This is a genomic window from Acidobacteriota bacterium (assembly GCA_016713675.1).
In the GTDB taxonomy this organism is placed as follows: Bacteria; Acidobacteriota; Blastocatellia; order Pyrinomonadales; family Pyrinomonadaceae; genus OLB17.
Genome location: JADJOS010000001.1, coordinates 57,672 through 288,357, shown reverse-complemented (window position 1 = coordinate 288,357; position 230,686 = coordinate 57,672). Strand labels below are relative to the sequence as shown.

Below are 230,686 nucleotides of genomic sequence, written 5' to 3'. Positions count from 1 at the left end.
CGGGTAATGCAGGTTCGGACAAGAATCCGCTCGAGAAACCCGAGACAGCGACCGCTGGCAGAACACGGGCGTATTTGGCCTTCTGCGGGTACAAACGCCCTTTCTTGTCAGTCCGCCTTCGGGTCGCCGCCGTATGGACCTGTAACCGGCCGTTTGAGAGTTTTTCGACCTCTTCGACCTTGGAATTGAGCCTGATCTCGACGCCTTTTTCCGTCAAAACTTCGCCGAAACGCTCAAGCACCCGTGCATAGCCGCCGCGGACGTAGCCGAACATTTCTTTTTTGAGCCCCGAGTTGCGGGCTGCGTACATCCGCTGGATCGTCGCCCAAATAAACGCAGCAGACACGTCTTTGTATGCCTCGCCGAGCTTGGCTTTGAGCAACGGCTTCCATATCTTTTCGAACGTCCTCTTGCCTGAGAGCTTGGTCAGCCAGTTCTCGACCGGGATCTTTTCGAGTGCTTTCCAATCCCTTAAGCGTGATGCGAAAAATATCGTTGCTCCGAGCCGAAGTTTGCTAATGAGACCAAGCGGTGGAAACCGCAGAAATTCCATAGTGTCGGACATCGAAACGAGTTCGCCGTCAGTGTAGAATCCGGTCTTTGTTTCGACCCAATTGAAATCGTTTCCAAGTCCGAGTTCCTCAACGATCTTTCGCGTGTTCGCATCAGATGCGAGCGTGACGTGATAATGCCTGTCCCAAGTGACATCGCCGATCTCCCATGCCGATGCCAGGCCGCCGATCTCACCGGCCGATTCGAGCAACGTCACGGTATCGCCACGTTCCGCAAGGCGCAATGCAAGCGTTAAACCAAGAAAACCGGAACCGACGATAGCGATGTTTTGGGTCATAGAGAAATTAAACGCAGAGAACGCTGCGGACGCAGAGTTAAGGAAAAGCCAATTCGGTCTCTGTCTCTGCCATCTTCGGCGACTCTGCGATTACATTCTTCTCAGCGACGAAAGAGTCGCTGATCGAATAGTCGAGTCCGCATTCGCATGCAAACTCGCCATTGTTGCCGTCCGCGAATTTATGGAACAGCAGCCCGCATTTGCAGACTGCCCCGACGGATCGTGCCGGCGACCCAAGGACAAGATGAAAATCAGGGACTGACTTGGTGACTACCGACCCCATCCCGACCATTGCCCAGCGGCCTATTTCGAGGTCGTTGCCGATAATGCACCCCGCTCCGATGGTCGAGCCTTCGCGGACGAGTGTAGGCAGAGTGTGTTCGTCGGGTTCGCTTGGGCGGAGCGATTTGAGATCGGGAAATGTCGCACGTGGGAAGCGGTCGTTGGTAAAGGTCGTCGAGGCCGATATCATCACGCCGTCTTCGATCGTTACCGCGGCACAGATATAGACCATAGCATTGATCTTTACGCGGTTGCCGATCTTAACGTCGTAGGCAATGTATGACTTTTCGCCGACGATGTATTCGTCGCCTAGGCTCGCACCGTGACGGATGTGTGCGTTGTCCCAAACGCTTGTACCTTTGCCAAACGTGACGCCGTCTTCGATTATTGCTGTCGGATGTATACGTGCCATAAGAGATCTTTACCACAGAGAAACATAGGACACTTAGGCTTATTCTATGTGCCCTATGTTTCTAAGTAGTTAATTTGCTGCCAGAGTTTTTTCAACCACCGGTTGCCAGAGGTTTTGGTTGAGTGATTTGTACGCGGCCTCGATCACGCGGACGGATGCGAGAGCGTCTTCGGGTTTGATGTATAGTTCTTCTTTGCCGAGCAGGGCTTTGCTGAAGTTCTCGACCTTGCCCTTGAACGAAGCGACCTTGTCATATCCGCTGCCGAAAACGGTCCAATCCGGGCTTGAGTTGGTCTTGTACTTTGATTCGCGCCATCCAATATGGAGTGTGCCGCTGGTGCCGTAAATGCTGATGAAATATGGCAGCTCTTTGTTGATACCCCAAGTCAGATCGACGCTCGCAGTGACATTCCCATTTGTTTTGGCAAACATCTTGACGTTCTCATCGACCGAGAGGCCCTGCGTGCCGCCGGCATCAACGACCAGGACCGAATCGATTCCGCCCATGAAATACCGGATGATATCGACCGAATGCGTTCCGTTGTCGATCAGCACGCCGCCGCCAGAAAACTCCGCATTTGAATTCCAACGCTGCGACATATCTACCTTTGCCGTGAAGGAATTTTCAAACTGCAGAACCTCGCCAAGCATACCCGAGGCGAGAATACCTTTTGCCTTGATCACGTCTTCGCAGTAGCGAAATTTCGACGCCATGGTAAATTGAACGTCGTTCAGGGCCGCAGTGACGATCATCCTTTCAGCCTCGGCAACGCTCAAGCACAGGGGTTTTTCACACAACACCGCGATACCGCGTTCCATAAAGAAACATGCGATCTCGGGATGTGTGCTCGGCGGCGTTGCGACGATCATCGCATCGAGTTCGAGATCGGCGAGCTCTTGATAGTCGCCAAAGGCAGTTCCGCAAACGATCTCTGCCAAGGCGTTCGCAGCGGCTTCGCGAACGTCGGCAACGGCGACGAGATCACAACATTCGCTCTCATTAAATGCCTGAGCATACGCCTGTGCGATACCACCGGCTCCGACTAGTCCAAATTTTAATTTCTTCATATATTAAGTTGGTTTCAAACAGGATGGACAGGATATAAAGGATTTATTTTTCATCCTGCATATCCTGTTAATTTACTTTCTCAATTTCGAGGCGGCAATTCGTACGTTGTCAGCAATGTAGCGGACGTGTTCCTCGGTGTATTTTTCGTTCCACGGCAGGACGAGAACGTCGTGTAGAGCCTTCGCGGTCAGTGGATAATTTGCCATTTCGTAATCGACCGCACCTTCTCGGGCGAGGTTGAACGGGAACTGGCTGTCGCCGAGAGTGTTCTTTTCCTGGAAGACCTGGCACATGAACGCCGGTTTGACGATATAGCGCGGAGCCGAAAAGATGTTCTTTTCTTTCAGAAGAACCGCGAGTGCGGGCGAACCGCCTTCGATTACCGAGTCATCGACCGTGAGACAGTATTTCCAGTAAACGTGTGTCGCATTGGCTTCGATCACAGGTGCTTCGATGCCGTCGATGCCTTTCAGCAGTTCTTCGAACATCGCCGCCGTTTTCTGCCGGTTAGATACACAATCATCGAGCTTTTCGAGCTGTCCGAGAGCGACGGCCGCCTGAAGTTCGCTAACGCGGTAGTTCAAGGCCATGAAATAGTGATCTGCGTTCGCATCGCCGTAGCCCCAGGCCTTATTGATGTACAGGAACATATGCCGGGCGATCTTTTCGTCGTTTGTGACGACCATGCCGCCTTCGCCGGTGGTCATGTGCTTGCCCTGTTGGAGCGAAAAACAGCCTATGTCGCCTATTGTTCCCGCATATTTATCTCCACATTTTGCCAGGAATGTCTGTGCCGAATCTTCGATGACGGGCAGATTGTGCTCTTTCGCGAGTGCCATGATCGGATCCATTACACACGGATTGCCGAAGAGGTGTGTGACGATGATCGCCTTAGTGCGATCGCTGATCTTGGCTGCGATCGTTTCCGCTGTGACGTTGAGCGTTTTCGGGTCAACCTCAGCAAATACCGGTACCACGCCGCGGTACATCAGCGGCGTCAATGCCCCCATATCTGTTATCGATGTCGTAATGATCTCGTCGCCGGGATTCGGGTTAACGGTCGCGACCGCGATATGTATGGCAGCTGAGCCGGATGTGCAGGCGTACGCATATTTTGCGCCGAGCTTTTCAGCAAAAGCCTGTTCGAGCATCTTGCCGAATTTGCCTTTCGTGGTTGTCAGCGTGCCGCTATTTAGTGCCTCGGTCACATAGCGAATTTCCTCTTCGCCAAAGGTCCGTCCGGTCGAATCCTGATCCGATGGCAGGCACATAAGTCTTTCGGTTGTTGCAGTAGGGGTCATATTAAATTTAATGATCGTGTTTTGTAACGTGTAGTTAGGGGAAATGAGAAAGTTTGATCGTCTCCAAGAAGATATCGAACGGCTGATTTGTCTTTCGGAAATCGCCGTTTTAACGCGACTTTTCCTCAAGTGTTATAGAAGGTTTAATCGGTTCGGATTTCCGAAACCACCGGACTTTTGAGAGATTCGCGAGAAGCGAAAGATGGCCAACGATCGTTCGGGCCGTTTTCATCTTTGAAATGCCAAATAGCCGCACCTCGAGAACCGAAGGGAATTCGACGATCTTGCCGCCCGAAAGATCCAGTTTTCCAAGCATTTCGGCAACGCCGAGAAAGCCGGTCTCATTCAGTTGAAGGCCCAGCATCGCATCACGTCGATAGATGCGAAAGCAGCTAGTATAAGTGTCGAGTTTCGCATGTAGAACACGGCGATAGAGGAACGAAGCTCCTTTCGATAGAAACAATCGCCAGCCCGGCACGTTTCGCACGCCGCCGTCCTTGTGATATGGCGACGCAGTGACCATATCTACCTCTTCGCTGAGCAAAGGCAGCATGCGGGCAAGCTCGTGAGGGTCGTATGTGCAGTCGCAGTCCATCGATGCGACGATCTCGGTTTTTGCTGTGCGTATGCCGGTCATAATACCGGCAGCGACGCCTTTGTTCTCGTCATGACGGACGATAGTTACATTTTTTTCGGCGCCGTAAAGTTCGTCGAGTATTTCAAACGTCGCGTCCGTACTCCGGTCATCTACAAATATGAAATTCGCATTAAAACCAACAGTTTCGAGCCGCTGCTCGACGCTTCGAAGCGTATTTGCGAGATACGGCAGTGCATCTTCTTCGTTATAGCAGGGAATGACGATCGAAACCGGTATCGTATTCTTTCTCCGGATCTTTGGTGTCGGCTCGACCGAAGTCGAGATCAATTCGATCGCAGTTTCGTCAGCAGCTGCGGCGTGGGCCTTGACGTTCTCTCGGATCTCATCTGATAGCCCGAGGTGCGAGGCGATACTCGTGCAGTCATATAGTTCGAGGTTTTCGCGTAAGATCCACTCCATTTTATCGAGCTTTCGATAATGGCGGATACGGTTGTATTTTGAGGCGGCAGAGATACGCGGCTGTTCGGGGTCGAGTTCCCAGACGTGAAAATATGAGACGAATGGTGCGTCCGTTTCCTTATTCCAATTCCTAACGAAATGCCGTGTCAACGTATACGGGATCTGCCGGAAATAATTGCCGCCTGAGATCGGCAGTAAACCGACGCTGAGATCGCGTGTCGAATAAGGAAATTCCCAGATAGCCTTGCCGCCGCGGTGTATCTGATGTGCCGCCCGCTTTGCCTTTTCGCAGTTTCGGCCGGGTAGAAATGACGAATCATACGCAAATCCCTCGTCCGCCAGCGCGTCAAAGACCCAATCGTTGCCGGTGTATGACAGCTTTTCGGCGGATCGATAGCCGATCACCATTTGGCCCGAAGCGTCATATATCGCCTTGTTTGAGCGGCGAAGATCAACGCGAAATTCATCGTCCGTCAGGTTCTTGACGCTGCGATGATAAAACCCGCGGCTGGCAACCTCGTGACCGCGGGCAACGATCTCACGGATCAGATTCGGGTTCTGTTCCGCGATCCATCCGAGGACAAAAAAGGTCGCCTTCGTGTCGAACTCATCCAATATATCCAGGGTTTTGAGGGTGTTCTGTTCGTAACGAGGTTCAAAATTTGACCAATTCTTTTGGTGAATCAGGTTTTCAAACGCACCGACGTGAAAATAGTCCTCGACCAGAATGGTGAGTAAATGCTTGCCAATTTTTGCGCCGGATGACATCGGTGTTTAAAACAGGCTTCCCTGAATGGACCTTGCCTGGATAGGCTTTGAGGCGAGTTTTTCTTCGATAACGCGGACAATGCGGGCAGCAGATCTGCCGTCGCCGAATGGATTTGCGACCTCTTTGACCGATTTGATCCAGGTCTCGACGTCGTAGTTTTCTTCAAGCAGGCGTTTGAGAGCACCGGGATTATTGCCGATCAGCTTTGAAACGCCGGATCGAATGGCCTCGGGGCGTTCGGTGTTTTCGCGAAGAACAAGCAACGGTTTGCCTAAACTCGGAGCTTCTTCCTGCACGCCGCCCGAGTCGGACACGATTAACCACGCCGATTTCATCACAGCCAGAAAGTCGCCGTAATCTAGCGGTTCGATGAGAAAGATGCGGTCGCACTTGCCCAATATCTCTTTGGCGGCGGCCTTAACATTGGGGTTTGGATGGACAGGGAAGAACATGCAGACGTTCTTTCGTTTTTCGACAAAATCCCGCAAAACACGTAGATTTGCCGTCATGACGGGACCAAAGCTCTCGCGGCGATGTGTCGTTACCAGCAGGCGTTTTTTGCCTTCGGTCGATTTTATCAGCTGCTTGATCTTATCGCCCGGCGTCATTTGCTTGAGCATCTGCTTCATCGCGTCAACGACCGGATCTCCGGTGACAAATATCTTTTCACTGCCGACATCCTCAGCCAGTAAATTGCGGCGGTTCTTTTCGGTCGCGGCAAAATGGAATGACGCGATCTGCGAGACAACGCGGCGGTTCATTTCCTCCGGAAACGGGCTCATCAAGTTGCCGGACCGCAAACCAGCCTCGACATGCCCAACGGGAATCCGGCGATAAAATCCGGCGAGAGCTCCTGCCAATGTCGTAGTCGTATCGCCCTGGACGAGAATCAGATCGGGCTGCTCTGACGCCAGTATTTTGTCGAGTTTTGACAAGATCCGAGAGCAGACATCGCTAGGAGTTTGGTTGCGTTTCATTACTCCGAGATCAAAATCGACGTCGACCTTGAGAGCATCGAGAAAGGGCTTTAACAGCTGTTTATGCTGGCTTGATGAAACGACTATGGTCTGGAAAAATTTCTTACGGAGTTCGTGAATGACAGGCGCGAGTTTGATGACCTCGGGCCTCGTTCCAAACAGGACGAGCACCTTCATGCGCCAATCGACCACACGGCGCGACGGTTTGGCTGCTCCTGGAGTCACGTTGTCGAACATAGGGTATTTTCGCTAAAAGTCAAAATTTTCTCCGTGATAACATATCTAAACATCGAATTGTTCCCGATTGCAACACTTTTCTTATGCTAATGCCGGCGGCGATATGCACGATCTTCCTTTTTGCTGCAACACTTAGCGGCCAAACGCCGGTCGTTTCTCCAACGCCGGAGCCGATCCGCGAAGACGTTGTTGTCGTCGCTGACCGAACTGGCTCGACGATCGGCGAAACTCCGGCGAGCGTCACCGTATTGTCAAAACGCGAGATCGAGACTTCGGCAGTTCCGACACTCGACGAGACCTTGCGGCAAAGTGTCGGCTTCTCGACGTTTCGCCGGACCGGCAGCCGAACTTCAAACCCGACAACACAGGGTGTTTCGTTCCGAGGAACAGGTTCGAGCGGTGCGAGCCGTGCGGCGGTGCTGTTTGACGGTGTGCCGCTCGGTGATCCGTTTGGCGGCTGGGTTCAATGGGAACGCGTGCCCGCGATAGCGGTGGAACAGGTCGAGGTGCTTCGCGGAGGTGCGTCGAGCCTTTACGGCGACTACGCGCTCAGCGGAGCTGTCAATATTATACCGCGAAAGGCCGCGCAAAATCACGCTTTTTCTGCCGAGGCATTTGCCGGCGGTCAGAACACCTTTTCGGGCTCAGGGTTCGGTGGTACTCGATGGCAAGGATTCACGTTTGACGCAGCGGCGGCGGCGTTTCAGACGCAAGGGTTTCGTGCGGTCGATATGGCGGATCGAGGTCCGGTGGATGGTTATGCAGGCGTCCGATATACAAGTTTTTTAGGCCGCGTTCGCCGCGAATTCGGCAGAACGGCGTCGGTCTTTGTCAGGCCGTCGATATTTGGCGAAGTTCGAACGAACGGAACCGGCCTTCAGACGAATCGCACACATATCCGTCAGATCGTCGCGGGCGGTAAGTTCTCGCGGCGTGACACGATCACTGCCGAATGGCGTGCTTACGGCGGAACGCAGACCTACGATCAGACATTCTCCGCTGTTAACGCAACGCGAACGGCTGAGAGCCTGACGCGCATACAGCGTGTTCCGGCACAGAATATCGGCGGTTCGTTAGTATTTTCGGGCGTCGTAGGCGATCATTCGCTGGTCGGCGGTATAGATGGACGGCAGGTTCGCGGGTCAAGCGATGAGATCGTCTATTCCAGCGGGCTAGCGACCACTAAGGTCGGTGCCGGGGGCCGTGAGACGGCGATCGGGGCTTTTTTGCGGGATCTCGTAAAGGTCGGCGAGAAGTTGGTGCTTGTCGGCGGCGTCAGGTTTGACAGCTGGCAAAATACCCGCGGTCTCGTATCGACGCTTGGCCTCGCATCAGGTCTGACAGGGACGACGGCGTTTCCTGACCGCTCGGAGACGGCATATAGTCCGCAGGCGGCGTTGCTCTATTATGCAAATGACCAGGTGTCGGTCTACGCAAGTGCTTCGTCCGGTTTTCGTTTTCCGACTCTGAATGAGCTATACCGCTCGTTCAGGGTGGGCAATGTAAATACGCTCGCCAATGCCGATCTGCGGGCTGAAAGGGCGACAAATGCTGAGGGCGGCGTTAATTACAAGCGCCGTTCGTTCAGTCTTCGCTCGTCTGTGTTTTGGACAAAGATCGATCGGGCAGTTTCGAATGTGACGATCTCGACCACGCCGACGCTGATCACCCGCCAACGCAGAAACGTCGGTGCGACTCGGTCGGCAGGTTTTGAGATCGAGGCCGAGACGACATATCGCCGCCTGCACTTTTCCGCAGGCTATCTGTTCGCGGATTCGCGTGTCGTTGAATTTGCCGCGGACCCAACACTTGTCGGCCTCCGCGTGCCGCAGGTCGCCCGGCATCAGGTCACATTCCAAGCCCGGTATTCAATGGAAAAATGGACGCTCGCCCTGCAGGGGCGTGCCGCCGGAAAGCAGTTCGACGACGACCAAAACCTCTTTCGCCTCGAGCCATTCCTCCAGATCGACCTATTTGCCTCACGCCGCGTCGGGAAGAATGCCTCAATATTTGCCGCTCTCGAAAATGTCACGAATACACGCTACCCGACCAGCCGAACTCCGATCCGAACGGTCAGCTCGCCGATCAATTTTCGCGCCGGCGTTCGTTGGAACTAATAAAGGCCGCGAACGGCTTGTTCGTGGCCCTTACTAATTTGATCGATCAATAAACCTATTCCGGCGGGCCGGAGCAGCCGGGGCCCATTAGGGCGGGTTGCTTTACGCTGATGATCGGGTAATTTTCGGCGGTTGCGTTGATCTCGAGCCACGGGAGGTATTCCTCGGGAATGGACATATCCGAGTAGATGGCTTCGACGGGGCATTCGGGGAGGCATGCGTCGCAGTCGATGCAAGTGTCGGGGTTGATCAACAGTTTGTCGGGCAGTTCGTGGAACGCCTCGACGGGACAAACGGCGGCGCAGTCGCTGTATTTACACTGGACGCAAGGCTCGGCAACAATATAAGTCATAATTAGAAGTTAATAGAGTTTTTTTGAGTTCTTCGAGTTTCTTGAATTATTGGGGTTTTGTGAATTTATATACAAATCACTATTACGCGACGAACCCAATACACTCAATGAACTCTACAAACTCTTTTGCAAAGCAAAATAAAACCGTAATACTCCAAGGATAGCTTGTCAAATCAGGTTAGACAAGTGGTAGAATCTCAACATCAACTATACGATCTTCACCGCAACGACGCGTTAGGGACATAGATAATTCAAACAGGATGCACAGGATAAACAGGATTGGAAAACCAGTGTATTTCGATTCAGAACATCATGTTGATCATGTCGATCCTGTTACCATTTTACCAGGCGTCTCTGCGGTTCAATTAAGGAAACTGAATGAAAAACATCAAAGCTGAACGTGAATTGTCACTCGATTTTCTGCGTGTGACCGAGGCGGCCGCTATCGAATCGGCCAAAACAATGGGCCAGGGCGACCGCAAATACAGCGACCACGTCGCCGTCGAAGCGATGCGCGAAGTGATGGACACGGTCCCTATGCGCGGCCGCATCGTCATCGGCGAAGGCGAACGTGACGAGGCTCCGATGCTCTACATCGGCGAAGAGGTCGGCGGCGGCATCTTTTCGGATGACGCCCGAGCTGAATTTCCCGAGGTCGACATAGCTGTCGATCCGCTCGAGGGCACGAATCTATGTGCTTTGGGAGCAAACAACGCGATCGCCGTGCTGGCGGCGGCGGAACGCGGCGGTTTGCTCTACGCTCCTGACATCTATATGGACAAGATCGTCGTCGGGCCTTCGTGCCGCGGCTCGGTCGATATCGATGCTCCGGTTGCCGAAAATCTCAAGAATATCGCCCGCCGTTTGGGCCGTGATATCGAGGATCTGACCGTTATGTGCCTCGATCGCGGACGCCATAAAGCTCTGGTCGACGAGGTCCGTGCGGCCGGTGCCCGTATTCGGCTGATCTCGGACGGCGACCTCTCGGCAGGCATCTCGGCGGCGGTCGCAGGAACGAACATTCACGCATTGATGGGCATCGGCGGTGCCCCTGAAGGCGTCATCACTGCCGCCGCGATGAAATGCCTCAACGGCGAGATACAGGCCAAGCTCGTCTGGGATCCCGAGCGTCTCGGTGTGGACAAATCAAAGGTGCCGCCGGTCGAAAAGGTCATGGCACGCCTCGCCGAAATGGGCATTACCGACCCCAACAAGATCTACGATACTAACGACCTCGCACCGGGCAAAAAGATCATCTTTGCGGCGACAGGCGTTACCGACGGCTCTCTGCTTCGCGGCGTCAGATTCTTCGGAGCGGGCAAACGCACGCATTCCGTCGTCATGACGACGGACAGCAAGAGCATCCGCTTCGTCGACACGGTGCACGTCGAAGGCGGGCCGGACGCTGTTATTCGATTCTAAGAAATGGAACGCGGATGAAGCGGATTTAGCGGATCAGCACGGATTTGCCAAAGGATTTGATCCGCGTTTATCCGCCTGATCCGTCCGATCCGCGTTCTATTATTTTTTATGGAAGACGCAAAACAATACGTTCTTGATTTCAGCGAGGTGGGCGCTGGCGATGTGGCGATCGTCGGTGGGAAATGTGCGAGTCTTGGCGAGCTTTTTCAGGAGCTGACGGGGCAAGGTGTGCGCTCGGTCGATGGCTTTTCGACGACCAGCCGGGCGTATGAAGTGCTGCTCGAGACCGATAATTTGCGAAAGCGGCTGAAAACGCTGCTCAAGGGGCTTGACGTCAATGACCTCGACGAACTCGCCCGCGTCGGCAGCGAAGCACGCCGCCTGATGCTCGAAACGCCGTTTCCGCCTGAGGTCGAGGCTGCTATTACCGAGTCTTATAACAGGCTAGGTACGCGTATTGGCAAAAAGAATTTGGAGGTCGCGGTGCGTTCATCAGCAACGGCCGAGGACCTGCCGGACGCTGCGTTTGCGGGGCAGCAGGACACGATATTGAATGTTCGCGGCGAACAGCGGATCATCGAGGCTTGTCACGAATGTTACGCCTCGCTCTGGACCGACCGGGCGATCTCGTATCGTACGGCGAAAGGATTTGATCATTTCGATGTCGCTTTGTCGATCGGTATTCAGCCGATGGTGCGCAGCGATATCGCCTGCTCGGGCGTGATGTTCACGCTGGATACGGAAAGCGGATTTCGCGAAGTTGTGGTCATCAACGGTGCGTGGGGATTAGGCGAAGCGGTCGTGCAGGGGATGGCGACGCCGGACGAATGGATCGTTTTCAAACCGACGCTCAAGCAGGGCTTTCGGCCGATCGTTACACGAAAACTAGGGGTCAAAGAGGTCAAGATGGTCTTTGCCGACGACGGCACGGGCACGCAGGTCCGCGATGTGGTCGAGACGCAGCGGAACCGTTTTTGCCTCGCCGGTTTTGAGGTCTTGCAGCTCTCGCAGTGGGCGTGTGCGATCGAAGATCATTATTCAAAGCTCGCCGGAAAGCACCAGCCGATGGATATCGAATGGGCCAAGGACGGCATCACGGGCGAATTATTTATCCTCCAGGCTCGGCCCGAAACGATCCACGCGCAGAACACGACCAACTACATCGAGAAATACAAGCTCGTCGGCACGCACGGAGCTCCGCTTGCGACGGGCGTAGCGGTCGGTGAAAAGATCGGCCACGGACAGGCACACGTGATGCTTGATTCGGCGAAGCTGAACACGTTCAAAGAGGGCGAGATACTCGTCACCGCGATGACAGACCCGGCGTGGGAACCGATCATGAAACGGGCGTCGGCGATCGTCACCGAGCGCGGCGGACGCACGTGTCATAGCGCGATCATCAGCCGCGAACTCGGCATTCCGTGCATCGTCGGTACGGGCGATGCGACCGAAAAGGTCAAGAACGGCACGGACATCACCGTCTCCTGCTCCGAAGGCGAACGCGGCAATATCTACTACGGCAAGATCGATTTTAAGGTCGAAAAGCAGCAGATCACCGACAAGGTAAGGCCGCAGACACAGGTCATGATGAACGTCGGCGACCCCGACCATGCGTTTGACGTTTCGCGTCTGCCGAACGACGGCGTCGGCCTCGCGAGGCTCGAATTTATCATCAACAACCACATCGGCATCCATCCGATGGCGCTCGTAAATTACCCGAACCTCAAGAAACGCGAGGACATCGAAACGATCGCCGGGCGCATTCTCGAGGAAGATCCGAAAGAGTTTTTTGTCCGTTCGCTTGCCGAAGGCATTGGGCGCATCGCGGCGGCGTTTTATCCAAAACCTGTCATCGTTCGCATGTCTGATTTCAAATCGAACGAATACGCTATGCTCATCGGCGGTAAGGAATTTGAGCCGGTCGAGGAAAATCCGATGATCGGTTTCCGCGGTGCTTCGCGTTACTATGACGACCGGTACAAGGCCGGTTTCAGGCTCGAATGCCAGGCGATGCAGCGTGCCCGCGAGGACATGGGCCTGACCAACATCAAGCCGATGATCCCGTTCGTCCGCACGGTCGAAGAAGGCAAAAAGGTCATCGCATTGATGGCCGAACACGGCCTCAAGCAAGGCGAGAACGACCTCGAGATCTACGCCATGTGCGAACTGCCCGCGAACGTTGTCTTTGCCGACGAATTTCTTGAAATATTCGACGGATATTCGATCGGTTCGAATGATCTGACGCAGCTCGCACTCGGGCTCGACCGCGACAGCGAGATGGTCGCACATTTGTTCGACGAGCGTAACGGCGCCGTCGAAAAAATGATCGCGATGGCAATTGACGCCGCCAAACGTGCCGGCAAAAAGATCGGCATCTGCGGCCAGGCACCGTCCGATTATCCGGAGTTTGCCGAGTTTCTGGTCAAACGCGGAATCAACTCGATCTCGCTCAATCCGGACACGGTCATACAGACGACGCATCATATTCTCGAAACGGAACAAGCCTTGGCGGCGGCCGCCTCGAAATAACTGAAAACTGATAACTAGCAACTGATAACTGTTAGGTTAAAATCATCAGTTGTCAGCTATTAGTTGTCAGTTGTTTCGGAGGCCTTGTGAAGATGGCTGAATCCGCAGAAAACTATATTCCACAAGATATTGCTGCGAAAATGCGAAAACAAGCGGTCAGGGCCTGGGCCGTTGGGTTGGCGGTCGTGTTGGCATTTGTATTACTGATCGTTGCGGCTCCGGTTGCGAAGGCCAACGGGCTAGCCGACTTTTCCACTCCGCTTTATCATTTTTTCAGCTATATTTGCCACCAACTGCCGGAGCGGACATTTCACGTCGCGGGCGAACCGTTTGGGGTTTGTTCACGGTGTTTTGGAGTTTATTTTGGGCTTTTCGCGGGATTTGTGATCTATCCGTTATGGCGGAATATCGCTGATATCGAGCCGCTGCCGAGGTTTTGGCTGTTCCTGTCGATGATACCGATCGGTATTGATTGGTCGCTTACCGTTTTTGGGATCTGGGAGAATAACCACTTTTCGCGGTTCGTGACCGGCCTGATATTGGGCGTGGCGTGCGCGACGTATATTGTGCCGGCAATTGTCGAGATCACGAGAAATTTGACGTATCGAAGAGCCTGAAGGAATTCACACAGGATGGACAGGATATTCAGGACAGATGTCTGAATAGAGCATTGATTATCCTTTACATCCTGTTTATCCTGTTAAATTTCTTTTTTGATGCTTACGGCCGATCGAACTTTTATTGACTTCAATTCGTAGAAAGAGCAAGATTGAGAACATCGGAATTTGTATGAGTTTTACCAAAGAAAGTTCGACAAAACTTGCAATTGCTGACCTTGCGAAACGTTTAAAAATTGACGAGAGCGATGTCGCAGAAAAGGGCGTTGCGGACAAGGATTTTCCTGATATGTCGCTCGGAGCACCAACGGACGGCGAGATGTCGGTGCAGATGATATCGGGCGGATGGCAGATAAAGCTCGGTGCCGGCGGCAAAAAATATGAATATCGCGCCGATAAATATCAGCTGCGGCTGCACAACTTTCAGGGCAAGAATTACGTCATAGAATCATAGGTTTTGGAGCAGTACCATGAATCGCAATAATATCTGGATACACATAGGGTTAGGAGTTGTTTTGCTGTCACTCGCGGCCGTAGTCGGGCAGATCGACCGTTGGCGCGTCGAGTTGAAATCGAATAACGCTGATTTCACACGTGCGGAGAAACAACGTGAAACCGTCAAAACGGTAACCGGAACGAGCGCACCTGAGATCCTTGTTCGATTCAAACCTGGCGTCAATGTCGAGCAGATCAGAGCGATCGCCGTGGCGAATAACGATTCGATGACCGACGAGATCGAATCCGTCAGCGGCCTCGCCGCGATCGATGATCTCGACAACGCCGACGCATCTGCAGTTGCGGCTCACTACAGTGCGATGGCTGAGGTTGCGTATGCCGAGCCGAATTTTCAGATAAAACTCGACGATCCGATCCAGAAAGAATCGCCCAAAGACCTGAAATATAGGCAGCCGTCTACGGCAAAACCGAACGATCCGTTATTCACCGACCAATGGGCATTGAGCAACACAGGTCAGGACGGCGGCACCGCAAGAGCCGATATTGATGCAATTGCCGCGTGGGCAAAGTCGCAGGGAAGTGAGGAAGTGGTCGTCGCTGTGCTCGACAGCGGTGTAGATTACACACATGTCGATCTCGTCGGCAACATGTGGGTCAGGCCGAAGAATCTAGCCGCCTACACGGACGACGAACTCGGCACATTCAACGATCTCAACGGTTTCAACGGTACCGATAAAATTGCCGATCCAATGGACGACAACGGCCACGGCACGCACTGTGCCGGGATCATCGGAGCTGAGGGCGATAACGGCGAAGGCGTCGTGGGCGTCAATTGGCACGTCAAGATAATGCCGCTCAAGTTCCTCGGACGCGGTGGTTCGGGTACGACCGAAGACGCGATCGCGGCGATAAATTATGCGATCGACCGCAAGAAGAATGGCGTGAACCTTCGGATCATCAGTGCGAGCTGGGGTTCGACATCCAGATCCAAAGCGCTCGAAGACACGATCCGTGCCGCGGGCGACGCCGGGATACTGTTTGTCGCCGCTGCGGGAAATGACGGTTCGAACAACGACAAACGGCCGCATTATCCTTCGAATTACGATCTGCCGAACGTCATCAGCGTTGCCGCACTCGACCGTAACGACAAACTCGCGTCTTTCTCAAACTTCGGCACCAAGACCGTCCACATCGCGGCTCCCGGCAAGGACATCCTTTCGACTTGGTTAAACAACGGCTATCGCGAAGCTTCGGGAACCTCGATGGCGACGCCGTACGTCTCAGGCGTCGCGGCTCTGATCATCGCAAACGAGCCGAAGATCACGATGGAAAAGCTGCGTGCAAAGCTCCTCAGTTCGGCTGACAAGATCGACTCGCTCTCTGGAAAAGTCGAAAACGGCGGCCGTGTCTGTGCGGCAAATGCGACCAGATAATCAGTCCTAAGAATAATCGCTTCATTAATAAAAAAGCTCATTTCGAAAGAAATGGGCTTTTTTTGTCATGTTTTGCGTCAATTTTTCGCATTTCCATTCAAAGACCATCTTTTCATTTAACTCGGGAGTAAAAATAATGTCGATCAAACCGGTTCTGTCGTTTCGCGGAGTTTTTGTCGGGGCATTTGCCATAATTATTTTGGGAATTGCAACACTTGCGTTTGGCGAACGCATCGTTCCGTCAGCCCTGACGGACCTATTCTCCGTCTCCGCCGCCGGCCAGGAAAGCAAACCGGAGAGCGGCGATAAGAAAGTAGAGACAAAGAAAGCGGACGAGCGTTCGCGGCCACTTGGGGCGAACGACAAATTCATCTACGGCCTGGGGAATCTCCCAACATCGTTTCCCCAGCGCCGGGACAAGATCCTGTCGTTCGATACCAGCGGCAGCTCACAGGAGCTGACCGCTATCAATGATCTTGAGCCGGCATGGTCACCTGACGGCACACGGATCGCATTTGTAAGTCTGCGTGACGGCTCGGGAACCTCCGCCCCGACCAATGACGTTCAGTATCGCAGGATATACACAATGAATGCAGACGGCAGCGGGCAGGAGCGCGTGGGTGGGGCTTTTGTAGGCGGACAGACTCAGCCGTCATTTTCATTTCACAACAATCCCGTGGATCAACGGATCGTATTCGTAGCGGATTATTCCGGGCAGGGACGTGGAATCTACACGATGGATCCTTACGGCCAGAATCACGTACGCCTGGATACGGACGGGTGTTTTGCGGAAGAGCGCGGTCGAATATCAAAACGCGGATCACTAGGACCCACAGCACTGAGCCCGGGCATTTTCGACTTCGACACACCTAATTTTTCGCCTGACAACAACTACATTATCTTCGGCTATCCCGACAGCAACGATGGAACGCACGATGTTTATCGCATCAATGCCGACGGGTCGAACTGCCTCCGCATATACGACGGCCAAGAGTCCTCGTCCGGTCCGACGACCGCCCGTTATTCGCGCGATGGGTCCAAGATCGCCATATATATTCAGGGATTTGGGGTACACATCTTGCGGATCATAGAATTGTCAAACGGCTTGCCAACCGGAGCGGAAGAGGATTTTACGCCGACCAATTTTATGGGTTCGCCCGTTTGGTCCCCCAATCCGGGCGAGAACAAGATCGCGTATCTGGCCGGCAACCAGAATGCCGAGAATCCGATTCCGGGCCTGGAAATAAGAACGATCGACCTTGATACCGACTTCGAGGAATTGATACTTTCTCAAACCGTTCCCTACGGCTTGAACGGTATGGACTGGGGAATACCATCGGCGACAGTGCCGGCACTTACGTTGCGTATAAATTCGCCGCATCCTCTCTTGGCCGGAACGTCAACCACGGGTACAGTTACGCGGTCAACGCCCGCTCCGGCGGGTGGCGTGACAATAACCCTTCAAGTATTTAACCCGACGGGTCCAGGCCAGACGCCTATCCTGAATCTTCCTGCGAATAGTGTTTTTATCCCCGAAGGCCAAACACAGGGGACCTTTCAGATCGAGGCGCCATTCAGGACCGACTACCGGATATTGGATGTATATGCGAACAGTCCAACTCCGAATTTCGGACAGGCACAAGCAACTGTTTCGGTAACTCCGGCAAGGCCGGATCTGCGAGCTATCTCGCTCTCCGCTCCGGCGAGCGTCGCTCCCGGTGTGGGGTTTCAGCTCGGCTGGTCGATAGAAAATATCGGCCAGACAACGACAGGGGCCGGATGGCTGGATCAGCTTTATTTTTCGATCGACGACCAGCTCGACTCGACCGACGTGGCATTGCCGATATTTAACAATTCCGGTGCCCTCGCCGTTGGCGCTACCAGATCCATATCTAACATCACGCGGACCATACCATCATCTGCCGCGCCGACGTCGGGCCAGTATTATCTGTTTTTGCGAACAAATCCGAACGAAGGGATCCTCGAGGGCGGCCGCACCACAAATAACACGGTGATGACCACGATCCAGATCAACCTGCCTGATATAGTCGCCGAGAATCTGGTTTTACCGTCTCTCATCCAACCAGGTGTAACATATCCCGTATCGTGGACCACGCGAAATGCCGGCACAGCGACGAGCGGAACGTTTGGTTCCCGCTTGTATTACTCACCAGATGCGACACTTGGTGATGCAAACGACATTTTGCTCGATACGGTGTCAAACACCGCTCTTGCGCCCAATGCAACTCAGAATCACAACGTCAATTTCAACATATCCACCGTCCCTGCGCGCCCAGACGGTACGGCATATTTTTATGTCCGGGCCGACTATGGAAATAACGTTTACGAAGGGCTGCCGGCCGGAACCGGCGAAAACAACAACACGACGACCGCGAACACGGCTTTTGAATATCGAGTCGCTGATCTACAGGTCGCGTCAACCGTCGCTCCGGCCGAAGTCGACACCGATGCGGCGTTCGCAATGGAATGGACGACCACGAACGCAGGCAACAAAGCCGCCGGAACATTCTCCGAACGCGTTTATTTTTCGCCAGACAATCAGGTCGGTGGCGGCGATGTGCTGCTTGGGACATTTTCGCTTCCGGGCGGCCTAGCGGTCGGGGCTTCGGTAAACCGTATCCAAAACGTAACGATCCCAACGAGTGCGATCGCCACGACCGGCAACTACTTCGTCTATGTCCAAACCGATTCGTCCACAAACATCAACGAAGGTGAAAATGAGGGAAACAATACGCGCTTTCAGGCGGTTTTCGTTCGCCGCCTGCTCCGGCCTGATCTCACGATCACGAATATACAGGCTCCAAACGCTGCCTTCTTTGACCAGACAATTCAGGTGCAATGGACTGTAACGAACAGCGGCCTCGGACCAACGAACGCATCTAACTGGAAAGACCGTGTGAGTATGAACACTACCGGCTCTCCGGGCGGGACATTGATCGATGTGAATAGCATTAGCGCCCTTGCGCCCGGCGAGAGCTACATCGCATCGGCGACGGTCAAGGTTCCGCGTGGTTACAATGGCTCTTATCAAATCGTTGTTTACACAGACATACAGGGAGTTCTGAACGAGGAAAGTACAACCAACAATAAACTCACGCGGCCGATCACGATCAACGTTCCGCCGCTGCCGGATCTTACGGTTTCGAACGTTCAAGCACCGGAACAGGCATTTGCCGGCGGGCCGATAAATGTTAGTTGGCAGGTTAATAATATTGGCAACGCTGCCGCCGCAGGAGACAACGAGGTGCTCAATAGGCCCTGGAGTTGGTCCGATCGTGTCTATCTGTCGCGTGATACAGTGCTCAATACCTCGCAGGACCGTTTGATCCACACACGGTCTTCGCGCTCGACGCCATTAGCCGCCGGAGCTAGTTATTCTTTGAATACCTTCGTTGCGACTACAACGGGCGGCAATTACGTCCTTTTGCCGCATGATGTCGAGGGACAGTACTACGTTTTTGTTTTGACCGATTACAGCAACGTAGTCTATGAATTCAATGCGGAGAATAATAACTTTGCCTACGATGAGATCGCGCCGACTGGTTCTCCAATAAACATTCTCGCAACGCCCGCAGATCTGGTGGTAAACGCCCAGCCTACGGCACCAGCTAACGCCTCGGGCGGCCAATTGATCGATGTGAGTTTCACCGTAACGAACCAAGGAGCATTTGCGACGGCTGGCAGTTGGACCGATGCGATCTATCTTTCGACGGATCAGACATTTGGCGATGACACAATACTCGGGACAAAGGCAACATCCAGCCTTGGCCCTGGTGGAAGCCGACTCATCGAGATGCGCGTGCAGTTGCCCGAATGCGTCACGACCGGTAATTACTATTTGCTAGCAAGAACAGATACCGGCAATGCGGTCGCCGAATTTGACCCCGGATATGATGCTGAGGCAAATAACAACAGTCCGGCAAAAGCACTGGCAATTACAACATTGCCTGCCGATTTGACGGCGACTAATGTTCAATTCTCGCCTATAACAATGCCTGGACAGGCTGTCACAGTCTCATGGACCGGGTCCAATTTGGGCACCGGTCCCGGGCCATATCAATGGGTCGACCGAATTGTGCTCAAGTCTCTCGCTGGGTTAGGCTCGGCCGAGGTCGGGCGAGTAACCCAACAAGGTGCCCTGGCATCAGGACAGTCAGTGGCCCGCAGCACGAATGTCAATCTCCCGACATTTATGCAGGGGCAGTATGTCATAACCGTTCAGACGGATTATTCGCGGAACGTCACGGAATGCGGCACGGGTGAGGACAATAATTCGGCCGACTCGGCTTCATTTAGCGTCAGTAACAATCTGCCGGATCTGGTTGTCGACAGCGTTTCGGTCCCGGGCGGGCCGGTAGCAGTCGGCACCAATTTCTCCATCCAATACACTGGACGCAATGCAGGCGGCCAATTAACATCGGCCGGAGGATGGCGAGACGGAATCTATCTGTCTAGCAATCCTACTTTAAGCAACAGCGACCGCCGCATCGGCTACGTCAACAAGCAGGGTAACCTGATGCCAGGCGAGGCCTATACCGAAACGGTCAACGTCAATACCGGCAATGTGCCGGCCGGCCAGTACTATATTCTGGTTTTAGCCGACAATGAGAGTGACATTTACGAAGGTCCCGGCAATAGTATCTATGAGACCAACAATCGGCTGGCTTCGATCCCGATCACGGTGACGTCGCCGAATGTTGATCTTCAGGCTGTGGTCAACTCGGTCTCTTCGCCCACGTATTCAGGAATGAGTGCCTCGGTGACCTTCACCGTGACAAACACGGGCGCGACGCCGACTCTCACTAATCACTGGACCGATTACATCATCCTTTCACGAGATTCAGTTATCGATTCGACTGATAGAAGGATCGGATACGAGCAACATAACGAGGTGTTGGCCGGCGGAGCAAGCTATCAATTTACAAAATCCGTCGGGATACCTTCGGGCCTGACCGGTCTATATCGGATCTTCGTCGTGACGGACTATCACAACAATGTGTCCGAGAGCAGCGACCTCAACAACCTTAGTCCGGGCTTCGATGTTGACCTTCAATTGCCGCCACCCGCCGATCTGAATGTGACCAACATTGCTGTTCCGGCAGGCGGAACGCCGGGCGGCAGTGCCGTGTTTAATTGGACAGTACAGAACTCGGGCCAATTCCCGGCGATCGGTCCGTGGCGCGACAGCGTTTATCTCTCCCGCGATCAATTCTGGGATGCGAGCGACTATCTGTTAGGTCAGAAGGAAAGGGTCGGACCGCCGCTAAACGTTTCGCAAACTGAGGAGATAACTTGGGGCGTTTCGATCCCGATGATCGAGGAAGGCAATTACTACGTGATCGTCAGGCTCGATTCGCAGAACCGCGTGCGCGAGACCAATGAGGCAAACAACGTCTCAGTTTCCGTTTCGCAGATGCCGATCACTGTTCAGACCCTCACGATGAACACGCCGTTCATGACGCAGTTGTTCAATGGCGGAACAAAGTCATTCAAATTCGATCCGCCGGCAAATGAGACCGTACTCGTCTCGCTGACCGGCGAAGAGGGAAATTCGAACGAACTGTTCACCAACTTCTACTCAGCCGCCAGCCGTGCCGATTTCGATTTTCAGGGTAGCGGCGAAAGGACGGACGATCAGGAGAATTTCATACCAAATACTGACACGGGCCGCTATTACACAATGGTCAGCCATGACTACATCCAGCCGCAGGATGTTCTGTTTGACAAACAGCCCGAAAAGATCGTGAACGGACAGATCGGAACCGTCCCGGTACCGCCCCAAAACATAACGATCAGCGCCAATGTGCTGCCGTTTTCGATTCATTCCGTTAGTCCGGCGAGGGCAGGAAATAAGGGTGTCGCAACTCTTGTCATAAAGGGGGCTAAGTTCCAGAGCGGGCTTACATTAGCACTGGAAAAGACGGGACAGGCCCCCCTCGTTCCGATTCATCTCAAGAGCAGTTCAACCGTTGCCGTGGGCGTATTTGAACTTTCAGGAGTAGCGCCCGGTCAATACGATGTGGTCATCACAAACCCGGGAGGCCTGGTTACGAGGGTGATGAACCGCTTCGAGATCGTCAATGGCGGCGGGTACACACTAACTCAGTCTATCCTTGCTCCAGGCGGGATCCGACCTGGCCAGTCACGGATTCGGGCTACTTTCTCGGTTAAGAATACCGGTCTCAACGATGCGTTATTTGTGCCGGTGATCATATCCTTCCGGAGTTCGATAAACTACCAGATCGATCCCGAGGACATGATCGAACTTCCGGACGAAATGCTCCCCTCCAATATCAATCGTAATGACGTTGCCACGCACTTCGACCTTGACGGCGTTAGGTACGTTATGCTGATGGTCCCGCTGCTCCGGAGCAATACGAGTGCGAATTTCGGCATTGATCTGACTGGTCTTCCATCGGGCAGTTTTGACCTCGCGATGGCCGCACTTCCTTCGTTGTCAGACTTGCGCAAATCGGGCGGGCAGCTTTCACCTGAAACTCTTGCCGCGGTGCGAACTGCAGCTCCGAGTCTCACCGCTGGGGAGTGTACTATCGAGTTCTTTAGGCAGTTGGCCTTTTTATTGTTCGACCTGGTTCCGGGCGTGGGCTGTGCTGATGAAGCTATTAGTGCTCATGCGGCGATCATAAGTTATGTATCGGGATTAGTAATGACTGACGTAACTGGCGGCGATATTAACGACGCCGCTGTCGGGGATCCCTCGCTCAACTCGTCTTCAATCTTGCAAAGAACATAGGTGAGTGCGTGCTCGGCGAACTTCCCTCGATAAAAGTCATAAATTTTCTATGGAATATGTACAACATTTTGAAGCTTCTTAAAGAGTGCCTCAATAATGAGATCAGGACATGGATCGCTTACTTCTTTGGCATCGATCCAAACGAAAAACTGGGCCCGCAGGGCTATGGAACGGAGGGATTTGTGCCAATCGGCCAAGAGATGTTATATCGAATAAACTTTGAAAATCTCGCTTCCGCGACCGGCCCCGCGCAGAAGATAATTATTACGGATCAACTTCCTCCGACCCTGGATCCGAGGACAGTGCGGCTCAAGGAGATCGGATTTAAACAGAATCGCATTGTGATCCCAAACAATCAGGCATTCTATCAAGCCCGCGTTCAGCTTGGTGCCGATCTTAACAATCTAGCCGCAGATATCTCGGCCGGACTCGACATTGTAAATGGAAGAGTGGCATGGACGCTGTCTGCCATCGATCCCGCGACGGGCGAAGCTCCGCTGGATCCTGAGGCCGGTCTCTTGCCACCCAATAATGGGGATCACGATGGCGAAGGTTACGTCACATTCACCGTCCAACCGAAGGCGACATTTCCAAATCGCACTGCGATCAATAACTCCGCCACGATCGTCTTCGACGTGAACGAGCCGATCGTGACGAATTCGACGGCTAACCTTCTAGACAGTATAGTTCCCGCTAGTACGATGGTCTCAATGCCTGAAACTCTGGCTTCTCCCGACATCGCATTTAGCTGGAGCGGGACCGACGATATTAATGGGTCCGGGTTCAAAAAATGCGAGATATTGGCGTCGATGGATGGCGGAGCTTTCCTTCCCATATCTTCAGAAACTGAATTGTCTGGCTCCGGAATTCTGGGCGGACGCTGGGGAATACACTATGCGTTTCGGTCAATTTGCAGCGACAATGCTGGTAATGTTGAAACAGCCCCGCTAACGCCAGATGCGGAAACGACTATTTTGGGCGGTGATACGGAGGCTGACCTTGCTCCGAGGCCGAATGGGAATGACGGTACGCTCGATGGTGGTGACACCGACCAGGTTCGCCGGTTTGTTGCCGGACTCGATACTGATTTTACGTATAACGAGTTTCAGCGTGCGGATATTTCACCACGTGACGTCGGGGCAACGGAACATTATCCGTCGCTGATATCATGCAGGCCCGGCGGTACGTGGCCGGAGTCGCTGATACAGCGGCGGCTGACGGTCCCAATGAACCATCGGGCCGCGCACCGAGAACTGTTCCCGGAAAGAAGGCCGCGATGCTGCCGCGTGAGATCAAAGGCGAGAGCATCGCCCGGTTCCAGAATCAGATCATCATCGGAATAAGGCTTGAGGCTCAAGGTGATGAGACCGGGCTCGGTTTTGGGCTCAACTTTGATCCGGCGGTTTTGAGTAATCCGGTCGTAGAGCTTGGTGCCGATGCCGGCGGATCGACGCTGACGGTCAATACGGCTCAGGCCGGCACCGGCAAACTCGGCATCATCCTTGATCGGCCGCCGAACTCGCCGATCGCTGCCGGAAGCAAGTTGGTCTTGCGGTTGGTCTTTGATATTGCAAACGGAGCTCCGATGTCCACGCAGCTTATGTTCGGCAACGATCCGGTCGTTGCTGAGGTTGTCGATGGGCTGGCAAATTCGCTTACGACCACGTTTGCACCTTCGACAATATCTTTGGCAGGGCCAACGGCTGCCGGAGTCGCGGTCTCGGGAACTGTCATGAGGTCGATCGGAGTTCCGCTGCGTAATGCCCGTGTAACGATCACCGATGCTAACGGCAACGCCCGTTCGGCGGTCACCAGTACGTTCGGCCATTTCAGGTTCGAGGACATCGCGGCCGGCCAGAATTACACCATAAGTGTGCGGGCAAAAGGGTATGTCTTTACGCCGAGACTGATCGCCGTCAGCGACGAGGTCTCAGGGATCGAGATAATGCCGGAACTGGAATGAGATCCCAAATATCCCCCACAACTCCCATAGAAATGGCCGGAATTGACGATTTTCCGGCCATTTCTCTTTCCTTTATTTCGTGGGTCGCCACTAAGTTCTCATTTTACGGCACGGGCCTTTTCGACGTCGTCGATCACTTTCTTGAGCCTGTGGTCATCAGCAGGAAAACGCTTGCGGGCCAATTCGAGGGCGGTATCGAATGCTCGGTCGGCATCGGCACGGTTTCCGCAGGCGAGTTTGGCCTTTCCAAGATATTGATAAGCAGTTATTTTCCCGGCACTTTCAGAATTCCACTGTTCGAATTCCTGAACGGCCGATTCGGCAAGACGCACGGCTGCGGCAAGATCTCCGCGAATTATCGCAAGTTCGGTCAAATTGAATGTGATGGTGGTCGTCGATCCATTATGTTCGCTATAGTGACGAACAAAAAGTGCACGGGCCTCAAGGAATAACCGTTCCGCCTCATCGAGCCGCTGAGGGTCCTTTGAAGATTTCCCGATGATCATGTCATAGTGGCCGAGCGTCTGGATCATATAGGGAAGATTGATGTCGTCCGGGCCTGTTTCACGCATCATTTCTACTGATTCCCTGACAAGTGCCTCAATGTTCGGCGGAATCACGCCGGGCGGTTTTGGAATACTGATCGCGTAATACCACAATGCACGAGCAACACGTGGATGGCGTTCTCCGAAGACCTCTCTGTAAAGCTCGAGCGATCTTGCTTTATGCCAACGGCTCTTTTCCGCTTGATTCTGAGCCGAGTACACATTCCCGATCGTGTAGTGAAGATCCGCCCTGACCTCGGGCTCATCTGCGAGTTCGACGTCGACCCGTGCGGCCGCATCATCGATCGCTTCGAGAACGGTCACATCCAACCGGCCCTTACCTCGGGCATACCAGCTCGGATCGGCGTATTCGAGAAAACTCTGCATAAACTTACTCGTCTTCTCGGCGCGTTTGCTTGCCCGTTGGGCTTCGTCACGTTGAGAATCGGCGAAAAGTGCATGAGCGTTCGCGCGATCTGCCTGAACGAGCGAAACGCCAATTCCGGCACACAAACTCGTTACGATAAGACCAGCCGCAGCGACAGCGACCTTGTTGCGGCGGACGAATTTTGCGGAACGATACGAAAGACCATCGCCCCGAGCCAGCACCGGAAGGCCGTCAATATGCCGCCAAATGTCAGCGGATAATTCGTCGACCGTCGAATAGCGGCGGTCGGGATCCGCCGCGAGCGATTTCAGTATTATATTGTCCAGATCGCCTTTGATCTGCGATGCAATGATCGGAGCGGCGGCGTCTGTGATCAGCGAACTCGGGGCCTTGATCTCGATCTTGTCCAGCATTTCGGTGATGGCTCCGTTCGTTTTGCCGTCAAGATCGATCGGTGATGAACCGGTCACTAGGCGAAAAAGCACCGCTCCGAGGCTGTAGATGTCGGTCGCGGTCGTTATTTGTTCGCCGCGGATCTGTTCCGGGCTCGCAAATTCGGGAGTCATTGCGTTAAAGGCCGTTTCTCCGGCTGTAAGGGATTCGCCGTCTAGCAGCTTTGAGATGCCAAAATCGAGCAGCTTCGGCTCGCCGGCGTTGGTCACGATTATGTTCGACGGTTTCAGGTCGCGATGGATGATCAGGTTTCGATGGGCAAATGCGACTGCGCCGCAAACTTTATTGAACAGTTTAAGCAGTTCGATGATGCCAAGCCGGCGATCGCGGCAATATTGGTCGATCGGCGATCCTTCGACATATTCCATTACGAGGAACGGAATATCATCGTAGGTCGAACCGGCGTCGATCACGTGAGCAATGTTCGGATGTTCGAGCCGCGAGTGGATATCGCGTTCGCGTCCGAACATCTCGCGGATCTTGGCAGCGTTGAATTCGCGTCGGAGTAATTTGATCGCGACACGCTGCGTGATCTTACCGTCGAAACGCTCTGCAAGATAAACGGCACCCATGCCCCCGATGCCAAGCTCATCGATCACGCGGTACTTGCCGATCACACGGCCGTTACAGATGTTTTCGTCCGTCGGATCGGGAGCAATAAGATCGGCGGCGAGTTCGAGAGCGGATGTGTCGAGGATCGAGTCGGAAAAGGAATCGAACGCGATCAGGGATTCGATCTCGGTCTGCCGTTCGGGGCTAAGACCAAGGCCGCCGATAAACTCGCTTCGCTTTGCCGGCTCGACAGCCAGCACATCGAGCAAGGTGTCTTTAGTTTGCTCCCAGGAATTTCCGTGCATCGCAATTAGAAAACCGACATTTATATTTAAATGCGTAAAACGATCGCCAAAACCGACATCGGTCAGCGATCAATTGCCGTTATTGAGCTCACGATACAGCCAGAGCCTCGCCGATCGCCATTCGCGGAGCACGGTCCGGTCCGAGATCGAAAGTGCCTCAGCTATCTCGTTGTTAGACATTCCGCCAAAGAATCGCATTTCAACGATCTTTGCCTGCCGCTCGTCGATCTTTTCCAGCCGGCTCAACACATCGTCTACCGCCACGATCGAACTTGCTCTCTGCTCGGCTGATATTTGTATTTCTTCGATCGAAAGGTGGATCGGCGAACCGCCCCTTTTTGCCGAACTTTTTGTTCTGGCGTAATCGACCAGTATTTGCCGCATCATTCGAGAAATAATTCCGTAAAAATGAGCCCGGTCTTTCCATTCGATCTTCGAGCCATCACCGAGTTTGAGAAACGCCTCGTGAACAAGGGCTGTCGGCTGCAGCGTGTGGTCCTTGCGTTCGCGCGCCATCAGGAATCTGGCTTGCCGTTTCAGCTCGTCATACACCTCGGCGAGAAGCAAAGCTTCGCCTTCGGGCCCGCGTTCGTTCCATTCCTGCAATATCCTGGTTATTTCTTTGCCGCGCGGTTTGTCCAATCTCGATCTGTCCTATAGTTTTCTCAAGATTCTAATCAATTTCCGTCAAAAAGGCGAAATTTTCTCTTACCTGCTGGTGATCGATCAAGCACTGGTTGCCTAACAATTTGGGAGCGGCCGTAAACGATTTCGAATATCGCCCGTCGTCTTGAAATCTCCCGCATCTTCAGGCTAAACGAAATATCTTCATAACTTCAAATATTTCAATAATTAACAAATTACACTTGAACGCCGCCGATCTTTGGCACACTCATTGCGATTGACCATAGCGAGCAATGGCCAAATCATTGCCTTAGAACTTTATATAGGGAGTTAACAATGAAAAACATCAAGACATACATATCAATCGCGGCATTTTCCTTCTTGGTAATGGGTTTGCCGGCCATCGCTTCGGCTCAGTGGTACCCCAACGGCAACAACTATCCAAACAACGGCGGCTACGGCAATAACAATGGTTATTACGGAAATGTGCAGGGAGCGGTTCGCGACCTGAAACAGCGTGCCCGTTCATTCGAGCGCCAGACCGACAATAACGACCGATACAATAACGGCGGTTACGGCAATAATGGCGGATGGGGCAACAACCGCAACGGCAGCTATACTAACAGCAATATTGAAGATATCGCTGACGATTTCAGCAAGGCTGCAAGCCGTCTCGAAGACAAATTCGGCCGCGGCCGCAACCTGAACAACAGCCGCGATGAGGCCCAGCGGGTTCTTCAGCTTGGCTCGCAGCTTGACCGTGAACTTCGGCGGATGCGTTCGAGCAACAATCTGCGTAACGAATGGAACATGATCGAGAACGACCTTCAGATAATCGCTAATGCCTATGGCATTAATTACAACAGCGGCAGGAACCGCGGTTGGGGCAATGGCCGAGGCAACACCCGAGGCAACAACATGCCGAGCTGGTGGCCCTTCTAGATCAGTTCACAACCTCTTCTACGCCCGCATCTGAATCGATGCGGGCTTTTTTTGTTTTTAGCTCGAGCTTTGGCCGGCTGATGGTTTAGAATTTAGCAACAAAGATCTTTACTCGGAATTCGATCATGCCCGGAACCCTTTTTCTAGTCGCAACGCCGATCGGCAATCTGCAGGATATAAGTCTGCGGGCTCTCGAAGTCCTGCGGTCCGTCGATCTCATCGCGTGCGAGGATACGCGGCATACACGCAAGCTGCTCACGCATTTTCGGATCTCGAATTCACTAACGAGTTATCATGAACACAACGAACAGGAACGCGCCGACGAACTCGCCGACCGTCTCGTCCGCGGCGAGAATATCGCGATCGTTTCGGACGCAGGCACGCCGGGCATCTGCGATCCGAGTTTTCGCATTGTCGAACGAGCTCATGAGATCGGAGCGAAAATCGTTCCGATCCCGGGAGCGGTGGCATTTGTAAATGCTGTTGTGGCGTCGGGGATCGCGACGGATTCGATCTTCTTCGGTGGTTTTCTGCCGTCGAAAAAAGGTGAACGGCAAAAGCGGCTCGAGGAAGTGAAAGATATTCCTGCTACGCTCACGTTTTACGAAACGCCGCACCGTCTGGTTAGATCGCTCGCAGATTGTCTTGAGATCCTGGGCGACCGAAGGGCTGCCATCGCACGGGAACTAACAAAACTCCACGAAGAGACGGTCACAGGTGCGCTGTCGGAGCTCGCGACACAATTTGCCGGGAAAACAGTAAAAGGCGAGATCGTTCTCGTGATCGAACGCAATTCGGCAAAAAAGGAACCCCACGGAGATGCCGACGCCTCAACTCTTTCCAAGCGGATAAAGGAACTCGAAAAGCAGGGTGTCGACCCCAAAACGGCACTAAAAAAGGCCGCGAAAGAACACGGCCTGAGCAAATCCGAAGCCTATCGGCATCTGAAAGTGAAATAGCGAAAGTGTGAAAAAGAAAGAAAGCGGGCCGCATCATTCGCTGCCCGCCTTTTTTATATTTTACCTTTGGGTCAATTCCGGCGGGAGCTGCTTATCGACCTTCGGGCGATCTTTTAGGTCGGCGAGTTTCAGCATTGTGACCATTATGGTCCGCGTCACTTTTTCCATCTTCTGATAATCGATCTTGTCGGGATGATCACCTGCTCCGTGATAATCGACATGGACGCCATCGAACCAGAACGCGACCGGAATTCCGTTGACCGCATAATTAAAGTGGTCCGAACGAAAGAAGAAGCGGTTGGTGTCTTTCGGGTCGTCATAACGCGTGTCGTAAGCTAGGTTGAGATAGCCCTTGTTAGCACCGTCAACGACGCTGCCGAGCGTCGAGCTCATCATGTCCTTCCCGATCACATAGATACCATTTTCGCCCGTCAGGTCCTTATCACGCGGCTCGGTGTTGCCTTCCTTTTTGCTGCGGCCGATCATGTCGATATTGAGCTGAGCTACGACCTGTTTGATATCGACGGTAGGGAATTTGTTAAAGTACTCGCTGCCCCAAAGGCCTTTTTCTTCACCGCAATGCCAAACGAACAGGATCGAGCGTTTCGGACGCTTCGGGGCCTTTGCCAGTGCTTCGGCGATGCCCAGAACGGCGACCGTGCCCGAACCGTCATCGTCGGCGCCGTTAAATATCTTGTCGGGGCCGGGAGCGTTCTGATTAATGCCGACATGGTCGTAATGGAGCCTACGGCGACCATTTCGTTTTTTTGAGTACCGGATCACTCCCTTCCCAAACGGCAACGACATTTTGCGTCCATGCGGTTTCCGATTTGGTGCCGATACTGAAATTGAAGTCTTTATTTAACGCAAATGAATTGGTATACCCTGCCAGCGGATTGCCTGCTTCGCCCGCGAAGATCGCGTTAGATAGTTTCTCTGACGCCATGAATACGGTAGGAACGGGACCGCCCTGCGGGCCAGCTTGCGGCTGAGCGAGCTTTTCGACCACCATTCGGCTGCGGCCGAACATCTGCGAGACCATTCCCCAGTTGCTAGACAAGAACTTGGACGCGAGAACCATAACGCCGGCGGCTCCGTTCTCACGCGCATAGGTCACAGCATCGGCCCAGTCCTTTCCGCGTGTTCCGGTCAGATCGGCCTGCGTCACGCCTGCCGGCAGCGGCACCAGATTGCGGCCGCCGAGCTGGCCTTCGCCGAAGACCGCGATGATCTTGCCCTTAACGTCGATGCCCTCGTAGGGATTGAGATTCTTCGATTTGACCATCCAGCCGTTGCCCGCATAGACGATCTTAGCCGTCATCGTTCCGGTCGTATTGCCCGAAACACGGACGAGATCGTCGCCATACGAATACTTCTGGCCGCCGATCTCGACAGAGGTCGCAGCGGGGTCGATGGCGTCGCGTTTGAGAGCGATCTTTTGGTAAAAAGTGCCGTTATCGCCCGCGGGCTTGAATCCCCAACGCGACAGGTTCATGCCGATGAATTTTGCGGTCGTGTCGAGTCCACGCGAAGGCGTATCGCGGCCTTCCATCTCGTCGGAGGCGACAAAATAGAGATAATCACTCAACTGTTTGGCAGTCACGCCTTCGACGATCTTTTTATCAGCAGGTGTGACCTTGACAGCAGTCTGAGCAAACGCCGTCGATTGAAAGGCGAACGTCGCCAATAACAAAAACGCATAAAAAGTTCTTTTCATTTTTTCTCCAAGGGTTTTAGCCGCGGGCAACACGTTGCAGTTCATACATTTTCGTTGTGAATTCTGAACACGATCGCGGCAAATAATTTCAATTGTAGATACGTGGCCACAGTGTGATTTGTTTCACGCGTTAAGATCCGACCACGCAGATCTTTTTCGTGTCGGCGAGTGCGATCATTTCTTCGCGGTCGAAGATGAGCGTTTTTCCGGCCGTCACGGAAAGGCAGGTCGCTCCCGCGGTTATCATTGTCTCGATCGTCGGAACGCCGACGACCGGAACGTCAAAGCGCATATCCTGCTCGGGCTTGGCGACCTTTACGACAGTGAGTTTACCGTTAGCAAGTTTTCCGGCACGTTCGATGGTCGCGTCGGTGCCTTCCATCGCCTCGATCGCGACGCACGCCTTTGCACGAATGACGACGGTTTGACCGAGGTCGAGACGAGCTGTTTCTGAGGTAATGTGCAGGCCGTATTCGATGTTTTCGATCTCGACGTCTGACGGCTTTCGCTTCGTCAGAGCCCCATGCGGAGCGAGTTGATCCTTAATAAAATAGGTCGAATCGATCAACTCGATGCCATCTTTTGCCAATTCGCTTGCAACGCCGCCGATCAACGCGTCGGTATTCCGTCGCGGCAAGTTCCACAGCATCTTGACCATACGCAGATCCGGCATCGCCCCCGAAAATAGCTGCACATGCTTGACCTGCCCGGCCATCATTGCTTTTTCGACGTTATGCGATTTGAAGAACGAGATCATCTTGCCAAGCTGGCCAATGCCGACCCAGATGACATTCTCCGCGACGTCGTCTATCCGCGGGTCTGTCTCTTCTCGTATAGCAACTACCGACAACGAAACGCCCGCTTTTCGAGCGCCTTCGACGACGAGAAAAGGGAACTGGCCGTTTCCGGCGATGAGTCCGTAGTTCATATTCGTTTCTAAGCTCTATACGGCTGATCCTCGCGTTTGATCGTGTGCCATGTGTTTTCGGCGCATTTCGTACACTTTAGCCTCATACTGGTCTTGCCTGCCGCACCGCCGCGAATTCCGCCGATGTCCCACAGCGTTCGCGTCGTACCGCAAGCATTGCAGACGACCATCCATGAACGCGATTCAGCCTCCATCGATGCGAACGTTGACGCGGGTAGTATCGCCTTCACAAATCTTTGGATAAAACTCATTCGCTTGAATTCTCACTAACGATCAGTGGATCGCTTGTAAACAGGCGTAGTTTTTCATTTTCGGGCGAATCTATCAAACCGGTGAACGCAAATCCGAGCTTCTCGAGCAGACGTCCCGACGCATCATTGTCCGGGGTAGTGATCGCCAATACGGTTGCGAACCCGAGAGTTTCACGCCCATATACCATCATTGCCTCGGCCGATTCGAAACCGTACCCTAATCGTTCGTACTCAGGCAGAAATGCAAATCCGATGTCCGGGAATTCAAAATGATCGCGCTTCACGAATCCGCAGATCCCCGCCTGTTTCTTGTCGTCCTTCCGCACGACGGCATAAAGCCCATAGCCATGATAGCGATAGCTCTTAACAAACCGGCCATCAATGAACGCAGCGGCTTCGTTGACGCTGCGGACCCCGCGGTCGCCGATATATTGGATGAACTTTGGCGTATTCAGTAGCGCAAAAATAAACTCCGCGTCCACGGCGGAGTCTAATTCTCGTAGTATCAAGTGCTCGGTCTCGAGAATATTCACCGAATTATTCTTTGAAAGGTTCGATCTCGCCCGGTTTGCGAAGCATCTTGTTGACCTCATCGAGATGCATTTCCTCGAGCAAGATCATTTCGCGTGCATATTCTTCGAGAGCGACCGATTTGCCCTCGGCGACTCTCATTAACTCGTAATATGCCGCAAGCGTAGTGCTTTCCTGCTCCAAACTCTCACGTAGAATGTCGCCAATATCATGCTTTTCAGTTTCGAGCAGAGGCCCGATCTTGAGGCTCGGATGCCCGCCGAGCATCGTCACGAATTCCCCAGCCTTTCGGGCATGCATCAGTGATTCATCACCATTGCTTTGCAGCCATGAAACGATCGGTATCCGGTTATACCCAAAGACCATCAAAGCATAATGCGTATAGCGCACCACACCAGCCAATTCCAACTCAAGTATCTTATTCAAGACCTCGATGGCGTTTTGTTTATCGGTTTGGTTCATATTTGGACTCCAAAATTTTATTCCGCCTGCTCTCTCGCGTGATAAGAGCTTCGCGTCAGCGGCGACGATTCGACGTGTTTAAAGCCCATTGCCATCCCGATCGCCTTCCATTCGGCGAACTCTTCTGGAGTGACGTAGCGTTCGACCGGCAGGCGTTTTTCGTAGGGTTGGAGGTATTGGCCGATGGTCATGATGTCGCATGAAACGGTACGGAGGTCCCGCATCAATTCGACCACTTCTTCGAAAGTCTCGCCGAGGCCGGCCATGATGCCGCTTTTGGTTTTCATCGCAGGAAACTGCGTGTCCCGGAAATGTGCCGAGCGTTCTAGCAGTTCGAGCGTTTGGTTGTATTTTGCATCGGGACGAACGCGGCGATAGAGCCGGGCGATCGTTTCGGTGTTGTGATTGAGAACATCGGGTCGGGCGGCGAGAACATTGTTGAGAGCGGCTTCGTCGCCGTTGAAATCCGGGATCAATACCTCGACCTTACACGCCGGACTCAGTTCGCGTACCTTGGTGATCGTCTCAGCCCAGTGCATCGAACCGCCATCAGCGAGATCGTCGCGATTGACCGAGGTGATTACAGCGTGAGCAAGGTCAAGATGTTTGACAGCCTCGGCGACGTGGGTCGGTTCCATAGGGTCGAGGTCCATCGGCTTGCCTTTATTTACCGCGCAAAAACCGCAATGCCGCGTACAGGTGTCGCCGCCGAGCATAAAGGTCGCGGTCTTGTCCGTCCAGCATTCAAAGATGTTTGGGCATTTCGCTTCCTGACAGACGGTGTGAAGATTCAATCCGTCGATCAGTTCGAGAACGGCGTTTTGATTCTTCGGGTCGCCGAGCTTGATCTTTAGCCAATCCGGCTTTTTGATACGTTCACGGCCCTTACGATTGAGAAAATTGTTAACTAAAACCTGTTCTTCGATCATTTCAGTTTGCTGGTCACTTTGCCAATAATAGATTCTAACGAAACGGTGCCGAAAGTGCGACTATCGGTGCTTTCAGTCGGGTTGTCACCGCTCAAAGTGAGACGTCCGTTGTCCGCAACGTCCGCGACGCGTTTGATGATCTTAATGTCCGATCTGTATGGATGTTCGGCCAAAACCACATCCCCAACGGTGATATAACCTCTTGGATCAACCAACACTTTGTCGCCAGGTGCGAGCGACGGCAGCATCGAGTCGCCTTCGACCAGAAAAACCTTGCGGCGGCCGATCAGATACAATGCTCGCTCACGCCAAGTCGATTTGATTATCGTGTCGCTCATAGAAAAACGGCGGAAGATCGAGCGACCCTCCACCGTTCAATTCTAACGTAACAGGGCATTAACCCGCCGTGTACCAAGCTACATCGCGGTCTTTGGTCGCCCAAAAGATGCCGTGGATCTCTTCGATCGCGGCCATTAGTTCATTGGCATGTTCGAGGCTGACCTCGACCTTGACTGCGGAACAGAGCTTTGCGGCTTTCCAGAATGTGTCGTGCAGATTTGGATATTTTTCGAGATGCACCGGTTTAAAGTAATCCGTCCAGAGGATCAAAAGCTCCTCTTTTGCAAGATGTGCCTGCTCTTCTTTGACGACGATATAGCGAGTCAAAGTGTTGTGAAACGCAGCCGTCGCCTTCGCATCAGAACCGTCCGGAGCCGTCAGGGCGAGGATCTTTTTCGTCATCGACAAAGCGGCCTCGGCCGCAACGCGTGCCGACGAAGGATCATAAATACCACAAGGAGCATCACAATGGGCCTCCGCAACTTCTAGTTCACCAACAAATTTTTCTTTCAATTTATCAAACATTTCTTTGTCTCCCTTTCTCCTATTCTTCCTATTCCTCCGGTCGTGTTCCGGCATCGATCCCGGCGACACTCGCCTGATTGATCACACGAACGTGCATGTCGCCGTTGACACGGACCTGGCACGATAAACGGGCATTGTCAGGCAGGTCGGCCTTGGTCGACAAGACGGCAGCTTCGGCTTCGCCGATCTCGCCCGGATCGCCCGACAAAAATTCAACACGGCACGTTGTGCAGCGGGCGTTGCCGCCGCAGCGATGCAAAATATCGACGCCATTGTCCTCAAGACAAAGCACCAGTTTCTTTCCGCTTTCGGCCTCAAAAGCAACCTGTCCCGTCGCCGTTTCGGCAGTAATATGTGGCATTAAAAATGTCTCCCTTGTACGTTAATTTCAAAAATTAGTATGTCTTGAATTTGGCACATCGACCGCTTGAACGCAAGCCAGACGCCATTAACCAATTGTGAACGCTGCGCGCTTTCCTGTCGGTGCACTGTCGCCCCGATATAGAACTTTCTCGAGAAACAGCCCCGACGGCGGTGCAGTGTATTTTGCCGCGACGGGCGATTCGAATTTCAAGAGCCGTCCGAATGCGTCGTAGGTCATGTCGCTCCGGCCGACCTCAGCGATCAGGCCGACGATTCGCCGCATCATTGTCGGTAAAAAATGACTCGCAGCCATTCTGACGCAGATGAGGTCACCGTCCGTGAAAACTTCGGCGTGATGAACATCGACGATCGTTGAGACCCGCGAGTCCGATTCAAGCTCACTAAACGAACGAAAGTTGTGCCGTCCGACGAGCATTTTCGCAGCCTCATTCATTGCCTTTGTGTCGTGTTCGGATTTGACCCACCAGACGAACGGCTTTGCAAATGCGGTCCGGCGCGTCGAGATCTGATATAGATACGAGCGGGCAACGGCATCTTTGCGGGCGTGAAATTCGTCGGGCGCGTTTGCGAGACGGATGACGTTTATGTCGGGTGGGAGCAGTTCGTTAAACGCTTGGAGGATCTCCGACGGTTTGAGATCCGCCTTAAGTTCCGCCACTTTCAGATGAACGGTCTGGCACAAGGCGTGAACACCGGCAACCGTTGGTTCACCGCTAAATATTTCCGCCGGCGTCGAAAACAGCTGCCGCGTGACCTCCATAAATTCGCCCTGAATGGTCTTTGAAAGATGCTGCATCTGCCACCCGCGATAACGGGTGCCGTCGTACTCGACCTCTAGTTTCCATGTTGGCATAAGATTGTTTTGCCACGAATAACACGAATGGCACTAATAAAATCAAGACTAAATAAGAGCAATTCGTGGCATTTGTGTAATTCGTGGCTAAGTACCGATCTTCACCTTTTCGCGTTTCTCGTTTATCGCAACGAATATGAGATCAGCCGAAGTTACGCGGACGACCTCGCCCTTATTGCCGAAACGCTCGGCCTCGACCTCGACGTGGACGGTGATCGAAGTGTTGCCGACCTTCACCGTCGAAGCGTAAAAACTCACTAGATCGCCGATAAATACAGGCTCGTGAAAGATCACCTCTTTCATCGCCACCGTCACAAACCGCTCGTGCTTTGTATGCCTCACGGCCTCGACGCCGCCGGCGACGTCGATATAGCTCAATATCACACCGCCAAAAACTGTTCCGTGTGCATTCGTGTCACGCGGCATCATCGTCAGCCGAATCGCTGCATCTCGTATTGGTTGTTGTTCCATAAAAAGAATTTAACAGGATGGACAGGATTAGCAGGATAAAGACTCCGATCGGACGGATACTTAATCCTGCCTATCCTGTTCATCCTGTTTGAATTTTCCCGCTTACCCATTCCCGTATCGTCTCACGCAGTTCGTTCAGATGGTCGTCAAAAAAGTGGCCGCAGTTTTCGAAAATGACGACCTCGGCGTGCGGGATCTTGTCCGTCAGAAGCCGCAGGTTTTCGACCGAGCCAAATTCGTCGCGGCTGCCATGCACGAACAGTATCGGCTTAGTTACGCCAAGCAGAAATTCGTAATCGCCGTATTTATCGACCGGTGTGCCGATCGATATGAGGCGCTTTGCTCGTTCGTCTGCCATTCCAACTTCCATTCCCGTTCGCGAACCGAACGAAAATCCGGCGAGCGTCAGGTCTTCGTTCGCGTATTCGCCGGCCAGATAATCCAGGGCATCGCGAACATCCTCGCGTCCGCCTTCGACCTCGTTGTGCTTACCGGTCGAATCGCCGACACCGCGAAAATTAAACCGCAAAGTCGCGAGTCCCGCGTCCACAAGTCCGGCGGCAGCTCGAAACACGACCTTATTATGCATCGTCCCGCCGCCGAGCGGATGCGGGTGGCAAACGAGAGCCACGCCCCGCCGTTCGCCGGACGGCTCTTTCAAAATCGCTTCTAGGCGTCCGTGCGACGCCGGTATGTATAGGTTGCCTTTCGGATACATAGCTAAACCATCAATTCTAGGCGTTGGGGCGTTGCGAAGCAAGCACGCCGGATTTTGCCCACGAAACACACGAAATATACCAAATACAAGAAATGATAAAAGCCATTTCTTTTGCCTTTCGTGTAGTTCGTGTGTTTCGTGGGAACACTCTTTCGATTAGATTTCCGCACTGTAAACGTGGTACTTTTTCTTTTTATCATCTCTGGCCCAAATGGACGAAAATACAGACGAAACACAGGAAAAACCGGCGGTTCGCGAAGTAACGTGGAAGGAATTTCTCGAGACCGACGAAGCCGTTCGGGTCATTTATCTGATCTTTGGCTTTATCGCGATCGCGATGGTGATGACATTCTTACAAACGCGGACAGACGCGATCTGCTGCGGCGATTGGGATGGTTATTATCACATCCGCTGGAGCGACCTGCTTTGGCAGAACTTCAAGCAGGGCAAGTGGCTGCCGTCGTTTGAGTGGCTACCTCTAACTGTATTAAATCCAAAGGATTACGCCGACCATCATTTCTTATTTCATCTGCTGCAAATACCGTTTCTGTGGTTCTTTGAGCCCGAAACGGCGGCGAAGGTGTCGGCTATCGTGTATTCGACGCTTGCCGTCTGTTCGCTTTATTGGCTCATGTTCCGCTACGGCGTCAAGCACCAGCTGCTCTGGCTCGGCGGGCTGTTGACGTGTTCGACAGCGTTCTATTACCGCATGAACATGGCCAAGGCACCGCCGTTGACCATCATCATTACGGTGCTCGGCATCCACCTTCTGTTTCAGCGGAAATACGTCTGGCTGCTGCCGCTGATGTTTGCGTTCGTGTGGACGTACAGTCTTTTCCCGCTGCTTTGGTTCGGGGCGATCATTTGGACGCTGATAATCGCATGGAACGAACAGCGGTTCGAATGGCGGCCCCTTGCTTATGCCACCGCAGGAATGATCCTCGGCAATGTGATCAATCCTTATTTTCCGCAGAATCTTGGCCTGTTCTGGGAGCATTTTTATACGAAATTCAAGGTCGGCAGCGACTTTGCCGTCGCTGTCGGCGGCGAGTGGTACCCATACTCCGGAATGGAGTTGCTGACCGACTTTCCGATCGCGATGCTGGCAATGCTGATCGGCTACATCCTGTTCGTGCCGCGAGGAGCCAAACTGCCGGAGCGAGCTGCGTTCTTCCTTACATTTGTGTCGATTTTGTTGGCGGCACAATTTCGATCGAAGCGTTTTGCGGAGTATTTTCCGCCGTTTGCGGTGCTTTTCGCTGCCTTTAGCTGGCAGGCGTTCACCGCTCCGACAGCCGCCGAATTGCCCGACGAATTTCAACGTGACATCGACCCATATCTCGACAAAGGCGAAGCTGTCGGTATCGACGCACGCTGGAATGTGGTGCGGCAAGCCGCTGTTTGGACGCTCGGGATCGTACTGACAGTATGGTTTTTGGTCAGCCTAGTTGGCTTCCACAAGCTTGGATTTGAGATCAACGGTGTCGTCGACAGTATCTCGACCAACGAACCGGCCGACAAATACAAACAGGCGATGGAATGGGCGACAGCCCTCGATGCATCCGGGGCCGACAACATTCCTGCCGGCGAGATCATTTTCAACTGCACCTGGGATGATTTTCCGAAATTATTCTTTTACAACACCAAGCACCGTTACGTTTACGGCCTCGATCCGAACTATCTTTATTCCGCAAATCCAGAGCTGTACAAGCTCCTTAAGGACCTGACGGAAGGTAAGGTCGACGACCCTGCACCGATGATCCGCAGCAAATTTGGTGCGAAGTACATCTTTGCGGATGCAAAAGAGAATGTTGATATGATCGCCAAAGCCCTCGACAGCGGCTGGGCCGAGATCATCTACGAAGATAAGGACGCGCGGATATTGAAGATCCGTGAGGTCAAGGGCGACGCCCCGGACGATTCAGACGTCGACAATTCGCCAGAAACTGACGAAGAGAAACGCATCCTCGACGAAGAAGAGCGAAACGCGGCAATTAATAAGAACGCTAACATCGATGACGAAGACCTTGAAAACTAAAAGCGGAGCAGCGAAAACGAGGAGAAATGGTGCGGTTTTGGGATTCGCCGTTTTTCTGCTTACATCGTTTTCTTTCGCCTGCGGGCCGAATGAGGATGTGTTGAAGTCGGGAAGGAGCAATTCGGTTTCGGAAGATCGGGGTCCGACGCGTACCTCGATCGAAGCCGATATCTACGAAATGCGAACGGCCAATTTCATCTATATCTACGTGCTTCGCCGAAAGGACGGCGGCGAGATCGACTCGGAGGACCGCGGAGCACTTAAGTTGAACACTGAAGGGGTGAACCGGCGGATAAGTTCGGACAACGGGAAAGCATTCGTTATCGGTTCAAATTCTGCCATTCCGGCGGACAAAATGTTCGCACTTTATGATAGATTTGCGGTTGAGAATTATTCACAACCTGAGAAAGTGATCGAAAACGGCAACGCGAACACAAAATAATTGAATTTGATGGAAGCGACCTATGGCTGACCAAGATCTACCCGAAGAAACGCCCGTGTCCGAAAAGATCCGCGGTGTCGAAAGCAAAAAGGCGATCCGGCGAGTTATCCTCGATCCGTCATCGCCGTCGGTTGCCTCGATCGCACGAGTGGTGATAATCACGTTGATACTCGTCGCTGTCGCCGGTTATGTTCAGAGCATCATCTCGTCGCTCACGTATCTATTTTTCCTTGTTGTCCTGTCGGTGTTCTTCGCATATTTGATCGATCCGATCGTCAAACTGATCAGAAAGCCGTTCAAGGACCGCAGCATTGAACGCTTTATGCCACGGTCGCTGGCGATCGTCATTGCTTATCTGGTCGTTTTTACTGCCGTTGGTTACGCGATCTCAAATGTCGCACCGCGAGTGATCGAGCAGGGCAAAGAATTTGGGACCAACCTGCCGGCCTATGGCCGTGCGATCCAACAGCGTGCGAACGAGCTCAACCAACGGTTTGACCGGCTAAGGATACCGGACGATATCCAGAACAAAATAAACGAAAAGGCCACTTCGCTCGGCGAAGGGATCACATTAGGTATCGGCAGTTTTGTATTATCGTCCGCGACATTTGTCCCCTGGCTGCTTCTGATCCCGATCCTGGCATTCTTCTTCCTCAAGGATGTAAATCTGCTCAGACTGGCTGTCCTGAGGGCATTTCCGGCAGGGCGTTGGCGTTTACGGGCCGAATCTGTGCTGCAGGATGTCAATGCGACGCTGGCAGCCTACACAAGGGCCCAGTTGATCTCGTGTTTTCTTATCGGAACGATCTGTACGATCGGATTTTACAGTTTGGGCCTAAAATACGCGTTGCTGCTTGGTATCCTGGCAGGGATCTTTGAGTTCGTGCCGCTTCTCGGGCCGGCCAGTATCGGGCTCATCGTCATCTTGACTTCGGCCGCTTCGGACGATCCGTGGAAAGCCCTTTACGTTGCGATCTTTTTGATCGTCGTTAGGATAGTGCATGATTACGTCACCTATCCGCGTATCGTCCGCGGAGGCATCCATTTGCATCCGTTGGCGATAATACTTGCGGTTCTTGCCGGTGAGCAGGTGGCGGGAATTCCCGGCGTTTTTATCGCGATACCGATCGTCGCGATCGTTACCGTATTTTACCGGCACATCCTCGAACATCAGGGCCGCCGCAGCCTTTTTTCGCACTGGTTCGAAGAAGACGAACTTCCCGCCGAGGAGAATGCATAAATGTCATCACTGGCCTGGCTGATAACCCTTTTCTTTGTCCTGCTGTTCCTGAGCATCACGGTCTACGTGCTCGTGATCAAGTTTTTCTATTGGGGCGACAAGAAGGAGCCGCCTACAAAAAGGCGCTAAACGAGAGCCGCAAGTTCCGCCGGCCTGTCTATTACCATTTCGATCTCGACCACATAACAGGGAAGCGTGAATTCGAGTTCCTGCAGTTTCACCGCGTCTTTGGCGGTCGTCAGCAAAAGGTCCGCGGACGAATCTCGAGCGAGCCTTTCGATCTCGGCGACATCCTTCTGCGAATAGACAAAATGGTCGCGAAAGGCCTTTGTTCCGGCGGCGTCGAAACCGTCTTGCCAGAGCTGTTTAAAAAAGATCTCCGGATTTCCGATTCCGCAAAAGGCGAAGACCTTGTGCTCCTTGATCTCACGCTGCGTCGGCCGCCTTTTTGACTGGATGTCCTTGAGGTCGACCACGCCGCTGATCGCAGTTTCCGAGGTGAATATTTGAGTTTCGGGATTTAGATCGGCGATGCTCGACCTCAAGACGGCAATTCCGCTGCCGAGATTGGCACGCGTCACGATCACTACATCGGCTCGATCCAAGCCGACTTTCTGCTCACGCAGTCGACCGGCCGGGAGCATCTTGCCGCCCCCGAACGGATCTGTCGAATCGATGCAAACGATGTCCAAATCGCGTTTTACCTTGCGGTGCTGAAAGCCGTCATCGAGGATGAATGTCGTCACGCCAAACTTTCGCCTTGCCCATTCGCCCGCCGAAACGCGGTCGGCATCGGCGATGATAATGACCTTTCCGAGCAGCTTTTTCGCGAGTTCGAACGGTTCATCGCCCGCGTGTTCGGCGTCCGTCAGGATCCGTTTGCCGTCGGTGACGACGACACGTTCTTTCGGGTCTTTTCGCCCATAGCCTCGTGTAAGGATACAAACCGTCTCGCCGCGGGAATGAAGAATATTCGAGATATACGCGACCAGCGGCGTCTTTCCGGTGCCGCCCGCGGTCAGGTTGCCGACACTGATCACGCGCGCTCTCAGATCGAAAACATCGAGCACGCCTTTGTCATACAGCGAATTTCGAAGTTCCGCGACCTTGCCGAAAATGTGACCAAGCAGCCAGAGCATTGCTCTTAATTATCAGGCATCACTCCAAAACTATCCACTTGCGACTAGCCACTATCCACTGAATAAGGTCGATCCTTGGCGATGGACAGTCGTCAGTGACGAGTGGACAGGTTATTTTTTGTTTGTGATCTGAATGAGCCGGTCTAGCTTGTTCTGGGCCTGGCCGCTGTCGATGCTTTGTTCGGCGAGGCGGGCGGCATGGAGCGGGTCTTTGGCTACGCCTCCGACGACAAGAGCCGCAGCGGCGTTCATGACAACGATCGAACGGGCTTCGTCGCGGCGTTTGCTTGCCAAGATCTCGCGAATGATCGCTGCACTTTCTTTGGCGGAATTTGCTTTCAAGGCTGTGGTCGGGCCGGCCTTGAGACCGAAATCTTTTGGTGTCAGCTTGAACTGCCGTGTTTGCGAGCCGGTAACTTCGACAACGTGAGTTTCCCCCGCGATGGTGATCTCGTCCATTCCATCTGCACCGTGCAGGACCCAGGATCTGTCTGTTTTCAGCATCGCCAGAGCATTTGCGACCGGCACGACGAGCGAATTGTGCCACACCCCGATTACTTGTTTTGTGACCGCCGGATTCGCAATGACGCCGAGAAGGTTGAGACACGTGCGAATACCCAGTGCTCGCCTTACTTCGCCGACGCGTTTCAGGCTCGGATGAAATTTTGGGGCGAACATAAAGCAAAGTCCAACGCCGTTTAGGCTCGCCTGAGCGATCTCCGGTTCGCCTGCGACCTTGACGCCGAGTTCGCCAAGTACGTCGGCACTACCTGTTTGGCTAGTCACGCCGCGGCTGCTCTGTTTGGCGACCATCAATCCGGCACCGGCGGCGACGATGGCCGCGGCGGTCGATACGTTAAAGGTCTTTGCCGACGACGATCCCGTTCCTGTGATATCGACCGCATTTTTCTGAGACGCTTTGATCTTTATCGCCTGCTCACGCATGACGCTCGCCATGCCGGCGAGTTCGGCAGCAGTTTCGCCCTTTGCCGTCAATGCCGTGAGTGCGGCTGCGATCTGGATCGAACCGTGCCGCATATCGGTCAGAATACGAAAGAACTCGACCGATTCCTTTGCGCTCAGATCCTCGCCGCGTATCAGCCTCGCAATGTACGGGAATAACGGCGAATTTGCCTTTGGATTTGTCGGCGTGACCGGTGCACTTAGCAACCAGTCAGTCTTATTGTGTCGCATATTTTCGGCGAATCGGCGAATCGGCGGTCGGCAGGGAGCGAAAGGCGGGAAAGATCCCCTCTATCTAATATGTCAGAGTTCGAGGAAGTTTTGCAACAGTTTTCTGCCGTGCTCGGTCAATATCGACTCAGGATGAAACTGGACGCCTTCGATCGGGAGCTCTCGATGCCTGAGTCCCATTACCAGACCATCCGGCGATTCGGCCGAGATCTCGAGACATTCGGGTAACGTATTGCGTTCGACGATCAGCGAATGATAGCGCCCGGCCCTAAACGGCGACGGCAGATCACGGAAGATCGTTTTTCCGTCATGTAGTATCTCCACCGGCTTTCCATGAACCGGCTCGGGAGCCCACTTTACTCTTCCGCCGAAATGCTGCCCTATCGCCTGATGTCCAAGACAAACGCCCAGGATCGGCAGTTTATTTGCAAAACGCTCGATCACGCTCAGCGAAATTCCGGCTGTATCAGGGCTGCCCGGCCCGGGCGAGATCAGTATTCGATCCGGTTTTACGTCATGTTCGATCTGATCTATCGTCACCTCGTCATTTCGCACAATGAGCATCTCGGCCCCAAGCTCGCCGAGATATTGGACGAGGTTATAAGTGAACGAATCGTAATTGTCGATAACTAACAGCATCGTTACATCAGGCATGCAAAAACGCGGTTCTACGGGCGTTCTCCATTTACTATTTCGACCAATAACTCTATCATAAACGCACACACGCCCGAGGTCGCAATTATGCCAAAAAGACTCCTCTCTATTCTTCTTATCTTGTCATTTACCGCTTTTTCGTTCGGCCAGACCGTTCCCGATAAAAGGTCCGAGGCCGCCGAAAAGCTCGAAAAGGACGCGATCGAATTCCTTCGCGATACGGCATCTGAGGTCGGCCGCCTGCGGTCGATCGAAAACCGGATCAGTTTTAGCTCCGAACTTGCTTCGCTGATGTGGTTTCACGACGATAAAGAGGCGAAGGCGATGTACGGCCAGGTCGTTCTCGATTTCAAACAGCTTTTGACGCAGTTTGATGCTGAGATGAACACTGCCGCCGACCCCTCAAATGACGACGAAGGCGGCGGATTCCTTTTCGGCGGCCGCGGACAGACCAAGATACAACGAAAATTTCGGATCGCGATGGCGGTTCGCCAGCAGATCGCTATGAGCCTCGCCGAGCACGCACCTGACCTCGCGTACAACTTTTTCGTCGACAGTATTGCGTCTATCTCAAATCCGCAATTTCTTAAGGAAGCCGAATCAAGCGACAGATACTTCGAGACGAGTTTGATGAAAAAGATCGCTGAGAGCGATGCCGCCAAGGGCGTCGCTTACGGAAAGGAATCTCTCAAACGCGGTCTCGATTCGAACCACATCGAACTGCTCAAGGCGATCTATGCAAAGGACACGGAAAAGGGTATCGAATTTGGCGACGCCATTTTGAGCAAGATCAGTTCTGACCGTTCGGTCGTTAAGACCCCCTATTTTTTCAGCACGCTGCTGAGTTACGGTGCCTCGAACCTCGCAGAATCGAAAAAGCCCGGAGCAAAAAAGGCGATCTATGACGCAAACGAACTCCGTGATATCGCCGAGATCTTTGCCCAGGCAGTTCTCGAGATAAAGGACGTAGACGGATCGACATATGGCAGCGCGCAATGGGCAAATCAGATCGAAAAATACCTGCCCGGCCGTGCGGCCCAGATCCGGGCAAAATTCAAAACTCCAAAAACGACCGGAGCCTCCACAAATACCGCCGTTGGCACGGGCACAGCTTTTAATACAATGGCGGCGAATGCTGTTCCGGCCCCTCGTTCAAATTCGAATACCATGCAGCAATGGGAACGTGATATGAAAGAGCGTGAGGAGAAAGAAAAGGCCGAACGCAAAATGATGGACGATCTCCGTTCGATCGGCGGCAAGAACCTGCCGAAAGACGAACGTGACAAGGTGATCGCCAACGCGCGCAAGATAATCTCAGAGACAAAGGGCAAGGACAAAAAGATCGTCGCCCTGAGCCTGCTTGCTGCTCAGGTCGCAAAGATGGGCGACAAGGAGTTGGCAGACGAGATCATGCGTGATGCCGAACGCATGGTCGATCCGAATCCGAAGAATTATCAGGATTATCTGCTGAGCTGGATGCTCGCTTCAGGATATGCCGAGGCAGATCCGGACAAAGCTTTTCCGCTGCTCGAATCGACCATATTGCGTGCAAATGACACGATCAATGCGTTCGTAAAGGTCGCGGAATTCATCGACGTTCAGGAAGAGATGATCGACGATGGCGAAGTGCAGGTGGGTATGTTCGGCGGTTCGATGATACGCGAATTGACCGGCGAACTCGGAATGGCGAGCGGTACGATCCGTTCGCTCGTGAAGGCCGATTTTGTTAAGACGAAAAATCTGACCAACACATTTGAACGCGGTGAAGTGCGGGTGCTGGCCAGAATGATGGTCCTGCGGGCGGTGCTGGATAAGCGAACACCCGCAGATATCAAATCGGACAAGCTGACCGATGTCATGACCGACCGCGACGATCCGATCGATCCGCGTTAGGCCAGACTTGTTCCCAACAGCCACTGTCCGCCATCGACGACCAGAGTGACGCCGTTGATGTAATTTGCAGCATCGGACGTTAGGAATAGAGCCGCGTTCTCAATATCGGCGATTCGGCCGAAACGCTGGAGTGGTATCTTTCGGGTTAGTTTTTCCTTTAATTCCGGCATCAAGAGGCGTTTCATGCCTTCGGTATCCTCGATCGGCCCCGGCGCGATTCCGTTGACGCGGATACCGTGGCGGCCCCATTCGACCGACAGGTTTCGCGTGATCGCGTCGACACCGGCCTTTGCCGCCGACACGTGTATCTGCATCGGCGTTGCCAGATAATGGAGTGTTGCGGAGATATTAAGGATCTGCCCTTTTGACTTTCTCAGCTCTTCGAATGCCGCTCGGCATACATTGAACGTTCCCTTGGTATCGATATCGACAACCGTCCCAAACCCGTTCGCCGAAAGCTGATCGGCCGCACATAAGAAATTGCCCGCCGCCCCATTTACAACAATATCGATCTGCCCGAAATGCTCCGCCGCCGCCGCTATCGCTTTTTCGACGGCATCATAATCGCGAACGTCCGCCGCATACGTAAAACACTCGCCGCCAAAAGCCTCGACCTCAGCCTTCATCGCTTCGAGATTTTCGGTCTTGCGGCTCGTGATCGCAAGCTTGGCGCCATGCTCCGCAAACGCCCTCGCTACGCCGCCCGTAATACCCGTCCCGCCGCCTGTTACAAACGCAACCTTACCCTGTAAAATGTTATCAGCAAATATTTTGTCCATATTGACTTCGGATTTTAGCAAAGAATCGTCCACAGATGAACACGGATAAACACAGATATAGGAATTTCCGAATTCGATACAAATTGTTGCGAAATATCTTGTCCTTATCTATCCTTATCTGTGTCAATCTGTGGTTGATTTTCCTGTCTTCATGCTCAACCAAACCGACCGATATGCGTACACTGGTTCCCGCCGAGACGCTGGTCTATCTTGAGACGAACGACCTCGCCGCCGCTCTGCAGCCGATCGTTGATGCCAAGCCGTTTATGGAAGCGGCAAAGCGCAAGCCTGATCTCTCCGCTCTCAAAGGCGTGCAGCTCGCCGTTGCGGTCACCGGTTTTGAGACCAGAGAAGAAAAGCTCACTGACGAACACAGCGTCGGCCGTGTCCAGCCGCGTTTCGTCGCTATCGCCGATACGCACGCGTGGAACTCAAACGCCGTCACCTTCGCCGAGAAAAAGCTCGGCAGCTTTGTCGCCAATATCTACGACAGCGAACCAACCGTCGAAAAGACCGACAAAAACGGCGGCAAATACTTCACCTGGACCGCTACTGACGGACGAAAGGCGTACGCCCTTGTCATCGACAGCATCATCTATTTTGGTAACGACGAACCGGCTATCGAAAAATGCCTCGCCGTAAAACGCGGCGAGACCGACAGCATCTTAAAAACCGGAAAAGTTCCCGTGACCGACCGAACGACCCTTGCCCAGGGTTATGTTTCCACCGACGGCATCGCCCAAATAGCAGCTCTCGCCGGCCTAAAATTCGCCAGCGAAGCTGCCGACGAATCCGAAGTCCAATCCGCCATCGCCGGCATTCTTCCGAAATTGATCAGAAACTCGATAACCGAAATTTCGTGGACTTCGATAAATACCGAGAAGGGAATCGAGGACAAATACACTATTGGTATGCCACCGGACATAACCGCTGTCTTTGCTGAAACGATGGCTCCTGGTGATGCAAATACGGAAGGTCTTAACCAGTTACCTCTTGATTCAACTTCCGTTACTGTTTACAACCTAAAACAGCCGCAGATCGCGTGGCGAAGCCTATTGCTGATCGCCCAGAAGGCTGCGGATCCGGTGTCTGGACAAGTCATCTTGGAATTCGGCGGCTTGTTTTTCGAACCTTATGGCGTTCGCTCGCCGGAGGTTTTCCTGAGTGCGGTCGGTTCAACGTTAATAACGACAAAGTTCGGGGCCGATGGCGAGCAGCCGGTCGTTATTGCGAGTGTCACCGATCCGAACAAAGTAAGGTCATCATTTCTTGAAGGGCTGAAGCCCGACAAGGAGCCGTTCGGTATTGCAAATGTTGAGCACTGGACCGAAGCGGACGGCGACATTGCTGCCGGTTTCGCAGGCGGCAGTGTCCTAGTGGGTGATAACGAGGGCGTTACAAAATGTCTTGACGAAAAGCCAAATGGCGGGTTTAGAACTACCCCAAATGGAAAACTATTTGACAAAAAAAATGCGGCAGTCATGACCTTCGGGATCGAGACCGCCAATATTCTTCGGCTCGTTGAAATGCTCGCACGCGAGCAACAAGGCGATATTCGATCCGTTTCGACCTATTTTACCGAAACTCGCTTCACAAAAACCGGCATCGACCGCCGCACGACCTCCGACTTTGGCCTGATCGGCTCGATCATCGCTCAACTTAACGGGGATGAATAACTTGTCAGTACCACCCGCTACCGCAGGTGGTACTGACATGACCGCTGATTATTTGTTGCATCTATAAAAATATTACCAATTAACAACACAAATCTATTATAATAGTTTGTGCCCAATTGCCGGGAATTGGGATCTTTGACAATTGAATATGAGGCTATCGATCTCGCGGAACGTGGGATTTTATCGCCGGAGCGACGATCATTCAAAAATGCCTGTCCCACGTGAGATCGCCGCTGCCGGAACATGCTAAATTCCGTAACATTATTATTTGCAATGGTTAGCGTCCTGTAAGACCTTGTCGTGCATTTATTTTGAAATAGTGCGGGATAAAGGTATAGCATTGCTGTGACACCAATAAACACAATGATTTACCTGTCCCGCTAGGACTCGAAAAATTGCGGGACAGCAGCGGGACAAGCGGGACAAACCTGCCGATCAGACTATCGCTTCGCTTCGCGTTTTAGTTTTCGGACGTTGCGTTCGATCCAACGTTCAGCCTCTTGGTAGTAGGCGAATTTCTGTTCGTCGCGTTTGAATGCGGGCGTGTGGTTGTAGCGGCGGCCGTTGACGTGTTTGGTTGGGTGGGCGATGTGGAGCATTTCGTGGAAGACGACGTATTCGACCACGTATCGCGGCACATCGAGCGAATCGAGCGAAGTGCTGATCGTAATGTGATCGTGCGTTGCGTCGTGATGGCCGAGGATGCGATAGGTTTTGCGGGCCGACCACGTCAGCACGGGCTTTTCGATCGCATGGCGAAAATAGTCGCGGTTGATCGATTCGAATATCTCGTCGAGGTCATAGACCTTGCCTTTCGATGTTGTCACGACCTTTCGACCCTTGGCGCGTTTGTTATCCGCGGCTTGGAGCCGGATCGTGTCGGATTTTACATACGCCGAATAGACCGCACGGGCTCCGACCGGGATCTTCTTTCGCAGCAGCTTGCCGACGAGAATATACGCGAGGCCTTTGTGACACGCTAGCGGCATCTCAAGGCAGATCGTGCCGATGCGAACAAAAATTTGGCCCTCGCGGATCCTTATCGTATGATTTATGCCGACATACGGGTAAAATGAAACATGGATCGCCGGACAGGCGCGTTTTGGGTCGTACCAGCGGAAAGCCTCGGCGTAGAGTTCGTTGATCTGTTGGATGATTTCGGTCACGTAGCAGACAAGATAAAACAACTGGTTTAAACAATTTTTATTGACACCGCGTATGCGAAAATGCTATCTCTTTATATGGGAATAGCATACGCCCCGAAAGGCCTATGCATCAAATCAACCCAAGATCAGTTACTGATAGCGGGAAAATTCCCGATTCTCGCGGTCAGATCATCCTGACGGCCATTATCAATGAACACTTTGTCACGGGCGAACCTGTAGGTTCTAAGGTACTTGCAGACAAATTCGCCAATGCTTCGGGTCTCAGCTCGGCAACGATCCGCAACGTGATGGGTGAACTGGAAGAGATGGGAATGCTCGAGCAGCCTCACACTTCCGCCGGACGCGTTCCGACTGATAAAGGATACCGGTTTTACGTTGACAACCTGCTTGGCGTGCTGAGTATTTCGAATGACGACCTCCATCGCATAGGCGAGGAATACGGCCTGAATTCGCTTGACCTAGGCGACACTCCGGACAGGTTGATGGAACGTACTTCCCATTTGCTTTCGGCTCTTTCTAATAATGTCGGCATCGTGGTATCGCCTAGTTTGGCGAGTGATCGCCTGCAGCACATCGAGTTTGTAAACCTGAGCGACAACCGCATTCTCGTGGTTCTGGTCTCGGCCCCGAACATTGTCCATAACAAGATAATCCGGACCGGCGTGCCATTTACACGCGACGAACTCGAACGAACCGCAAATTATCTAAACAAGGAATTTGCCGGAAAGAGCCTGGCCGAGATCCGTGCCGAGATCATGTCTCTAATGCACGAGGAAAAGGCCTTGTTTGACAAATTGCTTCAAACAGCCGTGATCCTTTGCTCTCAGAGTATTGAGGACGAAGACGACCGGCTCGGCGAAGTTTTCGTGGACGGCACGTCGAATATCTTGTCAAAGAGCGATTTTGCCGATCTCGAACGCCTCCGTGAACTGCTGCGAACGATAGGCGAAAAATAACGTTTGATGCAGATACTCACGGAGTGCATCGAACGCGATGCGCAGGCGAAAGGCGATGTACAGGTCGTCATCGGCAGCGAGAACCGCACGCCGTCGTTTCAAAACTGCACACTGATCTCGGCTCCTTACCGGATCGGCAACAGCTCGGCGGTCGGCACACTAAGCGTCCTCGGACCGACGAGGATCGAATACGCGAGAATGATCTCGATCGTCTCGTACGTTGCCCGCACGTTAGAAAAAATGATGTCCGTTGACGGCGAAAGGAAATAGCCGTGAGCGTCCGTCGCACGGCTAATGAACCAAAAAGATCAAATCCCAATGCCCACAGATTCGCTGGACGACCTCGATATGGATTCGAGCCCGTCGGTCGAGGATTTTATCCGCGAGCTCGAAGCGAAGGAAAAGGATCTGCACATCACAGCCGACCTTTCGATCGAGATCGAAGATTCGGATGTGGATATGAATCCTGCGCAGGCGTTTGTTGAGCAGGATCTCAATTTGCGGCCTGCGGCACCCGACGGAAATGCGTCACCGGCGACAAAGGCCCGCAATTTCGAACTCGAGAATGAGATCGCTTCACTCAAACTTAAGGTCATGGAGCTCCGCAATGAGCGAAATGAGATCCAGGAAAAGAGCGATCGTCGACTAAAGGATTTTGAAAATTTCAAGTACCGCATGGATCGGGAAAAGCGTGGTTCATTTATCGATCAGATCGCCAATCTGGCGGCCCAGATGCTCCCGGTGCTTGATAACCTGAACCGTGCACTCGATTCGGTACCGAGCGATGCCGAGAAGAAATCGCCGGAATTTCAGCAACTATATGACGGCATTGTGCTCGTCAATCAGCAACTCAACGAAGTATTTGCCGGGATGGGAGTGACCGCGATCCCGACCGAGGGCGAAGAGTTCGACCCGAATTTTCACGAGGCCGTCGCCACCGAGGAACGCGACGATATGCCGACCAATATGGTGTCCGATGAACTGCTTCGCGGATATCGTATAGGCAACAAAGTGATCCGCCATTCGATGGTCAAGGTCACAACTTCAACCTCAACACACAAGTCTATTCCCCCACAGACGGCCGAACCTGCGGCCGAGATCGAATCGGAACCTCACGATCCGGACGCTTCGACCACCGAAGCGTAAATTGTCGCTTCCCGGCGTCAGACCTAACAACTAACGAGGAACTCAACCATTATGGGCAAGGTAATAGGAATCGATTTAGGCACTACGAACTGCTGCGTCTCCGTACTCGAAGGCGGCACGGTGCAGATCATATCGAACAAAGAAGGCGGCCGCACTACTCCGTCGGTGGTCGGCTTTACGGACAAGGACGAACGTCTCGTCGGCCAGATCGCTAAGCGTCAGGCAGTGACGAATGCTGCGAACACGCTGTATGCCGTCAAACGTCTGATCGGCCGCAAATTCGACGCTCCCGAAGTCGAAAAGATGCGCACAAACGTGCCTTTCGAGATCGTCAAAGCGCCAAACGGCGACGCCCACATTCGCGTTCTCGACCGCATTTACAGTCCGCCCGAGATCTCGGCGATCGTGCTTCAGCGGCTGAAACTCGCTGCCGAAGAGTTCCTCGGCGACAAGATAACCGAAGCGATCATTACTGTTCCCGCCTACTTCGACGACATGCAGCGTCAGGCGACACGCGACGCGGGCAAGATCGCCGGACTCGAGGTTGAACGCATCATCAACGAGCCGACGGCGGCTGCCTTAGCCTACGGTTTTGGTAAATCGAAGACCGAAAAGGTCGCTGTTTACGATCTCGGCGGCGGCACCTTCGATATCTCGATCATGGAGATAAACGACGGGGTTTTCGAAGTCCTCTCGACATCGGGCAACACCTTTCTCGGTGGCGAAGATTTTGACGAACGCATAATCGATTGGCTCGTCGAAGGTTTCCAGACCGAAAACGGCATCGACCTTCGCGGCGACCGACTTGCATTGCAGCGTCTCAAGGAAGCCGCAGAGCGTGCAAAATGCGAGCTCTCATCCGTTGCGGAAACGACGATCAGCCTGCCGTTTATCGCGGCCGATCCGTCGGGCCCGAAACACATCAACGCTGTGTTAAGTCGCGATAAGTTCGAAGAGATCGTCAAAGATCTCGTCGAATCGTCCGTCGAGCCGTGCCAGAAAGCTCTGTGGGATGCCAAGCTGCAGCCAAGCGATGTCGACAAGGTGATCCTCGTCGGCGGCCAGACGCGTTCGCCGATCATCGCCCGCACGGTGACCGAGGTTTTCGGCAAAGAGCCATCGTCGGAGATCAATCCTGACGAGGTCGTTGCGATGGGAGCCGCGATCCAGGGCGGCGTTCTGACGGGCGATGTTAAAGACATTGTGCTACTCGACGTTCTGCCACTCAGCCTCGGTCTCGAAACCCGCGGCGGTTTGTTTGTCAAACTGATCTCGCGAAACTCGACCATTCCGCTCAAGAATACGATGACGTTTACGACCGTTGTCGATAATCAGCAGTCGGTCGAGATCCACATTTTACAGGGCGAACGCGAGATCTCAAGCGCCAACCGCAGCCTCGCCAAATTCGAACTCGTCGGCATTCCGCCGGCACCACGCGGCGTGCCGCAGGTCGATGTAAGTTTTGAGATCGACGCCAACGGCATCGTCAGCGTTTCGGCCAAAGACAAAATGACCGGCCTCGAACAGGCGATGCAGATCACGCCTTCGTCAGGCCTCGCCCCGGACGAGATCGAACGCCTCATCATCGAAGCCGAAACGTCGGTCGAACGCGACCGCGGCGAACGCGAACTTATTCTCGAACGCAACCGCCTCGATTCGCTCATCCGCAACGCCCGCCGGGCAATGGTCGAGATCGGCAAATCGCTCGCCCTCGAAGACCAGCAAACCATCAACGGCATCCTAAACGAAGCCGAAGAAATGATGCAGTCCGAAAGCGTCAGCCAGATCCAGGAACAGCTAGGCAAAGTAGAATCCGCCGCCAACCGCATCACAGCGGCGATGCTGACAATGGCGTAGACTGCCGGACTTGAGAAATCATGGCCGATATCGCAAAATAAGAGATGCGTCAGTTCAAAGTATTTGGGCTGACGTTTTCTAAGTTCAGGGTTCAATGTACAAGGTTCAAAAAATCGAAACCTTATGCACCAAAATTCGAACTTTGATCTTTTCTTATGGCTAAACGAGATTATTACGAAGTGCTGGGCGTTGCGAAAACGGCGTCGGACGCGGATATTAAGAAGGCGTATCGGGCTTTAGCGGTCCAGCATCATCCGGACAAGAACCCTGACGATCCGGCGGCGGAAGAGAAATTCAAGGAAGCGGCCGAGGCGTATGCGGTGCTTTCGGATGCGGACAAACGGGCTTCGTATGACCGTTTTGGGCATCAGGCCGGGGCACAAGGTGCGGGATTCGATCCGGGATTTTCGAATATCGAGGACATCTTCGAAGTGTTTGGTTTCGGAGATATGTTCGGGCAGCGGCAGTCGAGGCGTTCGACCGTCCAACGCGGCTCGGACCTGCGTTACGACCTCGAGATCACGCTCGAAGAAGCCGCGACCGGCAAGGACGAAAAGCTCCGCATTCCGCGTCTCGAAAAATGCGACGAATGCAGCGGCAGCGGTGCCGAAAAAGGCACGACCGCCGATATCTGCATTACCTGTGCAGGCAGCGGCCAGACGCGTTATCAACAGGGCTTTTTCAGCGTCATGCGAACCTGTCCGAACTGTTCGGGCCAAGGCCGCATCATCAAATCGCCTTGCAAAACTTGTCGCGGCCAGGGCCGTGTTGAAAAAGAAAAGACGATCGAGATCAAGATCCCCGCAGGCGTCGAGACCGGTTCACGCCTACGCGTCTCCGGCGAAGGCGAAGGCGGCGTAAACGGCGGCCCCGCGGGCGATCTATTCGTAGTCCTGCACGTCGCCGAGCACGAGCGATTTGAACGTCAGGGTGCGAATCTTTATTCGGCAGTGCCGATAACGTTCGCCCAAGCGGCTCTCGGTGCCGAGATCAAGGTCCAAACCCTCGACGGCGAAGAAGAACTAAAGATTCCCGCCGGAACCCAAACCGGAACCGTTTTCCGAGTGAAATCACAAGGAATGCCGGCTCTCGGCGGCCGCGGCCGCGGCGACCTGTTTGTTGCGGTTACGCTCATCACGCCAAAGACGCTGACAAAAGAACAACGCAAGCTGCTAGAGCAGCTTGCGGAGATCGAAGACGCAGATTTTACGGACGAGTCGTTCCTCGATAAGGTGCGGAATATCTTTGGTTAGGTCAGAGCCGCCCGATAACGCAGGCGGTTCTGACAAGCGACTACTTTTTCTCCGCCCAGATCTGGACGAGGTTTACCAAACTCTCAGTTGATTTTTCTAGGCCCTTGCGCGAGTTGAATTCGAGCTTGCCGTGGAAATTGTGACCGCCCGTAAATAGGTTCGGAGTCGGCAGACCCATAAAGGTAAGCCTCGCACCATCGGTCCCGCCGCGGATCGGTTTCATTTTTGGCGTAACACCGGCTCGTTTGGCAGCTTCACTCGCATATTCGACAAGCTGCGGGTGATTCTTCAGTTCCTCTTTCATATTGAGGTAACCGACGCGGACCGTCATTTCGGAGCCAACGTTTGGGAACTTCTTTTTCGTCTCATCGAGCATTGAGCGGATCATTGCCTCCTGTTCATCAACACCTGACATATCAAAATGCCGGAGCAGGACACGGACGGTCGACGTTTCGATATCGAGCGTCGAATTGTACGGATGGACAAAACCGACTCGGCCCTCGGTCGTTTCCGGCCTCGGTACTTTTGGGTCGTTGAACCGCGATAGAAGGTCCGCGGCGGCAAATGACGAATTTACGAGAATATCCTTGGCATACCCCGGATGCGTTGATTTGCCGCTGAATGTGATCGTAGCTGTTTTGGCGGTCCATGTTTCATCGGATATCTCACCAAGTTCGCCGCCATCGACCGTATAAGCATACTTGGCACCGAAACCTTTGACGTCAAACTTTTCTATCCCGCCGCCGACTTCTTCGTCAGGCGTGAACGCAACGGAGATGTTGCCGTGCTTGATCGATGGATTCTGCTTGAGGATATCGATCATTGTCATTATCTCAGCAATGCCCGATTTGTCGTCGGAGCCAAGCAGAGTGGTTCCGTCGGCGGTGATGATGTCATCGCCGATCAATCCTTTCAATGCCGGATTCTTGGCGACCGTGATGATCTGGGTCTTATCATTCGGCAAGACGATATCGCCGCCCTGATAATTCTTATGAATGACCGCATTGATGTTTTCACCGGAAACTGCAGGCGAAGTGTCCATGTGGGCGATAAAACCCACCGTCGGAACTTTCGAATTGTCAGGCAAATTTCCGGGAACCGTGCCGTAAACAATACCCCATTCGCTCATTCGAACGTTCTGAACGCCTAGATCGTTCAGCTCCTTAACCAGCAAATTAGCCAGGACAAGCTGCTTTTTTGTGCTCGGCGGAGCCGGTTGATCCTCAGCCGATTGGGTGTCGATCTTAACGTACCGCAGAAAGCGCGACATCACGGATTCCGTCGGTGCTTTTGACTGGCCAAAAGCCTGAATACTAAACAACAACGCGAACAGGACTACGGCAAATTTTTTCATCATTTCTATTACGTTTCAACTACGCTTTGGTTTGAATTCCTCATAATAACTACTATAACCGAACAATCGGGCTGTCGGGGCGATCAGCGTACGCATCGCACGCTGGATCCCGACTGGTGGGCCGGCGATGATCGAATCGAAATCGTCACCATAGACCGAAAGCTGCATCAGCATTTGCGGCATCGACGGGCCGCTCGGATGCATGTCCATAAAGCCGTACATCTGAGAGAGATGATAGCCGAATTCGACGGGTAACGTCTTGGTGTCGTCGCTTTCGATGATAACCGTTTCGCCGGTTTCATTAAAGGGCTTATGCATCGTCATCGGCGATATCGAGATCGTCTCGCCTTCCTTAAGGACTCGCTTTTCGCCGTTTATTAGGATGCTTAATTTTCCCTTTTTGACCGTAAAAGTTTCAGTGAAGTGGACGTGGGCGTGTTCGGGCGGGCCGGCGGCGTTCGGCATCACTTCGAGCCGCGTATGCAGCCAACCGTCCTTTACTCCGAGAACAGTCTGGTCAAACCCCTCGAATCTGCTGACCAATTTATCGCCCGGACGAAAGTAGTTGTCGAGAACGACCTTTTGCGGACGAATGAAAACGCTGTCGAGATAAATACTAAATGCAAAATAGGCCAGTACTAATGCGATGCTTCCTAATAGAATTCGTTTGATGGTGTTCATATTTTCCTCAAACGAAACAGCATTGAATTTTTGACTAAATGCGTATACACACGTTCTTTTCTTCGGTGAAGAACTGTAGCGCCTCAAAGCCGCCTTCGCGGCCCATGCCGCTGTCCTTTACTCCGCCAAACGGTGTCCGAAGGTCGCGCAGTAGCCAGCAATTGATCCAGACGATACCGGATTCGAGTCGGGCCGCCAGACGATGGGCTCGTGAGAGATTCTCGGTCCAGACCGTCGCTGAGAGACCGTATCGAACGCTGTTTGCATACCGCAGAACCTCTTCCTCGGTGTCAAACGGCATGAGCGTAACGACAGGGCCGAATATTTCTTCTTGATTCGTCCGGCAATCGAAAGTCAGTCCTTCGATCACGGTCGGCTCAATGAACCAGCCGTCGGAGCATCGTCCATCGACTGTGACCGAATTTCCGCCGGTCAAGATCGTGCCGCCTTCTTCGCGAGCGAGTTCGATATACGACATTATTTTGTCAAAGTGCTGTTTCGAGACGATCGCTCCCACATCAGTGTCAGCCAGCAAAGGATCGCCTACCTGTAAGGCGGAAACGCTCTCCAAAAAGTCGCACTTGAATTTTTCGTATATCGGCCGTTCTATAAAGATACGCGAGCCGCACAGGCATATTTCGCCCTGATTTGAGAATGAGGAGCGAACGGTTGTAGCAAGCATTTCCTCGTAGTTGCAGTCGGCAAAGATAATGTTGGGGTTTTTACCGCCGAGTTCGAGCGAGAGCTTTTTGAACATCGGAGCAGCGACGCGGGCGATCTCCTCGCCCGTCTTTGTTCCGCCGGTGAACGAGATCGCTTTGATGTCCTTGTGAACGGACATCGCCGATCCGACCTTTGGTCCAAGTCCGTGAACGATATTGAGCACGCCCCGCGGCATGCCTGCTTCGATGCAGAGCTTCGAAAGCAAATATGCCGTCATTGGTGTGACCTCAGACGGTTTGGCCACAACAGTGCAGCCGGAAGCGATTGCGGGTGCGATCTTCCAGGTGAATAAATAGAGCGGCAGATTCCAAGGACTGATGCATCCGACCACGCCGAGCGGCTGACGCATTGTGTAGTTGATCGCATTTTGACCTACGCTGTCATGCGATTCGTTTGCCGTGTGCATCGCGGCGGTAGCGTAAAACTTGAAGTTAGAGATCGCACGAGGAATATCTACGGTGCGGGCGAGTGAAAGCGGTTTGCCCTGATCGATCGATTCGACCAATGCCAACTGCTCAAGATCGCGGTCAATGAGAGCGACCAGCCGCATCAAGATATCATGACGAGCCTCCGTCGATGTGCTCGACCAGGCCGGAAAAGCTGCTTTCGCCGCATCAACCGCGAGTCGAACGTCGCGTTCGTCCGAATCGGCGATCAACGAATAGACGGATCCTGTAGACGGATCAAAACTGTCTAAATATTCGCCCGACAATGAGGGTACTAGCTCGCCATTGATGTAATTGTCGATTCGCTGCATTTGGTTCTGACTACACCTTCGCGAATGTCAGGCCCGTTTGGCCTTGGTATTTGCCGCCGCGGTCATCGTAGCTGACAGCACAATCCTCGTCAGATTCGAAGAACAAGATCTGGCCGATCCCTTCGTTAATGTATACACGGAGCGGTAGATTGGCCAGATTGGCGATCTCGACTACGAGGCGTCCGGTCCAGCCGGCTTCGAGCGGCGTGGTGTTGACCAGCAGGCCCGCACGGGCGTAGGTAGATTTGCCGAGGGCGACGCCGGTCACATTTCGCGGCATCTTGAAAGTTTCAACCGTCACGCCGAGGCCGTAATGATGCGGCGGCAGGAGATAGTACTTCGCACCGTCGTCTGCTTCGCGGACAGGCGGTTCGATCAATGATGAATCTTCGTCAAATCGCTTTGGGTCGATCTCGTCGGCGTAAACGGACGAGAATATGCGAAAACCGTCGTCGGCCAGCCGCATGTCATAGCCGTAGCTCGATGCACCGGCCGAGATGATGCGATTGCCGTTCACTTCACGCACCAGCTCAGGCAAAAACGGCGTGATCATGTCATGTTCATCGGCCATTCGGCGCAGCCAAATATCAGATTTAATTGTCATAGGTTGTGAGTTCCAGTTCTAGCTTTCCAAACATTATACGATTAGCCAACTGAAGTTGGAACTCAAAACGTCAGTTCGTTTTCGCGATCCGCATCAATTTAAGCTTGCCTTCGCCAACTGTGAATTTCATCGGAACGCCGCCGCTTCCGGCCTTTGCGATTATCGACTGTTCGGTGAACGGCACTGTCCGCGTTCGCGGCTTCCAATCAACGAACGAATTTTCGATCTTGCCTGATCTGAGGACGACGGCATCGAGGTCGGCGCTGATACTCGACGGTAGGTGAGCGGTCATTGTGCCGCTGGCAAGTGCGACGTCGATCACATTACCCCGCCAACTGCGGTCCGGCATAGTGACATCGACCGTCCCAACCCCAAAAGTTGCTGCGACGCCGCCGCCGATGAGGTTGAGCTTGGAATTCGATTCGATCGACGCTACCTTGAATGTACCCTCTACACCTGAGATATCGATATCTCCTTTTCCCCCGTTGATGTCGAGGTCGCAATAACGCGGTACGCGAATCACATAATCGATCCTAAACGGGAGTCCGAACAAGGCCTTAGGGAATTTCTTCCATGCTTTTTTGTCGCCGAGTTTGTTATGGGTCCCGGAACTGAGGATCGAGACCTTTCCGGTCGCTTCCTGCAAGATAAATGTAGTGACCATGGCCAATAGGTTTAGATCAGCTTCGGTCGGGGCCTCGATCTGGATCGTGGCATTTATCTCGATCTCGTTCTTTGCCCCGCCGGTGATCTTTATCGAACCGTTCGGAGCGCCGATGACCGATACAGTTCCGCCCGCTCCAAAGTCAAATCTGTCGGTCTTGGTGATGGTGCGCTTGGCTGATTGGCCGTGTCCGGCGAATGAAAAACTCGCAATAATAACTGCGACGGCAAACGCGTAGGTCAGGTTTCGATTCTTCATTTTGTTTGTGTACTAACGGAGAGAAACTGCGACAATATTACGCTTTACGCGAAGGTCCGGTCAATGCTGTCCGGCTCAACGCCTGAGGAAAGTTATGCTGCCCTGCTGGTTGGTTGCCGAAAGGGTGGCGCTGCCGTCGCCAAAACGTCCGACGACACGCCGGCCGTCACCGAGGTAGTTGGTATTCCCGTTGGTGAATGAGCCGAGTGAAATATTTCGGGTCGAAGGTGCCGTCGCAACCATTCGGAACGAAGAGTTTACAGGTATTCGCAAATTGATGTTGCCGCGCATCGAGGAAAAGCGATAGTTGCCGCCGTCCTGTATCTCTCCGTCGAAAAATATATCACCGGTGACGTTTTCTGCTGAGACCGCACTCGAGCCGATATTCATCAGCGTTATGTCGCCTTCGCTGGAGATGCGGGCGCGTACCAGCCCGCTGCGAATATTGCTAACGCTGAGATTGCCGATCTTAGTCTCGATATCGACCATCGACGTGTAAGGCACGCGGATCAGAAAGTTGACGCTTCCGACCTCGTTGCGGCCCTGATTGTCTTTTACAAGATTGATAACAATGGTCCCACTGAGATTCTGAGGCTCGATCAAAGCGGCAGGAGCTTCGAGCGAAGCGATTATGGCGATCTCATTTCGAGTCCAACCCTCAACTGTCACAGTGCCGGTACGATTAAGAAGCTGGAGACGGACGTTTTGTCCGGCCGGATAGGTACGGGAGAATTTCTTTTGGGCCGATGCTTCGGCTGAAAACAGCGCAAAGAAAAAAACTACGGTCACTAGAATCGTAGTTTTTGCGGCAGCCTTGTGCCAAAACGAGGGGTTAAAACCAACTAACATTACCTGAAACTAGAGATCCGAAAAATCCCGGAGCAAATTCATTTTGTCATTCAAAACCGAGTCGAGCATCTCGCTCGAGAGGTCATCCTCGGGATCCTGTTCAAGGATCACGGTATATTCATTCAGCGATTGATCGATGACCTTCAAATTGCGATCAAATGCCTCACGCGTATTCCGGTCCCACTGTACTCGTCGGGCCTGAACGCGGCTATTCCAATAGTCGATCGCAGCCTGCTGTTCCCTGACCCGCTTTTCACGGGCTTGCTGCGGAGTGCTTATCAGGCCGACCTTACCCAAGACCTTTTCAAATGTCGTCAGCGTGGCCGGGTTTCGAGTTGTGAAATCCTCGGCCGTGGGCTGAGTATACTGTCTGATCACGACCACGGTCAGCAGCGAACTGACCAATGCAATGCCAGCCAATGCAGAGGCGAGCTGCGGGAACGAGAGCTGCCAAAAGCGTTTTCGAGGCTCGGGCGGAACAACTTTCTCAGGAGCTACCTCGCTTTCGATGATGTTGTTTATCCGGCACCAGAGAGCCTGCGAATTAGGCGGCAAGATCTCATTTGGCGATTCTGTTCGGCAGACGTCAACGAGCGATGCAATGTCCTCGCATACTGCGGAGCAATCCTCACAAATCGCGAGGTGAGCGCGGATACCTTCGGAGCGGACCTCATCAAGGTCGCAGTCCATAAAGGCACTCAATAATTCTCTACATTCGTCGCAATGCATTCCGTTTAGATAGATTATCTAACCCTGTAAATAGTTGCCTTTCGACACTGATCTTTATCTTTAAAGCTGCGGTCGTTTGACACAAAAAACACGAACAACGGGAAGGTTTGTTCGTGTCATTTTAATTGACGATCAGTTAATCTTTTTGCTTGATCAATAGTCCGCGCAGCTTGAGTCTTGCTTTGTGAAGCTGCGATTTCGACGTGCCGACGGAGATGCCCATGATACGGGCGACCTCTTCGTGCTCAAAGCCCTCGACGTCGTGCAGGACAAATACGTTTCTGTAACCGTTGGGCAGTTCGGCGATCGCGTTTTTGAGAGCGATGCGATCGACGACCTGCATTTTGTTCGGATTTGCGGTGCCGCGAACTGTCTGTTCGGGCATCTCGCCGTCCTCGCTCGTGCGTTCATTTTTAACGCTGCGGCGGCGGAAATGCATCAGGACCTGATTGACCGTCATGCGGTGCAGCCAGGTCGAAAATGCCGAATCGCCGCGAAAGCTGCCGATCTTGCGAAACAACTGAATAAAAACTTCTTGTGTGAGATCTTCGGCCTCGGTCTGGCTGCCGGTCATGCGAAGCGCGAGGCTGTAGGTGCGGCGATGATACCGCTGATAGATCATCTCAAACGCCGCGAGGTTGCCGCCCGTCGCCAAACGGCACAGGTCGATGTCCGGCGCACTTTCGTCAAACACCGCTTCGACAGCTCGGTGCCTGAAATGTTTGCTCTAAACTCTCTTCGTATCCAAACGGAAGATCCCGTTCGACCGCCACCGAACTCAAGTTCATAGTCGCTCCTAATAGATCGCTGCCGGATTGTAAAACTTCTTCTTGGGCTATGATGACCTACCTCCAAGCGTTGGTTGCTTAACTACCCACAAATTTTACGTTCAATTCACATAAAGGTAAAGCTATTTTTGCGATACTCATGTCCGGTCGCGGTAATTTGCTGGTAAAACCGGCATTGGCGGACGAGTGTCAACAGGTGGAGCGCGGGACAACAGAACCGACTAAGCTTGCGTAAGTGATTGTCCGGCAACCTGTTACCGAGATCTTGCTCAATTCCTGTCCCACGCTGTCCCGCATCTGTCCCGCGACATTGCGGGACAGATAACTAGTGTGTTTTCAACGTTTACAATGCATTTTTGACCTTGTCCCACTCCTTTCTAAAAAAACGCAAGATTTTGTCTTACAGCGTTCCATCTATGAAATACTGTATCACATGACGGATGCAGGTTCACGGGTCTCTTAGTGTTCGAATCGCAGGGCTGACACTGATCTCTTGCTTTTTGGGGCGTGGTAACATCCGTTGTGACGGATGGTCGCCCGATATTGGGTATCGGCTCCCTCCAAAAACAGCTTGGGGGAGCATCAAAAAATGGGGCTCCCGATCTGGTGAGGGGCGGAACCTCGAATATCGTGTTTTTGACAGTCAGCGAGGCCCATTGATGAGGTGACTGTATTTAGGGGATGATCACTAGGGTGATCATGGTCCATTTTCCTAGTTTCAAGTTTCCGTTTGAAAGGCTGATGGTAGAACTTATTTCAGATGCAGTATCGGATGATTGAAAGATCGAGAGCGACTTGCGGTCACGATCAGAAATACGGGCAGAATCCTCTACTCCTTGAAATGTTTGCGGCATATTTGGCGGAGTGCGACTTGCCGATTTCTTAACATAGCCGGTCGGATTGCCTTGGCCGTCATTCGGGCTGAAGATCCCTGACGGAGTTGGTTGTATTGCAGGCCGCCGTTGCTCGTAGGGCCCGGATACCTTCGCTGCAGCGGCAACGGCTCGATCATGATCGTTTTCAGCCGACTGCATTTTACCGTCGATCGAGAATACAGAACTTACAAAAGATCTAATAGGCGTAACTGAACCGTTTCGCTCAACTCGATCAAAACGGATTGAGATACTCGATCCTGTGTTATCAGTCGATTTCCTTTGAACACCCGTAACAAGCCCAAAGATCTTTGAACCTTTGGCGATGATGACCGTGCCATTCTGTTTAATGGACTTCGTTGTCTTGAGAACAACTTCATCACCTAATTTTGCTGTGGCAACATTTAGAGAACTTTGAAGTTCCCCTTCAACCAGTACCGAGCTAGGTTGGTTAGATTGTCCGAACGAGAGGCTTGAGAGCAACAAACAAGTCATGAATATTGGAAGCAACTTCTTCATATTTCCTCCTAAGTTTACGGATGTGTAGCGCTTGTTGTTGGTCAGCCCGCAAATATAGGGCATTCGCATGTGCTCTTCACGCACATAGCCCGCCATAGCCTAACGGATTGTAACGCCTTCATTGTGCGGGTTCTCCGGCGGCTAGCCGCGAATGCAGCATAGAGACCCCTGACATCCGCAATAGGTCGTTTCGCGGCTCACAATAACGAGAATAACGCCGCATCTGATCAAGTCCGCCATAGCGACTTGGAGCCCTCCCGCCCTTCACGGGCGAGTTCTACGGCTGTTGGGATTCTACGGAGTGTAGAGTTTTTAGCGGCCGTTGGCTGTGGATTTTCAGAGGCTGTAGGTTTCTGAGGCAGAGCGCGAGGCGTGGTCGGTCACAGAGGCTGTAGATCTTGAGTTGGATTGCTGACCGCGCAGGCGGCGAATCTGCCCCTTTCAGGCTGACATGGCCCGGACCAGCGTGACGGATGCGAGGGCGCGCGGCCCGCCAAAAGCGATGTCGCGGCACGTCGGCAGTTGGGGACGCGAATAACGATGACTCGAGAGGTTTACGCTCTCGAGCCCGTCGAGAGCCCGCAGCAAAAGACTGGCCCCAGCCCCGGTCACGCTAATCCTGATCTCCCCCCCCCCGGGGGGGCCCAGGACCCCCCGGGGCGCCCCCCCCCCGCCTAAAAGTGACAGCACCCGCTGGGATCGAACGACTGGACCCTGGATATTTATTTCTCAACCCACAGATCGGGGAATTGTTTCTTTAGATTCGCCAGCTTTGGCAGGTCGTGGGCGACAATGTATGGATTTTTCGGGTTGCGGACGAGGTAGTTTTGGTGGTATTTCTCGGCGTCGTAGAAGGCTGTGAGCGGGACAACCTGGGTGACGACGGGCGAGGAGAATGCTTTTGACTTTTCGATCGCGGCGATGAATGCTTCGGTCGTTTTCTTTTGTTCTTCGTCCGAATAGAAGATCGCCGAGCGGTACTGCGTGCCGCGGTCGTGGCCTTGATAATTCAATTGCGTCGGGTCGTGGGCGACCGAGAAAAATACGAACAAAAGCTGCTGGTACGTGACCTTTGTCGGGTCATAAGTGATCTTAACGGCCTCGGCGTGGGCTGTTTTGCCGTCGCTTACGTCGTCGTAATTTGCGGTTTTCGCGTCGCCGCCTGAGTAGCCTGATACGACATCAGTCACGCCCTTTACGCGTTCAAACACCGCCTCGACACCCCAAAAACAGCCGCCTGCGAAGACCGCGGTCTGCATTCCTTTCGCCGTCGTTGCCGTTTCGGGAGCTACCTCGGGCATCACGTCTTTTAGGTCGACAGCCTTTGACGAACTACTGACAACACTGCAGCCAATAGCAGCGGCGATAGATAACACGGTGAATAACTTCATAAAGAATAGCGCTCTCATAATGTTGTTAGATGCCCTTACGGCATCATTCTATTCCGACGAAATGATTTTCTCCTAATTTGTGCGTTTGGATTCAGGCGAGAATCTTGGAAACTATCTGACGAGGATGTCTGAATGCGAAAGTCGTAAAATAGGCGAGGTAGTTTTAAACGCGGATCGAGCGGATAAGAACGGATGTTTTGACTGAGATCCGGAAAATCCGCTTGATCTGCGCAATCCGCGTTCAAAGGTCACCCATTATTTGTGGCTCTCACTTTTATCGGATTTATTCCTTTCGCGGTGAAACTGATAAAATGTTGAGAGACACTTAATTGCAATGAACGAAGTCCTTAATTCATCAAAAGCACCGGAACCGGTCGGCCTTTATCCTCACGCGAGGCGTGTGGGGAATCTGCTGTTTTTGTCCGGCGTTGGGCCGCGGGAACGTGGGACGAAGATTATTCCGGGCGTTGAGCTCGATGACGCGGGCGAGATCGTTTCGTATGATATCGAAACGCAGTGTAGATCGGTGTTTCAGAATGTACGGTACATTTTGGAAGATGCAGGTTCGTCGTGGTCGAACATAATCGATGTGACGGTCTTTCTGACCAATATGAAGGACGATTTTGCGGCATACAATCGCGTTTATGCCGAGTATTTTGCCGAAAATCAGCCGTGCCGGACGACGGTCGAGATCAACAAACTGCCGACGCCGATAGCGATCGAGCTAAAGGTGATAGCAACGATAGATAGAGATCAGAACAAGGGGAAGTAAATGATACAAACAACAGGTTACGCAACACATGACAAGAATGCCCAATTTGCTCCGTTCACCTTTGAACGCCGAGACGTTGGGCCAAATGACATTTTGATCGATATTCAATACGCAGGTATCTGTCACTCGGACATTCATCAGGCAAAGGCCGAGTGGGAGCCGATGGTGCCGTCTTTGTACCCAATGGTGCCGGGCCACGAGATCGTGGGACGTGTCTCGCAGGTGGGCAGTGATGTTTCTAAATTCTCGGTCGGTGATATTGCGGGAATCGGATGCTTTGTCGATTCGTGCCGCCAGTGCCCGGCATGTACCGGAGGCGTCGAGCAGTATTGCATCAAGGGAAGTGCCCAGACATACAACAGCACCGAGATGGACCGCGTCACACCAACATATGGCGGTTATTCAAGGACCTATGTCGTCGACGAGAAATATGCTCTCAAGGTACGTGCGGACCAAGATCTCAAGGGCGTCGCACCGTTACTATGCGCCGGTATCACGACGTATTCACCTTTGAAAAAATGGGGCGTCGGGCCGGGAACGAAAGTAGCGGTTGCGGGACTCGGCGGGCTCGGGCATATGGGCGTCAAATTAGCGGCGGCCATGGGAGCCGATGTTACGGTGCTGAGCACTTCGCCCTCGAAAGAGGCTGACGCAAGAAAACTCGGTGCGACGGGATTTGTGAACACGCGGGATGCCGACGCGGTAAAGGCAGTCGCGGGCCGATTTGATCTCCTGCTCGATACGATATCGGCGAACCACGATTACAACACATATTTGAGTATGGTCGCGCTTAACGGCGTGATGGTCATCGTCGGCGTGCCGACCGAACCTTCGCCGGTGAATGCGTTCGCATTGATAGGCGGCAATAAAGTGCTCGCGGGATCGATGATCGGCGGCATTCCCGAGACACAGGAAATGCTGGATTTTTGCGCCGAACATGATGTCGTTTCCGATGTAGAGGTCATCTCACCGGACCGTATCGAGGAAGCGTATGACCGTACAGTGAAGTCAGACGTTCGGTATAGATTTGTGATCGATATGGGGAAAGAATAAGAATATTTGCCCACGAAACACACTAAATGCACTAAAAAAGAAACTCATTGTGGCTGAGATAATTTATAGGGAAGAATCTCACAAGATAATGGGAGCCTGCTTCGAAGTCTATAAAGAAAAAGGCTGCGGATTTACTGAACCCGTTTATCAGGAATGCCTCAAGATCGAATTTGAGCGGCAGTCGATTCCGTTCGTTGCCCGACCTAAATTGGAACTGGAATACAAAGGCACGAAACTTGAACAGTTCTTCATTCCTGATTTCGTTTGTTTCGGTTGCATTGTTATTGAGTTGAAAGCTATGTCCAAACTTGTCGATGAGCATAGGTCGCAGGTTTTGAATTATCTTCACGCTTTGAATTTTCGACTTGGGCTTCTGATCAATTTTGGACATCACCCGAAGGTTGAATATGAAAGAATAGTCACTTGAGTTTCTTTTTTTCGTGCCCTTTGTGTGTTTCGTGGGCAATCCTCTTATGCGATACGTTGCTCTACTCCGCGGCATCAATGTCGGCGGGAACACGATGATCAAGATGACGGAACTCAAGGCCGCGTTCGAGGGATGCGGCTTTGAGAATGTCGTTACTTATATCAATAGTGGGAATCTCGCGTTTGATGTTGCAGACGACGCCGAAGAAGGGCATTTGGTTTCGCTGATCGGGCAATTGATCGAAACCAATTTCGGCAAACAGATCCCGGTAATGATCCGCGAACAAGCGTGGATCGACCAAATCCTCGCGAACAATCCGTTCGAGGGAGAATTCGAAAGTCATAAAGAGATGCACGTTCTCTTTCTGCGTGAGGAGATGCCAGCAGAAAAGATAGACCAACTAATGGCCGCCGCAATGCCGCCCGAGCGTTTTGCCGTGACCGGCCGCGAGATATACTGCCATTTGCCTCTGGGCGTGGCGGACAGTTTGCTCGGCAAGGGCTTTATTGAGAAGAAACTAAAGGTCGCCGTGACTGGTCGTAATTGGCGGACCGTGCAGAAACTAGCTGTTCTCTAAATAGGTTTCAACGTCTGAATCGAAAATATTCGTCGAGCGGATACTTTTCGCCTTTCAGGTTGGCGGCGATCATGTCCGCTCCGATCACCGAGAACGTGATGCCGTTGCCGCCGTAGCCGAGGACGAAATAGGCGGAGGGGTAATTCGGGTGTTCGCCGATGTATGGAAGGCCGTCTTTGGTCTCGCCGAACGTGCCTGCCCAGGCAAAATCTGTTCGGAATTTGATGGACGGCAGCAGCCCTTTCAGCTTTTTCTCGATCTTATCGGCCTTTTCGGTGACCAGCGAATCTCTCTTGGCCGCATCGACAAAATCTTCGTCCTCGCCGCCGATCAAGACGCGGTTATCGTCCGTTGTCCGCATGTAAATATAAGGGTCGGCGGTGTTCCAGAATAGTGTTTCACTCAGATGTGAATGGTCGTCCTCTGACACTTCGCCGACGATCGCGTAGGTCGAGATGAGATCGACGAATTTGTCCTTGATCATCTCGACGCTCTCGAAGCCGGTGCAGTAGATCACCTTTTCTGCCTTGATGACATTGCCATATTCGGTGGTTAAGGTAACACCGTTTTTGGTATGTACTTTCTTGATCAGATCGGTCTTGTCATAGATCGCGAGGCCGCGTTTTTGGTTGAATTGGAGTATCTCGTGAGCGAGGCAAAACGCGTCAATGCTGCCGCCCTGACGCGAAAGAATTCCGCCGAATGTCCTTTGAAGTGCATATTTCTCCTCGATCTCGAATGGTTCAAGCCAACTGACCGGAAAGCCGTGCTTTTGGCGGGCGTGGAACTCTTTCCTCAAAGACGGAATTTCTTTTTTCCTAGCCGCAAAGTATAGGGAATCTTTCTTTTTGAAACCGCAGGTCGAACCGATCTCGTTCGATATCTTGCCGAGATCGTCGATCGAATTGAAACATGCCCAATAGCTGTCGACCGCACCGAGTTCGCCGATCATGTCGATAAGTTCCCAAAGACGCGTGTCGATCTCGTATTGGAGCATCGATGTCGTCGCAGACGAGCTGCCGTTGGCGATCTCGCGGCGGTCGATCAGCGTTGTCTTGTAGCCCTCAGCCACACAACGGTGGGCGATCAGGCTGCCGGTTATTCCGCTTCCGACTACCAGGATCTCGGTTTCCAGATCTCTATCCAGTGACGGATACGATCCGATCAGCCCGTTTTTTACCAGCCAAAACGGCTCGTTCGATCTGAGTTTCATTGTATTGATTGTATACTGTTGAGGAGCAAATTGAGCTATCATATCTGCAGACAGCACTATGCAGATCAGACGCCCTTTTAACTTCAAACAATGGATCGATGAGCACCGGCATCTGCTCAAGCCGCCGGTCGGGAATCAGTGTGTTTACCAGGACGAAGACTTTATCGTGATGGTCGTCGGCGGACCGAATTCGCGAAAGGATTATCACTGGGAAGAGGGCGAGGAGCTTTTTTACCAACTCGAGGGCGACATCACGGTCCAGGTACAGGAAGACGGCAAGGCGGTCGAAGTCTCGATCCGCGAGGGCGAGATGTTCCTGCTGCCGCCGCGAATCCCGCACAATCCGATCCGAGGTGAAAACACCATCGGCCTTGTCATCGAACGCAAACGCCGCGACGGAGAACTCGACGGACTGCTCTGGTTCTGCGAAAACTGCAACGAAAAGCTCTATGAAGAGTATTTTCAGCTCGGGGATATTACTACGCAGTTTCAGGGTGTGTTTAAGAAATTCTATGGTTCGGAAAAGCTGCGGACGTGCAAGGAGTGCGGTGCGGTGATGGAGCCGCCGGCTGTGGTAAGCTAACGATGATGTCGATACTTGTCGAAGAACTTTTACAGCTTGTTGCAGAGTTTAACGACCGCGAGATCGAGTTTGCTTTATGTGGTGGACTTGCCGTTGCTGCTCATGGATTTACGAGAGCTACTCAGGATATTGACTTTCTTATCAGAGAAGAATCGCTGGAAAGGGCTTACGAAGCTGCGGCTAAAGTCGGGTTCGACATTCGCGGCCTCGATATGTCGTTCAAAGAAAGAACAGTTGAGATCAGACGCGTTTCAAAGATCGTCGGTGAAGATGTCATCTCACTCGATCTATTATTGGTCACGCAGCATGTCGAAGATGTATGGGAAGAACGCGAATGGAAGGAAGTTGAAGGTGAAGTCATTCCTATCGTGTCTCGAAATGGGCTGATAAAGATGAAAAGGCAAGCTGGACGTTCTCAAGATCTCACTGACATTGAGAGGTTAGAAAATGAAGCAGGTTGACATGTCATCAGAGGCGATAAGCAGAAGGTTACGAATGGCAAGTAAACTTCGTGACCTTTCCTTATCGTTGTCAAAAGCAAAGCCACTTACGGCGGAAGAAGCACAGGAACTTAGAGATCTCCGAAAGAAAGAACGTCTGCTCAACGCTGGGAAACCTAGATAGGTAAAGCCCGAGCAACTCCTCGAAAATGCTAAAGATCGACGTTCACACACATATTTTGCCGCGTGATATTCCACGTTGGAAGGATAGGTTCGGCTACGGCGGGTTTATCTCGCTGGACCATTACAAGCCGTGCTGTGCCAGAATGGTTCGCGATGATGGGGTGGCGTTTCGCGATGTTGAGGAAAATTGCTGGTCGGCGGAAAAGCGGATCGAGGAATGTGACGCGTCTGGCGTAAATGTCCAGGTGCTGTCGACCGTGCCGGTCATGTTCAGCTATTGGACGAAGCCGAAGGACGGGGCCGAGATCGCGGCTTTCCTGAACGACCATATTGCGGAGATCGTCGGCGAGTTTCCGCGGCGGTTTGCCGGGCTCGGGACCGTGCCGATGCAGGATGTTGATCTCGCGATCCGCGAACTTGAACGATGCAGATCGATCGGCCTCGCCGGCGTTCAGATCGGTACAAATGTAAACCAGTTAAATTTGAGCGAGCCGGGATTTTTCGATTTCTTCGCGGCCTGCGAAGAGCTCGAAATGGCCGTATTCGTCCATCCGTGGGAAATGGCCGGCGAAAAGGACATGGCGAAATATTGGCTGCCGTGGCTCGTCGGGATGCCGGCCGAGGTCTCGCGGGCTATCTGTTCGCTTATCTTTTCGGGAACACTCGAACGTTTGTCGAAATTGCGGATATGTTTTGCTCACGGCGGCGGAGCGTTTCCTTCGACGCTCGGACGTATCGAGCACGGTTTCAATGTCCGGCCCGATCTTTGTGCGGTCGACAATCCGAATAATCCGCGACAATACGTAGACCGAATGTACTTTGACTCGCTGGTGCACGATGCGGCGACGCTTCAATACCTTGTCGATCTGGTCGGAACCGAAAGGATCGCTCTTGGCACTGACTATCCTTTTCCGCTTGGCGAACTCGAGCCCGGCAAATTGATCGACTCGATGCCTTACGACAATGCGGCGAAAGAGCGTCTGATGAGCGGAACTGCTCTCGAATGGCTCAGGCTCGATAAGAGTAAATTCCTGTAAACGCTACTTCATAGAATCCAAAATATCCGCGATGTCCTTTTCGGTCGTGTCGGGATTGATAAAGCAGAACCGTGATACGGTTTCGGCTCCGTCAGGATTTCGCCATTTGGTCGGGGCGACCAGTGCGAAACCGGATCTGTGATTCTTGTAGGTCCATTGACGATAGTCTTCGGCCTGCCAGCCTTTTCTTCGATACAGAACGCATGACAGACTTGGTTCCCTAACGAGTTCGGTGTGTTCGGCTTCGGTGATCAGGCGGCCGGCTATCTGGGCGAGTTCGATGCCGCGGCTGATGGCCTGTTCATAACGGTCTGTGCCGTGCATAGCCAGCGAAAACCATAACGGCAGACCGCGAACGCGTCGTGTGAGCTGGATCTGGTAGTCCGAAGGGTTAAATCCCTTGTAACTGTCGTCGCTGAAAATATCCAGGTAAGACCCTTCTTGAGCATGAGCCTTTTTGGCGAGTGCCGGATCGCGGTAAATAACAGCGCCACAATCATATGGTGAAAAGAGCCATTTGTGCGGATCGATCGTAACGCTGTCAGCTTGTTCGATCCCATTGAACAGCGGTCGCACCGCCTTAACAGCGAGTGCAGCACCGCCATACGCCGCGTCAACGTGAAACCACAATTTATACTGCTTGCAGACCTCGGCAATACTTGCGAGGTCGTCGATTATCCCGGAGTTTGTGGTTCCGCCTGTCCCGATCACGGCAAAGATCCGCTCTCGGTCAACCGGCGGCATTGCTTCGATCGACGCTGCCAATTGAATGCCGTCGAGACGGTCTTCGGTCTCAATAAGGATGATATCGGCGTCTATCACTTTCGCCATTGCCGAGATCGACGAATGTGCACCATTCGAAGCAACAACGATCCCGCGTTCGTGCTTCTTTGCCGGATCGATCTCCCGCCAATTTTCACGAGCAGCCACCATTGCGGAGAGATTCGCTTCGGTGCCGCCGCAAGTGAATACACCGAATGCACCTGTCGGCATACCGGTCAGCTCTACGAGCCATTCCATCGCCTGCATTTCGGCGAAGATCAATCCTGCACCTTCGAGCCAATAGGCACCGTGAACACTGGCCGCTGAGGTGACAAGATCAAACATAACGGCAGCACGCGTCGGTGAGGCCGGCACAAATGCAAGATGCCTCGGATGGTCGATCGACACACTTGATTTAACTAAAACATCGCGAAACAGCTCGAACGCCTTTTCGCCACCGATACCTTTCGGCGTGATCGTCTCGCCGACGAGAGCCTTTAGTTCTTCGGCCTTTTTCGGGAAGCCGAGCTGCGGATCGTTATCCGAAATGCGTCCGATCGCAAATTTGATGACGTCGAGCGACATCTCGACAAGGTCGATATCTACGTTATGCATAAGAAAAATTGCCGGTGTCTGAAACCGGAAAAACAATGATAGGCCAAAGGTCTTGCCGGAAATATGACTCGTATCACTTTTGTCCGGAAAATGCTTCGGTTAATTGCGCCCACGAGATTCTGTCGCGGCGTTTCCCACGAAATGCAAGATAACATAAAATTACAAACAATTATGTCGCAGGAACAAACAACAATGATCTCTAGTTACGCACGAACGCAGGACGAACAAGATCCGCTCCGCCAATTTCGTGATCGGTTTTACATTCCGAATGGGCCCGACGCATCAGAACAAATCTATTTTACAGGTAATTCGCTTGGGCTTCAGCCAAAGACCGTGCGCGGTTACGTCGAACAGGAACTTGCGGACTGGGAGAAACTTGCGGTCGAGGGCCATATACACGCAAAGAATCCGTGGCTGCCGTATCACGAATTTTTGACCGAACAGATGGCTCGTGTGATAGGTGCAAAGCCGATCGAGACCGTCGTGATGAATTCGTTGACCGTGAATCTACATCTGTTGATGGTGTCCTTTTACAGACCAAACGGCGGGCGGCGAAAGATCGTGATCGAGAAGGGAGCATTTCCATCGGATCAATATGCGGTGGCTTCGCAGATCAAATTTCGCGGTCTCGATCCGGCTGACTGTTTGATCGAACTCACGCCCCGCAAAGGCGAATCGACCCTGCGGACCGAGGATATCATCGAAACGATCGAACGCGAGGGTGATCGGGTCGCTCTAGTAATGCTCGGCGGTGTGAACTATTACACAGGGCAAGCGTTTGAAATGTGTAAAATCACCGAGGCAGGCCACAGGGTTGGGGCGATCGTCGGATTTGACCTCGCTCACGCGGCCGGTAATCTTGAACTGCAAATGCACGACTGGGGCGTAGATTTCGCGGCCTGGTGCTCATATAAATATCTAAACGCTGGACCCGGAGCGGTCGGCGGTGCATTCATCCACGAACGGCACGCCAATTGCGAAGACCTAGTGAGGTTCGCAGGTTGGTGGGGCCACGACAAAGCGTCGCGCTTTTTGATGGGCCCCGAGTTTCAAGCGATCCCAGGAGCGGAGGGCTGGCAGGTCTCAAATCCGCCGATCCTGCAGATGGCGGCACTAAGGGCGTCGCTCGAGATATTTGACGAGGCGGGAATGCCGGCATTAAGGCAAAAATCCGAACGGTTGACCGGTTATCTTGAAAAGCTGATCAGCGAGATCGGCGATGATCGGATCTCGGTCATCACTCCGACGAATTCGGCCGAGCGAGGATGCCAGCTTTCGATCCGCGTCAGGGATGCGGATAAGAGTTTGTTCGAGGCAATTACGTCGCGAGGTGTGGTTGCCGATTGGCGGGAACCGGACGTGATCAGGGTCGCACCGGTTCCGCTTTACAACACTTTTGGTGACGTATACAGATTTGCCGAGATGCTAAAGTCAGTTCTCTGATGACGGCAGGCTCGGTTCGAGATAAGAATAATTTATGATCCGGGCAAAGATAAATGGTGTAAATGGTGAGTTTACGGACGGTATAACCGTCCTTGATGCTGCTCGCTCAGTCGGGGTAAATATTCCCACGCTGTGCAATGACGACCGCCTGAAACCCGTCGGTGCCTGCCGAATGTGCCTTGTCGATGTCAAAGGCATGGCTAAAGAAACGGTCTCGTGCACGACGCTGCTTGCCGACGGCATGGAGGTCGAGACCCACAGCGAGGCGGTCGAAGAGGCCCGCACGTGGAACTTGCGAATGCTCGCCGGTAATTATCCGGCTGACGCCTTTACAAAATATCCCGAGAAACCGTTTCACAAACTCGCAACGGAATATGGATTGACGGCAGCCGATTTTCACGGCGATCATTCGATCGCGGCCGATTCGTCGCATACCTACATCAACGTCGATATGTCGCGGTGCATCAATTGTTACGCGTGCGCACGTATCTGTGCTGACGTGCAGGGACAGTTCGTCTGGCACGTGCTCGGCCGCGGAGAGGAATCGCAGATCATGCCGGATTCGTTCGGAGCATTTGGCGACAGCACGTGCGTTTCGTGCGGTGCGTGTGCCGATGCGTGCCCGACCGGAGCTTTGGAAGACAAGACAGTAATAGAGCGTGGTTTTCCGACGGTGTGGACCAAGACTACCTGTCCGTACTGCGGAACAGGCTGCGAAATGAACGTCGGCGTCCGTGATGACCGCGTCGTTCAAGTAAAACCTGTTATGGATGCACCGGTGAATTACGGCCATCTTTGCGTAAAAGGCCGCTACGCGTTTGATTTCGTCGATGCCGACGACCGTGTGACCGAGCCGATGATCCGCGAGAACGGTGATTGGGTCGTTGTTTCGTGGGAAGACGCGATCCGATATACGGCTGACAAACTCAAGGCCATCGATGCGGAATTCGGAAAAGAGAGCATCGCCGTGCTAGGTTCGGCACGGGCGACCAATGAGGAAAATTATCTCGCTCAGAAGTTCACGCGCGTCGTGCTCGGTACCAACAACGTCGATTGCTGTGCACGCGTTTGCCATACGCCTTCGGCAGCGGCGATGAAGATGATGATCGGTACGGGAGCGATGACGAATTCGTTCGATGATATCGAAAAGGCGAAGACGATCATTCTCTGCGGAGCCAACCCGAGCGAAAATCACCCGATCCCGGGAGCCCGCATAAAGCAGGCCGTGATCAAGAACGGCACCAAGCTGATCGTCATCGATCCGCGAAAGACCGAGTTGACAATATATGCGGATGTGCATCTGCAACTGCGGCCGGGAACGAACATTTTGATGTTCAACGCGATCGCCCACGCGATCGTCGACGAGGGACTGGCTGACAACGAATTTATCGCAACTCGCGTTGATGAATTCGAAGAATTTAAGGCATTCGTTGCCGATTATTCGCCCGAGGCCGTCGCCGAGCGATGCGGAGTCGACGCCGAATTGATCCGCAAGGCCGCCCGCATTTACGCGACCGACACGCCGTCGATGGCGATGCACGGGCTCGGCATGACCGAGCATTTGCAGGGAACCGAGGGCGTGATGACGATAGTCAATCTCGCACTGCTGACCGGAAATATCGGCAAGCCCGGTGCGGGCGTCAATCCGCTTCGCGGGCAAAATAATGTTCAAGGCTCGGCACATATGGGCTGTGATCCCGGGATCTTGACGGGCTCGATCACGATCGAAGCTGGCCGCGAACTGTTTGAAAGCGTTTGGAAAACTCCTGTTCCAACGGCCGCGGGACTCAATCAACTGCAAATGATCGACGCGGCCCGCGACGGCAAGCTCAAGGCACTGTGGACGATCGGCTACGACGTTTTCCTCTCGAATGCCAATGCTCACGAGACCGGAAAGGCATTTGCCAATATGGACCTCGTCATTATCCAGGATTTCTTTATGAACGAGACCGCTAAGCGGTTTGGCCACGTATTCTTCCCGGCGGTGACATCGTTTGAAAAAGACGGAACATTTATGAACGGCGAGCGGCGTGTGCAGCGAATTCGCGGTGCCGTCAGCCCACGCGGCAATTCGCGATCGGATTGGGAGATCATCTGCGATCTCGCCGCGGCGATGGGACACGCGAAGGATTTCTCGTTCAACAGTGCAGAGGAAATATGGAACGAGGTCCGCGCCGTTTGGCCTCCGGGATACGGCATCACCTACGGGCGGATCGAAAAAGCCGGTATACAATGGCCTTGCCCCGACCTCGATCATCCGGGCACTGAGATACTGCACGGCGAATCGTTCTCGAACGGCGTAAAAGCGGCATTGCGGCGAATAAAATTCCGGGCTACGAAGGAGGTTGTCACCGACGATTTTCCGTTCCTGCTCACTACAGGCCGCGTGCTCGAGCAATTCAACGCCGGGACGATGACGATGCGGACGCCGAACCGCGAACTGCGGCCGACCGATCTGCTGATGATCTCGAAGGCCGATTCGACGCGGTTGTCGATCACGGGCGGGGAATCGGTGCGTTTGAAGAGCAATTACGGCGAAGCGGTTCTGCCGGTCGAGATAACGGACAAGGTCAAAACCGGTGAACTATTTGCTTCGTTCCACGATCCAAAGGTCTTTCTCAACTATGCCACCGGCCCGACACGCGACCGGTTTACGCAGGCACCCGAATTTAAGGTGACCGCTGTTCAAATAGAAAAGCTCTAATCAGTTCGCACAGCTTTGTGTTCTGGTCATCACTGTGTTGAAATCAACTTCGATCAGGAGGACACCATTTTGACGGAATCAGAACAACAAGCCATGCTCACGGTTGAAGATGTGGCCGCGCTGCGAGCGGAAAAGCAACCGGTTGGTTGTTTGGTCACGCTGATTCCTGTTTTGCTGATAGCGATAGTGCTGCTCGCATTTTTTGTGAATCCCTCGCCTGTGTGGATCGCCGGTTATGTCGTGATTTCTTTAGCTGTATTTGCCCTTTATTTCAGCTTTCATATGAAGACGAATCGGATCATTGATCAAGATATCGCGGTCGGGCGGAAAAATGTGATCATCGCACCTATTCAGGATAAAAGAATAGAGTCGACAGAGAGTAAGAGTGGAAGGACTCGAGGGGAAATTTCGTCAAAATACTATATGACCATTCGCGGGGTCGAATATAGTATGAGCGAACCCGAGTATCTGCAGATCAGACAAGGCGAATTTATGGAGATTCACGTTGCGCCATTGTCAAAGGTGGTGATCGCCCAAAAGTGGCTGAAGGCCGACGGCTCTTCCGTGGTAATCAGCGAAGACTAATTAATTTCAGAAACAATACATTAAAGTTCTTTCGTGATGGCGCATGAAAAAGTAATCATTATTGGTGCGGGCCTTGCGGGCTCGCTGCTCGCCATTAATTTGGCTAAACGTGGCATTAAAGTCGATGTTTACGAAGCTCGCGGCGATATGCGGCTCGAAGAGGTCGCGGCGGGGCGTTCGATCAATCTGGCGTTGTCGGATCGCGGCATCGCTGCACTTCGCGAGGTCGGGATGGACGAGTATATGCTTGCCGAGGCCGTTCCGATGACCGGACGAATGATCCACACCGTTTCCGGCGAGACCAAACTGCTGCCATACAGCGGGCGGCAAGGCGAATATATCAACTCCGTCTCGCGTGCGGGTCTTAATATCGCTCTCATTAACGAGGCCGACAAATACGATGAGGTTACGTTTCATTTTAATGAGCGTTGCACAGTATTCGATTGTGAAAGCGGAGCGGCGAGTTTTGAAGCTGGCCGAGTTGTAAATGCCGACACCGTGATCGCCACTGATGGTGCAGGTTCAGCCGTTCGGCTCGCGATGGAAGACCAGATCGAGGGGCATATATCGAATACCGTTTTCCTCGACCACGGTTACAAAGAACTCCACATTCCGCCCGCACCTGACGGTGGTTTCTTACTTGAAAAGAACGCCCTGCACATCTGGCCGCGACATCAATTCATGATGATCGCGTTGCCGAATTTTGACGGGAGTTTTACGTGTACGCTGTTTTTGGCTCACAAAAATGCCGGGGCCGCGTTCGACCAACTAACGGATGAGGTCACCGTTCGAGAGTTCTTCAGCCGCGAATTTTCCGACGCCGTTTCGCTGATGCCAACGCTAGTCGAAGATTTCTTCGCCAATCCGACCGGAAATCTCGGCACGCTCAAATGCTGGCCTTGGAATATCGACGGAAAGGCTTTGCTGCTCGGCGATTCGGCTCATGCGGTCGTGCCGTTTTACGGGCAGGGGATGAACTGTGCGTTCGAGGATGTTCGCGTTCTGGATAGTTTGGTCGAGAAGCACGGCACTGATTGGGAGACTGTTTACGAAGAATACGGCCTGCTTCGTAAGATCAACACCGACGCTATTGCCGATATGGCCGAGGAGAATTTCTACGAAATGCGCGACCGCGTCGCCGATCCAGTTTTCCAACGCAAACGCGAACTCGAAACCAAACTAGAACAAACATATCCCGACTATTTCTCAAAATACTCAATGGTCACCTTCCGCGAAGACCTGCCGTATTCCGTCGCGAAGGAAAAAGGGAATGCGCAGGATCGGCTGTTGATGGAGATCTGTTCAGGCGTTGAGAGTTTCTCTGATTTTGATCTCAGCGAAGTCAAAGCGAGGATAAGCGAACTGTGATAATCGACCTCGAAAAACTTGGAGAACCAATTGATATTTGGGTTCCACTCCGTTTTGACGGGCAGCAGCCGAATGCGTTTGGCGTGGATGTGGCGACTTCGAAGGCGATCGGCGATACTCGTGAGGGGGCGAGTGTTAATTTTGAGCAGTATACGTTTATTCCACATTGCAACGGGACGCATACGGAGTGTGTGGGGCATATTACGGACGAGCGGATCTCGGTGTTGGATTGCCTGAAGGATGTGTTTTTGACGGCGGTTTTGGTTTCGGTGGAGCCGGAATCAGACGGCGAAGATCGGGTTCTGTCGCTGAATTCGTTGAGAAATGCGGGCGTTCAACCATCCGCTACCGCAGGTGGTACTGACTCAAACGCGACGGCGTTGATCGTGCGGACCTTGCCGAATGATGATAGTAAGCTGACGCGGCTTTATGGTGAGGGAAATGTTCCGCCGTATTTTACTGTGGAGGCGATGGAATTTATTGTAACGTGCGGGTTTAGGCATTTGCTGGTTGATATGCCTTCGATAGATCGGATGTTTGACGAAGGGAAACTCGTGAATCACCGCATTTTTGGAACGTCGAGCCGGGAAGCCGTGAGATAAATGCGGCGACGCGGAGGACGAGTACGATCACGGAACTTATCTACGTGCCGGAGGAGGTTGCGGACGGGGAGTATTTACTAAATCTGCAGATCGCGCCGTTTGTGTCTGATGCGGCGCCGAGTCGGCCAGTTTTATTTACCACATAGGAAAATAGAACACATAGATATCTTTTTTCTTGCCTATGTGAACTATGTTCCTATGTGGTTCATTTTACTGCGGCTTCGATCGCTTCTTTTAGGTTTGGGTGCTTGAATTCGAATCCTACGTCTTCGAGGCGTTTGGGTATTACTTTTGTGCTGGCGAGTAACAGTGCGTCGCCCATTTCGCCGAAGATCATGCTTACGGCGAATTCGGGTAGCGGGAGGAATGTTGGTCTGTACAACACTTCTCCGAGGGTTTTGGTGAAGTCGTGGTTTGTGACCGGGTTGGGGCTGACCGCGTTGACGGCGCCGCGGATGTTTTCGTTTTCGATGACGTAGTTAATGACGGCGATCTCGTCTTCGAGCGAGATCCAGGACATCCATTGTTTGCCGCTGCCGACCACGCCGCCGACGCCCAGTTTGAATGGTGTGAGCATTGTTGCCAAAGCTCCGCCGTCTTTGGAGAGAACGATACCGGTGCGGAGCAGGACGGTTCGAATGCCGGCGTCTTCGGCACGGCGGGATTCGGCTTCCCACTCTTTGCAGGTGACGGCGAGGAAGTTGTCGCCTGCGGCGCTCGATTCGGTAACTTCTTCGTCGCCGCGTTCGCCGTAGAAACCGATGGCGGAAGACGCGACGAACACCTTCGGCTTATGCTTGAGCTTGGAGATGGCGTCGACGACGTTGCGCGTACCTAAAACGCGGCTGTCGCGGATGGCCTTCTTCTTTTCGTCGGTCCAACGCAGTCCGCTGACGTTCTCGCCGGCGAGGTGGACGACGACATCGACGCCCTCTAGCTTTTCAGGGTCGGTAAATCCTTCCTCGATGCTCCATTGGATGTGTTTGTCGTCCTGCGGCTCTTTGCGCGAAGCGAGAAGCAGGTCGTAGCCTTTTTCGGTAAGTGACTTTTGCAGCTCTTTGCCGAGCAATCCTGTCGAGCCTGTGATCAGTACTTTCATATAAGTCAGAACCGCCTGCGTAAGCGGGCGGCGTATAGCTAGTATAAGCTAATAGTCGCGAGGAACTAAGGCTAGCGGCATTAACGCGGCACGACGGCCGTTAGACAAGTGAGTTCACGCCACCCGCTAACGCAGGTGGTTCTGACTTCGGAGGTCGTTGTAGATCCATTTGGCGAGCAGGTCGATCTCGCGTTTGGTGAGCATGTCGCGAAAAGGGAGCATGCCGTTGCCGCCTTCGGCAATTTGTTTGTAGATATCGGCCTCGGAGCGGGATTTCAGTTCGCCCTCGCGCATATTAGGGATGACGCGGCCGTCGCCGAGCGTGCGGCCCTCGCCCTCGGGCCCGTGGCAGATCACGCAGTTCTGTTTGAAGAGGGAAGCCTCATAAGCCTTGCTGTTCTGGATCGAATAACGCACGGGCTTCGGATCTGAGCATGCGGAAATACCAAGGATCGTAACGAAAAGCAGAAGATACAGGCCGAATGAGCTATTCATCAATAAAGTATTGGGTCTCATGAGTCTTAAAGTCAATCGCAACTGTCGTCTGTAACCGCGCAACTGTCGTCTGTAACCGCGCAGACGTTAGGTGCGAGCTTGCAGGAACGATCTGTAATGCTGCAGGTGTCGTTTGTTCAACCACCAGCGTACGCAGGCGGCTGTGACATTAGGCGGAACCAACCTCTTCCTTCAGCGCGCGTTTGAATATCTTTCCGGTGTTGCCGATGGGCAGGGCTTCGCGGAATTCGACCTTTCGCGGGTATTTGTTAGCGGCGATCTGGTCGCGGCACCAGGCGATGAATTCTTCTTCGGTGAGGTCAAAGCCCTGATTTAAGACGACGAAGGCCTTGACCTCTTCGCCGAGGCGGTCGTCGGGGACGCCGATGACGGCGACGAGGCTGACGGCAGGGTGCGTCATGATAACTTCTTCGAGCTGCCGCGGATAGACGTTGTAACCGCCGCGGAGGATCATGTCTTTTTTGCGGTCAACGATCGAAAGATAGCCTTCGTCGTCCATCACGCCGATGTCGCCGGTGTGAAACCAGCCGTTACGGAACGCTTCGGCGGTCGCCTCGGGGCGTTTGTAGTAGCCTTTCATCACGTTCGTGCCGCGAATGACGACCTCGCCTCGCGTTCCGCGTGGAACTTCGTTGTCATCGTCGTCAAAACACCGAACATCGACGCCGAAGATCGCCTGGCCGACGGTTCCGGCCTTTGACGGGCGTTCGAAATGGTTGAAAGTCGCGAGCGGCGACGTCTCGCTGAGGCCGTAGCCTTCCATCACGCGGACGCCGAATTTGTTCTGAAAGTCGAGCATAACCTCTACCGGCATCGGAGCACCACCCGAGGTGCAGACCTTCATGTTCTCCGAGACCTTGCTGATGTCGTAGCCGGTTTCCTCGGCGTACTTGAGCAGGGCCCAATACATCGTCGGTACGCCGACCCAGAAATTCACTTTTTCCTGCACCATCGTGTCGAGCGTTTGTTTAGCGTCGAATCGCGGCAGCAAAACCACGCGGTGGCCCGCGTACATCTGCGTGTTCATCTGCACCGTCTGGCCCGTTGTGTGGAATAAAGGAAGCGTGATGAGGCAGGTCTTCTGCACTCCATCGGTAAAATCGAGCACCGGTAGATGGATCAGGAACGTCGTGGTGACGTTCGAGTAGAGATTTAGGTGCGTCAGTTCCGCCCCCTTGGGCTGTCCGGTCGTGCCGGATGTGTAGAGGATCGCGCAGGTGTCATTCGGGCTCGTCGGATAGATCTCGAATTCTTCGGATTTATCGTACGTGATCTGCGTCAGCGTTTTATGCTCCTCGATCGGTGACGGCGCGATCATATCGGCCGTCATAATGATCAGATGCTCGCAACTGTCGACCGCGTCAAAGGCCGCTTTGGTCGAGATGAGCATCGGCAGTTCGGGTGTTCCTTCGAACACGAACACTGCCTTGGCGTCGGAATCGCGGAGATGATATTCGATCTCCGCCGCCTTGAACAAAACGCACAGCGGCACGACCGCGGCTCCGGCTTTCATGATGCCGTAATACACGACGGGGAAATACGGGATGTTTATGCAATTGAGCGCGACCTTGTCGCCGTGGCCGATGCCCATTTCGGTCAGGGCGTTGGCGACGCGGTTCGACAATTTGTCGAGTTCGCCGTAAGTGATCCGGACATTGTCCCAGACGATCGCTTCGTTGTCAGGCGACAGCTTTGCATTGTGCGTGATTATCGACGCTAAGTTTAGTGAAGTTGCTCCGAAACTCATAGAAAGATTTACCCCGCCGGCAATCGGCGATCTCGCGACAAATTTAACAGAAAAACGAAGGTGAAAAAAAGTTGACTTACGATAGTCTATTGCCTAAACTTTGGCTGTTCAAGTCAGACATTGCACTACGTCCCTCAAACCACAATGAAAAATAAACCTCCGACAATGTTTTTTCAGCTCCTAATATGCCTGTTTTTTACCTCTACCGTAGTTGCCGGCGATTTTACCGGGCAATTTGAGCCGAATCTTGTTGCGAACAAAGAAGATTTTGAGCAAGTGATCCTCAAGTTCGTTACGCGCGACAAATTAAAAGGCAGTTTTGAAGCGTCTGAGAACGCTCACCTGGCGGCATCGCGGCTTATGGATCCGCGGACGCAGAATTATTCGGTGATCACATTGCTCGTCGAACAGCGGGGCGAATTGCCTGTATTATACGTTGATTTGGATGGTGACGGTACACTTGCTCCCGAGGAAAAACACACACTCAAACCATCCGAATCCGATAATCCATATCTGTGGGAGATCACAGCAGAGTTGAAAATGAAGGAAGGTTTGTTTAAGACCTGTCCGATCTACATTCAATATTTCAAATCGGTAAAGATGGAGAAGATGGGGCCTGAGGATCGTCTGGTGACCCAATCGACCGAGGTCATGGCACGCGGAGCGGTTGATGTGCGCGGCAAAAAGATCATATTTCAATATGCCTATGATCCGGGCAAGAACAAGGTCAATCCGCAGGCCGGCCTGCTCGGCGTTGACGCGGACAGTAACGGAAGTGTCGACATGGGCAAAATGTCGGCCGAATCGACCAAAGCTAACGATGAGACAGTTGTTTTTCGTGTTGGCGAGGTCTATTTAGCAACAAAAAAGGCCGACATCGGAAAGAATCAGATAATAGTCACAGAACGCGAAGCGAAAGACTATAAACGCCGCGAGGTATACATCAACAAAGAATTCCCGGACTTCAATTTTACTGATTTCGAAGGTAAGAAGCGCAAGTTCTCAGAGTTTCGCGGAAAGTACGTCCTCCTCGATGTCTGGGGATTTTGGTGCGGCCCATGCCGGCGTGAGTTGCCATACATCCGCGAAGCCCATCGGCGGTTTAGTGCGCGAAATTTGGTGATAGTGGGGCTGAATACCGACGAGGATTACACGGTCGATTCAATGAAGAAGGGATTGAAAGATGCCGGAATGACATGGACGAACGCCCAGTTTGCCAGCGTCGTCGAGTTTCTGAGAGAAGGTTTGCGGGTCAATAGTTTTCCGACCACATTTCTGATCTCGCCCGAGGGCAATGTCCTGTCGATCAGCCGGACCGATCGTGAAGAGCCGTCGCTACGCGGTGCTGCTCTGCTCGAATCGTTAGATAAGATATTGCCTAATTTTTAACTTTAGCAAAGGTTGAAATAAGAGCGGATGAAGAAATAGTTTCGCTTAAACGCTGTATCGAATGAACCTTGAAGCGGTCGTCCTGCTCGGGAAAATCGTTACGAAAATGTCCGCCGCGAGATTCTTCGCGCCAGAGGGCTCCGGCTGCAACAAGTTTGGCGAGAGTGACAAAGTTGCGCGAGGACGTACTGAGGTTGCCGGCAGCGATCTGGTCGAATTCTCTGATCGCCCGCGTAAGCGAATCTTTGTCCCGAAGAATTCCGACGCGTTCCCACATGATTCGTTTGACGCGTTTGCGAACCGCAGTTGAGAGGAATGGTTTTTGGTCTTTGGCTTCGGGTCTTTGGTTTTCGTCGGCTGACCGCCAACCGCCAACTGCCAACTGCCGACTGTCATCCGCTGCCGCGACTCCGGCTCTTGCTCCGAAAACTAAGCCTTCAAGCAGGGAATTTGACGCCAACCGATTCGCACCGTGAACTCCCGTACACGTTACCTCGCCGGCCGCATAAAGTCCGGGAAGCGTGCTGCGTCCCCACAGATCCGTGCGGATGCCACCCATACAGTAGTGCGACGCGGGCGAGACGGGCAGCGGGTCGGTCGCGATGTTGAGGCCGTACATTTTGCATGTGTCGTATATCTTAGGGAAGCGGTGTTTGAGAAACTCCTCGTCCATCGACGACATATCAAGGAAGACCGTTCGCGTGCCCGTCCGGCGCATTCCGGCGACGATCGAACGGGCGACGATGTCGCGTGGAGCAAGCTCAGCGCGTTCGTCGTAGTTTGGCATAAAGCGCTCGCCGTATTTGTTTTTGAGAATACCGCCCTCGCCGCGCATCGCTTCGGAGAGTAGAAATCGCGGTGCGCCGTCGAGATTCAATGCCGTCGGATGGAATTGGATAAATTCCATATCCGCCATCTCGGCACCGGCAAAATACGCCATTGCCATTCCGTCGCCCGTCGCGACCGGCGGATTGGTCGTGTGCTGATATAGCTGTCCGGCTCCGCCCGTGCACATGATCACGGCCTTTGCGAAGACCTCCCGCGGGGCACGAAGCACCGGATCGAGGAACCTCACGCCGACGCATCGCCCATCGCGAACGATCAGGCTTTCGGTGTTGGCGAACGGTGTCAGGTTGATCGTCCTTTCAACCCTGGCACGGGCGATGAGGGAACGCACGAACTCGGCTCCGGTCGAATCACCGTGAGCATGTATGATGCGGCGGCGCGAATGAGCGGCTTCCTGAGTGAAAACAAGCTTGCCACCCTCTCGGTCAAATTCGCCGCCCCAATCGATGAGCTGCTTGATGTATTTTGTCCCTTCGTTGACGAGCGTCTCGACCGCCTGTTCGTCGCAAAGGCCGGCTCCCGCGATCAGCGTGTCGCCTTCGTGCAGCTCGGCGTTGTCATCGTCTGACAAAACAACCGCAACGCCGCCCTGAGCGTACTCAGTATTCGATTCACTCGCCTTGTCCTTGGTCAGGACCGTAACATTAGCTCCGCCCGAAGCCAGCTCGATGGAGGCTCGAAGCCCCGCAACTCCGCTGCCGATAACGATAAAATCTGTTTCGAGAGACATTAACGAAACTTTAACAAATTGCTCACGCCGTATCGACCGGAACATCAAAGATTTGCCCACGAAATACACAAAATAGTCGAAAGGAAATTTAGATCGCAATGTTTCGTGTTTTTCGAGTGTTTCGTGGGCAACAAAAAGCCTGCCCATCGAAATGAGCAGGCTTTTCTGTCTAGATAAAAGTTTCCGTTTAGGGAATCTTCAATTCCTGTCCCGGATAGATCTTGTCCGGGTGATTGAGGATGTCGCGGTTGGCGTCCCAGATGGCTTTCCAGGGGATGCCGTACTTGCTGCCGATCTTGCTCAGGCTGTCGCCTGAAACAACGGTGTAGGTATTGGCTCCGCCGCCGGCATCGCCGGAGCCGGTCGAGATGTTGAGGATCAGATCGCCGCCTGAGAAATCAGGGTCGATCGCCTCATACTGTGCCCAGAGTGCAGCTTTTGCAGCTTCGTCAGGGGCGTTTCCGGTGATGTGGAGAACTCCGTCGCCTTCGCTCAACTCATAGGTTGTGCCGTTGGCGTTCGCGAGTTCAAGAAGAGACTGATATTTTTCTTGTACTGACATAATTCCTCCTGTGTCGGCCTATTTGTTGAGATTGTTGACAACTTTCTTTGGTTTCGCTTCATTGGCGACCATCATGACCTCGGCAACTTTTGCCTTGTCGACGGTTCCGCTGAGCGTTACTTCGCCGTCTTTAACAGCAACTGTAACACCGCTGATAGCTTTTTTCTTGAGGCCTTCGTTGATCGTGCCTTCGAGCATCTTGTCCGGTGACGGCGGAGCAGGTGTCGGCAGCGGCTTGGTCGTGACGCTATTGGTCACCGACTTGATGCCTTCGACCGATTTGACCGCAGCTTCGGCTTTGCTCTTGACCGTGACGTCAGCGACTTCGCCGGTGAGTGTTGCCACGCCGTCTTTGACGACTACGGTAACGCCTGTTACCTTATCGGCAGCCAATTTGTCAGTTGCCGCCTTTGTCAGGTCAGCGTCGCTCTTGCCGCACGCACTCACAAAGAGGGCGATCGCCAAAGTTAGAACTGTAAAATACTTAACTCTCATTTTTCCTCCCGAAAAACTCTGTTTATTAAAATCCGATCTATTATCGCTGATCTTCAAAAGAACATTCTGCGATCCTAACCACACGGACCCTCGGAAATTGCTCTCGTCGGGCGCTAATTAATTAGTGAGATAAGTTTGATTCAAATTCGCGATAAGCGCAAGAGAAAAAGTCTCGAATCAGGAAAAAATCTCTTCCCTTATATTGCGGGCTACATCGTATGAGGTGTAATCGGAGCGAACGATGAAATGCCAGTCGGCGAGACAGTAAACCTTCTGTCTTTCTTCGAACAGTCTTATAGCGTTTTGCTTATTTCGTGCGAGCGGGCGGTCCTTGCGCGAGAAAGCGATGTTTAGCCAGCAATGTTCGAACGTTGCTTCGAGCCAAACGCTTGTAAAGCCATGTTCCTTCAAAAGCTCACGGTTTCGTTCCATCGTCCATGTGCCACCGCCGAGGCTGAGTATCCGGACATCAGGTCGATTACAGACCTGTTCCAGATTGTCGGTCTCGATATCACGGTAAGCGGCTTCGCCGACCTCGTCGATTATCGCGGCGATCGTTCGGCCTTCGGATTCTTCGATGATGTGATCGAGATCGACGCGTCTGCATTTGAGCATATGCGCAAGGTGCCGCGAGACGCTCGATTTGCCGACGCCCATGAAACCCGTGACTGCAATTTTGATGTCTTTGTTCATCAGTAGGAACTTGCCCGCGAAATACGCAAAAAGACGCGAAAAAAACGATTTAGACCTCACTCGATCGATGAAATTCTGAGCCGCACCTCTTATACCTTTCTAATCGATCTTTTTCGCGTGTTTTGCGGTCGAGCTACTTTTACACTACGACACCAGCCAGTGTTTCGAAAAAGCCGGGGAATGAAATATCGACACATTCGTGGCCGTTGATCTCTGTTTCTCCTTCCGCAAACAATGCAGCGACTGCAAATGCCATCGCGATCCGGTGATCGCCGAACGAGTCGATAAGTGCTCCGTGCAACTGCGACTGTGACACTCGAAGACCATCGGGAAATTCGATTACACCGGCTCCCATTCGTCGAAGATTCTCAACTATAGATGCGATACGGTCGGATTCCTTTACACGCAGTTCGGCCGCGTCGCGGATCTCAAGACCGCCTTCGAGCTGTGTTCCCAAGACCGCCAGGATCGGGATCTCGTCGATCAGATTTGCAATGATGTTACCGCGCAAAATATTTGGTGCGGTTGCGGCACCGGTAATTTGCCTGGATCTGACGATCAGGTCAGCGACCGGTTCGTTGCAGACGATGCGTTCGTTCTCTATCGAGATATCTGACCCAAACTGCAAAAGCACCTCGAGGACCGCATTTCGCGTCGGGTTGATTCCGACGTTTGGCATCGCGATCTGCGAGTTTGGCAAACACGATGCTGCCGCCAAAAAGAAGGCCGCGGACGAAATGTCAGCAGGAATGTTCAGATCGATTGAAGTCAACTGAGCCGAACCATCGAGCGAAATGGATCTGCCGCCGCAAACTTCCTCTTCGACAACCTCGACGCCGAACCATCGCAGCATTCGCTCGGTATGATCTCTAGTTGCGACCGGTTCAATGACGGTCGTGGTGCCGTCAGAATATAGTCCTGCGAGCAAAATGCATGATTTTACCTGTGCGGACGCGACCTCCATTTTGTGTTCGCGGCCGTAAAGGGTTTGACCGCCGAAAATATGAAGCGGAATGTGATTATTTTCGGCTTTGATCTTGGCTCCGCCCGCCCGCAGCGGATCGATGATCCTTTTCATTGGACGCTTTGCGAGCGACTCGTCGCCTGTGAGAACCGATTCGAACGATTGTCCTGCCAAAATACCTGAGATCAAGCGTATTGTCGTTCCGCTGTTGCCGCAATCGATGGGGCTTGAGGCTGCACGGAGACCGCGTTTCCCGTTTCCGGCGATCATAACCGTCGTGCCGTTCCGAACTGCCTCGACGCCAAGCGACCGTATTGCGTCAAGGGTCGTTTGACAGTCGACCGCCCGCGAGAAATTCTCGATCCGTGTCGTGCCCTCTGCGATCGAGGCGATCATAGCGGCCCGATGCGACATAGATTTGTCGCCCGGCAACACAACCCTGCCGCGAATGGAGTTTGCTGAGGTCAGCTTCATTACATTCATCTTAGATCGAATGTCACGCGTTTGTCTTGACAGTAAAGTGCGTAAACCGATAAGTTAAAACAAATATAATTGTGGCTGAGAAACACGAAATAACACTGCCGAGTCGAATTGAATCTGTCGAAGAGGCAGCGATGAAGGCCGACGAATTTGCCAAGAGCCGCGGGTTTGGTGACGAGTTGGTCTTTGCTATTGACCTTGCCATTCGCGAATCGGTTGCAAATGCGGTCAAGCACGGCAACAAGTTTGACGAAACAAAAGCTGTGGAAGTGACGTTTGCTGATGTACCTGATGGATTTGAGGTAACCGTTCGCGACCACGGGTTGGGATTTGCGGTCGATGAGATCCCGGACCCAACTAACCCTGAGAACTTATTGAAAACGAACGGGCGCGGTATTTTGTTTATGAATTCATTCATGGACAAGATCCACTGGTCAAACCATCCGGACGGCGGAATGGTCGTGAGAATGCTGAAGAAAAGATAATTACTTTTTACTACGTGGACTTTTAGGTTCACATTGGTCTAAAATCGGCTAACGCAAAAATTACTAAATTAGGAGAAATAAATGTCAGATATCACAATCACCGAACGCCAGGCAGGCGACGTCACGATCCTTGATCTGGACGGAAAAGTTACAATTGGCGAAGGCAGCGTTGCTCTTCGCACGACCATTCGCCGCTTATTGGGCGAAGGCAAGAACAAGATCCTTCTGAATCTCGCGGGTGTCGGTTATATTGATTCGAGCGGCATCGGCGAATTGGTTTCGAGCTTTACTGCTGTTAACAAAGAAGGCGGAACGCTCAAGCTTTTGAAACTTACACAGAAGATCCAAGATCTGCTGGCGATCACTAAGCTCCTGACCGTATTTGACGTCTACGACGACGAAGGCGAAGCTCTCAGCAGCTTTAACTAGGCCGGCAATTCACGACTTAAACACTAAGGGTAAAGGACGAGCCATTTGTCCTTTACCTTTGTTTCGTTGAAGAGCGTGTACATCTTTTGCCCGGGAAATATCATCCTTTTAAGTTGCGGAAAATTTTGAGAGAACGCTCGGAAACACAGATGCGAAAAATCCTTTTGTTCACATTATTGGCGGTATTGGCCCTCGGGGCGACGGCGCAGACGCCGGCACCGGGATTTGACCTTTCTAATTATGGTGTCCGAATTGAGCCCGACAAACGGCTGATCGTGGTTTTGGCGACACTCGAAATGGCTCACACAACGAATGAATCCGGTCAAACGGTAAAGCTGATCAATACTCCGTTATCTGCAAACGGAATGAAGTTTCGCGAACGGCTTTTGGCGGATACCGCCGATCTGCCGAATGACCTCAGATCAAAGATCACGAATTTCCTGATCCAGCACAAAAAGCGACACTCAAAGGCGACTGATGCCGAGGTCGTTTCGCCATTTATTTCGATGGCGTACACTCTGTCAGCCGCCCCGGAACTGGCCGATCCGGTCGTCACCAGTGATCTGCCCGGCAGCCTGCTGGATGTCCTTGATTTTGCCCCGTTGGTTCGTGAGTTTTATCGACGATCAGGGATCTCGGCAAGGCTCGACGAATATGTAAAGACCTACCGAACGGACGCTGACGGAATTCTCCGGGCCTCTGCCCGCGATATGGTCAGTGATCTGCTCGATTATCTGCATACAAAACCTGAGCTTTTTTATTCTGAGAAGATCAAGATCGAGACGGGCAGGAGCAAGAGCAACAAAGCTGTACTGCAGAAGATAGAGGTCCGCGATCACGAACGCCGGTTCATCATTGTGCCGGAAATGCTGAGTCCTGTTGGAAATGTGAATTTTCTGAATATTAAGGATGATTACTTCGTTGTCCTGCCGCCTGATAAGGATCTTAGTTACTCGGAGGTTCGCCGTGCCTTTTTACAGTTTGTTGTGGATCCGCTCGTACTGAAGAATTCCAAGGAGATCCTTGGCATCAAGGATGCAATAAAAGTATTGCTCGATGAGCGCCGCAAGGTCGACCCGTCGATCTCGCCGGACGTGTTTTTGACCGTCTCGCGTTCGTTGATCGCGGCGGTCGACGCGAGGCAGGAAGAGTACGTCAAGAGCTCCATTGCCCTCGATCAGGCCAGGCGAAAGATCGGAATGGTAAAGTCAGACGCCGAGCGGTTGGAAATTTCGACGGAGCTGAACAAATTCAAAGCTGCCCTTGCCGACGAAACCGCATTGCGGCTTTCCGTCGATTACGAGAAAGGCGCCGTTTTGGCATTCTATTTTGCCGAACAGCTTGAAGGTACTGAAGATTCGGGTTTTGATATCGCATCATCAATGCGCGAGATGCTTGCGACTTTTGACCCGACCAAAGAAACCGATCGACTCGCTCAAAATGCGGATGCCCGCAAACGAGCTATGGCAGCGCATGCATCTCGAAAGACGAAGCCGGAAACATCGGTATTGGCCGAAAATCCGGTAACGACGCGATTGCTTGAAATTCAGAAATTGATCAACGCGAAGAACTTTACCAAAGCGAATGCCGACCTTAAACAACTGTTGATAGAAGAACCGGATGACGTAAGGATCTACTACAACCTTGGACGTGTTGCCAGCCTCTCGGCCGAACAGATCACAGATCAAGATGCCCAGGCCGCAAGGCTCGTTGATGCTCAAACCTTTTACGGCAATGCTCTCAGGAAAGCGACCCCAAAGACCGACCCTGCTCTGTTGTCACTGACATACGTTGCTATCGCCCGCCTTTACGAGTTCTTTAACCAGAATAGTATGGCGATGCAGGCGTATGATAGAGCGATCCAATTCGGCGACGTCAAAGACGGGGCTTTTCGTGAAGCTATGAGCGGGAAGCAACGGCTCCTGAAGGATCAATAGTCTGCGGCGGCCTTTTATTTTTTGTTTGCCGCGCCAAATCTGTTAACGTCTAATCAATGTCCAAAGAGAACTTTCGAAGCGGCTATGTCGCGCTCATCGGCCGCCCAAATGCGGGAAAATCTACGCTTCTAAATCGACTTGTCGGCGAAAAGATCGCCGCCGTTTCCAATAAGCCGCAGACAACACGCCATCGAATTCAGGGGATCGTCACTCGCGATGACGGACAGATCGTTTTTGTCGATACCCCGGGCGTTCACAAACCCGGGCATTTGTTGAACCGGCGAATGATGACCAGCGTGCACGACGCTATATTGTCGGTGGATCTGCTCGTGTTAATGCGCGATGCAAGCGTTTCGACCGGCAATGGCGACCGGTTCGTCCTCGACCTTGTCAAACAGTCAGAGAAGCCGGCGATCGTTGCCTTTAACAAGATCGACAAGATCAGGGAAAAGGGCGGCCTCCTGCCGCTGATCGAGCTGTATTCTGAGGAATACGATTTTGCAGAATTGCTGCCGCTCTCGGCATTGAAAGGCGACTCTATCGATATCTTACTCGACCTGATCATCAAGCACCTTCCTGTCGGCGAACCGATATTTGCCGAAGACGAGATGACCGATCAGTCGATGCGTTCGATCGCAGCCGAAATGGTCCGCGAGAAGATATTGGCGAGCACTGGCGAAGAGATCCCGTACGTGACGGCGGTCGTGACCGAGGTATTTGACGAATCTGATCCCAAAACCGTCAAGATAGCGTGTGTGATCTTTGTCGAGCGAGCGTCACAAAAAAAGATCGTCATTGGCAAAATGGGCTCACGCATCAAGGATATCGGGACTAAGGCCCGCATAGATATAGAAAAACTGCTAGGTAAGCATGTCTACTTGAAACTCTTCGTCAAGGTCGTGGAAGATTGGCGAAATCAGGAACGCACTCTAGACGACATTGGGCTCGATCGAAAGCGATAGCTTGCTGCCAATTTCTCGCAACAAATGTCATTAGAAAGCAAACAGATCTGGTATTCGCTCGAGGTCAACGCCGTGGCGGCGGCCGCTGAGGCGATCGAGCACGCACTTGTAGAAATGGACGCCCTCGGCACCGAGATCAACCACCTTCGCAAAGGCCCTAGCGATATGGTCACCGTCAGCCCCTTTTTTGCTTTGCCTCCGGATGTCGATGAGGCCCGCGATCAACTCGACCTTATCCTGCCGGTGTATGATCTGGATCGATCGGCGATCGATAGAATCGAATCGAAGACCGTCGAGCAAACCGACTGGCTTGCCGAATGGAAAAGACACTGGCGGCCAACGCCGATCGGCAAATTTATCATCACGCCGCCCTGGGAAAAGCCAAATGATCCGGACAAGATCATTATCAGCATCGAGCCGAATATGGCCTTTGGAACCGGCACCCACGACACGACACAGCTCTGCCTGCGGGCGATCGGTGATCACTACATAGCCGGACAAAGCGTGCTTGATGTCGGGACGGGAACCGGGATCTTGGCTATCGCTGTTGCCAAGTTGAGGAAACAAACCGCAGAAAACACAGAGGTCAGAGAGAAAGAGAAAACGGTTTCGTTGCCTTCCTCCGTAGCCTCTTTGTCCTCTGTGGTGAATATCCTGGCGTGTGACACCGATTTAGATTCGGTGGAGATCGCAAGGGAAAACGCGATCCAAAACGGCGTCGGCGATGCGATCGAATTCAGTTTTGGGTCGATCAACGAACACACGCCGCAGTTTGATCTTGTCATCGCAAATCTGACGATCGATGTGATCGTGCCGATCCTGGGTTTGCTGATCGCCAAAGCGAAGAGCACATTGCTTCTTTCCGGCATTTTGGTCGAACAGCGAGACGAGGTCACTGAGGCGCTAAAGAAATTTCAAATTTCAAACTTCAAATTTGAGATCTCCGGCGAGTGGCTTTCGGTTATCGTGAAGTTAAATAACTAGGGCTTCTTTTGCGGAACGGCAATTGGAATGTCGCCGTCATCGGCAATGGTGACGAGCGGCTTTCGTATTTGCGGTTTTATTTTGTTTCCCGCTTTGATGAGCACAGGCGGCGATTTGGGCCAACTTATGAGCTGTTTTGAGAATGGTTCCGTTCGCCTCAATATCGTTCCGCCGCGTCCAGTCACCCACACTTTTGAACCGCCGCGTGAGGCAACCGCTTGCAGAAGTTTGCTCGTGCCGGCCGGCTGCATCGCCCACGTTTTTCCTCCATCTTCGGTGATCAGGATCGTTCCAAAATCGCCGGTTGCGATCGCGCTGTTTTGGCCAGTCGCCGTTACGGCAAAGAGGTTGTTTCGCAGCGGCGATTCCTGATCGGCCCAGGTCATGCCGCCGTCGACCGTTCTGAGTATCAGGCCGCCGGCTCCGACAATGAAGCCGTTGTTATCGTCGGAAAAACTTACGGCGTAAAGGTTCTCCTTTATTTCCGTCTTGATCTTTGTCCAGGTTTCGCCGCCGTCCGCCGTTCGAAGGACGGTACCCTTATCGCCAACCACGACCCCAGTTGTTTCAGAAAAGAACTCAATATCCTCGAGCCAGAGTCGCGTACCCGAATCAACCAGCTCCCAATACGCCCCGCCCGTCCTTGTCCGGATGATGGTTCCGCCGGCTCCGACCGCGAAGCCGACCTTCTCCGAGACAAACGAAACCCCGGAAAGGTCGTCGGTAATGTTGGATATTCCCTTGCCCCACGCAGCTCCGCCGGTGTTGGTGCGGACGATCGTTCCTTTATCGCCGACGGCCCAGCCCTTTTGCCGTCAAAGAATGTGACAGCATTGAGATTTTCGTTCGTGTCGCCATAGGTCGCGAGCCACTCGCGGCCGCCATCATTTGTCAGCCAAATTCGCCCGCGTGAACCCACAGCGATGCCGATCTCGTCGTCAAGAAACGTCAGGTCATTGACATCCTCGCGGCCGCCTTCGCTCAAACGCTGCCAACTGTAACCGCCGTCATCGGTTCGAAGTATAAGTCCATTTTCGCCGACCGACCAGCCTGTAAAATTATCGCCGAAATATACTGCGACGAGTTTCGGATTTGTCCGAACGTTGAAGGGCAGCCACGTTACACCGCCGTCGCCAGTCATCCACGCCATGCCATTGGAATCCGTCATCGAGCCGTTTCTCTCGTCCGAAAACGCGACAGCGAGCATATCGGCCCGGCTGAACAGTTCTGAACGGGACCATGTCATGCCGGAATCGCTGCTTCGTGCAACGCAGCCGTCGTATCCGGCCGCGACGATCGTCGTTTGTGACAGATACGCTGCCGATGAAACGATCACACTGCCGCATGGCGACGACGAGCCCCAAGAATCGCCACCGTTCGAGGTAGTCAAGACAATACCGTTGAGACCAACCGCCACGGCACGGCTGGCGTCAAATGCAGAGATTCCGAGCAGATCTTTGTCGCTGCCGGTCGACTGCGTTTTCCACGAAATGCCGCCGTCAGTGGTCTTGATGACCCGGCCATACGTTCCGACCGACCAGCCGGTCTTGCCGTCGCCGATGAAATAAATGCTGTACAGATGATCGCGAGTGTCTGATGCGGCCTGTTTCCATGTCTTGCCGCCGTTCGCGGTGGAGATGATCGTGCCGCGGGCACCGACGATGATCGCGTCCTCCTCGCTGAACGTCCAAACGTCAGAGAAGGTGACGTCAGTGTCCGAAAACTGCTTTTGCCAACGAAACCCTCCGTTCGTGGTACGGAGGATGGTATTGTCCGAACCGACCGTATAACCGTTTAGCTTGTCCTTAGCAAAATGTATCGCGTACAGCGGATTGCCCTGCGGCAGAGGATTTTGCCAAACCCAGCCGAGGCTGTTCCGCTGAGCAGCGACGGCATGGAAAGACAGTAAGAAAATCACTGCAAAGACGGAAAGACGCAGAGTCAGCGAGGCCAACTCGATCAGGCGGCTATTCCTTAGTCTAAGGTTTGGGCTTAATGCGATGTTCAAAACTTTTTCTAAAAATCTCGGCGTCTCTGCGGTCAAATCTCTTGTGTTCCAACACTAACGACTACGTCGTCGATCATGTCGCGGTCGACGCGGCCGAGTTCGGCGGTCTTTCGGGCGATGGTGTCGACGGCTTCCTGCAGCTCGTGGCCATCGTGGCCCTTGACCCATTTCCACGTTATTCGATGCCGTTTCGATGCATTATCGAGCCGGCTCCACCAATCGTGATTGGTCTTTCGTTTCCACGTGCCGCCCATCGTCTCGACGACATAACGCGAATCCGACATAAGCGTGACCGAGCAAGCCTCGTTCAAACTCTCCAGCCCCAATGCCGCAGCCGCGATCTCGGCCTGCTGGTTTGTCGCAGCACCGAGAAACTCGGCGACGCCCTTCCAAATGCCCTTAAACCCAAGCAACGCCGCCGCCGCCGCTCTCGGATTTCCCCTGCCATTGCCGAGGCTCGAGCCGTCGCAGACTATTGTTACTTGTTTCATATTTTAGTTCGAGCCGCCTTCTTAATGCCGATGAATCTAAAAATAAGCCCGATCACGAAAGCGCATCCTGCAATGGCGAAGACATTCAAGACAAGGCCTAATCCGTTCTCAAACAACGTGGGCTCCTCGATCCAGGAAAACGGAACTCCCCAACTTGGGAAACGCAGACGTCCTGACAAAGGAATAAATTCTATCCGTCTTTCCGCCGCTAGATATTCATTTCTCGCATACAGATAGCTGAGAATGTTTAGTAAAACAAATACTGATATCGTAACAATGAATCCGACCTTAAAAGATCTATCGTATAAACGGCTCATTTCTATCCCAGTGTCAGAACATTATCCACATAGCTATCAAACGTATCATCATGCGAGATGACAAAAAGCTGATCAAAGTGCGTAATGCGGCTGATCTGCATCGCCAGGTTTTCGCGGCGTTCGGCGTCCATGTTTGTGGTCGGCTCGTCGAAAAACGCGATGCGAATATCCGTGAGCTGTTTTAGCAACGCCAGCCTCACCGACAGTGCTGCGGCCATCTGTTCGCCGCCTGACAGGCTCTGGAACGGACGCTCGTAACCGTCCTCTTCAAGTATTATGGCGTAATCCTCGCCCCATTTCAGCGTGCGTTCGGCATTACCCGTGATCTCGCGATACATCAGATTCGCCTCAAGCGAAACGTGATAGACATAATTGCGAGCAACACGCGGGGCCGCTTCTTTCAACGTGTCGCGGATAAACGCCGTGGTCTCGGCGACCGTCTCGAGCCGTTCTTTCTCCTGAAACTCGCCCTGCATCGACTTGCGGATCTCGGCAAAACGTTTTAGCTCTGCCGCCAGCTGCTCTTCGCGCCGTTTGGTGGCTTCAAATGTAGCCCGCACTTCGGCATGCCGTTTTTCTGATTCGTGCAATGCGACACGTTCGGCGGCGTGACGTTGGCGGTCATAAATTGCCGCGTCGCTCTCGGAATCATGCCCGTCGATCTGTTCGAATAATATCCGACGGTCGTTAACGAGCCGCTCAAGATTGCTCTCGATCTTTGTTACATTTCCGCGAAGCTCGCTCTCGCGTGCGATCTCGTTATCAAGAATCCTCGTTCGCGATCGCGGATCGCCCAGGGCACGAAGTTTCGCATCTAAAGCTGACAGTTCCTTTTCCAACGCATCGAGCCCGGCGATCTGCTTTTCCAGATCCGCCCGTTCGTTGTTAAGATGCGTTCCCTCGGCTTTTAGTTCGGCTTCGCGACGGCGAAGACCGACAAGAGCAGCGGCAAACCGTTCGGACTCGCGAGCGGATCTAAGATCAGCCGCAACTTTTGCTCGCGAAGCCTCAGCAGTTTCGATCTGGGCTGTCAGGTCGGTGAATTGGCTCGATACGAAATCTTCGAGCGTCTGACCGGGCTTCAGATTAAGGCATTTTTGCGAAAGTATCGGGCAAAGGCCGTTTTGGATCTCGCTTTGGAATTTCCGGTCGCGTTCCAGTCCGGCCTTGAGGGCGGCGATCTGCTCGATCAGTTCGCCATCTCGTTTTTCAAAGGTCATGATATCGACCGCTCCGGCCGCCTTTGATTCGGCTTCTTTGAGCTGGTCGAGATTGGATTTGTAGCTGACGCGAAGGCGGGCGACTCGATCATCGAGCCCCATAACTTGATTTTCGACTGCTTTTGCAACGGCGATCTCTTCGCGCAACCGTGTGATCTCAGCTTCGAGAGTTTCTTGTTCGGCGGCTTTCGGCTTGAGTTCGGCGATCTCTCGATGGGCGTTTTCGAGCGACTGCAATTTCTCCTGGAGGTCCTTTTGGTCGGCCCTTAGTTTTTCAAGAGCATTTTCGACCTTTTCGATCTCGTTGAGATTGGCTACATATACGCGGCGGTGCTCGATCTCAGTTGCAAGGTTTTCGACTTCGCCGGCCAGCTTTTCGGTCTGGCCCTGATAGCTTTTGAATTCCTCATCAACGAGTTCGGCTCGCGACAATTCGCCCTCGGCTCGAGCCAGGTTTTCGCGGACGCCGGCGATCGAAACATCGAGAAACCTTGTTGTCTCACGCAGCTTTTCAGCGGCCTGGCGGTATTCTTCGACCTTGAGCAAACGGTCAAAGGCGACCTTGCGTTCGGTCGCACCTTCGAGAAATATCGCTGTGAATGTGCCCTGCGGAACACCTATTGCTTGGCGGAACAGCGATTTGAGATCGGTGCCCGGTTCGAGGCCGAGATGCTGCCAGAGAAAGCGGAAAACCTCTTCTTTCTTGTCGGCGATGCGTGTATTGAGCCGCGGATCGGTGACGTGATAGCCGGCACCGGTGTCGCGATAGACGATGTATTCGCGCTCGTCCAAACCGCTTTCAAATGTCACGCGTGCCACGCCTTTTTTCTCGCCGCGTTTTATGAAATCTTCCTTTTTGTATTCGAGCAGATCGAATAGCGTCCACGCCACGGCTTCGATCAGCGTGGTCTTGCCGGCACCGTTCTCTCCGGTTATTGCAGTCGTTCCGCGTGTGAATTCGAAAGTGGCGGCGGCGTGAGATTTAATGTTCTCAAGCTCGATCCTGGAGATATGCATGGGCGCGTGTCTAAATCTGAAATTTCAGATCTCAAATTTCAAATTTGATACTTAATATTAGGATACTTTCGGGCAAAGAAAAAGACTGAAAAGTCTTGGCTTTCGAAATTGCTCTCTTGTATCGATTTTCGACGAAGTTCTCTGTGCACTCAGCGATAGTATTCTGTTGGGATCTTCTACGTCGAGGCCGGAAAGAAGGACGAGGAGGTCGCTGCGAGTTTCTCGCCAAAGGAGAATTCAGCGATAATACGAACATGAAGATAGAAGCTGGCGAATACGTTGTTGTGATTTTGCACACGCCGCGAGAAAAGTTATTTGGGGTATTGGATGAGATCAGCGCGGCGGGCGTTTCGCTTCGCGGAATAGATCTTGGATATTTCGAAGACTGGTGCCGATCGATCGCTGCGGGTGAGCCGCATTTGCCTATGAGCGATTATTTTCTACCGATGTGGCGGATCGAGCGGGTCACGCGTGACGAAGGGAACGCAGATATAAAGTCGCTGGCCGAGCAATTCGAGCAGCGAACAGGCAAACCGCCTGCGTTTTTCTAAACTATTGTTTTTTGATCGAGATGCTGCCGTTGTTAGTGGTAAGTTTCAGTGTCGCATCGCCGCCGCCATTTATGGTTCCCTTGATACTTTTGACAGGTCCGGGCGTGATATTTTCGGTGATCGTCTCAACCGGCAAGTCGGAACGGAAGGCACCGAAACCGTACGATGCAATAAGAAAGCACTTCGACGTCTGAGGAACGGTCAATCGAATGGAGCCGTTAGACGTACTAAATCCGTAGGTTCCGCCATTCAAAATTTCGCCGGCGAAGGCCACAGATCCCGAAATTGAATTGACTTCGACTTGACGATACTGGAGCCCCTGCATCGAAATAGTTCCACTGTTCGTTTTTGTCTTAAAAATATCACCGACCTCGCTTGGCCCGGCCTCGAATACAACGATGTTGCCGGTTGTGCTCTCGAGCATCATTGGGCCGGTAGATCCTTCGACGGTGATGTCGCCCTGGCCTGCGAATGCTGAGATGCCGTTTGCGACATTGCGAATGTCCATGTCACCGCCGATCATTCGGATGCCCACTTTTCGAACCGAGTCGATCGTGGTGGTCGCTTCCTGTCCTTTGATATTTACACTCGCCCCTGTGGGCACGTCCATTTCGATCTCGTCGCCGCGTATGCAATCACCTTGCGTGGGGCGATCGCCTGCTTTCTCGCCGGCACCGTTTAACATCACCCAGACCGGCAAACCGGTCTTGGGGCTTGTTTGCTGTACCTTGAAGTTAAATCTTGTTCCGCCTTTTACATAAACCCGAAACTCGCTGCGGTTCCAACCGTTGATCTTCAGATCGCCGCCGGTGATACACATCGAAATATTGACATTCCCCTCAACAGCGATCGTCCGCTCCGAGGTATAGCCATCATGCGACCATACTTCGGCCTTTGGCAATGGAATCCGAGGCGTGTTCTTTACACTCGGTTTTGCCGGCGGTTCGGGCGGCTCTGTGCGCTGTGCTGCCGCAGGCAAGGCATAAAATACCGCTGCCGCTAACGCGAGCAAGATGGATTGTACAATGCGATTTTTCATCAAGATCGGTGTAACACCCTAATTCAGGGCCTATTTCAAGCTGACCAGCAACTCCTCTTTTTGCGACACCGAATTGAGCAGGTCGATCTTATTCTGATAGGACGAATATAGCACTTGCTTGGCCGAATCGTTCTTCGGGTCGCGTCTCACTTCGGCCCGCATTTTAGTGATCGCGTCGTTAACTAGTGCCATATCGCGTTCGTAGGCGATACGTTCGCCGGGGCGAAGTACGGTATCCTTCTGTGTTTCGACCGTCTTTGAGAGGCTTGCGATCGTTCTCACGTAGCTTTCTTCACCGGGGAGTATTGCCGCGGCTGTGCTTGAATTCCCGATATTAGGCCGCCTTTCGGTAATTACCGCAGCCATTGGGATCAAACGATCCGCACGTACAGGAGCCGATGTCCGGATCGCGGCTGGTGCAGGTTCGTTAGAAATGACCCTTTCTGCAGGCGGCGATCCGCCCGTCGATGCAGGCTTTGAGATCGTCGAAGGGCCGCTCGCAACTTTATCGCCCACGGGCGAGGTGCGCGACATCCAAACGACGGAAACCAAACCAAAAACGATCAACAAACCGGCCGCGGCCGCAAACGACGGGTTCATTAAACTTACCGAAATAAATGCCCAGGCCTTTGTCCAGAACCGTGCGTTTTCGCGTTCCGTTTCGATCTCGGCGTTGATCTTGTTCCACAGACGCTGCGTAGGGACGAGTGTGTTGAATTCGCGTTCGAGAGCAGGGAATACGACGGCCGATTCATCCTCGGCGTTGGCGAGCATTAATGCACACGCATCACATGCCGCTATATGACCGGAAACCCGGGCCGATTGGTCGTGAGCAAGTTCACCATCCAAAAAGGCCTGAATAATACCGATGTCTAAACAATCTTTCTTCATATCGTATCCTTCGCCGTTTTGCCGTATAGACGAGCAAATTCTTGTCTTGCACGAGCCACGTACGTTCCGATGCTCGATTCGTTCAACTCGAGGCTTCCGGCGATCTCTTTGTAAGAGAGACCTTGCTGTTTGAGGAGCAGGCAACTCCGCAGCGGCTCCTTGATCTTGTTGAGAGCACGATAGATCTCATTCACTCCGGCGTACTCTTCGTAGTCTACCTCGACCGACGCGGCTTCAATCGAACCTGTCTGTTTGACGTAATTCTCGTCCCGCGTGTTCGCTCTAATGTTGCCGCGAACAGTGTTGCGGGCAACATTTATCGCCACGCGGATAAGCCAAGGCCGGAGCATTTCTTCGTCTGTGATCGAGTCGAGATGTTTGTGCAGCCGCAGGAAGGTCTCTTGCGTTACATCTTCGGCGAGCCCGGGATCTTGTACAACGGACCGTGCCGCGCGGAAGACGGTCCTGTGATGAAGCGTAAACGCCTCTTCAAATTCGATCTTCGCAGTTGCTGCCGACGTCGCTGTTTGTTCGGACATTATGTCCACAAATATTTGGCTACTCTCGCTCATTCGTCGCATCGAACATGCTCTTCACTTTAGATACACCGCGGCACGCCGATTTATGACAAGAATAACCCTAAAACCTAATTATTTTCAATGAATGGACGATATCGGCAGGAAGCGTTTCCGTGTCGTTTGCCGTGACATAAAATGTATGGCTGTCGCCCCGTTGGCTGGATATACGCTCAAACTGCGATTCCGGTTCTGTGATGTTCTTTGCGGGTTCAACGAGGGCGAGGCGTTTGAGGCAATCGTATAGGTGAGCACGTCCAGAACCAAACTCGCTTCCGTTGCCGTCGATCAAGAGGCGAAACTCCGCACGTTCATCGGAAAAATGAGCGAGGATCGATGCCGCGACCGCAGCCCCGGACTCGAATCGCTCGGAGATGACGACCGGCTGTCCGTTTTGTTCAGCGGCCAGCTTTTCACGGAGAGGCAGTTTTTCGCCGCCGAAATGTTCAAGTAAACGGTCAAAAATTACGGTCACGCGGCGTTCGTCCTCGGCGGCAAATTCGCGAACCGTTAGCTGCCGCGAGCGTGCCGTGGCTTTCCAATCGACACGTCGAAGGTCATCATTCGTCTGGTAATCGCGAAGAGCCAGTAGATCCTGCCCGACGCCGCGTTTTGCGGAAGTAAGGCGTCCGGCATCGAGAGGGATCTCAGCGTGTGCGGCGCTGAACGGCGTTATCTTTGGAAAGATGATCAACTCCGTCTCACGTGCCGGCAGCCTCCGCCGATGACGAAAGAATCCGAAGGGAAAACGAGTCGAAAGTTCAAAATTCTTGATCAGAAAATGGCCGCGGTTCGGGAATGTGTACTCGACCTTGTTCTCCTCCGTTCCGCGTTTTGGTACGAAAGCAAAGTGCCCGAGGGTGCGGCGAACGGTCGGAGGCCGACCCAATCGTTTTGCGATGAATCCCGGCAAGATCGCGTGCAATTCGTCTGCTACGATCGACTTTTCGCGTTCCTTGCCGCGAACATCGGCGACTACCGAGATCGCCGGAAACAGCCGTTTGCGATTGCCGAGGCTGACGGTCACGGGCGTCGGTTCCCCGGCAAATATCGACTCAGGGAAACGCATCTTCACATCCAGTTTTTGCAATACGATCCGTCCCGCGAAAAAGCCGACGATCATAGCTGCGATCAAAAACGAAAGCACTAAAAAGAGGAGATTATTGCCGGTATTCCATGCCGAAAAACCAACAACGACGATCAGCACGATCATCACGGCGCCGCCGGTGGTGAATTCGAACGGCAGGTTCATCTGTGCCGCTTCGCGTCCGGCGTTTCTCGCCAGCGGCGGCACCACAAACACGAGTATCAGCAGAACAAAAATGAGAGATATTCCCGCCGCGATCCCCGCAAGTTGGACGTCGCCCGTCCGATGGGCGTACAGTGTCAATGCTGTAAGTGCCAGCCCTCCAAAAACCACACCCACGCCCAACGCCGCATTGCGCAAATCGCGGAGACTAAACAATTGAGTGAGGTTTTTGAGGTTCATTCAAAAGGATCTAACCGCGAAAAAGGCGAAAAATACGAAAATATAAGACCCTGCTTTTAGCTAATTTTCGTGGTTTTCGCGGTTGCTCAAATTGGTACTGTGACTTTCAAGAGTATGTCCTGCAAGATCTGTTCGGCTTCGCGGGTGCCTTGGCGGAGGGCTCCGGCTCGGGAGTTTATGATGATGCGGTGGGCAAAACACGGCACGACAAGGCGTTTGATGTCGTCTGCGATGCAGTAATTGCGGCCTTCAATGAGTGCCAGTGCCTGAGCCGATCGAAACAATGCCAGCGTGCCCCGAGGGCTAATGCCGAGTTCAAGTAGATCGGAGCGACGTGTAAGATCGACTATCTGGAGCAGATAATCGAGCAGAGCATCGTCAAATCTGATTTCAGAGACCTTTGTTTGCAGTTCGATTACATCATCGCGCGTCATTACCGGCCGCACGAATTCGAGGGGATTGACCGTTTCGCGGTCGCGAAGCAATTCGCGTTCGTCGTCGAGACTCGGATACCCGATGTGCAGCCGAAGCATAAACCGGTCAAGCTGCGATTCGGGCAGCGGGTATGTGCCGTGGTGTTCGGACGGATTCTGAGTCGCGATCACGATGAACGGCAGCGGCAAACGCCGCGAGACGCCCTCGACCGTGACCTGTTCCTCGGCCATCGCCTCGAGCAATGCCGATTGCGTCTTCGGCGTCGAACGGTTTATTTCGTCGGCGAGCACAATATTCGAAAAGATCGGCCCGGCCTTCCATTCGAAATCACTGGTCTGCTGATTGAACACCGATAGGCCGATCACGTCCGACGGCAACAAGTCCGACGTGAACTGAATACGCTGAAAACTTAATTCAAGAGCACGAGCCAATGCGTTTGCGAGAGTGGTCTTGCCGATGCCCGGAACGTCCTCAATGAGCAAATGCCCCTTCGCGAGCAAGGCGATCATCGCAAACTTGACCGTCTCGGACTTGCCTTTGATGACGCGTTCCATCGCAGACTGCAGTTCCGCGATCTTGGCTGTAGTATTGACGCTCGCGACAATCCCGGCATCGCCGCCGTTCGTTGTGACCCAATCTCTCATAGACAAAACCCTGCCGAGCAGGCCCAATCAATATTCTAACTGATTAGACACTATCACTGCACAAAAAAGTTGCGTTGCTCCAAATTGAATTTCGCGCCAAAACCGACTAAACTTTTGAAACTAAACTATGCCCATTTCGTGTTGATACGCGGACGGTATATTGTAGCTATATGAAGAACTTACGACGAGCCTCGCGTGACCAACGCGGATTTAACCTGATCGAATTGATGATCGTTATCGCGATCATCGGACTGTTGATCGCCGTCGGCGGCTACGGCTGGTCGGCAATGATGAAATCCGGCAACGAAACGGCTGCCGCTCAGACGATGGACAAACTCCGCATCTTTCAGGCTCAATACGGGGCAAAGAACCGCGGTAAATTTGCACCGAATTTTGACGAATTGATCAAGGCTGTCGGCCTCGACGAATCGTTCAAAGGTGAACGTCCGGTCGTCAACGGCTATGTCTTTTCGATGACTGTCGAAGAACCGTCCGCCAGTAAACCTGCTTTTTATTCTATTAACGCCGACCCGCAGGTTTCCGAGGGCGTTACAGCTACCGGCAGCATTCATTATTACACTGACTCGTCGATCGGTACGATCAAACGCACCGACGAAAATCGCCCCGCAAAGGCCGACGATCAGGCGTTGTAGCCATATCCAAAGCCGTCTTAGCTCAGTGGTAGAGCACTCGCTTCACACGCGATAGGTCACAAGTTCAAATCTTGTAGACGGCACCAATGTTTTCAACAAGTTAGAGGCATTCCAGCATGCCTCTTTTTTGATTCCCACCCAAATTCCCACTAAATAATTTTGATTTAGAGTCCCGAACTGGATTGGGTCGAATCCAGTCGTTTCAATTATTATTCTATCTCCAAGAAAAAACGGAGGATTGTGAATATGAGAAGTGCGGATCACTATTTTTCGCGGGAAGAACTATACGCAATGGTGTGGAGTACGCCAATGCAACACCTCGCTAAAGAATTTGGGATTAGCGATGTTGCGCTTGCGAAAACCTGCAGCAAGCTTGGTGTTCCCAGACCCGAACGTGGCTACTGGGCTCGGTAGGCAGCGGGGAAAAAAGTTAAGGCGACGCCGTTACCCATGAAGAGGGATGGTCAAAGAAGCGGCATTTATCTTTCTCGAAGGACATCCCCAAATCCCGTCACAGAACTTAGTTCGAGCACGACGGAATTAATTGGTCACCTTAAGCGCCCGGAGAACATTATTGTTGTGCCTGACTCACTCAAAAAGCCTCATTCATTGGTAAAGATCACTAAGGGTGCAATGACTAAATGCGATATCGATTCGTATGGTGCTCTTAGGCCCGCTGAAGTTTGTCTAAATCTTCGAGTGTCGAAGCGGTCATTGATGCGATCTCTTTTGATCATAGACACGCTTTTCAAACATCTTTAAAGGCTTGGTTACGGTGTGACTATTTCGGACAGAGGCGAAACGGTTGTTCGAAAAGGGGAGATTGCGTTGAGTCTTGGGCTTTATGAGCGGTTTAATAGGTTCGAACAAATTCTTACCGAAAAGCAAAATCTTAATGCGTGGCGATACGACAAATACCGATTTGAACCGTCCGGGGAGTTCGAGCTAACAGTAAGCCGATGGCCGCTCGGCCAACGTCATTTTAAGGACAGCCCAAAACGAAAACTTGAAGATCGCGTTGCCGACATCCTAATTGAGATAGTAAGTTCCACCGAACTGGTAATGCTCGAAAATGACAGACGAGAAAATGAACGACTCAAACAGATCGAACAGCGGCGTCTGGAGGCCGAAAGAATCCAGCATGAGATCGAAGAGAATCGTCGTCGCGAGGAACTCGTAAATCAAGTCTCGTCCTGGCGACGTGCCGCCGATATAAGATCGTTCCTAAGTCTATGTGAAGCTGAGATTTCGGACCAAACATTGTCAGATTTGGAGGCCCCTTTCACAAAGTGGCTGCGCTGGGCCCACCAGCACGCCGACCGTCTTGACCCGACAAGAAACGGCTACCTGGAAGAATTACTGCCCCACTGATTCCTCGACCTGATGATTACAAATTCTTTTCAGGCAAAATGCACCGAATGCCACCGACAGGCATGAGGCCATATTACTAGCTACGGATATTCCAGTTTCACTCAGTGACACGCCATATAGGCGGAGGGTTGCTACATTTCTCGCTACATTGCGATCCCCGGGATCCGAGAATCTCAAATTGGGTATCAGGGATAATAGTTCTTGTCGCCAATAGCCGTTTCCGATTCCCCTGATTTTCGCACCACGTCTTATTTCGGCTGTTAACCGAAGGGCTGTAAGTTCGAGTCTTACCTGCGGAGTCAATTAAAACAACAAGTTACTGGTATCGAAGTTCGATTCCCGTTTTTATTCTTCTCCATATTTTCTTCTTCGCGACAGTCCAAGGTGAGGTGAATTGTTTGGCGAGCATGGCACGGGTCGACTCCATTTGGGATTGGCCCTGCCGCCCCGAACTCAGGGCGTACGTAAATGGCTCGCCAAAAGTGCCAGCGGGATAAAAAGGTGTCTGCGTACAATTGTTCCGAGTGGGAGAACTTGTCACGATGCGATTTATAGCCACATATCTGTCCGCAAAGTTTGTAGACATCTGCGAGTCTGCCGCGGCCCCGATGATTGCGGTAGCTGCCCATATCGCGTTTATGGTTCTGGCGATTGCTTACGGTTATGAAAGCGTGATCAGTTTTGCAGGCTTGTCGCTTTTGGTGAGGTTGTTGCGAGCAATCGCAACGCGGGTCACCCGCGATGAGGACAATCTATTGGTTTTGAAAAAAAAAGCGTCGGGGCGATACCGCCGGAATGCGGAGGAAAATCACAATGTTGAAACAACTTAAATGGCAAATCGTTCTTAGAGTTACTACTGTAGCCCTAGCTGTATTTACTCTTGCAGCAACAGCATTTACCTGTTGGACCTATATTTTGGCCAAGCAATATGTGCAACGCGCTGACATTTCCGTACCGCGAAATCGTCGGGAAGACCGGTTCTTGGAACGACCTTTAACCGTCGCGATAAACGACCATATCGAGTTAGGCGAGATTGAAAGTTACCTTAAGGATGTCGGCTACTCAGCATCTCGGGATGGCGGCCCCAAACCTATTTCAGTGATGGTAAAAGTATTCAGGTTCGTTCGGGATTGCCGATAATCTTCCCTGACCTCACTATCAACGTTGAAAGACGTCGTATTCGACAAATTATCTCGGGGTCTGACAACGTCAATTCGGCACAACTTCAGCCCCCAGAAATCTTGAATTTTGCTCGTTACATTGATCCGTCGGCAAATAAGGACAGTCTGCCGATCAGACAGATTCCGCTGACTTCAGAGGGCATTCCCGACGTTGTTCGTCATGCCATAACCGGAGCTGAGGATCGGCGATTTTTCGGTACGAGTGAGGTTCCCGCTCATTTTGGTTGCGCCCCTCTCAATATTGCCCGTCGAGTTGTACTTTCCGGCGGAGAAGACGGTGGATCGGTCTTAGGTCAGCAGGCTCTCAAACTTAGATCATTTCGCGGGGCAGGGCATGAGTTCTGGGATGATCTTTTCACTTTGTTGGTCCCAAAATGCGGCGTAAGTTGATAGACTGCCAGCTTGCCTTTGCCTTGGAATCCGAGTTTGGAAAGGAAGCGGTATTCACGTTCTATGCGAATTCCGTTCCCCTGGGGCCTTCGGGCGGCATCGATATAATTGGAATCGAGGCCGCCGCTCGCGAATATCTAGGGCATTCGGTTATGGAGGTTCAACTAGAAGAGGCAGCGACACTCGCTGCGCTCATTCGGCGACCCGGGGCCTTTCTGAAATTCGTTCGAAATGGATACAGATGCGAGGACGCCGCGATCCGGCTTGGAATTTGCCGAGATCTGACGGAACGACGCGATTGGGTTCTCGACAGGATGCACGAAGACCGCCCCAATTTGTATACAAAGGCGAGCATCAATTCGGCAAAAGCCAAGCCCTTGAGGTTTGTGTTCGCGAGTGAAAATGATGCCGAAAAGCCGATCGAAGCGGTGTCGCGAAATTTCATAAGGTATGCGGCGAAAAATGTCCCAAATGAACTCGAAACCGCATCAGGACGTCCAGGTGAATCGGTAACGATAACAACAATCGATGCCCCGGTGCAGAAGAAGGCGTTCGAAATCGTAGAAAGGTCAATGAAGTCCCTTCAGACCCGTGTGGACACAGCTTGTCGAAAACAGCATGTCAGTTGCTCCGTAATCGAATCCGACGGCGGTATCGAAAAAGTCAGGCCTCAAGCGGCTCTTGTCGCCATCGATCCCAAAAACGGGGAGATTTTGGCAATGGTCGGCGGCATCGGCACCGCGTTTAACTACGCGACAGACGCTCGTCGCGATCCTGGCAGCTGCCTAAAGCCATTTTTTGCCTGCAAGGCCGTAGAAAGCGGTTCATGGCAGGGAGAGCCGGTAACGCCGGCCTCGATCTTCGACCCTTCGAAGGACCAACTTCTCGGTCGATGCGCCCAAAACCACCTTGGAAGACGTGCCGGACTTCGTGAAGCTCTAGCTAAATCCTACAACTTTGCTGCATGTGGGCTTGCAGCTTCAGCGGGCATCCCCGTCGACTTTGTTGGAGCACTCACTGGCTCGGATCCGCGTATTGAGCTATCATCCGCTATCGGTGAATCCGGCGAAACGACATTACTTGATCTCGCGGCTGGCTATACGATATTCGCTCAGGGCAAATTTGCCTCTCCAACGCCATTTCGGGCGGTATACAAAGACGGAGTGAAAATCGACCTTGGCCATGTGAGACCTCGTACGGTTGTCGATCCAGGTGCCGCATGGATTGTAGCCGATATGTTGGGATCGGTCATCGAAGCCGGAGGCACGGCTCCGAATTTCAGGAAACAGGCGGGCCTTCAGTCAGTGGCATACCGGCTCGGAGCAAAGACAGGAACGGGGCAAACAGCAGATCTCACGATTGTTGTTTTCTCGCCGAGCGTGGTTGTGGCCGTTAGGGTATCTATGCCGATGAACAAGCCCGAACTGCGAATGTCCGACGGGTTTTCCGGAGCTAGCACCGCCGGACCGATCGCAGCTGAGTTCTTAAAATACATTAAGCATGCCAGACCTGATTGGCTGGGTGGTGAATTTGCTAGACCATCGAATGTTGTTACACGGCAGATTGACCGTGAACGAGGCTGCCAAATGGTAACGGGTGGCATTGCTGAGTTTTTCCTGGTTGGTCGTGAACCACAGATGTGTGAGCCGACGGTGAAAATCGAGGTTACGAAATGAAAATGGAACTCGAAAAGAAAATTGTTTCCTTCCTGCTCAATGTCGGGGCTGGATTTTGCCTAGTCGCTTTTGGTGTGGCGACAATTCCCGCGGTCATTCTGGTGAGTTCGGGGGTCGCAGACTTCTACAGTGGAATCTCGCCTGTAATATCGCTTCCCTCGACCGCAACCATTATCGCGGCAGCTTTGATCGTCTTCTCAATATGGCCACGTATTCGCGGGCTAAAACCGGTCATAGGAATGCTCTCCAGTGAGTACAATCGGTGGAGTAAATTTATGTCTTGGTTGGCCAAACACACCAAGTCTTGGAATGGCGTCCAGTTAGTCAAAGACTGGATCTCGAACTACGAGCGTGGCCCGGCAAGAGAGCACTTGCGGAGATCCGTTGTAGATCGGACGCTGAGTCCGACACGCCGTGTGGCAATACTTCGAAGAACGAAGATGACAGTCAGCACCTTCGCGGACGGGTCTTCTTCGGAATCATCCGACCGAAAATAGATTGTGGATTTAGAATAACGAAGAGATAATGAATTCTACCCCGGGGCGTACAATATGAAGATAATATTTATAGAAAGCAAATCTGCGTTTTTTGGGAATTTGGCTGAAGAACTGTCAAATATAAAAGGGCTCGTTGTTGTTAAGACTGCGGCCGACCGTCTTGAAGCGCTTAAGATAAGTGAAAAAGACGTGATTGTAATTGACGCCGGAGTTAAGACCGGTCGCGATCAGTCGCGAAAAGGTCTCGAGTTGTTTCAGAGGCTTCGCCGCGAAAGAAGATATAAGAACCCCGTCATCGTTTGTTCAGAAGTCAGTGTCGAGGAACTTTCGAAAAGGTACAGCATCGTAAGGTCGCGTACCGGCAATCGCTTCGTACAGATTCCGACCCTACTCGATAGTTTTGTGGAGACTTTAAGCCAGGTGGCTGATGAAGCTCTTGACGATGACGGACTTGAAAGTATTATCCGTTGGGATTCGGGTCTCGAGGGAGAATGGTCGAATTTAATACATTCGCTGTTTCACTATTTTATAGACGTTGGTCAGTGCCAAATCGATTCTGATTTTCACTCTCTCATAAACAAGCTTACTCATTCTGTCTCCAACTGGGCCATTGATCGGAAGAGAACCTAAAGAAATTCTTGACTGAGCTCGAGTTGGCTAAAGTAACAGACGGCATGTTATTGCCGAAGGACCGCCTGCAACATCTGTCTGCTTTAAGGGACCAACTTATTCCACGACCGCTGCAAGCAGTTTTTACCCAAATCAAATCACCGCCTATGGGGTTCACCCGCATCTTGTACGCAGACGACAAACCGCAGGATGGTATTGTTCAAATGCTACAGCGTGAATTCAAATATGAAGTCACCACTAAAAGAGTTGCCTCCGCAGCGATCTCGGCGATCGAAAACGGAGAGTTCGACATCGTACTTTGTGATTTACACTTCAAACGGTACAACACCGGCGACGAAGGCGAGTTTGAAGGACTCGAGGTTATGAAGAAAGCGATAGCAAGAACCCGACTGGAAAATGGAATTAGAAAACCCGTTGTCGTGTGTACGAGTATTACCGACCCACATTCCGACTTGCTACCAGAAGGTGTTTATCGGTGTACGGGTCGGAATTCGCAAAATATCAACTCGATCCACTCGACAATTTGGGCTGCGGCCCGAGAAAGGCACGCCGTGCTTCCAGCAATGGAAGACTGGCAAAAGCGACCTGATGAATTGATCGCTCGAGACGCTGCCGAATTGTGCATTATGCTTATCGACGGCTTGACACGCCAATGGAAAGGCCTAGCTCAGTCAATTAAAGATATTGCACTAAATCGCTTTGAAGACCAGGCTTTCGAGAGGTTACACACGCTGACGTTGCCTGAGCAAGGTGCAGATCTCACGGTAGGTGTGGCGGCAGCGATACGAGATCAAATCGAGACCGTTATGTCAGAACTCAGCTTGCCCCACGATGCACAAATTTATCATTTTCTTCATAGTGGTGTCCGGCAATTTAACGGTGCGGTTGAGACGCTTAACGATGTCGTTCGAATATGCCATGAGATCGTTGGTAAGCTAAAGTCGAACAGTAAAAACAACATAGGCACCCTTGTTAATAGATTCTCCGATAGCACCGTGCCGTTAGGCTTCACAACTAAGAAAGAGGCCAACGGTCTTCTCGTTGATCTCCGGAATGAGCTAAGTACACTAATCCGGGACATAGAAAGTCCAGCTTTGTTGATCCAAAACTTGAGGTCAGCGGCCACTGAACGGACCACCGTTACCGTTTACGTTTTTGAGGAAAATGACGAATGGCAACAATTTATTGAGGCGACCGTAGGACAAGTTCAGAAAATTCTAGATGGTCGCGTTAAGATCAGCATCAAATTCGTCCCTGAGTCGGGGAGGGGCCCACTTGCGGCTCGCTGCCAAACGTTATTCGACGAACTAAAGGACCGTACCATTTTCTCTGAAGTGCCTCAATTGCCGGACTCGGTGATTGTCGGTTCGTATTCGTTGCTCCGCGGTTGCGAATTGGCAAATGGTGTACTTGTCGAGGAGTTTACGAGGATAGGCGTTCCAGTCGTATGTTTGACGGCGGGTGGAACAATTTCTGAAAGAAAAGAAATGAGGTCCTTAGGGGTACCGGAAAATTGGTTTTTGACAAAGCTGACGAGGCAAGACCTTTTAGAGCGCGACCTAGTTCGGGTGCTCAACGAGATTCTAGTGCAACCGCCGAAGGTCGTATTAGAAATGGTATATATAGCTGACGAAGAATCGGGGCTTGAAAATGGCGTCGAATTCAGATTAAACAAAATCCCTTTTGAGGTGGCCGGACGCCTGCAAGACGGCTTGGAAAAGATCTTTGAGTCTTGTACCCCAAGGGGGAAAGATGTTCGTAATCCAAAAAAAATAGATGATCGGGAAATTGCAGGACCCATCGTCTCTAGAATAAAGAGCCGAATTTTGGAAACTGCGACAGACAACCAAATTCGAATAGATCGGAACTTCCTGTGAAAGAAAAAGAAATTGATTGCGGCGTACCAATTAGTTTCGACTATAGGCTATCAGAACCTGCTGCTCGATGGAGTATTGAAAATGCTGAGTTGCGGATGGTGAATTATAGAAAACATGCAGCTCGTCAAAAAAAATTTGAAGGCGAGGGAACAATTCTTTTGGTTGACCCGAAGTCACAGGCTCCGAATGAGTTAGTCGGAGAGCTGACGGCAAGCGGCTTCAAGGTTGTAGATCTTGGCAGCATTAAGCTAACTGAAAGCAAGCCCGATATCGTTCTGATTGTCGAGTGCTCAGGAACGGCCGTTGAACGAACGGGGGAATCCAGAATATTCGAGAAAATTAAACAAGATTTGCTCGTTAATGATTCGGAATATTTGCTGCTGACCAATAGGACTACCGACCAGAGATTCATATCTCAGGCCGTCGACTTTGGCATCGGTTTGGACTACATAATCGAGTCCGGGCGATTCGGGACTGTGGATGTGCTGGTGGAATCCGCACGGGCCCTTTGGGAAAGGAGGATGCTTGATCGGTCGCCTTCATTGGCAGACGTTGAGCGACCTACATAGAAAGCTGGGACCTGAACTTGCAGAACTACCGCGGATTGAGATCTTGAATGGCACTGATTATGCCACAGGTCGATTGATTTTAAAGATAGATGACAGGGAAACCATCGTTTCGACGCCCCAAAATGCTCGGTTTAGGAAATTAGGATGTCTGTTGCAGCATCCAAACTGTGAAATATCGACTGAGGTTGTATTTTCTGCGGCGGCGGCGAACGTTCCCGATGACCAGGGTGCGAGTTTTGTCTCCAAACTGCGAAGGACGCTGGCACCAATGTTGTTTCCGGACTTGATCGCCGGCGAGGCTATGAATCGCACCTGCAACCTTCTAAAGTTCAGGAAAACTGAAGGTGAAGGTGAAGGCGAAGGAAAGATAACCTTTTGGGCTATCGTCGTGGATTCGAGAACTTCTAAGCCAATATAATTAGGTTGGTGGTGTTACACCGCTGGAATAACGAAATAAATGTCGCTCGCGGAACTGGTTTGCTTTAAGCCAGTGCGCACCAATCGTGTATGACCTTGCACTGCACTATCAGAACAAGCTGAAGCTGATCGCAACACCATTGTGCTTCATCATGGTCAATTGCATTGCTTTTTGGCCATGATAACAGATACCCTTCCTCACCCCTAATAATATATCCTTTCCAGCACCGGCCAGCGGCTAGTCCGGCTCTTACGAATACAAGAGCCTCTTTCATTACACTCCATCATACCGGTAAATTCCAAATGCCCTTCGTATGTCTCTCCCAAAAGTATCTTGGGGGGCAAATATCCGAACTCGCCATTTTACATTGAAGGAGGGCAAAAGATCCCGCCGACGCTGTAAAAACTGCCAGACCCGACGAAAACGGTGGGCCTACTATAGAAAGGTCCGGAGCCTAACGACGCGACCCGGCACCGACCGATTGGAAGGTGCGAAGCATAAGGAGAACAACAAAAGAGGATTATGGCGATAATCTGCCACGGCAGGAAAATAAGTGCCAGCTCACCGGGAAAGGGCTGGCGTAACCTTGAAAATGTCGGTCAACACGTAACCGACGAGGAAGCTGCCCCGGCAGGAAGATAAGTGCCAGCTCACCGGGAAAGGGCTGGCGTAACCTTGAAAATGTCGGTCAACACGTAACCGACGAGGAAGCTGCCCCGGCAGGAAGATAAGTGCCAGCTCACCGGGAAAGGGCTGGCGTAACCTTGAAAATGTCGGTCAACACGTAACCGACGAGGAAGCTGCCCCGGCAGGAAGATAAGTGCCAGCTCACCGGGAAAGGGCTGGCGTAACCTTGAAAATGTCGGTCAACACGTAACCGACGAGGAAGCTGCCCCGGCAGGAAGATAAGTGCCAGCTCACCGGGAAAGGGCTGGAAAAGCGTTGTAACGCACCATCTAGTCAGAGGCCGTCACTAATATGGGGGCCACGGTCGACCGGACGCGACTAATTAGAATTCCTCGAATCGAAGAAGAAATAGAAACGAATACGCAACGGAGGGTATCATGATCGAAACGACAGCTAGAGTGACAGATAACGATAAAGCAAAGAACCTGACCACAGTGATTCAGCGATTCTTATGGTGGTGTGCCGGAGCAAACACCAATATGTTGGTCCGCTGTCCCGAAGACTGGGGCAAGTTTACGGTAATCGGCACGATGGTGTGTGTGACCGCATTTATTGCGTTTATTTCCGGGGCGTTCTATCTGGTCTCTCTGGGTCTGCTCGGCCACTATGCGATACTTGGGGCAGCTGGATGGGGCGCCATTGTCTTAGCCGTAGATAGGGCGATGCTGGTCTTCTGGAAAAAAAAGGCAAGGGATTAAGAAAGGGCGGCAAGGGCGGCAGGAAGAATTTGGAAGGCTTGTGCCTCGAGTTATTCTTGCAGTGCTGATTTGGGCTACCGTTGGCGAGGCGATGTTCACCTTTGCGATGAAAGGGGAGATAGACCGTGCAATTGCGGAGAAAACTAAGATCGCCGTGAATGATACCCGGTCAGGCTCCGTGTATGAAGCCGAACGAAGTGAACTGGCCGGTAAGATAAAGAAATCGGAAGATGATCTTGTAACGCTTAAAGACGAGGTCCAAAAAGCGGAACGGGAGTTGGATGCCGAGATGGGAGGCGTCAAGGTCGAAGGTCGAACAACTGGGATCGAAGGTAAAGGGCCACAAGCTAAGCTAAAGGCTGAACTGCTCGAAAACGCGCGGAGGAGACTGGCCGAACAGGGAGCCCAGTTGCAAAACTCAATCGACGAGTTAACAATCAGGCTCAACGATGTGAAGAGCAAAATAGACACTGCGGCTAATGCGAGAGAAACTATTGAGGCAGCTGCTAACGGACCGGAAACCCGGCATAGGATAATGCTGGAACTGGTCTTCGCCAATCCGTTTTCTGCAATCGGCTTTTTGTTAATTGCCCTAGTATTGCTGATCATCGATACGCTCTGGTTGTACTTAAAATTTTCGGCGAAAGAGTGTGAATACGATCGACTGTTGCGTCGACACGACGATCGTCTGAAGACCAAAGACGAACGCTTTGAGGCGGTGATTACGTCGGTTAAAAGCGGTAACCAAGAAAAACTTCGTGGACAAGAAAAGACACTAGCCGATGCGATTGCGAATAGCTATGTCAGAGAACTAAACAATGAAATGTTCGCTTCTAATGAGCACTCAAATGGGACTGCGGACCGCACCAGAATAAAAATCGAGGCACCGGAATTCACCGCCGACCAGTTTGAGGTGTTTCTTACGGAAAAGGAAACATTCACCGTCACGCTCGACGATCTTATGTCAGAGATAGAGATCTTCCTCGAAGATGTTAAGGAGCAAAAGAGGGTTAATGTCGAAATTCGGGAAGCTCGGAATTCGGATGGCGAACTGATTGAAAGGTTTATAGTCCCGTTACTCGACCAACTAAATAGAGACCGCCGCGTGCTGCTGAGGCTGACAGAGCTCGACACGGCCAAAGCGGGTACAGATGAACAAGAAAGCGAGTCGGGAAATGCCCACGAACACCAACAGCGAGCCCAAACGTCAAAATCGAAGGTTGCTGAGCCTGAAACCCAACACACTGATTCACAATCAAACGGTTCTTCGCCTAAAGTCACGAGCAGGCTCATTGCTGAGAAATTGCAGCAATTGGTGGCCGCTTATATTTACTTGTTTCCAGGGTTGCCAGAACCGACGATCCGCATGAGGTCAAAAGCAGATCATCCAGATCATTCGGGGGCAAATGGCTTCGCTAGCGGTTCTGACCTGATAACCATTTTCGAGGAGTTTTTCATCGAGACTTGTAAATCAGACTTTGCAAGTCCCCACCTTCACCGTTTCATTAAACACGAACTAGTGCACAATTGGATATGTTTCAAAGAGATTGTAGACGATCACGATCATGGGGAACAGTTCCAGTACTGGGATCTTATGGTACGAGGCGGGCTACCAAAGTTTCGTGGCAGATTTGACTATGCCCAACGAGGGTTGTAGACGCAGTCGGATTGGGATTTCTAACCACATCCGATACAATTACAAAGGTTTTTCACAATAGGATGTAAAAGGAAAAAATGATGGCAAATCCCGGAGCTAACCAAAGTGATTCTGCAAATACCGGTTCGAAAGTTTGGCTCTTGATTACGGTAGCAGCTTTAGGCTATTTCGTCGATGCGTATGATTTGATCGTCGCTAGCGTGGCGAGAGGGAGTGCGATTGTAGAGTTAGGGTTGGCGACGGCTGGAACTCCCGAACACAAATCGTACGCTTTTTTGTTCGAAAATGCTCAGTCTGCTGGCATTCTTCTCGGTGGCATACTCTTCGGCGTGCTTGGTGACAGGCTGGGACGTAAACGAATGCTTTATGCGTCTATCTTCATTTATACTGTGGCCATTCTCCTGAATGCAATACTGACTCCAGAAATTCCGTACGTAGGAGCAGTATACAGTATTCTGCGTTTTGTCGGGGGATTCGCTCTGGCGGCGGAACTCAGCATTGGGATTGTCATGATCGCTGAAACGATGAAAGCGAAAACGCGAGGTATTGGCACCATGCTGGTGGTGTCATTTGGGGTGTTGGGTTGTGTTCTCGCAGCAGTACTGTTCGAATTTTTTAAGGTGTCTTGGCAATACCTCTTTATTATCGGCGGGGTTGCGGGGCTTTTGCTTTTAGGATTCCGCTACGGCGTCAGCGAAACCTCACATTACCTTAATGAAGAAAACCAGCGGGCTGAAAGAGGAAGCTTTCTCCTGATTTTCCGCAATTGGAGACTTTTGAAGATCTTCATTAGCTCTATTCTCCTTGGAGCACCGATTTATTTCTTCGTTAGCATCCCGATCAAGTTCGCTGCGGATTATGGTAAGGAGTTTGGACTGACCATCGCCGGGACAATCCCAATAATTATTTTCTATTTAGCCCTTTCTCTTAGTGACTTCATTGCAAACTTCGCTAGTCAAATGCTTCAGAGCAGGAAAAAAGGTCATATATTTTTACATCATCCTTTGCCTCGTCCCGATTGCAGGGTTGTATTTCTTCCCACCAACGACCCCGGCGAGTACTTCTACATATATTCCCCGCTAATGGGGTTCGCATCGGGGTATTGGGCTCTGCTAATTACCTTCACGACCGAACAGGTTGGTACGAATATTCGTTCGACTTACACAACCTCTGTTCCCAATATCATTAGGTCACTATTCATCCCGATTTCGATATTGCTAACTTTTTTTGCAGCCCATATTTGGAACGTCAACCTCAGTCTTCTATATTGGGATTGTCGCAGTTGCCTTGGGACTTTTAGGTAACCACTCTCTAAAGGGGAGACTTGGGGGCCGATTTGAACTTCGTGGATTCTGATCATGTAGTCATATGAAATTACTGATAGTTCCGGGCGGAGGCGACCCAGAGAGCCCAGTCTACAAGGCCGGATTCAATCTTATTACCAAGGAAGCGAAAAACGCGGTATCCAACCGTTACCCCCAATGCGCTTCCCCGGACATTACAGCTTTACCGGCACCGCTCATTTTCTCGATCAAAGAACAGCCGCTGACGTAACTCTAGAATCACTCAGGCAGCTAGAACAGGAGAAAGCACCATATATGATCTTCGCTCGCAGCTACGGCTGCGGAGTCGTTATGTCTTTACTCCTCGAGCACGAGCTGCAACATCTTGTGCGGACCGTCTTGTGGGGACCAACTCCAATTGTAGGCATCTACAGGGTGACAGTTCATGATAAGGAAGCTATCGAACAGGCAAAGACAAAGAAAGGCTGTTTCGTCGACGATAGTACGTACAAAAGTTGCGTTCCGTTTGAGATACAGCTGTTGTGTTATGAGGGAAGCAATCTACTCAACATCGGCGCGGGAAGTTTGGATAAACACTGCCGTCCTAGCTACTTCACATTTTTAGAATCCTACACAGGCCCAAAGACGAACGTATCCTACACTATGATCTCGGGTCTTGCGCACGAGGTCACTGAGCGAGATGAGAGGTATGCGCAGTTCATTTTTGGCGATGTCAAAGAAAAAATGGAAGACGAGCGAATGCGAATCGCGTCGGAAGGTCTCGCTCGGCTATATGGGCCGGACGATGACTAGAATCCCGAACAGCGGTTACAGGAAGCATTGAGATTTTACGGCAAAGTTCGGCGAGATGTGAATTGCAAGTGGATTTCAAAATGAGAGAAGCGAAAATAACGGCAGTTGGGCACTATCTGCCGGAACGCGTCGTGGGGAAACGAGGAACTTTCTGAGCGATATGGAATTTCAGTTCCCGAAATTATAGAAAAGACCGGGATAGAAACGCGTCGATATGTAACTGACGAAACAACCAGTGATATTGTAAGCTTGGCCATATCCGATTTGCTTTCCAAATCAACTATTTCAGTCAAAGAAATCGATTGCATAATTGTCGGTACCTTGACACCGGATCATTTCTTTCCATCGACTGCTGTGAGTGCGATTAACCGGTTAGGGGCTGGAAAGGCATGGGGATTTGACCTCTCGGCGGCCTGCTCTGGCTTTACGTACGGCCTTTCGGTTGCGGCCGGTATGGTTCAACAGGGAAATGCGAAGAACATCATTGTTTGTGGAGCGGACCGTATGAGCCGGACGCTTAACAACTTCGATTATCGAACCGCTCTTTTATTTGGAGATGGAGCTGGGGCTGTGCTCGTGCAGCAAGCAAGTGACGATGAGAATATAATTTATGGGCATCGAAATCGAGTCGTCGCGGATAATCTGGAAGATGTATTCTACAAGACTCCTTTCAACTCTACCGATTGGCCTTCTGAAAAATTCGAGTTAGATGGCGGAAAAGTTTATCGAAACGGAATAGCACTTACCGCGGCGAATGTGCGAGCTTATTTGAACGATAGTAAATTGGATCTGACCGATTTTGAGCACATAATCCCTCATCAGTCTAATCTAAACATGATCAAAGACACGGCCAAGGAACTTGGTGCCGGGATCATCGAGAAGTTTCGAGTAAACATAACTGAAATCGGAAATACCGGCGGAGCATCAATTCCGATTTGCCTTTCGCACTTCGTCAAGAATGGGACGATCCGGCGAGGTGAGAGAGTTCTATTGGCCGGCTTTGGGGCGGGATATACTATTTCGATAGTTGATTTCAGGTCTGACATTTACAGTTGAACGATGAGGTCCTGTGGACACTGAAGAAAAACGAAACATTAGCCAAACTAAGGCTGAGGAGGACTGTTCTAGCACGTTTCTCCAGGTAATTCAGCAAATACGAGCCTGCGGATCAAAGGAAAAATGAACCCCTAGAACAACGTATAGCCGATGGCCTAAATACAAACTACAGCGTACTTGATAATTACTTGAACGATCGTGAGCAGCCTCCTAATGAAAACAAATCTCTCTTCTATTACTATGTAAGAAAGCAGGCAGAGCTTCTTTTCGGGCTCTATACTTATATCGATCCATACAAAGTGCGTTCAAACGAACCTTCCGACAATCAGATGCCATTCACTCTGTGGGGTCGGGAGAGATTTCGCAACGAGGAGATCAAACCTTCGTTTGAAATTCCAATTTTCATCACTTTGGATAATGATGATGGCGAAAAATCGCTTGTGCCTGTTGACAACGATTTCAAGAAATTTATTCAGTCGATAAATCAGGTTTACCGGGAGACCCAACCCTTTCAAAAGCAGGACTTCATTAAACTTTTCAACGATAACCGCTATTTGGGGCGAAAGCGAAATAAACGAGATCTAGAACTTGGGATTCTCTACATTCCAAGTGGAGAGATTGACCATTGTATTTTTCAACTCTTAGCTTTTTTATGTTGCGGACCGTGGGGCGAAATACAGACTTGACCAGAAAATCCCAATTGATTGTGTAGGACTGACCAATCCTGATGTGCTGTGGAAATTTTGGCAGGCTTTAACTTGGGACAAGCCCTTACAAACGCGTCTCCAGAGCGTCTTTGAGTTTCAAGAGAGGGAGAAAGGATCATTTTCATTATTGCTACGTACAAGCGGAGGCACTACGAGTCAGACCCTGCAAGAATGGCTCACAGACTGGGGCTATCTTGATGGAGAGCTTCCAACCGAGAAAATGATTGCGTGCCTCGAATATCTTTACTTCCTGATATTCCCTGATTCTACCGATGATAAGGCTCATGAATCACGTGAGTACTTGGCTCTGATTACAAACGAGACTAATAATGGAAAACGTTACTTTGATGGTTTCGAAAAAGATGACGACGCAAAGATATTTGAGCAAGATTTTCATACCTTTCTCGAACGAAGAAGTTTGCTGCTTTTGAACGATAGCGATCTTGAAGAAAAGCGCCCAGAAGAGGTGCTCGTTGGAACCGACTGGCCGACGCTAATCAATACCTACTTTTCACTCCTCTCCAAATGGACAACGGATGAAGAAGGGCAAACAAGCGAGGATAAACGATCTGCCTTCGTAAGCCGGGCCAGAATCAGACCTTTTATACACTTTTTAAATCGTAGCCTACACGGTATCTTCCAATCCGGTAGCGTTGAGCGGGCATGTCGAGGCCTGATTTTCCACCCCATTCTCCATATGCCCGCCACGTTCAAAGATAATGTTAAGGTTGGAAATTCGCAGGTAATTCATTATGCGGGTTTCTTCAGTTGTAATATAAAGGATTCCGATTCGCGAGGCTTTAACTATTTCAATTGGCGAACGACATACTGCGGGCCAGAACAAACGAAAAAACGCGAATTGTACGGCCCCACATCACATTTTTATGATACAACGCTTCCACAATTGCTTATCATTGCAAATGAGTTAGGGGATATTGAAACGGAGGCGGTTTTTTTTGACGGCATTATTTCAAAAGCCATCCGCGAACAAGAGAAACAGGCGTCGCGGGCGGCAATCTCGCAGGCCATGGCTCGGAATGCGAGTCATAACATAGGCTCGCACGTATTGAACCGACTGACTGACGGTGCAACATTAAGAAAGATGAGGCTCAAGGGTTTTAAGTCTTATTTGCCCAATGACGGTGACCTACTTCCCTACGAACTGCGTTCCCCACTTCTCAAATCGGACTGTTCAACCAATATGTAAGGTGTCGAATGGACTATTTGAGCGATATTACGTTCGGCACCCCAGTAATGCATACAAATAAAAGGATTTTTGGGGACCTGTATAAGGATCTCGACAAAGTCCGGTTGTTATTGGAGCATATATCTGGGCTGGATGATTTTAAATATCGGATCGTATTCCAGATCAACGATGAGGAATTGAATTCAACAGCTTTGGAAGATGGACAAATAAAGGACTTGATGGTTGCCGTCCCCAATGACCTGCTCGGTTGCCAGGCCTTTTTACAACATACTTGAGAATGTAATTCGCAACACCGCTAAGCACAATCAGGAAAAGCCACCCCTTACGGTGTTTACGGTGCGTTTTAAGACCCAGGCTAGTGCCTCCAGTTCCAGTCGCAGCTCTGAATTCGATGATAGTCAAAGTAACTTGTTTTATGAAGTCGAGATATTTGACGATATCGATAAATCGAACCCTGTAATGGACGATGACGTCACTAAGCGAGAAATTGACTTGCTCGTGCTCGATCAAAATCGAAGGCTGAACGACAGTGTCCTCGATAAGGACTATAAACTGCGAGGGTCGGGCCTTGGACTCCTTGAAATGGAGGCGTCTGCTGCTTATCTTAGAAAATTGGAAGTAAACCAGATCGAAGAAGACGAATACAAGATTACTGATGACGACGAAATCCACAAGGGAAAACACCTCAAAATATTAAAGGCCTTTGCGAAAGAGGTTGGTTCAGACGGATTGAAACGATGGTGCCTAGGATATCGGTTCTTCCTGCTTAAACCCACAAACTTTTTGTTGGTCAGCGACGTCAAATTTGACGAAGCCTACAAAAAAAAGCTCCTGTTAGACGGTATTTGGATTAGGCGTTTTGATGATCTTATTACGGAGTTGAAAGCCGGGGCGGTTTTCAGCCACGAATTTGTCATTTTCGACAATCCTTCGCTGGATTTTGAACCTACTAAAAATAACAGGGACGATACTTTATTACCGACGCGGAAAATAGTGGTAGATAAATTACACGACTCTATTCTTAAAAAGGAAGAGTACTCATTCAATGCGGTTGAGAAATGGGTTTGGGAAGAAAGGTTCAATTCGATTAAGGGGGAATTTAAGAATGTAGAGGTAATACCGAATTCTTATCTGGCTAGGGATAATCCACCGGTAGGCACTTATCGGATCCTGATGTTGCATCACGGCGACGCATGGCGAGAGCCAGCCAATTGTCATCACAAGGAGGCCTTATCAAGTAATGCGATATCTCGCTTACCGGGTAGTAATGGCCCAGAGTTGCCCCACTATTGTAGGAAAGTTGAGCATGACCGAGCAACAAAGTACAAATTGTTCGAAGCGGCGATATGTAAAATTGTGGTCGTAGATGAACGAATTCAGAGGTTTGCTGACGAAAAATATGTGGACGGTAATTTGAATCGCGTCATCTTTGAAAAGACAAACGTGCGTATTCCTTCCAAGGCGCTCCCTTTGGCGAACCGGAAACTTTGAAAAAGGGATAACGAATCTAATCATTAAATTTGTCGAAGACCGCTTTAGAGAAAAAACTTGGAAAGACTCAGATTTTGTTTTGGTTCATTACAGCATACTTGAAAGAATGTTCAGGTCTAATAAGGAAGCAATCGATGAGAAACTATCTGTTTGGGCAAAGTTTGCGAAGGTGGTTGTAACTTCAGGGCGAGGCAAAGTAAGAGGTCTCCCTGACGCGGTCTGTTTTGTACACTTGTCGCCGGTCTTAAATGTTTTCACTGAAGTTCGTAGTAAATTCTCAATGGTGTCTCTCCTTAGTTCAGCCAGACGGGATCTTGCGGATAATGCCGAAAAACTGCAATGATAATTATTATCTTCACCAACGCGGATAGCATCTATTGGGTGCCTCGTGGAAAGGAGTTTCTTAACAAATATAGTCTGCCGGAGCCTTGGTGTACCAACGTAATGTGCCACTTCGCCGAGGAGCCGGCGAGGTTTGATTTTGTTGATAGACTCGAAGCACATGGACTTTACTTCGCAAATGACAAGATAGCCGTTGAGACATTCCTCGAAATGATCGATGGATTCAAAGAAGAAGATCTTTACCTAGTCAAGCATACAAATCCGAAGTTCGTGAATGAAAGGTTTGTTAAAAGGGTTGGATCTGCCTTAAGATTCGTGGAGGGACAACATGGTACAGTAGGTAGGATTTACAACGAAGTTGTCGAGGTTATGTGTGATGAATGCCCACAAAAAGTCGAACGTATTATCGATATTGCATTTCAGTTAAAATCTGAAGCCAAAAGGCGTTTTCTAAGTGATTGTTCAGATCTTTCCCACAGTTTACCGCTGGGCTTGCCGGCGGCATTCGAGGGGATTCCAAATGCCGACGAAGCGTATGAAACTTTTATCAGGGAAATCGCGCGACTTAGAACACTTCCCGGGCAACTGAATTGTTCTAGTCCGGAATTTCTCAAAGCATTTGAATTACTTCGCAAGACTCTTGCCCCCTCATGAGTAACTTGAGGTATCATTATTGAAATCTAAATGACTGGCGGAGTTTGCTCATTGGAGTTGCCGCGGAGGATAAAACATGAAAATCATAATCGTCGACGATAACGCTGCCTTTGCAAAGAATTTGGAAACGTCACTTTCCTCTCAAGAAAGAATTGAATGCTCAACCCTCGATGCTTCGGATATCAGTAGCATGCTTGAGATGCCTGAAAAAATATCACACGGTATGGTTGACGTGGATGCCGTTCTGTTGATCAATGCCGATCTTTTGTCTGGTGTCGGAAGTGGTGATCTTCATAAGGGGGTCAGACTCTTGAGTTGGATGCGTATCAACGGGGTAACCAACCACTGTGTTCTGTATTCAATTGAAAGTGTTAATTCTGTCGCGGCAGCTAATCAGAGAAACCTCATCATATTTTCGAAGGGCAATTCCTTTGTTCAACTTCCTGCCATTTTTACTGAACTTCAATTCGATTTGCTTAATGAAAATAGAGTAGAACAAACAAATCTAGATGCTTATCTTAAAGCGTCATTTAGGATCGATGACTTTCGCCACAGCGATGCAAATTGGTGGGGCCTCAAGCAATTGTGGGACGTCCACCGTGTTTACACTGAAGGCCAATTCCGAGAGCCCTATCCGTCACTCATTGAGGATGCTCTTAAGGATCTAAACAATGCCGTAGGAGCTTATTTGCACAGTCTTGAAGTATTGGACGTTACCCAATTCGCTCAACAAGCCCAACTCCGCCTTTCGAAACTAAAGTCTGACCTGCTTTCGAAACTTGATATTATCCGTGATGGACTGGGTACCGCTAAAGTTAAAGAACTTGAATGGGAAGAATTGGTGAATTCCATCAAGGGACAAATTGATCGTGAATGGTCTTTTGTTCGAGGTTTTGTTGGAAACACTTCTGATGAATTTCAAGCCGTCCGAGATATCGTTGAAATAAAATTGGAGCCGCTTTTGAATGAGGGAGTCGAGGCTTTGGGTGATGCTCGCGACGAAAGAAACAAATTCGAGAAATTAAAGAATGAATTAAACTCTCAGATAGAGAATCTCGAAAGCACTATTCGAAATATTTACCCCGCTGTTAAGAATGATCTGTTTGCCAGAATTCCGTCTTGGTCTATTCCGACAGATAGAAAGAGTTTGGTCATCGACGACAAGGCTGACGAAGGATATGAGCATATTTTCGAAGAGATGTTCCGTGCAGATGTGGAGTCAATTAATCCCGATGGATTTGAGGAGTCCGGAGTTGAAGCGTTTTTTACCGAAAAGTTCGGCCAGTCGTGAACCGGATGGATCCCGATGTAGTGTTGCTGGACTTAAGGTTATTTGATGAAAAGCAGTCTGGTATACCGCCTGAAGAACTTTCTGGGAAATTACTGCTGGACAAGTTAAAAGGCGAATTTCCTGGTCTCCCGTTATCGTTACAACTGCGTCTAATAAGATTTCCACCCATGATGTTTTAATGAATGCAGGTTCCGACGCTTATTGGGTCAAAGAAGGGCTCGATGAACGCCGGACGGCGTTTGATTCGGCTTATAATTACTTCTTGCTCATTTTTCTGGTGGATAAGTTGGCCGGGCCACGTTACCAATTATTGAAATCTTATTCAAGGTTCGCAATGGAATTTACGAGTTTATATTCCGCCAATTGGTCAGCCTCAAAAGAATGGATAAATGGTGACAAGACAAGGGCAGACGCCGATGAGATTTCGAGAACGCTTTTTGACTGCGTGAATCTTACAAGGAACTATTTACGCTGGGTGCATTTAAGGAAAGATAAAGATCGTACAAGAGATGACAGCTTCATTCTTAGCGCCCTGATAAATAAGACGGCAGGGATAGTCGAGAACGTTCATGGGCTTGACGAGGGTTGCTTTGACCTTAGGATCCACTATTAGAAATAGAGGAGATGAGATTGGGGCTCATTTGATAGACACAAAGGAGCGATTTTCGCACTCTGGTTTCCGCGACGCTAGCTGGGATGATTTTAACGACTGTGTTGAAATGACTATAAAGTACCTTTCCAATTTACCTTGACACCGGTCGTGTTTTCGGCGAAAACGCACCTAGAGAATGTCACTTTCGACATTCGATCGTCTGTGGCGACGACGGGGTAATATTAGTCGAAAAGGGCTTACCTATTCGAGCACTCGGGTGGTCCGAGCTTTACTGTCAGCTAGAGGGCGATTCGCGAATTATTCACGCATGGACGTTTTTCTGCATTTTAGTTCTTGCTGGGCCGCTTGCTTCGCCGTCTCCATGACCGCCTGAAATTTGAGCCGTCACCCGATCGTGGATAAGATCCCATTCAACTTTCCCAAAAATTAACTGTATCGGCTCCATAGCTCGTCCCGATGGTGCCGCGAAGTCTAGGGTCTCAGTCAATATCACAAAAAACACAAGGAGTTTTCTCAGTTGCTTGCGGTAAGTTAGTAGGACGGCTAGGCTTTGGCCACAATGACACCAACTACGACAATCGTCTCCGCTGGATCACATGGACGATGCATAGAAAAATCCCGAACAAATGAATACAATAGGCCGTGCTAAGCGTGTTCGGTAAACGGGGGATATAGCATTGCAAATATTCGATATTGGCGGGTCGGGAGTCAAGACTGTAAATCTGACATCACATGAAGGTATTGAGTCTCTCGATGGCCAGGAGGTCGCATTTTTCCCGAAACCGGATTGGGCGAATTTTGCCGAATGGGCTAACGAACTAGGACTTCTTGAAAGCGACCTGATCGGCATCGCGTGTGCCGGGTTTATCGAGAATAATCAAAATGTAAAGCTTTTTAGGGTTGGGAGATGGGTCGATAAACCGCTTGCCAAAGAAATTATAGATTTGTCTCCTTCATCAAGTGTGTACATTTTGAATGACGCGGAAGCCCATTTAACGGCGCATGCCGGAATGTATGATTCTCCGTGCATGAGTATTTCCCTTGGGACGTCGCTGGGTTTCTCGATCGGCGATAAGACCGGTAAAATTATCCGCCCGCCTGACAATGTAAATTTTGACGTCGGAGAATTATCGATACCGACGCGAGCAAGTAATAATAAGGCGTGGTGGGCTGTAGGATCAGGCGGGCTTAGTGAACTCGAAAAGGATTTGGGAGAGGAGCAAGGGAAGATTCAATTTGGGTACAGGTTGGGAGCCTTCCTGGCCGGTATGTGCAGTATCTTCAGACCCAAAACAGTTGTTCTTAGCGGCGGCATAACCCATAACGCATGGGATAAGTTTGAACCAACGATGCGGAGTGAATTCGCCATTCAAAAGCCTGACTGGCTCAAAACCCCTCAGATTAGTCGATCACCGTATAGTCGAAACGCTGCCTTAATTGGTATCGCAAAATACGCAACTGTCCTCGACGGATCGGCCACCTAGAGAAACCATTAACCAGCGTGTGTGCTGCCCCGACAACCGAATGCGTCATATCTGTGGCATAAGTTTTTGCCTGAAGGCTCAGTTTCGTGACCGACAACAAGTACCGCTGCGGATCAATGAACTGACACCTGAGTTCGAACCGTTCCCCGTACTATTGTCTCAAATCTTATGAAAGGAGGTGACGTACGGCCATTCACGGCGGCGGAGCCGGGTAAAACAGGACAAGGGGCGGCGAAAGCCGCCCTTAGCCAATTCAGGGCCTGGCGCGAAGATGTTTGCTTAAAGGCATGTCGCTAGTGAGAGACACTCCGACAAGTTAACCAACTCGGAACAAAATGAACACTGTTAGCAAAATCTGTATGTGCTTGTTTCTGGCGTCGCTTCCCGCGCTCTATTACGGTACCACAAGGTCATGGTATGAAATGCTAAGCAACGCTTCGTGGCGACAAGGTAGAATTGTCGCCTTCATAGCGGGCGTTGCACTTTTCTTTCCAGCGAGACTCTTAGCCGAATCGTTCTTCAATCGGCAGTGGCATTTCTTGAAGACACTTGAACACGAGCTAACTCATATCCTGGCAGGGCTTCTTTTTCTCAAGATCCCGGTTGGGTTGAGAGTAACGGCTTATGAGGGCGGATCGGCCAAGCATCTCGGACTAGGCACGACGGGGTGCACATGGATCGCACTGGGGCCCTATTTCTTTCCGACACTGCCGTTTATAATACTGCTTATCGGAGATCTCAGCGGCTTTGATGGAACAATTCCGCTCATGGCAATTGGCCTAGGCACGGGATTCCACATTTTTTCGACATGGGACGAAGCTCATTCGGGGCAGAGCGATCTCAGAAAAGTTGGACTTTTCAAATCGATTCTGATACTACCGCTAATGAATCTGTTTTGGGTTGGATCGATTGTTGCTTATGTGCTTGGTGGCAGTAAACTAATGTTCGAATTTCTTGGAAATACGGCGCTGGTCATATTTCAGTTTTGGCAGTCTCTTTTAGCTGCCTAAAGAAGCGGTAAAACTTAGGAGAAAACAATGACGACACTATCTCACCATGTTCATGAGCTTTTTAATATCGCGGGAGAGATCGCCAAAGTAGCCCGCCTCACGCGTTGGGAATGGCTATGGCTCGAAAGGGTCCGTGACTTATACTCTCTCGTCAGTGATGTTGAAAATAGCATTGAAAGACCTAAGGAGTGCCTAGTTGAACTTTGTATCGAACTCGACGCTTTGATGCCGAACTTCGAGAAAAGTGACGTGGAATCGGTCGTTTCCTTAGGAGTTGAGGCAAGAAGTAAAGTCATTGCAATTGTCGAGATGGTGATTGGTCCAAGGCCGGATAGATTGGAGACTCAAGGTAAAAGATAACGGACGGCCCATCGAAACCTGATGCACACTACCTGAATAAGAAAATGACAGAAAAGTTCAACCTCGAACGGTTTCTCTCAGCCCAAAAAGGGCTGTATGAAACTGCCCTTGATGAGCTAGCTTCTGGTTACAAGCGAACTCATTGGATGTGGTTCATCTTCCCGCAGATGGAAGGGTTGGCGATGAGCGAAACCGCCCATAGATACTCCATAAAGTCGGTTGAAGAAGCACGCGAATATCTTGAGCATCCCGTTCTTGGCTCGCGTTTGAAGAACTGTGCTGAAGCGTTGCTCGGCATCAAAGAAAAATCCGCAACAGATATATTTTCTTACCCAGACGATCTGAAACTGCGATCGTGTATGACATTGTTTTGCACTGTAGCCGATGAGGGATCAGTTTTCCACTTGGTGTTGGAAAAGTACTTTGCCGGACAATTGGATGACCGGACAATAGAGAGCCTTAACAGTTCGGCAGCCACGCGTTCAGTCATAAATACCAGACCTGATATATCCCCGTCTAACACATTTAAGGTCTTTGCTGATCGCGTTATCAAAGTTGGAAAAAACAAATGCGGGGATTCGTTCGCCGTCGAGTTTTTGGAGAAAGAGGGAATACTGCTATTAGTCGTTGCAGACGGTGTAAGTACTTGTCCTTGTGATTGGAAGGCGTCCGAGGTTGCCTGTGAGGCGGTCGTCAGGAAATTCAAGGATTGCCAAGGGAGCATGGACACCCGAATGGTTTTGGCCGCGGGGAAAGCGAACAACGCGGTTCGGCAGATCGGCGGAAACTGCGCTAGCTCGATCACGTCTCTGACGCTAGCTACATGGAATGTTAACGAGGATAAAATTCATTTCCTGAATGTTGGAGATTCTCGCTTATATCTTGGACCTGCGAATGATCTTGAGCAGATCACGCGTGACGATGTCGCACCGATTCTGCTGAAACGAAACGGTGAAGTCGTCTTGAACGCGGGTATACCGGTGTTTATGCGCGGTGTAACCCGCAGTTTGGGTCAAACGGATCCGCTAGAATTTGAAGTCCAAACGCGGCCATTCCGCAGCCATGAAGTCTTGCTTTTGGTGTCTGACGGAATATCGAAAAATGAGGCATTTACCTCCCAGTTTGACGCGATCGTTGGATCTAGTGATTTGCAGGAAAAGCTCTCGCAATTTATCCGAGACAACTCTTACGATAATCGAGATGATGCAACATTGGTGGCTGTCTGGCGAACTGGGACGAACGATATGGTTCTCGGTGAAATTGAACGTTGTCTGCAAGAAGGCATCGATTTCAGAACCTCGATGATCGGCCAAAATCAGATCCTTGAATTCATAAAAGCCGATCTCTTAATAAAGATGGCCGAAGGCGTGAACTCCGAGGTCAATACGACACTAGATTATGCAAAGAAATTCGGCATTAAGTTCGATCGCGATTTCCTTAGCAGTCTTTTAAGTGTTGCTATTAGTCAGGGTACTGATAGGTTACTGGTGACGCGCTTTCGAGATCTAATTCGACGAACATAATGCTACTCTAAACAAAATTCAGTTATTCATTGACAATCCGATTTAGGCAGTTTTCTTCAATCGGGAGCAAAGTTCGAACTTACATACGGCTTCTAAGGGCTTTGAGAGAGGTGTCAATTGTTAGGATGAACTTATCCAGAGCCCTGGCCGCCTTTCGAGGGCCAAGTCAAATTAGGAGGCAGTGATGAAAATAGTAAGTATCCGAAGTATTTTAGTTCTAGCGATTTGTCTCGTTGTGGTCTGGTGTTGCAACTCCTGTGGAACTTGGTTCTCAAAGGGAAAGCCGGTCTCCCTACGATTAGATGGATACCGAAATTCAATTGGAGGTGCGAGGTTTGCAGGCGAAGTTATCGGACGAAAGGACTTTGCTCGGAAATGGGGCTTGGACTTAAAGCTTGAACCCAGCGGCGACAAAACACCCGATCCGGTTACAGCGGTGACGAGTGGGTTAAATGATTTTGGCATTATTGCGGCCGATAAATTTCTAGAGGCTAACGAGAAAGGGGCGGATCTTGTGGCCGTAGGTGTCGTCAATGAGCTTACGCCAACTCGTTTTGTTTCGCTTGGTCGGACGAAGATCAAAACGCCACAAGACTGGATTGGTAAACGAATTGGGGTAATCCCGGGAGACCCTTCAAGAAAACGTCTATAGATCCATATTAAAAAAGAGGGCCTTTCACCAACTCAATTTACCGAAGTTGTGTTGCCCCCAGGTGATTATATTTACGCTATGTACGCATTACAGGTAGGCGAATACGACGTCTACCCGGCAACAATCTTCTTTGAATTAGAGAGCCTTAATTATCTCCACTACAGTCATAGGACAATTAAGCCATTGGATTACGATGTAGTCTACGTCGGAAGAATATATTTTGCACGCCGGGAATTTGTGCGATCAAACCCGGAAACTGTACAGGCGTTTGTGAATACCATGGCTGACGGTTGGAAATGGGCGTTATATGATTGTAAGAGAGGCGCTGATCGATTGAAAGAATTTACACCAAATACCTTCGACAGTGAGATTTGTGTTTCATTGGGAGTTGGTTACGGAAACCCGCTAGACTCAGTTCCGTGGGTTTTGCAATTTAATTACCCGGACTGGGATGAAACAGTTGCAGGACTCATCGCGATTGGAGCTATAAAGAATCCGGAATACCGACACTATATTGACGATTCATTTATTACCAATTATTCTGCGATTCCTTCAGAATAAGGAATTTCGAAATCACCATTGCGGTTGCCTAAATTTTGATTGCTACACAGGATTAGAAAAGAGAAATGAAGCCCCCGAATACTACGGCATCTCGACAGGGCCCTACACTGGATATCGCCAGACGACCGCGAACTTGGCTGATAGACAGATTTGTAGCCGTCGCTATCATTTTTCTTTTACTAACAATCGCGTTCGTTTTCATACTTGTTTACTTCAAGATCCTTGCGGTTACCCCATCGATGACAGAGTACCCTGTGAGGGGGGTCGATGTATCGCATCATAATGGACAGATCGATTGGGAAAGGGTCGCAACCCAGAACATAAAATTTGTGTACATCAAGGCATCGGAAGGTAATGACCTCCAGGATCGGCTTTTCGAGCGAAACTGGCAGGAGGTTCGGCGCGTCGGGCTTATTCCCGGAGCATTTCACGTTTTTGGGAACTGCAGCACAGGAGTCGAGCAGGCAAGAAACTTTCTATTAGTTTGGCGCGACCGTGGAATTGCATTGCCACCGGCTGTAGACGTAGCGTCTGGACTTCCATGTGCAGGGGCTAACGGAAACCCTCGAAATGAACTATTAGTTTTTAAACGAAATCGAACGGACTACCGGTCGAAGACCGATTGTCTATGACAACCGGATCTATATTCCCGGATTCAACAATAATTCAGGAAACCCAGATATCAAATGGGCCAGGGGAATCATTTTGCACCCTCATGTTTTTACGGAGATGAATGGGTTTTTGGCAGTATAGCCGTCAAGGAGAAATCGACGGAATCAGTTTTCCGGTGGACCTAAATATCTTCGAAGGTAGCGATGAGAGATTTAAGACGATCCTTCAAGGAGCAGGACAATGATAGTTGTGAGAATCACTAAGGGGCCCCGGTGTGGTACGTCGATGGTTGGGCCGTCACAACCCCCAGATGATCTATTTGTGTCGCTCCTAGCTACGGATTCCGAATGGGAAATCGACTATAGTGAGGCCACCCTTCAGGAAAGAAACGATTGGCTGTCAAAGGATCTGTTCAATCGTTGTTCACGAGCATTACGTGTCCGCAAATTGCCAGTCTTTCTCAAAGGAGAACAGTTTGATGGTTTCGAGGAATTCAAAGAAAGATATGGTTCTTGGTTTACAAATACATTAAAATTTGAGGTAGAGAATACCGTCGGGGTCACTATTCACACGTTTCACGGTTCCTACGCATCGGCACTATCGCTTGTGAAAGACGATGAAACTGGTGTTCAGATCGAAAGAAATGGTTATGCGAAGCAATATTTAATCTATAAGGATAGTATTCAGGCACGATCTGAATTCAGAAGGAGAGGCCTCAGTGAGGAGCATTTTTTAGACTTCTTCCAGGACGAGTTACAGGAGAAAATGTCTCAGGGCTCAAATGCAGAAGTTGATGAATTACTTGATTATGCTGAACAATATGGTTGTAGAGTGCGCCGTGCTTTTCTAACCTCACTCCTGACTTCCGTCATAGAGCAAGGAACAGATCGAAAACTCGTCTGGAGGGTGCGAGAGCTGATACGAACTGCGAGACCCTGAATCTGCGATTTTGTTTGAGATCGGCGAAGCAATGCTTCCCTTGGTTTATTCATTTAGAGACAGACGAACTGACTGCCGCCATGATAAGTCTTGACCAACGATGCTCAGGGCTTCGAGGGTAGTTAAACAGAGCTGATTGTCTCGTTATGGGATTAAACTTGCAAAGGCAGATATTCGCTACTCAACCAACTGATTGATTACTGAGCCGCGGCTGATTTTAATTTCTTCGCTATCTGAGAATTATTCATTCCATTCGCTTTGAGCTTCCGGATTTCGTCCTTTTCAACGACGCCGTTCGAGGTCTTCTTCCGTGAGCCTTTCCTTGGGCTCTGGCGTTTGCAATACCGGCCTTTACGCGTTCACGGATCATGTCGCGTTCAAACTCAGCAAAGGTTGAGAGCATTCCGGCCATTGCCCTTCCAGAGGGTGTAGAGAAGTCCAGCGACTCAGTGAGCGACACAAAGACAACGTCTAATTCGCGAAGCTCATTCAATGTGGTGACGAGATCGACGAGGCTACGCCCGAAGCGGTCGAGCTTCCAAACCAACAACGCATCAATCTCCCGCCGCCGAGCCATCTTGAGCAGTTCCTCACGCTTCGGCCGCACCTTTGCTCCAGAGCCGACCTCCTCAACTTCGACCGTAAGTGTCCAGTTGCGGTTCCTGATGTATTCCTTCATCTGCTTGAGCTGCATTGGAAGCGTTTGCTGATCAATTGTCGATACTCGTGCGTATATTCCTACTCTCATGACAGCAGAATAGCAAAGAAGAAACAAAGTGTCAATAAACTACTGTTTATTGACACTCGCAATCAAGTGTGCGAAATCCAATAAAACCCAGCGTTTAACGCCGCATGTTTTCGAGGGGTTTTTGACACCTTATATTCTGAGACCCCGATTTACGCGGCCGATTACGATTGGTGGTTACGGCCACACCAGAGGAACATTAGTCCTGTTCGAACCCGTGGCTCGTAAATTTCAGCGTCCGGCTGTTTTCGGTGACCGTGCGCACGATGTTGTCAGATGCCCCATTGGCAATTTCGGCCTCGATCTCCAGCGTGACCGTAACTTTTGCCCCTAACAGGCCAGAAAGATGAGCGATGACCTCATCAGCGATCTGGCTTGCGTCGCGACCGCCGCGGGTTGGATCGAGCGATGCAGTTCCATGAAATCGCTTTGGCTGGGTTGCAATGGGCGGGGTCGGTTCCGACGTTCCAGCTAACGGAACTGGCGAGCCATGGCGGCCACCTACGATCGGACCGGTCTCTTGATCTTGGCCAGGAATCGCAAGTACAGCCTGTTCGCCTTCGATCTGTTTCAAGGCGACATCAGGTTTTACCAACGATCCGGTCGTGTCGGCGTCGAAAAGTGAGAGATTTCTTACCGAGCATAAATTTTGAAGGACTTTCAAAATCGCTCTAATGATAAATCGTCTAGCATCATAAACGGAAATCAATATGCTGAAGTTTACTGTGTCTGGGCGACACGCGGGGCGGTTTTGAGAAGAACTGCCGTCTGTACTATTATATCGCCGGGATAAGAAAAGGATAATAAAGAAATGGATTCAATAATCTTCCGGCTTGCATCGAGTACTGGGATGGGGCAATACGAGCCTTACCACCAACTGACTCTTGAAAAGGGATCCTACGTCGCCACCCCAATCAAAGGTGATGATGACGACTTCACTGCGTGGAACGCCTGGAGCGGTGTTGCAGACGAATGCACGTCGCCAACGGAGTGCAAGCGGGGATGGTTGACGAGCTTTAACGCCTGGTGCCAGGATTTTCGCTCGGCTCCAAATAACACAATCAAGAATAGATCATTTCGCTCGGAAGACATCGCGACAGCAATCGCTCACGCAAATTCGTTGCCATTCAGACTTACCCGTCGATCATTTGTTAATTTCTTTATTGCAGATACGCTTGACGATGACAACATCGGCGGTTTAACGATTCGGCTTGAAAAAATCGGCTAATGTCCGAGATGGGTTGTGCGCCAACGGTGTGCCAAACTAATGGAATCTATTTCGAACAGAAATCACAAAATATCAAATAGGATAAGTGTTAGAAAAACAGTTCGAACCTAAGAAAACAGTCTTTGAGCTTTTGTAATCATCAGGTCGTAAGTTCGAGTCTTATCACCGGCTTCATATAACTCTAATAACTACAGGCATTTACAAAATGCGAAAGACGGAAACATTACCGTCCTTTTGTCCATAGGACTAAAATTAGGACTACGCGGAGTCGATTTAGGAAAGTCCTTCTCGGGTTTGAGTGTCCAGACAAAGTAAGTAAAATCGGATCGACTTCGGCGCCATCGGCCCAAAGCGAAAACGATGTCGGGTCGCTTGGGAAAAAGGCGACTTGCTCATTGCAAATTTCTTTACTCGAAACTTCACTGATTGTGATGACGCCTTATTCACTGCATTCTGCCAAATCATTTATCACTCGGTGACACTCCAGATGTGCAGTGGGTTGCTACTGAAGTGGTTTAATTTCTCTGGACACGACTCTCACGGTAGGATTTAGAAAATGAATCTTAGGAGGGGAAAATGAGGAAATATGACGATGAGTGCATGGGAGGCGATGAGGAAGGTAGTTGGTGGCAGACGGTGGTGTCAGTTGCTAGAGAGCTGGGGGTGGCCGAGGGGCTGATCCAAAATTGGAAGAAGCGGGATTTCGTGAGGTATCTTGCCTTATTCATCTTTCAATAATCTTCTAAATTCCTTATCCTCAATCTTATGCCAATCCAATACATACAGGGACAAAGCGAGGTCTAACTCCGATCCGGGAGCGCGGGTGCCGGATATCGTCTGTTCGGTGTCGACGATAATGGCGGAGTCTTTTTCTATCGGTCCGACGCTCAGGGAGAATACGCGGGCTATTTTGGTCCAAGTTCTGACGGGTTTTGGGGCACTCTGGACCACAGGAATCAAATGAATCCTAAGAGTCGCGTTTTTATCCAAAATATTGAAATGGTCAGAAAATTGGAGCGATTCAAGATCATGCGTCCGTGCGGTCATTGCCAGCGAGCCGAATATAAGATTCGGAAGAAAGGAGTAGGGAGAATTTGCTACTGGTTCACAAACCTTGAAATAATTGTGCTGCATCCGCTACCGTTCATTTTTTTGTCTCGCAGAGTAATCAGGACTGGGCAGACTCAGAATCCGTATAGAGGCGAGTCAATAGATGTTGCTTATCGTATTGAGTCAGAACCGGTTTCAACGTTTTGAGAGTATCGACAGAATTGACCGCTAGTGAAGCAAATTCAATAACCCGTTCGAACTCAGCAAGTACAAGTCGTTCCTCATAGTCACTGTTTTCAAGTATCCCGTGCGGGATCTTAACAATAAAATCATAAATCTCGGCATATTCCTTTCCCGGCGAGCGGCGCAATATGCGTCCACGACGTTGGATAAATTGCTTGGGGTTACGGCTGCTCGCAAGAATATATGCAGTCTTGCACGCGGGAACATCAATACCTTCGTCCAGGCACTTGATGGCCACCATAGCATCAATCATTCCCGTTCGGAAGTTATCCAATATGTTGACCCGTTCCGCCCGAGATTCTCTAGCTGTAAAATGTGAACATCGCCAACCCAACTTATAAAGAGTCTTCGATACTACATCGACCTGCCTCGTAGTTTCACCAGAATCTTCGTCTTCAGGCTCCCGTCACCGCAGTAAAAAGTGACAGTGGCTGCGGTGCTTTGTCGGCAAGAAGTTGTTTCAAAAGTATCGGCTTATTTTCGGCCTTACCAAGAATTCGCGCTCGTTTGATTAGCAGTAATTTTAACCCTTCGTTCGAATCTGGATCTGGAACGCCTCCCTGAGCAGCGGCGGCCGCTTGGGCAATCTTAACACTCAGTTCCTCATATTCAGCGGACTCTGCCTCGGTAAGATCTACTAAAATTGGATAGTATTTGTAAGGTGTGAGGACGCCGTCGGCCAACGCCTGAGCCAGCGAATATGAAGAAACAATTGGACCATAGTAACCAAGCAACTTCGAATTGGCATCGTTCCACGGCATTTTCAGGCGTCGCGGACAACTGAGACGCATATTAGCATTCTTAGGAAGAGCTTTTAGTAGGTTCTCGCTTGAGTGATGGTGACATTCATCACCGATCCATAGGAAATTAGTTGACGGTACGGTACGAATGATTGCTTGGAAGTTTGCCGACTGAAGTGTGGCGTTCACGACAACGGCACAGACAAAATTTAATGAGCCATCATTATATAAGGCTGTCTTTTGTGTAAATTGCTCTACCCAAAGAGCAGAGCTAACATAACACTTAACCGGATAAATCTTGAATTTTGTAAGTATTTCCACCCATTGGTCAGCTAGACTTTGGTAAGGCACCGCTATCACGACGAAGAGCTTCTTAGTTGCCTCAAATATCTTCACCGCTCCGTAAATAGCCGTGATAGTCTTGCCCGCACCAGTCGCAAGAGCCATAACCCCATGCAAGTCGCTAGATTTCCATGATTCAAGAGCTAGTCTTTGATGTTCACGTATTGAAAACTCGTCACCACCCAAGTATTTTGGGACTTCAGGTGAGTCACAAGGAAGTTCCTCGTCGAACTCCAATGTTGCTTCTTTGTCCAATCCAATTTCGACCGTAGTTGTGAGTAGTTTGGGGGCCCGCCTTGCAATTGTAATCAGTTTGTCTTTTGAGGCTTTTGGAAAGCCGATGACCAACGTGTCCTTAGTAGCATTATTCCATAGCTTCTCAAAACCACTAACGTAGGGCTCGAAATGTTCAGTAAACTGAGGCCGCCAACTCTGGAAAACGTTAATTGACTCAAAATTAAAATCAGGCAAAAGGGCATAGGCTGTCTCATTTGCTGATCCCTGAAAAATAATCTTGTCACCGTCCGGATCTGTAAATACCCCTATTTTTTCGTGATACATGCCTCGCCGACGAAGGGCGACCTTAATTTCTAATTGGCCATTTGCAACTAGAAAAGAGAGCAATTCTAGGCGCCGAGTAAAAAAGGCTGTCGCTAACCCCATCGACGGTTTTATCAAATTCCGGAAGCGAAAGTATTTTGAATGTTCTCAAGAGAACTATCCCGAAGTTCGTAACCGGACTTAATTGCCGATAATCTTCCGGCTGAAGTTCGCCGCCAAAAATCAGACGGATATACCCGCCATTCTGAACAAAAGCAGAGAGCCCTTTCGCAGCATAGGAGAGCATGCCAGCCGAGAAGAAACCAACGGCCCTGTCATATTTAACCGATTTCTCTAATGCTGGTATATAAAAGTCCGAGACGATGTTGTCTTCGTTTGTTCGATATACCGACTTTAAGTTTAGGTCTCTGAGGCCCATTAGAATGAAATGTCGGGGATTGCTATTTCCGAATCTGTAGATTGGTCAAGAAAACCGTGGGCCTTAAACGCAACAAGGAGCGCCTGATCTCCATTTTGATCAAAAGGGGATTGCTTCATCCAACTTTCGACAATCTCAAGCCCTCCTTGGGCATACTCTTCAAATATTTGAACCATTTTGTCTTCATTCTCTTCTCGCAGAATCTCCCCATCCTTTTCAGAAGCCAAAGCAATGAGATAGACAAGGTCAAGTGCTTGTTGACTATTACTCCATATTCGGGCATCAACTTCATTCGTGTTGGATGAAAGTGGCTTCCGGGAGTCATGTTCAAACCCTAAAATTCCGGCAAAACATATAACGTCCCGAATGGTAGGAAACAAAGATTTCTTCGTCACCGGATGCTCTGTGTTACCCAATTTCTGAACAAGATTCTCGAACTCTTCACTTCTTCTTATTGCTCTCATGCCTACCTTATCCTTTCGATTCTGGTCATTGTCTTCGGCTGTTCAAACAGCGATGTCACATAACTGGTTCCATTTAACGTTAACTCGGTTACACCTCTATTTCCCATATTTTCTCGATTCTCAGACACAAGTACGTATTCTGCTCCAACAAATGGTTCAAGTGCTTTCAAAACGCCTTCATTACCTTGCGAACTACTAACCAAAAGAACCACTTGGTGGGTCAATTTCGGAATGTGGAAAGCGACGTCCCTTTGATAATAAGGATCGAGTTGCCCGAACGGAGCATCTAAGATCAACGGTGCAATCGTGCCCGGTTTTAAAATAAATCTTGTCTCATTCATTCTCGAGCCAGCAAATTGGATAAGTGCCCCAATAAAAAGTAGGCTCAGAAGTTGGTTCTCCCCGCCGCTCCTAGGAACTGACCGACCATCCGCGAAGGTGAGATCAATCGAGAAATTACTTTCGATTTTGCATTTGTAAGGCCTGTGAGCAACTTCTTCTAAAATTCGCGTTATTTCATCCTCAATCGAAGAACGTGCTTCCTCTTCATATGTCTCGAGAAGTCCAGCGATAAACAAACCTGCACGCTCAAGCAGTTGTTTGCGAAACCAAAGTGCGGCCGATACCGTGTTTTGAGCCGCGATGCTAGCCAATTCCTTCTCCAGAACCTTTTTTTGCTTCTGGTAGCTCCCAATTGCTAATTGACGACTACCGATTTGCTGACTGACCTCCTGAATTCTTTTTTGAGCATTTTGCCGACCCGTTTCGAGTTCGTTGATTTCGATCACATTCAAGCCCTGGATTTGAACACCCAATTCACCAACTTCGTGTTCAAGCTGAGACCTGAATTCTAATCTGCCCGCGTGTATTTGATTCAGTTTTTTCAACTGTTGAGGTGCATCGTATGCATCCTGTTTTAACTGATTTATCCTTGATCTTGCATTTATCACCCGTCGCAATGTTTCTGCGTTGGAAGCGTTGCTTAAAAGCCCACTCACGGCTCTCCATTCTGGGGTCCCGGGCTGAATCGGCCGATCGCATACACACGATTCGCTATTCAATAACCCTCTTACAAATTCCTCATTGTAAGGGCTCGAATCTTACCCTTAAGGCTCTGTTCATCGATGAAATCAAGTGAAACCGAGGTCAGCTTTGGCTAACTGATCATGAAGCCCCTTCCGCCCAATCCAGTCTATGATGTCTCTTCGAATGTCATCAATTTCATTTTTGTTCGATGAAGTAATCTCTCCTTCTCGTCTCTGACGTTCTTGAATTTGTTTCTGCACCAGCTAAATTTCTTAACTTTTCAGTCACCTCATTAAGCAACTCATTCAATTCGTTACGCTCATCCTCAAGCTCAGATATCTGGGTTTCGGTTTTTTCGAGAGCTTCATCTAACTTAGTAACTTGTAATTCAATCTCTCGAAGCTTGTCTTGACCAGGCAATTGGGAGAGTTTTTTAACCACCGCCTTTTCAATATCTTTCAAATCAGCGATAGCCGCTTTCGCAAGCGTTGAGCCTAAAATGTTCTTGATTGCTTCGCTTATGACCTTGAAATTTCTCGCAGATGTAAAGCTCTCCGCGGCTTCCCCGTCAAAAAAATACTTTTGCCATTTCCGCCGGAATAACCGTTCGAATAAAGGTTTCAGGAGACTCTAAGCTACTGTAATGGCCATTTTCACTAATGCTTGAAATTGTAAATTTGGTCTTATTGGAACCGACACTTTCGTCATCGTGAATCCGTGTAGCTTCGTACAATTTGGATTCATGCTGAAATTCAACGCTAACTTTGGCATATTTAGTCCGCTCCCGAACAGCCTCGTAGTTAACGATCTCGTCTGGCTTTTCAAATTTCGTAGTCGTTTGATGAAAGAAGGTCCACAAAACAGCATTTAGAAGGGTCGTTTTCCCGAACCCGTTCTCTGCGTGGATCAACGTTACGTTTTTTTCCGTACTGGTTGAAAAATCAAGTTCTTGAGTGCCGTAGAATTGTCGAAAATTCTCGAGGCTAATTTTCCGGATTATCATTCAAGAATTCCTCGAGATGAATTTGTTCAGCCATTTCCCAATTTCTTGTTGTCTTTCGGTTGTAACGTTTCTAAGTTCGTAGCCATATTTTCGTTCGATATTGACCACTTGCTTTACGAAGTTCTCTAATTGTTCTTGTGAAATTTCTTCCATAATGATGTCGGGTTTTGTCGGTTGCAAGCTATGGACATGGAAAATTATCAGGGAGTTCGTATCCGGTTGGGCCCGGCAAATATTAGGAAAATAATTGCGAAAAGCCAATAAGATAGTGACAACCGCTTTGTAACGAAGTTTTAACAGTAAAATGTTGTGAAGTCAAGGACTTAGCGTTGCGATTGAAGGTGGAGGGGTTGGAGCAGCAAGAACCCGAAGGGAAAACTCAGTACAGTCTCGTTGGACTGCGGGGATTGCGGGTCTTCCACGGTTTTGTTAAACCCTGAATCAAGCCTTAACAAAATGAACATCAACTAGTGAGCTTGAGTTAGACAATAGTACTAGTCATTCGAATCCGGAAGAAGCGAAAATAGTCCGCTGATATCCGAAATTTGCTTGTTACTTACCTTGCTTGCCAAATATCCAATACCTAGATGCAAATGGAGCTTCAGCTGACTTGCGAGAGTCTCTTCGTCGAGTCCCATTCCATCGTTCTTGATTCTCTGTTTTAGCAAGGCAAGATATATCTCTTGGAATTCTCCTCCGAAGACATTCCATTTCATTTCTACGGAGCTATCGGTCACGATCCTGATCGGGGCTGGCGTCGATGGCTCTGACACGAAACACAAAATGCCCAACGACAAATGACATTCCAATTTTGGATGCCAGTAGCACGTTTTATGCGAATTAACTGTTCCTTAGCCTGTTGTGATAGGCGAATGGTTTCGATGGACATAATTTCTCCAGTTAAAGACGTCTATTCTAAACAGCTGCATCCGCTGACAATCCCTTGGTACCAATGGCTTCAGTTAAGGCGAACCCAAAGTACCCATCGGTTATAGTCGTTGCGTTCTCGGTATCATCGAATTTTAATGTATAGCTCCGACTAACAAATGGACGAATTACATCATAGAGGTCCGAGTCAATTTCTTCGTCCGTGGATAGAAGGAAAACTTGGTGGCTAGCATAAGGAAAGTAGTTCTGAACCAAATTGATCCGATGCCCTGCATCTAGTCTTCCTAGCGGCGTGTCAACTACCGCTGGTAACGGCCGATTTGACGCACGGGCAAGCCCCCAAAGCATTGCCACAGCAAGTAGTTGTCGTTCTCCCGCCGAAAGATCATCCGGGGATAAACGTTGATCATTGGCACCCATAATTTCCATCGAAAAGTCATCGATATTTATCTTCAAGCTCGAAACCAAACTCTTCTTTCTGAGTAAACTCGTAAACGAATCAAAAATCAGGTCGGAAATATGTCCTGTTTGCTTTTCGAGCATTCGACGACTTAGGTCAGCTATCACCTGCCGAACTTTTGTAGAATGACCCAGAATTCGGAGTGCATCCTCACCTTCAAGCGTCGATTCAAGATTAGTTTTGAAGGTGACGAATCCATTTGCCTTGAAGCTCGTCCTTCTTTGAGGCTAATCGCTTTTCCTCGAGATTGAGGGCGGCTAGCTTTATTCTGCTCTCTTCAAGCATCTTCTTAACTTGTCCGATTTCTTCGCGGATTGTGGCAATGGAGTCGATATCCGGAGTACCCGCCAATTTTCGGTCCAAGTCATAAATTCCGGTCCCAAGGGTTTGAACCAACTCCAAAAAGAACAATAATTTTGGCCTCGTATGGCTTAGAACATCACCGTTTAAGAGGGATCTTAACTGTGCATTTCCATGTGGGCTAAGTTCTATAAAGCGATCAATCTTTAACGTGTTACTTCTCCCCAGGCGATCGGACCGGAGATGTTGTTCCAAATATGCTCGAATAACGGAACTCAATTCAATCGACTTAAGGGAATCCAAAAGGGCTTCGTCACGTTCTTCCAACGTGGTGAGAATTAGATCGTTCTGATCAGCCTGAAGTTCCACATGCACTTGACTGTGAATCTTTGACAACAATGCTTTCACTAGGAATAGTGGAAAGACGCCTCCAGCAAGATCTACTAATGCCGTATTGGTCTCATTCAATTTACCGATTAGCTCGCGCCCGGTCCGACTCAACCTTTTCGCGTTCTTCAGCAAGCTGTCCACCCTTTCGCAAATAATCGCGAGATAAATTATCCAGTCGCCGTTCGTACTTATCAACCTCATTCGTTTGCAAGTGGGCCTGGGCGTCAACATATGAAGCACGAGTTTTTTCGATTTCGTTGATTTGATGTCGTAAATTCTCAAGCTCGGCCTTCTCATCTCGACTCTTGTGTACCATCCGTTGACGTGATTCAAATACAGCAAGGTCGGTTGATAATTGACTGACCAAATCTAATCCGAGAAGAGACTTGATTGCTTTGGAAAGTAATTCTCTGGCTTTGCCCTCGTCAGCCAGGGCTTCGATCTTCTCGCCATCAAAGAAGAAAAGCTGGGAAATTCCGACGGGCATATATTCATCTATTATTTCATTCCATCGTTCAGCGGAAACACGGTCATCTCGCCCGTCTACTTCCACTTTGACATTCTCAACAATCCGATGTTTCTGGTAACTCCACGAACGCGAAATTCGAAATGTTTGGTCTTGTCCGGAAACCCGAAGGCGAAATTGTATGCACACTGATGCACCAGCCGCCTGAGGGACCCCCCTAGTGATAGAGTTCTTTAGGTATGTATCGTATGAAACGTTTCCCCGTTTTGCGAAACGGGCCCTCCTTCCGTACAGAGCCAGTTGGAGAGCATCGAGAAATGTCGTTTTGCCATCTCCATTAAGCCCACCAATCAAAATAATCGGAGCTTCTTTTCTGATCGAGTGCAGGTTGACAACGTGCCGCCCTTTGTAAACACCGAAATTGTAAAGTTCTAATTCTTCAATTAACACGCTTACCCCTCTCGGCCGACCTGTTCAATCAGCCCGTCAATATCTATTCCCTCATATTGGTCAAACACAGATTGATTTGTGTCATTTTCAACTTGGGAAAAATTCGTTCCACGCAATTCGGACAGATTGCTTACTACCTTACGACGTTGAGCACGCGATCTGGCATCTTCAATGTCGTTGTAAAAATTACGTCGAAAGGCCTTCTCGATCGCCGAATACAGCCCCGCCCGCTTGTTGGCAGTTCTGAATCTGTTCTCTACATCTATTAACTCTCTTGTAAGCTGATAAAGGATGTTATCGTCCCCGCAAATATCCTTCAAAATCTGTACTTCGTCTGTTCCCAACACGGACTTTTCATCTAAATCCCAGTCTGGGAAGTCGACCCCCGTCTCCTCTTTATAAACGTGTGGCAGAACGTCTTCGATTTCATGTTTGTCGATAACCCAAATGCGTCTAATTTCACGTAATTCTGGTAACGTAATTAGCTCGATGTCCCTTACTGCTTCAGGTCCATTCGCCCTTATCCATTCTTGAACTGAGAGAATTTTCCTTAGCCAATTTATCCTTGCCTCCTCAGTATATGGTCCAGGAATACTTGAATCGTTGTATAACGTAACGCTTCCATCCATTCTTCGAAAATCACGCAGGGAACGATCATTTCTATTTCCAAATTCATCTCGCGGGTCGAGCTCGTTTCGCAGATCCAAAAGCGGCCGCATCCATTCCTTTTCATCGTCGTTTTGAACCATTGCTGACATCGAACGGTCTTTATCCACTACCGTGCACACCCAACAACCAAAACGACTATCACCGCAGCTTGGTGTTGTGCTGTCAACAACCAGTGGGCACTCACCATCTGCGGATGCTCCCTTATACATCGTAAGCAGATCCTTGTTGTCGAACCCCCAAGCATTCGGGTATTGCATCAAAAACATCCAGACATCATCATTCGACCAGTCTTCAACCGGGCTGTAAACGAATGAGTTAATCAGGTTGGGTCGGATGTTCAACTTGTCTCGAACCTGTTTTCGCTCAAGTTTCTCCATTGAACGAGCTCGGTTCAAGCTTTCAGATTTGCGTGTACCAAGAACAACGATCGCTTCGCCATTCTCTTTGACCACATTCTTTATGAACTGGTTCGAAGGCTTAATTTTCAACCGCTCGGTACACCAACGGAATTTGGACTTTGGCGCGGGATACCCTCTTCCAATCAGATTTACCCAGAAAGTATCCGCCACTTCCGGCGTGAGCCGGTGAGAAAATAGGCAAGCCACTTTCGTTGGCACTTTGCCTAATTCTAACCATTGACCTATTCACCCACGCTGCGACGATTGGATTCTCAACCAATGTGTCAGTTGTAATCACGTGCACAGGTTTCTTCCGGTCCTCTTCGGGCATTCTTTCGAGTGCCATCCAGATCAGCTGAAGAACGGCCGTTGAATCTTTGCCCCCGCTGTACCCAACTACCCACGGAATTTCGTCAGAGGCATACATTACAGAAATCTCTTCCAGTAGCCCCTCGACCATGTTTTTCAATCCGAACTCCCGAAAGACCGAATTTTTTGTTGTAGTTGTCATTTCTTGTTTTCTCCGCTTAAGAATGCATTCTCGAATGCCTGCTCTTCGGGCGTGAGGCCAAGCCCAAGCTGCCGTTTTAGAACATTAGTCGTTAATATCACGTTCGACTCTGACTTCGATATACGTCCTCCAATCATGGCTCGTCCCTCCCATAATTTGGTGTTCGCACGTGACCAGTCAATTTGTTTCAGAAGCATCAATTTCGATCGGATTTCATCCTGTTCATAAGTCAATAATTGGGAGCCAAGTTTTCCCATCGCCTGAAGAGTAATTCCATGAGAATGGATATAATTGGTTCTAATCTGACTCGAAGGGATTCGTCCATCTCTGACAAGTTTCCAATCGGGAAATTGCTTTGCAATTTCATTCCAATAAAACTCGCCAAGCCTTGCCCGCTCGGCAATCGAATCATCCTTATAGGACGCAAATAGAGCATTCGTAGCGGTATAAATTGCACTAAGAGTGAAGAGCTTTCGTGACCTCAAAGCGAGGGTGCTTTTTTCCATGTCAACAAGATCATGGTAAAGCGGAATCCTTAAGACTATTAACTTCGCTAGCTTCGCCATTTGATCCCGATGATCGTAAAGAACCCCAATCGACTTTGATGGCCTTATGGCATACCTATTAAGATCCGCAAACATCTGTTGGCATCTTTCCAAGCCTCGATCCACGAAGAACACAACCGCAATACTCTCGTCAGCCAGCTCTGGCTTTTCACGCATCGCTAGCTCAATCGCAGCACGTCTGTGCTGTCCGTCATTAATTATGAATCGCGCGGTCATTGGAACACGAAGTCGGCCTAATTGTCGGTCTCCCAAACCCTCGTCGTACGACTCAAATGTAACCTCTCCATCAATTGACGCGGTCAGAGCTGAAAAGGTGTAATCACCAGGATTTTTAATAAGGTAGTTTACGATTTCCGGCAACCGATTCTTGTTTAACGTCCTTTGAGCCCTGACGTCAGCGGGAAGTTCCTCCTCATCAAAAATAAAGATCTTCGGAATAAGGCGAAGTGGGCACATGGAAACGAAGTACTCGCGTCTCGCTTGAATGCCCTTTATTGCAGGGAAGATATACTCGAATGATGAACTCACGGTAAATTCTGTCGAACAAAATTGTCGGCATCCAATAACTTGACTAAATAATTTTGTTTCGATTGCATTATGTCGTCTAGTTTGTTATTTTGTCAAATAGAAATAACATACATTCTCTTATTTTTGATGTACAACGAAACATAGAATGATCTATCTTGATTGCAACGCTACAACTCCGCTCGAACCCGCTGTAAAGGACATTGTTATGTATTTTTTGACTGAGGAATTCGGCAACTCAGGTAGCAGAACGCATGAGTTTGGCATGCGGGCTCAACGGGCCGTCGAAAACGCTCGGGCTCAAGTTGCGGCGGTCGTTGCCAGTGAAGTTTCGGAAGTCGTGTTCACGAGTGGTGCAACCGAGAGTAATAACATCGCGATTCTTGGGCTGGCTCAGTTTGGGGCGGAGACGGGAAAATTGCATATCGTTAGTACGTCAATTGAACATAAAGCGGTACTAGAGCCCCTGCACCAACTAAGGGAGCAAGGATTCGAAGTTACGATCGTCGATCCCGATCGCAACGGAATAGTATCGGCTGATAGGATTTGCGCTAATGTACGTGAGGACACCTTGCTTGTATCAGTCATGCACGTCAACAACGAGACAGGTGCGATTCAGCCCATAGGTGAAATCAGCGAACAATTGAAAGGGCGTTCAGCTTTCTTCCATGTGGATGCGGCTCAGGGTTTTGGCAAAGAAATTCCAACCCTAAAAAACCCACGAATTGATCTAATTAGTATTAGCGGTCACAAAATCTACGCTCCTAAGGGAGTAGGTGCCCTAATCGCCCGCCGCCGCGGGTACAACCGCCTTCCCATTCGGCCGCTTATGTTTGGCGGCGGCCAAGAACGTGGACTCCGGCCGGGCACGTTACCTGTACATCTTCTTGCGGGCCTTGGCCTTGCCTCAGAGTTGGCAGCAAAGAACTGGCAGAAACGGATTACGCATTGCGAAGAATTCAAACAACACTTACTTACTGAACTTTTGCCACTTAATCCAAGGATCAATGGCGTTGCGGAAAGTACGATGCCGAACGCCATCAATTTATCGTTCCCAGGTATCGACTCAGAAGCCCTAATGGTTGCGCTTAAATCCAATATGGCGATCTCAAATGGTTCTGCATGTACATCACATAGCTATCAACCTAGTCACGTTCTCAAGGCAATGGGGCTAAAGGAAGACGAAATAAAGGGAGCGATACGAATTTCGTGGTGCCATATGTCTGAACATCCAGACTGGACTCAAGTAAAATTGCTTATTCAGTCCTATTTTGATTAGGTTCGCGACTGAAACCGAAAATCCGGCAATCGACATTTCCGTTGCTGGACAAAATTCGGTCAAAGAGGGCTTTGGTTGAAAGTGCGATATCTTTCCTATCATTCATAGATGCGGGTAAGGAGCATTCCAAGGCGTTTTTTTAACTTAAGAAAGGCGAAGCCACAAGTTCGTTTGTTAAAAGATACACACTTATACTTTTGAAGTTAGTGTGTCTAAGCGGCCCAAGGTGGCCGTTTGTGGATTCTAGCCAGTTGGAAATCGAGGAGTCCTGGCAACTTGGCCGCTGCTTTGAACTGCGATATCGGCTTCAGCTTCTTAAACGACTCGGTGAAGTTGTTTTCCAGCGACCACAGAGTAGAGTCCGGCGTGGTTTCAAACTCTTGCGATACTTCACTGAAAAGAGAAATATGCAGGTGACGGTGATCAAAGGCGTCATAAATCAAAACCTTTGCGTCATCGGGGTCGATGTGGGTCGCCCGTTTGTAGTCAATCGATTTTCGAAGGGATTGCCATCCCCTTTGGATTCTATCGATTCCGATTGAAACGGATTCGACCAGATTAAAATCGCTAAACGTGTTACTGAGCCAATATGACCGAACACCGAAGAAATCGATAAAGGCGACAAGAATCAAGACAACGAGCGACGCAATTACCACTTTTCTGCGATCACGATTTAACAAGGGCAGTTTGCCATTGTGGGCTTCCATATACATTGTTTCGCGAATTAACTTATTCAACTCCCAGGTCCTTAAGTCTCCAATCTTCTTCTGATTTTCTTCATTTTCGCGTTTAGCCACTCAATCAGGAAGCTCGTCTAGCTCAATTTTTCTATCTATATTCACCGCACTTTACCCTAGCAATTTATTTTGAATGTACGTCGATCGATGGCAAGCCCGCCGTTACCCGTATCCTTGTTTTGGGGAGTTACCTAAGCGGCCAACTTAAGGGCGGCTAGTCATCACTTTTCGTTCTTAATTGGAAACCCGTTGGGCGTAAATGCTTCCCAGCAGTCATCAACATCCTCAAACACCGTGACATCGTCCTTTGTGTACCTGACCAGCAGGTCCTCATTATCGATATAGGGGCCGCTACATCCCAGATTGGTGCCCCAATCGCCGAACTCTGCAACAAAATACATGCTCCGGCCAAGCGTGTCGTTTGTTTCGAACGCGACCACTGAATTGCTACTATCAGATTCGGATAACTCACAAGAGTCTTCTACTTGTTCCCATTCTTCGTCAAGGACCGGGCTTCCGTTTCGCAGCTCCTCCAACCGTTCTTCAGTTAGACTGTCCTCCAACATGTCTGCTATATCTTCTGGTGCATACGTATCCCGGATCCAGTGTCATACAAGTGCCAAGATGAGAGCACCTCCATCTGGTCTCAAGAGGCTCCGATGGCCATTCGAATGTGCCGTTTGAGCTGGCAGCACCATATAAACGAGACATCTCATTAACCCCGGGCAATCCCAAGTCCATGTATTGATCCCCGGTTAATTGGGCCCGGTCCTTAGAATATAAGAGGTCGATCAATGCATCGATGCGTTCCTGTCCATTCAACTGTGATAATCGCTCCAACGTCTGCTCTGCCTTTATATTTCCCATATCGAATCTATTCAAATCACGAACTTGAATCTGCCAAAAACAATTTTGAGGAGTTGCTCTTAGTCAAATATTCTACACATGGCCTGGTGAGCACTAAAAACACGACCTCTAATTGTGATCGATAGGGATATATTAACCGAGTTGCAGGCACCTTTTATCTGCAACGTGAGCGCCCCGAAGCGACCAATGACTAACGCCCCCGTGTCACTGTCGTCTGTTTTCTCGGAATTCTGCTACGATCGGAAAGTGATCAGTTCGACATTGGTTGATTACACGGGTGCTTTCCATTAACAGCCCCTTGTAGATAATGTGGTCGAGTGACTTACCCTTAGGAGTACTTGGGTCGGTCTGTACGATTTCAACGCAGCCAGCCGCGAACAACCTGGGAAAGTACTCTCTCATTGTCGCTGAATTGATATTGAAGTCTCCTTGAAATATTGCCCGCCTTGCGGTATCCGATGTTAGGCAAATATCAACTTCGCTCAAAGCATCAAGGGCCGCCTGAGCTTTCAGATCGACGCCGAAAAAGTGAAACGGAACCATGTGGAAGGTCCTTATCTGAGCCCGAACGCCGGCAGACAACTCGACAATGCAAGTCGTCAGCCCGCCGTTTTTTGAACGGATCAACTCACCATCCTTAAGCACCTCGAACTTAGGATTTGTAAACGGCAAAAAACTGCTCGATATTATCGGATACCTCGAAATGACGGCCTGCCCAATATGCATCGATGTGTCGATGAATGAACTGCCCGTCGTATGGTTTAGCCAGAATCTGTATCCGAGAGCACTCGCAATGATTCCGGGTTGTGAATTATCGCCCGCTTCATGGGTTTCCTGGAGCGTAATCACGTCCGGATCCTCGCGTCTGATCAGTTCAACGATTGAGTCGATGCCGTCTTCGGAATATGAAGCCGGATCGAGCGGGTCCGCACCGCTCTTGTAAATGCGTCCGCCGCCGATATTCCATTGAAGTGTTTTGAGTCTCATCGAAGCCCTTAAATTATTCCTCATCGTTGAAATCAGAAGTCCCCGCGGGTGCTTGATCCTCAATGACATGAACCGGCAATTCCTTCCAACCCAGAATTTTGGCTACTGCTGTTGTGGCGTTGCCGTCGACCACCGAATAGGTGCCGTTTGCGTTGGACCGGACTTCGATCGGGGCCCTTTTTCCGGCTCCGGGTACTCCGTTCACCAAATCTGCCATAAACCGATGGGCTCGTTCTACCGGGCTCAAACGGTTCGTCACCCTAACGTCATTTTCGGGCCCCTTCGTCAGGATCAGTTCGTCCACCGGCACTAACTTGTATTCGCCCGACATGGGATTTACAGGGAATGCCTCGAAGTAGGTTGTCCAAGGTGTTTCCGGGAGGTGAACAAACTCGAAAGCAGTTTCCTTTGGGTTCGCAACCGACGAAACTAGAATCGGACCGATACCGCTGACCTGTTGTAGAAGTTCTTCGTTCGAGAACCGCCTTCGAACTATCGTCTTCCAAACGGCTTCTCCTTCGTCTCGCCAGGGACAGACCTTTCTAACCCAACTTAAGTACTTCTGGGGCGAGTCAGTCTCGGGATCTTGTCGGGAATAATGATAAACGTGGGTATTGCGGATCTTCTGGTCCGGGTCACTGTCCGCAAACATCCATTCCTCGTCACTCATGTACTCGAGAGCGGCCCGTGCCGCAGACATAAATTCACCGTGCGTTACCACTATCACGCTCTGTCCTTCGCATTCCCGGTGGAGAGTATCGAAGAACGATCTTACTCGCAACCGCACATCCGCGATCGATTCACCTGACGGAGGCCGCCAATAGAGTGCATCGATCTTTTTCAAAAACGCACTCTGGCTGTACTTAGCCTTGAACTCGGCTCGCGGCATCGACCCTATCTCTCCCCAATCACGTTCCCTCAACCGCTGGTCGACTCGCCACTCCGCATCAGGGAGCCCAAGCAGGCCAGCTGTTTCCCGGGTCCGGACAAATGGCGACACGTAGTATCGATCAAACCGCTCGCTGATTTCGGACTTGATCCATTCGCCAGCCGTACCGGCTTGCTCAACTCCATCGTCTGTTAACCTCCACTGGTGCCCCGGCGTCTCTCGAAACCCGGGCGTGAACAAACTATCATCGCCTTTCTTGCCTAGATCGACCGCCAGGTTGCCCTCTGAATGTCCGTGGCGGACAATCACCAGATTATTTGGCATTGCCATAATTGATTTCTCCTTACGGACATGAGTCCGGGAAGTTGATGCACTTCCTCTTCATATTGACTTGATAAATGCCTTGTAGGCTTCTGCCTTCTCATAAAGGCGATCCGCCAGCATTTCGTTAGCTTCCTTTAGTTCGGCGTGGATCAACAGCGCCTCTATTCGGTATTTGGCGATTTTTTCCTGGGACCATTTGGGCGGAGGAGGTTGCAGATTGGTGATCCGATCCGCCATCTTTACGACCCAGACTTCTTTTGGCTGCGTTTTGATCCATTTCAAACTGTCCGGCATTTGGTCTGTCTTCGTTAATCTCTTGTCCTTAGTCAGGGCCTGCACCCCCCGAGCAACCTCGGCACCAAAGTTATCGGCAATGTCGTCGTAGGACGTTTTTGTGTCTTCGATCGTGTCGTGCAGCCAAGCACATTGCATCGCGAGATCTGCTTCGTATCTGTCGTCCGTGCCGATCGCCGCGATCACTTCCATGCTGACGAGGCTGAGGTGGACGAGATAAGGCAAGTCGGTGCCGGGCACCAGTTGGCCATTGTGTGCCTCGGCGGCGAATTTGCACGCGTTAAGATATTTTTCTTGTTGCCAAATATTATTCATTTGTTTGTTCCTAACCGAATCAAAAAATAGTCCTCAAGCCCACGGATCGAATTTCCTTTCAAACGGGATAGTAACATGGGTGACGATTATCGCGATCTGGATCAAGAGCAGGCCGTCCTATACGGCAATGCTTTTGCCAAAGATAACCCGAGCTACGATCAGTCGAAGGCCGCACCGTCTTTCGAAAGTGTTCTCTCGACAACCCCCCCGAGACGTCCAAATATCCCAGCCAATTTGAGCCCCTTGGCCTCATCCTCGGGTTTGTACGCGAACACCAAGTCGCCCAAGTCCGCTGTAGACTCAGACATTTGGGCTGCGTACGCCTCGCCCGCTTTAATTTCCTCTACATCAAGGGCCGAGAGGTACTTACCGATCTCTGCCCGTGTCAATGGTTCTTTCATTCCTTCTTCCTCCACTATTTCACAATCTGCCACTGTGTGGCTTTCCGATGCCTCTGGTCATTCAAAACTTGGGCCGCAAGACAGGAACACTTCCCGGCATTTAACACCGCTGATTTGACGTCAAACGCAACTCGGCGACAGCTTCCTCGTTCTCGACAGAGTGTGCCGCAAAGTCACTTTGCGATTCATTAAACATGTTTGTGATTTCCTCCTATATGATATCAAAATACTGCTCTAAAAAGTACTAAAAACGCCTGATCCGGCTAGTTTGGTCGGAACATAAGGGTATTCTTTTTTCATTCTTTCGTACCCAAAACGCTCCTTCCCAAACACCTTGCCCGATCCGCTCATATCGTAGATCACATCGAGCGGTTCATTCTTACCAGGTGCGTAAACGAGTGTGATCTTACACTCCGCGGCACCGCTCTCCACGGCCTTGACTGCAGCGTTCCGGGCGGCGTATGCCCCGAGGCGGTCGATGTGGGCAAAGTCCTTGCCGGCCAGAGCACCGCCGCCGATCGGAACACGCGGGCCATAATGGTCCATCACCAGCTTCCTGCCCGTCTGGCCGTTGTCGCCATCGCTGCCGCCCGCGATCAGTTCACCGTTAGGGTTGACAAGGATACGGACCGCCCCCCACTCTGCGGCCCATCTTGAGTCCCCTTGTCGGATCTTCGCATAAGACGCTGCGAACACCTTTTCCTCTCCCGCTCTGAGTTCACGAAGGCCGGTTGTTCGCCTATGCTGCAGCGTGACAACCACGTCCTCGAGTATGAACTCGCCGCCGCTTTCCCGAATGATCACCAGGAACTTGCCGTCCGGCCCCTCACCGTCGAGCGGCCCGTTCTTGAGCGATGCTATTAGATCACGCCGTAACTCGTGGACCAGAAACTGCTCCGGCGGTAGGAAGTTGGTCTTCCTGTCGTATCCTGCCCACCCGATGACGATCGATTGGTCGTGGATAACGGCGGTGTAAGGGTTGGGATCGTCGCTAATGAAACAGATCTCATTAAGGATTCGGTATTTCATGGCGTCTATGTGATTGCCGGTTACATAACCGATCCTCTTGCCGACCTCGCGAACGATCTGTTCGACCGTCTTCCGGATCGGCTTACTTGTGACCATTACTCCCGAAAGCCAGACTGCGTCCGACCATACGCCGGCCTCGATCTGGGCGTAACAACCCGGATCCGCCTTGTACCCTTCGGCAATTATCGCGTCCGCCAGAATGTCGCAGAATTTGTCGGGGTGCCCGTCGAGCACCGCCTCAGCTGTTCTGATCATATCCAAACCGCCCAAGCTGTAAATGAGGGATACCGGCACGTTCGAGTTCAGCCGGTGAGCCGTCCCTCGAGACGATCGCCCGGACGTCCTGTCCGCTGATTGCCTGGAGCAGGCCCGGGTCGCATTCCTCGATGTACCCGTCGGTGATTACTACTGCCTTGCCAGGGCGTGTCTCGGCGATATGCTGCAACACTGCGTCCATCGATGTGCCGCCCGTAGTGGACGTGACAAGGCGGCCGTCTCTGATCTCGGCCGGTTCAACCGTGTCGCTGAACGCCCAGAATGGCAGCCTGATATGCCGCCGGAGCCGCCAGATGAGCGTGACAAGAGCATCCATCTCATGGTTCATCGAACCGCTGACGTCGAGGTAGATCTGCGTCGTTCCGCGCCGCACTTTTTCTGCGTCTGCCAGGTGATGTCCGGAGAAACGGGCTCCACATCGCCCGCAGGAATCCACGCTTATCACCCTCGTTAAGGACCGGTAGCGTCATGGGCACCGGCTTGTGTTCGGACGTCGAGTCCCTATCCGGCGTTACACATTCCGTCAGCGCCTGTATCGCTTCTCGTTCCCAGATCTTCATCGGCGAATCACCCTTGGCGGTGCTTTCCGTCTTCGCGTAGTTCATCCCGACTCCGTGATCCCGAGGGTTCCGCCAGATCCCGCCACCGTTCATAGACGTTAACGTCTCGCGTAGTGCAGCCTCAACCTCCACCGTGATCTCCTCGGCATCGTCGGGGGCTTCTGAGTGATTGCCGAGGAAGGTGCCATCGCCAAGTTCGTACTCGTAGTCGCCCGGATCGCCGAGGCGTCCGGCTATGTCGAACAGATCGTCTACCACGAGTTTTCCCGCGTAAAGCGACCGCCACACAGAGAAGAAGCGAATCTCCGGTGGATCCTGTCCCAACCCGCGGTCTTCTCCCTCGGCCATGGGCCTGAGGAGTCGCAGCGGCCCTTCTGCTTTCGCGTAGTAACTGCCCATCATGTCGCTGTAGGCGGCCCCGAGCGAGCGGTGGATGATCGCGTTTATGACCGCGTCGAGAGCAAGGTTAAGTGCAGGCGTCATTCGCTTGAACCTCTCAGTGTGGTTGAGCAGCACGTGCAGGAATTCGTGGATGACCACCGCTTTAACGTGGGCCTCAGTACCGCAATGTTCTTTTATAAAATCGAGGTTCACGCACAGCTTTGGTTTCCCGGTCAGGGTTATCCCGAGCGTCGGGACCTCTTTTGTAAACTCCACCTCCGACACCCGCAGGATCCCTCGGCTTGCGATCGGGTTCTCGTCTATAAGCTCAAGCAATATGGAATTGAAGTGTCTTTCAGTTATCTGCATAAAACCTCCCCGGCTCAAACAAGTCAAGCGTCCGTGATAGCCGGCTGTTGGTCCAGATGACCGCCTTGTTCGGATCGTAGAAGCTCGGCCCGCACAAGCCAAGTATCAGGGCGTGCCTGAGCACCGCATCCTCGTCAGCCAAACGATCTACCTTTACCAAGCCTTCGGCATCATGGCCGATCGGGCGGCAAGTAAGCATCTGAGCCGGTATCTGAAAGATAGCCCGTAGTTCTTCCGGAGAATCGATCACCCTTGCCTCAAGGATCTCCTCGAGAAATTCAAGCGGAGTTATATCCTTGTCAAACACAAGGCCGACCCTCTCCCGCCGCGGCCACGCTATTGATTTCTCCGCATCTCCGAGCAGCGTTTCTCTCATCCGCGTGGTTCGCATCCGGGGTGGAGCTCCGTAGTTAAACTGCATGCCTTCAGACAATGTTCCGGGCACTACAGGCCCAGTGACGATAGATACGTTACGCATTCGTTCAATTCCTCCTCCACGGCGACCGGATCGTCCGGTGACATGTCGTTGATATACAGATAGTTATAGAGCTGGGCCGCCCTCTCCCTTCGCTTCCCCGACATCGGGTCCAGAAGTTTCTGTAACCGCACCCAGTCGCGATTCCGGCCGTTCGCATCTGCCTGGGATTCCTTCCACTTGAGTTCCCAATCGACATCGATCACCGCTGTCGCTGCCTTTCCAAGATCCGAAACGCCCTCGCTGCCGATGTTCAGCGCGCCGGCGAGGGCAGCCGGATAAACCGCGTAGGCAAACAGTGCGGCCCGTTCCTTGGATTCATTTGCGAGCAGTTGGGTTACGGCGAGCGTTCCTGTGTCGGGATCCGGGCATCCTGTCACGAGCCGGTTGATCTTCGCCGGAAAACGCCGTTCGAGATGAAATTCGTTCAACCACTTTTGTTTTCCGCTAAGGCTCGCCGAGTCCCAGGCCGTCCGGTGGGCCGAACGGATGACGTGTTCCGATATCTGGACGCCCCAGGCCCTTTGGGGCAAGCTCCACGTAAGAGCCATTTCGAACGACTTTTCCTCGCGGCGGTTGCCTCGTACGGCCAGAAGCGCGGCGATGTTCTTGACCAACTGCCTGACTCTTCGTGGAGAGATCCTGAATCCGGCCCGGCCAAGTTCGTTTGCGACTATGAGGCAGTAGTCGACTGTCCGGTCGTCCGGCCTGGCCGTCATACAACTGTAGGCCGTTCGCCAGGACTCAAGTTGGGATCGCAAGGCTGATGAGAATCCGGGCCGTTCTGTCTGTTCGTCAGCACAGGCGATCGCCCGATGAGTCTTATCGCTCATCTCGTCCCAGTCCGGCACCTCGACAACAAATGCAAATCTGTCAGCAAGGGCTTGATCGAGGGGCTCAGATCCCTCGTAAGAGTCCCCGTTCTGCTCCAGCCCGCACGGATTCATGGCGGCCCAGCGGTAGATCAGCTTGTCGAGTTTGATGCCTTGGACCCGCCGCTCCTGAACCAGAGAAAACAGCCGGTTCTGGTGCTCCGGCTTGCATCGGCTGATCTCGTCGATAAGTACCGACTCCGCTCCCCAGACCGTCGCGGGCGTCTGCAGGTACTCGATCCGCGAACCCTCGGCCGCAGGAAACGGAAAACCTACCAGATCGTCAAAACTGATCAGACTGGCGTTGTAGTGACGATGTTCGAGGCCCAAGGCCTCAGACGGGCTGTTAAGTAAAAAGGTCTTGCCCGTACCGCAGTTGCCGATGAGCAATAAAGGGTCGGCCGTGACCAAGGACGCGAGAATTACGGATTCGATATCCTCGTAACCATAGATGCCCGCAGCTTCGAGTTTCACGGGCGTTTGTTTAGATCTTCTTAGTGACATGTGGTGCACACTCCTTCTATGAAATTGAGCGCATGGGATTCGGACTGGAAATACGCAAAGCCGCAAACCTTCATCAGATTGGCGGCTTTCGTATATATGACTTGGAGAAATTATTTCGGAAGCAAATCGCTTCTGCACATCGAAAGCAGTCTTGCTTTCAAGGCACCGTTGGCTCTCCTAGCCTGGTTGCCGGACGCTTTCGCGTCACTCCTGATGACAAGTGAATGATACCAAAACAGACGCCAAAAGTAAAGTAGCTGATGCCTTGAATTGTCATTTGGGACCACCCGGATCCGCCGCCGCACATAATTTGAGAAAAATAGTTATAATTTCCAAAACATGTCAGAAGGGGTAAGCAAATCGATAGAAGAAGTATAGGTATTAGGTTTGGGGCACGGTGGCGTAAATGAATGGCGAAGGGACAATATTTCTCGATTTAGATTGTGTGAGTCACTACTACCATGTTGACTCCGCCGAGTCCCCCGGTTTGGTGAGGTTTGTTTTGGATCGTGATCAAGAACTTGCAGGGTCCTTTTCGAAGCTCGATAAAGTTTATCCAAATTATCCTTGGAGCTCGCCGGCAACTCTATGATGCGAAGATTGTGCGGCTGGATTTTTAGTTTAGATGATTACCCCGAAGTAAAAGACTTTCCCGACGGTCAGGCCATTTTGGATCAGATTCAACATGCCCGGGATCTAGTGAATCAGGCTTTTATTTCTCGTGATTTTGAACGGCACTTTTACCCCGACTTTCCACCAGCGGCTCGGTTATGGACGGAGCAGGGTTACCGTGTGATCTTGTTCAGTACGGTTAATTCAGAGCGATGGCAACGGATAATACGGGGAACTTCCGGTTTTTGACAGCAAGATAATGCCGGTCCTCTTAGCCAGCGATGATTCCGCTGATGTTCTAAGAGATCTCGCAAGTTACTTTCCTGAAGATCCGGACCGATGTTTCTTGATCCTCAAATATGTAAAATCTACCATCGCTTCGGAATGGCGGAGAAAGAGGGTCCGAACGATCCTGGTAGATCGTGAATGGACGGTAACATCTTATCTCGAGCCTGGATATGGTTTATATGTCTCGAAACTTACTGACATAGATCCGAATAAGGAGTCAGAGCGTGAGTATTACTAAGATATGATCTAAGACGATTCGTTACTGCCCAAGAAGAGAGGTGTATGCAACGGCACTTACGGAACTACGTTCCGGCCAAAAAAACCCATTGGATGTGGTTCATATTCCCCCAAATAGATGGTCTGGCGATGAGTCAGACATCGAGACATTTTGCGATCAAGTCTATAGAAGAAGCTCGTCGGTACCTCGACCATCCCCTTACTCGGGCCACGCCTGATCGAATGCTCAGAGACGGTTCTTGCCATAGACGGCGGGGGTGCAGAAAGTGTTTTCGGTTACCCCGATCACTTGAAACTGAGATCTTCTATGACTTTGTTTGCCTTTATTGCCGGCCCGGGTTCCGTCTTTTATTCGGTTTTAGAAAAGTACTTTAACGGGGAAAACGATGAAAATACGATGCGTACCTTGAAGGAATTAGAGAGAAAATAAATTCAGGAATAAAATTTTCAACCTTAGGATGATTTGCACGACTCCAGCGGCAACGCTACTTCGATTAACTTCTTTCTTAACTTCATTATCTTTTTGCCTTACTTCCAGTAACGTCCGCTTGAATATATCGCTCGATTCGGATGGGGTCGACGAACAAACGGTTCGTCAGGTATCGCGATGAATTCTTGGCTGTCAGGATCATCAACATATCGTTTGAATCCATTCCTTAGTAAGCCAGTTTCAGCAGCTTCCGCCGAATCAAAAACCATCTCGTCAAATACGCCAGCAGTGTCACCGAAGAAATACACGATCACTCCGTCCGTCGTCTCATCAACAAGAGCCCAGTTTTGCTGCAAGAACTCGACGACCTTGAACCGATAATCCCGACTGCGGATTTCAATTTTGTCTTCCAAAATATTTACCTCTCGTTTGCCGACGAATAAATAATCATCGCCAGCAGCAACAAAACTTTGATTGTTTTCTTTGGGTGACTATGGAATTAACTCTAAATGATCAAGCCGAGCCTTTCGCTTCGTCCAACTCCTCATTCGCTCGCCTTCTTAACGAGGCCAGTACATTGGCCTCGAAAGAACGAAGGGCGATACCGGCAGCGACCTGCAAGCCGATTCGCCGCCGCAAGTCTTCCAAGGTAATGTATACCGGCTTATTCTCAACAGTTAGAAACGGCCCCTTGGCAAGTTCCAACATCCGGACCCGCAGAAGGTTTCCTCCAAGTTATCTGCCGTGATTTCCTCTAACTCGACAAACGGAAGTGTCCAATTTATTGCAACAGTCGTCCAGTCAAGCCATTGCTTCTTGCCGTCCGTTGTAGTCCGCATTGGCACTAAGCCTAGCGGATCATCGTTCGGTTCCAGTTCGACCCATAGGCCCTCGCAATTCTCGACTTTTCAATGCTCAATAGCCGGACATAACTAGTCTTAGTCTCCTTTCGCCCTTTCCTTATTGCCTGCTCCAGTTTCGCCAGAGTCTATCTCGTTCCTTCTTCTGCTCCAGCCTTTCCCGATGTCTTTCCGCTTTCAAGCGCTTTTTCTCGTCGCGACGCTTTTGGATGTTGACGGGGTCTTCATACTCATCACGGGCGCGGCGTTCTTTAGTCCTAGCATTTTCATGATCTTCCATCTTTCGAGCAATTCTCCCGCCCATGTTCCATCGAGAACGCTGTAAAGTTCGGCATTCAAGATCGGGATAGGGCTCGAAAGATCGACGAGCAAACACCGGACTGCGCCTTCTAATAAAACGGATCGACTCTCCGGGCCGAATACCCGCAAGAGCCTTTGCGATCTCAACGACATTTTTCCCATCGTACTCAGTCTGCGGTGGTATGCCCTGGTTCTCCGACATAGTGCGAAGCACCCCCAGCCGAAATTCTCTTGCTCCACATGTAGTGCAATGAATCTTCGTGCACAGCTTGCGGCGCACGGATTCCGCTAGGTAATCATTACGCCAGTTTTCCGTCATGAGGGTTCTCCTGCCTGAGTCTGACATCAAGCAGTGCCAAGGCCGGAACTGCTCAAATCGATAAGATAACCAAAAGCTTCAATGAAAACCCCGGTACGAACGCAGCAGTATTTTCCATACCAATTAGGCGAAAATGAAGGCCGGGGAATCAACACTCACATCGCTACCATCCGGGGTATCGATCCCAAAGGTCCGCCCCCAGTGAAGCGGCGTGCAGGTCCACGGCTATCTGTTCGATCTCCTTCCTCAGCTCAAGACGCTCGAGCCAGTGGACGGGAATCGAGCCCACTCCGTGCAAAGTTCCGAGGATATTGCCTGTGATCGCACCCGTGCTGTCGGTGTCGCCTGAGTGGTTTACCGCAAGCAGTAGGGCTTCAGTCAGATCATTTTCGCGAGCGAGTGAACAATAGATAGCTATGGCCACGGCCTCTTCGCCAACCCAGCCCCCACCCAGCGTTTCGACCAATTCGGGCGAAGGGGTTCTTGTTCGGTCCTGCGCAAGGCTGATCGCTTTGTCCAGAGCTTCAAATGTTTCTTCGTGGTTCTTAACGTTTGGCAGAACTTCGTACACGGCGTGATTAACAGAATCAACAAGGCTGCGACCCTCGACAATTTTGCTGACGATTACCGCAAGAACACCGGCACTGATATACCCCGTCGGGTGGCCGTGCGTTGTCGCCGCAGCCTCAGCACCGATGCGAAACGGCTCGATGCCAAAAAGGCCCGCGGGGGCAATACGCATCACGCCGCCGCAACCCTTGCTGTTATTGATTGGTTCTTCAATCGTTCCCATTTCGCCGGATCGGAGCGCGGAGAGGCAGGTGTTTCCCGGGGCACGGCGGACGTTAAGATCAGGAACATCAAGTAACCAGCTCCCCGTTAGATAATCTGGCAACTCACGATCGTCGTTCGGAACATGGATCCGCTGCGTATACAGCCAACGCAGATAGGCCCTGTGAATCACACTTGCCGGATTACAAATACCTCGCTCTGAGGATCGCATGTACGATCGAATAAGGCCTTCCGCAGTAAATAGCGTCATTTGCGTATCGTCCGTTATAGCTCCGATACGTCCATACGCTAATGCATAATCCCTCAATCCCGAATCGCCGAACCGCTCACGGATCCGCTCAAGCGAATCAAATTCGACCGCCGCACCAAGGGCGTCTCCGACTGCACCCGCCAGCAAGCAACCTTTGAACCGAGCAAGCCTTGCTTCTTCGGCAGAAGAAAGTACCAAGGGCATGGGGCGATTCTCCGGACTGGGATCGGTTAAAACTCGCTCCGGAAGTTGGTCCAACGGTGTTTTCGATTCTGTGGGTTTCATATCAACATATTTCTGCTCCGCCTTAGGTCGGATGCAGTCATTCGGGTCGTTAGTGATCACTACCTAGAAGATAAGTGTACGAGCATATGACGCAAGTGTTCCTTCTGATGTTAATCCAGGTTATATAAATCATTGACTGTGACACTGTAGAGCCCCATATCCCCCAAGACGGTATTTTCACCGGATTCCGGACTCGCTACTTCGCTTCGGGGTCGTCTTCATTTCAACCCGGTGGAATTAAATCACTAGACCTGCAAGCTCACTGAGCAGGAAATTGAGCGTCGCCATTTTCTTCAGGCGTCTGCCCTCGTGGTTCCTGTCGTTTAAGTCGTGAGCAGATTGGGCCGCCGATGTACCAATGTCGAAAAGAAATTGTTCGACTTTAAGCCGTTCGGCAACGACACGCATCCTCTGGCTAATGGGGAAATCGATCAATACATACTTCAGAATACTGACAATTGCCGCAGGCTTCTTTGGCAGGTGACGCCTTATAGAAACCGTCCTTTATTCCTTGAATCAGTCTTTCCGCAGCCAGATTCGAGTCGTTCGTATTCATTTGGTCGAATTCATGGAGAACGCCGTGTCTTAAATATGCGATGTATGCTTTTGATTTTCCAAGGGCCTTTGCGTATGCCCAAAGTTGGAATCGATGCTCCTCTGGGTTCATTTCTGAATCAGTCTTGTAGTCCAATACGAAGTCAGCTCCGACGAGATCTGCAATGCCGTGAAGAGTGGTGACTCCAATTTTAATAATAAATGGAACCTCACGTTCACATTCTGCCGATCTTACATTTGCAAACGCGGAGTCGCAGCGAAAGCGTTCAGCGAGCTCAAGTGCCGTCGCGAGATGGCTGTCGGGACTGTCTGCCGATTCGACGCGAAGGTCTTCAATGTTATCGATGTCGAGTTCAAGGGCGAGGTGGGCCAACGACCCTATCGCCATACCGACACCGTAACCTTCGGCAAGGCCTGGTGACCGTCAACATATTGGAACTTGAATCGGAGAGGGCATTTCGAATAAGTGGTCAATGCGGTGACCGGAAGTTCACGCAGGCCGAAAGTGACCGGTTCAACATTTACGTGTTGCGGCGTCCTGAATGGCGCCATTTCGCCAGGGCTGGGCGCAATTGCCGCTTTTTCGTCGTAAGGAATTATCTCATTGATGATTCCCGCCGCATCTAGCCCGGGCTTGAGAATATCCATTGCGAAACCCTTCTCTTTCGTTGCAGTAAGGATCACTTTGTCACGTGCACGGGTCACTGCGACGTAAAAGAGGCGTCGCGCTCTTCAATTTCCCCTCTTCTTTCTTCGATGCTTGATCAGCTTATGGATCGCGGGTTCGGTTTTCTCATATCTGTCGCTTTCCATCTGGAATGCGACACCGATATCCGGATCGACCAATATAACCGAGCTGTCGCTCTTCATATCTCTGGCAAGATCCGGGATGAACACGATCGGCCATTCCAGACCCTTTGCCTTGTGGATGGTCATTAGCGATACGGCTTCGCCGGAATCAAGCGATGGACGAGGGACCTCGGTCTCTGTTTCGATCAATTCGCGCAAAAATCGTGTTGTTCCAAACACATCGCCACGCCCCTGACGCTCTAACCTGCGAAACAGATCGTGCATACCGCGAAGGTCGGCAGACCGCCTCGCTCCGTGCGGCAGGTTGGCAATAACAGCACCATAACCTGTTAGCGTGTCCGCCAGTTGCACGACCTGGCCGGATGACATTGTGGCACGGGCATCAAGAAGGTTCTGCAATATATCAACCGATCGAGCAAACTCAGGCCGAGATTTGATCACCTGCCACCACGAAACACCTTTTTCTAGGTCATCGGCAGCATTGTGCAGGTCGATGTCACTGAACGCAAAAAACGGGCTTCTGAGCAGGGCAACAAGCGGAATATCGTCGTTCGGCTCTGTGAGAAATGAGACCAAAGCGTAGATGTCGAGAGCCTCGCGGGTATCGAGCAAACTGCCGCCACCGGCATGGACTGCCGGTATCTTCATTGCGGTGAGAACGCCGAGGTATACATCAAGCGGGGCCCACGTGCGGGAAATGATCGCAATATCACGATACGGCACTCCAGCAGCGTGGGTATTTATTTGCCGGGCGATGTACCGGGCCTCGATGATCTGTGTTTGGCCTTGCCGACGCCCTTGGCGGCCTCGACGACAGACGAATGGACATGTGGAGCCGCAAAAGGCCGATCCGTCCGATCGGCGTCGAGTGCCTGATGAAGGTCGTCGAGCACAGGCTCGAAGATCGTGTTCATCGTCAAGACAAGCTCGTGGTGGGTCCGAAACGTTAATGAGAGTGGAACCTCGATTCCTGATCGAGCGGTAACGATCTCTTCGCGAACGCGGCTAAATACTCCAATATCGGCTCCGCGAAATCCATATATCGCCTGCTTTTCGTCACCTACGATGGTCAGCTTGGCATTGGCGGTCAAGCGGCTTAGTATCTCGGTCTGAATCGGATTCGTGTCCTGAAACTCATCTACAAGAAACGCATTCCAACGCATACTGTAATGTTCGACAGCCTCCGGATGGTCAAGGATCTTCAACGAATAATGCTCAAGATCGCCAAAATCGAGCACCTTATCCCGCAGCTTTTCAGCAGAGATATAGTCGCGAACTTGTCTAAAGGCCGCGGCAAGGGGCTCGATCCGGCGGGCGGCCTCGTCGTCCTCCGGCCCGTATTCGAGAGTTGCGAGGTCGTAGCACGATTTTAGGTGGTCCTTTAGTGCACCGAGGCTTTGCCGAAGCCTTTCAAGCCCACCGTCCGGCCAGTTTCCCGCCGCCCCTTTGTTTCTGGCAAAATTCTTGAGTGAGTCATTGAGTGCCTCAATGTCTTTCGGGTTCGCCATTGCTGATATGACATCGGCTCTGACCGCCTCGAGTTTGTCGCCGTCTTTCCCGCGGCATTCAGATACCGCCGCATTCGCCGCACTCCATTCACCTGAAGTGATGATCTTTGTAACCGTCTCGGCTGAAGTCTTCTCAATAGTCTCCTTCCATTGATCGGAACCGAGCGATAGGGCCTGATCTGACGAGTAGGGGTCCTTGAGCAAAACGGAGATGGCGGACGTTAGCCAACTGAAACCAAGTGTACGAAAGATCTCCGGGTCGATGAGGCTGACTGCCTCTTCAAATTTCTCGGCCATCCATAGAGGTTTTGCGGTGTCATCGAGGATCGAAAAATCCGGCGGTATCTCAGCCAGATCATAGAAATCCCGGCAGATCCGAGATGCGAGAGCGTGCATCGTACTGATCTGAGCTGCCTCGACTTCGGCGATCACCTTCTCATCACCAAGCTCCGCGTTCAGCGTCTTGCGGATTCGTGAACGCAGTTCATCCGCCGCTTTGTCGGTAAAGGTGACCGCCACGACCGAGAGTGGAGACATGCCGTCCGTCTGAACATGGTGCAGGTAACGGGCCGCGAGCATGCTCGTCTTGCCGGTCCCGGCACCTGCTGTGACCGCCACACTGCCGACTGCGGTCGCAGCCCTTTTTTGATCCGGTGTGAGATTCATGTGTTAGCTGTTTTTCGCTCCAGACGCAGCCCCTTGCGGCATACTTGGTCAAATTTGCAGTAGGTACAGGCGTATTCATCCGCATCAGGATCCACCGCGAAATTACCGTCAGCGAGAGTCTTCTTGATCCTGTTTACCAGACCATCGAGCTTGACGAAGTCATCCTCCTTCTCTGCTCTGAGTACCTTGCCTTTGACCAGTGAGTAATAGACGCTGTTGCCAAGAGTGCCCGCGGGATAGAGTTTTTTGAGTGCAACATTTGAATATAACGGGATCTGTACATCAACCGTGAGTTTTCCGGCCTCGTCTTTTGCACCTTTCGGCGGCACCGAGCTGGTCTTGTAATCAATGGCGATCAACCCATCAGGAGTTTCATCGACTCGATCGATGTAACCAATGAGCCGAAATCCATTCCAAGTTTCCTCGAACATCTGCTCTAGACCGATAACGCGGGCACCATCGCTGATGAACTCCACCGACTCAACTGCTTTCCTGAGTGCCCCGATATGTTCGGCCCGCTGCAGGTCCCAGTTAAGCAGCGTTGGTACGGCTGCGTCCGGACTCTTTTCCGCCTCTGCGAAGGCTGCATCCAGGTGTTGAAGTGTCGCGGCTCGTATATCTCCCTCAGCCATTGCTCTGGAAACCGCGAGCTCCAGAACCTTGTGGTAAAAGGTGCCGCGTTTGGTGTAGTCCATGCCTAGCTCGATCTCCTCGACAGGCTCGAGCTTAAGAACACGCTGTGCAAACCAACGAAATCCGCATTGGCCGATCGCCGTTAGTTGCGATGCACTCCAGCGACGGTCTCCGGGTTCGAACGGTACCCCGATCACGCCATCATACTCGTCGTAATGCGGCGAGTTCTCGCGGTTCAACTCGACCGCATACTGAACGCGTGCCGGAGCCAGAACCATGTCGTCAGAAGGACTTTCCTGAGTTCTAAGCACAACCATTCTTCGTTCTTTCACGCTTGAGACGATCTTTGTATCCGGGGGAGCCTTTAACGGCGTGAGGCCAAGGCGGTCAAAGAAGGAGTTCGGCATTAGTTCGCCGTTGTCGAGGCTGGAAGGATAACTAAAGCTCACTGATCTTCGTCCGGCCAGCAGCGTCAAATAAAATGACAGAGCTTCCCACCTGGCGACCTCGGCGGCTTCTTCAAATTCGATTCCGTGTTGTCCTAGCAGCTTTCTTTCAAAGAAATCGATCACTGGGTTTTCGCGAGCAGGTGCAGGGAAAACGCCCTCCGCCATCCCCGATCACGAAAAGATGATCGAATTCTGCACCGAGGATCGTGTTCGGCTCAAAAAGAGCTACGCCCGCCGCACCGGGGGCAAACGGGACAGAATCTTCGGCAAGGACCTCGCCGATGATCGCTGAAAATTCGGCAAACGTCAGGTCATTATCTCCTTCGATCCTTTCGACTGCGGAGATTGACTCTATGAAAGTATCGTAAGCGAGAATTTCACGTGCCCGGTTAGCGGCCTTCTTCCTGACACCCAACGCCTCAAACGCTCGTCTGGTGCAGCTCGCCCACCTGGTCAATGTCTGAATAGCGGGCCAATCCACCGAGGTGAGATCGACACCGAGTCCGACCACGCTTCCCGCCCGGATGTGCGAGTTTGACGGGCCGCCGTCCAAATCCCATCAGGCAGGCCCGGACCAAACGGATGCAACATGAAGCGTGCCGTAGGCTCGTAGCCGAATTTCTGATCGAATGCGTCGAGCATCAAGCGGACAAAGCCGCCGAAAACCGTGCTGTTTAGCCGGACATTGTGCCCGATTCGCACCGGCAAACCATATTCGTCCGCCACCGCGTCGATTACCGGTGCGTAGCTTCCTGATCGCGGCAGACGATCGCGATTTCGTAGGGATCGGTCCCGTCGACGACCATCTTCTTTATTCGAGAGAGCGTGCCTCGAACTTCGGATTCGATATTTGGATACGCAATGGCGTCACTGCCGGACGGTGATTTTGTTGGACTGGTAAAGTTTGCTGCGAGCGTCTGACCGGTCGTTTGCGGAGAATCCGCAGTGTTGTCGGCAGTTTGCCAGCCAAACGTGACGAGCCGTTCCGCCCACTCCCGATTGCCGGTAAATATACCGTCTCCGTGGCAAGGCAAATAGAATGTGCTGCCTTCGCCTGCGATCGCATTGATGAAGACGATCTCCTCTTTGCGGGCACGGTGATGGCCATAAATGAAAAGAAACCGGAGCTCCGGCTCGCAATGTGCAGCAGCCCAAAGCAGTTCTGCCCTGTCGATCAAATTGTCCTTTAGCAACTCGGCCTTATAGGCCTTGGTGATGAGCCCAAGTTCAAGAACTCTCGGCGAACCTCGTTCGATCAGTGCATCAACATCAATACCGGTCCGTAACACCGTCTGCATTATTGTCTTCAGCCGAACTGCCATCGACCCCGGATCAGCGTTCTTGATTGTTTTGGCAAGAACTCCTTTTAGCGTGTGCCGAGCCATTATATCGGTAGCTAACTCCAACCCACGGGCCTCTTTGAGTACGCCTCGAGCAAGTCGCGGCAAACTATAATACGCCTTACCAAGAGCGGAGGCGGCGGCCCGGTGAGGTGTGATCACAAGCACGCCCGAACAATCGACATCCGATGGATTAGGGCAAGAACTGATGTTTAGGATTCGGGTCATATAAACGGAAACGCGGGTTCAAAAAAGCACGGTCCTATTGCACCAAAGAATGTTCAATCCACTTCATATTTGATGCCTAAGCTCTGTGCGATTTGTTTGATATGCATAGTCTTGCTCTCAGTTCCGTAGAAGAGCATGCTGAGTTTCCGTGGGTATATCGCCAGGTCGGCATCTTGATCCATCAACCGAATTTGAGCGGCGACAAAATGATCGTCCCACTCGTCTTTTTGAGCGTTGAACCCTTTAATCTTTGGATTAAACTCACCATATGACGTAGGTTCAAAAATAAAGCACCTTGCACGGTATAAAGAATAAAGATATTTATAAACCTCGGGCTGAGCCACATTAATATTCTTATACACGAGTTCGTCGGTAACATCGTGGGAAAGGTCCCGCAATAGAATACCCCGTCATCTTGACTGAACCCTATTTGGGCAAATGCCTGTTCACTAATCACGTTGAGCAAGTCAACTGCCGGCAACTGGCACTTCAATCGTTCCTGCAAGTACAGCCTATACTGTGCAGTCGAAACTACTTGCTTCGCATCGATAGCTTGGGCCGGTAAGGAAATTTGCAGGTCATTGTTCTCCTGCTCGACGACGATCATGTTTTGTGTTTCGGCGAAACGAACAAGTTCGTTGAAAGACGTGAAGCCTGCTCGCTCATAGTCGAAGTCGGCTTGAAGCTGTCGCATCTGGGGATGAAGAGCTGACGGTGTCGCGGCTTTGCCGAGTTGCTGAAGCACTTGGATTGACTTTACTAAAAGACTCGCATATTCGTCTTTCAATACCTGATAGTCAACTTTCGCCTCCTCGTCGGGAGCATCCTGACCAGCTATGTCCCCACTAGTCGGTGGGGCAGGGTCTAGTTGAGCGTTTGAGATTGATAGACCTGTTAGGTCTTCAAAATAGAACAAGCTGTCGCATGCATTACGATAAATAATGGCCGTCCTCTTGTCGCTGCCGGTAATTCCGATTACGGATTTACTCTGCTCGCGTAGCTTGAGGAAAAGCGGGACGTAGTCGCTGTCCCCGGACACGATCGCAAATTTTGAAATGCTTGGAAGAGTGAAAGCTGTGTGAAGAGCTTCAACGGCAAGCCGCATGTCTGCAGAATTTTTGAATTGCGAGACATACGGTATGTCCTCATGAAAAAAAAGATTGTCCCTGAGCATCCGCCGGACATTATCTGTCTCTCTAATCTGGCCCGTTGCCGAAAGAGCTTTTGTGATATCGCCAAATGACCGACGAACGGTTATTCGACCTTCTTCCTTGAGTTTTTCAAGGACATCCGCGAGGTCTACGGGAAGTCGTAATTCATTGCAGAAACCAATTACGTTCTCAATGTCGACAAATACTGCAATTTGCTCAATTGAATCCATAGTTTGACCACCGGTTATATCCCTTCGGTATGAAAGTCTTGATTACGGGGCTAAGGCAACACTTTTTGAGTTATTACGATTCTTGAATCAATCTGATGTTTGCGAGATCGCAACTACTTCTCGAATTATTCTTTCCTAATTCGATCAAATAGAGGTGTGAGCTTTTCGACGATGGTGGCAGCGATGCTTAGATCACTTCCGGTTAATATGATCTTTTGCCCACTTTTCGTTTTCCATAACGCAGTGCCGTTTGAATCACCAACGACATGAGGCTGAATATCTAAAAATATTATCTCGCGAAGCTCTTCTAAGAGCCCTTGCTCCGCAAAGAATGCGGTGCCAAAGTGCAAGTGAATATCCCTAGCCGGTGACACCTGTAGTGAGCAAACCTGATTTCCTTTCGAGGTAAACTTAACTGTACCTCCGGGCTTTCCTGATCTATCAACACTTCGCTCTTTCTTAAATTCAAATCTATCTAACCAATCGAACAACTCCAAGAAAAGAGCCTGCAGAGGTCGTGGACTGTTTCTAGTGAGACCTTTCAGCTCATTTCTCATGTTCTTACCTCGGCGGACAGTTCTCAAGAGTCTTGAAGGAATATGTCATGATTTTTTCACCGATTCAAGATTCGAAGTGTGATTCCAAAAGTCAACAATAGCCAAGAACGTATTATCAGTCACTCTCAAATTGCCGCGACATCTCCAATAAAATGATGATTCTAGCGTAATAGGCTCAGTAGAACGTTACACACGGTTGACCGGGCTCGGGAATGATCGATTCCCGTATAGCTTTAGGTGTCGGTAATCTGCCAAAGACGCCTACGGCCGGGCAGACTGTTCCACTGGCCGGTATGTCCGCTGATACTAAGTACCTTTGCCCATTACCCCCTTCTCGAAATGATGCCTATTTACACAAATAAATATTGAAGACGGAATTCCGGATTTGGTGTCGTGCGTCTCTATCCCTATCGGAAATTCGATTCAACTCCCGAAAGGCCTCGATAACGTGTGATAGGGTTCCACGCACACCGTCCGTCCGCCCCGGGCGGGACCCGATGTTATCTCGGAATTACGATTTCGAAGTATTTTCCTTTAGCTAGTTTATGACCGAGCCGCGGCTGATCTTCAGCTTCCTGGCGATCTGCGAGTGGTTGAGCTCGCCGGCCTTGAGCTCGGATCTGGATCCTTTTTCAGCCCCGCGGTCATCGGCCGGCCGGGGCCTACCCAAGCCTTTGCGTCGCCTTCCCTACACATTTTAGTTTGAAGCCCCTTAGCTACTTAGTCTTCTTCCCGAAGGGTAGCCTTATGGTTTTTGATTCCCTTGAATTCGAGGAGCTTAGAAATACTAGAATCAGCAAGCAAATCCTGACTTTTCAAAAATTTTAGAAATTTTTTTTGCGTTTTTGCTCAGGGTTTTGGAAAAGCAAATGGGGTGGGTCGGTGCAGCGCTGATCGCTGGAGTTGGTGCCTAGAGTTACTGGCGAGCGACGGCCCCTCCCCCGGTCAGCGAACCCCAAGCCAAGTACCCTTGTCCATCACCCCCCACCCACCCCTTGCCCGGTGCCATGTCGTAGGAGCGCCCCCACTGAAAAATTCCCCCGAATGGCGGCTAGCGCCTTCTCTCGATCCGAAGTGAGCCCCTAGGTGTGCTCACGGCGCAGCAATCGCCTATTCAGCCCCGAACCATCACCCCTAATGCCCCGGCACTGGCGTGTGGCTCGACATGTAGACTAGCGGATGTGCCTAGCACCCATGCACCGGCCCACTGACTGCCCACCTCCGCCAGCCAGCACCGTTAGCCACCCTGCCGGCCGATCCCGATGGCTAGAACTGGGTGTCAATTAACCCCTCGCCGATCTGCCTCGCCACATGCCCGTGGATGCTGGTTCGACCGTGCTGGTTTTCGGATGTCAACAAACAATACTTTCTTGACACCCTGCCCAGCCAGCTGGCTAGCCCGACCCCGACCACCATCCGCTCGACCAGCTGGCGCTCAGAGGTAGCCGTCCGATTGGCTAGCGGTCGGGCTCTCCTCATCCGAGGCTCTGCCAGTTCGAAGCACGGCTACACTCTTACCGAAGGTTAGAGTAAGAGTAAGAGTAAGAGTAAGAGTGTGGCATCCTGTATACAGCCTGTCACAGCCTGTATACAGCCTGTCGCATCCTGTATACAGCCTGTCCCCCTTTTTTGAGGCTAAGTCGTTGCAAACAAAGGGAGCGCAAAAATGGCTAAATCGACCCCTCGACAGACCCCGAGGTCAACTGCAAGACAACACGGTCTCGCGTACCGTCTGACACGAGTGGTTTGCGGTCTCAAACTGATGAAGGTCGCCGTCATCACAATCATCGATTCGCATCGGGCTCGCGTTTTTCGCCTCACACTTTCACCTGCATATAGTGCATCAAATTTTGACGGCGACCTCTTCGACCGTTCCGCTGGTCAGCTGCAGCACGATTCGGTCTCGCGTTCCGTCCGAAACCAGTGGCTTGAGGTCTGCCTTCCGGAGGTATTCCAAGGCACTTTGCCTGTCCATTTTGGTCTGCAACAGGGCAAAGAAATCGAGGGCATGCTGGTCTGCCGAGACCAAATGCTCGACCCTGCTGGTCGGTCGATTGGTCTCAGTGCATGCTTATCGTACAGCGTAGCGAAGGTGCTAGACAGCTGGTTCAGCGGTATGTCTTCCCCATCGCCCAGGCGGTCTTCGATTGCCACCAGTGCTTTGTCCCGTACCCGAGCCAGTCGCTCAGCCAAATCGCTGACCACTGCCTCGACCTTGGCTAGCACAGCTGGCGAGGCAGTTCGCTCGATTTTATACACATGGTTGGTTGAGATTCCATGGTGTCTAGCCACCGCCACGACCGTATCCAAACCAATCCGCTTGTCCACAAGCACTGCAACCTTCTTTGCATCACTCACCTTTGGGGCGTTTTTTCGCGTTCGTTTTGTATTCATAAAAAATGTGCCCCTAGCGAACACATACCCTGCTGCATGCCGTAGACTAAATCTTTTGCGATCACGATATCGACGTTCTGGCGGTCAGTTAATTCGCATTGTGGACATGGGTTTAGGCATGTTGGTGGTGGGGTGGGACCGTCGGATTTGTGCCGGTTAGCGGGTCGAGCGAGTGTGACAACCGTCTCTATTATATCATACGAACACGAGCCGCTATTGTGTTGCGCCCTCTTGTGGATTTGAGTTTTTTCAGAGTCTCCATCCCAAACTTTCGGTTGCTTAAGCAAGACGCCGCGTCGAGTCCCCTCGGTTCGCGGCGTCTTGCTTAGAACTCACATCTGACCCTCGTCACTGAGATGTTCTCTGAGATGGCCTTTTGTAGGGCCGTAGGGAATACTGGGGGCTCTTTTCGGTGGTGCTTGGGGCCAGGGTTGCGGCTACGGGAATTCCCGGGACTATCATCGGCTCCCCTCGATAGCCCTGGTCCTCGCCACGCTAGTCTGGGCCGCCCGCAAGCACTTTGTCGTTGCAATGTGGCTGGCCCCAATCGATACTCATCTGGATCACGCGGTCTCCCGGCCCAAGAGATAAAACTGGTGTGGCCGTGATCGAGTTGGTCTCTGTAGTGGGGGCCGTTTCGTGACTTTAATCGGGCTTGCCGTTCGTCTTGCCCCGGTATTTTTCGATATTGATTATGATCTCCCCAGCTCCTTTTCGTCTTTTGGCGGCACGCATTGCCCGGCGTTTATCTCGGTTATTCTCCTTGCCACTTCGTCCGGTGGATGGCTGTTTACCAACCCGCAACCATACTTAAACAGGTCGATGTTTCGGGTGCCATCCATTATCGCTTCGCCTCGGTTACATCCGATCGAGCGCCGAAGGGGCTGCTCGGTATGACCGAATATTCCTGTTTCGCGCTGTAGAATCTCGTACATAAGCCAGTCTGGCGGGTCAAGAACAGGTGTTGATGCTCCGACCAATGAATATCTTCGACCCGATCTGTGGAGGCTGGGGGGCGCAACCACGTAGTTTCCGTCGGCCCTGATGTCGAGGCCTGAACCTATTTCGGACGCACTGCCGTGAAACGGCCTATCCTCCCGATAATTAAAATACAAGTGGCGCCCACGACCGGTAGTCGATTGTAGCGTTTCGGTTCCGCAGTCAAAATGGTCACCCTGGCGGGCTCGATAGTATGCGTGAAGGTCCTCTAATGCCTCCTCGCCCGTAGGTCCGTCAACGTCAAGGACAAACAACTTTGACGAACTGCCCGTTGGAATTCCGATATTGGAAATGGGTGGCTTCGCCCACCATCGGCTGATCACAACGGGATCGGTCGACGCGTCCTTATGCCCGTTACGCGTCACCGGATGCTTTCCGGCGGATTTACAATCTACGCCTTGACGGCAATCGCATATATACCCTCCTTGATACGCCCGTACACCATGAACCGGAAATACCGGGATGCCCATGGCGGCATAATTGAGTGCGTAGTCCACCATAAGGTGAACCGGTCGATCAAGGCTTACGTTTAGAATTCTTCCTATTTCGTCGGTTTCGTGAATAATGTTTGAGTCCATTGCTATTATTGTCCCTATCTGAAAGCCAGAGCGTATTACTGGTTAGAAGGTAATGAAATGTACACACCCCTCACTGGCGGATGAGGTGTGAGTTGTTAGATCTGAATGACCGACGCGGGCTCGGGGTACAGCCCTTCGAAAGACTCTAAGAAGTTGAGTCTATTTTGCTCGGTCGTGAGCTGCTTATGGAAGTCTTCAATCGGTGTGAAGACTTCAGTACGTATCCAGTCCATGGGAGACTTCATAACCGGCCCTTTTATAGCTTTGTACATCTTGATAATTTTGGTTTTGACACATTTTTTGTCTGCCTTCGTTTGGTCCCTGACATAGAGGGTGGGAAGCCTTCCTGCTGGGCCATCGGCGGCCTTGACCGCATCCAAAATGTTTGGACATTCTTTCTCGATCAAGCCAATGTCACTACGCGCAATGGCCTCGGCTAATGGGGCGAGTAGGGAGAACGTAAACTTTGTCTTCAAGTATTCATGTTCTCCGGTCTGTGTCAGTTTGCGGGTGCCCTTTTCGATAACTATCAAATCGACGCCGTGCTTTGCCTGCCACTTGAGTAGCCTGTTGATTCTCCCTCTAATCCGACTTCGCATTTTCTTTAGACCAGTAGCGTCAGTTGGAAATTCATTCGCTATGTCGGCAAAGGATGCTTCAAACGAATCTTCACCCTTAGATATTCGAAACAAGCTGCGAATCAGGTCGCTACTCGTTGCGGAGAGCCCTATCTGATGAAAGAGATTGCCGATCGCGTTCTCGTAATTACTTAAATTCGAAGCACGATTCGGGGATACATTTTCCATTGTTGTTAATGATGTTGTCATTGGGTTTCTTAGGTAGGTAGTTTTTGAGCGGGTCGTCACGGACCATGTCTTACGGAGTGAGGGGTTGGAGGCGAAGAGCAAGGCCTAGATTAGGCCCCACCTTCTTCGCCGGGAAATAACTTGTCTGTGTGTTAGAAGTCTTACTGGGGCTTATGCGTTACGGAGGTTTCGCAACAGGAATCCTTCAAGGTCGGACCTTCGAAACAAAATTTTGCTCATGATCCGTATGAAGGGGATTGCGCCGTTTTTTCGAAGTCGCCAGAGTGTAACTTCGGATAGTCTTAGAAGCTGGGCAGCTTCCTTATTTGTGAGGAACTCAGGTGAGTCGTTCGAATTGTCCATTGGGATAATTTTCCTTATTTGTGAGTTTGAAAGTCGAATCGGTGGGAACCGGGAGATGCAAGAGTGAACGTGCAAATTCCGGTTCGAAAGAGCGAAGCAGAATTACTTCTCTAAGACTATATGGTTCCAGAAGCATTCTGTCAATACACAGTACCTACTATATATTGCGGCAATAAACTCCTCACCCCAAAGATGTGGTCATCGAAGTTCAATCTACTTCGTCGTCGGTGGCCGTGTCTGCGTAGAGTCTGTATGGATCGCATTCATCTTTTCGGTAAAACTCTGCACGATTTGAGCGTCGATGCTCGTGTAGTGTTTCATGGTTGTAGCGATGTTCGCGTGTCCGGCAATTTTGCCGGCCAGGGCAATTGGATTGCCCTGCACGATCCAGCGAGTAATAGCGGTGCGTCGAAGATCGTGAAAATGAAGGTCTTCAATGACAGCAATTGATTTCGCGGTATTCCAGCTCCTTTTGAAATCTGCAAACGGAAAAGGCCGTTCCCCGGAGTAAACTTTTTGACGCGTTTAAGTTCGGCCTTGACTCGCTCGGTCAGGGGGACCATTCGTTCCTCCTCCGTCTTTGTGTTCGTTCCGAGTATGAGAATATTATTCGCGAGAAAATCGATATCTACCCATCTTAATTTGAGAATCTCACCCCGTCGGAGTCCCGCGTCAATTGCTAGTAAAATAATGGCTTTCAAATGAGGATTGTCAACTTTTGTTTTGGCCGTGATGCTCTCTGTTTTGCCGAAACGGGTACGTTCATATTTCTTCTCCCGTTCCCCCTGGCAGGCCGCGAGCAGGCGAACCTCCTCCTCCTCTGACAGACGCCTTTTACGTGCGATTTCAGCAGATGTTTGGATCACATCCGACTTAAAGAATATGTCTTTAGTGATCCAGCCCTGAGCGTATGCGTGTCGCATTATTCGTCGCATTGCTGAAAGCTCACGATTAATTGTTGAAATACTAACTTCCTTCTTTTCGCCCGGTTTAATTGACGGGTGTCGCGAGCCAATTTTGAAACGCCAGGTGCGGTAGTCTCTTAATGACTGGGTCGTAATTTGCCCGACCATCTTCTTGCCAAAAAACTGCTTTAGAACCTTTAGGTGATTCATCGCTGTATTGTGGGACCTAACTCCCTCGATCTTTCGACCATTAGCCAGAACAGCGGGTTTGTAAAAGCCCTTCGAGGACATGTCCGCAAGCATCGAGAACGTCATCCGTTCACCCGTCTGAATTTGTCCGTGCGACTTCTTAATTTCGATTATTAGGCGGTCCCGTTCGTCCCCCGCAGAGTACTTCGTATCGTAGGATCTCTCCATCGTCTTCCACCGCCCCACGGAATCGTCGAAGTATTCGATCCGGGCGATCCATTTTCCTTTCGATTTTCCACTCTTTCTTTTGAAGACCTGATCTTTGATTTCCATTGATTTTATTGCTCGCCACGTCTCTAAAGTCCCACCAAAATTCCCACTAAAATTCCCACTAAAGCGGCCAAAATGGCTAGTATTAGCTAGTATTACTATGAACGGTGCTGAAAGAAAAGTCAACGTGAGATGCTGATAAATACTGCGTTAAACATAAAAATGGCGTTTGTGGAAAGTAATAAAAATGTCCGCCCTTCCGATTCACACGCGATAGGCCACAAGTTCAAATCTTGTAGACGGCACCATTCAGTTCTTATTGAGGGATCCAGATCGGATCCCTTTTTTTGTTTTATCATTGGGGGAAATTCCGCGGTCGAGGCTGAAATTTCGCACGGCCGAAATCCTTCAAATCGAGTTGCCGCGGGGTTATATGTGGTAAACACATGCCGCAACAGACAATAGGAATCTCTTTTCTGCCGGTCTATGGCAGGACCGAACGGAATAGATATTGCAGTTGGTACTTGTTTGTGGACAAGCGTGACTCGGTTCGAGGACGTGACAAGGGCGACTATGAATATTGTCTTTTTTTTCCGGCCGAGGGCACTGTGTTTAGGAGGACAGCGTTATCGAAACGAGAAATTAACGATATTTGGGAAGAAGTACCATGAAAAACCTAATTAGAGCCGCACAATTCATTTTAATTCTCTTCATAACTATATTCGTCAGCTTGTCCATATTTGAGGCTGAAAACACCGAAAGGCGCACGAAAATTGATGAACCTGATGCTGCCGTGAGCGATAATGTGCCGGCAGAGACCCAAAATATCGCAGAGCTAAACAAAAAAGAGCTATCTGAAATTTACGGTAAGCTGCCGATCCAATTCGAGCCTAATATTGGTCAAACTGATGATACCGTCAAATTCATCGCGCGAGGAAGCGGTTACTCGCTGTTTCTCAAACAGAATGAAGCGATCCTTTCGCTGCAAAGGCCGTCGACAGCTGATCGCAAAGCCGTGTCATCATTTGTCAGAATGCGAGTCGAATCGGCAAACCCAATGCCGCATATCGAAGGCGTCGGCCAGACCGAAAGCAAGACAAATTACCTGATAGGCAACGACCCGTCGAAATGGCAAACAGAAATTCCGAACTATTCAAAGGTAAAATACGAACAGATAATTCCGGGAATCGATGCCGTTTACTATGGTAACGGGCAGCAGCTCGAATATGACTTTGTTGTGGCTCCGGGTGTTGATCCGGATCAACTCAAGCTCAACTTTGACGGTCCAAAGGACGCAAGGATCGACAAGCGGACAGGCGATCTTGTTTTTGAAACGGGTGCCGGGCCGATCCGGCAGATGAGGCCGATCGTCTATCAGAATACCGAAAACGGACGCTCTGAGGTCGCCTCATCGTATGAACTGAAGAAGATCGATGGCGAATTCGCAGTATCATTTCGTTTAGCCGAATACGACCGCTCGAAGGAACTGATCATCGATCCGATCCTCGCTTACGGTACATATCTGGGTGGCAGCGTCTTCGACGAAGCCCGAGCGATAACGGTCGATCCGCAGGGCAATGCGTATGTGGTTGGCACATCGGCCTCGCTGAATTTTCCAACCACTGCCGGAGTGCTAAAAACGACAAATCCGCCTTCGACAAATAACGTTCAGTGGTACGACGCTTTCGTGACAAAGTTGAATCCGAGCGGAACCGCGCTTGTTTTCTCCACCTATTTCGGCGGCCGAAACGGCAGCGAAACGGGAAGCGGTGTCGCGGTCGATGCCGTGGGCAATATCCTGTTTAGCGGCACCACAATGGCGACGGATATGCCGTTAGTTAATGCCTACCAGACTACTTTCGGCGGTACGGACGATGCGTTTGCGGCGAAGCTGGGACCAACCGGATCTTCGTTGATCTATTCGACATATCTTGGCGGCAACAATACTGACACCGGCGGCCGGATCGCTTTTGATCCGACGACCGGCGATGCCGTGTTTGCGGGGTTTGCGTCGTCTCCTAATTTCCCGACAACGCCAGGGTCGTACAAACAGAAATTGTGCGATTCGCCGGCAACTTGCAGCGGCATATTCTACACCGGCAGTTATGTAGTTAAGCTTTCAGCGAACGGCAACATCGTTTATTCGACCTTGTTCGATGCCGGCATTAACGACGTAGTGCTTGACCTGAATAACAATGCAACGGTCGGCGGAACGGCGGCGGCGACATTCCCGACGACCGCAGGTTCGTATCAGCCGGTCAGCAGCGGCGGCATCGAGGGAATCATTGCAAAACTGAATCCTGCCGGCAGTGCAGTAACATTTGGAACGTTCCTGGGAGGCGGCCTGCAATCCGACCGCGTTCGCGGACTCGCGATCGACTCGGCCGGAAATATCTATGCCGCGGGGCAAACTCAGAACACGGCTTTTCCGACAACTGCGGGTGCGTTTGACCAAACTTACAACGGCGGCGAAGACGGATTCGTCACGAAATTGAATTCCACCGGCTCGTCTCTGATCTATTCCACATTTCTCGGCGGCACAGGCAAGGATGAGCCTTTCGCTATCGATTTGGCCCCAAACAACGATGTATTCATCGCCGGTGAGACGACTGGGCCGCTTACTTTTCCGCTCAGGAATTCTTTGAACGGCACAAACGGAACGATCTTTTTAACGCGGATCAATACAGACGCGACGGCTCTTGTTTTCTCGACACTGTTGGGTCAAGGCGGAGCTTATGACGTTGCTTCCGATCTTATCGGAAATGCATACATAACGGGTCACACCACTTCGATACCGGTAACGCCCGGGGCTTTTCAAACGATGAAAGGTGACGCAGCGTCATCGTCTTCGCAAAAGGACGCGTATGTTCTCAAGATCGCTCCAACCGACGAGAGCATTACCGCCTACAGCATCAGCGGAACTGTTTCTGATCCAACCCAGTTCGGCAATAATCAGCCGATCACTGTGACCGTTACCGGAACCGTTTCCCGATCGTACATATTGCCGTACGGCAGCGGCAGCGGTATGATCCCGTACCATTTTGGAAATCTCCCGGCGGGAGGCAATTACACCGTAAGTGTCCATAAGATAGGTTTTACGACGTTACCTGAGTCGGTAGTGTTTACGGGTCTTGGGGCAAATCAATTTGCGGATTTTACGATCCAGCCAAATCAAGCTCCCGAAGGTGTGATCACCAGTCCGGCACATGGCACGACGTTCAATGCACCGGCGTCGATCACGATACAGGCAACTGCAACGGATCCGGACGGCGATGCCATCGCGAAAGTCGAGTTTGTCGCGTACTCGAGCCAGACCGGCGTTATCAATCTGGCGACTGACACAACTGCGCCTTACGAATTCACATGGACCGGCGTTCCGGTCGGCACGTGGTCGCTGTCCGCGATTCCGACTGACAGCAAAGGACTTCGCGGGTTTTCGACACCCACCGTTCATGTATTCGTCGTTGACCCAAATCCGGTGAGTGTTTCGATCACGAGTCCGACATCCGGTCAGGCATTAACCGAAGGTTCTTATGTTCCGATCGCAGTCAGCGTTTCTTCATCAGTGAACCTCGTCGAAGTACGTGACCAGAACGATCAACTGGTCGGTCGAATGACTGGCTTGCCATGGACCACGACCTGGCGGGCAATGAACACTGGAAATTACACGTTGACGGCGAAGGCGTTCAATTCGCAAGGACAGACTGCGAATTCACAGCCCGTCAACATCTCTGTTACGCCGATAAACCATCGAATTACGGGAAAGATCCTGGACAGCATCACTTCCGCTCCGCTAGCCGGCGTCACGCTTAACTTGGTCAGTCCTACAGATCCGAACATTACGGCGACGACGGTCACGGACAGCACCGGAAGCTATTTGTTCACCGGACTCGGAACCACGCCGAATGACGGCGTAATAATCACGCCGACACGTCCGGGCTACGATTTTAACCCTGCGAACAGGGCCATCACATATTTGGGTTACATCGAGTGGCCGAATCAGAATTTCTCATCCACGGCCCAAACCGGTATAACCATCAATCTCACGAGTCCGACGCAGGGACAAACGTATACCGCTCCAGCGAATGTTAGTTTTTCCGCGGAGGCATCGAGTACTAGCGGCTCCATCGCGAAGGTCGAGTTCTTTCGTTGGTTCCCGAACGGCGATCACACTTTGATCGGTACTGACACAACGGCACCATACTCGGTTGATTGGACAAATGTTGCGGCAGGCGGCTACGTTGTATTTGCCCGGGCAACGGAGATCGGCGGCGCCATCGCTCAAACGGGAACGGTGTCGATCTCGGTCAACGCTCAACCGACGACGATCCGGCTTCAGGGCGATATTACTAATCCGGGCGGCGGTTGGATGCAGGGAATTACCGTCAGATTGACCGGGAACGCGAACGGAAGTCCGGTAAACCAGACATCGATCTCCAACTCATTCGGCGCGTACGGATTCTTTAATCTTATATCGGGAGGCAACTACACTATCACGCCCGAAGGAGTCGGAGGAATGACGTTTACACCGCCGTCAGTGACGGTGCTTAACGCGACCTTCGATCAATTCGACATCGATTTTGAAGCGTCGGCCGCAAATCAGCCTCCATCCGTTCAGATCAACACACCGACGAACGGCGGCGTCTTCAACATGCCGGCGGCAATACCGGTGAACGTTACCACTGCAGATGCTGACGGACAGGTCGTTCATCTGACGGTGACGGCACAGAGCAGTACGATGTCTACGACGATCGGCCAATCGAACAATGGCACCTTCAACGCTCCGTGGCAGCCGACAATTCCGGGTAATTACACGTTGTGGGCGACCGCTCGCGACAACGGCGGACTGCAGACGTCGGTCAATATTCAGATCACGGTGAATCAACCATCACCGGTCGCCATATCCGGACGGATAGTCGATCGGGGCAGTAATGGCATCGCCGACGTGACGGTAGAGGTGCGTGATCAGGCGACTGAAAACACCCTGATCGGTTCGGCATCGACCGATGCGGCCGGAAATTATTCGATCCCGAACATTCCGACGTTTGCAAACTATGTTTTGCGGGCACGGAAGGATGGTTACACTTTTTCACCGCAGCGTCGTGTCTATTTCAACTTGGCGGCAAGCCAATCGAACGCCGATTTCACAGGCACACTGCAGGTTCAGCTTTCCGATTTTGATGGAGACGGTGGTTCGGACCTGGCGGTATGGCGGCCGTCAACCGGTGTTTGGCATGTGTCCCGTTCTAAGGATAACGGTTATACCAGCTCGCAATTCGGCGGCGCAGCATTCGGCGATGTCGTCGTACCGGGTAACTACGATGGCGACAAAAAGATCGACTTTGCCGTTTTTAGAAATGGCGTTTGGTACATCATGAACAGCACGGACGGTACTGTCCGCATAGTCTCATTTGGCCTCGCGGGCGACCAGCCGGCCCCAGGCGATTTTGACGGCGATGGCAAGAGCGAGATCGCTGTTTTTCGTCCGAGCGACGGCAACTGGTATATGCTGAGAAGCTCAGACGGTGCATTCGACGCAAGACACTTTGGTCTCAACGGCGATGTCCCGGTCGCAGGTGATTTCGATGGCGACGGCAAGACCGATCTCGCAGTTTGGCGGCCGACGGAAGGCATCTGGTACGTCATGCAAAGTACAGATGGAAATATGTCCAGTATCAGATTTGGTCAAATTGGAGACTTGCCCTTGGTCGGTGATTTTGATGGCGATAAGAAGACAGACTTTGCGGTCTATCGGCCATCGAGCGGCGTCTGGTATGTGATGCAGAGTTCGGATTTTGGCTTCCGCTTCACTAGTTGGGGCGTCGCCACGGACAAGCCGGTGCCCGGTGATTATGATCATGATGGCAAAACCGACTATGCCGTATTTCGGCCGTCCGAAGGAAATTGGTACATCCTTAAAAGCTCAAATGGATCGTACAACGTCACCCATTTCGGTAGTAACGGTGATATTCCGATCCCGGCGGCGTACATACGATAGCAGCGGGCAGCCGGTCAGAAGTGCACTTTCAAACAAAAAAAGAGCTGCTCATTTTCAGAGCAGCTCTCTTTGAATTCAGTTACAGATCAAACGGTGTAGCGTGTTACTCCTAGATCCGAAATAACTAACGCGTAATTCGGCTTCTTCGGCGGCGTCGGCTGCGGCGTCGGCCGCGGCTTAGTGCCCGGATTGACGACCGGCGGATCCTTCGGCGGGCGATCCTGGCCGTCTTTTTGAGCCGACGCGGCGACCGCAAGGCCTGCTATCATCACAACCGCAAATAATAGTTTTTGTAATACTCTCATGGCTTTAATTTACTTTCTCCTCTTGTATCAACGCTTCTCGGGGAAAGAGGGAAAGTGCGTCCGCTTTTATCATAGGCAATCTTAATGCCACAGACGAATCTTTGACGTTAAGCACGCGTATTTGGTTGGTAAACGAATTTTGCCCGCAAATTTCATTTACAAAACTTTACGTTTTCGGCTAATTTTATACGAAATCGTGAAAAGAGCGATCCTTTTTACGGCAACTGCCCTGTTGCCCAGTCAAAAAATGGCATAATTGACGCATGACCGTTACCCCAAACAGCACTGATCGGATGCAGTCGATACTAGTCGTGGTTGCAACAATTGCGACTATCGTATTTAATGCCCTCGCAGGTACGGGACGCCTCAACGGCGTAATGACCAACGTGGTCTCCGACAAATATCCAACCGTTCTGACGCCCGCAGGTTACGCGTTTTCGATCTGGGGCCTGATCTATTTCGGGCTGATCGCGTTTACGATATATCAGCTTTTGCCGTCGAAACTAGCACGATTGCGGTCGGTACGACTGCTGTATGTTGTTAGCTGCGTGTTCAATTGCGCATGGCTATACGCCTGGCACAGTTATGCGATCGGCATTTGCGTAATTCTACTATTTGCACTGCTCGCGACGCTGGCTGTGATAAATATCAAGCTCAAAACAGCTCAATCCGCTCGCGACGCGCTTTTCACCAAGGCTCCGTTCGGTATCTATTTCGGCTGGGTGACGGCGGCGTCAATCGTCAATTTCGTTATTTATCTGAGATCGATCGACGTGCAGATGTCGGCTTCGGCGTGGAACACTCTCGGCTGTATATTTATCACGGCCGCACTTCTCGCAGCGATAATTGTACGTGTGAAACTCCGCAATTTCCTATATCCGCTAGCTGTCGCCTGGGCCGCGACCGGCATTGCCATCGAGCAGCAAGGCAATACTGCGATCATCCTCGCGTGTGCGATCTGCGTGATATTTTGCCTAGTACTTTCCATCAGCTTCGTAATGGACCTGAAAAGCACAAACGCATGAATAGAGGCAAGATCTGCGTCTCAGTCTGTGCCGAAACGGCCGACGAAATGACCGCCAAGATCAAACAAGCGGAGGAATTCGCTGATGTGATCGAGGTGCGGTTCGATTGTCTGCGGAGCGATCAAATCTCGAAAGTTAGATCTCAAATTTCAAATTTGAAATCGGATGTTCTTTTGCTTGCAACGCATCGTTCCGCCGAACAAGGGGGCAAATCTGCGGCTTCGATACAAAAACGAAAAGAATTCTGGAGATCGATCAACGGGAAGTATTGGGGCGCCGATCTTGAGTGTGACGTATTTGATATTTTTAATGGATCGCCCAATAGAATTATTTCCCAGCACGATCTCGTTGGCGTTCCGGCCGATCTTGATGCGATCTACGAACGAATGTCCGCAACAGGTGCTGAGATTACTAAACTCGCCGTAACCCCAAACGACATCACTGACTGCCTTTCAATTTGGAAACTCCTCGAACGAGCCAACGACGTACACAAACAGTTCATCCCGATCGCCATGGGCGACGCGGGCAAATGGACACGCATTCTTGGCCTCGCACATGGGGCGTTTATGACTTATGCGTCGCTTGAAGCAGGCGATGAGACTGCTCCGGGACAGGTAACGGCGAAAGACATGATAGAAGTCTATCGCGTCAAAGAAATCGATGAACATTCAGAGGTTTTTGGTGTGATCGGTGATCCGATCGCTCAGTCGCTATCCCCGTATATGCACAATCCGGCGTTTGTGGATCGCGGCTTGAATGCTGTTTTCCTCTCGATTCTGGTGAAAGATCTCGACGAATTTATACTTCGAATGGTCAAGCCCAAAACCCGTGAGGTCGAACTAAATTTTGGCGGTTTTTCTGTCACGATGCCGCATAAACAAGCGATAATGAAGCACCTCGATGCGATCGATCCGACGGCGAAAGCGATCGGTGCCGTCAACACAGTTAAGATCACTGACGGCAAACTAACTGGTTACAACACCGACGCTCACGGCTTTATCACGCCGCTTAAGGCAAATTTCGGTCATCTCCAAGACTCCCGCGTCGCTGTCGTCGGAGCTGGCGGAGCAGCGAGGGCTTGTGTTTATGCGCTAAAACAAGAAGGAGCCGAAGTGACCGTTTTTGCCCGTGATGCGGCGAAGGGAAAAGCTTTTGCCGATGAATTTGGGGCGAAATTCTCGGAAATTTCAGATCTCAAATCTGAAATTTCAAATCTAGGATCGGATCTCGACATCCTCGTGGATGCGACTCCGCTCGGAATGAAAGGGCAGTATGAAAATGATTCGTTATTTAGGGCCGATGAATTAAAGGGGCTGAAATTTGTCTACGATCTCGTGACCAAAATCACGGATACGCCGTTGATCGCGGAGGCGAAAAAGGCTGGGATTCCGGCGATTGGCGGGCTTGATATGCTGATCGCACAGGGTTGTAAACAGTTTGAGATATGGACCGGCGTCGAGGCTCCGGAGGATCTAATGCGAGACTCGCTGGTCGCGCGAATGCCGAAATAGTGACGATGAATGTCGAAGCATTAAATTGCCCAAATTGCGGCGGCGGCGTCGAGAGCGACCGGACACAGTGCGAGTTTTGCCGCTGCCGGCTTAAGACAATGGCTTGTCCTTCGTGCCTCGGGTTGATGTTCGAAGGCTCAAAATTCTGCGGCCATTGCGGTGCGAGGGCTGTTGAAACTGCCGTTGTAGATGAAGCAAAACTCGGCGATTGCCCGCGATGCAAGATCAAATTCAGCCTGCTCCAGATCGGCGAAACGAAGATGCGAGAGTGTGAACGCTGCGACGGCATATGGGCAGACGTCGAGACGTTCGAGCATCTTTGTTCACGCGGCGAGGAGCGTTCGGCGGTGCTCGGCTTCTTAGGCGAGCGAAATCGAACAGTCGAACATCCCGCGACGATAAGTTACGTGCCGTGTCCTGATTGCAAAAATCTGATGAACCGCAGCAATTTCGCCAAGGTTTCGGGCGTCATTATTGACATCTGCAAACAGCACGGTGTCTGGTTTGACATGGGCGAACTGCCAAAGATCATCGAATTTATCCAAAAAGGCGGCATGGACCTCGCACGGCAGCGCGAAAAGATGGCGATCGAGGCCGAACGCGATCAATTAAGAGACGAACAACGCAAATTCGGAATTCAGAATCGAAGATTCGATATGAATATCGCAAATCAGGGCAATGACGAAGTCGGCATCAAGGGATTTATCGCCAGTCTTTTCGATTAGCCCTGGACAAGCGAAAAAACGGATGTCCATCACATGAAATTTTCGTGCAAAAACTATGTTCTGATTTTATTTGTCTTTCTCGTGCTGTCGCAATTTGCGGTTGCTCAAACCTCGGCATGGGATCCACAGCGCACTTGGGTTTTCTGTGTTGGTCTGCTCGAATGGAAAGACAGCGAGAGTTTTGCATCGTTTCCAAAAGAAAACCGCCGCGATGAGATATTCCTAAAGGTGCTAAAGGATCGCGGCGTTCCTGCGAGTCAGGTCGTATATCTGCAGGATAGGTCGGCCACGACGGCCCGTATCAAAAGCGAATTCGTCAAACTGCTCGCTCGCACACAGCCCGGCGACACGCTTATCGTCTATTATGAGGGCCACGGCTACAAGGACGATAATGAAAAGGCGTTTTTCGCGAGCTATAACGTTAGCGACGAAAATAGGGTTCTCGGATGGCCGTTTTCGGCGGTGCCTGATGCGATCGAGCGATATTTCAAAGGCTCGACCGCGATCATCGCGATGGATAATTGCTATTCAGGCGCGATGATAAATGCCGTAAACTCCTCAAAACGCCGCGTTTCGTATGCCGTTATGGCCTCGTCGTCGGCCAGCCAGTCATCGACCGGGAACTGGACGTTTACCGAAGCGATCATCTCAGCGTTCAGCGGCGAAGCACATGCCGACACTAACCGTGACGGGGCAATTACATTCGCAGAGTTAGAGGTAAACGCGAAAGCGGATATGTTGTTCGGTGAGGAACAGGTGGCGTCCTTTGCCTATACCGGCACGTTCGATCCGAACACAAAGTTAGCCGATGCCGCCAAAGCTCCATCGATTCGCGTCGGCGAACGCGTCGAGGCCTACAGTATCGATGACTGGTACAAAGGTACGATCATTGACGCCAAAAACGGCAAATTTCTCGTCCATTACTACGGCTACGAACAGACCGATGACGAATGGGTCACCGCAAAAATGATCCGTATCCCAAAGGTGACGTCGATCTACAAGATCGGCGAAAAGGTCGAGGTCGAGTGGAAAAAACAGTGGTTCGCTGCCCATATCTTAAACATCAAAGGCGGCTCGCATTTTGTGAGTTATGATGATTACGACACAGATGAGAACGAATGGGTCTCGTCGAAGCGGATCAGAAAAATTCAAGGACGATAATTTCGAATATGTCAGATCGAGATGTCGGGTTCAATTTCCCAGCCAAACGCAGGACCGTGTGACGCAAGTGATCGCCTCTTTGCCTTAATTGATTTCCAAACGATGGTAGGCTTCGTTCGTCTAATTGGATTTTCTTCATCAAGGTCGCTACGGATGCCAGTCGTTATCTTCATTTTTTTTGTTAAGAAATTGAAGCTATGCGTTTTATAGGTTGAATCATTCCGCATATAGTCTCGCCTGTCGACTCCTATCAGAATGAACTTGGAATTAATAAATTTGAATTTGTAAGACGCATTTGTAGCTCCCCAACTGCCCGCACTTTGCCACAACTCAAATTCAACCTTCAAAACCCCATTATTTATCGACATGGTTTGGAATGGTTCGGTACTCACCGGAGACATCGGAGCAATAACGAAATTATTTGTTTTTTCAGCAAGGGTGTAGCCAGATCTACTCTTAAATAAAATGAAGAGAATTCTGGGATTGGTATCATAAATATCCGATCCTAACCCGTCGTTCTTATTAAGAAATTTCTTAGCCGTTCCAATAATATGAACGGCTGCGTCAGGAATATTGTCTTGATTAAGATCGCCATAAACTGTTTTAACTATCTTGAAACCATTAGGTACGAAATCCGATACTCGTGCTCCGAGTTTCTTCAATTTCGGATAGTCATGCGGTTTTGGCTCAGCCCAAGGGGCGTTCGTCTGTCCATAACAGGTAACCGCAAAGATGAAAACGAATGAAAATGCTAAAATCCTATTCATACCTACCTGCTATTTCGACCAACATCGTAGCAGAAAAAGCATAACGAGCGAAGCATTTTATGAACGAACGCTACAGCCGACAAATACTATTTCGCGAAATCGGTAGTTCGGGGCAAGATAAGCTCCGGAATTCGCGCGTATTGCTTGTCGGGTGCGGCGCACTTGGGGCGGCTCATGCGGAGATGCTGGCTCGCGCGGGCGTGGGAAAATTGCGGATCGTCGATCGCGATTTTGTCGAATATACCAATCTCCAGCGGCAGACGCTGTACAAAGAAAGCGACGCTGACGAGCGGTTGCCAAAGGCCGTCGCGGCGAAGAGCAGGATCGCCGAGATCAACTCTGAGATCGAGGTCGAGGCGATCGTCGCTGATGTAAATCACTCGAACATCGAGTCGCTGATCGACGGCTGCGATCTCGTGCTCGACGGCAGCGACAATTTTCAGGTTCGCTATCTGCTCAACGACGCCTGCGTTAAGCACAACACAACATGGATCTACGGTGCTGCCGTTTCGAGCTACGGCACGACGATGACCATCATTCCGGGCAAGACGCCATGTCTGCGGTGCATATTCGACGAAATGCCCGACGCCGGAACTTCGCCAACCTGCGACACGGCGGGTGTCATAATGCCGATCATCGCGACGGTTTCGGCGACTCAGGTCGCCGAGACGTTGAAGATCCTTGTCGGCGATCTCGAATCGTTGCACGGTTCGCTTATGCAGTTCGATATCTGGGCGAACGACCGCCAGCGGATAAAACTGGGTGAACCAAACGCTGATTGCAAAACCTGCGGATTGCGTAATTTCGAATTTCTCGACACCGAGCAAGGCGAATTCTCCGCCGTTCTCTGCGGCCGCAACGCCGTCCAGATCGCTCCGCCGTCCGCGACCGTTCTTGATCTCGAATCGCTCGCCGAGCGTCTGCAATTCTTGGTCGCCGTCAATGTAAATGAATATTTGCTGCGGTTCACAACTGGCGAAAACGAGATGACAGTGTTCCGCGACGGCCGTGCGATCGTTAAGGGAACTGATGATATTTCAGTCGCACGTTCGCTGTACGCAAAATTTATCGGCTCGTGAAACTTTCCTCGAACTTGGCTGTTCGGATTCCGTAATGATATTGTGATACTTTTCACAACCGCTTTACGCTTTACTTTGCGGGGACAAAATTTATGAACGGCGCACCAAAAGTAGTGATCATCGGCGGCGGATTTGGCGGGTTGTGGGCGGCCAAGGCATTGGCGAACAAGCCGGTCGAGGTGACGCTGATCGACCGTAAGAACCATCACGTTTTCCAGCCGCTGCTGTATCAAGTGGCGACCGCAGTGCTGTCGCCCGGTGAGATCGCACAGCCGATCAGACGAATTCTGGCGAAGGCGAAGAACACCGAGGTTATCCTCGGCGAGGCCGTAGGGTTCGATAAAGAGAACAACGCCGTGATCTTAAACGACGGTGCCCGTGTCGGTTACGATTATCTGATCATCGCCGCCGGAGCTCGACACGCATATTTTGGCCACGACGATTGGGAAACGGCGGCACCGGGGCTGAAAACGCTTGAGGACGCGGTCGAGATCCGCCGCCGCGTGCTGCTCGCATTCGAGCTTGCCGAACGCGACGCATATCTCACCGGCGAACAGCGTCAGCTCAATTTCGTCGTCGTCGGCGGCGGTCCGACCGGTGTCGAGCTCGCCGGTGCCATCGCCGACATTGCCCGCCAGGCTCTAGCCGGTGATTTCAAAGCAATTGACACAAGGAAAACGAAGGTCGTACTATTCGAGGGCTCCGACCGCGTCCTCGGCACATTTGCAGAGGAATTATCCGTGAGCGCCAAACGCCAGCTCGAGCAGATCGGCGTCGATGTGCGGCTGAATAGCTTTGTCAGCGAGATCGAGCCCGGCCGCGTAAAGGTCGGCGAGGACTGGATCGCCTGCGACGTCGTCCTGTGGGCAACGGGCGTCGCCGCGTCGCCGCTGGGCAAGGCTCTCGGTGTCGAAACGGACAAAGCCGGACGCGTCCACGTCGAGAACGATCTCTCGCTCAAGGATCATCCGAACATCTTCGTCATCGGCGATATGGCTTCTCTATTACAGGAGAATGGCGAGCCGGTTCCGGGAGTTTCGCCCGCGGCAATGCAGATGGGAAACGCTACGGCGAGCAACATTCTCGCCGAACTCAACGGCGAGCCTCGCGAAAAATTCACCTATTGGGACAAAGGCACAATGGCCACCATCGGCCGAAAAAAGGCAATCGCCGAGGCCGCCGGTATGAAGTTCAAGGGCTTCGTCGCGTGGCTGATGTGGCTTTTCCTGCACGTCTTCTTCCTCATCGGTTTCCGCAACCGCGTCTCGGTGATGTTCTCTTGGTTCTGGGCATACCTGACCCGCGAACGCAGTGCCCGCCTCATCACCGGCGACGCCGACGAGATGAAGGACGCGCTAAGGTTCATCAGCGGCGGATCGAAATCCGAGACATCGCTGCCAAAGAAAAAGAATGCTGCGGCTTTAAAGTCAGGCAAGTAGGGAAAAACCGGATGTTTACGGGACGCGTTTGATCTCAAATTTGCTATGATATTGTCCGTCATAGATTAGCGTTTTGCGTTCAAATTAATGAAGAAATTTCTTTCCGTTTTTCTCTTTCCAATTCTATTTTCAATGACCGTGACCGCGAGCGAACCGCTCGTTTGGTCGGTTAATTCGCGTGCCGACGTGCTCAAGGGAGATGCACGTGGCGTTTCGATCGATCAGGACGGGACGATCTCGCTGGCACCGAAACTCACCGAGGTTTTTAAGACCGGGCAGTCGTATATTTGGACGAGTGCGGCCGATGCAGCGGGGAACGTTTTCCTCGGCACGGGCGGTGACGGCAAGATCTTTAAGGTTGACACGGCCGGGAAAGGCACGCTTTTTACCGACCTTGCCGAGATCAATGTCTCGGCGATCGTGATCGGCAAAGGCGGCGAGATATTCGCGGGAACTTCGCCGGACGGCAAGGTTTATCGAATTGACGCGAGCGGCAAGGCCGACGTCTATTTTGAGCCGAAGGAAAAATACATCTGGTCGCTTGCTTTGCTCGCGGACGGCAGCCTTGCGGTCGGAACGGGCGATGTCGGCAAGATATACAAAGTAAAAGCGGCCAACGCCACGCCCGAGAGTTCGCTTCTGTTCGACACCAGCGAAACTCACATCATCTCGCTCGCCGCCGACAAAGCCGGAAATCTCTACGCCGGCACCGATTCGAGCGGTATCGTGATGAGATTCGGTGCGGACGGCAGGCCGTTCGGCCTGCTTGATTCTCCGCTTCGTGAGATCCATTCGATCGATGTCGGCCCCGACGGCTCGGTCTATGTACTGGCTCTCGGCGAATCTGCCTCGGCAAAATCGGCTGAGCCCGCAGCTGCACCCGCGGCCGCGGAAAGCAAAACCGTTTCTGTCGATAAACCAAACCCAGCAACGCCCGAGCCTGCTGCGAAGAGCAAATACGATCTTACGGCGGCAAAATCGGCCGTCTATCGAATCATGCCCGACGGCGGAACCGACATTTTGTGGGCATCGCCGACCGTCGTTGGCTTTTCGCTCTACGCACATCAGACCGGAAAAGGCGTTTTGCTCGGTACATCGGACAAGGGCCGAATCTATAACATCGGCAACGATGGCCGCGAGACTCTCGTTCTGCAAACCGACGCCAGCCAGATCTCGACGATCCGCTCGGCCGGCAGCGGCTTGATCGCGACCTCCAGCAATCAAGGTTCGCTGTTTCGTTTCGGCGGCGATTCTGCTGAGGGGACGTACGAATCGGCGGTTCTGGATGCCAAGGGAAGTGCGACCTGGGGACGCATCTGGTGGCGTTCGAGCGGTAATGTGACGATCCAGACCCGCACGGGAAACACCGAAAAGGCTGACGAAACCTGGAGTGCATGGACCACCGCACTGACAGATCCAAAAGGAGCACAGATCGCGAGCCCGAAGGCAAAATACATCCAGTGGCGGGCTGGGCTGAAGGCAGCCGGAGCCTCGCTTAACGAGGTCAGCGTGGCCTTCATCGCCCGCAATATCGCACCCGAAGTTCTGTCGATACAGGTTCTGCCGACCAACGTCGGCTTAGCGGCAAATCCGCCGCAGCAGATCGATCCAAATATTGAATTATCCGGCCTCGACCCGGTAGTTTTCGGGATTCCAAATGCCGCAGTCCCGCCGCGTCGGCTCTACCAACGCGGTGCGACCTCGCTGCAATGGACCGCCGAGGACCGCAACAGCGACAAGCTCGTTTACGACGTCTATTACAAAGAGATCGGCGACGCGAGCTACAAACTGCTTCGCGGCGACCTGACCGATCCGTTCATCGCTATCGACGGCCAATCGCTCGCCGACGGCCGATACATTTTCCGCATCGTCGCCAAAGATTCTCCGTCAAATCCAATCAGCCTCGCCCTCAACGGCGAAAAAACTACCGAACCGATCGACATCGACAATTCTGCTCCGACCGTCGCTGCCTCAGGCACGCCGCAGATCGCGGGCGACAAAACGCGGGTGGCTTTCGATGCAACTGACTCCGCGAGCTATCTGAAGCGTGCCGAATATAGCATCAACGGCAGCGAATGGCGGCCGGTCTACGCCGACGACGGCATTTCCGACGGCCCCCGCGAACGCTACACCGTCGAGATCGCAACGCCGGCCGCAGGCGAATACGCCGTCACACTCCGCGTCTACGACGTAAACGGAAACGCCGGAAATGCTAGAATCGTCTTCAGGAAGTGAAACCACAGATGGACGCAGATAGGCACAGATGAAGATCATTTTTCTTATCTGGGTCAATCCGTGTTTATCTGTGGATAATTATTCTTATGAGTCTAAATAGCAACAGCGTAGCAGTGATCACCGGAGCCGCGTCGGGAATTGGGCGGGCTTTGGCGGTCAAAATGGCTGAGGAAAAGATCGCAGGTCTGGCGATCTCTGACTGGAACGAGGCTGAGCTCGCCGTGACTGCCGAAATGGTAGAGAGACTCGGCGTCCCAGTCTCGCAGCACGTCATCGATGTGTCCAAACTCGATCAGGTTCAGCGGCTCGCGGACGAAGCAGTTGCCAAACACGGCCGCGTCACGCATCTTGTCAACAACGCCGGCGTCGGCGTGATCGGCGAGTTTGAGCAACTCTCGATAGACGACTTCGAATGGCTGATGGGCGTCAATTTCTGGGGCGTCATCTACGGCTGCAAGGTATTTCTGCCGATCCTTCGACAGCAGGAAAGCGGTCATATCCTCAACGTCTCGAGCGTTTTCGGCTTCATCGCACCCGAGGAGCAGACCGCATACTGCTCGTCCAAATTTGCCGTCCGCGGCTTTACGGAAAGCCTGCGGCACGAGCTCGCCGGTTCTAACATCACCGTCTCCGCCATCCATCCCGGCGGCATCAAGACCAACATCGCCCGCAATTCGCGTATCGGCGAGGGCACGCCCGAAGAATGGAAACAGCAGGGCACCAAATTCTTTGACAAGGTCGCCCGCACTTCGCCCGAAACCGCCGCCGAAACGATCGTCAAGGGTATGAAGGACCGCAACCCGCGCATCCTTATCGGCTCTGACGCCTTTGCCATCAGCGCATTTTCACGCCTCTTCCCAAAACGCTACCTCCGAGTGATCGAACGCATCAGCGGTCACAAGATGAGCCTGCGTAAGAAATAAGCGGTGGCCGTTTGCAACCGAGGGGCCGAGGCTGGCTACTCATCGCTGCATTCCAATTGCGCATTTTTGCGTTCACTCAAGTAGAACAACACTGGCACTGCCATTCGGGACAGCAGCAAAGACGCTACTTCGCCTGCCATTAGTGAGATCGCCAGGCCCTGAAAGATCGGGTCGAACAGCATCACCGACGAACCGACGATCACCGCCGCCGCAGTCAACAGCATCGGGCGAAATCGCACGGCACCCGCGTCCACTACGGCCTCGATCAACGGCATTCCATCGGCCATTCTGAGTTGGACAAAATCGACGAGAATGATCGAATTTCGCACGACAATGCCTGCTCCGGCGATAAATCCGATCATCGACGTCGCCGTAAAGAATGCTCCCATCAAGGCATGTGCGGGCAAGATGCCGACGAGCGAGAATGGTATCGCAGCCATGATCGTCAGCGGTGTTTTGAACGATTGGAACCAGCCGACGACGAGTATGTAGATCAGGATCATCACCGCCGCAAAAGCGATGCCCATGTCGCGAAAGACCTCATACGTAATGTGCCATTCGCCGTCCCATTTCATCGAATATTTGTCGGTCAGGAAAGGCTGAGACGCGACATATCGTTCCAGGGCGTAGCCCTCGGGCAGCTTCATCGCATCCACCTTTTCGTTCAGGCCAAGGATCGCATAAACAGGGCTCTCGATAGCACCGGCAACATCCGCCGTCACATAGACGACCGGCATCAGGTTTTTGTGATAGATACTCTTGTCGTTCTTCAGTTCTTGGACAGTGACGAGCTCGGAGACCGGAACCAGATTCCCGCGATTTCCGACGACCTTTATTCGTTGGATATCAGCGATCCCAGAACGGTCGGCCTTTGGCAGTCGCAGGTTGATGTAGGCGTCTTCTTTTTCGTTTGGCAGATGAAGGAGGCCGACGTTCAGACCGTCAACCGCAACACGCATCGTTTGCGTTATCTGCTCCGCGGTGATGCCGTTTATCGCAGCTTTTTCTTTGTCGATCTTGAGGCTGTATTTTGTCTGGTTGTCCTCGACGTACCAATCGACGTCGACCACACCGTCGGTCTGTTCAAGGATGTCGCGGATATTCCGGGCGATCTCGATCTGTCTGTCATAGGCAGGGCCGTAAACTTCGGCAACGATGGTCTGAAGAACTGGCGGGCCGGGCGGAACCTCGGCGATCTTGACGTTCGCACCGTATTTGAATGCGATCTGCTGCAAGGCTGGGCGAACGCGTTTTGCAATGTCGTGACTCTGCAATGAGCGTTCATCTTTTGAAAGTAGATTGACCTGAATATCCGCGACATTTGATCCTCGTCGCAGGAAGTAGTGACGGACCAAGCCGTTGAAATTATATGGTGCCGAGGTGCCGACATACATCTGATAGTTGACGATCTCGGGCATCGTGCCGACATAGCCTGCGAGCTCGCGAGTAACGGCCGCCGTTTGTTCGAGCGTCGAGCCCTCGGGCATATCGACGATCACCTGAAACTCGCTCTTGTTGTCAAAGGGCAGCATCTTGACCTTGACGGCCTTCAGAGCGACCAGCGACATTGACGCGAGCAGCAGAAAGACCACACCTCCGAGAAAAACGTAACGCCAAACCGGACGGCAGATGATGCGGTTCATCACTTTACGGTAGAGTTTGGTGGTATAGCCCTCTTTACCGTGTTCGTGCTTTACGTCCCGCTTGAGCATCTTCAGGCTCGCCCATGGCGTAACAACAAATGCGACGAGCATCGAAAACACCATCGCCGCCGACGCTCCGATCGGTATCGGCCGCATATACGGCCCCATCAGGCCACCGACGAATGCCATCGGCAGAATTGCCGCCATCACCGCGAATGTCGCGAGGATCGTCGGATTGCCAACCTCATCGACCGCTGCGACAGCGATATCGACCAGCGGACGCCCTTTGTTCTCGGGCAGGTTGTAATGGCGCGTCATGTTTTCTACGACAACTATCGCGTCATCGACGAGAATTCCGATCGAAAATATTAGTGCGAAAAGAGTGATCCGATTGAGTGTGTAGCCGTAGAAATAAAAGACCGCGAGTGTCAAAGCCAGCGTCACCGGTATCGCGATCGCCACAATTCCGGCTTCGCGAATGCCAAGGGCGAGCATGATCAGCACCGATACCGACGCAATAGCTATCAGCATATGCAGCAGTAATTCGTTCGATTTTTCGGCTGCCGTTTCACCGTAATTTCGCGTCTCGGTGACACGCATATCGCTCGGGATCGATGAGCCCTTGAGCGATTCGACCTTGGCAATCACCTTGTGGGCGATCTCGATAGCGTTGGTGCTCTTTCGCTTCGAAACCGCGATCGTCACGGCCGGATCGACGCCGCTCGCTCCGCGTTCGCCGTGCATGACGTAATCTGCCGGTTCGGCCGGCCCGTCGACTATTCCCGCTACATCCCGCAAAAACACCGGACGATCACCGAATACCCCGACAACAACGCTGCCAACATCATCCGCCGACGCGAGGAAATTGCCGGTCTCGACAATGACCTCGCGGTTTTGCGATGAGAAATTTCCCGATGCCTGCTGCTGGTTAGACTGCTGTAGCATCGGGATGATGGCGGCAGGTGCTATATTGCGTGACGACATTTTGGCGTCGTCCAGCAACACGCGGACCTGCCGCCGCTGCCCGCCGATGATCTGCACATCGGAGACATCTGTTACTTCTTTTATTTGGTCGCTGACCTGTGCCGCGACACGCCGGAGCGTAAAATGGTCGTAATTTGCACTCGACAATGTCAGTGCCAGGATCGGCACATCGTCGATCGAACGCTGTTTGACAAGCGGTGCCGAGGCCCCGACAGGAGTCTGGTCGGCGTTGGAAAAGAGTTTTTGATTGAGATGGACGAGGGCGTCCTCTTCATTCTGGCCGACCTTGAACCTAACAATGACGATCGACGCACCGGGCGATGACGTTGAATAGATATATTCGACACCCGGAATTTCCCACAGAAGCTTTTCGATCGGTTTGGTAACACGCTGCTCGACCTCGTCCGACGACGCACCTGGCATCTGCACCATTACATCGACCATCGGTACGATGATCTGCGGTTCTTCTTCGCGTGGAAGCATGACCACGGCACCAACGCCGAGTAAAACGGACGCCGCAATAATGAGCGGTGTCAGCTTTGACTGGATAAATGCTTTGGCGAGTTTGCCTGCGATGCCGAGATCTTTCATTTTCTTACCTGACCTTTGTGCCGTCGCTCAACTTGTCGACTTCCGAACTCGCGATCTCGTCACCCTCAGAGACGCCCGACAAGATCTCGACCATTCCTTCGGAAGTTTTGCCGGTCGTGACGATCCTGAACTGCACGTTTCCTTCGCTCCCGACCAGATAGACCCCTGTCAATTGGCCTCGCTGGACGATCGCCGTTTGCGGCACGGTGATCGCCTCTTTCTGCGCAACCGGAAAACGTGCGAGGCCGTAAAGCCCGCTCTTTAACGCCGCATTTGCCGGCAGGTCGACCTTGACCGTATAGCTCCGGCTCGCGGCATCGGAGGTCGGCATTATTTCGGCGATGGTTGCCATGAATTCGCCTTCGCTGACAGCGTCGATTCGCACAACGACGCGGCCGCCGACGCGGATCGAACGCGAATGCGATTCTTCGACGGCTACCTCGAGCCGATACTGCGAATTGTCCTCGATCGAAAGCAGCGGCGATCCCGGTGCTGCCGTCGCACCGGACTCGGCAAATTTCTTGACTACAATGCCCGAAACGGGCGACGTGATCTTTGAATATCCTGAATAGACCTGTGTGTTTGCGATCTCGGCCTTTGCCTGATCGATCCGTGCATTGATCTGTTTGTTTTTTGAGAGTATTGTCTGCACATTTGCACGGGCTCGTTCGAGCTCTGAGGTGGCGGCTTTCAACCGCGACTGTGCCTCGTCAAATTCCTGTGCGCTTGCCGAACGCCTTTCATAGAGCTCCTTGTATCTGGCAAATGTCTTCTCGGCAAGCTGCTTGTTAGCTTCGGCGCTCCGTACGCCGGCGTTTGCACTGTCGACAGATCTGGCCACCTCGACAAGCGACGCCTGAGCCTCTTTCAGTCCTGCCTGAGCCCGTGCAAGCTGCGTTTTGCTCTCGCTGTTATCGATCTCGACCAGGACCTGGCCGCGTGTGACCGTGTCGCCCTCGGCGGCGGGGAACGAGATTATGCGGCCCATCATATTCGCCGACACCTGCGTCGTCGTTTTTGCCTTGACGGTTCCGGTCGCCTCGTAAAAATCCTCGATCGACGAACGCGAGACTTTTACGATCGCGACATTCTTCATCTCTGCCGCAGCCGGCGTATTCGTTTCCGGTGCCTTTTCTTTGCCGCACGAGGAGGCAAGAAATGAAGCGATCACCGCCGCCGATATCAATGCAAATTTCGTTTTCATACCTTCACCTGTCTAGTAAAAGAGCCGTACATCGGTCAGTTGTCCCGTCGCGAGCAGCAACGAAGCATATGAGACGTAATACTCATATCGAGCTGTCAAAAGGCTGTGCTTTGCCCGGACCAACGCCGATTCTGACCTGATCACTTCGTTAAATGTCGTCAGTCCTGATTTGTAGCGGTCCTTGCCGATCCTGAGTGATTCTTCCGCTTGCATAATGCTCTTGATCGAGACCTGTATCTTCGCTTTTGCCGTGTTGTGTTCCTGAAATGCCCGCACTACGCCGAGGCTTATTTGGTTCGCCAGCACTTGTCGTTCGCTGTCGGCAAGAATTTCGGCCTCGGCCGCCAAAGCTTTTCGCGTTTTTCGCCCTGCATCGAATAGTGTGTAGCTCAGGGTCACTCCGACCGTATAATCTGTGCTGCCGTTTGCGATATAAGGCGAGCTGTAGCCAAAATTGCCAAAGGCGTCGACACGCGGCAGATCGAGGTCCTTGACAGCTCTTATCTGACGCTTCGAATTCTTTATTGCTAATTCCGAACTGAGATAGTCGGGACGATTTATAAAAGCGGTACGGATAAGTTCGGCCTGATCTCCGACGGGAAAGTACTTTTCCTGCAGATCGCCAATTATCTCGCGTTCAGTTTCGGGTCTGTCGCCGAGCAGCAGATTGAGTCCCGCCTTGGTCACCGCCAGCCGGCTCTCGGCCTCGAGTTTTTGCTGGCCTGCATTCGCAAGCTCGACCTCTGCCGCGAAAAAGTCGGCGTCCGTCGTCATGCCGACATCGACCATGTCCTTTGCCTTCTTACGGTTGGCATCTGCGGATCGAACCGCTTCGTCGCTGACCTTGAGCATTTCTTTACCGAGTACAGCTCCGTAAAAGTCGCGCAGCACGTCAAACCGCAATTGCTGTCTTACGGCCTCCGACTGCAGTTCTGCCTGGTTCCTCGCCGTCGATGCCATATCGGTGCGAGCTTTGGTCTGCCGCTGGTCAAAAAGCGGCATCTGGGCGCTGATGAGCGACCTGAAATTGGTGAGGGCACTCGGATCATTGAGAGCGTCGATCGCAAAATTTGACGTTCCGAACCTTCCTTGCTCTAGTAATGATCCGAACACAAAGACCGGATTGTTGCTGTTGATGATCGACTGAGTAAACTGCACGAGCGGCTTTCGCCCGGCCTTTGCCTCGTTGATCTTGAGGTCGGCGATCTTTAGCCGTGATTCGGAAACCTTGGTCTGCGGGTTGTTTGCCAACGCTTTGTCGACCGCGTCATCGAGTTCGAGCCGCGGAGCATTGATGGTTTGGGCCCGGATGCCGGCCGACGATGCTGCAAGTATGACCAACAACACCGAAAGATATCGCAATGACCTGAACGAACTGATATTTGTTAGCTGATTGGGCATTGTTGCTCGCGGCTGACCGTTTCGATCAGGCTTCTTTAACTCCGGCCATTTTCAGGATAGACATCATCGGGCACCAACCGGTGATCGCGGACTGTGCCAGATTAAGCCCGACAAAGCCCGTAAAATAAAAGAAGTACGGACTTACCCAAAACCCGAGCACGACGCTAATAAATACAAACACTCCTGCGATAAGGTCGATCATTTTAGGGATGGTCATAATATCTTTCTCCAATTCAATAATTCAATAGATAACTATATAGTGATATAGTATACTTAATTTAGTCCTCTTTGGAGGGGGCTGTCAAGGGCAACCGAATAGAAACTGGAAATAGTTCAGTGAGGCTAACTTGGCGGATTAGGCAGAGGCTGCGTATCTGGACAATAATATGGTATTAAAGAGCTCAAATACCCGAAGCGGCTTTGGCAGGACAATAGAGCTATTGATGAAAAATGTTGATCTAACCGACGACGCACTGGAGCTGATCGCCGAACGGTTTCGTATGCTGTCCGAGCCGATGCGGCTCCGTATTCTGAACACGCTCGGCGAAAACGAAATGTCGGTCACTGAGATCGTCGCAGCCACCGGTGCCAATCAGGCCAACGTCTCAAAACATCTCTCGATCCTCTTTCGATCCGGTATCGTTTCGCGCCGCAAACAAGGCCTAACAGCAAACTATCGTGTCTCCGACCCGACAATATTCGAGCTCTGCGATCTCGTCTGTGACCGTCTGAAAGACCATCACGAGACCCGCCAAAATACAATGGCAAAAACCCTTCCATCCAAATAAAAGAGGGGTCGTGTCAGACCTGCGATCTTTGCGGCTCACATTCGGTACTCGTCGACTTTGGCGAAGATCGATCCTTTTTGTGCCCCAAGCCCTAAACGACCTTATATTGGTCCACTTGCTACCTGCCGCGCTTATTTGTGACGGAAAGGCTGGGTATCGGATGGATGCGAATGTTTGGTTTGGGGCTTACGGGTTTGAAATGGGGCGTTGGGAATCGTAATTTCGAATGGGAAGGCTGGGCGGCGTTGGGTCTTTGATGGAAATGGACAAGGATGACTACCTGCTGCACATTTTGGGGCCGGTTTAACAATTGTCGCAAGGTCGTATTTTATTGTCGCAGATCCCGCTTTTTATTGTCGCAAAGCCCCAAAAAATTGTCGCAAGTACCCTTTTAGACTGTTGCAGAACGCTGTTTTGACGGTCGTTTTGCAGTTTTTGTTGATTTATTTGTGGTACGTATCACAATCTGGACCAAACACTAAAAAATACATGATCGGTAATTTAAAATGCGTTTTTTAGGGGAAGCGATCCACCCAGTCATCGAGAGGATCCGGCCGCTGCCGCTCCCGGTTCCGGAGCCTACTTTTTGGGCAGTGTCATGGTCTTGCCTTCGCTGTCGATCTCGAGGTGTCGGGTCGTGTTGTCCGTGACGCTCGGCGGTGCGAGGTCGCCGGTCTTATACCGGGATTCGGGTGAGACCCATTCGGTCTGCGGCGGCGGCAAGGCATTGTTGGGCTGAGTATCGATAACGTTGATCGATTCTGGCGAAGCGAAAACTGGCTGGCCCTGTTCCGCTCGGCGAAGCTGCATATACTGGGCGATACCGCCGCCGATCGAACCAAAGGCCGGTATCAGCATCCAAAACCACCAGCTATCGCCCATTCGCGAGAACGACAGGGCGATCGAGATGATCAAGAACGCAATGCCTGTGCAGATCTTGGTGATGGCGCCTTCCCAGTGGATCGGTTTGCCCTTGTGATTGACGAGCTGTTTTGCCTTGTGCGGTGCCGCAAGAGCACTGGAAACGTTGCCGAGATCGGTACCGCAGCTGCGGCAAAATTTGCCGGTCTCAGGATTTTGCTGTCCGCATTTTGGGCAAAACATAAAATAGTGAATAGTAACTGGCCGGCCTACTGTTTATTGTCTAATTCTCTTTGCCGACGTGCTTCGAAAAGTACTACGCCGGCGGCGACCGATACGTTCAAGGAATCTATTTTTCCATACATCGGTATTTTTACCAAGACGTCGCAGTTTTCGGCCACCAAGCGGTGCAGCCCAGAGCCTTCGCCGCCCAGAACAAGTGCCGACGGCTGCCGCCAATCCCACTCGTAAATGTCCATCTCGGCATCGACGCTCGTGCCTACGACCCAAATATTACGAGCCTTTAGGTCTTCGATCAGTCGGTTCAGATTCGCGGTTTTTGCGACCTTAACATACTCGATCGCACCGGCCGACGATTTGGCGACCGTGTCGGTCAGGCCGACGGCACGGCGCTCCGGAATGATCACTCCATCGATGTCTGCACACTCGGCAACGCGAAGGATCGCACCTAGATTGCGCGGGTCTTCGACGCCGTCCAGCAGCAGCATTAACGGCACTTCAGACGCATCGAGAATGTCTTCAACGGCAACATAACCGGCCGCGGCCGTAAACGCCAAAACGCCCTGATGATTAACGCCGGACTCGAGATGTTTGGCGAAATTCTCCCTCGGCACACGACTCCATGCGATCGACCGCGAACGGCAAAGGTCAATGATCTCCTGCAACCGTTTCTCATGCGAACCGTCGGCGATCAGCACCTTGTCGACACGCCGCGAATCGGCACGCAATGCCTCAAGCACAGGCAGAACGCCGTAGATAAGCGAAGAATTTGTCGTCGCTGGCGGCAGCGTCTTTGGGCGGCGATCGCGTACGTCACGCTCTCGGCCCGAAACTCTCGATCTAGTATCTTTCTTCATAACAGATGCCGCTGCAAACGCGAGTATTTTGTAAATTGCTGCAGATTTGACGTCGATTCCGTCTTGCCGAAACCTAGCTTTCCAAAGCCGATGCGCTTGATTCCCTGGGCATCGCTGCGTGTCTCGATCTCCCAAAACGGAGCAAGATATCGCCTGGCAGCGGCGTAGTTGGTGACGACGATTACTGAAGGAGCAGAATCTGACAAGTAAGTGATGAGCCTATCCATGTTTTCTCTCGCCAACAAACTCATCTTGTCACCAAGACACGAAAAATCGAATCCCGACGGAAAGATCCTATATCCGCGAATGTCATTTGTCGTGTAAAGGTCAAGCAATGTTTCGTCCGCAAACGACGCGGTCTCATCCAATAACTCGGGACCTTTTCGCTTTCGCTTTTCGATCAGATCCGTCCTTGTTCGGTTCAATTGGCCGGTCACTATCAATGTCAGATCCGAAAAGGCGATCCGGGCTGTCGAGTGCGTGTTGAAATCCGTGAACTCGAAATGGCCGCCCGCGATCGCGACCTTTGACAAACGAACCGGCGGCCGCTCGACATCAAGATCAGCGTCGCCGACGACGATACAATCGATGCCAACTCCTTTCAACTTGTCCGCCAAGATCTCAGCCAGTTTCAGGCTCTCAACGCGGGCGATCGGCATCGGGATGCCTGATCTCACGATCGCCGCAAGTTCAGAATTTTCGCTGAGCAGTACATTTGCCGCCGATACGTCGCAGTTGCTGAGCGCCGATCGAAATACAACGTTAAAACCTGCCTCCCAACTTTCCAGAGCCCTGGCCACAGGCTTTCGATCATCGAGATCCTCAGCCCTGAATTCCAGTTCCTTGCCGCAATAGAGACAGTGAGTCCGATTTGGCGGATTCTGCCGCGAACAGGCGTCACAGCTAACTAATTCGCCGGGAGCAAATGCGATTTTTTCAGACTGGATCGCAGGATCGAATGCTTTCGGATCTTCATCGGTCCGATCGGGCAAATTGTTCATACGAATCTCGGTAAACACCTGATTTTATCACTTAACCTCAGATTTTGCTTGACCCATTTGCCGTGCCGATGCAAACTGTTAGTTGGCTCAACTTGGGTTGTTCGATGCAAAGATCGTGAGCGACATTAGCGGAATTGATTAAGACCATTTTTTGAATTAGACCGAAATTTTTTAAGTTATCGATATATTTGATCCGACTATTTGACGCTTGAGTTGTTAGTTTTTTTGATTCCGCCGCTCGATCCACACAACTCGCCTGCCCTGACTGTGCCAAGATTCTCGTAATTTGAGGTACAAGAAAATGCAGTTCGATTCGACTACCAGAACTTCCTGGCAGTTTGGCCATCGTGGCCGAGTTGCCGTCTTTATTGACGGAAATAACTTGTTCCACGCCGCTCGTTTTCACAATATCGACATCGACTATAACAAGCTTTTGAGAGTCCTGTTAGGCGATGGGAGATTGCTGCGTGCATTCTTTTACACCGGCGTCGATGTTGGAGCGGAACGACAGCAGGGTTTTTTGCTGTGGATGCGGCGAAATGGTTTTCGGGTAATACAAAAGGAACTAAAGACGTTCTACGACGGCACGCGGAAGGCAAATCTCGATGTCGAGATCGCAGTTGATATGCTCAGCCTTGCGGGACGGTATGACACTGCCGTCCTTGTGTCTGGCGATGAGGATTTTGTCTACGCAGTAAACGCAGTTGCTTATAAAGGGTGCCGTGTTGAGGTTGCCGGATTTCGATCCAACACTGCACCGCGACTGATCGATGTTGGCGACTTTTTTATTGACCTCGGAGATATCGCGGACCTTATTAGAAAAGACATCTCGCAAGGCGGCGAATACGATGTACCGTCTTTTGTGCCGCCGGGAGAGATCGGTGGGCCCGTGCCTATTGAGCAGGATTTTCAAGACGATAATGAAGTTGAACCGCATTATGGCGGACGTCCGTTTGAACGATGAAGCTATTTACGATCAGCGAAGCCAATGAACTGCTGCCGACGATCATTCCGAAACTCAAGGAGATCAAACAATTATACGCAGCGATCAACGATATGCGTGATTCATCGCGTGCTGCGGCAAGTGCATCTGAGTTCGGCGGGGGAATGGAGGGCGGTGCCGGATATGTAAAGGCTCTTTACAGAGTCGGAAAGCTCACCACGGATCTGACCGAGTGCGGGATCGAACTGAAAGACTATACGAGAGGCCTGATCGATTTTCCGTCGATGCGCTCACAGCGCGTCGTTTACCTTTGTTGGCAGATCGGTGACGCCGATGAGATCGAATGGTGGCACGAGACCGACGCCGGGTTCGCCGGTAGACAGCGCATTTGAGCGGTGCTTAAATCGTTTAATTGGTTTCGACAAATAGTTTACAACCACGTAATTTGACGGAACTTCAATGTCGACTGCACTTTACTGTTGACTACTTAAAGTAGGTTCTGATATTATCACGTAGTTTTTACTGAAACGCGCTTAACAACTTCCTTTCGACCAATTTGGATAGCCTATGAAATGCCAGGTATGCGATCGTAATTTGGCGCCAACGCTGTCAATTTGCCCGACGTGCGGCGCCATGATGAATGATACTGTCCGTGAAGAGTTGCAGCCCAAAGCAGTAACTTCCGGTAACCTCCCAATGATCGAACCCGCAGCGATAAAAGTGCCGGAACCAAGGCCATACGTTGAAAGGCCGAATCCCTATGCGGTTCCGCCACCGGCTTCGACTGTGATGCCGCCGGTTCAAGCTACCGCAATTAAAACGGCCGCAGTAACAGCAAAGCGCGTTGAAACGGCAGGGTTAACTGTTGCGAAGACTAGCCCAACGCTTGTCGAGTTTCAGAACAAGAACACATCGCTTCCGGACTGGAGACTGCAGTTACAGAATGCTGTTCGTCAGCGAAAGGGCACATCAACAACCTCGGCAGTTAGCGAGATGCCTCATGCGGTCGCGTCACCGACGTTGAGAACAAACGGAGCTAACGCGCTAAAGGCGGAACCCGCGCCGGAGCCTCTCCCGGAGAACGCAGATCCGCGGCTAAACGCCGCTCTTCGCCGGATCGCGGATTCGCGAAGTTCATTCTTGCCGGCCGAGCCTGCAAAGACAGCGTTTGCACCGCGAGAAACAACGCATCGGAATTTTCGGTTTGACGTGATCGAACCGTCGCCTGATGCAGCTGCAAGGCCGACTCTGTCGCGGGGGGCAGTCAACGCACTGCCGAAACCGACATTGGTTGCTCCTGCTCGAGCTGAAAAATTTGATACGAACAAATTACCGAAACTAGAAGAGATAGCTCCTAAAAAGATCGAAAAGGTCGAGGCGATATCGACTACCCGCGACAAATTGCCGAACGCTTCAGAACCTGAATTCGATAGCATAAAGCGGATATTCATCAGTGCCGAGAGCATTCCGGCAGAGGAAAATACAGAAAATTCCGAGATCGAGGAGATCGAGGACCTGGCCGTTTTCGATGCGTTTCAATGCCGGCCTATTCGACCTGATCATCGGGTCGGTCGTTACGATGGCATTGTTGTCGCCGCTTGCACTTTCCGGCGGTGATTGGGTTTCGATCTCAGGCTTATTGACATTCATCGCCGGCCTTTCGATCGTGATTTTCGTTTACCTCACGGCTTGTGTCGGATTTTACGGCAAGACGCTCGGAATGCGGATCTTCTCGCTCGAGATAGTGGATGCCGAAGAGAACGAATATCCGACGATCCATCAGGCTGCCGTGCATTCGGCGGTGTATTTGATCTCGTTGGCATTTGGTGGACTGGGTTTCGCCACAGTTTTCTTCAACGAAGAAAACCGTGCTATCCATGATCTGCTTTCAGGAACGATAATAGTTCGGGAATTTTAGCCTTTTTCGCAGAGAAATTTGAATGCCCAAGACATGCAGGTGTTTTGGGCATTTTCTTGTCTGGATTACACTTGAGTCTATGAATGATAAGCGGCCGCATACGGACCAGACTCCCATCGAAGCCGCCAGCGTACTCATTCAGAAGCTCGCCGGCCGATCGAGATCAAAAGAAAGGCAAATAATTGCAAAGAAGAAGAAGCTGATCACCAACCTGAAGGGCGATCTCGCAAAACACGGCGATCCCGAAAAATGGAAACGATACGGCGATCTCATTCTTGCCAATCTGCAGAATGCTATTCGTGAAGGCAACAAGGTAGTTGTTACTGACTACTTTGATGACGACACGCCGGCAATCATGATTGACGGCGACGAACATTGTTCATTGAATGAGATCGCCGAGGGATACTTTAAACTTTACATAAAGGCCCGAAACGGCTCTGCCGTAATAGCCGACCGAATGAAGGCCGCAGAAGCCGAGGTCATTGACGCAGAAGCTCGCCTTGCTTCGATCGAGAAGGCTGTTGAATCCGGCGACGAAGCATATTTGTCCTCGCTGATCGAACCACCAAAAAAGAAGATTCTTCTTGGGAAGAAGAGAAAAGCAGAGGCGGCGTTTAAGGGAGCTCGCCGGTTCGAATCGTCCGACGGCTTTGAAATTATGGTCGGCAAAAAAGCACAAGACAATGACTTCCTGACCTTTCGGGTCGCCCGATCACTAGACACCTGGATGCATGCTGCCGATTATCCCGGTTCTCATGTCGTGATCCGAAACCCCAACCGTAAAGAGGTTCCAAACAGAACACTCCTCGAAGCCGCTCAATTAGCCGCATTCTACAGCAGCGGGCGTGAGCAGACAAAAGCCGCCGTTCACTATACGCAGCGAAAATTTGTCAATAAACCGAAGCGTTCGGTGCCTGGACTCGTAAGCCTTTCGAGCTTTAAGACCATTCTTGTTGTGCCACAGGTATCAGTGAAGTTAAAGGACTGATCATCCCTCGGCCACCAGCTTTTCAACGGCTTCTTTCATCTGGCCCAGAACTTTTGGGCCTCCGCCCATAAATACGCCCCGAATACGGCCTTCCTTATCAACCAGGAGGCTGATCGGCACACCGTTGAATTTTGTAAATCGATAAAACTCACTCGTGGTTTCATTTGAAATGCGAGCCAATTCGTAATTGACCTTATATTTTTCACCAAAGGTCTTGATCTGCTCGATGGTTTCCTGGCCGCCTTCTCCATCACCTACATCGAGTCCCAGGACCTGAAAGCCCTTATCACGATGAGCATCCTGCATTTGGACGAGTTCCGGGATCTCGGCACGGCAGGGCCCACACCAGGTCGCCCAGAGGTTCAATAGCAAGACCTTTCCTTTTCGATCTGCAACTTTGAATTTCGACCCATCCAGTAGTTCGACATCCGCCTGAGCGATCCCCGTCGGAAGCGGAGGATACTCAGACGACTTGGATTGAGTGGAATTTGTTTTCTGAGCTGAATTCGCGTTGTTGGAATTCAAGTTGTTCCCGGCGTTCCCCGAGCAGCCGATCAGGCTTGAAAACGCGATCGAAAGAACCGAAAATAACAAAAAAGTCTTGAACACATTTATCATAATTACTACTGCGGTCACCGAATGTCCTTTAGCCTAAGCACTATAAGTGTGGCGATGACCAGTATTCCAAACATTAGCATCAATACGATCTGATTTACAATTTCGTTCATCCACGGGTGCAGGAATGTGATGTAATTGCTCAGATCTTTGGGCAGTTTCTTTGCCGGGGGTATTGCGGGCGGCTCATCCAGCTTCGGCATCGAAGGGCTCCTTCCTTGGCGCATCTGATCCTCAAATGTCTTTAGCTTGTCCTCCGACGACTTTTTATAATCCTCAAGATTCTTGCGTGAATCAGCGATTATCTTGTCGTTGTCCGTTTCGATCTGTTTGTAAAGGCCCTGTCCTGCGGTCTTGCCTTTCGGCTCGGCTCCCTCGGGCTCGAGGGTATCGAGTGTAGAGAAGCGTTTCATCGTGTCAAAGGACCATGCCGCCGGAACGAGCATACTTGCCGGTTTAGAGAGGCCGCTAGGCACTCCAAATATCCCGGATAAAAGTATCTGCGGAATGAGTATCAGAGGCACCAGACTCGTCGCCATTTCGGACGTTTTCACGATGGCCGAAATAAGCAGACCGAGGGCGATCCCAACTGCGCCCGTAACAAGCATCGTCCATAATTGCGGGATACCGGCTAGATCACCGGGCATCGGCATAAGCCGAGTTAGATCAAAGAATTTGAGCGGCACAAACAACATCAGGCATTGAACACTGACGATGATCCCGAGAATTAAGAGCTTTGAGCCAACGTAGGGTATCAGACCGAGATTTACCATTCGCTCACGACCGTAAACGGGCCGTTCACGAATGATCTCACGGGCGGCAACACTGGTCCCGAACCAGACTGCGACGAGCGCCAGAACAAAATAAGCAAGGTCCCGCGGCAGATTATTACCCAGCACAAAGAACGTAAGGATCGCAATGAGCGGGGCCTGAACAAACAAGATAAAGAGGTTTAGTTTGTCCTTCAAGAGCACCTCAAAATAACGCCTCGACAAAGTGATCCATTGTCGGAAAGCACCAGAAAGTCCAAGGCTGCTGCGCCTTCCGATGCCCCCTGCCTGGACTGCACCGATCGATCTTTGCGGAGCGGCCACGAACTCGGCATATTGCGGTGTGGCAGCATAGCGGGTTTTCCATTGGTCGGCAGTCTTTTCGGTCAGCTCACGGCGGACGTGCTCACCATGTTGGCGAACTCCCGCGTTTACGGGCTCTTCGAGTTTGTCGAAGAGCTCTTTGAAATTAGCTGCACCTAAGTGTTTTAGGGCATCCTGCGGCGGCCCGTAGAAAACCAAACGCCCTCGCATCAGTACAACGACCTTGTCGAAAAGCTTCACGTTTTCCATCGCATGAGTTGTCAGGATGACGGTCCGGCCTGACTCGGCGATCTGGCGGAAAAGCTTCATTATCTTCTCCTCGGTTCCGGGATCGAGGCCCGAGGTCGGTTCGTCAAGGAAGATGATCGACGGCTTTGTGATCAATTCAACGGCGATGGAGACTCGCTTTCTCTGGCCCCCGGAAAGCTGGCTGACAGGAACATCGCGACGGTCGGCGAGGCCCGTTACGTCGAGTACCTCGTCGATGGTCTGATCGATCTCGGCGGCCGAAACGTCACGCGAGAGCCGCAGTTTTGCTACATAATAGAGCGTTCGGTACACCGTCAGTTCGCGATGAATGATGTCGTCCTGAGGCACGTAGCCGATCGCTTGTTTTAGCGAATCGAGGTGGCGGTAAAGGTCGAGATTATTTATCAGGACGTTGCCTGACGACGCCGGGCGCATTCCGTTCATGGCATCCATCAACGTAGATTTTCCCGCTCCCGAAGGGCCAAGCAGGCCGACGAATTCGTTTGGCTGAATCGTCAACGAGATCTCGTCGAGCAACCGCAGCGTGCCACTCTTAGTTCTGACGTCTTTGGTAACGTTAACGGCATCGATCCTGGTTTTCGAGCGCGTATCGAAAACGCCAATGTTGCCGGCGGAGTCGATTCGCAGTTCGAATGAGCCGATCTGAACCTTGTCGCTTACCGATATTGACTGCCTAGAAACGCGAATGCCGTTGACGAAGACGCCGTTCGTCGAACCGAGGTCGTCGACGACGATGTCTTTGCCCGAACGCAGAAGACGTGCATGCCTGCCCGATATTTGCAGGCCGTCGAGAGTGATGTCGTTTGCTTCGGTGCGGCCGATCGACAATTCCTTTTTATCGCCGAAGGTAAGCGACATCAGCAGCTGAGCACTGGTGTCGCCGCCCGTCTTCATCGACTGAGGCGTCTTGTCGACGCGAAAGACCATTGTCTTCGGTTTAGCGGCGTCCGGCAGATCGAATTGACCCGCGAGGTTTGAGATGGCAACGGAACGCTGTCCGGCGAGGTTTAAACCTTCAGGAGCAACTCGAGACGGCGAGTTAAAACGCAAAACAGGGCCACCGATCCCGAACTGTATACCGTCGTCATGGTATAGCGGAACTGCCGCGGCAATACGCTGATCATTGACAAATGTCCCGTTGAAACTGCCGTTGTCCTCGAGGATGAATTTTCCGCCGTCGAGCCTAATAATGGCGTGCTTTCGCGAGACCATGATCTTGTCCGCGGTAAATGAAATATCGCACGAAGGGTCGCGTCCCACCGAAACCGCATTGGTGCCGAGTATGACGGCAGGGCGTGAAGATTCGTCAACAAATTCGAGCTTAGCGGCCGCATCCTGACGTGCGGACGGATCGGCGGCCTGGACGGATGGAACCGGTTTTATCTCGGCTGGAGCCTTTGGTATTTCGATTGGGTTGAGAGGCTGGTCAACGGGCTTTGGAGCCGGTGGAATCGGCTGTCGGACCGGTTCCGGTGTTGGTACGACGGGCGGGATCGACTCGTTCAACACCTCAAACCACACCACACGCAATAGAGGGCCGTCTTCGCCGAAACGGATCGTCTGGCCCGCTCGGAGAGGCGTCGGCACCGAGATGCGTACCTCATCCACGTAGGTGCCATAGCTGGAATTGAGGTCGATGAGAAACCATTTCCCGCTGTCGCTGCGGAGTTCGGCGTGCTTTCGCGAGACCATCGGATACAGTTCGCTGTCGAACGCGATCTCGCATTCGCCTGCGATCCGTCCGATGCGGATCAAGTTGAGATCGAACGAACGCTCGTCCGCCTCCACACCGCCGATGCCGATTTCCGCTAAGATGATCTTCATCCGAATTTACGTCGAAATGTCTGCAATAGATTAGCAGACATTTTCGAAAAAATGCGCGTGTCACGCGCGTTTTTGGTGGACGACCGATCGTGTATTTTTTAACCTCTAGGTTGAATTGTGGTACGTACCACAATTTGTGCAAACGAACATTGGATTCAGGTGAAAATTGTCATGAATACTTCGTTTTGCGACAATCCAAGAGGGGTCTGCGACAGCAAAACACGGCTCTGCCACAGTCAAAAAGGACCTCTGCTACAACAAAAAAACCGTCCAGCGACAATTCAAAATTGACACAAAACGACTGTCGCAGAAGGCCTCATGCCCCAAATTGTCCATATTTCGAGCTTATGACCTCCGGCGACGAGAGTGACCAAACTGATCGGTCCGACTCTGCCGACAAAGCCGACCACGATCGTCGGCACAGTGAATATTACTTTGTCATCTCCGAGAGAAAGCTAAGATTCATTCTCCAATTACAAACGAACTCGACCAAATAGACGGATTCGAAGAAAGTGATGAGAGCGAAAATGCGATCAGCGGCAAACTTTCGCGTATTTTCAGACAACTTAGCGTCTATTCATCCAAGCAAACCGTTCAAATTATGACGGAGAATGATACATGGCATACCCATCTTTCGAAAGATCACGACGTTATCTGTGGCACACATTTAGAAATTAGCCTTTAGGGTCGAGGCATTTCACGGTCACCACGCCCCAAATGTATAACTCTGAACGGCGGATTTTCAATTTCCCCGGAAAATGCGGTACACTGCTTTTGCTTAAAATCTGCCCTAAAATTTAGATATCTATGCTCTTCCTGACGCAGTCGGCTGCGGTTTTTGGTATTGACGCTTTGGTCGTCGATATTGAGGTGAATCTGCGCCCTTCGAGTGAGAATGACACTTCGCCGGCGATAACTATCGTGGGCTTGCCGGATACGGCTGTGCGTGAATCGCGAGAGCGGATACGGGCGGCGATCACTAATAGCAGGTACTTTTTCCCGATAGACAAAGCGGTGGTCAATCTGGCTCCGGCGGATGTGCGTAAGGAAGGTGCGAGTTTTGATCTGCCGGTGGCACTTGGGATATTGGGTGCGAATGGCGATCTGCACACGGGGACGGGGCTTGAGAGCACGATGAGTGTTGGCGAACTGTCGCTCGACGGGCGTGTGCGGCCGGTTCGCGGGGCTTTGTCGATCGCACTTGCGGCACGGGCGAACGGCGTGCGGAACCTTCTCGTGCCCGAGGAAAACGCGACTGAGGCGGCGGTCGTGCAGGGCGTTAATGTCTTTCCTGTCAACAATTTGCGTGAAGCCGCGGAACTCGTGCTCGATCTTGACGCACAGCGTGACACGCGGATCAAAGCCGTCATACTAGACATCAACGACATGCGTTCGCGTGAGTCGAAGTATCAAATCGATTTCTCTGAGGTTCGCGGACAGCAGACCGCCAAACGAGCTCTCGAGGTTGCGAGTGCGGGCGGGCATAACATCCTGTTCATCGGGCCGCCGGGATCGGGCAAGACGATGCTGGCGAAGCGTTTGCCGACGATATTGCCGCCGCTTGAGTTCGAAGAGGCGCTTGAGATCACCAAGATCCACTCGGTCGCCGGGCTGACAGGGAAGTCGGGCCTCGTGGTTGAACGGCCATTCAAATCGCCGCATCATACTGTGTCGCAGGCCGGGCTGATCGGCGGCGGTTCGATACCGAAACCGGGCGAGGTCTCGCTCGCGCATCTTGGCGTTCTATTTCTCGACGAGCTGCCCGAATTCGACCGCTCGGTTCTCGAAGTTTTGCGGCAGCCGCTAGAAGACAAGAACGTGACCATTTCGCGGGCCGCTACTTCGCTGACGTTTCCCGCCGATTTTACGATGGTGGCGTCGATGAATCCGTGCCCGTGCGGATACTTTGGTTCGACGCGCGAATGCAAATGCTCGGGACCGCAGATACAGCGTTACGTCGGCAAGATCTCGGGGCCGCTGATGGACCGCATCGATATTCACATCGATGTGCCGGCCGTCAAATTTAGCGAGCTGCGCGGTAAGGGCGTGCCGGCGGGCGAAACTTCGGCTGAGGTACGGGAGCGTGTGATCGCCGCCCGCAAGATACAGCTCGACAGATTCGAGGGCAAAGCCTTTTCGAATTCAGCGATGACCCCGAAGCAGATCCGTACATTTTGCGCATTGGATGACGCGAGTGAACAGCTGCTCGAAAAGGCAATGCAGCGGCAAGGTCTGTCGGCACGAGCACATGACCGTATTCTCAAGGTCTCACGAACGATCGCCGATCTTGCCGGCAGCGAGAATATCGAGCCATCGCACATCAGTGAGGCGATCAATTATCGCTCGCTGGACCGAAATTACTGGACATGAATACTAGTTTTCGTTAGCGATCAGGCCGGCTCGTTTGCCGTCCGTATTTGCGCCTTCACGGGATCTAAAAATGAGAGGAATTCCTGCGATGACGTCGATCAGGTTGATGGTTTTTGCGGCAGCAAAGGTAACGATCTGCGGCAGGCTGCGTTTTTTTGCAAACACTGCAGCGACGCCGAGCAGAAACAGCATGAAAGCGAAGTAATGCGGATAAACAGAAGACGGCAGCAGCGAGCATGCGGCAATCATAGCCAGCCAGATGGCAAAGACGATCGTCGTCTTTAATCTAAGCCAGCAAAATTCAATGCCGTTGCCGGCCTGAAATGCGTAGGCGATTGTCCGGGTGATCTCGCCGATCCGTTTCGAACGAATATCGCGGCGAAATGTGGCCCATGTACTGCGCAGGGAATTCGGATGAAACGCGCGAGTATGGCACGACATCGGGATCGGCAGGACGTTGAGCTTCCAGCCGCGAGCGACGATGCGAAGGCCGAGTTCGGCTTCTTCTTCCATAGCGAGCTCGGGGTTGAAAGAGCCGGCCTTGAGCAATGCGGTCCGCCGATACAGACAGCTCGGGCCGCGAAGCCATTTTACGTCCATTATCCCATCGGAGCGTTCGTCTATCTCGGGGACGGCGGCTCCCGATTCGGTAAGATCATCGATGCGGCCGTTGACGCCGCCGATACTGCCATCGCCTTCGAAATGTTTGATAGCCTGCGGCAAAAAGTCGGGATCGATCAGCGTGTCGGCGTCTAGGAAAAGGATGTATTCACCCGCCGCAGCGAGCGAGCCGGCAAATCGCCCGGCGGACGGGCAGGCACGTAAATTCGGATCGAGCAAACGTATGCTGACGCCGTGCTGTCGAACAACGGCGACGGTGCCGTCGGTCGAATTAGAATCGACGTAGATCACCTCGGCCCCGCCGACACGCGCGGACGCGGCGAGTGCAGCGTCGATGCATTTGCCGATGCTTTGCTCCTCGTTGCGTCCGATGATGACGATCGAAACCTTGTGATCCATAGCTGCTTTTAACGCTGGGACAGTTGATAATTACGGCTCCACGAACGCTGCCAATTGGCCAACGGTTCAGCCACCATTTGCGGAATTGCTGCTTTTGCGGCCGCTTTCAATTTGCTGATCCCGCCGCCGACTACCTCGCCCGCGAACACTGCTGCAGTCGGCCGGCTAATGCGAAAATTGATCAACTCGACACGACGGTTCGCCCAGTCGGACTTGTATGTTTCATCACCGCGTAGAAAATCGTAAAGCGTCACGCCGCGTTCGACCGCGTTTTGAACGGACAAGCCGAGCAAAACGAGGCCGACACTGAGATTTGAAAACTCGAGATCATAGCCCGAATTGTAATAGTAAAAAGTCGTTCCGTCGTCGAGACCGTAGATCGACCCGCGGCATTCGCCGCCAAGCCAGAGTTCGTCAAACCTGATCATCCCCGCAGCAGAAAGCTCCGCAACGACCCGGCGTTGAAATGAAATGAGCCGCGGATGTCCCGAAAGCTCAGAGCCGCCCGCGTTTTCCCAGCGTTTCTCATGGAGACGAAGGAATCGCACAAATGCGGCATCTGTCTCAGTCGGCGACGTAACGGAGCGAAACTCGAAGCCTGATTCGCGGCCGATCTTTTTGAGTTTGCGTTTGAAATTGTCGCTGCGTTTTCCGGCTTTCAGAACCGCTTCCCAACCCGCAGCAAGATCGATCTGCGGGCAGACCGAGGCGACATTTTCGGATACACGGCTGTGCCTAATGCCGGACGTCGCGGCTCTCTGTTTCAAAACATTAAGCGTTGCAGAGCTTTGGTCGAGGGCTTCGAATGAGATCGTCTCGCACCTTTCATGCTCATTGAGATAGGCCAGGATCGCGTCCAGAACTTGGCTTTTGTCACAGGGACGAGAGATCACATCCAGATGATCGGCACCGCCAATGCCCTCGCCCATGAGAGCGAGTTTTTGCAATGACATTCCGGCGAATCGTTTTGTTTCGCGGAACATCGGCAGAATAGCTGCAAGAGTTTCCCCGCGATAGGCTTTCAGAATGACCGGCTCACGGTCCTCGCCGAATTGATCGAACCAGACAGACATCCATTCCCACGAAAGGAACGGAGCACCTTCGGAGACAGCAAAAAGAGCCTGCCAATCATCCTTGATGCCTGCGAATGCCTCAGCGGCTGTGCCGAGTTGTATTTCGATGCGATACTTCATTATTTTTCGGCGTGGGCAGGCACGAGCACCCCAGTGTTGTCTGATCGCAATTTGCGCAGGCGGCTTATCAGTTTGAACTTCCACGCCCAAATAAGCGTTCCGATAATGCCTCTACGGAAAACATAAAACGCAGCATGTTCGCGTTCGCCTGTGGCCCAAAACCGTTTGTTCGGCGTCGACGGGCTCAGAAAATCGATCTCGGTCGAACCGTCGCGGATACAGTCGCTGACGAGCTCGCGAAAAAGCAGATTCCCCGGCGAATATCGAGAAAATTCTTCGTCATAGGATGTTTTCCAGTGGATCGTCTCGTCGCCGTATCTGATGTTCAGGCTCATCGCAATGGTCCTGCCATCCAGCTTGAGCTGGTAAATGAATAGCGATCGCCGATCTGCGACTTCGGAAGCAAATTCCCGATGCATTTGGGCAACAAGCGGATCGTCCGTTACCGCTGTGCCGCCGCGGCCCTTCCAACCTTTTGATTCGAGGTCAAAGTAGGTTTGCATTACCTCGGGCGTTGCTTCGGTAGAGACGACGAATTCGACGCTGCCGAGTTCCTTCAAGCGTCGCAGGCGACGGTCAAGTTCCTGGCGGAGGTGTTTGCGCGAGCCTTTGAAAAAATCGGCGATCGCCTGCTGTTTGTCATCTGATCGCGGCAGCGTGATAAACGGAGCGCTGTCCATCTGCCATACGCCTGTTAGGTAGTTTTCCTTTTCAGCCAATTCGATCACATCGCCGAGCCAGCTGTCGCGTTTGACGAGCCGGAATTCGAGCACGTCCCAGCCTGGCGTTTCGCGGATCGTTCTCCAGATCGCTTGGACGATCTCGCGGCGGTTCGTTGTTTCGCTGCCGTGAATCAGGTCGAATCGCTGTGTGTTGAGGTTAAAGACCGATTGCAGCTTTCGCACCGGAATACCGTGCAGCGTTCCGCGTTTCTTCGAGAGTGGAAGAACGGCACTTAATTTTCCGTTGAGGCGGACAGTAACGATATCGACCTTCTTTTCAAAATTACGGACAAACGTTGTGAACCATTCAGGCCGGAAGAACGGGGCCGAACTAGCACCTTCGTTTGAAAGCGCGGTCCATTCGGCCGAGATCCGTCCGATCACCTCAGTTCCGCCTGTTAGTATTTCGATCACTTCCATCTTAATTTCGTAATTTGACGAGCCAATCGCTCTTGCCGCCGGAGGTGAGCGTGAATTTCGCTTTTGCCCGTTTCGATCCGCTTGCGGCCGTTATCTCGTATTCGCCGAGAAATCCGCGCGTTATGTGCACGCCGTTTCCGTCGGTTCTGGCCGCGGAGTTGGTTTTCCATTCATTGTTGATCAGCCGATCGAGCTCGGTGTATGCGGCTTTCGGCTCACCGTTATTGTCGATCAGGCCGATGCCCGGCAGCCAGGCCCGTTCATCGTCAAGGCCCCAAGTGACGATCGCCTCAACATTGGGATCGCCGAAGGCGACCGTGTAAAACTCGCGATAGAACTCAGCCTGTTTATCGTCGTCCCAGATGCCGCTGCGATACGGACCTGAGATCGTCTTCGGCGAACGGCGGCCGTTGATGTCCGCGGTTTGTACGCTGAACTCGGTGATCTGCACCGGCTTGCCGAGCGAACCGTAGCGTTTCAATTGATCGGCAACATCGGCCGGCTCGAACCACTCACCGTTGGCATGTGCCTGGATTCCAATGACGTCGATCGGGACGCCGTTTGCGATCAATCGCTGCAGCAGATCAAAATACCGGTCGCGGTTGTAGTTTTGCTTGTCCGACGAACCGAAAATGCCGAACTCATTTATCAAACGCCGGCCGGCCGGAGCCGTTTCCTTTGCCGTGCGAAATGCCGATGCGATGTATTCATCCGTGCCGACCGATGCAAATGCATCTTTTTTCGGTGCCAGTGGTTCGTTGACGATCTCCCAATCTGCGATATTTGCGTTGCGTGCAACTACCGAACGGACGCGGCGGTCGAGGACGGCCCTCAGTTCGCTCGCCTCTCGCGGAAGCCACGCCGGCGCTCCGTATTTATTAGTTCCCCATAAGACCGGAGCGGCCTGAATTCGCATTCCCATTTGCCGTGCAAGTTCTGCTTCGCGATCGAACCATAACCAATTTTCTTCGCCGCGTTTGTTCTCGTTCGCGTCCCAATATGTGCCTATCACGGCGTAATTGAAGAGTGCTGAGAAGCGGCGTTGATAATTAGGCAGCTTTGCCGGGTCGAGGTCGTCGATCTTCAGATAACAGCCGAATTTGAAAGTATGCGAGATCTGTTGGATCGTGATCTCGGCGTTCGGTATCGGACGGCCGGTTTCATCGACAACCGTTATATTGATCTCACCTTTTCGAAATTTGTCGATCGACGCTTTTGCCGATTCCATCGCGATCCGGTTTCGTTGTTCGCGCTCAGGTTCGGCAGAAACGGATCTTGCGGAAGTGCTGCAGCCGAAGTTAAGGATCGCCAGAAACGCAAAGGCCGAAAGCCCAACAATGCGAAAGCCGCCGAGGAGTTTTCGGCGGACAATTCTCAAAATTGCGTTGTTGCGTTTCCTTTTCAATGTTCTGTTAGGAGTGCACTATCAGCCGAATCGCATTTGCGTCTTTGGCGAGATGGTATCTTCGAGTGCGGTCCTTCGCATTTTTGTGATCTGCATTGCGAGATATGCGAGATAGAGAGCGTTTACCTTGGTATATCGCTCGAATAGGCGTCGAGGTTCCTGAGCAAAGCGATAGGCCCATTCGAGGCCACGTTTTTGCATCCATGAGGGAGCCTGCGGAAGCAAGCCGGCATGGAAATCGAAAGCCGCACCAACCGCAAGCAGCGGCATTGAGAGCAAATCTCGATATTCGAACACCCATGTTTCCTGTCGCGGGCAGCCCAGGCCGACCAGAACGATCGAGGCTCCGCTTGTGCGAATGGTCTCGGCGATCTCTGCCTGTTCTTCCTCCGATACATTGCGAAATCGAGATGGCTGGCTGCCGGCGATATTGAGCGCCGGAAATTTCTCGATCAGATTTTGCTCGAGTTTTTCCAAAACCTCGGGCCGGCTTCCGTAAAGGTAAATACTCAATCCTTCGGCTGCGGCACGTTCGCAAACGCGAAGCGTGAGTTCGGGGCCGTAAACGCGATCGGGCAGATCGACGCCGTAGAGCCATTTCATCGCCCATCGCACGGGCTGTCCGTCGGGAACTACGAGATCAAGGTGATTCAAACGATACCGATGCTCGGCATCCGTTGCTCCGGTCATTACGCCATGCACCGCCAATGCGCTTACGGCGAACGGCTCGCGATCCATTGCCGCACCGATTATCTTTTCGACGGCTGCGTTGTAATCGACTGCATTTACACCGACACCGAGTACGTTTTGTCTTCCGAGATCGATCATTGTTTTTTACGCCGCTGCCAATTCGAATTTTGTTTCTTCGTGATGCTTTTCAACTGTCGCATCGACGATCTCGTGAATGATCGACTTGAGATCGTGTTCGTAACGCCAGTCCGGATAATCCTGCTGAAAGCGGCGAATGTCGCTGATCCACCAGATGTGGTCGCCTTCGCGCGCCTGATCCGAGAAGCTGTAAGAGAGCTTTTCGCCGGCGTATTCCTCAGCGATCTCGATCGCCTCGAGGACGGAGCAGTTGCTGTGGCGGCTGCCGCCCATGTTGTACACGGCACCGGCCTTCGGATCTTTGTAGAAATGCCAGAACGCACGGACGAGATCATTCGAATGTATGTTGTCGCGGACCTGCTTACCCTTGTAACCAAATATCGTGTAGTGCTTGTGCGTGACGATGCACTTGATGAGGTATGCGAGAAAACCATGAAGCATCGCACCGGAGTGTGCCGGCCCGGTCAGGCAGCCGCCGCGAAAGACACCGGTCCTGATGCCGAAATAACGGCCATATTCCTGCGTCATCACATCAGCAGCGACCTTGCTCGCGCCAAAGACGCTGTGCTTTGACGAGTCGATCGACATAGTCTCGTCAATACCATGTTCGAAATATGGATGAGAAGCGTCGATCTCCCAACGAGTCGCGGTTTCGACGAGCGGCAGATCATTCGGCGTATCGCCGTAAACCTTGTTCGTCGAAGTGAAAATGAACGGCGCGTCGGGACAGAATTTACGGACCGCTTCGAGCAGAATAAGCGTGCCGGTGGCGTTGACGCTAAAATCGGTCAGCGGCTCCTTTGCTGCCCAATCGTGGCTTGGCTGTGCCGCTGCGTGAATGACAACGGCGATGTCTTTGCCATAGGCCTGGAAGATACGATCCATTGCCGTCTGGTCGCGAATGTCTTCGGCAAAGTGGACGAAATTCGGCAATTCGGCCTTTAGCGAATGCGTATTCCAGCTGACGGAACCGTCGGCGCCGAAAAAGTATTCGCGCATATTGTTGTCGATGCCGACAACATCAAAGCCCATGGCGTGAAAGAACTTCGTCGCTTCACTGCCGATCAAACCTGAACAACCTGTAATTATAGCTACGCTCATATTTAGTTAATGGATCTAAACTATTGATTCAAATAGTTTTCCTGCTTTGAAAGAGTTGTAAAAGCAATAAAATTCCAATTTTTCTGACGGCGGAAAGACTGCTTATCCGACATGGGTTGTGCCTTACGATTGCAGTCCGAGGTCAGAGGTCGCCCATTGCTTTTCCTGAGGACCGGACGGCTTTGCAATATCAAATTTGACGCCGTTTGCCTTAAAGTTGGTCGTGAGGTAATCGAGCAATGCCCAGACGAAAACGATAACGCCTGCCATCTCGAGGCTCTCCTCGAATACCACCAATGTCTTGTATGCAAGGCTGCCGACGGTGCACGCGCCTTCGAAAAGTTCGAGTCCGATCGCGCCGCCGAGATACATGGAGCCAGCGATCATGAATGCCGTGCGGGTCCGTGGTGGGAGATCGACAAGAAATTTGACAAATCCGGTGCCGATGACAGCGACTAAAACAATGGCCGGAACGACCCACGCGAAATACAAAAGTCCTGGTGTCTCTATCCCAAGCAATGCACGGGTGGGCTCGATCAAACGCTCGTGGGCGGACGCCATCTCATCAAATCCCATGAAAAGGAAACCAAAGGTCAGGATCGCCCATTCGATCACATGAGAGCCCTTTTGCTTTTTGGTGATCAGAGTGATCAATCCGACGAGCACTGCCGCCGAGAATAGGAGTGTCACGGAGAAATACGCCGGCACATTCACCTCGAGGCCCAGATCGAAGAGTTTGACCAATTTGTGGATAACGACCGAACTGTAACCGGTGTAATAGTCCGCAGAAAGGACTGCGACATCTGCGGCCGCAAGTACAGCTGTAATCGAGCAAAGCGCGATCGCGACCTTGCCGGGATGCAGCGACATTGTGACGTAGGCCGGCTCCTGCACTTTCGTGAGCGGCTCCGGCTGAGTAACATTTCCTAACGGTGGACCGTTATGACGTCCGACAATAGTTTGCGAATTGGTAATAGTAGTTTGTTCCATTGATCATACTCCAGCCGTAGTCCGGCAACGCGTGCGGAATATGCCCCGTTTATTCCGCGTGTAGATTCTTCGCAAAGGCTTGTGCGAGTCAATGAGAGCAGATCAGCCCCCGTAGTGTTCATTCCTGTCTTGGTAGTAACCGCGACCGTGTAGCCCGCATTTAATGCGGCCGATCTTATGGATTCGTTATATTCACCGTTCGGGTAGGCGAACGAGATGATGCGTTTGCCAAGCTCGCGTTCGAGTGCGATCTTGCTTTCTGTGAGTTCGCTTTGCATTGTGTCTTCGCTCTCAAGAGGCAGGATGACGTGATCGGCCGTGTGCGAGCCGAAATTGATACCCTTTCGAGACATCTCACGGATCACGTCCCAATCGAGAAGCCGATATTCCGATGGATAACGCTCTAAGCGGTTGCCAAGCTCGGTCTCCAATGCACCTATCGCTGCCTCGCGTAGTTTATTTGGCAAATATACGAGCGAATCAGTTGCCTTCAGCAGATCGCCTCTTTTCAGCAGAGAATCACAAACGTGGTCTTCGAGGCCGACACGCCTTAGCGCAGGGGTTACGGCTGTCGACGTTTCCATCGCGATCTTGAGTAGCCAGAAGATGCGGTCGTGCGGCAGCGGCGTTTCCTTGCCGATGTAGCCGGTAGGCAAAAAGACTGTAGCCGGCAGGCCGAGTTCGTTCAGCACTGGAAATGCCTCGTCATAAAAGTCCTGATAGCCGTCATCGAAAGTAATTACAGCCATTGGGCGTGCGACTGATCGCCCTCTTTCCAAAAAGTGCATTGCTGTTTCGAGCGAAACGACGTCGTATGAGCGACGCAGCATCTCGCAATGACGGCGAAAGGTCCCGGTCGAGACGACGATACCGTAAACGGCTTCGCGTTCTGCCTTGGCGATATCTGCAACGACGCGGTGATAAGCGACCACATGGATCGAGCCATTCGCTGTCTGCGGATATCCAAGGCCGGCCTTTGCAATTGAGGCGACGGATTTTATCGAACGCTTTATCAATAACGATGGGTTTGTCATATCTATTTTGTTGCTCCGCAAACGCTATCGATCTCGCTGCGAAGCCTGTCGACATACTTCGAAAAATTCATTTGTTCATCGACTCGACTGCGGGCACGAGTGCCCAATGCGAATCTTTTAGTTCTGTCGTTTGCCAACCGTTTGATCTGATGGGCCAAAGCGGTGATGTCGCCGGGTTCGTGCAGTAGGCCTTCGATCTGATGCTCGATAAGTTCGGGGATGCCCCCGACGTTTGTCGTAATGACGGGCAAACCGGCGGCCATTGCCTCGATCACAGACATTGGCATCGCCTCGGCATAAGTCGGAAGGACGAATATGTCAGAGCGTTCGTAGAAAGCGATGCGGTCGTCCATCGATACCGGACCGAGATGCTCGATCAGATCGGCTATTCCGTGAGCGGTGCACTCTGCTGCCAGATCTTCGGCACCGTAGCCGAGGATAGAAACGAGTGTCTCGGGAATTTCATTTCGTACCCGGGCTAGAGCCGCGATAAGGTCCTTTTCACCTTTGAGTTTTCCGATGGCTCCGACGAAGAGTATTCGTATCGGCTCATCAAACGTGGACTCTGCCGTTGAGCTGCGTTCTCGAAACGCAGAGGTGTCGATCGCATTTGGAATGACCGTGATCTTAAGCTGCCGGTCAAGTTCCCAAAGTTGTCGAGACGATTCGAGAGAAACGGCGATCACGCGATCACATTTGGCAAGAGAACTTTTTATGAATACGCGGCCGAACTTTGGCTGGAGCGGATAATAATTATCAATGTCGCCAGCGTGAAAGTGGACGATAACCGACGTTCGGAACATCTTGCCGACCAGAACGAATAAGGATTCGCGATATAGGCTGGCGTTGCTCCCCATATGGACGTATACGAGCAACGGCCGCCAAAATAGGCAAAGGCAGACAAATCGTACAAATGAGGCGGCGGCGAGCAGGAGTTTGCGAAACGGGCCAAAGTCTTCGGCCTGCGAGGCGATGTACCGCACTTCGTTTTCCACGACGAAACTAGACTTGAGGATATCCGCTGTCAATGTTGAAATTCCGCCGCGGGTTTTGGTCAAATGCATTCCGACCATTAGAATCCGCCGCCGTTTTGTCCGCACAGTGCGGTTGCCCTGCACGTCACTCCGGGTCGCGGCGGCGGTTCGGCTAAGGTCTTCGATCTGGAAACGGTATTCGGACATGTGTTGAAAAAAATAGCGATCGTTTTCGCCTGTATACTTTGTATGCAGTGTTAGACCACTAAAAGGCTATTGATTCCAGAGAATGAGGTAGATAGTTACAAAGCTGGCAGATGAAACGGCGGCTGTCCGCCACTTATCAAAGCGGCCGATCTTGCGATAGAGATAGGCGACCTCGATCGCGGCGATTGCGAGAAATGAGAATAGCTGGCTCGCGGCCGCACCGATCGCTCCGTATTTCGGTATCAGAAGTGAGCCGGAAATAATACAGACCGCAACGCCGAGAAGGTTGCCGATAAGGTCGACTCGCTGTGAATTAAGCGAGATAAGCCCGCGGGCAACCACCATTACGAGGCAGAAGGGAATCACGCTCAACGCCAGCAGATCAAGGGCAGGTGCCGCTCGCCGGTAGTTCTCACCAAATAACATTGCAAGGACAGGCCCGGAAAGAAGCAAAGATCCGGCAGCGACTATTGCGGCGGCCGCCGCCGCGTAGCTCGCCATTTTTGTCAGGTAGCGGCCGAATGAATCCGGTGATGATTCCTTGTGTTTTGCCATCATCGGATGGATCGCATTGGCGTAGCTTGCCATCAGGATCGTCACGGGTATCAGAAAGCGCGATGCGGCGCCGAACTCTGCCGATTCGAGTTCGGTGCTGGCAAAGCCGAGAAGGAATATCGGGGCCTGCCAATTGATCGAGGCGACGGTAATTGTCGCTGCAAAAGTCGGTGCGGCAGTCGCCAACTGACGAAGTACGGCAAATGACAATCTGAATTTTGAGATCGACACGCGGCTCGATGCGAAGTAGATCGCCACTGATACCGCACGCACAGCAGCGAATGATGCACAGATCGCGACCAGCCCGAAACCATACCAGATCAATGCGAGCGGAATCGCTGTTCGGAGGACGTTCTCCACGGTCGAAACCGTTGCGATAAGTTTGCCACGGCCTTCGGCAATGGCTGTCGCTTCGCAAACGACGCCCGGCCCCGTGGCGATCATTGCGAGGCTTAGGACCAGTGTCGCGATTCGCACCTCCCACGACGCGCTTATCACGAATCCGGAACACGTCATTAGGAATGCACAAACCACTCCGGACACTAATAACAGAAAAATTGCGGCGCAATGCAATTGGTCGATCGAACCCGGATTTTCGCTTGCATTTGACCGTCGTCGGCTGATCTCATTTACCAGATATGGCTGAAGCCCAAGTGAGACGATACTGAAAAATAGGGAATAAAGGCCCATGACGATCGTAAATCGTCCGACCTCGTCCAGGTCGCGCATCCGGGCCATGAAGATCCAGACGAGCACGCTATTGGCAATGCTGACAACGCCCGACCAGCTCATCCAAAGGAAATTGCGCCCGAGTGTGCCAGACTCGGGACTCAATTTTCTGGCGATGTTCGTCGACATTTCCATCTAGCGTTCTGCAAGTAAATTCGAACGGCGAACGACACGGCTTAGCGCGAAGATCGTTCCGAACATAAAGAAACAAGTTCTGACCGGCGGCCGCACCGAGCCAAGCGAACCGGGCTCCTTTGTGCCCGAGATAACGAACGCGATCATTCCAGCCGCTAATCCGATCGACAATGCATAGAGCAGCCGATCGCTGCTTGATGAAGATCGGTAGCATTCATAAAACGAATAGAGGATCAGCAGGCAAAATAGTATGCCGCCCGGAATTCCGATCTCGGCGGTGATGTGCGCAAATATGTTGTGAACCGGATTTGGAAAGACCTGCGACACAAAAATGGCGGTCTCGTCGTACCGAGTCATATTCGCCCGATAGCTATTGAGACCGACGCCTACGAGCGGATTGTCGTCGATCATCCTTAGAGCTGTTTCCATCAAAGGCAAACGTATCTGAGCCGAGCCTTGATCGTCTTCGGTCAAGCGGTCGTAGATCTTTCCGGCGAACGGACTTAACATCAAACATGTCAGAAATATAGCCGTTGCGACCGATACAAAATACGGCTTCTTTTCATGTGCGGATAGCCGAAACCACCCAAACACGATCATTAGCGGTATCGCGGCTATTATCCCGACCCAACTGCCGCGTGCAAGCGATAGAATTACGGCTATCGTGCCCGCCAATGCTCCGATCGCCAACAGCGTCTTTTGATACGATCCGAATGACTTTACTCGGCAGAGGAGCGGGGTAAGTACAATTGGGATCAGTGAACTCATGACCCACGCCATCTCGGTAGGTGTTCTAAGGAACGCCGGCACACGCGACAGAAGTTCGGCCTGTGTGCCAAGCAGTTCTTCGTCGGTGCCGGTGCCGAAATTGGGCAGGTTTGACGGAAAATCGAGGGCGAATTGTGAAAGGGCGACGACTCCTGTGAACAATACCCCGACCGCAATTCCGATCGTAAGTTCGATCAGCCTCTCACGCGTGCCGAAATGCGATGCGACCGCATAGGCGATCAGTATCGACGTCAAAACGGACAACAATGAGAAACCGCCAAGCAGCGTGGGGCCTGCCAAAAGTATCGATGCCGCCGCGCAAATAAAAAGACCGCCGGCGAGATAGAGAAACGCCGAAGGCAGTACGCTTTCGCGATCGCCGTCCGCAAAGTGATCGTATGCAATAAGGATCACTGCCGTGAACAATGTGAGCGACAAATTAAGGCCGGACGGATCTTCTACCTCGTTGATCTTGAAGAGGCTCAGATCTCCTTTGAAAAAGAATGACCCAATAAAGGCGTATCGGATCGCTAGTATCCACGGCAGTTCAAACAGGATCGCGGCAGCACCGCCGAGGGCAACGGAAAGTAAAACACCGATGCCGACTATCTTTGAACTCGGCCCATCACCGGCAACGACCATGCCGTAGCCGAGTGCGCACGCGCCCAGGATAAATGCACAGACGACGGTGAATCGCTTGGCAAGATCAAATTTGTTGGTTCGTGATGCGGTATTGGCCACTCGAATTACATTGCACCGGTTCCGCGGAGCACGGTCGGGACCGTTTTGAACAAGATCTTGAGGTCGAGGGCCAGTGACCATTTCTCGATATATTCGAGATCCTGGATGATCCATTTATCGAAGCTCGTCTCACTGCGTCCTGATATCTGCCAGATACATGTGATGCCCGGTTTTACGCTGAAACGCCGATTGAACCAGTGTTTATCAAAGCGTTGGAAATCACGTTCGGGCAGCGGCCGCGGACCGACGAGCGATAGGTCGCCGAGGAGAATATTGAATAGCTGCGGCAATTCGTCGAGGCTGGTCTTTCGGAGCCAAACGCCGAGTTTGGTCACGCGAGGATCGTTCTTGATCTTAAATACCGGGCCGTCGGCTTCGTTAAGTTTTTCCAGTTCGGCCTGCCGTGCAGGAGCGTCCGCGACCATCGTACGGAACTTGAACATATTGAATCGCCGTTTGTTCAGACCGACGCGTTCCTGAACAAAGAAAACGGGCCCCGGCGACGTCAATTTGATCATTAAAGCGATGACCAGCATCACGGGCGATAAGACAACCAGCAAAACAAGGCCTCCGGCAAAGTCGATGGAGCTTTTTACGAATGCCTGCCAATCGGTCAATCGCGAAGCATATATCGAGAGGATCGGAGCCTGGCCGATCTCGCCGGCGACCGCCCGTGAGAGATTCAGGTTGAAAAGGTCGGAGTAGATCCTAACGGTAATGCCTTGTTCCTCGGCCGCTGCCGTGATCGACTGTATCTGCTCGTAGTACGATTTGATCGGAAGGCAGATTATGACCTCGTCGATCACATTCTGTGCAAGGATCTTGGGAATGTCAGATAATTTGCCTATCACGCCCGGTCCCTTTAGATCGTCGATAAATCCCAGAAATTGATAGCCGATTTCCGGATGCTCATCGATCAGATCGACAAGCTTGCGGCCCCTCGGCCCGGCACCGATAACGACGACCGAGCGCAAATTGCGGCCGTGAAGCCTAAACTGCTGCAGAAGCGTACGCTTCAGCAATCGGATCGAAAAAAGCAGAACAAATGACACGAACGCGAAGATAACTAAGAACCGTTTCGGAAATATGGACCACTCAGCCAGCAGGATCAATGTAGCCAGGATCAGTGTTGCGAAGACTACCGCTCGAAACACATCGGTCAATTCATCACTCAGACTCGCCAGCCTCTTTGAGCGGTAAAGCCAAAATGAAGAGAGCATGAAAATCCAGCTCGCAAATACTCCGCCGAAGAACAAAACGCTGTCAAACGTCGGCGCATAGACAGCGAGCATGACGTAGTCCATACCGATCGGCCCACCGTATTTGAATGAGATCCACAATGCAAAGCTAAGTGCAGAGAGATCTAGTATTCGATACAGAAAAAGCAATGATGCTCTGAGTCTTTCTTTCATTTCTTCACCTAAATACTGCCTGATTCGCCGGCCTCGATAACCGCCGGCGGTAGTTTGCTGCCGTAGCTTTTTGGCCGAACCTCGATATAGTCTGATCGTTCAAAATGCGAGATCGACGCCAAGACTGGAATATCGAACCGGCGCTCAAACTCAAGTGCCGACACGATCATTTGGGGCTCAGTTTCTTGGGATGTGAATTTGTCGTAAGCAATAGAACCGGCAAATGCCGCCATCGATCCGACGGCAAGGAGCACGACAAGATTCAGCAGTGGTTTCGGATTCTTCTGTTCGCCATCGGTCCGGGGCGGATCGACGACGACAAAATTCATGATCTGCTCTTTGTTAAGTACCTGGCCTATCTCATTCTCTCGGGCCTTTTTCTGGTACAAAAGATATGCTTCCTCGCTGATGTTCCGTTTTCGTTCGATCGCGGTACGCTCGATACTCTTCGTATTGAGAAATTCCACGTCGGTCAATAGCTTGGAGGCTTGGCCGGACAGCGTCTTTTCGCGATCTTTGAGCGACCCGAGTTTTGTTTGAGCGTCCACAAGCTGACTTTCCAATCGCCTGCGCAGATCGTTGAGAGCGTATGTGCGTTCCTGTGGCGGATTTGCTGTTTCAGCAGCAAGCGTCTTTTTGAGCTGATCGATGCGTTCCTGATTTTCGCGAACGAAGCGGCTGTTCGGTTGATATTTCTGCAGAAGCTGGGTCCGCTGCTGCTCGAGCTGGAGTAGTTCATCCTTCATCCGATCGAGTGCGGGACGTATTTGGATACAAACCCGGTCTGGATCTGTTTTGGCTCAAGAGCGATCTTTTCCTGAAGCGAAGAGATCGTCTTGATCGTTTCTCCGATCTCTGTTCGAGCCGAACTCAGCTGGATCTGGGTATCAGAAAGCTGCTTTTGCAGCAGGCCCTGTTGGGTCGAAATATCGGCACCGACGACACCGTTCGAAGTGTCAAAGTCCTTGAGCGATCTGGTCGCAGCATTTAATTGGTCACTGAATTTGCCCGTTTGCTCGTTGAACACCTCTCCGGCCTCCGGCTTGTCATTCATTTGCACGTGCAGATCGACAAACTTTCGGTATATCGCGTCAAGCGTGCGTTTAGCACGGATCGGGTCGGTGTCAATATATGAGACCTTGATCACGCGGGATTTCTTGACCGGTACCACATCGAGATTTCCGACCACACGATTTACGACCTTTTCGAGAGCGAAATCGTAGCCTTGGTCATTAGTGCTCACATTTTCGATGTGCTCATCGGACTTTGACGTGAGCGAATATATCGCACCCTTTACTTTTGCACGCATGTCCCCAAGCCAAGTGTTTTGCTTCGGCTTCTGGTCGTTGACGAGATCGAGTTCCTGAGCGGCTCCCTTTATCACTTCGAGGCTTTTGAAAAGCTCGAGTTCCGAGTTAAATTCCTCATCGCTGATCGATGTCTGAGTGATCTCGGCTGTTTTGTCCGTTGACGTGATCTGCGGATCGATACGGTCACGCGAGACCAGAAGGCTCATCGTTGCCTCATATTTTGGCGTGATCATGAACGTCGCAAACATTCCGGTCGCTACGACCAAAAGGGCTAGCGTCAGCATAAGCAATTTATGCTTGAACAGTTTTGTCCGCGGTGACACGGCGTCAATGCTTGAGCTCAAATACCTCATATTAAGATGCGTTCGATCACAGAAAGCTTGGCAGCAGTCCTCTAAATGCTTCGACAGCCCTGTTGAATTGGGACATTTTCGAATCCGGAACGAAAACATAATCGCCGTCCTGAAGCGTCAGGTCGCGATCAGTTCCTTTTTGATTGAGAATGTTCATCACATTTGCCGTCTGGATCTTCCAATCGCCTTTGCCGTCCGGCCTCGCATGAATGACCATCGAGCGGCGAGCATCGCGCGTGAATCCGCCGGCAAGGAAAACCGCTTGGACAACGGTCTTTGCTTCCCTCAGGTCGTAACGTCCGGGCTTATTTATCTGACCGCCGACGTAAATGCGCGGCTGTACGAAATCGATGACCGATACCGATATCATCGGAGTAAGCAGAATTTCGTTGTATTGGAGCTCAAGTTCTTTTTTCAGTTCCGCGACGGTGCGTCCGCCGGCCTTGATATCGTCGATCAATTGGGCGCTTATAAATCCGTCGGGGCGAACGACTATCGCCGGTTCGTTCAGTTCGGGGTTGGAAAAGAACTTAAGGCTGATCTTGTCGCCCGGCTGAATTTGGTACAAAGCCGGAGCTAAGCCGGTCTCCGGCTCCTTGACCTGCGCGTTCGTCGGCAAGGTCAAAAGGCCGAAAATGACCGCGGCAACGATCACAGAAAAAGTTGGGCGCATAAGGGTCTCTCTTAAGACAAAATTCCGTTGAGTTATTAGAGGTCGAATCAACCGCAGCTTCCAGTATTAAGTGAATGCGAAGTTGGAAAAGCCTCCGATCCAGGCGTAAGATTGGCTTAATAAGGAGCGACGAATATGGACTTTTATTTCTTACTTTTTTCGCTTTTCTTCCCTCGGATCGTGATGCTCGTGTATCTGTTTCTTTATCCGAGCATGTTTCCGGCGAACACAGTTCCGCAGTGGGCGGACCTGCTGCTCGGGGTTTTTGCGCCGCGAATACTGATACTTATCTACATCTACCAAAACTTGGGCTACGACAATGTCTGGTTCATTGCCCATCTGGTCGTAATGGTGCTCGCCTACTTCGGCGGCGGCCGAGAGACCTCGCGCCGTCGGCGAAGGCGTAGGGAAAACTAGGTCCGCGACAAGCCCACAATTGGACATAACCGCGTGCGTTTGCAAGAATGTTATTCACGCGAACAGCCTTAGGCTCGCCTGTGTTAACTGAAAATCTTTGATGATCGCTAATAACCTAAAAAGGATTTGAAGCCCTGCCGCAGACGATACCGCATTATTGTTTTGAGTCGTTTCGGCGGCATAACAAGCGGGATGCCCTTGCGTTCAAGATCGACGACGTTTGGAATTATCTGAACGGAAATGAGGTCGTCGAACGTGTCAAACGGATTGCGATGGGCCTCGCCGCGATGGGCGTAAAGGCCGGCGACCGCGTTGCGATAATTTCTGAGAATCGGCCGGAATGGTCATTCGTCGATCTCGCGATCCTCAGTTTGCGGGCGGTCAACGTTCCGATATACACCACCCAAGCCGTTGAGCAGATCAGATTTATCCTCGAAAATTCGGGTGCCAAGATGCTTTTCGTCTCAGGCAAAAAGCTGTGGAAACACGCCGAAAATGCGATCCAGAGCGTCGAGCGGCTCGAGAAGCTGATCTTCTTTGACGCTGACAGCAAACC

At 51.6% G+C, this 230,686-nt stretch carries 212 protein-coding genes, 1 tRNA gene, 4 pseudogenes and 1 riboswitch (2 of these 218 only partly in view); of the genes and pseudogenes, 90 read left to right on the top strand and 127 right to left on the bottom strand.

The genetic code is table 11. From position 1 onward, the window contains the following. From IPK01_01345 to wecB, 6 genes are all read right to left on the bottom strand, one after another. Window positions 1-850: the 5' portion of an NAD(P)/FAD-dependent oxidoreductase gene (locus IPK01_01345; GenBank protein ID MBK7932143.1), read on the bottom strand. 629 nt of this gene lie to the left of the window's left edge; only the first 850 of its 1,479 coding nucleotides appear in the window; its start codon is at window positions 848-850; its stop codon lies beyond the left edge, outside the window. 37 nt (window positions 851-887) lie between these two features. After that, on the bottom strand, window positions 888-1,544 hold the full coding sequence (locus IPK01_01340; GenBank protein ID MBK7932142.1) for an N-acetyltransferase: 657 nt from the start codon (window positions 1,542-1,544) through the stop codon (window positions 888-890). Between the two features lie 69 nt (window positions 1,545-1,613). Continuing rightward, the gene (locus IPK01_01335) at window positions 1,614-2,612 is read right to left on the bottom strand and encodes a Gfo/Idh/MocA family oxidoreductase (GenBank protein ID MBK7932141.1); all 999 of its coding nucleotides are present in this window, start codon (window positions 2,610-2,612) and stop codon (window positions 1,614-1,616) included. Between the two features lie 72 nt (window positions 2,613-2,684). Continuing rightward, the gene (locus IPK01_01330; protein ID MBK7932140.1) at window positions 2,685-3,884 is read right to left on the bottom strand and encodes a DegT/DnrJ/EryC1/StrS family aminotransferase; all 1,200 of its coding nucleotides are present in this window, start codon (window positions 3,882-3,884) and stop codon (window positions 2,685-2,687) included. Window positions 3,885-4,023: 139 nt separating this feature from the next. Beyond that, window positions 4,024-5,739, bottom strand: a complete 1,716-nt coding sequence (locus IPK01_01325; GenBank protein MBK7932139.1) for a glycosyltransferase — start codon at window positions 5,737-5,739, stop codon at window positions 4,024-4,026. A gap of 6 nt (window positions 5,740-5,745) precedes the next feature. After that, complete coding sequence (gene wecB / locus IPK01_01320) at window positions 5,746-6,954, bottom strand: UDP-N-acetylglucosamine 2-epimerase (non-hydrolyzing) (GenBank protein ID MBK7932138.1); 1,209 nt, start codon at window positions 6,952-6,954, stop codon at window positions 5,746-5,748. An 83-nt stretch (window positions 6,955-7,037) separates the two neighbouring features. Here wecB and IPK01_01315 point away from each other — a divergent pair, with 83 nt between their 5' ends. Beyond that, window positions 7,038-9,071: a TonB-dependent receptor gene (locus tag IPK01_01315; protein MBK7932137.1), complete on the top strand. Its 2,034-nt coding sequence runs from the start codon at window positions 7,038-7,040 to the stop codon at window positions 9,069-9,071. Window positions 9,072-9,126: 55 nt separating this feature from the next. Here the strand turns inward: IPK01_01315 and IPK01_01310 are convergent, their stop codons facing one another. Continuing rightward, window positions 9,127-9,423 (bottom strand): 4Fe-4S binding protein, encoded by a 297-nt coding sequence (locus IPK01_01310; GenBank protein MBK7932136.1) that lies wholly within the window; start codon window positions 9,421-9,423, stop codon window positions 9,127-9,129. A gap of 378 nt (window positions 9,424-9,801) precedes the next feature. On the opposite strand from IPK01_01310, the gene glpX reads away from it, so the two are divergent. From glpX to IPK01_01270, 8 genes are all read left to right on the top strand, one after another. Then, window positions 9,802-10,845 (top strand): class II fructose-bisphosphatase, encoded by a 1,044-nt coding sequence (glpX, locus tag IPK01_01305; protein MBK7932135.1) that lies wholly within the window; start codon window positions 9,802-9,804, stop codon window positions 10,843-10,845. A gap of 108 nt (window positions 10,846-10,953) precedes the next feature. After that, the gene (gene ppsA, locus IPK01_01300) at window positions 10,954-13,374 is read left to right on the top strand and encodes a phosphoenolpyruvate synthase (protein ID MBK7932134.1); all 2,421 of its coding nucleotides are present in this window, start codon (window positions 10,954-10,956) and stop codon (window positions 13,372-13,374) included. Between the two features lie 92 nt (window positions 13,375-13,466). Further along, entirely contained in the window at window positions 13,467-13,991 is a 525-nt protein-coding gene (locus IPK01_01295; protein ID MBK7932133.1) for a DUF2085 domain-containing protein, read from the top strand. Window positions 13,992-14,163: 172 nt separating this feature from the next. Further along, entirely contained in the window at window positions 14,164-14,445 is a 282-nt protein-coding gene (locus tag IPK01_01290) for a hypothetical protein (protein ID MBK7932132.1), read from the top strand. Between the two features lie 16 nt (window positions 14,446-14,461). After that, window positions 14,462-15,880, top strand: a complete 1,419-nt coding sequence (locus IPK01_01285) for a S8 family serine peptidase (protein MBK7932131.1) — start codon at window positions 14,462-14,464, stop codon at window positions 15,878-15,880. 136 nt (window positions 15,881-16,016) lie between these two features. Then, window positions 16,017-22,655, top strand: a complete 6,639-nt coding sequence (locus IPK01_01280) for a PD40 domain-containing protein (protein MBK7932130.1) — start codon at window positions 16,017-16,019, stop codon at window positions 22,653-22,655. A gap of 56 nt (window positions 22,656-22,711) precedes the next feature. Next, window positions 22,712-23,998, top strand: a complete 1,287-nt coding sequence (locus tag IPK01_01275) for a hypothetical protein (protein ID MBK7932129.1) — start codon at window positions 22,712-22,714, stop codon at window positions 23,996-23,998. Next, window positions 23,932-24,618 carry a carboxypeptidase regulatory-like domain-containing protein gene (locus IPK01_01270; GenBank protein MBK7932128.1) on the top strand — a complete coding sequence of 229 codons (687 nt, stop codon included), beginning with the start codon at window positions 23,932-23,934 and terminating at the stop codon, window positions 24,616-24,618. The genes IPK01_01275 and IPK01_01270 overlap by 67 nt, the downstream gene beginning before the upstream one ends. A 98-nt stretch (window positions 24,619-24,716) precedes the next feature. On the opposite strand, the gene IPK01_01265 is transcribed toward IPK01_01270, so the two are convergent. Both IPK01_01265 and IPK01_01260 read right to left on the bottom strand, forming a co-directional pair. Beyond that, complete coding sequence (locus tag IPK01_01265; protein MBK7932127.1) at window positions 24,717-26,861, bottom strand: protein kinase; 2,145 nt, start codon at window positions 26,859-26,861, stop codon at window positions 24,717-24,719. Between the two features lie 69 nt (window positions 26,862-26,930). Further along, complete coding sequence (locus IPK01_01260) at window positions 26,931-27,503, bottom strand: sigma-70 family RNA polymerase sigma factor (GenBank protein ID MBK7932126.1); 573 nt, start codon at window positions 27,501-27,503, stop codon at window positions 26,931-26,933. A 540-nt stretch (window positions 27,504-28,043) separates the two neighbouring features. Between IPK01_01260 and IPK01_01255 the strand changes: the two are divergent. Continuing rightward, window positions 28,044-28,121 (top strand): annotated as a pseudogene (locus IPK01_01255) (single-stranded DNA-binding protein). 431 nt (window positions 28,122-28,552) lie between these two features. Then, window positions 28,553-29,386 carry a 16S rRNA (cytidine(1402)-2'-O)-methyltransferase gene (gene rsmI, locus IPK01_01250; GenBank protein ID MBK7932125.1) on the top strand — a complete coding sequence of 278 codons (834 nt, stop codon included), beginning with the start codon at window positions 28,553-28,555 and terminating at the stop codon, window positions 29,384-29,386. Window positions 29,387-29,446: 60 nt separating this feature from the next. On the opposite strand, the gene IPK01_01245 is transcribed toward rsmI, so the two are convergent. The 13 genes from IPK01_01245 to IPK01_01185 form a co-directional block, all read right to left on the bottom strand. Then, window positions 29,447-30,193, bottom strand: coding sequence for a M28 family peptidase (locus IPK01_01245; GenBank protein ID MBK7932124.1), 747 nt, complete (start codon window positions 30,191-30,193; stop codon window positions 29,447-29,449). Next, window positions 30,132-31,103, bottom strand: coding sequence for a hypothetical protein (locus tag IPK01_01240; GenBank protein MBK7932123.1), 972 nt, complete (start codon window positions 31,101-31,103; stop codon window positions 30,132-30,134). The genes IPK01_01245 and IPK01_01240 overlap by 62 nt, the downstream gene beginning before the upstream one ends. A gap of 130 nt (window positions 31,104-31,233) precedes the next feature. Continuing rightward, the gene (gene lpxI, locus IPK01_01235) at window positions 31,234-32,031 is read right to left on the bottom strand and encodes a UDP-2,3-diacylglucosamine diphosphatase LpxI (protein ID MBK7932122.1); all 798 of its coding nucleotides are present in this window, start codon (window positions 32,029-32,031) and stop codon (window positions 31,234-31,236) included. 8 nt (window positions 32,032-32,039) lie between these two features. Then, window positions 32,040-32,282 carry a hypothetical protein gene (locus IPK01_01230; protein MBK7932121.1) on the bottom strand — a complete coding sequence of 81 codons (243 nt, stop codon included), beginning with the start codon at window positions 32,280-32,282 and terminating at the stop codon, window positions 32,040-32,042. Further along, window positions 32,279-32,815, bottom strand: coding sequence for a GNAT family N-acetyltransferase (locus IPK01_01225; GenBank protein MBK7932120.1), 537 nt, complete (start codon window positions 32,813-32,815; stop codon window positions 32,279-32,281). Before IPK01_01225 ends, IPK01_01230 begins: the two co-directional genes overlap by 4 nt. Window positions 32,816-32,819: 4 nt before the next feature. Continuing rightward, window positions 32,820-33,275 carry a bacterioferritin gene (locus tag IPK01_01220; GenBank protein ID MBK7932119.1) on the bottom strand — a complete coding sequence of 152 codons (456 nt, stop codon included), beginning with the start codon at window positions 33,273-33,275 and terminating at the stop codon, window positions 32,820-32,822. A gap of 17 nt (window positions 33,276-33,292) precedes the next feature. Beyond that, a complete protein-coding gene (gene lipA / locus IPK01_01215) occupies window positions 33,293-34,204 on the bottom strand; it encodes a lipoyl synthase (GenBank protein ID MBK7932118.1) in 912 nt (303 codons plus the stop codon). Next, window positions 34,201-34,542, bottom strand: a complete 342-nt coding sequence (gene sodX, locus IPK01_01210; GenBank protein ID MBK7932117.1) for a nickel-type superoxide dismutase maturation protease — start codon at window positions 34,540-34,542, stop codon at window positions 34,201-34,203. Before sodX ends, lipA begins: the two co-directional genes overlap by 4 nt. Before the next feature lie 58 nt (window positions 34,543-34,600). Beyond that, entirely contained in the window at window positions 34,601-35,068 is a 468-nt protein-coding gene (sodN, locus tag IPK01_01205) for a superoxide dismutase, Ni (GenBank protein ID MBK7932116.1), read from the bottom strand. Between the two features lie 28 nt (window positions 35,069-35,096). Continuing rightward, window positions 35,097-35,429 carry a (2Fe-2S)-binding protein gene (locus IPK01_01200; GenBank protein MBK7932115.1) on the bottom strand — a complete coding sequence of 111 codons (333 nt, stop codon included), beginning with the start codon at window positions 35,427-35,429 and terminating at the stop codon, window positions 35,097-35,099. Between the two features lie 87 nt (window positions 35,430-35,516). Further along, window positions 35,517-36,305 (bottom strand): tRNA pseudouridine(38-40) synthase TruA, encoded by a 789-nt coding sequence (truA, locus tag IPK01_01195; GenBank protein ID MBK7932114.1) that lies wholly within the window; start codon window positions 36,303-36,305, stop codon window positions 35,517-35,519. A gap of 87 nt (window positions 36,306-36,392) precedes the next feature. Next, window positions 36,393-36,776, bottom strand: coding sequence for an acyl-CoA thioesterase (locus tag IPK01_01190; protein ID MBK7932113.1), 384 nt, complete (start codon window positions 36,774-36,776; stop codon window positions 36,393-36,395). 79 nt (window positions 36,777-36,855) lie between these two features. Next, the gene (locus tag IPK01_01185) at window positions 36,856-37,494 is read right to left on the bottom strand and encodes an alpha/beta fold hydrolase (GenBank protein ID MBK7932112.1); all 639 of its coding nucleotides are present in this window, start codon (window positions 37,492-37,494) and stop codon (window positions 36,856-36,858) included. 211 nt (window positions 37,495-37,705) lie between these two features. On the opposite strand from IPK01_01185, the gene IPK01_01180 reads away from it, so the two are divergent. The 3 genes from IPK01_01180 to IPK01_01170 are packed head-to-tail and all read left to right on the top strand — an operon-like array spanning window position 37,706 to window position 41,214. After that, entirely contained in the window at window positions 37,706-39,532 is a 1,827-nt protein-coding gene (locus IPK01_01180) for a hypothetical protein (protein MBK7932111.1), read from the top strand. Next, window positions 39,510-39,974: a hypothetical protein gene (locus tag IPK01_01175; protein MBK7932110.1), complete on the top strand. Its 465-nt coding sequence runs from the start codon at window positions 39,510-39,512 to the stop codon at window positions 39,972-39,974. Before IPK01_01180 ends, IPK01_01175 begins: the two co-directional genes overlap by 23 nt. 22 nt (window positions 39,975-39,996) lie before the next feature. Further along, a complete protein-coding gene (locus IPK01_01170; GenBank protein MBK7932109.1) occupies window positions 39,997-41,214 on the top strand; it encodes an AI-2E family transporter in 1,218 nt (405 codons plus the stop codon). A 125-nt stretch (window positions 41,215-41,339) separates the two neighbouring features. Here the strand turns inward: IPK01_01170 and lpxK are convergent, their stop codons facing one another. The 3 genes from lpxK to IPK01_01155 all read right to left on the bottom strand — a co-directional run bounded on the left by lpxK (window position 41,340) and on the right by IPK01_01155 (window position 44,186). Continuing rightward, window positions 41,340-42,353 (bottom strand): tetraacyldisaccharide 4'-kinase, encoded by a 1,014-nt coding sequence (lpxK, locus tag IPK01_01165; GenBank protein MBK7932108.1) that lies wholly within the window; start codon window positions 42,351-42,353, stop codon window positions 41,340-41,342. Between the two features lie 111 nt (window positions 42,354-42,464). Further along, a complete protein-coding gene (trpD, locus tag IPK01_01160) occupies window positions 42,465-43,547 on the bottom strand; it encodes an anthranilate phosphoribosyltransferase (GenBank protein ID MBK7932107.1) in 1,083 nt (360 codons plus the stop codon). Window positions 43,548-43,619: 72 nt separating this feature from the next. Continuing rightward, window positions 43,620-44,186, bottom strand: coding sequence for an aminodeoxychorismate/anthranilate synthase component II (locus IPK01_01155; protein MBK7932106.1), 567 nt, complete (start codon window positions 44,184-44,186; stop codon window positions 43,620-43,622). Window positions 44,187-44,288: 102 nt separating this feature from the next. Between IPK01_01155 and IPK01_01150 the strand changes: the two genes are divergently transcribed. Further along, window positions 44,289-46,094 carry a hypothetical protein gene (locus tag IPK01_01150; GenBank protein ID MBK7932105.1) on the top strand — a complete coding sequence of 602 codons (1,806 nt, stop codon included), beginning with the start codon at window positions 44,289-44,291 and terminating at the stop codon, window positions 46,092-46,094. Here IPK01_01150 and IPK01_01145 read toward each other — a convergent pair. Further along, a complete protein-coding gene (locus IPK01_01145) occupies window positions 46,091-46,873 on the bottom strand; it encodes an SDR family oxidoreductase (protein ID MBK7932104.1) in 783 nt (260 codons plus the stop codon). The two genes, IPK01_01150 and IPK01_01145, sit on opposite strands and share 4 nt — an antisense overlap. Window positions 46,874-47,046: 173 nt before the next feature. On the opposite strand from IPK01_01145, the gene IPK01_01140 reads away from it, so the two are divergent. Beyond that, on the top strand, window positions 47,047-48,549 hold the full coding sequence (locus IPK01_01140; protein ID MBK7932103.1) for a hypothetical protein: 1,503 nt from the start codon (window positions 47,047-47,049) through the stop codon (window positions 48,547-48,549). 440 nt (window positions 48,550-48,989) lie between these two features. Here IPK01_01140 and IPK01_01135 read toward each other — a convergent pair whose 3' ends face one another. Next, window positions 48,990-49,715, bottom strand: coding sequence for a M48 family metallopeptidase (locus tag IPK01_01135; protein ID MBK7932102.1), 726 nt, complete (start codon window positions 49,713-49,715; stop codon window positions 48,990-48,992). A 104-nt stretch (window positions 49,716-49,819) separates the two neighbouring features. Here IPK01_01135 and hrcA point away from each other — a divergent pair, with 104 nt between their 5' ends. The 5 genes from hrcA (at window position 49,820) to dnaJ (ending at window position 54,927) form a co-directional block, all read left to right on the top strand. After that, window positions 49,820-50,671, top strand: coding sequence for a heat-inducible transcription repressor HrcA (hrcA, locus tag IPK01_01130; GenBank protein MBK7932101.1), 852 nt, complete (start codon window positions 49,820-49,822; stop codon window positions 50,669-50,671). A gap of 6 nt (window positions 50,672-50,677) precedes the next feature. Next, complete coding sequence (locus IPK01_01125) at window positions 50,678-50,941, top strand: hypothetical protein (protein MBK7932100.1); 264 nt, start codon at window positions 50,678-50,680, stop codon at window positions 50,939-50,941. Between the two features lie 48 nt (window positions 50,942-50,989). Beyond that, window positions 50,990-51,817 carry a nucleotide exchange factor GrpE gene (locus tag IPK01_01120; GenBank protein MBK7932099.1) on the top strand — a complete coding sequence of 276 codons (828 nt, stop codon included), beginning with the start codon at window positions 50,990-50,992 and terminating at the stop codon, window positions 51,815-51,817. Window positions 51,818-51,868: 51 nt separating this feature from the next. Beyond that, window positions 51,869-53,674, top strand: coding sequence for a molecular chaperone DnaK (gene dnaK / locus IPK01_01115; GenBank protein MBK7932098.1), 1,806 nt, complete (start codon window positions 51,869-51,871; stop codon window positions 53,672-53,674). Between the two features lie 155 nt (window positions 53,675-53,829). Then, on the top strand, window positions 53,830-54,927 hold the full coding sequence (gene dnaJ / locus IPK01_01110) for a molecular chaperone DnaJ (GenBank protein MBK7932097.1): 1,098 nt from the start codon (window positions 53,830-53,832) through the stop codon (window positions 54,925-54,927). Window positions 54,928-54,967: 40 nt separating this feature from the next. Here the strand turns inward: dnaJ and pepT are convergent, their stop codons facing one another. From pepT to msrA, 11 genes are all read right to left on the bottom strand, one after another. Next, complete coding sequence (pepT, locus tag IPK01_01105; protein MBK7932096.1) at window positions 54,968-56,197, bottom strand: peptidase T; 1,230 nt, start codon at window positions 56,195-56,197, stop codon at window positions 54,968-54,970. 99 nt (window positions 56,198-56,296) lie between these two features. Next, a complete protein-coding gene (locus tag IPK01_01100; protein MBK7932095.1) occupies window positions 56,297-56,962 on the bottom strand; it encodes a cupin domain-containing protein in 666 nt (221 codons plus the stop codon). A 34-nt stretch (window positions 56,963-56,996) separates the two neighbouring features. Continuing rightward, window positions 56,997-58,442 carry an aldehyde dehydrogenase gene (locus IPK01_01095; GenBank protein ID MBK7932094.1) on the bottom strand — a complete coding sequence of 482 codons (1,446 nt, stop codon included), beginning with the start codon at window positions 58,440-58,442 and terminating at the stop codon, window positions 56,997-56,999. A 10-nt stretch (window positions 58,443-58,452) separates the two neighbouring features. Continuing rightward, complete coding sequence (locus IPK01_01090) at window positions 58,453-59,046, bottom strand: dCTP deaminase (GenBank protein ID MBK7932093.1); 594 nt, start codon at window positions 59,044-59,046, stop codon at window positions 58,453-58,455. Between the two features lie 70 nt (window positions 59,047-59,116). Continuing rightward, complete coding sequence (locus tag IPK01_01085) at window positions 59,117-59,968, bottom strand: hypothetical protein (protein MBK7932092.1); 852 nt, start codon at window positions 59,966-59,968, stop codon at window positions 59,117-59,119. Window positions 59,969-60,043: 75 nt separating this feature from the next. Then, window positions 60,044-60,757 (bottom strand): hypothetical protein, encoded by a 714-nt coding sequence (locus IPK01_01080; protein ID MBK7932091.1) that lies wholly within the window; start codon window positions 60,755-60,757, stop codon window positions 60,044-60,046. 69 nt (window positions 60,758-60,826) lie between these two features. Next, window positions 60,827-61,507 carry a hypothetical protein gene (locus IPK01_01075; GenBank protein ID MBK7932090.1) on the bottom strand — a complete coding sequence of 227 codons (681 nt, stop codon included), beginning with the start codon at window positions 61,505-61,507 and terminating at the stop codon, window positions 60,827-60,829. A gap of 175 nt (window positions 61,508-61,682) precedes the next feature. Beyond that, complete coding sequence (locus IPK01_01070; protein MBK7932089.1) at window positions 61,683-62,168, bottom strand: RNA polymerase sigma factor; 486 nt, start codon at window positions 62,166-62,168, stop codon at window positions 61,683-61,685. Window positions 62,169-63,008: 840 nt separating this feature from the next. Further along, the gene (locus IPK01_01065; protein MBK7932088.1) at window positions 63,009-63,788 is read right to left on the bottom strand and encodes a hypothetical protein; all 780 of its coding nucleotides are present in this window, start codon (window positions 63,786-63,788) and stop codon (window positions 63,009-63,011) included. A 378-nt stretch (window positions 63,789-64,166) separates the two neighbouring features. Further along, window positions 64,167-64,337, bottom strand: a complete 171-nt coding sequence (locus IPK01_01060) for a hypothetical protein (protein ID MBK7932087.1) — start codon at window positions 64,335-64,337, stop codon at window positions 64,167-64,169. 110 nt (window positions 64,338-64,447) lie between these two features. After that, window positions 64,448-65,116, bottom strand: a complete 669-nt coding sequence (gene msrA / locus IPK01_01055; protein ID MBK7932086.1) for a peptide-methionine (S)-S-oxide reductase MsrA — start codon at window positions 65,114-65,116, stop codon at window positions 64,448-64,450. A gap of 334 nt (window positions 65,117-65,450) precedes the next feature. Here msrA and IPK01_01050 point away from each other — a divergent pair, with 334 nt between their 5' ends. From IPK01_01050 to IPK01_01035, 4 genes are read left to right on the top strand one after another with little or no spacing between them, the layout of a single operon-like run. Continuing rightward, window positions 65,451-65,888, top strand: a complete 438-nt coding sequence (locus IPK01_01050; protein MBK7932085.1) for a RidA family protein — start codon at window positions 65,451-65,453, stop codon at window positions 65,886-65,888. After that, window positions 65,889-66,941: an NAD(P)-dependent alcohol dehydrogenase gene (locus IPK01_01045; protein ID MBK7932084.1), complete on the top strand. Its 1,053-nt coding sequence runs from the start codon at window positions 65,889-65,891 to the stop codon at window positions 66,939-66,941. It abuts the gene before it with no gap. 49 nt (window positions 66,942-66,990) lie between these two features. Then, complete coding sequence (locus IPK01_01040; protein ID MBK7932083.1) at window positions 66,991-67,368, top strand: GxxExxY protein; 378 nt, start codon at window positions 66,991-66,993, stop codon at window positions 67,366-67,368. A 46-nt stretch (window positions 67,369-67,414) separates the two neighbouring features. Continuing rightward, window positions 67,415-67,945 (top strand): DUF1697 domain-containing protein, encoded by a 531-nt coding sequence (locus IPK01_01035; protein MBK7932082.1) that lies wholly within the window; start codon window positions 67,415-67,417, stop codon window positions 67,943-67,945. A 7-nt stretch (window positions 67,946-67,952) separates the two neighbouring features. Here the strand turns inward: IPK01_01035 and IPK01_01030 are convergent, their stop codons facing one another. After that, a complete protein-coding gene (locus IPK01_01030; GenBank protein ID MBK7932081.1) occupies window positions 67,953-69,158 on the bottom strand; it encodes an FAD-binding oxidoreductase in 1,206 nt (401 codons plus the stop codon). Window positions 69,159-69,216: 58 nt separating this feature from the next. On the opposite strand from IPK01_01030, the gene IPK01_01025 reads away from it, so the two are divergent. From IPK01_01025 to IPK01_01015, 3 genes are all read left to right on the top strand, one after another. Continuing rightward, the gene (locus IPK01_01025) at window positions 69,217-69,741 is read left to right on the top strand and encodes a 3-hydroxyanthranilate 3,4-dioxygenase (protein ID MBK7932080.1); all 525 of its coding nucleotides are present in this window, start codon (window positions 69,217-69,219) and stop codon (window positions 69,739-69,741) included. Window positions 69,742-69,743: 2 nt separating this feature from the next. Then, window positions 69,744-70,202, top strand: coding sequence for a nucleotidyltransferase (locus IPK01_01020; protein ID MBK7932079.1), 459 nt, complete (start codon window positions 69,744-69,746; stop codon window positions 70,200-70,202). A 188-nt stretch (window positions 70,203-70,390) separates the two neighbouring features. Further along, on the top strand, window positions 70,391-71,401 hold the full coding sequence (locus tag IPK01_01015) for an amidohydrolase (protein MBK7932078.1): 1,011 nt from the start codon (window positions 70,391-70,393) through the stop codon (window positions 71,399-71,401). A 3-nt stretch (window positions 71,402-71,404) separates the two neighbouring features. On the opposite strand, the gene IPK01_01010 is transcribed toward IPK01_01015, so the two are convergent. Further along, window positions 71,405-72,778: an aminotransferase class V-fold PLP-dependent enzyme gene (locus IPK01_01010; GenBank protein ID MBK7932077.1), complete on the bottom strand. Its 1,374-nt coding sequence runs from the start codon at window positions 72,776-72,778 to the stop codon at window positions 71,405-71,407. Between the two features lie 171 nt (window positions 72,779-72,949). Here IPK01_01010 and kynU point away from each other — a divergent pair, with 171 nt between their 5' ends. From kynU to IPK01_00985, 5 genes are all read left to right on the top strand, one after another. Next, window positions 72,950-74,221 (top strand): kynureninase, encoded by a 1,272-nt coding sequence (gene kynU / locus IPK01_01005; GenBank protein ID MBK7932076.1) that lies wholly within the window; start codon window positions 72,950-72,952, stop codon window positions 74,219-74,221. Between the two features lie 34 nt (window positions 74,222-74,255). Next, complete coding sequence (gene fdhF / locus IPK01_01000; GenBank protein MBK7932075.1) at window positions 74,256-76,925, top strand: formate dehydrogenase subunit alpha; 2,670 nt, start codon at window positions 74,256-74,258, stop codon at window positions 76,923-76,925. Between the two features lie 69 nt (window positions 76,926-76,994). Then, window positions 76,995-77,510 (top strand): hypothetical protein, encoded by a 516-nt coding sequence (locus IPK01_00995; GenBank protein MBK7932074.1) that lies wholly within the window; start codon window positions 76,995-76,997, stop codon window positions 77,508-77,510. Between the two features lie 33 nt (window positions 77,511-77,543). After that, window positions 77,544-78,878, top strand: a complete 1,335-nt coding sequence (locus tag IPK01_00990) for an FAD-dependent monooxygenase (protein ID MBK7932073.1) — start codon at window positions 77,544-77,546, stop codon at window positions 78,876-78,878. Then, window positions 78,875-79,480 (top strand): cyclase family protein, encoded by a 606-nt coding sequence (locus tag IPK01_00985; GenBank protein MBK7932072.1) that lies wholly within the window; start codon window positions 78,875-78,877, stop codon window positions 79,478-79,480. Before IPK01_00990 ends, IPK01_00985 begins: the two co-directional genes overlap by 4 nt. A gap of 205 nt (window positions 79,481-79,685) precedes the next feature. Here the strand turns inward: IPK01_00985 and IPK01_00980 are convergent, their stop codons facing one another. From IPK01_00980 to IPK01_00970, 3 genes are all read right to left on the bottom strand, one after another. Beyond that, window positions 79,686-80,579 carry a TIGR01777 family protein gene (locus IPK01_00980; GenBank protein ID MBK7932071.1) on the bottom strand — a complete coding sequence of 298 codons (894 nt, stop codon included), beginning with the start codon at window positions 80,577-80,579 and terminating at the stop codon, window positions 79,686-79,688. A 126-nt stretch (window positions 80,580-80,705) separates the two neighbouring features. Further along, a complete protein-coding gene (locus IPK01_00975) occupies window positions 80,706-81,074 on the bottom strand; it encodes a cytochrome c (protein MBK7932070.1) in 369 nt (122 codons plus the stop codon). A gap of 169 nt (window positions 81,075-81,243) precedes the next feature. Further along, on the bottom strand, window positions 81,244-82,842 hold the full coding sequence (locus IPK01_00970; GenBank protein MBK7932069.1) for a long-chain fatty acid--CoA ligase: 1,599 nt from the start codon (window positions 82,840-82,842) through the stop codon (window positions 81,244-81,246). Between the two features lie 144 nt (window positions 82,843-82,986). Here IPK01_00970 and IPK01_00965 point away from each other — a divergent pair, with 144 nt between their 5' ends. Further along, a complete protein-coding gene (locus IPK01_00965) occupies window positions 82,987-84,231 on the top strand; it encodes a TlpA family protein disulfide reductase (protein ID MBK7932068.1) in 1,245 nt (414 codons plus the stop codon). On the opposite strand, the gene nadB is transcribed toward IPK01_00965, so the two are convergent. From nadB to aroA, 5 genes are all read right to left on the bottom strand, one after another. Beyond that, window positions 84,221-85,807 carry an L-aspartate oxidase gene (gene nadB, locus IPK01_00960; protein ID MBK7932067.1) on the bottom strand — a complete coding sequence of 529 codons (1,587 nt, stop codon included), beginning with the start codon at window positions 85,805-85,807 and terminating at the stop codon, window positions 84,221-84,223. The two genes, IPK01_00965 and nadB, sit on opposite strands and share 11 nt — an antisense overlap. A 187-nt stretch (window positions 85,808-85,994) precedes the next feature. Further along, window positions 85,995-86,369, bottom strand: a complete 375-nt coding sequence (locus IPK01_00955; protein MBK7932066.1) for a LysM peptidoglycan-binding domain-containing protein — start codon at window positions 86,367-86,369, stop codon at window positions 85,995-85,997. 18 nt (window positions 86,370-86,387) lie between these two features. Next, window positions 86,388-86,864: a BON domain-containing protein gene (locus IPK01_00950; protein ID MBK7932065.1), complete on the bottom strand. Its 477-nt coding sequence runs from the start codon at window positions 86,862-86,864 to the stop codon at window positions 86,388-86,390. Window positions 86,865-87,041: 177 nt separating this feature from the next. Continuing rightward, complete coding sequence (locus IPK01_00945; GenBank protein ID MBK7932064.1) at window positions 87,042-87,557, bottom strand: shikimate kinase; 516 nt, start codon at window positions 87,555-87,557, stop codon at window positions 87,042-87,044. Window positions 87,558-87,696: 139 nt separating this feature from the next. Further along, on the bottom strand, window positions 87,697-88,995 hold the full coding sequence (gene aroA / locus IPK01_00940; GenBank protein MBK7932063.1) for a 3-phosphoshikimate 1-carboxyvinyltransferase: 1,299 nt from the start codon (window positions 88,993-88,995) through the stop codon (window positions 87,697-87,699). An 80-nt stretch (window positions 88,996-89,075) separates the two neighbouring features. On the opposite strand from aroA, the gene IPK01_00935 reads away from it, so the two are divergent. The 5 genes from IPK01_00935 to IPK01_00915 all read left to right on the top strand — a co-directional run bounded on the left by IPK01_00935 (window position 89,076) and on the right by IPK01_00915 (window position 93,798). Further along, window positions 89,076-89,486 (top strand): ATP-binding protein, encoded by a 411-nt coding sequence (locus IPK01_00935; protein ID MBK7932062.1) that lies wholly within the window; start codon window positions 89,076-89,078, stop codon window positions 89,484-89,486. An 81-nt stretch (window positions 89,487-89,567) separates the two neighbouring features. After that, window positions 89,568-89,915, top strand: coding sequence for an STAS domain-containing protein (locus tag IPK01_00930; GenBank protein ID MBK7932061.1), 348 nt, complete (start codon window positions 89,568-89,570; stop codon window positions 89,913-89,915). 149 nt (window positions 89,916-90,064) lie between these two features. Beyond that, on the top strand, window positions 90,065-91,852 hold the full coding sequence (locus IPK01_00925; GenBank protein ID MBK7932060.1) for a hypothetical protein: 1,788 nt from the start codon (window positions 90,065-90,067) through the stop codon (window positions 91,850-91,852). Window positions 91,853-91,908: 56 nt separating this feature from the next. After that, window positions 91,909-92,814, top strand: a complete 906-nt coding sequence (gene era / locus IPK01_00920; protein ID MBK7932059.1) for a GTPase Era — start codon at window positions 91,909-91,911, stop codon at window positions 92,812-92,814. A gap of 24 nt (window positions 92,815-92,838) precedes the next feature. After that, window positions 92,839-93,798, top strand: coding sequence for a 50S ribosomal protein L11 methyltransferase (locus IPK01_00915; protein ID MBK7932058.1), 960 nt, complete (start codon window positions 92,839-92,841; stop codon window positions 93,796-93,798). Here IPK01_00915 and IPK01_00910 read toward each other — a convergent pair. The 4 genes from IPK01_00910 to IPK01_00895 form a co-directional block, all read right to left on the bottom strand. After that, complete coding sequence (locus tag IPK01_00910) at window positions 93,795-94,352, bottom strand: hypothetical protein (GenBank protein MBK7932057.1); 558 nt, start codon at window positions 94,350-94,352, stop codon at window positions 93,795-93,797. The two genes, IPK01_00915 and IPK01_00910, sit on opposite strands and share 4 nt — an antisense overlap. Continuing rightward, window positions 94,277-95,806 (bottom strand): hypothetical protein, encoded by a 1,530-nt coding sequence (locus IPK01_00905; GenBank protein MBK7932056.1) that lies wholly within the window; start codon window positions 95,804-95,806, stop codon window positions 94,277-94,279. Before IPK01_00905 ends, IPK01_00910 begins: the two co-directional genes overlap by 76 nt. A 32-nt stretch (window positions 95,807-95,838) precedes the next feature. Then, window positions 95,839-96,297, bottom strand: a complete 459-nt coding sequence (locus IPK01_00900; GenBank protein ID MBK7932055.1) for a ribonuclease HI — start codon at window positions 96,295-96,297, stop codon at window positions 95,839-95,841. A gap of 319 nt (window positions 96,298-96,616) precedes the next feature. Then, window positions 96,617-98,851 (bottom strand): SMC family ATPase, encoded by a 2,235-nt coding sequence (locus tag IPK01_00895; GenBank protein ID MBK7932054.1) that lies wholly within the window; start codon window positions 98,849-98,851, stop codon window positions 96,617-96,619. Between the two features lie 254 nt (window positions 98,852-99,105). Between IPK01_00895 and IPK01_00890 the strand changes: the two genes are divergently transcribed. Then, window positions 99,106-99,402, top strand: coding sequence for a hypothetical protein (locus IPK01_00890; protein MBK7932053.1), 297 nt, complete (start codon window positions 99,106-99,108; stop codon window positions 99,400-99,402). A 1-nt stretch (window position 99,403) separates the two neighbouring features. Here IPK01_00890 and IPK01_00885 read toward each other — a convergent pair whose 3' ends face one another. From IPK01_00885 to IPK01_00865, 5 genes are all read right to left on the bottom strand, one after another. After that, entirely contained in the window at window positions 99,404-100,441 is a 1,038-nt protein-coding gene (locus tag IPK01_00885) for a DUF4097 family beta strand repeat protein (GenBank protein MBK7932052.1), read from the bottom strand. A 30-nt stretch (window positions 100,442-100,471) separates the two neighbouring features. Next, a complete protein-coding gene (locus tag IPK01_00880; GenBank protein MBK7932051.1) occupies window positions 100,472-101,332 on the bottom strand; it encodes a zf-HC2 domain-containing protein in 861 nt (286 codons plus the stop codon). Then, window positions 101,329-101,871, bottom strand: a complete 543-nt coding sequence (locus IPK01_00875) for a sigma-70 family RNA polymerase sigma factor (protein MBK7932050.1) — start codon at window positions 101,869-101,871, stop codon at window positions 101,329-101,331. Before IPK01_00875 ends, IPK01_00880 begins: the two co-directional genes overlap by 4 nt. A gap of 100 nt (window positions 101,872-101,971) precedes the next feature. Then, the gene (locus IPK01_00870) at window positions 101,972-103,396 is read right to left on the bottom strand and encodes a DUF58 domain-containing protein (GenBank protein ID MBK7932049.1); all 1,425 of its coding nucleotides are present in this window, start codon (window positions 103,394-103,396) and stop codon (window positions 101,972-101,974) included. 86 nt (window positions 103,397-103,482) lie between these two features. Beyond that, the gene (locus IPK01_00865) at window positions 103,483-104,475 is read right to left on the bottom strand and encodes a MoxR family ATPase (GenBank protein MBK7932048.1); all 993 of its coding nucleotides are present in this window, start codon (window positions 104,473-104,475) and stop codon (window positions 103,483-103,485) included. Between the two features lie 170 nt (window positions 104,476-104,645). Between IPK01_00865 and IPK01_00860 the strand changes: the two genes are divergently transcribed. The 29 genes from IPK01_00860 to IPK01_00720 all read left to right on the top strand — a co-directional run bounded on the left by IPK01_00860 (window position 104,646) and on the right by IPK01_00720 (window position 133,377). Next, complete coding sequence (locus tag IPK01_00860) at window positions 104,646-105,128, top strand: prepilin-type N-terminal cleavage/methylation domain-containing protein (GenBank protein MBK7932047.1); 483 nt, start codon at window positions 104,646-104,648, stop codon at window positions 105,126-105,128. An 11-nt stretch (window positions 105,129-105,139) separates the two neighbouring features. Next, window positions 105,140-105,214 (top strand) — tRNA-Val (locus IPK01_00855). A gap of 976 nt (window positions 105,215-106,190) precedes the next feature. After that, a complete protein-coding gene (locus tag IPK01_00850) occupies window positions 106,191-106,499 on the top strand; it encodes a hypothetical protein (protein MBK7932046.1) in 309 nt (102 codons plus the stop codon). A 542-nt stretch (window positions 106,500-107,041) separates the two neighbouring features. Further along, entirely contained in the window at window positions 107,042-107,329 is a 288-nt protein-coding gene (locus IPK01_00845) for a hypothetical protein (GenBank protein ID MBK7932045.1), read from the top strand. Window positions 107,330-107,740: 411 nt separating this feature from the next. Beyond that, entirely contained in the window at window positions 107,741-108,070 is a 330-nt protein-coding gene (locus IPK01_00840; protein ID MBK7932044.1) for a transglycosylase domain-containing protein, read from the top strand. After that, window positions 108,055-109,746, top strand: a complete 1,692-nt coding sequence (locus IPK01_00835; protein MBK7932043.1) for a penicillin-binding protein — start codon at window positions 108,055-108,057, stop codon at window positions 109,744-109,746. Before IPK01_00840 ends, IPK01_00835 begins: the two co-directional genes overlap by 16 nt. 551 nt (window positions 109,747-110,297) lie before the next feature. Continuing rightward, window positions 110,298-110,873, top strand: a complete 576-nt coding sequence (locus tag IPK01_00830) for a hypothetical protein (GenBank protein ID MBK7932042.1) — start codon at window positions 110,298-110,300, stop codon at window positions 110,871-110,873. A 23-nt stretch (window positions 110,874-110,896) separates the two neighbouring features. Next, window positions 110,897-112,750, top strand: a complete 1,854-nt coding sequence (locus tag IPK01_00825) for a hypothetical protein (protein MBK7932041.1) — start codon at window positions 110,897-110,899, stop codon at window positions 112,748-112,750. Then, window positions 112,747-113,319 carry a hypothetical protein gene (locus IPK01_00820; GenBank protein MBK7932040.1) on the top strand — a complete coding sequence of 191 codons (573 nt, stop codon included), beginning with the start codon at window positions 112,747-112,749 and terminating at the stop codon, window positions 113,317-113,319. The genes IPK01_00825 and IPK01_00820 overlap by 4 nt, the downstream gene beginning before the upstream one ends. Before the next feature lie 43 nt (window positions 113,320-113,362). Beyond that, window positions 113,363-113,737, top strand: coding sequence for a hypothetical protein (locus IPK01_00815; GenBank protein MBK7932039.1), 375 nt, complete (start codon window positions 113,363-113,365; stop codon window positions 113,735-113,737). Between the two features lie 1,085 nt (window positions 113,738-114,822). Continuing rightward, complete coding sequence (locus IPK01_00810; GenBank protein MBK7932038.1) at window positions 114,823-115,122, top strand: DUF4407 domain-containing protein; 300 nt, start codon at window positions 114,823-114,825, stop codon at window positions 115,120-115,122. A 40-nt stretch (window positions 115,123-115,162) separates the two neighbouring features. Then, window positions 115,163-116,779 carry a DUF4407 domain-containing protein gene (locus IPK01_00805; protein ID MBK7932037.1) on the top strand — a complete coding sequence of 539 codons (1,617 nt, stop codon included), beginning with the start codon at window positions 115,163-115,165 and terminating at the stop codon, window positions 116,777-116,779. A 77-nt stretch (window positions 116,780-116,856) separates the two neighbouring features. Then, entirely contained in the window at window positions 116,857-118,083 is a 1,227-nt protein-coding gene (locus IPK01_00800; GenBank protein MBK7932036.1) for an MFS transporter, read from the top strand. Between the two features lie 64 nt (window positions 118,084-118,147). After that, window positions 118,148-118,333 carry a hypothetical protein gene (locus IPK01_00795; protein ID MBK7932035.1) on the top strand — a complete coding sequence of 62 codons (186 nt, stop codon included), beginning with the start codon at window positions 118,148-118,150 and terminating at the stop codon, window positions 118,331-118,333. A 44-nt stretch (window positions 118,334-118,377) separates the two neighbouring features. Then, window positions 118,378-118,875, top strand: a complete 498-nt coding sequence (locus IPK01_00790; protein ID MBK7932034.1) for a hypothetical protein — start codon at window positions 118,378-118,380, stop codon at window positions 118,873-118,875. Between the two features lie 105 nt (window positions 118,876-118,980). Then, window positions 118,981-119,931 (top strand): ketoacyl-ACP synthase III, encoded by a 951-nt coding sequence (locus tag IPK01_00785; GenBank protein ID MBK7932033.1) that lies wholly within the window; start codon window positions 118,981-118,983, stop codon window positions 119,929-119,931. Window positions 119,932-120,119: 188 nt separating this feature from the next. After that, window positions 120,120-120,617 carry a hypothetical protein gene (locus IPK01_00780; GenBank protein MBK7932032.1) on the top strand — a complete coding sequence of 166 codons (498 nt, stop codon included), beginning with the start codon at window positions 120,120-120,122 and terminating at the stop codon, window positions 120,615-120,617. A 43-nt stretch (window positions 120,618-120,660) separates the two neighbouring features. Then, window positions 120,661-121,845: a hypothetical protein gene (locus IPK01_00775; protein MBK7932031.1), complete on the top strand. Its 1,185-nt coding sequence runs from the start codon at window positions 120,661-120,663 to the stop codon at window positions 121,843-121,845. A gap of 234 nt (window positions 121,846-122,079) precedes the next feature. After that, window positions 122,080-123,336 (top strand): hypothetical protein, encoded by a 1,257-nt coding sequence (locus tag IPK01_00770; GenBank protein MBK7932030.1) that lies wholly within the window; start codon window positions 122,080-122,082, stop codon window positions 123,334-123,336. A 339-nt stretch (window positions 123,337-123,675) separates the two neighbouring features. After that, on the top strand, window positions 123,676-124,332 hold the full coding sequence (locus tag IPK01_00765) for a hypothetical protein (protein MBK7932029.1): 657 nt from the start codon (window positions 123,676-123,678) through the stop codon (window positions 124,330-124,332). Between the two features lie 76 nt (window positions 124,333-124,408). After that, window positions 124,409-125,623, top strand: a complete 1,215-nt coding sequence (locus IPK01_00760) for a hypothetical protein (protein MBK7932028.1) — start codon at window positions 124,409-124,411, stop codon at window positions 125,621-125,623. Between the two features lie 1,290 nt (window positions 125,624-126,913). Then, window positions 126,914-127,720 carry an ROK family protein gene (locus IPK01_00755; GenBank protein ID MBK7932027.1) on the top strand — a complete coding sequence of 269 codons (807 nt, stop codon included), beginning with the start codon at window positions 126,914-126,916 and terminating at the stop codon, window positions 127,718-127,720. A 359-nt stretch (window positions 127,721-128,079) separates the two neighbouring features. Next, window positions 128,080-128,730 carry a hypothetical protein gene (locus tag IPK01_00750; GenBank protein ID MBK7932026.1) on the top strand — a complete coding sequence of 217 codons (651 nt, stop codon included), beginning with the start codon at window positions 128,080-128,082 and terminating at the stop codon, window positions 128,728-128,730. A 27-nt stretch (window positions 128,731-128,757) separates the two neighbouring features. Continuing rightward, window positions 128,758-129,090 (top strand): hypothetical protein, encoded by a 333-nt coding sequence (locus tag IPK01_00745; protein MBK7932025.1) that lies wholly within the window; start codon window positions 128,758-128,760, stop codon window positions 129,088-129,090. Window positions 129,091-129,134: 44 nt separating this feature from the next. After that, window positions 129,135-130,613 carry a DUF1810 family protein gene (locus IPK01_00740; GenBank protein ID MBK7932024.1) on the top strand — a complete coding sequence of 493 codons (1,479 nt, stop codon included), beginning with the start codon at window positions 129,135-129,137 and terminating at the stop codon, window positions 130,611-130,613. Between the two features lie 184 nt (window positions 130,614-130,797). Next, window positions 130,798-131,265: an ABC transporter substrate-binding protein gene (locus tag IPK01_00735; protein MBK7932023.1), complete on the top strand. Its 468-nt coding sequence runs from the start codon at window positions 130,798-130,800 to the stop codon at window positions 131,263-131,265. Further along, on the top strand, window positions 131,266-131,826 hold the full coding sequence (locus tag IPK01_00730; protein ID MBK7932022.1) for an ABC transporter substrate-binding protein: 561 nt from the start codon (window positions 131,266-131,268) through the stop codon (window positions 131,824-131,826). Between the two features lie 239 nt (window positions 131,827-132,065). Further along, window positions 132,066-132,458 carry a hypothetical protein gene (locus IPK01_00725; GenBank protein MBK7932021.1) on the top strand — a complete coding sequence of 131 codons (393 nt, stop codon included), beginning with the start codon at window positions 132,066-132,068 and terminating at the stop codon, window positions 132,456-132,458. Between the two features lie 265 nt (window positions 132,459-132,723). Then, window positions 132,724-133,377, top strand: coding sequence for a hypothetical protein (locus IPK01_00720; protein MBK7932020.1), 654 nt, complete (start codon window positions 132,724-132,726; stop codon window positions 133,375-133,377). A 244-nt stretch (window positions 133,378-133,621) separates the two neighbouring features. Here the strand turns inward: IPK01_00720 and IPK01_00715 are convergent, their stop codons facing one another. Continuing rightward, window positions 133,622-134,125 carry a recombinase family protein gene (locus IPK01_00715; GenBank protein MBK7932019.1) on the bottom strand — a complete coding sequence of 168 codons (504 nt, stop codon included), beginning with the start codon at window positions 134,123-134,125 and terminating at the stop codon, window positions 133,622-133,624. A gap of 196 nt (window positions 134,126-134,321) precedes the next feature. Further along, a complete protein-coding gene (locus tag IPK01_00710) occupies window positions 134,322-134,786 on the bottom strand; it encodes a hypothetical protein (protein MBK7932018.1) in 465 nt (154 codons plus the stop codon). A 186-nt stretch (window positions 134,787-134,972) separates the two neighbouring features. Here IPK01_00710 and IPK01_00705 point away from each other — a divergent pair, with 186 nt between their 5' ends. Further along, window positions 134,973-135,350 carry a hypothetical protein gene (locus IPK01_00705; GenBank protein ID MBK7932017.1) on the top strand — a complete coding sequence of 126 codons (378 nt, stop codon included), beginning with the start codon at window positions 134,973-134,975 and terminating at the stop codon, window positions 135,348-135,350. Window positions 135,351-136,070: 720 nt separating this feature from the next. Here the strand turns inward: IPK01_00705 and IPK01_00700 are convergent. From IPK01_00700 to dndB, 13 genes and pseudogenes are all read right to left on the bottom strand, one after another. Then, window positions 136,071-136,484 carry a hypothetical protein gene (locus IPK01_00700; GenBank protein MBK7932016.1) on the bottom strand — a complete coding sequence of 138 codons (414 nt, stop codon included), beginning with the start codon at window positions 136,482-136,484 and terminating at the stop codon, window positions 136,071-136,073. Between the two features lie 34 nt (window positions 136,485-136,518). Next, window positions 136,519-136,977: a hypothetical protein gene (locus tag IPK01_00695; GenBank protein MBK7932015.1), complete on the bottom strand. Its 459-nt coding sequence runs from the start codon at window positions 136,975-136,977 to the stop codon at window positions 136,519-136,521. 61 nt (window positions 136,978-137,038) lie between these two features. Continuing rightward, window positions 137,039-138,388: a DEAD/DEAH box helicase family protein gene (locus tag IPK01_00690; protein MBK7932014.1), complete on the bottom strand. Its 1,350-nt coding sequence runs from the start codon at window positions 138,386-138,388 to the stop codon at window positions 137,039-137,041. A 315-nt stretch (window positions 138,389-138,703) separates the two neighbouring features. Continuing rightward, the gene (locus IPK01_00685) at window positions 138,704-139,168 is read right to left on the bottom strand and encodes a DNA phosphorothioation-associated protein 4 (GenBank protein MBK7932013.1); all 465 of its coding nucleotides are present in this window, start codon (window positions 139,166-139,168) and stop codon (window positions 138,704-138,706) included. Between the two features lie 2 nt (window positions 139,169-139,170). Continuing rightward, window positions 139,171-140,166 (bottom strand): hypothetical protein, encoded by a 996-nt coding sequence (locus IPK01_00680; protein ID MBK7932012.1) that lies wholly within the window; start codon window positions 140,164-140,166, stop codon window positions 139,171-139,173. 223 nt (window positions 140,167-140,389) lie between these two features. Further along, complete coding sequence (locus tag IPK01_00675) at window positions 140,390-140,656, bottom strand: hypothetical protein (GenBank protein MBK7932011.1); 267 nt, start codon at window positions 140,654-140,656, stop codon at window positions 140,390-140,392. A 106-nt stretch (window positions 140,657-140,762) separates the two neighbouring features. Beyond that, entirely contained in the window at window positions 140,763-141,197 is a 435-nt protein-coding gene (locus IPK01_00670) for an AAA family ATPase (protein MBK7932010.1), read from the bottom strand. Between the two features lie 494 nt (window positions 141,198-141,691). After that, window positions 141,692-142,086, bottom strand: a pseudogene (gene dndE, locus IPK01_00665) (DNA sulfur modification protein DndE). Between the two features lie 26 nt (window positions 142,087-142,112). Next, window positions 142,113-142,628: a hypothetical protein gene (locus tag IPK01_00660; GenBank protein ID MBK7932009.1), complete on the bottom strand. Its 516-nt coding sequence runs from the start codon at window positions 142,626-142,628 to the stop codon at window positions 142,113-142,115. Window positions 142,629-142,719: 91 nt separating this feature from the next. Further along, on the bottom strand, window positions 142,720-143,313 hold the full coding sequence (locus IPK01_00655) for a hypothetical protein (protein ID MBK7932008.1): 594 nt from the start codon (window positions 143,311-143,313) through the stop codon (window positions 142,720-142,722). Window position 143,314: 1 nt separating this feature from the next. Beyond that, the gene (dndD, locus tag IPK01_00650) at window positions 143,315-144,151 is read right to left on the bottom strand and encodes a DNA sulfur modification protein DndD (GenBank protein MBK7932007.1); all 837 of its coding nucleotides are present in this window, start codon (window positions 144,149-144,151) and stop codon (window positions 143,315-143,317) included. 2 nt (window positions 144,152-144,153) lie between these two features. After that, window positions 144,154-145,729: pseudogene (gene dndC, locus IPK01_00645) on the bottom strand (DNA phosphorothioation system sulfurtransferase DndC). Next, window positions 145,726-146,823 (bottom strand): DNA sulfur modification protein DndB, encoded by a 1,098-nt coding sequence (gene dndB / locus IPK01_00640; GenBank protein MBK7932006.1) that lies wholly within the window; start codon window positions 146,821-146,823, stop codon window positions 145,726-145,728. Before dndB ends, dndC begins: the two are co-directional and overlap by 4 nt. Before the next feature lie 145 nt (window positions 146,824-146,968). Here dndB and dndA point away from each other — a divergent pair, with 145 nt between their 5' ends. Beyond that, window positions 146,969-148,099, top strand: coding sequence for a cysteine desulfurase DndA (gene dndA, locus IPK01_00635; protein MBK7932005.1), 1,131 nt, complete (start codon window positions 146,969-146,971; stop codon window positions 148,097-148,099). 212 nt (window positions 148,100-148,311) lie between these two features. Here dndA and IPK01_00630 read toward each other — a convergent pair whose 3' ends face one another. The 11 genes from IPK01_00630 to IPK01_00580 form a co-directional block, all read right to left on the bottom strand. Then, on the bottom strand, window positions 148,312-148,896 hold the full coding sequence (locus IPK01_00630; GenBank protein ID MBK7932004.1) for a hypothetical protein: 585 nt from the start codon (window positions 148,894-148,896) through the stop codon (window positions 148,312-148,314). 161 nt (window positions 148,897-149,057) lie between these two features. Next, on the bottom strand, window positions 149,058-149,276 hold the full coding sequence (locus IPK01_00625) for a hypothetical protein (protein ID MBK7932003.1): 219 nt from the start codon (window positions 149,274-149,276) through the stop codon (window positions 149,058-149,060). A gap of 631 nt (window positions 149,277-149,907) precedes the next feature. Next, on the bottom strand, window positions 149,908-150,690 hold the full coding sequence (locus IPK01_00620; GenBank protein ID MBK7932002.1) for an endonuclease/exonuclease/phosphatase family protein: 783 nt from the start codon (window positions 150,688-150,690) through the stop codon (window positions 149,908-149,910). A 13-nt stretch (window positions 150,691-150,703) separates the two neighbouring features. Continuing rightward, the gene (locus tag IPK01_00615) at window positions 150,704-151,909 is read right to left on the bottom strand and encodes a histidine phosphatase family protein (GenBank protein MBK7932001.1); all 1,206 of its coding nucleotides are present in this window, start codon (window positions 151,907-151,909) and stop codon (window positions 150,704-150,706) included. A gap of 51 nt (window positions 151,910-151,960) precedes the next feature. Further along, on the bottom strand, window positions 151,961-152,512 hold the full coding sequence (locus IPK01_00610) for a bifunctional (p)ppGpp synthetase/guanosine-3',5'-bis(diphosphate) 3'-pyrophosphohydrolase (protein MBK7932000.1): 552 nt from the start codon (window positions 152,510-152,512) through the stop codon (window positions 151,961-151,963). 158 nt (window positions 152,513-152,670) lie between these two features. Further along, window positions 152,671-152,913, bottom strand: coding sequence for a hypothetical protein (locus IPK01_00605; GenBank protein MBK7931999.1), 243 nt, complete (start codon window positions 152,911-152,913; stop codon window positions 152,671-152,673). Window positions 152,914-153,147: 234 nt separating this feature from the next. Next, entirely contained in the window at window positions 153,148-154,197 is a 1,050-nt protein-coding gene (locus IPK01_00600; GenBank protein MBK7931998.1) for a methionine adenosyltransferase domain-containing protein, read from the bottom strand. Continuing rightward, window positions 154,181-154,591 (bottom strand): VWA domain-containing protein, encoded by a 411-nt coding sequence (locus IPK01_00595; protein MBK7931997.1) that lies wholly within the window; start codon window positions 154,589-154,591, stop codon window positions 154,181-154,183. The genes IPK01_00600 and IPK01_00595 overlap by 17 nt, the downstream gene beginning before the upstream one ends. Next, window positions 154,536-155,528 (bottom strand): hypothetical protein, encoded by a 993-nt coding sequence (locus tag IPK01_00590; protein ID MBK7931996.1) that lies wholly within the window; start codon window positions 155,526-155,528, stop codon window positions 154,536-154,538. Before IPK01_00590 ends, IPK01_00595 begins: the two co-directional genes overlap by 56 nt. Then, window positions 155,515-156,006, bottom strand: coding sequence for a hypothetical protein (locus IPK01_00585; GenBank protein ID MBK7931995.1), 492 nt, complete (start codon window positions 156,004-156,006; stop codon window positions 155,515-155,517). Before IPK01_00585 ends, IPK01_00590 begins: the two co-directional genes overlap by 14 nt. After that, entirely contained in the window at window positions 155,973-157,379 is a 1,407-nt protein-coding gene (locus IPK01_00580; GenBank protein MBK7931994.1) for an AAA family ATPase, read from the bottom strand. Before IPK01_00580 ends, IPK01_00585 begins: the two co-directional genes overlap by 34 nt. 100 nt (window positions 157,380-157,479) lie before the next feature. Continuing rightward, window positions 157,480-157,601: riboswitch (SAM riboswitch) on the bottom strand. 1,008 nt (window positions 157,602-158,609) lie between these two features. Between IPK01_00580 and IPK01_00575 the strand changes: the two are divergent. After that, a pseudogene (locus IPK01_00575) lies at window positions 158,610-158,946 on the top strand (DUF1810 family protein). A 98-nt stretch (window positions 158,947-159,044) separates the two neighbouring features. Here the strand turns inward: IPK01_00575 and IPK01_00570 are convergent. The 18 genes from IPK01_00570 to IPK01_00485 form a co-directional block, all read right to left on the bottom strand. Beyond that, on the bottom strand, window positions 159,045-159,359 hold the full coding sequence (locus IPK01_00570; GenBank protein ID MBK7931993.1) for a hypothetical protein: 315 nt from the start codon (window positions 159,357-159,359) through the stop codon (window positions 159,045-159,047). A 100-nt stretch (window positions 159,360-159,459) separates the two neighbouring features. Then, window positions 159,460-159,654, bottom strand: a complete 195-nt coding sequence (locus tag IPK01_00565) for a hypothetical protein (protein ID MBK7931992.1) — start codon at window positions 159,652-159,654, stop codon at window positions 159,460-159,462. A 252-nt stretch (window positions 159,655-159,906) separates the two neighbouring features. Continuing rightward, a complete protein-coding gene (locus tag IPK01_00560; protein MBK7931991.1) occupies window positions 159,907-160,425 on the bottom strand; it encodes a hypothetical protein in 519 nt (172 codons plus the stop codon). A gap of 163 nt (window positions 160,426-160,588) precedes the next feature. Next, entirely contained in the window at window positions 160,589-161,671 is a 1,083-nt protein-coding gene (locus tag IPK01_00555; GenBank protein MBK7931990.1) for an ADP-ribosylglycohydrolase family protein, read from the bottom strand. Window positions 161,672-162,167: 496 nt separating this feature from the next. Then, a complete protein-coding gene (locus tag IPK01_00550) occupies window positions 162,168-162,695 on the bottom strand; it encodes a PD-(D/E)XK nuclease family protein (protein MBK7931989.1) in 528 nt (175 codons plus the stop codon). Further along, complete coding sequence (locus tag IPK01_00545) at window positions 162,686-162,991, bottom strand: hypothetical protein (GenBank protein ID MBK7931988.1); 306 nt, start codon at window positions 162,989-162,991, stop codon at window positions 162,686-162,688. Before IPK01_00545 ends, IPK01_00550 begins: the two co-directional genes overlap by 10 nt. Window positions 162,992-163,039: 48 nt before the next feature. Then, window positions 163,040-163,765: an ATP-binding domain-containing protein gene (locus tag IPK01_00540; GenBank protein ID MBK7931987.1), complete on the bottom strand. Its 726-nt coding sequence runs from the start codon at window positions 163,763-163,765 to the stop codon at window positions 163,040-163,042. 92 nt (window positions 163,766-163,857) lie between these two features. After that, entirely contained in the window at window positions 163,858-165,291 is a 1,434-nt protein-coding gene (locus IPK01_00535) for a UvrD-helicase domain-containing protein (protein MBK7931986.1), read from the bottom strand. After that, window positions 165,288-166,496 (bottom strand): PD-(D/E)XK nuclease family protein, encoded by a 1,209-nt coding sequence (locus IPK01_00530; protein MBK7931985.1) that lies wholly within the window; start codon window positions 166,494-166,496, stop codon window positions 165,288-165,290. Before IPK01_00530 ends, IPK01_00535 begins: the two co-directional genes overlap by 4 nt. After that, a complete protein-coding gene (locus IPK01_00525) occupies window positions 166,480-166,926 on the bottom strand; it encodes a hypothetical protein (protein ID MBK7931984.1) in 447 nt (148 codons plus the stop codon). Before IPK01_00525 ends, IPK01_00530 begins: the two co-directional genes overlap by 17 nt. 181 nt (window positions 166,927-167,107) lie before the next feature. Beyond that, on the bottom strand, window positions 167,108-167,941 hold the full coding sequence (locus IPK01_00520) for a hypothetical protein (GenBank protein ID MBK7931983.1): 834 nt from the start codon (window positions 167,939-167,941) through the stop codon (window positions 167,108-167,110). Window positions 167,942-168,122: 181 nt separating this feature from the next. Continuing rightward, entirely contained in the window at window positions 168,123-169,322 is a 1,200-nt protein-coding gene (locus tag IPK01_00515; protein MBK7931982.1) for an NYN domain-containing protein, read from the bottom strand. A gap of 125 nt (window positions 169,323-169,447) precedes the next feature. Next, window positions 169,448-169,879 (bottom strand): hypothetical protein, encoded by a 432-nt coding sequence (locus tag IPK01_00510; GenBank protein ID MBK7931981.1) that lies wholly within the window; start codon window positions 169,877-169,879, stop codon window positions 169,448-169,450. Window positions 169,880-171,722: 1,843 nt separating this feature from the next. After that, window positions 171,723-171,908 carry a hypothetical protein gene (locus IPK01_00505; protein MBK7931980.1) on the bottom strand — a complete coding sequence of 62 codons (186 nt, stop codon included), beginning with the start codon at window positions 171,906-171,908 and terminating at the stop codon, window positions 171,723-171,725. Between the two features lie 1,057 nt (window positions 171,909-172,965). Next, a complete protein-coding gene (locus IPK01_00500) occupies window positions 172,966-173,850 on the bottom strand; it encodes a bifunctional DNA primase/polymerase (GenBank protein MBK7931979.1) in 885 nt (294 codons plus the stop codon). Between the two features lie 95 nt (window positions 173,851-173,945). After that, window positions 173,946-174,656 carry a hypothetical protein gene (locus IPK01_00495; protein ID MBK7931978.1) on the bottom strand — a complete coding sequence of 237 codons (711 nt, stop codon included), beginning with the start codon at window positions 174,654-174,656 and terminating at the stop codon, window positions 173,946-173,948. 171 nt (window positions 174,657-174,827) lie between these two features. Next, entirely contained in the window at window positions 174,828-175,019 is a 192-nt protein-coding gene (locus IPK01_00490) for a helix-turn-helix domain-containing protein (GenBank protein MBK7931977.1), read from the bottom strand. Between the two features lie 317 nt (window positions 175,020-175,336). Next, complete coding sequence (locus tag IPK01_00485; protein MBK7931976.1) at window positions 175,337-176,446, bottom strand: tyrosine-type recombinase/integrase; 1,110 nt, start codon at window positions 176,444-176,446, stop codon at window positions 175,337-175,339. 604 nt (window positions 176,447-177,050) lie between these two features. Here IPK01_00485 and IPK01_00480 point away from each other — a divergent pair. Further along, window positions 177,051-182,381 carry a carboxypeptidase regulatory-like domain-containing protein gene (locus tag IPK01_00480; GenBank protein MBK7931975.1) on the top strand — a complete coding sequence of 1,777 codons (5,331 nt, stop codon included), beginning with the start codon at window positions 177,051-177,053 and terminating at the stop codon, window positions 182,379-182,381. Between the two features lie 86 nt (window positions 182,382-182,467). Here the strand turns inward: IPK01_00480 and IPK01_00475 are convergent, their stop codons facing one another. Then, window positions 182,468-182,686 carry a hypothetical protein gene (locus IPK01_00475; GenBank protein ID MBK7931974.1) on the bottom strand — a complete coding sequence of 73 codons (219 nt, stop codon included), beginning with the start codon at window positions 182,684-182,686 and terminating at the stop codon, window positions 182,468-182,470. A gap of 263 nt (window positions 182,687-182,949) precedes the next feature. Here IPK01_00475 and IPK01_00470 point away from each other — a divergent pair, with 263 nt between their 5' ends. The 4 genes from IPK01_00470 to IPK01_00455 are packed head-to-tail and all read left to right on the top strand — an operon-like array spanning window position 182,950 to window position 187,108. Next, window positions 182,950-183,711 carry a hypothetical protein gene (locus tag IPK01_00470; protein MBK7931973.1) on the top strand — a complete coding sequence of 254 codons (762 nt, stop codon included), beginning with the start codon at window positions 182,950-182,952 and terminating at the stop codon, window positions 183,709-183,711. Beyond that, entirely contained in the window at window positions 183,708-185,222 is a 1,515-nt protein-coding gene (aroE, locus tag IPK01_00465; GenBank protein ID MBK7931972.1) for a shikimate dehydrogenase, read from the top strand. Before IPK01_00470 ends, aroE begins: the two co-directional genes overlap by 4 nt. Before the next feature lie 5 nt (window positions 185,223-185,227). Beyond that, window positions 185,228-185,947: a zf-TFIIB domain-containing protein gene (locus IPK01_00460; protein ID MBK7931971.1), complete on the top strand. Its 720-nt coding sequence runs from the start codon at window positions 185,228-185,230 to the stop codon at window positions 185,945-185,947. Between the two features lie 33 nt (window positions 185,948-185,980). Next, window positions 185,981-187,108, top strand: a complete 1,128-nt coding sequence (locus tag IPK01_00455; protein MBK7931970.1) for a caspase family protein — start codon at window positions 185,981-185,983, stop codon at window positions 187,106-187,108. Between the two features lie 11 nt (window positions 187,109-187,119). Here the strand turns inward: IPK01_00455 and IPK01_00450 are convergent, their stop codons facing one another. Beyond that, window positions 187,120-187,875, bottom strand: coding sequence for a hypothetical protein (locus IPK01_00450; GenBank protein MBK7931969.1), 756 nt, complete (start codon window positions 187,873-187,875; stop codon window positions 187,120-187,122). Window positions 187,876-187,934: 59 nt separating this feature from the next. Between IPK01_00450 and IPK01_00445 the strand changes: the two genes are divergently transcribed. From IPK01_00445 to IPK01_00430, 4 genes are all read left to right on the top strand, one after another. After that, window positions 187,935-188,954 (top strand): ThiF family adenylyltransferase, encoded by a 1,020-nt coding sequence (locus IPK01_00445; protein ID MBK7931968.1) that lies wholly within the window; start codon window positions 187,935-187,937, stop codon window positions 188,952-188,954. A gap of 92 nt (window positions 188,955-189,046) precedes the next feature. Continuing rightward, complete coding sequence (locus tag IPK01_00440) at window positions 189,047-190,393, top strand: NAD(P)/FAD-dependent oxidoreductase (GenBank protein ID MBK7931967.1); 1,347 nt, start codon at window positions 189,047-189,049, stop codon at window positions 190,391-190,393. A gap of 87 nt (window positions 190,394-190,480) precedes the next feature. Next, the gene (locus IPK01_00435) at window positions 190,481-192,628 is read left to right on the top strand and encodes a hypothetical protein (GenBank protein ID MBK7931966.1); all 2,148 of its coding nucleotides are present in this window, start codon (window positions 190,481-190,483) and stop codon (window positions 192,626-192,628) included. An 86-nt stretch (window positions 192,629-192,714) separates the two neighbouring features. Beyond that, window positions 192,715-193,551, top strand: a complete 837-nt coding sequence (locus tag IPK01_00430; protein MBK7931965.1) for an SDR family oxidoreductase — start codon at window positions 192,715-192,717, stop codon at window positions 193,549-193,551. 35 nt (window positions 193,552-193,586) lie between these two features. On the opposite strand, the gene IPK01_00425 is transcribed toward IPK01_00430, so the two are convergent. From IPK01_00425 to IPK01_00410, 4 genes are read right to left on the bottom strand one after another with little or no spacing between them, the layout of a single operon-like run. Further along, on the bottom strand, window positions 193,587-196,769 hold the full coding sequence (locus IPK01_00425; GenBank protein ID MBK7931964.1) for an efflux RND transporter permease subunit: 3,183 nt from the start codon (window positions 196,767-196,769) through the stop codon (window positions 193,587-193,589). 4 nt (window positions 196,770-196,773) lie between these two features. Further along, the gene (locus IPK01_00420) at window positions 196,774-197,973 is read right to left on the bottom strand and encodes an efflux RND transporter periplasmic adaptor subunit (protein ID MBK7931963.1); all 1,200 of its coding nucleotides are present in this window, start codon (window positions 197,971-197,973) and stop codon (window positions 196,774-196,776) included. 12 nt (window positions 197,974-197,985) lie between these two features. Next, a complete protein-coding gene (locus tag IPK01_00415; protein MBK7931962.1) occupies window positions 197,986-199,374 on the bottom strand; it encodes a TolC family protein in 1,389 nt (462 codons plus the stop codon). Window positions 199,375-199,399: 25 nt separating this feature from the next. Next, complete coding sequence (locus IPK01_00410) at window positions 199,400-199,591, bottom strand: DUF2892 domain-containing protein (GenBank protein MBK7931961.1); 192 nt, start codon at window positions 199,589-199,591, stop codon at window positions 199,400-199,402. A 226-nt stretch (window positions 199,592-199,817) separates the two neighbouring features. Here IPK01_00410 and IPK01_00405 point away from each other — a divergent pair, with 226 nt between their 5' ends. After that, window positions 199,818-200,162: a helix-turn-helix transcriptional regulator gene (locus IPK01_00405; GenBank protein ID MBK7931960.1), complete on the top strand. Its 345-nt coding sequence runs from the start codon at window positions 199,818-199,820 to the stop codon at window positions 200,160-200,162. A gap of 579 nt (window positions 200,163-200,741) precedes the next feature. Here IPK01_00405 and IPK01_00400 read toward each other — a convergent pair. From IPK01_00400 to IPK01_00390, 3 genes are read right to left on the bottom strand one after another with little or no spacing between them, the layout of a single operon-like run. After that, window positions 200,742-201,266 (bottom strand): zinc-ribbon domain-containing protein, encoded by a 525-nt coding sequence (locus IPK01_00400; protein ID MBK7931959.1) that lies wholly within the window; start codon window positions 201,264-201,266, stop codon window positions 200,742-200,744. 26 nt (window positions 201,267-201,292) lie between these two features. Beyond that, complete coding sequence (rlmB, locus tag IPK01_00395; GenBank protein ID MBK7931958.1) at window positions 201,293-202,120, bottom strand: 23S rRNA (guanosine(2251)-2'-O)-methyltransferase RlmB; 828 nt, start codon at window positions 202,118-202,120, stop codon at window positions 201,293-201,295. Further along, window positions 202,117-203,121, bottom strand: a complete 1,005-nt coding sequence (locus IPK01_00390; GenBank protein ID MBK7931957.1) for a hypothetical protein — start codon at window positions 203,119-203,121, stop codon at window positions 202,117-202,119. Before IPK01_00390 ends, rlmB begins: the two co-directional genes overlap by 4 nt. A 301-nt stretch (window positions 203,122-203,422) precedes the next feature. Here IPK01_00390 and IPK01_00385 point away from each other — a divergent pair, with 301 nt between their 5' ends. The 5 genes from IPK01_00385 (at window position 203,423) to IPK01_00365 (ending at window position 206,970) form a co-directional block, all read left to right on the top strand. Further along, entirely contained in the window at window positions 203,423-204,085 is a 663-nt protein-coding gene (locus tag IPK01_00385; protein ID MBK7931956.1) for an NYN domain-containing protein, read from the top strand. Next, window positions 204,082-204,456 (top strand): DUF2203 domain-containing protein, encoded by a 375-nt coding sequence (locus tag IPK01_00380; GenBank protein MBK7931955.1) that lies wholly within the window; start codon window positions 204,082-204,084, stop codon window positions 204,454-204,456. Before IPK01_00385 ends, IPK01_00380 begins: the two co-directional genes overlap by 4 nt. A gap of 241 nt (window positions 204,457-204,697) precedes the next feature. Further along, window positions 204,698-205,681 (top strand): hypothetical protein, encoded by a 984-nt coding sequence (locus IPK01_00375; protein ID MBK7931954.1) that lies wholly within the window; start codon window positions 204,698-204,700, stop codon window positions 205,679-205,681. Next, window positions 205,593-205,982 carry an RDD family protein gene (locus tag IPK01_00370; GenBank protein MBK7931953.1) on the top strand — a complete coding sequence of 130 codons (390 nt, stop codon included), beginning with the start codon at window positions 205,593-205,595 and terminating at the stop codon, window positions 205,980-205,982. The genes IPK01_00375 and IPK01_00370 overlap by 89 nt, the downstream gene beginning before the upstream one ends. Window positions 205,983-206,061: 79 nt before the next feature. Then, window positions 206,062-206,970 (top strand): DUF814 domain-containing protein, encoded by a 909-nt coding sequence (locus IPK01_00365; protein MBK7931952.1) that lies wholly within the window; start codon window positions 206,062-206,064, stop codon window positions 206,968-206,970. Here the strand turns inward: IPK01_00365 and IPK01_00360 are convergent, their stop codons facing one another. Next, complete coding sequence (locus IPK01_00360; protein ID MBK7931951.1) at window positions 206,971-207,579, bottom strand: TlpA family protein disulfide reductase; 609 nt, start codon at window positions 207,577-207,579, stop codon at window positions 206,971-206,973. It lies immediately after the preceding gene. A gap of 23 nt (window positions 207,580-207,602) precedes the next feature. Next, window positions 207,603-210,773: an FHA domain-containing protein gene (locus IPK01_00355; protein MBK7931950.1), complete on the bottom strand. Its 3,171-nt coding sequence runs from the start codon at window positions 210,771-210,773 to the stop codon at window positions 207,603-207,605. A gap of 807 nt (window positions 210,774-211,580) precedes the next feature. On the opposite strand from IPK01_00355, the gene IPK01_00350 reads away from it, so the two are divergent. After that, entirely contained in the window at window positions 211,581-213,143 is a 1,563-nt protein-coding gene (locus tag IPK01_00350; GenBank protein ID MBK7931949.1) for a YifB family Mg chelatase-like AAA ATPase, read from the top strand. Window positions 213,144-213,146: 3 nt separating this feature from the next. Here IPK01_00350 and IPK01_00345 read toward each other — a convergent pair whose 3' ends face one another. From IPK01_00345 to IPK01_00275, 15 genes are all read right to left on the bottom strand, one after another. After that, the gene (locus IPK01_00345) at window positions 213,147-214,163 is read right to left on the bottom strand and encodes a glycosyltransferase (protein ID MBK7931948.1); all 1,017 of its coding nucleotides are present in this window, start codon (window positions 214,161-214,163) and stop codon (window positions 213,147-213,149) included. A gap of 8 nt (window positions 214,164-214,171) precedes the next feature. Next, window positions 214,172-215,356, bottom strand: a complete 1,185-nt coding sequence (locus IPK01_00340) for a GNAT family N-acetyltransferase (protein MBK7931947.1) — start codon at window positions 215,354-215,356, stop codon at window positions 214,172-214,174. Beyond that, window positions 215,356-216,498 carry a GNAT family N-acetyltransferase gene (locus IPK01_00335; GenBank protein MBK7931946.1) on the bottom strand — a complete coding sequence of 381 codons (1,143 nt, stop codon included), beginning with the start codon at window positions 216,496-216,498 and terminating at the stop codon, window positions 215,356-215,358. Before IPK01_00335 ends, IPK01_00340 begins: the two co-directional genes overlap by 1 nt. Window position 216,499: 1 nt before the next feature. Continuing rightward, on the bottom strand, window positions 216,500-217,876 hold the full coding sequence (locus tag IPK01_00330) for an endo-1,4-beta-xylanase (GenBank protein ID MBK7931945.1): 1,377 nt from the start codon (window positions 217,874-217,876) through the stop codon (window positions 216,500-216,502). A gap of 48 nt (window positions 217,877-217,924) precedes the next feature. Continuing rightward, window positions 217,925-218,731 carry a WecB/TagA/CpsF family glycosyltransferase gene (locus IPK01_00325; GenBank protein MBK7931944.1) on the bottom strand — a complete coding sequence of 269 codons (807 nt, stop codon included), beginning with the start codon at window positions 218,729-218,731 and terminating at the stop codon, window positions 217,925-217,927. A gap of 6 nt (window positions 218,732-218,737) precedes the next feature. Beyond that, window positions 218,738-219,832 (bottom strand): NAD-dependent epimerase/dehydratase family protein, encoded by a 1,095-nt coding sequence (locus IPK01_00320; GenBank protein ID MBK7931943.1) that lies wholly within the window; start codon window positions 219,830-219,832, stop codon window positions 218,738-218,740. A 123-nt stretch (window positions 219,833-219,955) separates the two neighbouring features. Further along, complete coding sequence (locus IPK01_00315; protein ID MBK7931942.1) at window positions 219,956-220,822, bottom strand: hypothetical protein; 867 nt, start codon at window positions 220,820-220,822, stop codon at window positions 219,956-219,958. Further along, a complete protein-coding gene (locus IPK01_00310; GenBank protein MBK7931941.1) occupies window positions 220,759-221,856 on the bottom strand; it encodes a polysaccharide deacetylase family protein in 1,098 nt (365 codons plus the stop codon). Before IPK01_00310 ends, IPK01_00315 begins: the two co-directional genes overlap by 64 nt. 2 nt (window positions 221,857-221,858) lie before the next feature. Further along, a complete protein-coding gene (locus IPK01_00305; protein ID MBK7931940.1) occupies window positions 221,859-223,037 on the bottom strand; it encodes a glycosyltransferase family 4 protein in 1,179 nt (392 codons plus the stop codon). A gap of 66 nt (window positions 223,038-223,103) precedes the next feature. Beyond that, entirely contained in the window at window positions 223,104-224,456 is a 1,353-nt protein-coding gene (locus tag IPK01_00300) for a polysaccharide biosynthesis C-terminal domain-containing protein (GenBank protein ID MBK7931939.1), read from the bottom strand. Then, a complete protein-coding gene (locus IPK01_00295; protein ID MBK7931938.1) occupies window positions 224,457-225,965 on the bottom strand; it encodes an O-antigen ligase family protein in 1,509 nt (502 codons plus the stop codon). Window positions 225,966-225,970: 5 nt separating this feature from the next. Continuing rightward, window positions 225,971-227,377, bottom strand: coding sequence for a sugar transferase (locus IPK01_00290; protein MBK7931937.1), 1,407 nt, complete (start codon window positions 227,375-227,377; stop codon window positions 225,971-225,973). Between the two features lie 8 nt (window positions 227,378-227,385). Next, window positions 227,386-228,123: a hypothetical protein gene (locus IPK01_00285; GenBank protein ID MBK7931936.1), complete on the bottom strand. Its 738-nt coding sequence runs from the start codon at window positions 228,121-228,123 to the stop codon at window positions 227,386-227,388. Next, on the bottom strand, window positions 228,120-228,971 hold the full coding sequence (locus tag IPK01_00280) for a hypothetical protein (protein MBK7931935.1): 852 nt from the start codon (window positions 228,969-228,971) through the stop codon (window positions 228,120-228,122). The genes IPK01_00285 and IPK01_00280 overlap by 4 nt, the downstream gene beginning before the upstream one ends. Window positions 228,972-229,056: 85 nt before the next feature. Next, complete coding sequence (locus IPK01_00275) at window positions 229,057-229,713, bottom strand: polysaccharide biosynthesis/export family protein (protein ID MBK7931934.1); 657 nt, start codon at window positions 229,711-229,713, stop codon at window positions 229,057-229,059. A gap of 135 nt (window positions 229,714-229,848) precedes the next feature. On the opposite strand from IPK01_00275, the gene IPK01_00270 reads away from it, so the two are divergent. Continuing rightward, window positions 229,849-230,130: a hypothetical protein gene (locus IPK01_00270; protein MBK7931933.1), complete on the top strand. Its 282-nt coding sequence runs from the start codon at window positions 229,849-229,851 to the stop codon at window positions 230,128-230,130. Between the two features lie 134 nt (window positions 230,131-230,264). Continuing rightward, a protein-coding gene (locus tag IPK01_00265; protein ID MBK7931932.1) for a long-chain fatty acid--CoA ligase crosses the window boundary here: on the top strand, window positions 230,265-230,686 show its start. 1,372 nt of this gene lie beyond the right edge of the window; 422 of the gene's 1,794 nt are visible here — the first part of the coding sequence; it begins with the start codon at window positions 230,265-230,267; the stop codon falls past the right edge of the window.

Coding starts and splice junctions, on each gene's coding strand:
- IPK01_01340 (MBK7932142.1), bottom strand. CDS start 1,544: ATGGCACGTATACATCCGACAGCAATAATCGAAGACGGCGTCACGTTT.
- IPK01_01335 (MBK7932141.1), bottom strand. CDS start 2,612: ATGAAGAAATTAAAATTTGGACTAGTCGGAGCCGGTGGTATCGCACAG.
- IPK01_01330 (MBK7932140.1), bottom strand. CDS start 3,884: ATGTGCCTGCCATCGGATCAGGATTCGACCGGACGGACCTTTGGCGAA.
- IPK01_01325 (MBK7932139.1), bottom strand. CDS start 5,739: ATGTCATCCGGCGCAAAAATTGGCAAGCATTTACTCACCATTCTGGTC.
- wecB (MBK7932138.1), bottom strand. CDS start 6,954: ATGTTCGACAACGTGACTCCAGGAGCAGCCAAACCGTCGCGCCGTGTG.
- IPK01_01315 (MBK7932137.1), top strand. CDS start 7,038: ATGCTAATGCCGGCGGCGATATGCACGATCTTCCTTTTTGCTGCAACA.
- IPK01_01310 (MBK7932136.1), bottom strand. CDS start 9,423: ATGACTTATATTGTTGCCGAGCCTTGCGTCCAGTGTAAATACAGCGAC.
- glpX (MBK7932135.1), top strand. CDS start 9,802: ATGAAAAACATCAAAGCTGAACGTGAATTGTCACTCGATTTTCTGCGT.
- ppsA (MBK7932134.1), top strand. CDS start 10,954: ATGGAAGACGCAAAACAATACGTTCTTGATTTCAGCGAGGTGGGCGCT.
- IPK01_01295 (MBK7932133.1), top strand. CDS start 13,467: ATGGCTGAATCCGCAGAAAACTATATTCCACAAGATATTGCTGCGAAA.
- IPK01_01290 (MBK7932132.1), top strand. CDS start 14,164: ATGAGTTTTACCAAAGAAAGTTCGACAAAACTTGCAATTGCTGACCTT.
- IPK01_01285 (MBK7932131.1), top strand. CDS start 14,462: ATGAATCGCAATAATATCTGGATACACATAGGGTTAGGAGTTGTTTTG.
- IPK01_01280 (MBK7932130.1), top strand. CDS start 16,017: ATGTCGATCAAACCGGTTCTGTCGTTTCGCGGAGTTTTTGTCGGGGCA.
- IPK01_01275 (MBK7932129.1), top strand. CDS start 22,712: ATGTACAACATTTTGAAGCTTCTTAAAGAGTGCCTCAATAATGAGATC.
- IPK01_01270 (MBK7932128.1), top strand. CDS start 23,932: ATGCTGCCGCGTGAGATCAAAGGCGAGAGCATCGCCCGGTTCCAGAAT.
- IPK01_01265 (MBK7932127.1), bottom strand. CDS start 26,861: ATGCACGGAAATTCCTGGGAGCAAACTAAAGACACCTTGCTCGATGTG.
- rsmI (MBK7932125.1), top strand. CDS start 28,553: ATGCCCGGAACCCTTTTTCTAGTCGCAACGCCGATCGGCAATCTGCAG.
- IPK01_01245 (MBK7932124.1), bottom strand. CDS start 30,193: ATGTCGTTGCCGTTTGGGAAGGGAGTGATCCGGTACTCAAAAAAACGA.
- IPK01_01240 (MBK7932123.1), bottom strand. CDS start 31,103: ATGAAAAGAACTTTTTATGCGTTTTTGTTATTGGCGACGTTCGCCTTT.
- lpxI (MBK7932122.1), bottom strand. CDS start 32,031: ATGAACTACGGACTCATCGCCGGAAACGGCCAGTTCCCTTTTCTCGTC.
- IPK01_01230 (MBK7932121.1), bottom strand. CDS start 32,282: ATGAGTTTTATCCAAAGATTTGTGAAGGCGATACTACCCGCGTCAACG.
- IPK01_01220 (MBK7932119.1), bottom strand. CDS start 33,275: ATGAACCAAACCGATAAACAAAACGCCATCGAGGTCTTGAATAAGATA.
- lipA (MBK7932118.1), bottom strand. CDS start 34,204: ATGATCGAAGAACAGGTTTTAGTTAACAATTTTCTCAATCGTAAGGGC.
- sodX (MBK7932117.1), bottom strand. CDS start 34,542: ATGAGCGACACGATAATCAAATCGACTTGGCGTGAGCGAGCATTGTAT.
- sodN (MBK7932116.1), bottom strand. CDS start 35,068: ATGTTTGATAAATTGAAAGAAAAATTTGTTGGTGAACTAGAAGTTGCG.
- IPK01_01200 (MBK7932115.1), bottom strand. CDS start 35,429: ATGCCACATATTACTGCCGAAACGGCGACGGGACAGGTTGCTTTTGAG.
- truA (MBK7932114.1), bottom strand. CDS start 36,305: ATGCCAACATGGAAACTAGAGGTCGAGTACGACGGCACCCGTTATCGC.
- IPK01_01190 (MBK7932113.1), bottom strand. CDS start 36,776: ATGGAACAACAACCAATACGAGATGCAGCGATTCGGCTGACGATGATG.
- IPK01_01185 (MBK7932112.1), bottom strand. CDS start 37,494: ATGTATCCGAAAGGCAACCTATACATACCGGCGTCGCACGGACGCCTA.
- IPK01_01180 (MBK7932111.1), top strand. CDS start 37,706: ATGGACGAAAATACAGACGAAACACAGGAAAAACCGGCGGTTCGCGAA.
- IPK01_01175 (MBK7932110.1), top strand. CDS start 39,510: ATGACGAAGACCTTGAAAACTAAAAGCGGAGCAGCGAAAACGAGGAGA.
- IPK01_01170 (MBK7932109.1), top strand. CDS start 39,997: ATGGCTGACCAAGATCTACCCGAAGAAACGCCCGTGTCCGAAAAGATC.
- lpxK (MBK7932108.1), bottom strand. CDS start 42,353: ATGCTCTGGCTGCTTGGTCACATTTTCGGCAAGGTCGCGGAACTTCGA.
- trpD (MBK7932107.1), bottom strand. CDS start 43,547: ATGCGACACAATAAGACTGACTGGTTGCTAAGTGCACCGGTCACGCCG.
- IPK01_01155 (MBK7932106.1), bottom strand. CDS start 44,186: ATGCTGTTAGTTATCGACAATTACGATTCGTTCACTTATAACCTCGTC.
- IPK01_01150 (MBK7932105.1), top strand. CDS start 44,289: ATGCCAAAAAGACTCCTCTCTATTCTTCTTATCTTGTCATTTACCGCT.
- IPK01_01145 (MBK7932104.1), bottom strand. CDS start 46,873: ATGGACAAAATATTTGCTGATAACATTTTACAGGGTAAGGTTGCGTTT.
- IPK01_01140 (MBK7932103.1), top strand. CDS start 47,047: ATGCGTACACTGGTTCCCGCCGAGACGCTGGTCTATCTTGAGACGAAC.
- hrcA (MBK7932101.1), top strand. CDS start 49,820: ATGCATCAAATCAACCCAAGATCAGTTACTGATAGCGGGAAAATTCCC.
- IPK01_01125 (MBK7932100.1), top strand. CDS start 50,678: ATGCAGATACTCACGGAGTGCATCGAACGCGATGCGCAGGCGAAAGGC.
- IPK01_01120 (MBK7932099.1), top strand. CDS start 50,990: ATGCCCACAGATTCGCTGGACGACCTCGATATGGATTCGAGCCCGTCG.
- dnaK (MBK7932098.1), top strand. CDS start 51,869: ATGGGCAAGGTAATAGGAATCGATTTAGGCACTACGAACTGCTGCGTC.
- dnaJ (MBK7932097.1), top strand. CDS start 53,830: ATGGCTAAACGAGATTATTACGAAGTGCTGGGCGTTGCGAAAACGGCG.
- pepT (MBK7932096.1), bottom strand. CDS start 56,197: ATGTCGCGCTTTCTGCGGTACGTTAAGATCGACACCCAATCGGCTGAG.
- IPK01_01100 (MBK7932095.1), bottom strand. CDS start 56,962: ATGAACACCATCAAACGAATTCTATTAGGAAGCATCGCATTAGTACTG.
- IPK01_01095 (MBK7932094.1), bottom strand. CDS start 58,442: ATGCAGCGAATCGACAATTACATCAATGGCGAGCTAGTACCCTCATTG.
- IPK01_01090 (MBK7932093.1), bottom strand. CDS start 59,046: ATGACAATTAAATCTGATATTTGGCTGCGCCGAATGGCCGATGAACAT.
- IPK01_01085 (MBK7932092.1), bottom strand. CDS start 59,968: ATGAAGAATCGAAACCTGACCTACGCGTTTGCCGTCGCAGTTATTATT.
- IPK01_01075 (MBK7932090.1), bottom strand. CDS start 61,507: ATGGACTGCGACCTTGATGAGGTCCGCTCCGAAGGTATCCGCGCTCAC.
- IPK01_01070 (MBK7932089.1), bottom strand. CDS start 62,168: ATGATCTATCAGCGGTATCATCGCCGCACCTACAGCCTCGCGCTTCGC.
- IPK01_01065 (MBK7932088.1), bottom strand. CDS start 63,788: ATGCCCTATATTTGCGGGCTGACCAACAACAAGCGCTACACATCCGTA.
- msrA (MBK7932086.1), bottom strand. CDS start 65,116: ATGAAGTTATTCACCGTGTTATCTATCGCCGCTGCTATTGGCTGCAGT.
- IPK01_01050 (MBK7932085.1), top strand. CDS start 65,451: ATGAACGAAGTCCTTAATTCATCAAAAGCACCGGAACCGGTCGGCCTT.
- IPK01_01045 (MBK7932084.1), top strand. CDS start 65,889: ATGATACAAACAACAGGTTACGCAACACATGACAAGAATGCCCAATTT.
- IPK01_01035 (MBK7932082.1), top strand. CDS start 67,415: ATGCGATACGTTGCTCTACTCCGCGGCATCAATGTCGGCGGGAACACG.
- IPK01_01030 (MBK7932081.1), bottom strand. CDS start 69,158: ATGAAACTCAGATCGAACGAGCCGTTTTGGCTGGTAAAAAACGGGCTG.
- IPK01_01025 (MBK7932080.1), top strand. CDS start 69,217: ATGCAGATCAGACGCCCTTTTAACTTCAAACAATGGATCGATGAGCAC.
- IPK01_01020 (MBK7932079.1), top strand. CDS start 69,744: ATGATGTCGATACTTGTCGAAGAACTTTTACAGCTTGTTGCAGAGTTT.
- IPK01_01015 (MBK7932078.1), top strand. CDS start 70,391: ATGCTAAAGATCGACGTTCACACACATATTTTGCCGCGTGATATTCCA.
- IPK01_01010 (MBK7932077.1), bottom strand. CDS start 72,778: ATGCATAACGTAGATATCGACCTTGTCGAGATGTCGCTCGACGTCATC.
- kynU (MBK7932076.1), top strand. CDS start 72,950: ATGTCGCAGGAACAAACAACAATGATCTCTAGTTACGCACGAACGCAG.
- fdhF (MBK7932075.1), top strand. CDS start 74,256: ATGATCCGGGCAAAGATAAATGGTGTAAATGGTGAGTTTACGGACGGT.
- IPK01_00980 (MBK7932071.1), bottom strand. CDS start 80,579: ATGAAAGTACTGATCACAGGCTCGACAGGATTGCTCGGCAAAGAGCTG.
- IPK01_00975 (MBK7932070.1), bottom strand. CDS start 81,074: ATGAATAGCTCATTCGGCCTGTATCTTCTGCTTTTCGTTACGATCCTT.
- IPK01_00970 (MBK7932069.1), bottom strand. CDS start 82,842: ATGAGTTTCGGAGCAACTTCACTAAACTTAGCGTCGATAATCACGCAC.
- IPK01_00965 (MBK7932068.1), top strand. CDS start 82,987: ATGAAAAATAAACCTCCGACAATGTTTTTTCAGCTCCTAATATGCCTG.
- nadB (MBK7932067.1), bottom strand. CDS start 85,807: ATGTCTCTCGAAACAGATTTTATCGTTATCGGCAGCGGAGTTGCGGGG.
- IPK01_00955 (MBK7932066.1), bottom strand. CDS start 86,369: ATGTCAGTACAAGAAAAATATCAGTCTCTTCTTGAACTCGCGAACGCC.
- IPK01_00950 (MBK7932065.1), bottom strand. CDS start 86,864: ATGAGAGTTAAGTATTTTACAGTTCTAACTTTGGCGATCGCCCTCTTT.
- IPK01_00945 (MBK7932064.1), bottom strand. CDS start 87,557: ATGAACAAAGACATCAAAATTGCAGTCACGGGTTTCATGGGCGTCGGC.
- aroA (MBK7932063.1), bottom strand. CDS start 88,995: ATGAAGCTGACCTCAGCAAACTCCATTCGCGGCAGGGTTGTGTTGCCG.
- IPK01_00930 (MBK7932061.1), top strand. CDS start 89,568: ATGTCAGATATCACAATCACCGAACGCCAGGCAGGCGACGTCACGATC.
- IPK01_00925 (MBK7932060.1), top strand. CDS start 90,065: ATGCGAAAAATCCTTTTGTTCACATTATTGGCGGTATTGGCCCTCGGG.
- era (MBK7932059.1), top strand. CDS start 91,909: ATGTCCAAAGAGAACTTTCGAAGCGGCTATGTCGCGCTCATCGGCCGC.
- IPK01_00915 (MBK7932058.1), top strand. CDS start 92,839: ATGTCATTAGAAAGCAAACAGATCTGGTATTCGCTCGAGGTCAACGCC.
- IPK01_00900 (MBK7932055.1), bottom strand. CDS start 96,297: ATGAAACAAGTAACAATAGTCTGCGACGGCTCGAGCCTCGGCAATGGC.
- IPK01_00895 (MBK7932054.1), bottom strand. CDS start 98,851: ATGCATATCTCCAGGATCGAGCTTGAGAACATTAAATCTCACGCCGCC.
- IPK01_00890 (MBK7932053.1), top strand. CDS start 99,106: ATGAAGATAGAAGCTGGCGAATACGTTGTTGTGATTTTGCACACGCCG.
- IPK01_00885 (MBK7932052.1), bottom strand. CDS start 100,441: ATGAAAAATCGCATTGTACAATCCATCTTGCTCGCGTTAGCGGCAGCG.
- IPK01_00880 (MBK7932051.1), bottom strand. CDS start 101,332: ATGAAGAAAGATTGTTTAGACATCGGTATTATTCAGGCCTTTTTGGAT.
- IPK01_00875 (MBK7932050.1), bottom strand. CDS start 101,871: ATGTCCGAACAAACAGCGACGTCGGCAGCAACTGCGAAGATCGAATTT.
- IPK01_00870 (MBK7932049.1), bottom strand. CDS start 103,396: ATGAACCTCAAAAACCTCACTCAATTGTTTAGTCTCCGCGATTTGCGC.
- IPK01_00865 (MBK7932048.1), bottom strand. CDS start 104,475: ATGAGAGATTGGGTCACAACGAACGGCGGCGATGCCGGGATTGTCGCG.
- IPK01_00860 (MBK7932047.1), top strand. CDS start 104,646: ATGAAGAACTTACGACGAGCCTCGCGTGACCAACGCGGATTTAACCTG.
- IPK01_00850 (MBK7932046.1), top strand. CDS start 106,191: ATGCTCGAAAATGACAGACGAGAAAATGAACGACTCAAACAGATCGAA.
- IPK01_00845 (MBK7932045.1), top strand. CDS start 107,042: ATGCGATTTATAGCCACATATCTGTCCGCAAAGTTTGTAGACATCTGC.
- IPK01_00835 (MBK7932043.1), top strand. CDS start 108,055: ATGCGGCGTAAGTTGATAGACTGCCAGCTTGCCTTTGCCTTGGAATCC.
- IPK01_00830 (MBK7932042.1), top strand. CDS start 110,298: ATGAAGATAATATTTATAGAAAGCAAATCTGCGTTTTTTGGGAATTTG.
- IPK01_00800 (MBK7932036.1), top strand. CDS start 116,857: ATGATGGCAAATCCCGGAGCTAACCAAAGTGATTCTGCAAATACCGGT.
- IPK01_00795 (MBK7932035.1), top strand. CDS start 118,148: ATGAAATTACTGATAGTTCCGGGCGGAGGCGACCCAGAGAGCCCAGTC.
- IPK01_00790 (MBK7932034.1), top strand. CDS start 118,378: ATGATCTTCGCTCGCAGCTACGGCTGCGGAGTCGTTATGTCTTTACTC.
- IPK01_00770 (MBK7932030.1), top strand. CDS start 122,080: ATGACCTGCTCGGTTGCCAGGCCTTTTTACAACATACTTGAGAATGTA.
- IPK01_00765 (MBK7932029.1), top strand. CDS start 123,676: ATGATAATTATTATCTTCACCAACGCGGATAGCATCTATTGGGTGCCT.
- IPK01_00760 (MBK7932028.1), top strand. CDS start 124,409: ATGAAAATCATAATCGTCGACGATAACGCTGCCTTTGCAAAGAATTTG.
- IPK01_00750 (MBK7932026.1), top strand. CDS start 128,080: ATGTGCTTGTTTCTGGCGTCGCTTCCCGCGCTCTATTACGGTACCACA.
- IPK01_00745 (MBK7932025.1), top strand. CDS start 128,758: ATGACGACACTATCTCACCATGTTCATGAGCTTTTTAATATCGCGGGA.
- IPK01_00740 (MBK7932024.1), top strand. CDS start 129,135: ATGACAGAAAAGTTCAACCTCGAACGGTTTCTCTCAGCCCAAAAAGGG.
- IPK01_00735 (MBK7932023.1), top strand. CDS start 130,798: ATGAAAATAGTAAGTATCCGAAGTATTTTAGTTCTAGCGATTTGTCTC.
- IPK01_00725 (MBK7932021.1), top strand. CDS start 132,066: ATGACAGAGTACCCTGTGAGGGGGGTCGATGTATCGCATCATAATGGA.
- IPK01_00720 (MBK7932020.1), top strand. CDS start 132,724: ATGGTTGGGCCGTCACAACCCCCAGATGATCTATTTGTGTCGCTCCTA.
- IPK01_00715 (MBK7932019.1), bottom strand. CDS start 134,125: ATGAGAGTAGGAATATACGCACGAGTATCGACAATTGATCAGCAAACG.
- IPK01_00705 (MBK7932017.1), top strand. CDS start 134,973: ATGGGGCAATACGAGCCTTACCACCAACTGACTCTTGAAAAGGGATCC.
- IPK01_00700 (MBK7932016.1), bottom strand. CDS start 136,484: ATGCAGCACAATTATTTCAAGGTTTGTGAACCAGTAGCAAATTCTCCC.
- IPK01_00690 (MBK7932014.1), bottom strand. CDS start 138,388: ATGGGGTTAGCGACAGCCTTTTTTACTCGGCGCCTAGAATTGCTCTCT.
- IPK01_00685 (MBK7932013.1), bottom strand. CDS start 139,168: ATGAGAGCAATAAGAAGAAGTGAAGAGTTCGAGAATCTTGTTCAGAAA.
- IPK01_00670 (MBK7932010.1), bottom strand. CDS start 141,197: ATGATAATCCGGAAAATTAGCCTCGAGAATTTTCGACAATTCTACGGC.
- IPK01_00660 (MBK7932009.1), bottom strand. CDS start 142,628: ATGCTCGAAAAGCAAACAGGACATATTTCCGACCTGATTTTTGATTCG.
- dndA (MBK7932005.1), top strand. CDS start 146,969: ATGATCTATCTTGATTGCAACGCTACAACTCCGCTCGAACCCGCTGTA.
- IPK01_00620 (MBK7932002.1), bottom strand. CDS start 150,690: ATGAGACTCAAAACACTTCAATGGAATATCGGCGGCGGACGCATTTAC.
- IPK01_00615 (MBK7932001.1), bottom strand. CDS start 151,909: ATGGCAATGCCAAATAATCTGGTGATTGTCCGCCACGGACATTCAGAG.
- IPK01_00610 (MBK7932000.1), bottom strand. CDS start 152,512: ATGAATAATATTTGGCAACAAGAAAAATATCTTAACGCGTGCAAATTC.
- IPK01_00605 (MBK7931999.1), bottom strand. CDS start 152,913: ATGAAAGAACCATTGACACGGGCAGAGATCGGTAAGTACCTCTCGGCC.
- IPK01_00600 (MBK7931998.1), bottom strand. CDS start 154,197: ATGATCAGAACAGCTGAGGCGGTGCTCGACGGGCACCCCGACAAATTC.
- IPK01_00590 (MBK7931996.1), bottom strand. CDS start 155,528: ATGCAGATAACTGAAAGACACTTCAATTCCATATTGCTTGAGCTTATA.
- IPK01_00585 (MBK7931995.1), bottom strand. CDS start 156,006: ATGCGTAACGTATCTATCGTCACTGGGCCTGTAGTGCCCGGAACATTG.
- IPK01_00580 (MBK7931994.1), bottom strand. CDS start 157,379: ATGTCACTAAGAAGATCTAAACAAACGCCCGTGAAACTCGAAGCTGCG.
- IPK01_00565 (MBK7931992.1), bottom strand. CDS start 159,654: ATGTTGGAACTTGCCAAGGGGCCGTTTCTAACTGTTGAGAATAAGCCG.
- IPK01_00560 (MBK7931991.1), bottom strand. CDS start 160,425: ATGACGGAAAACTGGCGTAATGATTACCTAGCGGAATCCGTGCGCCGC.
- IPK01_00555 (MBK7931990.1), bottom strand. CDS start 161,671: ATGCCCTTGGTACTTTCTTCTGCCGAAGAAGCAAGGCTTGCTCGGTTC.
- IPK01_00550 (MBK7931989.1), bottom strand. CDS start 162,695: ATGGCGATAGGGTCGTTGGCCCACCTCGCCCTTGAACTCGACATCGAT.
- IPK01_00540 (MBK7931987.1), bottom strand. CDS start 163,765: ATGAAGATACCGGCAGTCCATGCCGGTGGCGGCAGTTTGCTCGATACC.
- IPK01_00535 (MBK7931986.1), bottom strand. CDS start 165,291: ATGAATCTCACACCGGATCAAAAAAGGGCTGCGACCGCAGTCGGCAGT.
- IPK01_00520 (MBK7931983.1), bottom strand. CDS start 167,941: ATGACCCGAATCCTAAACATCAGTTCTTGCCCTAATCCATCGGATGTC.
- IPK01_00515 (MBK7931982.1), bottom strand. CDS start 169,322: ATGGATTCAATTGAGCAAATTGCAGTATTTGTCGACATTGAGAACGTA.
- IPK01_00510 (MBK7931981.1), bottom strand. CDS start 169,879: ATGAGAAATGAGCTGAAAGGTCTCACTAGAAACAGTCCACGACCTCTG.
- IPK01_00500 (MBK7931979.1), bottom strand. CDS start 173,850: ATGGACTCAAACATTATTCACGAAACCGACGAAATAGGAAGAATTCTA.
- IPK01_00495 (MBK7931978.1), bottom strand. CDS start 174,656: ATGGAAAATGTATCCCCGAATCGTGCTTCGAATTTAAGTAATTACGAG.
- IPK01_00490 (MBK7931977.1), bottom strand. CDS start 175,019: ATGGACAATTCGAACGACTCACCTGAGTTCCTCACAAATAAGGAAGCT.
- IPK01_00485 (MBK7931976.1), bottom strand. CDS start 176,446: ATGGAAATCAAAGATCAGGTCTTCAAAAGAAAGAGTGGAAAATCGAAA.
- IPK01_00480 (MBK7931975.1), top strand. CDS start 177,051: ATGAAAAACCTAATTAGAGCCGCACAATTCATTTTAATTCTCTTCATA.
- IPK01_00475 (MBK7931974.1), bottom strand. CDS start 182,686: ATGAGAGTATTACAAAAACTATTATTTGCGGTTGTGATGATAGCAGGC.
- IPK01_00470 (MBK7931973.1), top strand. CDS start 182,950: ATGACCGTTACCCCAAACAGCACTGATCGGATGCAGTCGATACTAGTC.
- aroE (MBK7931972.1), top strand. CDS start 183,708: ATGAATAGAGGCAAGATCTGCGTCTCAGTCTGTGCCGAAACGGCCGAC.
- IPK01_00460 (MBK7931971.1), top strand. CDS start 185,228: ATGAATGTCGAAGCATTAAATTGCCCAAATTGCGGCGGCGGCGTCGAG.
- IPK01_00455 (MBK7931970.1), top strand. CDS start 185,981: ATGAAATTTTCGTGCAAAAACTATGTTCTGATTTTATTTGTCTTTCTC.
- IPK01_00450 (MBK7931969.1), bottom strand. CDS start 187,875: ATGAATAGGATTTTAGCATTTTCATTCGTTTTCATCTTTGCGGTTACC.
- IPK01_00445 (MBK7931968.1), top strand. CDS start 187,935: ATGAACGAACGCTACAGCCGACAAATACTATTTCGCGAAATCGGTAGT.
- IPK01_00440 (MBK7931967.1), top strand. CDS start 189,047: ATGAACGGCGCACCAAAAGTAGTGATCATCGGCGGCGGATTTGGCGGG.
- IPK01_00435 (MBK7931966.1), top strand. CDS start 190,481: ATGAAGAAATTTCTTTCCGTTTTTCTCTTTCCAATTCTATTTTCAATG.
- IPK01_00430 (MBK7931965.1), top strand. CDS start 192,715: ATGAGTCTAAATAGCAACAGCGTAGCAGTGATCACCGGAGCCGCGTCG.
- IPK01_00425 (MBK7931964.1), bottom strand. CDS start 196,769: ATGAAAGATCTCGGCATCGCAGGCAAACTCGCCAAAGCATTTATCCAG.
- IPK01_00420 (MBK7931963.1), bottom strand. CDS start 197,973: ATGAAAACGAAATTTGCATTGATATCGGCGGCGGTGATCGCTTCATTT.
- IPK01_00415 (MBK7931962.1), bottom strand. CDS start 199,374: ATGCCCAATCAGCTAACAAATATCAGTTCGTTCAGGTCATTGCGATAT.
- IPK01_00410 (MBK7931961.1), bottom strand. CDS start 199,591: ATGACCATCCCTAAAATGATCGACCTTATCGCAGGAGTGTTTGTATTT.
- IPK01_00405 (MBK7931960.1), top strand. CDS start 199,818: ATGAAAAATGTTGATCTAACCGACGACGCACTGGAGCTGATCGCCGAA.
- IPK01_00400 (MBK7931959.1), bottom strand. CDS start 201,266: ATGTTTTGCCCAAAATGCGGACAGCAAAATCCTGAGACCGGCAAATTT.
- rlmB (MBK7931958.1), bottom strand. CDS start 202,120: ATGAAGAAAGATACTAGATCGAGAGTTTCGGGCCGAGAGCGTGACGTA.
- IPK01_00390 (MBK7931957.1), bottom strand. CDS start 203,121: ATGAACAATTTGCCCGATCGGACCGATGAAGATCCGAAAGCATTCGAT.
- IPK01_00385 (MBK7931956.1), top strand. CDS start 203,423: ATGCAGTTCGATTCGACTACCAGAACTTCCTGGCAGTTTGGCCATCGT.
- IPK01_00380 (MBK7931955.1), top strand. CDS start 204,082: ATGAAGCTATTTACGATCAGCGAAGCCAATGAACTGCTGCCGACGATC.
- IPK01_00375 (MBK7931954.1), top strand. CDS start 204,698: ATGATGAATGATACTGTCCGTGAAGAGTTGCAGCCCAAAGCAGTAACT.
- IPK01_00370 (MBK7931953.1), top strand. CDS start 205,593: ATGCGTTTCAATGCCGGCCTATTCGACCTGATCATCGGGTCGGTCGTT.
- IPK01_00365 (MBK7931952.1), top strand. CDS start 206,062: ATGAATGATAAGCGGCCGCATACGGACCAGACTCCCATCGAAGCCGCC.
- IPK01_00355 (MBK7931950.1), bottom strand. CDS start 210,773: ATGAAGATCATCTTAGCGGAAATCGGCATCGGCGGTGTGGAGGCGGAC.
- IPK01_00350 (MBK7931949.1), top strand. CDS start 211,581: ATGCTCTTCCTGACGCAGTCGGCTGCGGTTTTTGGTATTGACGCTTTG.
- IPK01_00345 (MBK7931948.1), bottom strand. CDS start 214,163: ATGGATCACAAGGTTTCGATCGTCATCATCGGACGCAACGAGGAGCAA.
- IPK01_00340 (MBK7931947.1), bottom strand. CDS start 215,356: ATGAAGTATCGCATCGAAATACAACTCGGCACAGCCGCTGAGGCATTC.
- IPK01_00335 (MBK7931946.1), bottom strand. CDS start 216,498: ATGGAAGTGATCGAAATACTAACAGGCGGAACTGAGGTGATCGGACGG.
- IPK01_00325 (MBK7931944.1), bottom strand. CDS start 218,731: ATGATCGATCTCGGAAGACAAAACGTACTCGGTGTCGGTGTAAATGCA.
- IPK01_00320 (MBK7931943.1), bottom strand. CDS start 219,832: ATGAGCGTAGCTATAATTACAGGTTGTTCAGGTTTGATCGGCAGTGAA.
- IPK01_00315 (MBK7931942.1), bottom strand. CDS start 220,822: ATGGAACAAACTACTATTACCAATTCGCAAACTATTGTCGGACGTCAT.
- IPK01_00310 (MBK7931941.1), bottom strand. CDS start 221,856: ATGACAAACCCATCGTTATTGATAAAGCGTTCGATAAAATCCGTCGCC.
- IPK01_00305 (MBK7931940.1), bottom strand. CDS start 223,037: ATGTCCGAATACCGTTTCCAGATCGAAGACCTTAGCCGAACCGCCGCC.
- IPK01_00300 (MBK7931939.1), bottom strand. CDS start 224,456: ATGGAAATGTCGACGAACATCGCCAGAAAATTGAGTCCCGAGTCTGGC.
- IPK01_00290 (MBK7931937.1), bottom strand. CDS start 227,377: ATGAAAGAAAGACTCAGAGCATCATTGCTTTTTCTGTATCGAATACTA.
- IPK01_00285 (MBK7931936.1), bottom strand. CDS start 228,123: ATGAAGGATGAACTACTCCAGCTCGAGCAGCAGCGGACCCAGCTTCTG.
- IPK01_00280 (MBK7931935.1), bottom strand. CDS start 228,971: ATGCTGACGCTAGCCCTTTTGGTCGTAGCGACCGGAATGTTTGCGACG.
- IPK01_00275 (MBK7931934.1), bottom strand. CDS start 229,713: ATGCGCCCAACTTTTTCTGTGATCGTTGCCGCGGTCATTTTCGGCCTT.
- IPK01_00270 (MBK7931933.1), top strand. CDS start 229,849: ATGGACTTTTATTTCTTACTTTTTTCGCTTTTCTTCCCTCGGATCGTG.